This window comes from Bradyrhizobium sp. LVM 105, assembly GCF_003957705.1.
Classification (GTDB): domain Bacteria; phylum Pseudomonadota; class Alphaproteobacteria; order Rhizobiales; family Xanthobacteraceae; genus Bradyrhizobium; species Bradyrhizobium frederickii.
Genome location: NZ_QZMV01000001.1, coordinates 283,289 through 507,708, shown reverse-complemented (window position 1 = coordinate 507,708; position 224,420 = coordinate 283,289). Strand labels below are relative to the sequence as shown.

At 65.7% G+C, this 224,420-nt stretch carries 211 protein-coding genes, 2 other RNA genes, 1 pseudogene and 1 riboswitch (1 of these 215 cut by a window edge); of the genes and pseudogenes, 99 read left to right on the top strand and 115 right to left on the bottom strand.

The annotated features are described in order from the left end of the window. The 3 genes from D6B98_RS02450 to miaA form a co-directional block, all read right to left on the bottom strand. A protein-coding gene (locus D6B98_RS02450; RefSeq protein ID WP_126255344.1) for a threonine dehydratase crosses the window boundary here: on the bottom strand, positions 1-765 show its 5' portion. Its footprint begins 207 nt before the window's first position; the window shows 765 of its 972 coding nt (coding positions 1-765); the start codon lies at positions 763-765; its stop codon lies beyond the left edge, outside the window. A 4-nt stretch (positions 766-769) separates the two neighbouring features. Next, a complete protein-coding gene (locus tag D6B98_RS02445; RefSeq protein ID WP_126255343.1) occupies positions 770-2,545 on the bottom strand; it encodes an acetolactate synthase 3 large subunit in 1,776 nt (591 codons plus the stop codon). Between the two features lie 329 nt (positions 2,546-2,874). Then, complete coding sequence (gene miaA / locus D6B98_RS02440) at positions 2,875-3,831, bottom strand: tRNA (adenosine(37)-N6)-dimethylallyltransferase MiaA (protein ID WP_126255342.1); 957 nt, start codon at positions 3,829-3,831, stop codon at positions 2,875-2,877. 11 nt (positions 3,832-3,842) lie between these two features. On the opposite strand from miaA, the gene serB reads away from it, so the two are divergent. Next, complete coding sequence (gene serB / locus D6B98_RS02435) at positions 3,843-4,748, top strand: phosphoserine phosphatase SerB (RefSeq protein WP_126255341.1); 906 nt, start codon at positions 3,843-3,845, stop codon at positions 4,746-4,748. 114 nt (positions 4,749-4,862) lie between these two features. On the opposite strand, the gene D6B98_RS02430 is transcribed toward serB, so the two are convergent. The 12 genes from D6B98_RS02430 to D6B98_RS02375 all read right to left on the bottom strand — a co-directional run bounded on the left by D6B98_RS02430 (position 4,863) and on the right by D6B98_RS02375 (position 15,550). After that, positions 4,863-6,359 (bottom strand): Do family serine endopeptidase, encoded by a 1,497-nt coding sequence (locus tag D6B98_RS02430; protein ID WP_126255340.1) that lies wholly within the window; start codon positions 6,357-6,359, stop codon positions 4,863-4,865. 141 nt (positions 6,360-6,500) lie between these two features. After that, the gene (locus tag D6B98_RS02425) at positions 6,501-6,707 is read right to left on the bottom strand and encodes a DUF2065 domain-containing protein (protein WP_028137993.1); all 207 of its coding nucleotides are present in this window, start codon (positions 6,705-6,707) and stop codon (positions 6,501-6,503) included. Between the two features lie 72 nt (positions 6,708-6,779). Continuing rightward, the gene (hflC, locus tag D6B98_RS02420; RefSeq protein WP_126255339.1) at positions 6,780-7,676 is read right to left on the bottom strand and encodes a protease modulator HflC; all 897 of its coding nucleotides are present in this window, start codon (positions 7,674-7,676) and stop codon (positions 6,780-6,782) included. Continuing rightward, the gene (gene hflK / locus D6B98_RS02415; protein WP_126255338.1) at positions 7,673-8,809 is read right to left on the bottom strand and encodes an FtsH protease activity modulator HflK; all 1,137 of its coding nucleotides are present in this window, start codon (positions 8,807-8,809) and stop codon (positions 7,673-7,675) included. Before hflK ends, hflC begins: the two co-directional genes overlap by 4 nt. A gap of 153 nt (positions 8,810-8,962) precedes the next feature. Further along, positions 8,963-9,475: a dihydrofolate reductase gene (locus D6B98_RS02410; RefSeq protein WP_126255337.1), complete on the bottom strand. Its 513-nt coding sequence runs from the start codon at positions 9,473-9,475 to the stop codon at positions 8,963-8,965. Beyond that, positions 9,475-9,960, bottom strand: coding sequence for a GNAT family N-acetyltransferase (locus tag D6B98_RS02405; protein WP_126255336.1), 486 nt, complete (start codon positions 9,958-9,960; stop codon positions 9,475-9,477). Before D6B98_RS02405 ends, D6B98_RS02410 begins: the two co-directional genes overlap by 1 nt. A gap of 5 nt (positions 9,961-9,965) precedes the next feature. Beyond that, positions 9,966-10,760, bottom strand: a complete 795-nt coding sequence (locus tag D6B98_RS02400; protein WP_126255335.1) for a thymidylate synthase — start codon at positions 10,758-10,760, stop codon at positions 9,966-9,968. A 171-nt stretch (positions 10,761-10,931) separates the two neighbouring features. Next, complete coding sequence (locus D6B98_RS02395; protein WP_126255334.1) at positions 10,932-11,915, bottom strand: tripartite tricarboxylate transporter substrate binding protein BugD; 984 nt, start codon at positions 11,913-11,915, stop codon at positions 10,932-10,934. Between the two features lie 111 nt (positions 11,916-12,026). Beyond that, positions 12,027-13,541, bottom strand: coding sequence for a tripartite tricarboxylate transporter permease (locus tag D6B98_RS02390; RefSeq protein ID WP_164718334.1), 1,515 nt, complete (start codon positions 13,539-13,541; stop codon positions 12,027-12,029). A 7-nt stretch (positions 13,542-13,548) separates the two neighbouring features. After that, positions 13,549-14,310 (bottom strand): tripartite tricarboxylate transporter TctB family protein, encoded by a 762-nt coding sequence (locus D6B98_RS02385; RefSeq protein WP_126255332.1) that lies wholly within the window; start codon positions 14,308-14,310, stop codon positions 13,549-13,551. A 95-nt stretch (positions 14,311-14,405) separates the two neighbouring features. Next, complete coding sequence (locus D6B98_RS02380; protein ID WP_126255331.1) at positions 14,406-14,936, bottom strand: chromate transporter; 531 nt, start codon at positions 14,934-14,936, stop codon at positions 14,406-14,408. Further along, entirely contained in the window at positions 14,933-15,550 is a 618-nt protein-coding gene (locus D6B98_RS02375; protein WP_126255330.1) for a chromate transporter, read from the bottom strand. The genes D6B98_RS02380 and D6B98_RS02375 overlap by 4 nt, the downstream gene beginning before the upstream one ends. A gap of 96 nt (positions 15,551-15,646) precedes the next feature. Here D6B98_RS02375 and ssrA point away from each other — a divergent pair. From ssrA to D6B98_RS02325, 10 genes are all read left to right on the top strand, one after another. Next, positions 15,647-16,012: a transfer-messenger RNA gene (gene ssrA / locus D6B98_RS02370) on the top strand. Positions 16,013-16,126: 114 nt separating this feature from the next. Beyond that, entirely contained in the window at positions 16,127-16,645 is a 519-nt protein-coding gene (locus D6B98_RS02365; RefSeq protein ID WP_126255329.1) for an SspB family protein, read from the top strand. Positions 16,646-16,734: 89 nt separating this feature from the next. Continuing rightward, entirely contained in the window at positions 16,735-18,168 is a 1,434-nt protein-coding gene (fumC, locus tag D6B98_RS02360) for a class II fumarate hydratase (protein ID WP_126255864.1), read from the top strand. Positions 18,169-18,448: 280 nt separating this feature from the next. Beyond that, positions 18,449-18,637 carry a DUF4169 family protein gene (locus D6B98_RS02355; RefSeq protein WP_126255328.1) on the top strand — a complete coding sequence of 63 codons (189 nt, stop codon included), beginning with the start codon at positions 18,449-18,451 and terminating at the stop codon, positions 18,635-18,637. Beyond that, positions 18,634-18,885: a ribbon-helix-helix domain-containing protein gene (locus tag D6B98_RS02350; RefSeq protein WP_025038043.1), complete on the top strand. Its 252-nt coding sequence runs from the start codon at positions 18,634-18,636 to the stop codon at positions 18,883-18,885. Before D6B98_RS02355 ends, D6B98_RS02350 begins: the two co-directional genes overlap by 4 nt. 120 nt (positions 18,886-19,005) lie before the next feature. Beyond that, the gene (locus tag D6B98_RS02345; RefSeq protein WP_126255327.1) at positions 19,006-19,281 is read left to right on the top strand and encodes a FeoA family protein; all 276 of its coding nucleotides are present in this window, start codon (positions 19,006-19,008) and stop codon (positions 19,279-19,281) included. Positions 19,282-19,341: 60 nt separating this feature from the next. After that, positions 19,342-21,213, top strand: coding sequence for a ferrous iron transporter B (gene feoB, locus D6B98_RS02340; RefSeq protein ID WP_126255326.1), 1,872 nt, complete (start codon positions 19,342-19,344; stop codon positions 21,211-21,213). Between the two features lie 209 nt (positions 21,214-21,422). Then, positions 21,423-21,920: a GNAT family N-acetyltransferase gene (locus D6B98_RS02335; protein WP_126255863.1), complete on the top strand. Its 498-nt coding sequence runs from the start codon at positions 21,423-21,425 to the stop codon at positions 21,918-21,920. A gap of 221 nt (positions 21,921-22,141) precedes the next feature. After that, on the top strand, positions 22,142-23,656 hold the full coding sequence (locus D6B98_RS02330; protein WP_126255325.1) for an ATPase domain-containing protein: 1,515 nt from the start codon (positions 22,142-22,144) through the stop codon (positions 23,654-23,656). Then, positions 23,653-25,359 (top strand): ATP-binding protein, encoded by a 1,707-nt coding sequence (locus D6B98_RS02325; protein ID WP_126255324.1) that lies wholly within the window; start codon positions 23,653-23,655, stop codon positions 25,357-25,359. Before D6B98_RS02330 ends, D6B98_RS02325 begins: the two co-directional genes overlap by 4 nt. A gap of 42 nt (positions 25,360-25,401) precedes the next feature. Here the strand turns inward: D6B98_RS02325 and D6B98_RS02320 are convergent, their stop codons facing one another. The 4 genes from D6B98_RS02320 to D6B98_RS02305 form a co-directional block, all read right to left on the bottom strand. Further along, entirely contained in the window at positions 25,402-25,644 is a 243-nt protein-coding gene (locus D6B98_RS02320) for a hypothetical protein (RefSeq protein WP_126255323.1), read from the bottom strand. Positions 25,645-25,674: 30 nt separating this feature from the next. Further along, a complete protein-coding gene (locus tag D6B98_RS02315; RefSeq protein WP_164718333.1) occupies positions 25,675-26,793 on the bottom strand; it encodes a DUF2336 domain-containing protein in 1,119 nt (372 codons plus the stop codon). Between the two features lie 422 nt (positions 26,794-27,215). Then, complete coding sequence (locus D6B98_RS02310; protein WP_126255322.1) at positions 27,216-30,830, bottom strand: AsmA family protein; 3,615 nt, start codon at positions 30,828-30,830, stop codon at positions 27,216-27,218. 279 nt (positions 30,831-31,109) lie between these two features. Next, positions 31,110-32,342: a cytochrome P450 gene (locus tag D6B98_RS02305; protein WP_164718401.1), complete on the bottom strand. Its 1,233-nt coding sequence runs from the start codon at positions 32,340-32,342 to the stop codon at positions 31,110-31,112. 133 nt (positions 32,343-32,475) lie between these two features. Between D6B98_RS02305 and D6B98_RS02300 the strand changes: the two genes are divergently transcribed. After that, complete coding sequence (locus D6B98_RS02300; protein WP_126255321.1) at positions 32,476-33,102, top strand: TetR/AcrR family transcriptional regulator; 627 nt, start codon at positions 32,476-32,478, stop codon at positions 33,100-33,102. Positions 33,103-33,179: 77 nt separating this feature from the next. On the opposite strand, the gene D6B98_RS02295 is transcribed toward D6B98_RS02300, so the two are convergent. Next, on the bottom strand, positions 33,180-33,524 hold the full coding sequence (locus tag D6B98_RS02295) for a hypothetical protein (protein ID WP_126255320.1): 345 nt from the start codon (positions 33,522-33,524) through the stop codon (positions 33,180-33,182). Positions 33,525-33,814: 290 nt separating this feature from the next. On the opposite strand from D6B98_RS02295, the gene D6B98_RS02290 reads away from it, so the two are divergent. The 3 genes from D6B98_RS02290 to D6B98_RS02280 all read left to right on the top strand — a co-directional run bounded on the left by D6B98_RS02290 (position 33,815) and on the right by D6B98_RS02280 (position 34,769). Beyond that, a complete protein-coding gene (locus tag D6B98_RS02290; protein ID WP_126255319.1) occupies positions 33,815-34,081 on the top strand; it encodes a hypothetical protein in 267 nt (88 codons plus the stop codon). Beyond that, positions 34,074-34,370, top strand: coding sequence for a hypothetical protein (locus D6B98_RS02285; protein WP_126255318.1), 297 nt, complete (start codon positions 34,074-34,076; stop codon positions 34,368-34,370). Before D6B98_RS02290 ends, D6B98_RS02285 begins: the two co-directional genes overlap by 8 nt. 120 nt (positions 34,371-34,490) lie before the next feature. Continuing rightward, entirely contained in the window at positions 34,491-34,769 is a 279-nt protein-coding gene (locus D6B98_RS02280; RefSeq protein ID WP_126255317.1) for a DUF1488 family protein, read from the top strand. 12 nt (positions 34,770-34,781) lie between these two features. Here the strand turns inward: D6B98_RS02280 and rpsU are convergent, their stop codons facing one another. Beyond that, positions 34,782-35,057 (bottom strand): 30S ribosomal protein S21, encoded by a 276-nt coding sequence (gene rpsU, locus D6B98_RS02275; RefSeq protein ID WP_027572522.1) that lies wholly within the window; start codon positions 35,055-35,057, stop codon positions 34,782-34,784. Positions 35,058-35,486: 429 nt separating this feature from the next. On the opposite strand from rpsU, the gene D6B98_RS02270 reads away from it, so the two are divergent. The 3 genes from D6B98_RS02270 (at position 35,487) to D6B98_RS02260 (ending at position 36,307) form a co-directional block, all read left to right on the top strand. Continuing rightward, positions 35,487-35,696 (top strand): cold-shock protein, encoded by a 210-nt coding sequence (locus tag D6B98_RS02270; protein WP_126255860.1) that lies wholly within the window; start codon positions 35,487-35,489, stop codon positions 35,694-35,696. 187 nt (positions 35,697-35,883) lie between these two features. Further along, on the top strand, positions 35,884-36,036 hold the full coding sequence (locus tag D6B98_RS41850) for a hypothetical protein (RefSeq protein ID WP_430642478.1): 153 nt from the start codon (positions 35,884-35,886) through the stop codon (positions 36,034-36,036). Positions 36,037-36,085: 49 nt separating this feature from the next. Further along, positions 36,086-36,307 carry a hypothetical protein gene (locus tag D6B98_RS02260; RefSeq protein ID WP_126255315.1) on the top strand — a complete coding sequence of 74 codons (222 nt, stop codon included), beginning with the start codon at positions 36,086-36,088 and terminating at the stop codon, positions 36,305-36,307. A gap of 523 nt (positions 36,308-36,830) precedes the next feature. Here the strand turns inward: D6B98_RS02260 and D6B98_RS02250 are convergent. The 3 genes from D6B98_RS02250 to D6B98_RS02240 form a co-directional block, all read right to left on the bottom strand. Next, positions 36,831-39,416, bottom strand: a complete 2,586-nt coding sequence (locus D6B98_RS02250; RefSeq protein ID WP_126255313.1) for an EAL domain-containing protein — start codon at positions 39,414-39,416, stop codon at positions 36,831-36,833. Positions 39,417-39,573: 157 nt separating this feature from the next. Then, entirely contained in the window at positions 39,574-40,872 is a 1,299-nt protein-coding gene (locus D6B98_RS02245; protein ID WP_126255312.1) for an MFS transporter, read from the bottom strand. A gap of 91 nt (positions 40,873-40,963) precedes the next feature. After that, positions 40,964-43,354 carry a bifunctional diguanylate cyclase/phosphodiesterase gene (locus tag D6B98_RS02240; RefSeq protein ID WP_164718332.1) on the bottom strand — a complete coding sequence of 797 codons (2,391 nt, stop codon included), beginning with the start codon at positions 43,352-43,354 and terminating at the stop codon, positions 40,964-40,966. 328 nt (positions 43,355-43,682) lie between these two features. Here D6B98_RS02240 and D6B98_RS02235 point away from each other — a divergent pair, with 328 nt between their 5' ends. Next, positions 43,683-44,849 carry an ABC transporter substrate-binding protein gene (locus D6B98_RS02235; RefSeq protein WP_126255310.1) on the top strand — a complete coding sequence of 389 codons (1,167 nt, stop codon included), beginning with the start codon at positions 43,683-43,685 and terminating at the stop codon, positions 44,847-44,849. 6 nt (positions 44,850-44,855) lie between these two features. On the opposite strand, the gene D6B98_RS02230 is transcribed toward D6B98_RS02235, so the two are convergent. Next, entirely contained in the window at positions 44,856-45,833 is a 978-nt protein-coding gene (locus D6B98_RS02230; protein WP_126255309.1) for a hydroxyacid dehydrogenase, read from the bottom strand. 187 nt (positions 45,834-46,020) lie between these two features. Between D6B98_RS02230 and D6B98_RS02225 the strand changes: the two genes are divergently transcribed. Beyond that, on the top strand, positions 46,021-47,493 hold the full coding sequence (locus tag D6B98_RS02225) for a caspase family protein (RefSeq protein ID WP_126255859.1): 1,473 nt from the start codon (positions 46,021-46,023) through the stop codon (positions 47,491-47,493). A gap of 51 nt (positions 47,494-47,544) precedes the next feature. On the opposite strand, the gene D6B98_RS02220 is transcribed toward D6B98_RS02225, so the two are convergent. The 3 genes from D6B98_RS02220 to D6B98_RS02210 all read right to left on the bottom strand — a co-directional run bounded on the left by D6B98_RS02220 (position 47,545) and on the right by D6B98_RS02210 (position 50,765). Beyond that, positions 47,545-47,916, bottom strand: coding sequence for a hypothetical protein (locus D6B98_RS02220; RefSeq protein ID WP_126255308.1), 372 nt, complete (start codon positions 47,914-47,916; stop codon positions 47,545-47,547). 34 nt (positions 47,917-47,950) lie between these two features. After that, on the bottom strand, positions 47,951-49,237 hold the full coding sequence (locus tag D6B98_RS02215) for a Spy/CpxP family protein refolding chaperone (protein WP_126255307.1): 1,287 nt from the start codon (positions 49,235-49,237) through the stop codon (positions 47,951-47,953). A 103-nt stretch (positions 49,238-49,340) separates the two neighbouring features. Next, positions 49,341-50,765: an FAD-binding oxidoreductase gene (locus D6B98_RS02210; protein WP_126255306.1), complete on the bottom strand. Its 1,425-nt coding sequence runs from the start codon at positions 50,763-50,765 to the stop codon at positions 49,341-49,343. Positions 50,766-50,848: 83 nt separating this feature from the next. Here D6B98_RS02210 and D6B98_RS02205 point away from each other — a divergent pair, with 83 nt between their 5' ends. Next, on the top strand, positions 50,849-51,355 hold the full coding sequence (locus D6B98_RS02205; RefSeq protein WP_126255305.1) for a thioesterase family protein: 507 nt from the start codon (positions 50,849-50,851) through the stop codon (positions 51,353-51,355). Between the two features lie 138 nt (positions 51,356-51,493). Here D6B98_RS02205 and D6B98_RS02200 read toward each other — a convergent pair whose 3' ends face one another. Next, entirely contained in the window at positions 51,494-51,667 is a 174-nt protein-coding gene (locus tag D6B98_RS02200) for a DUF1328 domain-containing protein (RefSeq protein WP_036006471.1), read from the bottom strand. 235 nt (positions 51,668-51,902) lie between these two features. Between D6B98_RS02200 and D6B98_RS02195 the strand changes: the two genes are divergently transcribed. The 9 genes from D6B98_RS02195 (at position 51,903) to D6B98_RS02155 (ending at position 60,285) form a co-directional block, all read left to right on the top strand. Further along, complete coding sequence (locus D6B98_RS02195; protein WP_126255304.1) at positions 51,903-54,479, top strand: ATP-dependent helicase; 2,577 nt, start codon at positions 51,903-51,905, stop codon at positions 54,477-54,479. Positions 54,480-54,487: 8 nt separating this feature from the next. Beyond that, a complete protein-coding gene (locus D6B98_RS02190; RefSeq protein ID WP_126255303.1) occupies positions 54,488-54,775 on the top strand; it encodes a type II toxin-antitoxin system HicB family antitoxin in 288 nt (95 codons plus the stop codon). Between the two features lie 88 nt (positions 54,776-54,863). Then, on the top strand, positions 54,864-55,280 hold the full coding sequence (locus D6B98_RS02185; protein ID WP_126255302.1) for a hypothetical protein: 417 nt from the start codon (positions 54,864-54,866) through the stop codon (positions 55,278-55,280). Then, positions 55,280-55,942 carry an OmpA family protein gene (locus D6B98_RS02180; protein ID WP_126255301.1) on the top strand — a complete coding sequence of 221 codons (663 nt, stop codon included), beginning with the start codon at positions 55,280-55,282 and terminating at the stop codon, positions 55,940-55,942. The genes D6B98_RS02185 and D6B98_RS02180 overlap by 1 nt, the downstream gene beginning before the upstream one ends. Before the next feature lie 171 nt (positions 55,943-56,113). Then, the gene (locus D6B98_RS02175; protein WP_164718400.1) at positions 56,114-56,632 is read left to right on the top strand and encodes an Mpo1-like protein; all 519 of its coding nucleotides are present in this window, start codon (positions 56,114-56,116) and stop codon (positions 56,630-56,632) included. A 28-nt stretch (positions 56,633-56,660) separates the two neighbouring features. After that, a complete protein-coding gene (locus tag D6B98_RS02170; protein ID WP_126255299.1) occupies positions 56,661-57,692 on the top strand; it encodes an NAD-dependent epimerase/dehydratase family protein in 1,032 nt (343 codons plus the stop codon). Positions 57,693-57,719: 27 nt separating this feature from the next. Continuing rightward, the gene (locus D6B98_RS02165; protein WP_126255298.1) at positions 57,720-58,346 is read left to right on the top strand and encodes a methyltransferase family protein; all 627 of its coding nucleotides are present in this window, start codon (positions 57,720-57,722) and stop codon (positions 58,344-58,346) included. Positions 58,347-58,628: 282 nt separating this feature from the next. After that, complete coding sequence (locus D6B98_RS02160; RefSeq protein WP_126255297.1) at positions 58,629-58,838, top strand: hypothetical protein; 210 nt, start codon at positions 58,629-58,631, stop codon at positions 58,836-58,838. A gap of 142 nt (positions 58,839-58,980) precedes the next feature. Further along, a complete protein-coding gene (locus tag D6B98_RS02155) occupies positions 58,981-60,285 on the top strand; it encodes a PQQ-dependent sugar dehydrogenase (protein ID WP_126255296.1) in 1,305 nt (434 codons plus the stop codon). 185 nt (positions 60,286-60,470) lie between these two features. On the opposite strand, the gene D6B98_RS02150 is transcribed toward D6B98_RS02155, so the two are convergent. Next, positions 60,471-61,295, bottom strand: a complete 825-nt coding sequence (locus tag D6B98_RS02150) for an aspartate dehydrogenase (protein WP_126255295.1) — start codon at positions 61,293-61,295, stop codon at positions 60,471-60,473. A gap of 152 nt (positions 61,296-61,447) precedes the next feature. On the opposite strand from D6B98_RS02150, the gene D6B98_RS02145 reads away from it, so the two are divergent. Next, positions 61,448-62,521 carry a tartrate dehydrogenase gene (locus tag D6B98_RS02145; RefSeq protein ID WP_126255294.1) on the top strand — a complete coding sequence of 358 codons (1,074 nt, stop codon included), beginning with the start codon at positions 61,448-61,450 and terminating at the stop codon, positions 62,519-62,521. Between the two features lie 150 nt (positions 62,522-62,671). Here the strand turns inward: D6B98_RS02145 and D6B98_RS02140 are convergent, their stop codons facing one another. Next, positions 62,672-63,613: a LysM peptidoglycan-binding domain-containing protein gene (locus D6B98_RS02140; protein WP_164718331.1), complete on the bottom strand. Its 942-nt coding sequence runs from the start codon at positions 63,611-63,613 to the stop codon at positions 62,672-62,674. Positions 63,614-63,712: 99 nt separating this feature from the next. Continuing rightward, a complete protein-coding gene (locus D6B98_RS02135) occupies positions 63,713-64,432 on the bottom strand; it encodes a hypothetical protein (RefSeq protein WP_126255292.1) in 720 nt (239 codons plus the stop codon). A 286-nt stretch (positions 64,433-64,718) separates the two neighbouring features. Between D6B98_RS02135 and D6B98_RS02130 the strand changes: the two genes are divergently transcribed. From D6B98_RS02130 to D6B98_RS02115, 4 genes are all read left to right on the top strand, one after another. Beyond that, positions 64,719-65,642: an ABC transporter ATP-binding protein gene (locus tag D6B98_RS02130; RefSeq protein ID WP_126255291.1), complete on the top strand. Its 924-nt coding sequence runs from the start codon at positions 64,719-64,721 to the stop codon at positions 65,640-65,642. Next, a complete protein-coding gene (locus tag D6B98_RS02125) occupies positions 65,639-66,400 on the top strand; it encodes an ABC transporter permease (RefSeq protein ID WP_126255290.1) in 762 nt (253 codons plus the stop codon). The genes D6B98_RS02130 and D6B98_RS02125 overlap by 4 nt, the downstream gene beginning before the upstream one ends. Positions 66,401-66,784: 384 nt before the next feature. Further along, positions 66,785-67,582, top strand: a complete 798-nt coding sequence (locus D6B98_RS02120) for a L,D-transpeptidase (RefSeq protein ID WP_126255289.1) — start codon at positions 66,785-66,787, stop codon at positions 67,580-67,582. Positions 67,583-67,621: 39 nt separating this feature from the next. After that, entirely contained in the window at positions 67,622-68,635 is a 1,014-nt protein-coding gene (locus D6B98_RS02115) for a glycerophosphodiester phosphodiesterase (protein ID WP_126255288.1), read from the top strand. Positions 68,636-68,713: 78 nt separating this feature from the next. Here the strand turns inward: D6B98_RS02115 and D6B98_RS02110 are convergent, their stop codons facing one another. Beyond that, positions 68,714-70,993, bottom strand: coding sequence for a fused MFS/spermidine synthase (locus D6B98_RS02110; RefSeq protein WP_126255287.1), 2,280 nt, complete (start codon positions 70,991-70,993; stop codon positions 68,714-68,716). A 217-nt stretch (positions 70,994-71,210) separates the two neighbouring features. Between D6B98_RS02110 and D6B98_RS02105 the strand changes: the two genes are divergently transcribed. Next, positions 71,211-72,821: a phytoene desaturase family protein gene (locus D6B98_RS02105; RefSeq protein WP_126255286.1), complete on the top strand. Its 1,611-nt coding sequence runs from the start codon at positions 71,211-71,213 to the stop codon at positions 72,819-72,821. A 284-nt stretch (positions 72,822-73,105) separates the two neighbouring features. On the opposite strand, the gene D6B98_RS02100 is transcribed toward D6B98_RS02105, so the two are convergent. Continuing rightward, a complete protein-coding gene (locus D6B98_RS02100) occupies positions 73,106-73,261 on the bottom strand; it encodes a Flp family type IVb pilin (RefSeq protein ID WP_126255858.1) in 156 nt (51 codons plus the stop codon). Between the two features lie 163 nt (positions 73,262-73,424). On the opposite strand from D6B98_RS02100, the gene D6B98_RS02095 reads away from it, so the two are divergent. Further along, entirely contained in the window at positions 73,425-74,312 is an 888-nt protein-coding gene (locus D6B98_RS02095) for a 50S ribosomal protein L11 methyltransferase (protein WP_126255285.1), read from the top strand. Between the two features lie 61 nt (positions 74,313-74,373). On the opposite strand, the gene D6B98_RS02090 is transcribed toward D6B98_RS02095, so the two are convergent. Beyond that, a complete protein-coding gene (locus tag D6B98_RS02090) occupies positions 74,374-74,553 on the bottom strand; it encodes a hypothetical protein (RefSeq protein ID WP_126255284.1) in 180 nt (59 codons plus the stop codon). Positions 74,554-74,739: 186 nt separating this feature from the next. Here D6B98_RS02090 and D6B98_RS02085 point away from each other — a divergent pair, with 186 nt between their 5' ends. Both D6B98_RS02085 and D6B98_RS02080 read left to right on the top strand, forming a co-directional pair. Continuing rightward, complete coding sequence (locus D6B98_RS02085; RefSeq protein ID WP_126255283.1) at positions 74,740-76,569, top strand: aminopeptidase P family protein; 1,830 nt, start codon at positions 74,740-74,742, stop codon at positions 76,567-76,569. Positions 76,570-76,870: 301 nt separating this feature from the next. Next, positions 76,871-78,145: a multidrug effflux MFS transporter gene (locus tag D6B98_RS02080; RefSeq protein WP_126255282.1), complete on the top strand. Its 1,275-nt coding sequence runs from the start codon at positions 76,871-76,873 to the stop codon at positions 78,143-78,145. Positions 78,146-78,330: 185 nt separating this feature from the next. Here D6B98_RS02080 and ligA read toward each other — a convergent pair whose 3' ends face one another. After that, positions 78,331-80,478 carry an NAD-dependent DNA ligase LigA gene (ligA, locus tag D6B98_RS02075; protein WP_164718328.1) on the bottom strand — a complete coding sequence of 716 codons (2,148 nt, stop codon included), beginning with the start codon at positions 80,476-80,478 and terminating at the stop codon, positions 78,331-78,333. Between the two features lie 117 nt (positions 80,479-80,595). Between ligA and D6B98_RS02070 the strand changes: the two genes are divergently transcribed. Next, the gene (locus D6B98_RS02070; RefSeq protein ID WP_126255281.1) at positions 80,596-80,883 is read left to right on the top strand and encodes a GIY-YIG nuclease family protein; all 288 of its coding nucleotides are present in this window, start codon (positions 80,596-80,598) and stop codon (positions 80,881-80,883) included. A 93-nt stretch (positions 80,884-80,976) separates the two neighbouring features. Here D6B98_RS02070 and recN read toward each other — a convergent pair whose 3' ends face one another. The 19 genes from recN to rsmH all read right to left on the bottom strand — a co-directional run bounded on the left by recN (position 80,977) and on the right by rsmH (position 105,869). Then, entirely contained in the window at positions 80,977-82,665 is a 1,689-nt protein-coding gene (recN, locus tag D6B98_RS02065; protein WP_126255280.1) for a DNA repair protein RecN, read from the bottom strand. A gap of 13 nt (positions 82,666-82,678) precedes the next feature. Beyond that, entirely contained in the window at positions 82,679-83,569 is an 891-nt protein-coding gene (locus D6B98_RS02060) for an outer membrane protein assembly factor BamD (RefSeq protein WP_126255279.1), read from the bottom strand. Between the two features lie 244 nt (positions 83,570-83,813). Continuing rightward, on the bottom strand, positions 83,814-84,776 hold the full coding sequence (gene lpxC / locus D6B98_RS02055; RefSeq protein WP_126255278.1) for a UDP-3-O-acyl-N-acetylglucosamine deacetylase: 963 nt from the start codon (positions 84,774-84,776) through the stop codon (positions 83,814-83,816). Positions 84,777-85,137: 361 nt separating this feature from the next. Further along, positions 85,138-86,940 (bottom strand): cell division protein FtsZ, encoded by a 1,803-nt coding sequence (gene ftsZ / locus D6B98_RS02050; protein WP_126255277.1) that lies wholly within the window; start codon positions 86,938-86,940, stop codon positions 85,138-85,140. Positions 86,941-87,027: 87 nt separating this feature from the next. Then, on the bottom strand, positions 87,028-88,350 hold the full coding sequence (gene ftsA, locus D6B98_RS02045) for a cell division protein FtsA (RefSeq protein WP_126255276.1): 1,323 nt from the start codon (positions 88,348-88,350) through the stop codon (positions 87,028-87,030). Then, positions 88,347-89,375 (bottom strand): cell division protein FtsQ/DivIB, encoded by a 1,029-nt coding sequence (locus D6B98_RS02040; RefSeq protein WP_126255275.1) that lies wholly within the window; start codon positions 89,373-89,375, stop codon positions 88,347-88,349. The genes ftsA and D6B98_RS02040 overlap by 4 nt, the downstream gene beginning before the upstream one ends. A gap of 350 nt (positions 89,376-89,725) precedes the next feature. Beyond that, the gene (locus D6B98_RS02035; RefSeq protein ID WP_164718399.1) at positions 89,726-90,712 is read right to left on the bottom strand and encodes a D-alanine--D-alanine ligase family protein; all 987 of its coding nucleotides are present in this window, start codon (positions 90,710-90,712) and stop codon (positions 89,726-89,728) included. A 129-nt stretch (positions 90,713-90,841) separates the two neighbouring features. Further along, on the bottom strand, positions 90,842-91,759 hold the full coding sequence (murB, locus tag D6B98_RS02030; RefSeq protein ID WP_126255273.1) for a UDP-N-acetylmuramate dehydrogenase: 918 nt from the start codon (positions 91,757-91,759) through the stop codon (positions 90,842-90,844). A gap of 136 nt (positions 91,760-91,895) precedes the next feature. Then, complete coding sequence (murC, locus tag D6B98_RS02025) at positions 91,896-93,299, bottom strand: UDP-N-acetylmuramate--L-alanine ligase (RefSeq protein ID WP_126255272.1); 1,404 nt, start codon at positions 93,297-93,299, stop codon at positions 91,896-91,898. A gap of 219 nt (positions 93,300-93,518) precedes the next feature. After that, positions 93,519-94,349 carry a class I SAM-dependent methyltransferase gene (locus D6B98_RS02020; RefSeq protein ID WP_126255271.1) on the bottom strand — a complete coding sequence of 277 codons (831 nt, stop codon included), beginning with the start codon at positions 94,347-94,349 and terminating at the stop codon, positions 93,519-93,521. A gap of 86 nt (positions 94,350-94,435) precedes the next feature. Next, a complete protein-coding gene (gene murG / locus D6B98_RS02015) occupies positions 94,436-95,536 on the bottom strand; it encodes an undecaprenyldiphospho-muramoylpentapeptide beta-N-acetylglucosaminyltransferase (protein ID WP_126255270.1) in 1,101 nt (366 codons plus the stop codon). A 116-nt stretch (positions 95,537-95,652) separates the two neighbouring features. Then, positions 95,653-96,804, bottom strand: coding sequence for a putative lipid II flippase FtsW (gene ftsW / locus D6B98_RS02010; RefSeq protein ID WP_126255269.1), 1,152 nt, complete (start codon positions 96,802-96,804; stop codon positions 95,653-95,655). 236 nt (positions 96,805-97,040) lie between these two features. Then, complete coding sequence (murD, locus tag D6B98_RS02005; RefSeq protein WP_126255268.1) at positions 97,041-98,441, bottom strand: UDP-N-acetylmuramoyl-L-alanine--D-glutamate ligase; 1,401 nt, start codon at positions 98,439-98,441, stop codon at positions 97,041-97,043. Positions 98,442-98,541: 100 nt separating this feature from the next. Continuing rightward, positions 98,542-99,645, bottom strand: a complete 1,104-nt coding sequence (mraY, locus tag D6B98_RS02000) for a phospho-N-acetylmuramoyl-pentapeptide-transferase (RefSeq protein WP_024339539.1) — start codon at positions 99,643-99,645, stop codon at positions 98,542-98,544. Positions 99,646-99,811: 166 nt separating this feature from the next. Next, positions 99,812-101,191 carry a UDP-N-acetylmuramoyl-tripeptide--D-alanyl-D-alanine ligase gene (locus D6B98_RS01995; RefSeq protein WP_126255267.1) on the bottom strand — a complete coding sequence of 460 codons (1,380 nt, stop codon included), beginning with the start codon at positions 101,189-101,191 and terminating at the stop codon, positions 99,812-99,814. Next, the gene (locus D6B98_RS01990) at positions 101,188-102,660 is read right to left on the bottom strand and encodes a UDP-N-acetylmuramoyl-L-alanyl-D-glutamate--2,6-diaminopimelate ligase (RefSeq protein ID WP_126255266.1); all 1,473 of its coding nucleotides are present in this window, start codon (positions 102,658-102,660) and stop codon (positions 101,188-101,190) included. The genes D6B98_RS01995 and D6B98_RS01990 overlap by 4 nt, the downstream gene beginning before the upstream one ends. Before the next feature lie 84 nt (positions 102,661-102,744). Next, positions 102,745-104,487 (bottom strand): peptidoglycan D,D-transpeptidase FtsI family protein, encoded by a 1,743-nt coding sequence (locus D6B98_RS01985; protein WP_126255265.1) that lies wholly within the window; start codon positions 104,485-104,487, stop codon positions 102,745-102,747. Continuing rightward, positions 104,484-104,876: a cell division protein FtsL gene (ftsL, locus tag D6B98_RS01980; RefSeq protein ID WP_126255264.1), complete on the bottom strand. Its 393-nt coding sequence runs from the start codon at positions 104,874-104,876 to the stop codon at positions 104,484-104,486. Before ftsL ends, D6B98_RS01985 begins: the two co-directional genes overlap by 4 nt. A 3-nt stretch (positions 104,877-104,879) precedes the next feature. Continuing rightward, positions 104,880-105,869: a 16S rRNA (cytosine(1402)-N(4))-methyltransferase RsmH gene (rsmH, locus tag D6B98_RS01975; RefSeq protein ID WP_164718327.1), complete on the bottom strand. Its 990-nt coding sequence runs from the start codon at positions 105,867-105,869 to the stop codon at positions 104,880-104,882. A gap of 524 nt (positions 105,870-106,393) precedes the next feature. Here rsmH and D6B98_RS01970 point away from each other — a divergent pair. Then, entirely contained in the window at positions 106,394-107,176 is a 783-nt protein-coding gene (locus D6B98_RS01970; RefSeq protein WP_126255262.1) for an N-acetylmuramoyl-L-alanine amidase, read from the top strand. 155 nt (positions 107,177-107,331) lie between these two features. Here the strand turns inward: D6B98_RS01970 and D6B98_RS01965 are convergent, their stop codons facing one another. Then, positions 107,332-108,564 carry an RNA polymerase sigma factor gene (locus D6B98_RS01965; RefSeq protein ID WP_126255261.1) on the bottom strand — a complete coding sequence of 411 codons (1,233 nt, stop codon included), beginning with the start codon at positions 108,562-108,564 and terminating at the stop codon, positions 107,332-107,334. Between the two features lie 139 nt (positions 108,565-108,703). Then, positions 108,704-109,057 (bottom strand): YciI family protein, encoded by a 354-nt coding sequence (locus D6B98_RS01960; RefSeq protein WP_126255260.1) that lies wholly within the window; start codon positions 109,055-109,057, stop codon positions 108,704-108,706. Positions 109,058-109,206: 149 nt separating this feature from the next. On the opposite strand from D6B98_RS01960, the gene rnpB reads away from it, so the two are divergent. Next, positions 109,207-109,623, top strand: an RNA gene (gene rnpB, locus D6B98_RS01955) — RNase P RNA component class A. 169 nt (positions 109,624-109,792) lie between these two features. Here the strand turns inward: rnpB and D6B98_RS01950 are convergent. Together D6B98_RS01950 and D6B98_RS01945 are read right to left on the bottom strand one after the other, a co-directional pair. After that, positions 109,793-110,506: an alpha/beta fold hydrolase gene (locus D6B98_RS01950; protein ID WP_164718326.1), complete on the bottom strand. Its 714-nt coding sequence runs from the start codon at positions 110,504-110,506 to the stop codon at positions 109,793-109,795. 67 nt (positions 110,507-110,573) lie between these two features. Further along, complete coding sequence (locus tag D6B98_RS01945) at positions 110,574-111,002, bottom strand: DUF983 domain-containing protein (protein ID WP_245481208.1); 429 nt, start codon at positions 111,000-111,002, stop codon at positions 110,574-110,576. Positions 111,003-111,083: 81 nt separating this feature from the next. On the opposite strand from D6B98_RS01945, the gene D6B98_RS01940 reads away from it, so the two are divergent. Then, positions 111,084-112,454 carry an aminotransferase-like domain-containing protein gene (locus D6B98_RS01940; protein ID WP_164718325.1) on the top strand — a complete coding sequence of 457 codons (1,371 nt, stop codon included), beginning with the start codon at positions 111,084-111,086 and terminating at the stop codon, positions 112,452-112,454. A gap of 187 nt (positions 112,455-112,641) precedes the next feature. After that, entirely contained in the window at positions 112,642-113,385 is a 744-nt protein-coding gene (locus tag D6B98_RS01935) for a sulfite exporter TauE/SafE family protein (RefSeq protein ID WP_126255256.1), read from the top strand. Between the two features lie 26 nt (positions 113,386-113,411). Here D6B98_RS01935 and D6B98_RS01930 read toward each other — a convergent pair whose 3' ends face one another. The 4 genes from D6B98_RS01930 to D6B98_RS01910 all read right to left on the bottom strand — a co-directional run bounded on the left by D6B98_RS01930 (position 113,412) and on the right by D6B98_RS01910 (position 120,089). After that, positions 113,412-114,818: an MATE family efflux transporter gene (locus D6B98_RS01930; protein WP_126255255.1), complete on the bottom strand. Its 1,407-nt coding sequence runs from the start codon at positions 114,816-114,818 to the stop codon at positions 113,412-113,414. A gap of 54 nt (positions 114,819-114,872) precedes the next feature. Next, entirely contained in the window at positions 114,873-116,669 is a 1,797-nt protein-coding gene (locus D6B98_RS01925) for an ABC transporter ATP-binding protein (RefSeq protein WP_164718324.1), read from the bottom strand. Between the two features lie 336 nt (positions 116,670-117,005). After that, a complete protein-coding gene (locus tag D6B98_RS01920) occupies positions 117,006-118,592 on the bottom strand; it encodes a DHA2 family efflux MFS transporter permease subunit (protein WP_126255253.1) in 1,587 nt (528 codons plus the stop codon). A gap of 204 nt (positions 118,593-118,796) precedes the next feature. Then, a complete protein-coding gene (locus D6B98_RS01910) occupies positions 118,797-120,089 on the bottom strand; it encodes an HlyD family secretion protein (RefSeq protein ID WP_126255251.1) in 1,293 nt (430 codons plus the stop codon). A 193-nt stretch (positions 120,090-120,282) separates the two neighbouring features. Here D6B98_RS01910 and D6B98_RS01905 point away from each other — a divergent pair, with 193 nt between their 5' ends. Both D6B98_RS01905 and D6B98_RS01900 read left to right on the top strand, forming a co-directional pair. Beyond that, positions 120,283-120,918 (top strand): TetR/AcrR family transcriptional regulator, encoded by a 636-nt coding sequence (locus D6B98_RS01905; protein ID WP_126255250.1) that lies wholly within the window; start codon positions 120,283-120,285, stop codon positions 120,916-120,918. Positions 120,919-120,971: 53 nt separating this feature from the next. Then, on the top strand, positions 120,972-121,310 hold the full coding sequence (locus D6B98_RS01900; RefSeq protein ID WP_126255249.1) for a DUF6665 family protein: 339 nt from the start codon (positions 120,972-120,974) through the stop codon (positions 121,308-121,310). A gap of 90 nt (positions 121,311-121,400) precedes the next feature. On the opposite strand, the gene D6B98_RS01895 is transcribed toward D6B98_RS01900, so the two are convergent. Next, entirely contained in the window at positions 121,401-122,606 is a 1,206-nt protein-coding gene (locus D6B98_RS01895; RefSeq protein WP_126255248.1) for an extensin-like domain-containing protein, read from the bottom strand. 429 nt (positions 122,607-123,035) lie between these two features. Beyond that, positions 123,036-123,866 (bottom strand): DUF2147 domain-containing protein, encoded by an 831-nt coding sequence (locus D6B98_RS01890; protein WP_126255247.1) that lies wholly within the window; start codon positions 123,864-123,866, stop codon positions 123,036-123,038. 195 nt (positions 123,867-124,061) lie between these two features. Between D6B98_RS01890 and D6B98_RS01885 the strand changes: the two genes are divergently transcribed. Next, the gene (locus D6B98_RS01885; RefSeq protein WP_126255246.1) at positions 124,062-124,844 is read left to right on the top strand and encodes a DUF2147 domain-containing protein; all 783 of its coding nucleotides are present in this window, start codon (positions 124,062-124,064) and stop codon (positions 124,842-124,844) included. Between the two features lie 312 nt (positions 124,845-125,156). Further along, positions 125,157-126,572, top strand: coding sequence for a FecR domain-containing protein (locus D6B98_RS01880; protein ID WP_164718398.1), 1,416 nt, complete (start codon positions 125,157-125,159; stop codon positions 126,570-126,572). Between the two features lie 203 nt (positions 126,573-126,775). On the opposite strand, the gene D6B98_RS01875 is transcribed toward D6B98_RS01880, so the two are convergent. Both D6B98_RS01875 and asd read right to left on the bottom strand, forming a co-directional pair. Continuing rightward, positions 126,776-127,327, bottom strand: a complete 552-nt coding sequence (locus D6B98_RS01875; protein ID WP_126255244.1) for an NUDIX hydrolase — start codon at positions 127,325-127,327, stop codon at positions 126,776-126,778. Between the two features lie 67 nt (positions 127,328-127,394). Beyond that, on the bottom strand, positions 127,395-128,258 hold the full coding sequence (gene asd, locus D6B98_RS01870; RefSeq protein WP_126255243.1) for an archaetidylserine decarboxylase: 864 nt from the start codon (positions 128,256-128,258) through the stop codon (positions 127,395-127,397). A gap of 35 nt (positions 128,259-128,293) precedes the next feature. Here asd and D6B98_RS01865 point away from each other — a divergent pair, with 35 nt between their 5' ends. Beyond that, entirely contained in the window at positions 128,294-129,958 is a 1,665-nt protein-coding gene (locus D6B98_RS01865) for an aminotransferase class III-fold pyridoxal phosphate-dependent enzyme (protein WP_126255242.1), read from the top strand. A gap of 143 nt (positions 129,959-130,101) precedes the next feature. Here the strand turns inward: D6B98_RS01865 and D6B98_RS01860 are convergent, their stop codons facing one another. The 3 genes from D6B98_RS01860 to D6B98_RS01850 all read right to left on the bottom strand — a co-directional run bounded on the left by D6B98_RS01860 (position 130,102) and on the right by D6B98_RS01850 (position 132,801). Continuing rightward, positions 130,102-130,761 carry a hypothetical protein gene (locus D6B98_RS01860; RefSeq protein ID WP_126255241.1) on the bottom strand — a complete coding sequence of 220 codons (660 nt, stop codon included), beginning with the start codon at positions 130,759-130,761 and terminating at the stop codon, positions 130,102-130,104. Between the two features lie 264 nt (positions 130,762-131,025). After that, positions 131,026-131,715, bottom strand: a complete 690-nt coding sequence (locus tag D6B98_RS01855; protein WP_126255240.1) for a class I SAM-dependent methyltransferase — start codon at positions 131,713-131,715, stop codon at positions 131,026-131,028. Positions 131,716-131,748: 33 nt separating this feature from the next. Further along, positions 131,749-132,801 (bottom strand): glycosyltransferase family 4 protein, encoded by a 1,053-nt coding sequence (locus D6B98_RS01850; RefSeq protein WP_126255239.1) that lies wholly within the window; start codon positions 132,799-132,801, stop codon positions 131,749-131,751. A 274-nt stretch (positions 132,802-133,075) separates the two neighbouring features. Here D6B98_RS01850 and D6B98_RS01845 point away from each other — a divergent pair, with 274 nt between their 5' ends. From D6B98_RS01845 to D6B98_RS01835, 3 genes are all read left to right on the top strand, one after another. After that, positions 133,076-133,783 (top strand): L,D-transpeptidase, encoded by a 708-nt coding sequence (locus D6B98_RS01845; protein WP_126255238.1) that lies wholly within the window; start codon positions 133,076-133,078, stop codon positions 133,781-133,783. A 112-nt stretch (positions 133,784-133,895) separates the two neighbouring features. Beyond that, complete coding sequence (locus D6B98_RS01840) at positions 133,896-134,312, top strand: c-type cytochrome (RefSeq protein ID WP_245481207.1); 417 nt, start codon at positions 133,896-133,898, stop codon at positions 134,310-134,312. A gap of 193 nt (positions 134,313-134,505) precedes the next feature. Then, positions 134,506-134,766 carry a GIY-YIG nuclease family protein gene (locus D6B98_RS01835; protein ID WP_164718323.1) on the top strand — a complete coding sequence of 87 codons (261 nt, stop codon included), beginning with the start codon at positions 134,506-134,508 and terminating at the stop codon, positions 134,764-134,766. A gap of 101 nt (positions 134,767-134,867) precedes the next feature. On the opposite strand, the gene D6B98_RS01830 is transcribed toward D6B98_RS01835, so the two are convergent. Further along, complete coding sequence (locus tag D6B98_RS01830; protein WP_245481205.1) at positions 134,868-135,191, bottom strand: hypothetical protein; 324 nt, start codon at positions 135,189-135,191, stop codon at positions 134,868-134,870. Beyond that, the gene (locus tag D6B98_RS01825) at positions 135,184-135,975 is read right to left on the bottom strand and encodes a DUF899 domain-containing protein (protein WP_430644558.1); all 792 of its coding nucleotides are present in this window, start codon (positions 135,973-135,975) and stop codon (positions 135,184-135,186) included. Before D6B98_RS01825 ends, D6B98_RS01830 begins: the two co-directional genes overlap by 8 nt. A gap of 141 nt (positions 135,976-136,116) precedes the next feature. On the opposite strand from D6B98_RS01825, the gene D6B98_RS01820 reads away from it, so the two are divergent. The 7 genes from D6B98_RS01820 to D6B98_RS01790 all read left to right on the top strand — a co-directional run bounded on the left by D6B98_RS01820 (position 136,117) and on the right by D6B98_RS01790 (position 144,607). After that, positions 136,117-137,337 carry a winged helix-turn-helix domain-containing protein gene (locus D6B98_RS01820; protein WP_126255235.1) on the top strand — a complete coding sequence of 407 codons (1,221 nt, stop codon included), beginning with the start codon at positions 136,117-136,119 and terminating at the stop codon, positions 137,335-137,337. Between the two features lie 30 nt (positions 137,338-137,367). Then, positions 137,368-138,006, top strand: a complete 639-nt coding sequence (locus D6B98_RS01815; protein ID WP_126255234.1) for a Vgb family protein — start codon at positions 137,368-137,370, stop codon at positions 138,004-138,006. 139 nt (positions 138,007-138,145) lie between these two features. Further along, a complete protein-coding gene (locus D6B98_RS01810) occupies positions 138,146-139,714 on the top strand; it encodes a DUF4403 family protein (protein WP_126255233.1) in 1,569 nt (522 codons plus the stop codon). 357 nt (positions 139,715-140,071) lie between these two features. Further along, positions 140,072-141,181, top strand: a complete 1,110-nt coding sequence (locus tag D6B98_RS01805; RefSeq protein ID WP_126255232.1) for an ABC transporter ATP-binding protein — start codon at positions 140,072-140,074, stop codon at positions 141,179-141,181. Between the two features lie 65 nt (positions 141,182-141,246). Beyond that, entirely contained in the window at positions 141,247-142,305 is a 1,059-nt protein-coding gene (locus D6B98_RS01800) for an ABC transporter substrate-binding protein (RefSeq protein ID WP_126255231.1), read from the top strand. 215 nt (positions 142,306-142,520) lie between these two features. After that, positions 142,521-143,783: an ABC transporter permease gene (locus D6B98_RS01795; RefSeq protein WP_126255230.1), complete on the top strand. Its 1,263-nt coding sequence runs from the start codon at positions 142,521-142,523 to the stop codon at positions 143,781-143,783. After that, positions 143,780-144,607 (top strand): ABC transporter permease, encoded by an 828-nt coding sequence (locus D6B98_RS01790; RefSeq protein WP_164718322.1) that lies wholly within the window; start codon positions 143,780-143,782, stop codon positions 144,605-144,607. The genes D6B98_RS01795 and D6B98_RS01790 overlap by 4 nt, the downstream gene beginning before the upstream one ends. Positions 144,608-144,717: 110 nt before the next feature. Here D6B98_RS01790 and D6B98_RS01785 read toward each other — a convergent pair whose 3' ends face one another. Continuing rightward, positions 144,718-145,245: a PRC-barrel domain-containing protein gene (locus D6B98_RS01785; protein WP_126255229.1), complete on the bottom strand. Its 528-nt coding sequence runs from the start codon at positions 145,243-145,245 to the stop codon at positions 144,718-144,720. A gap of 410 nt (positions 145,246-145,655) precedes the next feature. On the opposite strand from D6B98_RS01785, the gene D6B98_RS01780 reads away from it, so the two are divergent. Further along, a complete protein-coding gene (locus tag D6B98_RS01780; protein WP_126255228.1) occupies positions 145,656-146,471 on the top strand; it encodes a response regulator in 816 nt (271 codons plus the stop codon). A gap of 14 nt (positions 146,472-146,485) precedes the next feature. Next, positions 146,486-147,808 (top strand): ATP-binding protein, encoded by a 1,323-nt coding sequence (locus tag D6B98_RS01775; protein ID WP_126255227.1) that lies wholly within the window; start codon positions 146,486-146,488, stop codon positions 147,806-147,808. Positions 147,809-147,973: 165 nt separating this feature from the next. On the opposite strand, the gene D6B98_RS01770 is transcribed toward D6B98_RS01775, so the two are convergent. Then, entirely contained in the window at positions 147,974-148,174 is a 201-nt protein-coding gene (locus tag D6B98_RS01770) for a hypothetical protein (RefSeq protein WP_126255226.1), read from the bottom strand. Between the two features lie 230 nt (positions 148,175-148,404). Between D6B98_RS01770 and D6B98_RS01765 the strand changes: the two genes are divergently transcribed. From D6B98_RS01765 to D6B98_RS01735, 7 genes are all read left to right on the top strand, one after another. Continuing rightward, a complete protein-coding gene (locus D6B98_RS01765) occupies positions 148,405-148,953 on the top strand; it encodes a lytic transglycosylase domain-containing protein (RefSeq protein ID WP_126255225.1) in 549 nt (182 codons plus the stop codon). 133 nt (positions 148,954-149,086) lie between these two features. After that, a riboswitch (TPP riboswitch) is annotated at positions 149,087-149,215 on the top strand. Next, positions 149,203-150,225: an FAD-dependent oxidoreductase gene (locus tag D6B98_RS01760; RefSeq protein ID WP_126255224.1), complete on the top strand. Its 1,023-nt coding sequence runs from the start codon at positions 149,203-149,205 to the stop codon at positions 150,223-150,225. Its footprint overlaps the riboswitch before it by 13 nt. Before the next feature lie 7 nt (positions 150,226-150,232). After that, on the top strand, positions 150,233-150,430 hold the full coding sequence (gene thiS, locus D6B98_RS01755) for a sulfur carrier protein ThiS (RefSeq protein ID WP_126255223.1): 198 nt from the start codon (positions 150,233-150,235) through the stop codon (positions 150,428-150,430). A gap of 156 nt (positions 150,431-150,586) precedes the next feature. Further along, entirely contained in the window at positions 150,587-151,369 is a 783-nt protein-coding gene (locus tag D6B98_RS01750) for a thiazole synthase (protein ID WP_126255222.1), read from the top strand. Next, positions 151,356-151,964: a thiamine phosphate synthase gene (locus D6B98_RS01745; protein WP_126255221.1), complete on the top strand. Its 609-nt coding sequence runs from the start codon at positions 151,356-151,358 to the stop codon at positions 151,962-151,964. Before D6B98_RS01750 ends, D6B98_RS01745 begins: the two co-directional genes overlap by 14 nt. Positions 151,965-152,228: 264 nt before the next feature. Next, positions 152,229-154,127, top strand: coding sequence for a phosphomethylpyrimidine synthase ThiC (gene thiC, locus D6B98_RS01740; protein ID WP_126255220.1), 1,899 nt, complete (start codon positions 152,229-152,231; stop codon positions 154,125-154,127). Positions 154,128-154,726: 599 nt separating this feature from the next. Further along, positions 154,727-155,248, top strand: coding sequence for a mismatch-specific DNA-glycosylase (locus D6B98_RS01735; RefSeq protein WP_164718321.1), 522 nt, complete (start codon positions 154,727-154,729; stop codon positions 155,246-155,248). A gap of 121 nt (positions 155,249-155,369) precedes the next feature. Here the strand turns inward: D6B98_RS01735 and D6B98_RS01730 are convergent, their stop codons facing one another. Next, positions 155,370-155,714, bottom strand: coding sequence for a hypothetical protein (locus tag D6B98_RS01730; RefSeq protein WP_126255218.1), 345 nt, complete (start codon positions 155,712-155,714; stop codon positions 155,370-155,372). A gap of 288 nt (positions 155,715-156,002) precedes the next feature. Here D6B98_RS01730 and D6B98_RS01725 point away from each other — a divergent pair, with 288 nt between their 5' ends. Then, a complete protein-coding gene (locus D6B98_RS01725) occupies positions 156,003-156,650 on the top strand; it encodes a glutathione S-transferase family protein (protein WP_164718320.1) in 648 nt (215 codons plus the stop codon). Positions 156,651-156,780: 130 nt separating this feature from the next. Here the strand turns inward: D6B98_RS01725 and D6B98_RS01720 are convergent, their stop codons facing one another. After that, positions 156,781-157,215 carry a hypothetical protein gene (locus tag D6B98_RS01720; RefSeq protein WP_126255216.1) on the bottom strand — a complete coding sequence of 145 codons (435 nt, stop codon included), beginning with the start codon at positions 157,213-157,215 and terminating at the stop codon, positions 156,781-156,783. A 457-nt stretch (positions 157,216-157,672) separates the two neighbouring features. On the opposite strand from D6B98_RS01720, the gene D6B98_RS01715 reads away from it, so the two are divergent. From D6B98_RS01715 to D6B98_RS01705, 3 genes are all read left to right on the top strand, one after another. Further along, positions 157,673-158,059: a RidA family protein gene (locus tag D6B98_RS01715; RefSeq protein WP_126255215.1), complete on the top strand. Its 387-nt coding sequence runs from the start codon at positions 157,673-157,675 to the stop codon at positions 158,057-158,059. A gap of 114 nt (positions 158,060-158,173) precedes the next feature. After that, positions 158,174-158,434, top strand: coding sequence for a hypothetical protein (locus D6B98_RS39655; protein WP_164718319.1), 261 nt, complete (start codon positions 158,174-158,176; stop codon positions 158,432-158,434). Positions 158,435-158,675: 241 nt separating this feature from the next. Continuing rightward, entirely contained in the window at positions 158,676-158,927 is a 252-nt protein-coding gene (locus tag D6B98_RS01705) for a hypothetical protein (protein ID WP_126255214.1), read from the top strand. A 121-nt stretch (positions 158,928-159,048) separates the two neighbouring features. On the opposite strand, the gene D6B98_RS01700 is transcribed toward D6B98_RS01705, so the two are convergent. Next, entirely contained in the window at positions 159,049-159,582 is a 534-nt protein-coding gene (locus D6B98_RS01700) for an REP-associated tyrosine transposase (RefSeq protein ID WP_126255213.1), read from the bottom strand. A 61-nt stretch (positions 159,583-159,643) separates the two neighbouring features. Beyond that, complete coding sequence (locus D6B98_RS01695) at positions 159,644-160,129, bottom strand: J domain-containing protein (protein ID WP_126255212.1); 486 nt, start codon at positions 160,127-160,129, stop codon at positions 159,644-159,646. A gap of 111 nt (positions 160,130-160,240) precedes the next feature. Between D6B98_RS01695 and D6B98_RS01690 the strand changes: the two genes are divergently transcribed. Together D6B98_RS01690 and D6B98_RS01685 are read left to right on the top strand one after the other, a co-directional pair. Continuing rightward, positions 160,241-161,008 carry an SDR family NAD(P)-dependent oxidoreductase gene (locus tag D6B98_RS01690; protein WP_126255211.1) on the top strand — a complete coding sequence of 256 codons (768 nt, stop codon included), beginning with the start codon at positions 160,241-160,243 and terminating at the stop codon, positions 161,006-161,008. A 340-nt stretch (positions 161,009-161,348) separates the two neighbouring features. Beyond that, a complete protein-coding gene (locus D6B98_RS01685; RefSeq protein ID WP_126255210.1) occupies positions 161,349-161,597 on the top strand; it encodes a helix-turn-helix domain-containing protein in 249 nt (82 codons plus the stop codon). On the opposite strand, the gene D6B98_RS01680 is transcribed toward D6B98_RS01685, so the two are convergent. Beyond that, entirely contained in the window at positions 161,594-161,836 is a 243-nt protein-coding gene (locus tag D6B98_RS01680) for a hypothetical protein (protein WP_126255209.1), read from the bottom strand. The genes D6B98_RS01685 and D6B98_RS01680 overlap by 4 nt on opposite strands. Positions 161,837-161,994: 158 nt before the next feature. Between D6B98_RS01680 and D6B98_RS01675 the strand changes: the two genes are divergently transcribed. Continuing rightward, positions 161,995-162,507 (top strand): collagen-like domain-containing protein, encoded by a 513-nt coding sequence (locus tag D6B98_RS01675; protein ID WP_126255208.1) that lies wholly within the window; start codon positions 161,995-161,997, stop codon positions 162,505-162,507. 69 nt (positions 162,508-162,576) lie between these two features. Here D6B98_RS01675 and D6B98_RS01670 read toward each other — a convergent pair whose 3' ends face one another. Next, positions 162,577-162,798 carry a hypothetical protein gene (locus tag D6B98_RS01670; protein ID WP_126255207.1) on the bottom strand — a complete coding sequence of 74 codons (222 nt, stop codon included), beginning with the start codon at positions 162,796-162,798 and terminating at the stop codon, positions 162,577-162,579. Positions 162,799-162,982: 184 nt separating this feature from the next. Continuing rightward, on the bottom strand, positions 162,983-163,249 hold the full coding sequence (locus tag D6B98_RS01665) for a DUF2277 domain-containing protein (RefSeq protein ID WP_126255206.1): 267 nt from the start codon (positions 163,247-163,249) through the stop codon (positions 162,983-162,985). Positions 163,250-163,386: 137 nt separating this feature from the next. Here D6B98_RS01665 and D6B98_RS01660 point away from each other — a divergent pair, with 137 nt between their 5' ends. The 4 genes from D6B98_RS01660 to D6B98_RS01645 all read left to right on the top strand — a co-directional run bounded on the left by D6B98_RS01660 (position 163,387) and on the right by D6B98_RS01645 (position 165,966). Then, positions 163,387-164,448 carry an alpha/beta fold hydrolase gene (locus D6B98_RS01660; protein ID WP_126255855.1) on the top strand — a complete coding sequence of 354 codons (1,062 nt, stop codon included), beginning with the start codon at positions 163,387-163,389 and terminating at the stop codon, positions 164,446-164,448. 18 nt (positions 164,449-164,466) lie between these two features. After that, entirely contained in the window at positions 164,467-164,817 is a 351-nt protein-coding gene (locus tag D6B98_RS01655) for an MmcQ/YjbR family DNA-binding protein (protein ID WP_126255205.1), read from the top strand. Positions 164,818-164,934: 117 nt separating this feature from the next. Then, on the top strand, positions 164,935-165,288 hold the full coding sequence (locus D6B98_RS01650) for a hypothetical protein (RefSeq protein ID WP_126255204.1): 354 nt from the start codon (positions 164,935-164,937) through the stop codon (positions 165,286-165,288). 75 nt (positions 165,289-165,363) lie between these two features. Beyond that, positions 165,364-165,966: an MSMEG_1061 family FMN-dependent PPOX-type flavoprotein gene (locus tag D6B98_RS01645; RefSeq protein ID WP_126255203.1), complete on the top strand. Its 603-nt coding sequence runs from the start codon at positions 165,364-165,366 to the stop codon at positions 165,964-165,966. A gap of 130 nt (positions 165,967-166,096) precedes the next feature. Here D6B98_RS01645 and bfr read toward each other — a convergent pair whose 3' ends face one another. After that, positions 166,097-166,585, bottom strand: coding sequence for a bacterioferritin (bfr, locus tag D6B98_RS01635; protein WP_024339472.1), 489 nt, complete (start codon positions 166,583-166,585; stop codon positions 166,097-166,099). Between the two features lie 134 nt (positions 166,586-166,719). Next, a complete protein-coding gene (locus D6B98_RS01630) occupies positions 166,720-166,992 on the bottom strand; it encodes a (2Fe-2S)-binding protein (RefSeq protein WP_126255201.1) in 273 nt (90 codons plus the stop codon). Here D6B98_RS01630 and D6B98_RS39650 point away from each other — a divergent pair. Next, positions 166,991-167,146 (top strand): hypothetical protein, encoded by a 156-nt coding sequence (locus D6B98_RS39650; protein ID WP_164718318.1) that lies wholly within the window; start codon positions 166,991-166,993, stop codon positions 167,144-167,146. The genes D6B98_RS01630 and D6B98_RS39650 overlap by 2 nt on opposite strands. A gap of 7 nt (positions 167,147-167,153) precedes the next feature. Here the strand turns inward: D6B98_RS39650 and D6B98_RS01625 are convergent, their stop codons facing one another. Further along, positions 167,154-167,459: a hypothetical protein gene (locus D6B98_RS01625; RefSeq protein ID WP_126255200.1), complete on the bottom strand. Its 306-nt coding sequence runs from the start codon at positions 167,457-167,459 to the stop codon at positions 167,154-167,156. A 131-nt stretch (positions 167,460-167,590) separates the two neighbouring features. Between D6B98_RS01625 and D6B98_RS01620 the strand changes: the two genes are divergently transcribed. Beyond that, positions 167,591-167,914: a hypothetical protein gene (locus D6B98_RS01620; RefSeq protein ID WP_164718317.1), complete on the top strand. Its 324-nt coding sequence runs from the start codon at positions 167,591-167,593 to the stop codon at positions 167,912-167,914. Between the two features lie 240 nt (positions 167,915-168,154). After that, positions 168,155-168,439, top strand: a complete 285-nt coding sequence (locus D6B98_RS01615; protein WP_028179902.1) for a hypothetical protein — start codon at positions 168,155-168,157, stop codon at positions 168,437-168,439. An 80-nt stretch (positions 168,440-168,519) separates the two neighbouring features. Here the strand turns inward: D6B98_RS01615 and D6B98_RS01610 are convergent, their stop codons facing one another. Together D6B98_RS01610 and ettA are read right to left on the bottom strand one after the other, a co-directional pair. Then, positions 168,520-169,746: a lytic murein transglycosylase gene (locus tag D6B98_RS01610; protein WP_126255198.1), complete on the bottom strand. Its 1,227-nt coding sequence runs from the start codon at positions 169,744-169,746 to the stop codon at positions 168,520-168,522. Between the two features lie 7 nt (positions 169,747-169,753). Beyond that, positions 169,754-171,403 (bottom strand): energy-dependent translational throttle protein EttA, encoded by a 1,650-nt coding sequence (ettA, locus tag D6B98_RS01605; RefSeq protein ID WP_126255197.1) that lies wholly within the window; start codon positions 171,401-171,403, stop codon positions 169,754-169,756. Positions 171,404-171,634: 231 nt separating this feature from the next. Here ettA and D6B98_RS01600 point away from each other — a divergent pair, with 231 nt between their 5' ends. Further along, positions 171,635-171,850 (top strand): hypothetical protein, encoded by a 216-nt coding sequence (locus D6B98_RS01600; RefSeq protein WP_063201904.1) that lies wholly within the window; start codon positions 171,635-171,637, stop codon positions 171,848-171,850. A 132-nt stretch (positions 171,851-171,982) separates the two neighbouring features. Next, on the top strand, positions 171,983-172,945 hold the full coding sequence (locus D6B98_RS01595) for a D-2-hydroxyacid dehydrogenase family protein (RefSeq protein WP_126255196.1): 963 nt from the start codon (positions 171,983-171,985) through the stop codon (positions 172,943-172,945). A gap of 58 nt (positions 172,946-173,003) precedes the next feature. Here the strand turns inward: D6B98_RS01595 and D6B98_RS01590 are convergent, their stop codons facing one another. Further along, on the bottom strand, positions 173,004-174,200 hold the full coding sequence (locus D6B98_RS01590) for a L,D-transpeptidase family protein (RefSeq protein ID WP_164718316.1): 1,197 nt from the start codon (positions 174,198-174,200) through the stop codon (positions 173,004-173,006). A 370-nt stretch (positions 174,201-174,570) separates the two neighbouring features. Here D6B98_RS01590 and D6B98_RS01585 point away from each other — a divergent pair, with 370 nt between their 5' ends. Continuing rightward, positions 174,571-175,359 carry a hypothetical protein gene (locus D6B98_RS01585; RefSeq protein WP_126255194.1) on the top strand — a complete coding sequence of 263 codons (789 nt, stop codon included), beginning with the start codon at positions 174,571-174,573 and terminating at the stop codon, positions 175,357-175,359. A gap of 140 nt (positions 175,360-175,499) precedes the next feature. Here D6B98_RS01585 and sseA read toward each other — a convergent pair whose 3' ends face one another. From sseA to D6B98_RS01570, 3 genes are all read right to left on the bottom strand, one after another. Continuing rightward, complete coding sequence (gene sseA, locus D6B98_RS01580) at positions 175,500-176,354, bottom strand: 3-mercaptopyruvate sulfurtransferase (RefSeq protein WP_126255193.1); 855 nt, start codon at positions 176,352-176,354, stop codon at positions 175,500-175,502. 130 nt (positions 176,355-176,484) lie between these two features. Continuing rightward, positions 176,485-176,898, bottom strand: a complete 414-nt coding sequence (locus D6B98_RS01575) for a rhodanese-like domain-containing protein (protein ID WP_028138151.1) — start codon at positions 176,896-176,898, stop codon at positions 176,485-176,487. A gap of 135 nt (positions 176,899-177,033) precedes the next feature. Then, positions 177,034-178,209: a vWA domain-containing protein gene (locus D6B98_RS01570; protein WP_126255192.1), complete on the bottom strand. Its 1,176-nt coding sequence runs from the start codon at positions 178,207-178,209 to the stop codon at positions 177,034-177,036. Positions 178,210-178,371: 162 nt separating this feature from the next. Between D6B98_RS01570 and D6B98_RS01565 the strand changes: the two genes are divergently transcribed. Further along, complete coding sequence (locus tag D6B98_RS01565) at positions 178,372-178,617, top strand: GlsB/YeaQ/YmgE family stress response membrane protein (protein WP_126255191.1); 246 nt, start codon at positions 178,372-178,374, stop codon at positions 178,615-178,617. Positions 178,618-178,723: 106 nt separating this feature from the next. Then, a complete protein-coding gene (locus D6B98_RS01560) occupies positions 178,724-179,566 on the top strand; it encodes an AAA family ATPase (protein ID WP_028152332.1) in 843 nt (280 codons plus the stop codon). A gap of 962 nt (positions 179,567-180,528) precedes the next feature. Here D6B98_RS01560 and D6B98_RS01545 read toward each other — a convergent pair. The 6 genes and pseudogenes from D6B98_RS01545 to D6B98_RS01520 form a co-directional block, all read right to left on the bottom strand. After that, positions 180,529-180,801 carry a hypothetical protein gene (locus tag D6B98_RS01545; RefSeq protein ID WP_126255189.1) on the bottom strand — a complete coding sequence of 91 codons (273 nt, stop codon included), beginning with the start codon at positions 180,799-180,801 and terminating at the stop codon, positions 180,529-180,531. Between the two features lie 66 nt (positions 180,802-180,867). Then, positions 180,868-181,017, bottom strand: a pseudogene (locus tag D6B98_RS01540) (GMC oxidoreductase); the annotation flags it as partial. A gap of 98 nt (positions 181,018-181,115) precedes the next feature. Next, positions 181,116-182,762 (bottom strand): GMC family oxidoreductase, encoded by a 1,647-nt coding sequence (locus D6B98_RS01535; RefSeq protein WP_126255187.1) that lies wholly within the window; start codon positions 182,760-182,762, stop codon positions 181,116-181,118. A gap of 222 nt (positions 182,763-182,984) precedes the next feature. Further along, the gene (locus D6B98_RS01530) at positions 182,985-183,578 is read right to left on the bottom strand and encodes a GNAT family N-acetyltransferase (RefSeq protein WP_126255186.1); all 594 of its coding nucleotides are present in this window, start codon (positions 183,576-183,578) and stop codon (positions 182,985-182,987) included. Positions 183,579-183,698: 120 nt separating this feature from the next. Continuing rightward, positions 183,699-184,625, bottom strand: coding sequence for an SMP-30/gluconolactonase/LRE family protein (locus tag D6B98_RS01525; protein WP_126255185.1), 927 nt, complete (start codon positions 184,623-184,625; stop codon positions 183,699-183,701). 136 nt (positions 184,626-184,761) lie between these two features. Then, complete coding sequence (locus D6B98_RS01520; RefSeq protein ID WP_126255184.1) at positions 184,762-185,607, bottom strand: AraC family transcriptional regulator; 846 nt, start codon at positions 185,605-185,607, stop codon at positions 184,762-184,764. Positions 185,608-185,785: 178 nt separating this feature from the next. On the opposite strand from D6B98_RS01520, the gene D6B98_RS01515 reads away from it, so the two are divergent. After that, positions 185,786-186,889 carry a mandelate racemase/muconate lactonizing enzyme family protein gene (locus D6B98_RS01515; RefSeq protein WP_126255183.1) on the top strand — a complete coding sequence of 368 codons (1,104 nt, stop codon included), beginning with the start codon at positions 185,786-185,788 and terminating at the stop codon, positions 186,887-186,889. 9 nt (positions 186,890-186,898) lie between these two features. Here the strand turns inward: D6B98_RS01515 and D6B98_RS01510 are convergent, their stop codons facing one another. After that, entirely contained in the window at positions 186,899-187,255 is a 357-nt protein-coding gene (locus D6B98_RS01510; protein ID WP_126255182.1) for a coiled-coil domain-containing protein, read from the bottom strand. Positions 187,256-187,439: 184 nt separating this feature from the next. Here D6B98_RS01510 and D6B98_RS01505 point away from each other — a divergent pair, with 184 nt between their 5' ends. Further along, positions 187,440-187,664 carry a hypothetical protein gene (locus D6B98_RS01505; protein ID WP_028138161.1) on the top strand — a complete coding sequence of 75 codons (225 nt, stop codon included), beginning with the start codon at positions 187,440-187,442 and terminating at the stop codon, positions 187,662-187,664. Positions 187,665-187,942: 278 nt separating this feature from the next. On the opposite strand, the gene D6B98_RS01500 is transcribed toward D6B98_RS01505, so the two are convergent. Then, on the bottom strand, positions 187,943-188,599 hold the full coding sequence (locus tag D6B98_RS01500) for a glutathione S-transferase family protein (protein ID WP_126255181.1): 657 nt from the start codon (positions 188,597-188,599) through the stop codon (positions 187,943-187,945). Positions 188,600-188,749: 150 nt separating this feature from the next. Between D6B98_RS01500 and D6B98_RS01495 the strand changes: the two genes are divergently transcribed. Further along, on the top strand, positions 188,750-189,973 hold the full coding sequence (locus D6B98_RS01495; RefSeq protein ID WP_126255180.1) for a polyhydroxyalkanoate depolymerase: 1,224 nt from the start codon (positions 188,750-188,752) through the stop codon (positions 189,971-189,973). A 3-nt stretch (positions 189,974-189,976) separates the two neighbouring features. Here D6B98_RS01495 and D6B98_RS01490 read toward each other — a convergent pair whose 3' ends face one another. The 8 genes from D6B98_RS01490 to D6B98_RS01450 all read right to left on the bottom strand — a co-directional run bounded on the left by D6B98_RS01490 (position 189,977) and on the right by D6B98_RS01450 (position 202,463). Then, entirely contained in the window at positions 189,977-193,351 is a 3,375-nt protein-coding gene (locus D6B98_RS01490; protein WP_164718315.1) for an AAA family ATPase, read from the bottom strand. A gap of 315 nt (positions 193,352-193,666) precedes the next feature. After that, complete coding sequence (locus tag D6B98_RS01485; protein WP_126255178.1) at positions 193,667-194,182, bottom strand: hypothetical protein; 516 nt, start codon at positions 194,180-194,182, stop codon at positions 193,667-193,669. 342 nt (positions 194,183-194,524) lie between these two features. Then, positions 194,525-196,387, bottom strand: a complete 1,863-nt coding sequence (locus tag D6B98_RS01480) for an ABC transporter ATP-binding protein (RefSeq protein WP_126255177.1) — start codon at positions 196,385-196,387, stop codon at positions 194,525-194,527. 225 nt (positions 196,388-196,612) lie between these two features. Further along, positions 196,613-197,539 carry a 2-hydroxyacid dehydrogenase gene (locus D6B98_RS01470; protein WP_126255176.1) on the bottom strand — a complete coding sequence of 309 codons (927 nt, stop codon included), beginning with the start codon at positions 197,537-197,539 and terminating at the stop codon, positions 196,613-196,615. A 7-nt stretch (positions 197,540-197,546) separates the two neighbouring features. Then, positions 197,547-198,875 (bottom strand): NAD(P)/FAD-dependent oxidoreductase, encoded by a 1,329-nt coding sequence (locus tag D6B98_RS01465; RefSeq protein WP_126255175.1) that lies wholly within the window; start codon positions 198,873-198,875, stop codon positions 197,547-197,549. 39 nt (positions 198,876-198,914) lie between these two features. After that, a complete protein-coding gene (locus D6B98_RS01460; RefSeq protein ID WP_126255174.1) occupies positions 198,915-199,790 on the bottom strand; it encodes an ABC transporter permease in 876 nt (291 codons plus the stop codon). A 3-nt stretch (positions 199,791-199,793) separates the two neighbouring features. Next, positions 199,794-200,744 (bottom strand): ABC transporter permease, encoded by a 951-nt coding sequence (locus tag D6B98_RS01455; RefSeq protein ID WP_126255173.1) that lies wholly within the window; start codon positions 200,742-200,744, stop codon positions 199,794-199,796. 27 nt (positions 200,745-200,771) lie between these two features. After that, positions 200,772-202,463, bottom strand: coding sequence for a peptide ABC transporter substrate-binding protein (locus D6B98_RS01450; protein ID WP_126255172.1), 1,692 nt, complete (start codon positions 202,461-202,463; stop codon positions 200,772-200,774). A 219-nt stretch (positions 202,464-202,682) separates the two neighbouring features. Here D6B98_RS01450 and D6B98_RS01445 point away from each other — a divergent pair, with 219 nt between their 5' ends. Next, positions 202,683-203,312 (top strand): cupin domain-containing protein, encoded by a 630-nt coding sequence (locus D6B98_RS01445; RefSeq protein ID WP_126255171.1) that lies wholly within the window; start codon positions 202,683-202,685, stop codon positions 203,310-203,312. Positions 203,313-203,320: 8 nt separating this feature from the next. On the opposite strand, the gene D6B98_RS01440 is transcribed toward D6B98_RS01445, so the two are convergent. Next, positions 203,321-204,346, bottom strand: a complete 1,026-nt coding sequence (locus D6B98_RS01440) for an AraC family transcriptional regulator (protein WP_126255170.1) — start codon at positions 204,344-204,346, stop codon at positions 203,321-203,323. 188 nt (positions 204,347-204,534) lie between these two features. Here D6B98_RS01440 and D6B98_RS01435 point away from each other — a divergent pair, with 188 nt between their 5' ends. From D6B98_RS01435 to D6B98_RS01425, 3 genes are all read left to right on the top strand, one after another. Further along, on the top strand, positions 204,535-204,984 hold the full coding sequence (locus D6B98_RS01435; protein WP_024339447.1) for a cupin domain-containing protein: 450 nt from the start codon (positions 204,535-204,537) through the stop codon (positions 204,982-204,984). A gap of 94 nt (positions 204,985-205,078) precedes the next feature. Further along, on the top strand, positions 205,079-206,569 hold the full coding sequence (locus tag D6B98_RS01430) for a flavin-containing monooxygenase (RefSeq protein ID WP_126255169.1): 1,491 nt from the start codon (positions 205,079-205,081) through the stop codon (positions 206,567-206,569). 88 nt (positions 206,570-206,657) lie between these two features. After that, on the top strand, positions 206,658-207,725 hold the full coding sequence (locus D6B98_RS01425) for a hypothetical protein (RefSeq protein WP_126255168.1): 1,068 nt from the start codon (positions 206,658-206,660) through the stop codon (positions 207,723-207,725). Positions 207,726-207,951: 226 nt separating this feature from the next. Here D6B98_RS01425 and D6B98_RS01420 read toward each other — a convergent pair whose 3' ends face one another. Then, positions 207,952-208,743 carry a transporter substrate-binding domain-containing protein gene (locus D6B98_RS01420; RefSeq protein ID WP_126255167.1) on the bottom strand — a complete coding sequence of 264 codons (792 nt, stop codon included), beginning with the start codon at positions 208,741-208,743 and terminating at the stop codon, positions 207,952-207,954. A 234-nt stretch (positions 208,744-208,977) separates the two neighbouring features. On the opposite strand from D6B98_RS01420, the gene D6B98_RS01415 reads away from it, so the two are divergent. Then, entirely contained in the window at positions 208,978-210,171 is a 1,194-nt protein-coding gene (locus D6B98_RS01415; protein WP_126255166.1) for an efflux RND transporter periplasmic adaptor subunit, read from the top strand. 10 nt (positions 210,172-210,181) lie between these two features. After that, positions 210,182-213,337, top strand: coding sequence for an efflux RND transporter permease subunit (locus D6B98_RS01410; RefSeq protein WP_126255165.1), 3,156 nt, complete (start codon positions 210,182-210,184; stop codon positions 213,335-213,337). A gap of 120 nt (positions 213,338-213,457) precedes the next feature. Here D6B98_RS01410 and D6B98_RS01405 read toward each other — a convergent pair whose 3' ends face one another. Further along, positions 213,458-215,719 (bottom strand): cation:proton antiporter domain-containing protein, encoded by a 2,262-nt coding sequence (locus D6B98_RS01405; RefSeq protein WP_126255854.1) that lies wholly within the window; start codon positions 215,717-215,719, stop codon positions 213,458-213,460. A 385-nt stretch (positions 215,720-216,104) separates the two neighbouring features. Beyond that, positions 216,105-217,277: an MFS transporter gene (locus D6B98_RS01400; protein ID WP_126255164.1), complete on the bottom strand. Its 1,173-nt coding sequence runs from the start codon at positions 217,275-217,277 to the stop codon at positions 216,105-216,107. A gap of 52 nt (positions 217,278-217,329) precedes the next feature. Between D6B98_RS01400 and D6B98_RS01395 the strand changes: the two genes are divergently transcribed. Next, positions 217,330-218,205, top strand: coding sequence for an AraC family transcriptional regulator (locus D6B98_RS01395; protein ID WP_126255163.1), 876 nt, complete (start codon positions 217,330-217,332; stop codon positions 218,203-218,205). A gap of 362 nt (positions 218,206-218,567) precedes the next feature. Further along, a complete protein-coding gene (locus D6B98_RS01390; protein WP_126255162.1) occupies positions 218,568-219,920 on the top strand; it encodes a malonyl-CoA decarboxylase in 1,353 nt (450 codons plus the stop codon). A 130-nt stretch (positions 219,921-220,050) separates the two neighbouring features. Here D6B98_RS01390 and tarD read toward each other — a convergent pair whose 3' ends face one another. The 5 genes from tarD to D6B98_RS01365 form a co-directional block, all read right to left on the bottom strand. Then, positions 220,051-221,220 carry a D(-)-tartrate dehydratase gene (gene tarD / locus D6B98_RS01385; RefSeq protein ID WP_126255161.1) on the bottom strand — a complete coding sequence of 390 codons (1,170 nt, stop codon included), beginning with the start codon at positions 221,218-221,220 and terminating at the stop codon, positions 220,051-220,053. A gap of 129 nt (positions 221,221-221,349) precedes the next feature. Next, positions 221,350-221,592, bottom strand: a complete 243-nt coding sequence (locus tag D6B98_RS01380; RefSeq protein WP_008559805.1) for a DUF3297 family protein — start codon at positions 221,590-221,592, stop codon at positions 221,350-221,352. Between the two features lie 11 nt (positions 221,593-221,603). Beyond that, a complete protein-coding gene (locus tag D6B98_RS01375; protein WP_126255160.1) occupies positions 221,604-222,080 on the bottom strand; it encodes a glutathione peroxidase in 477 nt (158 codons plus the stop codon). A 2-nt stretch (positions 222,081-222,082) separates the two neighbouring features. Next, a complete protein-coding gene (locus tag D6B98_RS01370) occupies positions 222,083-223,483 on the bottom strand; it encodes an amidase family protein (RefSeq protein ID WP_126255159.1) in 1,401 nt (466 codons plus the stop codon). A 204-nt stretch (positions 223,484-223,687) separates the two neighbouring features. Further along, positions 223,688-223,945 (bottom strand): DUF6894 family protein, encoded by a 258-nt coding sequence (locus D6B98_RS01365; protein ID WP_126255158.1) that lies wholly within the window; start codon positions 223,943-223,945, stop codon positions 223,688-223,690. 264 nt (positions 223,946-224,209) lie between these two features. Between D6B98_RS01365 and pqqA the strand changes: the two genes are divergently transcribed. Continuing rightward, entirely contained in the window at positions 224,210-224,290 is an 81-nt protein-coding gene (gene pqqA, locus D6B98_RS01360) for a pyrroloquinoline quinone precursor peptide PqqA (RefSeq protein ID WP_007595659.1), read from the top strand. Positions 224,291-224,420 lie beyond the last annotated feature (130 nt).

Sequence of the window (224,420 nt, the reverse complement as noted above, 5' to 3'; positions counted from 1 at the left end):
GGTGACCTCTACGATGCGCGAAGCACCCTTGCGGATCAGCGCGAATGCATCCTCGTCGGGGATGCGCGTCGCCATGCCGTCGGCTCGCGTGTTGCTGGTTTCGGTCGTCACGATTTTTCCGGCCGCGAACGACAGCGCATAGGACGGCGCTTCCGTCGACTGCACGCCGACGATCTCGGTCTTCAGGCCGAGCAGGTCACGCGCCATGATGCAGCCGCAGATGCCGGAGCCCTGCCCGATCGGTACATAGAGAATATCGAGGTCGGGCACTGCGCGGAACAGTTCGAGAGCGTAGGTGGCAACGCCAAGAACGAGATCCGGGTGGAACGAGGGCACCATGTGGAGCCCGGCGAACTGCGCGCGGCGCTCGGCTTCCTCGCGTGCCGCCTGAAAGTCCTCGCCGTGTTCGACGAGTTCGGCACCAAAGGCCTTCATCGCGCGGTTCTTCTCGACCGAATTGCCGCGCGGCACATAGATCACCGCGGGCACGCCGTGGCGGCTCGCGGCAAAGGCGAGGCTCTGACCGTGATTGCCGCGCGTTGCCGAGATGATGCCCGGTGTCTTCGGCCGCTCGCGCTTCAGCCGTTCGAGATAGACGAGGCCGCCGCGCACCTTGAAGGCGCCGATCGGCGTGTGGTTCTCGTGCTTGACCACGACCTCGGTGCCGAGCCGACCTGCGAGCAACGGCCAGGCATGCGCCGGCGTTGCCGGCACCGCCTGCCCCACGATCGCATGTGCGCGCTCGAGCTCTCTCAGGTCGAACATGGCCTCACACCAGCGCCTTGCCGCCGGCGAACGCCTTCGCGGTCGCCTCGTCATTGGCCTGTTCCGGCAACAGCATCTCGTTATGCGCCTTGCCGGACGGAATCATCGGGAAGCAGTTTTCGAGCGCCGCGACGCGGCAGTCGAACAGCACGGGGCGCTTGACCGAGATCATCTCATGGACGGCGCCGTCGAGATCGCCGGGCTTGTGCACCTGGAGGCCGACGGCGCCATAGGCTTCCGCGAGCTTGACGAAATCCGGCAGCGCCTCCGAATAGGAATGCGACAGGCGGTTGCCGTGCAGCAGCTGCTGCCACTGCCGCACCATGCCCATGTACTGGTTGTTCAGGATGAAGATCTTGATCGGCAGCTCGTACTGCACCGCCGTCGACATCTCCTGCATCGTCATCTGCACCGAGGCATCGCCTGCGATGTCGATGACGAGACTGTCGGGATGGGCCACCTGCACGCCGACCGCGGCCGGCAGGCCGTAGCCCATGGTGCCGAGACCGCCCGACGTCATCCAGCGATGCGGCTCCTCGAAGCCGTAGAACTGCGCCGCCCACATCTGGTGCTGGCCGACCTCGGTGGTGATGTAGGTGTCCCTGCCGCGCGTGGCCTCGAACAGGCTCTGGATCGCATGCTGCGGCAGGATGACGTCGCTGCTCTTCTTGTAATAGAGCGAGTTGCGGGCGCGCCATTGCGCGATCTGCTGCCACCAGGACTTGATGTCCGGCTTCTTCGCCTCCGCCTTGAACACCTGGAGGATGTCGCCGAGGACATTGCCGCAATCGCCGATGATCGGCACGTCGACGCGGATGTTCTTGTTGATCGAGGACGGGTCGATGTCGATGTGGATCTTCTTCGAGCCAGGGGAGAACGCATCGACGCGGCCGGTGATGCGATCGTCGAAGCGCGCGCCGACGCACAGCATGACGTCGCAATCATGCATGGTCATGTTGGCCTCGTAGGTGCCGTGCATGCCGAGCATGCCGAGCCAGTTCTTGCCCGAGGCGGGGTACGCCCCCAAACCCATCAGCGTGGAGGTGATCGGGAAGCCGGTGACCTCGACCAGCTCGCGCAACAGCCTGGTGGCCTCGGGGCCGGAATTGATGACGCCGCCGCCGCTGTAGATCACCGGGCGCTTGGCATTGGCCAGCAGCGCCACCGCTTTGCGGATCTGCGCCGCATCGCCCTTCACGCGCGGTGCATAGGAGCGGTGCACGTCGGATTTGCGCGGCGGATGATAGGTGCCGGTCGCGAACTGCACGTCCTTGGGAACGTCGACCAGCACCGGGCCGGGACGGCCGGAGGTCGCGACGTAGAAGGCTTCGTGCAGCACCTTGGCAAGATCATTGACGTCCCGCACCAGCCAATTGTGCTTGGTGCAGGGGCGCGTGATGCCGACAGTGTCGCATTCCTGGAACGCGTCGTTGCCGATCAGATGCGTCGGCACCTGGCCCGAAATGCAGACCAGCGGGATCGAGTCCATCAGCGCGTCGGTCAGCGGCGTCACCATGTTGGTGGCGCCGGGGCCGGAGGTCACCAGCGCGACGCCCGGCTTGCCGGTCGAGCGCGCATAGCCCTCGGCGGCGTGGCCCGCGCCCTGCTCGTGACGGACCAGGATGTGCTGGACCTCGCTCTGCTGGAAGATCTCGTCATAGATCGGAAGCACGGCGCCGCCGGGATAGCCGAAAATGTCGGTCACGCCGTGATCGATGAGCGCGCGAACGATCATCGCGGCGCCGGTCATCTGGTTCGGATCGTGGCTCTTGTCGCTCATTTGGCTTGCTCCGGATGCGCTGTTGTCAGCGGCTTCGTTCGTGTCGGGTTCAGGAAATAAAAAAGGCCCCGAAGAGGGCCCATGCACACCGCCTGTCTTGTGGATGGCAGCTAGCCATCCCCGGCGGTGTGCCTGGGTACGACGGCGATAAGGAGTTTGGTAATAATGTTACGCATGGCGGGCGCTCGGCTTCCCAAAGGTTGCGCGAACATAGCGGCCAAAGCCTAGATGTCAAGGCAATGCGGCCGTCCGCGTGCGATTTTGGCAGTGTAGCGGTGTTCCCCAGGTTCGGCGAGAGGTAAATTGGGGAACCCGGACGGAAAAGCGCGTCAGCCGCGGTCGCGGACCGCCTCCACAATCGCAGCGAGCCATCGCCTCGCCTGCTCCGGCTTGACCCATTCGAACTCCGGCAATTGATGCCGGAACCAGGTGAATTGCCGCTTGGCATAGTGGCGGGTGTCGGCGCGGCCGATGGTGGCGGCCTGCTTCAGGCTGAGCTCACCGCGCAAGTGCCGGATCAGGGCCGGCACGCCATGCGCTTTCATCGCCGGCAGCAGCGGATCGAGCTGCCTTGCGGCGAGCCGCTCGACCTCCTTCAACGCGCCGGCGGCCAGCATGGCGTCGAAACGGGCGTCGATCCGTGCGTAGAGCGCGTCGCGCTCGGGCGCGAGAAACACCGCGCGAAAACTGGCCTTCGGCAGCAGCGGAGGCTGGCCCTCCCGGTGCCAGTCGAGCAGCGAACGGCCGGTCGCCTCGACGACTTCGAGCGCACGCGCGATCCGGGTGCGATCGCGCAGGTTCAATCGCTCGGCGGCGTGCGGATCGCGAAGCGCCAATTCCGCATGCAGCGCCTCCGCACCGTTCCGTTCCAGCCGCGCGCGCACGTCCTCCCGCACCTCGGCAGGAATTGGCGGCACCACGGAGAGCCCGGCCGTCAGCGCCTTGAAATAGAGCCCGGTGCCGCCGATGAAGATCGGCAGGCGCCCTTCCGCACGCGCCTCCTCGAGCGCCTTTGCCGCGTCGGCCACCCAGGCCCCGGCCGAGAAATTCACGGCCGCATCGACATGCCCGTAGAGACGGTGCGGAGCGCGCGCTTCCTCGTCCTGTGTCGGCCGTGCCGTGATGATGCGCAGGTCGCGGTAGACCTGCATGGAATCGGCATTGACGACGATGCCGCCGGTGGCGAGCGCGAGCTCCAGCGCCAGCGCCGACTTGCCGCTGGCGGTCGGGCCTGCGATAAGCACGGCCTCGCCAACAGGCCTTCTGCCGACTTGCTCCTCGCTCACGAAAACCTCAAATGTCCCTCGTCGCCACGCTGATCTGCAACCCCGACAATCCCGCGCTCGATACGACCATCGTCGACGGCGCCCGCGCCGTGCTGCCGCAGGCGGCGCCCGCGCACTGGCTGTTCGACGGGGTCGCGGTCGATATCCCGTTCGGCGCCGACAGTAACCTCGAACCCGACCGTCACGCCATCGAGCAGCGGCTCCGCGAGCTTCGCGGCGACCTGCCCATCGACATCGTCGTGCAGCCAGTCGGCGCCCGGCGCAAGAAGCTTTTTCTCGCCGACATGGATTCCACCATGATCGGCCAGGAATGCATCGACGAGCTCGCCGATTTCGTCGGGGTGAAGGCGCATGTGGCCGCCATTACCGAACGCGCCATGCGCGGCGAGATCGAGTTCGAGCCGGCGCTGCGCGAGCGCGTCGCGCTGCTGAAGGACCTGCCCGCCAGCGCGGTCGACGAGGTGCTGGCCAAGCGGATCACGCTGACCCCGGGCGGCCGCGAGCTGGTCGCGACCATGCGGGCCCACGGCGCCTATACCTGCCTCGTCTCCGGCGGCTTCACGCTGTTCACGACCGCGGTCGCCGCCAAGATCGGCTTTCAGGAGAACCGCGCCAACGAGCTCGTCGTGCGCGACGGCAAGTTCACCGGCGAGGTGAAGGAGCCGATTCTGGGGCGCGCGGCCAAGCTCGCGACGCTGGTCGACCTGATGGAGTCGTTCGATCTCGACGACATCGACTCGGTCGTGGTCGGCGACGGCGCCAACGACCTCGCGATGATCCAGGCGGCGGGGCTCGGCGTCGCCTATCACGCCAAGCCGGCCGTCGCGGCTGCCGCAGCTGCGCGGATCGATCACGGCGATCTCACCGCGCTGCTCTATGCGCAGGGATACCGGCGGGACGAGTTCGTGGAGGGATAGATCTTCTCTCGTCATTCCGGGGCGATGCGGAGCATCGAACCCGGAATCTCGAGATTCCGGGTCTGGTGCTTACGCACCATCCCGGAATGACCGTGAGTGTGGGCGAAGCCTCAGTTACTGCACGCTCAGCGCCACAAAGCGCAGCTCGCCCTCGGCATTCGAGACCAGCAGCAGCACCGACTTCTTGCCGTCCTTCTTGAGCTGATCGACCCGCTTCTGGATGTCGGCACCGCTCGACACCGCTTCCTGCGCGACCTCGACGATGACGTCTCCGGCCGAGAGGCGCTTCTCCGCGGCGTCGGAATTGGCGTCGACATTGGTGACGACCACGCCCTTGACGCTGTCCTTGATCTTGTAGCGCGTGCGCAGATCCTTGTTCAGCGCGGCGAGATCGAGGCCGAGCGCCTTCTGCGTTACTGGCTTGTCGGGCGCCGGCTCGTCGGTCTTCACCGCGGCCTGCACCTTCTCGGGATCCTGGAGGCGGCCGAGCGTGACTTTCTTGGTCTGCTCCTGGCCCTTGCGGATGATGACGACGTCGACCTCCTTGCCGACCGCCGTGTCGGCGACGACGCGAGAGAGATCCTTCGGATCCTTGACGTCCTTGCCGTCGAACTTGACGACGACGTCGCCGGGCTCGATGCCCGCGGGCTTGGCCGGGCCCTTGTCGTCGATGCCGGCGACCAGCGCGCCGCGCGCGGGCTTGATGTTGAGGCTCTCGGCGATCTCGTCGGTGACGCTCTGGATGCGCACGCCGAGCCAGCCGCGGCGCAGCTCGCCGAACTGGCGGAGCTGGTCGACGACGCCCACGACCGTCTTCGACGGCACGGCGAAGCCGATGCCGATCGAGCCGCCGGAGGGCGAGATGATCAGCGTGTTGACGCCGATGACGTCGCCGTCGAGGTTGAACAGCGGACCGCCGGAATTGCCGCGGTTGATGGAGGCGTCGGTCTGGATGTAGCTGTCGTAGGGCCCTGAGGAGATGTCGCGATTCTTGGCCGAAACGATGCCGGCGGTGACCGTGCCTCCCAGGCTGAAGGGATTGCCGATCGCGACCACCCAGTCGCCGAGGCGAAGCTTGTCGCTGTCGCCGAACTTCACCGCGACGAGGGGCTTCGGCGGCTTGATCTTGAGCACGGCGAGATCGGTCTTCTTGTCGACGCCGACCAGCTCGGCCTTGATCTTGGTGCCGTCGTTGAGGATGACGTGGATCTCGTCGGCATCCGCAATGACGTGATTGTTGGTGACGACGACGCCCGCGGTGTCGATGATGAAGCCGGATCCGAGCGAGTTGGTCTTCTTCGGGGCGCTGCCGCTGTCGCCGCCCTTGCTGCCGCCGCCAGGTCCCCTGCGGTTCTTGAAGAAATCGTCGAAGAACTCCTCGAAGGGCGAGCCGGGCGGCAATTGCGGCATGGTGTTGCCGCCGCCGCCCTTGGCCTCCACGGTCTGCGAGGTCGAGATGTTGACGACGGCGTCGATCACCTTCTCGGCGACGTCGGCGATGCCATCCGGTCCGCGCGCCTCGGCCGGTGTGCCGAACGCGCTGAAAGCACTGACGACGAGCGCGGCCAGCCCTAAACGCAAGCGGGTCGGGGCAATGGTGGCAGCGGGCATTGGTATCTCCAGAGAAAAGGATTCGGTCCAGACTGCGCTCGAACGGGGGGACGGCGCAAGCACGGAGCTTAACGGGCCTCAAGAGCCCGATAATACGGCGAAAACCGGTCCTTCGGCTTCACTTTGGCGTTGGTGCGAGGTCTAGACCGGACGCCGCATAACCCAGATCAGGACCAGGCCGACCACGGCCGAGCCGATCCCGACCGCCCGCAGGATGTTATCCGGCGTGGCGATGGCGCTCTTCATGGCCTTGCGCATCCAGTTCGGACTCGCCGCAAACATCAGGCCCTCCAGCACGAACAGGATGCCCAAGCCGATGAGGAAGTCGGCGAACGCAATGGACCTCATCGGATTGGAACCTCCCGTTATGCTGTTCTTGTCCGGACGAAGGGCGGCCAGACCTGCCGCCCTCAGTCTCGCTTACGGCTTCGCCGGCGTATCGGTTGCCATCTTGCCGGACGGGTTGCTGAAGTACCGGAAGAAATCGGAGTCCGGCCGCAGCAGGAAGCGGGTATCGCTCGACTTCAGGCCGTTCTCATAGGCGGTCATCGACCGGTAGAAGGCGAAGAAGTCGGCATCCTTGCCGTAGGCTTCCGCAAACAGGCGGTTGCGCTCGGCATCGCCCACACCGCGGGTCTGCTCGGCCTGCGAGTTGGCTTCCGCGACGATCACTGTCGCCTCACGGTCGGCCTTGGAGCGGATCTCCTGCGCCTTCTGGCCGCCCTGCGCGCGGAACTCGGCCGCTTCGCGCTCGCGCTCGGTCTTCATGCGCTGATAGACCGCCTGGCTGTTCTGCTCCGGCAGGTCGGCGCGGCGGATCCGGACGTCGACGACCTCGATGCCGTAACCGTCGGCCTCGCGATCGAGCTGGTCGCGGATGCGCAGCATCAGCTTCTCGCGGTCGTCGCGCACCACGTTGATGAAGGTGACTTCGCCGAGCACGCGGCGCAGTGACGCGTTCAGGAGCGTGGTGAGCTGGATGTTGGCAGCCTGGATCGAGCCGACGCTCTGATAGAAGCGCAGCGCATCCTTGATGCGGTAGCGCGCGAAGGCGTCGACCACGAGCCGCTTCTGGTCGGACGCGATCGCTTCCTGCGACGGGTTCTCCAGGTCGAGAATCCGCTTGTCGATGTTGATCACCGAATTCCACGGCGCCTTGAAGTGCAGGCCGGGCGCGGTGACGACGTCGACGGGGCGGCCGAACAGGAGCACGATGGTCTGCTCGGTCTGCTGCACCGTGAACAGCGACATGTAGCCGAGGACCGCGACGAGCAGGAGCGCGAGCAGGGTGACGAAACCTGTGACCGGAGACCTCATCGGCTGCCTCCGCTCGAGGGCTGCCCGGTGGTAGGCGGCCGCTTGGTGGTCAATTCGCCCAGCGGCAGATAGGGCACGATGCCCTGGCCCGAGGAGCCGCCGTCATAGACGAGCTTGTCCGCGCCGCCGAGCACGCGCTCCATCGTCTCCAGATAGATCCGTTCACGCGTCACGTCGGGCGCCTTCTTGTATTCGTCGTAAACCTTCAGGAAGCGCGAGCTCTGGCCCTTGGCCTCGGCGACCGCCTGCTCCTTGTAGCCTTCGGCGGCCTGCTGAATCTGCGCCGCCCGTCCACGGGCCTGCGGCACGACCTGGTTGGCGTAGGTCTGCGCCTCGTTCTGCAGCTGCTCGAGATTGGCGCGCGCCGCCTGGACGTCGCGGAAGGCGTCGATCACCTGCGCGGGCGGATCGACCTTCTGCATCTGCACCTGGCTGATCTGGATGCCGGCGCCGTAGCTGTCCAGCGTCCTCTGGATCAGCTCCTGCACGCCCTGCTCGGTGACGTTGCGCGCACCGGTCAGGATCGGCTGGATCTGCGACCGGCCGATCACCTCGCGCATCGCGCTCTCGGCCACCGCCTTCACGGTGCCCTCGGGGTTCTGGATGTTGAAGAGGAAGTCACCGACGCCATCGGGCTTGATGCGCCACAGCACGGTGAAATCGACGTCGACGATGTTCTCGTCGCCGGTCAGCATCAGGCTCTCTTCCGGCACGTCACGGATGGAGCGGCCGCGCCGCGCCGGATCGTCGATCAGCGTCATGCCGATCGAGATGGTGTTGACGCGCAGCGCCTTGGGCAGCAGCACGGTCTCGATCGGATAGGGCAGATGATAGTTCAGGCCCGGCTGCACGGTGCGGACATGCTTGCCGAAGCGCAGCACGACGCCGAGCTCTTCGGACTGTACGCGGAAGAAGCCCGACAGCAGCCAGAACGCGATGATGAGCAGGACGATCAGCGTGATGCCGATGCCGGAGAAATAGCCGCCCGGCATGATCTGCTGGAGGCGGTCCTGGCCGCGCCGCAGAAGGTCTTCCAGATCCGGCGGCCTCGGCCCGACCGGTTGCGGGCCTGAGCCCCATGGTCCCTTTGGACCCGAGCCCCACGGGCCACCGCCCTGATTCTTCCACGGCATTCGACGCTCTCCTCGGCAGGGTGGAAACGCCCCCGCCCGCTTTGTCCGGTCCGGCTTTATAGGGGACAGGCAGGTCCCTTACAACGCGGCCCTGACCGTCCTTCGAGCTATGCTCGGGCACGAAAAAGTCAATGTAAACATTGACGAAAGCGGTTAATGGCCGCGCCGCCGACGATATGTCACATAGGAGAAGTCGGCGCTGTCGTCGGGACCGGCAGGATGGCGGACCCGGTCAACCTCGTCCCATTCGCCCTTGTCGATGTCGAAATACGTATCCCCTTCGGGCCGGGCATGGACTTCGGTGATTTCGAGGCGATCGGCGCGCTCGAGCCATTGCCGGAAGATCTCGGCGCCGCCGATCACCGCGATGGCAGTGGCCGAACGCCGCAGGGCATCCCCGCGCGCAACCGCGTCCGCATCCGCGGCCGACGTCGTGACGATGGCCCCGTTGGCACGATAGGCCGGATCGCGCGTAACCACGATGTTGGTGCGGCCCGGCAGGGGACGGCGGGGCAGCGATTCGAAGGTCTTGCGACCCATGATCACGGGCTTGCCGATGGTCAGCGCCTTGAAGCGCGCCATGTCGGATTTCAATCGCCACGGCATCGCATTGCCCGCACCGATGACGCCGTTCTCCGCGATCGCGACGACGAACACGATCTCCATCAGGCAGAGCTCCCGGCAAGCCGCGTCAGCGCCGGCCCGGTGACGCGGCATAGCGTCCAGTCGTCCATCATGACGGCGCCGAGCGATTTGTAGAACGCGATTGACGGCGCGTTCCAGTCGAGCACCGCCCATTGCAGGCGCGCCCAGCCGTTGTCGACGCATTCCTTCGCGAGATAGACCAGCAGCGCCTTGCCGAGCCCTCTGCCCCGATGCGACGGCCGCACGTAGAGATCTTCGAGATAGATGCCGTGGCGACCGCTGAAGGTCGAGAAATTCGTGAACCAGACCGCGAAACCGACGGCCTCGTCGTTCCATTCGGCGATCGCGCAATAGAGTTGCGGCCTTTCACCGAACAGCGCGTCGTTGATGTCAGCCTCGGTCGCCTCCACCTCGTGGGAGAGCTTCTCGTACTCGGCGAGCTCGCGGATGAAGGAGAGAACGAGCCCCGCTTCTCCGGGCTGCGCACGGCGGATGGTCAACGACATCTGCGTCAGACCGCGACTTCCGCCTTGATGTGCGGATGCGGATCGTAGCCGACAAGCTCGAAATCCTCGTAGCGGAAGGAGAAGATGTCCTTCACATCAGGGTTGATCCGCATCACCGGCAGCGCACGCGGTGCGCGGCTGAGCTGGAGCTTTGCCTGCTCCAGATGGTTGGAATAGAGATGGGCGTCGCCGAACGAATGCACGAAGTCGCCGGGCTTCAGGCCAGTGACCTGCGCCACCATCATGGTGAGCAGCGAATAGGAGGCGATGTTGAAGGGCACGCCGAGGAAGACGTCGGCCGAACGCTGGTAGAGCTGGCACGACAGCTTGCCATTGGCGACATAGAACTGGAACAGGCAATGGCACGGTGGCAGTGCCATCTTGTCGACTTCGGCCGGATTCCACGCCGAGACGATCAGGCGGCGGGAGTCCGGATTGCGCTTGATCATGTCGACCACGTTCGCGATCTGATCGATGCTGCGGCCGTCGGGCGCGGGCCAGGAGCGCCATTGATGGCCGTACACCGGGCCGAGATCGCCATTGGCATCCGCCCACTCGTCCCAGATCGTGACGCCGTTGTCGCGCAGATATTTGACGTTGGTGTCGCCCTTCAGGAACCACAATAGCTCATGCACGATCGCCTTCAGCGGCAGCCGCTTGGTCGTCAGCATCGGGAAGCCGGCCGACAGATTGAAGCGCATCTGATGGCCGAACACCGAGAACGTGCCGGTGCCGGTGCGGTCGGTTTTCTCCGCGCCGTCCGAAAGAATCCGCTCGAGCAGGTCCTGGTACTGGTGCATGTGCGACTATGCCTTTGGGAAGGCGGCGAACTTAGCGGCCGCCCCCGCGCTGCAACAGCGGCGATTCGCTGTCCGCACCGATTATACCCGGAAAAGTGAGCGTTCCCGGCACAAACGACAAGGGGGCGGAACCCGGCGTCCCGCCCCCTTCGTATCGGCCTGATGGATTGCCTAAGTTGCCGGCTTCAACACCGGGGTCCACTTCGCGATCTCGTTCTTGACGAGGGTCGCCAGCGCCTCCGGCGTCCGCTCCGCAGCGGCGGGAATGACGCTACCGAGCTCGAGCAGGCGCTTCTTCACGTTCTCGTCGTCGAGTGCCTTGCTGGCCGCAGCGTTCAGGCTGGCCACGATCGCCGCCGAAGTTCCCTTGGGCGCGAACATCGCATTCCAGGCCTGGGCCTGGAATTTCGGCAGGCCGGCTTCCGCCGTGGTCGGCACGTTCGGCAGCGACGGATTGCGCTGCGGTGTTGCGATCGCATAGGCCTTGATGGTGCCGGCGTTGATCTGCGGCACGGCGTTGACGATCTGGTCGCACATGTAGTCGACCTGCCCCCCCACCAGCGCGTTCATCGCAGGTCCGGTGCCGTTGAAGGGCACGCTGACCGGCTTGACGTCGAGGATCGAGTGCAGGAGCTCGCACGAGACGTGCGAGACCGAGCCGACGCCGGCATGCGCCGCGTTCACCTTCTCGGCGTTGGCCTTCACGTAGGTCACGAACTCGTTCAGGTCCTTGGGCGGAAAGTCCTTGCGCGCCAGGATCAGGATTGGCGTGCCTGCGAGCAGCGCGATCGGCTCGAAATCCTTCTCGGGATGATAGGCGAGCTTCGGATAGAGCGGCACCGAGGCGGCGTGCGTGCCCATGTGCCCGGTGATCAGCGTATAGCCGTCATTGGCCGCGCGCGCGGCGCGCGTGGTCGCGGTGGTGCCGCCGGCGCCGACCACGTTCTCGATGATGACGCTCTGTCCGAGCGTCTGCGCCATGTGGCCGGTGACGATGCGCGCGATGACGTCGGTCGGACCGCCGGCCGCAAACGGCACGATCATGGTGATGCTGCGCGTCGGGTAGGTCTGGGCCTTTGCCGGTGCGACAAAGGCGCATAGCGAGGCAAGCGCTGCGGCACATGCGCCCGAAGCGATCGTGCGAATGGAAGTCATATCGTTCTCCCGGGACAAGATGCCGGCCACAAGGGCCGGCATTTTCATTTCACGAAGCCGTCACACAAGTCGATTCGACTTCCGAATGCGGCGTGCCGACGCAGGCGGTGGTCAGTTCTCGGACTCGGTGAACACCTCGTCGCGCTTCGATCGCAACGAAGGCAGCACGGTAAGGACGAGGAGGCCCGCCGCGACCGCCAGCAGCACTGCCGACAACGGACGCGTCAGGAACACGCTCCAGTCGCCGCGCGAGATCAGCAGCGCACGGCGCAGGTTCTCCTCCATCAACGGTCCCAGCACCATGCCGAGCAGCAGAGGTGCCGGCTCGAAATCGTGCTTGATCAGCCAGTAGCCGACGAGACCGAACACGCCGGCGAGGATGACGTCGACCGGCGCGTTGTTCACCGAATAGATGCCGATCGCGCAGAAGATCACGATCGAGGGGAACATCAGCCGGTAGGGCACGCGCAGCAGCCGCACCCAGATTCCGACCAGCGGCAGGTTGATGATGATCAGCATCAGATTGCCGATCCACATCGAGGCGATCATGCCCCAGACGAGGTCCGGCTGCTTCTGCATCACCTGCGGGCCCGGCACGATGCCGTGGATGGTCATCGCGCCCACCATCAGCGCCATCACCGCGTTCGGCGGGATGCCGAGCGTGAGCAGCGGAATGAAGGAGGTCTGCGCGGCGGCGTTGTTGGCGCTCTCCGGCCCCGCCACGCCCTCGATCGCGCCGCGGCCAAACCGCGACGGGTCCCTGGCGAGCTTCTTTTCGAGCGTATAGGCGCCGAATGATGCAATCGTCGCACCGCCGCCGGGCAGGATGCCGAGGATCGAGCCGAGCACGGTGCCGCGCAGAATCGCGGGCGTCGAGTCCATCAGATCCTTCTTCGTCGGCATCAGGCCGGTGATCTTCTGCTGCACGAGGTCGCGGCTCATCTCGGCGCCGGCATCGAGATTGCGGATGATCTCCGCAAAGCCGAATACGCCCATCGCCACCGTCGCAAAGCCGAGGCCGTCGGCGAGTTCCGGAATGTTGAAGGCCATGCGGGAGGCGCCGGTTTCGATGTCCGAGCCGACCATCGACAGCAACAGGCCGAACACGATCATCGCGATCGCCTTCAGCACCGAGCCCTTGGCCAGCACGACCGCAAAGATCAGGCCGAGCACCATCAGCGAGAAATACTCGGCCGGACCGAACGCCAGCGCCAGCTTGGTCAGGGGCGCGCCGAGCACGGCGATGAGCACGGTCGCGACGCAGCCGGCGAAGAACGAGCCGATCGCGGCGATCGCCAGCGCCGGGCCCGCGCGGCCCTGCCTCGCCATCTGGTGGCCGTCGATGGCGGTGACAACGGACGTCGCCTCCCCGGGTATGTTGACCAGGATCGACGTGGTCGAGCCGCCATACTGGGCGCCGTAATAGATGCCGGCGAGCATGATCAAGGCGCCGACCGGCGGCAGTCCGAAGGTGATCGGCAGCAGCATCGCGACGGTCGCGATGGTGCCGATGCCCGGGAGCACGCCGACCAGCGTGCCGACGAGGGCGCCGATCAGGCACATCAGCAGGTTGATCGGGGTGAGCGCGACGGCGAAGCCGTGAGCGAGGTTGGCAAAAATATCCATCACGCCCTCACTGGATCAGGAAACGCGGGTACATCGGCATGGGCAGCCCGAGCACATAGGGGAACAGGATGGTGCAACCGAGCGTCAGGCAGGCACCGACGATTACCGCTTCACGCCAGCGCGTCTCCTGCGAGCCCGCCGCCGCGATCATGAAGCTGATGAAGGCCGTGACCACGACGCCGAGCGGCCGGATCGACAGGGCGAAGAAGAGGATCGCGGCGACCACGAACAGCGGTCCTCGCCAGGAATAATGGGCCATCGACGGCCCATTGGTCAGAAGACCGGTCAGGGCGATGGCCGCGGACAAGGCAACCAGCAGTCCGCCGAACATGCGCGGCGCTGTGCCGGCGCCGAAGGAGAAGCCCCGCATGCCCTGCAGATCGCTTCCCGCCCACAGCGCGAACAGGGCAACCGCCATCAGGACGACGCCACCGACATAATCCTGCGCCGACCGTACCGTCATGAACAGCGTGAGGATCGCCACCACCAGCAGCGGATAGGAATAGATCAGCGCGAGCAGCACCTCGGACGAGATCTTCTTGGTGCCGCCGCCGAACGATCCGAAGATCGCACTGGGCGCGCCTGCGAGCAGCGCGGTCACGTGACCGGTGACCACCGTCCCCGGGCCGCGGCCGGCGCCCCAGCCGAAGATCGTCCCGATCGACCAGATCAATTCGAAGATCTGCGGCGCAATCGCCAGCAGACAAAAGCCGAGCGCCAACCGGGTATTTCGGCTGGCCGTCGCTGAGTGGCCCATCGTGTCGGCCATGCATGTCTCCTCCGCGACCCGTAAGTCACGAGCACTGTTGTTCTAAATCGGCTGGAACTGGATCCCCCGCCCGGATCATTGCCTAGCGATTTTCATTACACAATGCCAGCAAAACCCAACAGCCCGCCGGCAAGCAACAGCCACAGGGGATTGATGCGCGAGATCGATGCGATCAGCGCAACCATTCCGGTCAGAAGCAGTGCAGCAATCGTGCGATCGGTCGACTGGGCCAGGATCAGGGCGCTCGCTGCCATCAATCCGATCGAGAGCGGAACCAGTGCAGCTTGAATCAAGCTGGGCCAGCGCGATTGGCTGGGCCGATCCAGGAGCCGGCTGACATAATAGGCAAGCAGCGCCGTCGGCAGGCACATCGCCAGCGTCGCCGCCAGCGCGCCGGGGATGCCGGCAACGGCATAGCCGATCAACGTCACGATAAGCACGTTCGGACCTGGCGAGAGCTGCGCGATCGCATAGGCATCGGTGAACTGCTTGTCGGTCATCCAGTGATTCACCTCGACCGCGATGCGGTGCATCTCGGGCACCGCCGCCGCGGCGCCGCCGACCGCGAACAGCGACATCAGTCCAAAGGTGGCGATCAGCGCCCAGATCGGGCTTTCGGCGTTCATGCTGCTACTTTCCGTCGCAGGATATAAGTGGCGCCGATGCTCACGGGGATCGCGACCAGCAGCACCGCCTGAAGCGGCAGGCGAAGCAGGCCGACGGCGAGGAACACACCGAGCATCAGGATCAGCGCGAGCGGCTCCGTCCGCTTCAGCAGCGGCGTCATCATGCGGAAGACCACCGCGATCAGGAGACCGACGGCCGCGCATGAGATGCCGGCCAGGCTGCGGCGCAACACGTCGAGGTCGCCAAAACGGGCGTAGACGATCGCGACAACCATCATGATCAGCGTCGGGGGCAGCAACAGCCCGGCAAAGGCGGCAACCCCGCCGGCAATGCCGCGCAGCCTCGACCCGAACACCATCGACAGATTGACGATGTTGGGCCCGGGCAGGAAATGGCAGAGCGCGAAGGTCTCGTTGAACTCGTCCGCCGTCATCCAGCGGTGCTGCTCGACGATGGCCCGCCGGGCAAACACCAAAACCCCGCCGAAACCGGCCAGCGACATCCTGGCGAAGGCCAGAAACAGTTCCAGCAGGCCGGGCGGAGCAACGCTCGCCGCGGGATGATCCGGCAGTCGATCTGATTGTTGGCCGGCCGGTGCTGAATCCTCGGACATCTCAGAAGCTTAGACCGCCGGTGCCGACGCGGCCAAGATCAGGCCCGCCTCGGTGTGGAACCTTTCCAAAGAGAAGCTTGGGAGAGGCGTGCAAAACCCCTGTTTTTCGAAACCCTTGCGCCCTATATTGGGGGTGCCGGTTCGCCGGCTATGGAAATAAACGGTCGTCGCAATAAACCATTCGGACCCGGGGGCGGTACCCGGCGCCTCCACCAAAGCCCACCAACCGACTATCCGGAAGCGGGCTTTGGCGGGGGCGAAATAGGATCGACGAGGGCGTAAAGGGCGTACTTTTTCCCGGTATTGTTCCGCCGTTATCGGGCTACTGCAATAGTTGCCAACGACAACTTTGCTCCGGTTGCTCAGGCTGCGTAACGCAGTTTGAAAGACCATCTTAAAGTCCTAACGGGTTAAGCTCCGTTAGGCGGGGTTCGGAGGCACCTGGCAACAGAAGCCTCCACTTGCCTTTCTTTCTTCTCCGGCGGGGGACTCCTGCTGGCCCGTCAGGCGCGATATTGTTGCGGCCTGGCGAGTCGAGTCGGTAGGGTCCGGCTTCGGGGATGCAACAGGACCACCATGGCGACCGATCATATCCGATACGATGTGCTGGCCCGCGACGCGCTGCGCGGCGTGCTGCGGAAGGTGCTGACCGATGCCGCGGCCCATGGCCTGCCCGGCGAGCACCATTTCTTCATCACCTTCGTGTCGAAGGCCGAGGGCGTGAAGCTGTCGCCACGGCTGCTCGCGCAATATCCGGAAGAGATGACGATCATCCTGCAGCACCAGTTCTGGGATCTGACCGTGCTCGAGGACCGCTTCGAGGTCGGCCTGTCCTTCGGCGGCATTCCGGAGCGGCTGGTGGTGCCGTTCAGCGCCATCAAGAGCTTCCTGGATCCGTCCGTGAAGTTCGGCCTCCAGTTCGACACCTCCGATGTCGCCGAGGTCGCGCCGGACACTTTGCCGGCAGCCCCCGCCCCATCAGCCGTATCGGTGCCCGCGGCCGCCACTGAAAAGGCCGAGACCGCGGAAGAACCGCCCCCGCCGAGCCAGGGCGGCGCCGAGGTGGTGCGGCTCGATCGTTTCCGCAAGAAATGATCTAGGTTGGCTTTGAAGCCGTCGCGGGCGGCCAAACTGTCTATATAGAAGAGCACATGAAGAGGCCGCGCGGCGTTTCGCGCGGCGGAATGGATGTGCTCATGGCCAAAGCTTCCCGCTCGAAGACCGCTCCTCCCGCGACCCGCACCGAGACCGACAGTTTCGGTCCCATCGAGGTCCCGGCCGATCGCTATTGGGGCGCGCAGACCGAACGTTCGCGCCAGAATTTTCGCATCGGAACGGATCGGATGCCGATCGCGCTCGTGCACGCGCTCGGCATCGTCAAGCTCGGCGCCGCGCAGTCCAATCTCGAGCTCGGCCTGCTCGACCAGCGCCGCGCCGGTGCCATCATCCGCGCCGCGCGCGAGGTAATCGAGGGCAAGCTGGACGATCATTTTCCGCTCGTCGTGTGGCAGACCGGCTCCGGCACGCAGACCAACATGAACCTCAACGAGGTCATCGCCAACCGCGCCAACGAGCTGCTCGGCGGCGAGCTCGGCGCCAAGAAGCCGGTGCATCCCAACGACCACGTCAACATGAGCCAGTCGTCGAACGATTCGTTCCCGACCGCGATGCATATCGCGGCCGCAAGCCGCATCAATGCCGATCTCATCCCCGCGCTCACCGAGCTGCTGCGCGCGCTGCGCAAGAAGGAGAAGGCGTTTGCGAAAATCGTCAAGATCGGCCGCACCCACACCCAGGACGCGACGCCCCTGACGCTCGGCCAGGAGTTTTCCGGCTATGCCGCGCAGGTCGAAAGCGGCATCGCCCGGCTCAAGTCCGCGGTGAAGGAGCTTTATCCGCTGGCGCAGGGCGGCACCGCCGTCGGCACCGGTCTCAATTCGAAGCCGCGCTTTGCAAAACTGTTCGCAAGGCACGTCGCCGGGATCACGAAACTCCCCTTCACCAGCGCCGCCAACAAGTTCGAGGCGCTGGCCTCGAACGATGCCTATGTGCTGGCACATGGCGCCATCAATTCGGTGGCGACCGGCCTGTTCAAGATCGCCAACGACATCCGCCTGCTCGGATCCGGCCCGCGCTCAGGGCTGGGCGAGCTGATCCTGCCGGAGAACGAGCCGGGCTCGTCGATCATGCCGGGCAAGGTCAACCCGACGCAGTGCGAGGCGATGACCATGGTGTGCTGCCAGGTGTTCGGCAATCACACCGCGATCACGGTGGCCGGCAGCCAGGGCCATTTCGAGCTCAACGTCTACAAGCCGGTGCTGGCCTACAACATGCTGCACTCGATCCGCCTGCTGGCGGATGCGGCGCGATCCTTCACCGAGCATTGCGTCAGCGGCATCCGTGCCGACGAGAAGCGCATCAACGAGCTGATGCAGCGCTCGCTGATGCTGGTGACGGCGCTGGCCCCGAAGATCGGCTACGACAACGCCGCCAAGGTGGCCAAGACGGCCCATGCCAACGGCACCACGTTGAAGGAGGAGGCGCTGCGGCTCGGCTTCGCCTCGGCCGACGAGTTCGATCGCCTGGTGCGCCCCGAGAAGATGACCAGCCCGGGATAAATTCCGAATTCCGATAGCCATCCGTAATGATACGGACCCCCCGGCGCCCAGAAATGTGCGGCTTTGGGGGCGGGATTTGATTACCGTCAATGTTCTGGCGGGACGGCGTGCTACGCAACCCTTCCGCCCCTCGATGGGGGCCAGATTCATCGTTTGATGGCCCAAGGGGCTGATTGACGAGGACGAGCTAATGGCGATCAAGTCTTGTAGGGCGCAACGCGGCACCCTGTTTCTGAATGTTTCATCCCGCCTGACGAGGATCGGATGATGGAGACACGGCATGGGGAACGTCATCAACCTGAATCGTTTCAGGAAGCGCGCCGAGCGGGAAGCCTCGGCGAAGCAGGCGGACGCCAACCGGTCGAAGTTCGGCCGCACGAAGGCGGAACGGTCGGTGGAGGAGACGCGCGCGGACAAGGCGAAGGCGCACCTGGACCGGCATCAGATCGATCGCGAGGAGCAGCCATGAAGTCGCCCGTCGTGAAACGGTCGATCGTCGTCGCCGGGCACAAGACCAGCGTCAGCCTGGAAGAGGCGTTCTGGAACGGCATGAAGGAGATCTCCGGCCTGCGCAACATGACGTTGTCCGAGCTGGTCGGCGAGATCGACAACAACCGCCAGCAGGGCAATCTGTCGTCGGCGATCCGCCTGTTCGTCCTGGACTACTTCAAGAGCCGGGCGATGGCCGCCCAGCCGGACAAGGTCCCGGCCCAATAGCCAGCCCTCGGGGGCGCCTCGAGGGCGCCCCGCGATCCGCGCTTTTTAAAATCACTCTAAGGTGCGGTTTCAGCGAGCACTCGCGCTTGACCTCAATGCCTTGCGTTGAAAATACAGGGCATGACCGACACCAATGACACGCGCCCGCACATGCCGCTGGGTCTGGCCCAGCGCGGCTATACCGGCGTTATCCAGCACCTGTCCGCTCGCGAGGCGGGCTCCGCGCTCTCGGACATAGAGCTCGAGAGCCGCCTGATCGAGCTCGGCTTCGTCGAGGGCGCCCGGGTCGAGATCCTGCACGAGGGGCTGGTCGGGCGCGATCCGATTGCGGTGCGGGTCGACAGCATTACGATCGCGGTCCGCCGCCGCGAAGCCATGGCGGTCATCGTCGCCTAGACCGCGACCGGACGCCTCATCCCGAGTTTTTTGCCAAGCCGTTTGCCAGGCCTTGATCACATGGAATTGCCCCTGCTGCATCTCGCCCTGGTCGGCACGCCAAACAGCGGCAAGACTTCGCTGTTCAACGCCCTGACCGGCAGCCGGCAGAAGGTCGCGAACTATCCCGGCGTCACCGTCGAGCGCAAGGAAGGCTTCTTCGTCACCCCCTTGGGCCGCCAGGTCTCGGTGGTCGACCTGCCCGGCACCTACTCGCTGCGCGGCCGCAGCCCGGACGAGGAAATCACCCGCGACTTCGTGCTCGGCAAGGCCTCCGGCGAGACCGTGCCCGATCTCGTGCTGTGCGTGGCCGATTCGACCAATCTGCGGCTGACCATCCGCCTGCTGCTCGAGCTCAAGCGCACCGGACGGCCGATGGTCCTCGTGCTCAACATGTTCGACATCGCGGCCCGCCGCGGCATCACCGTCGACGTCGAGCGGCTCGCCAAGGAGCTCGGCCTGCCCGTGGTCACCTCGATCGCGGTGCGCAAGGGCGGCACGGCCGACCTCTTGAAGCTGACCGACGAGATCTCGCCAAAGCTCGCCGCCGAGGCGGAGGCGAACAGCTGGCGCGCGCTCAGCGTCGCCGAATTGCGCGCGACCCAGCGCGAGGCCGACCGCATCATCGCCGACTGCGTCAGCCTGCCTGCCAGGCCCGACACCTGGACCGCGCGGATCGACGCGGTCGTGCTGCATCCCGTCGGCGGTCTCGTCGTGCTGACGCTGATCCTGTTCGTGATGTTCCAGGCGGTGTTCGCCTGGGCGCAACCGGCAATGGACCTGCTCAAGTCCGGCTTCGACGCGCTCGGCGAGCTGGTGCAGGCCACCCTGCCCGACGGCCTGTTGCAGAGCTTCCTGCAGAACGGCGTGATCTCCGGCGTCGGCAGTGTCATCGTGTTCCTGCCGCAGATCATCCTCATCTTCCTGTTCATCCTGCTGCTGGAAGATTTCGGCTACATGGCGCGCGCCGCGTTCCTGATGGACCGCATCATGGGCGGAGCCGGCCTGCACGGCCGCGCCTTCATTCCGCTGTTGTCGAGCTTTGCCTGCGCCATCCCCGGCATCATGGCGACGCGCGTCATCGACAACAAGCGCGACCGGCTGACCACGATCCTGATCGCGCCGCTGATGACGTGCTCGGCGCGCATTCCGGTCTACACGCTGATCATCTCCGCCTTCATTCCGGCGAAGGACGTCTGGGGCTTCATCAATCTGCAGGGCCTCGTGATGTTCGGCCTCTACGCCGCCGGCATCGCTAGCGCGCTCGTCGTCTCGTTCCTGATCAAGTTCTTCATGCTGCGCGACTTTGCGCCGGCGCCATTCATGCTGGAGCTGCCGGACTACAAGATGCCGCGGCTGAAATCGATCGCGATCGGTATCTACACCCGCGCCAAGATGTTCCTGGTGCGCGCCGGCACCACCATCTTCTCGATGATGGTGCTGATCTGGTTCCTGGCCTCGTTCCCGCAGCCGCCTGCGGGCGCTACCGAGCCCGCGATCGAGTTCAGCCTGGCTGCGATGATCGGCAAGGCGCTCGAGCCGCTGCTCGCGCCCGTCGGCTTCAACTGGCAGATCGCGGTCGCGCTGATCCCGGGCATGGCGGCGCGCGAAGTCGCGGTCGCAGCCCTCGGCACCGTCTACGCGATCGAAGGCGGCAAGGAAGCGGCCGAGCAGATCGGCCAGGTGCTGGCGACGAAATGGTCGCTCGCCACCGCACTGTCGATGCTGGCCTGGTACATCTTCGCCCCGCAATGCGCATCCACGCTGGCCGTGATCCGGCGCGAGACCGGCAGCTGGGCCTGGATGGCCGTGACCTTCACCTACATGCTGGTGCTGGCCTATGCCGCGAGCCTCGTGACGTACAACGCCGCCGTCGCGCTGGGGGCGGGTTAGCGCCCTCTCGAACTCAAGAACGCGAAAACAACCCCATGCACAGTAGACGGGGTCTGTGAAATCAATGGCTTGAGTTGGGTGCGAAAATCATCCGACCGAAGCTCTGCCGCGATTGCTCCGTCGGGCGAAACAGGGGCATGATGTCAGCATCGGCCCGCCACGACAGCGGCATGAACGACGACACGCCACCGAAGCGGCGATCTGTCTCCATGAACCATTTCAGCACGGAGCGACTGACCGCCGAGAGGCTGAACGAAAGCCACCTCGCCGACCTCGTCGCGCTGCATCTCGATCCTGATGTCGCCCGCTATATCGGCGGCGTCCGTTCGGCGGAGACGACGAAGGCTTACCTCGATGTCAACATGGCGCATTGGGACCAGCATGGCTTCGGCCTCTGGGCGCTGCACACGAGAGACGGCGCATTCGCCGGGCGGGCCGGCCTCCGGCACATCATGGTGGACGACATCGACGAGATCGAGATTGCCTACGCGTTCACGCGCAGCCTCTGGGGCCGGGGATTTGCGGCCGAAGCCGCGACCGCGATGACACGCATTGGCCTGTCCGAGCTCGCCCTGCCATCTCTCATCGGCATCGTGAACATCGCAAACGGCGCATCGCGCCGCGTGCTGGAGAAATCGAATTACCTGCTCGAGCGGAGCACGAACCGTCACGGCAAGGACGTGGTGATTTACCGCATCCGCCGCTGAACGTTGCAATGACGGGATGGGAGCGCGCGAGGGTCACTGTGTTCAATCTTGAACAGACAGAGCTGTCGCGGTCGGCACCTGCTCACAGCTGGCAGGCGAGCCCCGGCGGCCGGGAACCGGGTCGCTGCTGAAGAGTTCCTCGTACGGACCTCCCGGGGTCCCGGTCCCGGCCTCTCGACGCCTGGGCCTCGCGCTCTTCCGACATATGCTGAGGGGGTTCAATGACTGATCCATCAGGGGCTGCTTCGGCCGGTGCCCTCAAGGATTTGCCGAGAATTTCAACAGGCAGCGACGGTCTGGACGACATCCTGGGCGGCGGCTTGGACCCCAACCGGATGTATCTCTACGAGGGACGTCCGGGCACCGGCAAGACCACGATCGCGCTGCAATTCCTTCTCCGGGGCGCGCGCGAGGGTGAACGCGTGCTCTACATCTCGCTCTCCGAAACCAGGCGCGAGCTGAACCTGGTTGCCCATCGGCACGGCTGGTCGCTTGATGGCGTCGACATCTTCGAGCTGGTCCCGCCTGAGACGACGCTCGATCCCGACCGCGAGCTCACGGTCTTCCATCCTGCCGAGATGGAGCTCAGCGAAACGACAGGCCTGATCTTCAAGGAGGTCGAGCGGATCAATCCCAGCCGCGTCGTGCTCGACAGCCTGTCCGAGCTGCGCCTGCTGGCTCAGAATCCGCTGCGCTACCGTCGCCAGGTGCTGGCCTTGAAGCACTTCTTCACCAACCGCAATTGCACCGTCGTGCTGCTCGACGATCTGTCCTCCTCCCAGGACGACCTGCAGCTGCATTCGATCGCACACGGCGTCGTCATGCTCGAGCAACTCGCGATCGACTACGGCGCGGAACGGCGCCGGCTTCGCGTGATCAAGATGCGCGGCATTCGATTCCGCGGCGGATACCACGATTTCACGATCTCGCAAGGCGGCTTGCGGATCTTCCCCCGGCTCGTCGCGGCCGAGCATCACAAGGCGTTTCCCGGCGATTTCGTGTCCAGCGGCAACGCCGAGCTCGATCAGCTGCTGGGAGGCGGGCTCGAGCGCGGCACCAACGCGCTTCTCCTCGGATCCGCCGGTGTCGGCAAGTCGTCGGTTGCGCTGACATACGCCATCGCGGCGGCCGAGCGCGGCGAGCACGCCGTCTTCTTCGCCTTCGATGAAGGCCGCGGCACGGTGGAAGCACGGGCCCGGACGCTCGGTCTGCCCCTGGAGAAACATCTCAATACCGGGGCAATCCGGTTTCAACAGGTCGATCCGGCCGAATTGTCGCCCGGTGAGTTTGCAGCGACGCTGCGTCGGAGCGTCGAGGTCGACAATGCCCGCCTTGTCGTCATCGACAGCCTGAACGGTTACCTGAACGCGATGCCGGACGAGCGCTTTCTCATCCTGCAGATGCACGAACTCCTCAGCTATCTGGCACAGCAGGGCGTGCTTACGATCCTGATCCTCGCTCAGCACGGTCTGGTCGGCCCGATGGATACGCCGCTCGACATCAGCTATTTGAGCGATGCGGTGGTGATGCTGCGCTATTTCGAGTTCGGCGGCACGGTGCGGCGCGCGCTCTCCGTCGTCAAGAAGCGCAGCGGCAATCACGAGCACAGCATCCGCGAGTTCCGGCTCGGCAGCACGGGGATCAGGCTCGGTCCGCCTCTCCAGGAGTTCAGCGGCATTTTTTCCGGCAATCCCCATTACACCGGCACGGCGTTGCCCGAAGGACCGGCCGAATGAGCGCCGAACGGGACAACCGTGTTCTGATATTCGCCCCGATCGGCCGCGACGGACCGGCATCGGCGGAGCTCTTTCGCGGCGCGAGCCTGGAGGCGATCAGTTGCCGAAGCCTGCCCGAACTGGTCACCGAGATGACGGCTGGCGTCGGAGCGGTTTTTCTGGCCGAGGAGGGATTGTTCGGCAAAGACACGGCGCCGCTCGCGCAATGGATCGCGAGCCAGCCGCCATGGTCCGACCTCCCCTTCGTCGTCCTCACCAGCCATCGGGAGCAGCCGGCCGTCGTCGCATGGAGACGCAGCATCGTCGAGCTCCTGCGCAACGTTTCGCTGCTGGAGCGGCCGGTTCAGCCGATCACGCTGACCAGCGCGATTCAATCGGCGATCCGCGCCCGGCGGCGTCAATATGAGATCCGGGCTCTGCTCGAGGCCCGCGAGCAGACCGCGCAGGAGCTCGAGAAACTGGTCGTTGAGCGGACACGCGAATTGAAAGAAGCCAACGAGCAGCTTCGCCTCGAAATGAACGAACGCACGCGCGTCGAGGAAACGCTTCGCCAGGCTCAGAAGATCGAAGCGATCGGCCAGCTTACCGGCGGCGTCGCGCACGACTTCAACAATCTGCTGATGGTGATTTCCGGCGGCCTCGACATGCTCGACCGCCAGACAGATCCAAGCCGGCGCCGGCGGCTGATGGACGGCATGATCCAGGCCGCGCAGCGCGGCGCCAGCCTGACGAGGCAGCTCCTCGCATTCTCGCGCCGGCAGAAGCTTCGGCCGGAGCCCGTCGACGTCGCTGCACAGATCGGCGGCATGCGGGAGCTGCTCGATCGCAGCCTGAGGGGCGACGTCCACGTCGAATTCGATTTCCCGGACTCGCTATGGCCGGTCGAGGTCGATCCCGGGGAGCTCGAGCTGGTCATCCTTAACCTCGCCGTCAACGCCCGCGACGCCATGCCCAACGGCGGGACGATCGTCGTGCGCGGGGAGAATCTGGCCAGTCTGAACGACGATCAGATTTCGGGCGACTATGTCCGTCTGTCCGTCGTCGACACCGGTGTCGGCATGGCTCCGGAGATCCTGTCCCGCGTATTCGAGCCGTTCTTCACGACCAAGGACGTCGGCAAGGGTTCGGGGCTCGGGCTCGCGCAGGTCCATGGATTCGCCACGCAGTCACGGGGCACGGTCCGAATCCAATCGGAGGTCGGCCGCGGCACCAGCATCGAACTGTACCTGCCGCGATCGTTCGACGTTCCTTCGAAAGAGCGGCATCTCATCGACCTCACCCGCATACGGCCGAAGAAAAACAATCATGGCCGCATCCTCCTGGTCGAAGACGACGACGAGGTCGCCGCTCTGGTCGGCGAGATGCTCGGCCAGCTCGGTTACGAAGTCACGCGCGCCGCGAGCGCCGCGGCGGCGCTCGGCGCCTTGGCCGATGGTCGCTCCGTCGACCTGATCTTTTCGGACATCATGATGCCGGGCGGCATGAACGGGGTCGAGCTCGCACGGGAAATCAAGAAGCGGCGAAGTGATATACCGGTGCTGCTGACCAGCGGATACGCCGAAGCCTCGGTCCATGAAGCGCAGAGGGCAGGTATCCAGATCCTGGCGAAACCTTACCACATCGACGAGCTGGCCGCGGCGCTGAGCACGGCGAAGTCGAATCTTAGGCGCAATACAGAGTCCCAGCGCTCCGGTTCCTGGTGACGCTAGCCCTGATCGGGCTGTGTTCCGCCGGGCTGCGGAAGTTTACCGGAAATATCCCAGCACGAGATCGACGTCGGCGCTGCGGGCCGCCGCGCCGGTCAGCTCGGCGTCGATGACGCGGCGACAGGCTTCGATCGCGGCATGGTCGCCGAGATCATTGGCGGCTTCGAGCACGAGCCAGGCCGCGTCCACCGAGGCCTTGTCCGGTGCTCCGCCGCCGAGATCGGCGGTGGCAGCGCTGTTGAGGTTCTTCTTGCGAACGGCGGTGCCGAATTGAGGCAACATTGCAGATACTCCCTGTCCTTAATGTACCTGTCAGTGAACTTGGAGCTCGGGCTGACGGCCCGCATCGGCACCCGTGCCGGTCTTGCGCGACTGGTAGAACTTCAAGATGCTGCGCGAGGTCTCGATCTTGAGCCGGCCGTATTCGCGCTCGTTGTCCTGGAGCTCGCGCGCCGTGATCAGATGATCCTTGGCGCCGAGGAAGAGCAGTGACATCGTCGTATCCCAGGAGAAGTCGAGCGCCTTGCACAAGACCAGGATCATCTCGCGATTGCGGTCCATCAGCGCGCGCTCGATCACGTCGACCGGCAGCGACGAGAGCAGCGACAGGCCGATCTGTACCTCGTCGAAGCGGTGCTGGCGGGCATAGTTCGAAATCGAATCCTGGTTGAGATTGCCTTGACGGTATTGCGTCGTCACCACGCGCTTGGCGACGAAATAGCTGCGCGAGGACGGACCGAATTTGGACTGGAGATCGCCGGTGAGCTCGGTCACCGAGCTCTGGATCTGCGCCATCATCTCGGGCCGCTCGCTCTCGAGGCGGCGGCGCACGTCTTCCGAAGCCTTCGAGATGAGCTGTTGGAAGATGTGACGCGGCACGTCCTTGCGCAGGCCAAGCTGTTCGGCGAGAATCGAATCGCCCTCGGCGCGGCGGACCATGTGCAACAGGCCCGACCCGGAGAAGCGCGCGCCCTCGTTCTTCGCGACCGACGTCACGACCTCCTGGTTGCCGCGCTTGACCAGCACGTCGGTCACGGCCTCGCCGATCGACTTGCGCTGGGAGATCGCGAGCAGATGCGACTGGCCCTTGGTCATGGCGCTCTCGACCAGCATCCTGTCGTCGATGCGATTGGAGTCGCGCAGCACGGGACCGGCGACCGCGATCTCGTCGTCGAGGGCGAGCTTCTCGATGACGTTCAAGGGCGCGTGATCGCACGCCGACATCAGCTCCGAAAGCTGCGTTCGCGCGGCGACCTCGATCTCCTCGGCGAGCCGGCCGATTACCTCGCCGAACGTGCTGATCTCGTCGTCGCTGTAGCGGCCGGTGATCAGAATGTCGGTCGCATGCCACAACGCCTTCGCCCGGCTTTCGTCGGTGCCGCGCGCGATCGCGTCGTCCAGGTCCTGCAGAAGCGATTTCGCCCCGTCCATCTCGATTACCCCAGTTCTTGGTCGTCTCTTGCGAACCGTTGCGCCGCAATTGACGCGACGCCGAATTCCTCTGGAAACCGACGCTAGAGATGAAACGCGAGAATTCGGTAAAATCGGCAAATCAGTTTTGCCGGGCAAAATTCATTCAAATGCGAGGGAATGGGTTAAGGGGCGGAGAAGGAAGACGGATCGCGCCCTCTCCCGCTTGCCGGCAAGGCAATCGCATACGATGTGCAGGATGCAGCGGCATCGGCAGTAGGCTCCCTCCCCCGCTTGCGGGGGAGGGCTGGGGAGAGGGTGTCTCATCAACGGGACTTTCCCCTAGAGGAGAGAGCCCTCACCCGCGCCGTCGGCGCGACCTCTCCCGCAAGCGGGAGAGGTGAGCAAGCCCGCGGCTCGGTCCGAGCAAACCAAGAGCGCCCTCACGGGTTCTGCGGCGTCAGCACCAGCGGCGGCTTTGGCCTCGGCTTGGCCGGCGGCGGCCCCGGGGCGGGCTTGACGTCGATGGCCGGCGGCAGCGGCGCGAGCTGCTGGCTGGCGAGCGGCGGGCTTGGCGCAGCGGGAGCCGCCTGCGGGGCCTTCGGCGTCGGCGCGGCCTTTAGCTTTGCGGGCGGGCGGCGCGGATCCTGGCCGGGCAGCGGCACATTGGCGGGCGCCTGCTCGGGCGCCGGATCCGGAGACACCAGCGTCGGCAGCGCCGCGGTCGCCGGCGGCGGCTCGCCGCGCTCGATCGCGTCCAACCGGCGCGTCTCGCGGTCGATCGTGCGCACCGCGAGCCAGGAGGACAGCGGCGCAAGATCGATCGTGCGGTTGAGCTTGTCGGGGGGGCCGGCGGCGAACAGCTGAATCTCCGGCGGGGCGCCGGAGAGGCCGTTCATGATCGGCGTCAGGCTGGCGCGGATGTCGGCCTGGTCGGCGGGAATGTCGTAGCCGCCGGACACGATGGCGCGGGCGTTCTTCGCTTCCAGCGGCGTCGCGCCGACGCGCAAGCGTCCGTCGCGGATCGTGAACGGAATCTGCGCCGACGCCACCGCGATCGGTGCGGCGGCAAGTGCGGGCTCGACCAGCTGCCGCAAGCGGTTGTCGTCGGCGACCTGGCCGCCGTCGCTAGCGCGGATCGCGATCTCGAAGGCGCGCGGATTGAGGCCGCCGATTTCCGCGGCCTCCAGCGTCACCGTGCCGTTGCCGGCGAGCGCGCCGGTGAGCGCTGCGACGCTGCGGCCCTGGCTGGTCAGCGCCATCTGCACCGAGGCGCGCCCCTTCGGCAGCGCGAGGTTGCGGTAGCGCAGCGCCGCCGCATCGACATTGGCGAGCTCGATGCGCGCATTCAGAGCGAGGCCATTGGCACCGTTGCGCGCGTCGAAGCTTGCCGACATCTCGCCGCCACCGAGCGCGCCCTTGAGCCCATCGAGCGCGAGCGACTGGCCGTCGCTGCGGATCGTGCCGCCGAACGGACGCAGCTCGATGCCGCCGGGCAACATCCCGCGCAACGCCTGGAAGGCGATCCGGCCGCGCCAGCCGGTGATGAGCCCTGCACTGAGGGGGTCGCTCGTCTCACGCCCGGCTGCGCCAATCGCCATCGCGAGCGCCGGCGCAAGATCGAGCGTATCGAGACCGACCTCACCGTCGACGCTCTTGTCGGAATCCAGCATCACGACCAGATGGCCGCGCAGATGCGCGCCGGCCGCATTGCCGTCGAGATCGTCGAAGGTCAGCCGGTTGCCCGTCATCGTGATGCGGGAGGACAGGCTGACATTCTGCGCCGATTTGTCGGTCCGGCTGGTCCCGAGCAGCGGCGCCAGATTGACGTTGCGCACGCGCAAATTCACGCTGCCCTTCGGCTCCGACAATTCGACGCTGCCCTGCGCGTCGGCATCCAGCCCGCCGCCGCTGAGCTTTGCGTTCAGTTGCAGCGGCCGCCGCCAGGCGCCGGTCAGCTTGCCCTCGAACTGCGAAGCGCCCTCGCCTGCGGCCACCACGCGGTCGAGCCCGAGCAGCGCCAGCAGCGCGCCGGCCTGCGGCATCGACACCTTCGAGTCCAGCGTGAAGTCGCTGCTGCGCAGACGCTCGAGGTCGATGCCGCCGATCGCGGAAGCCGGCGTCTGCGCGGCCAGCGTCGCGGTCGCCTTGAGCTGCGGCGCGTCAAGCTCGAGCACGGCGCGGGCGTTGCTGCGATCGGCATGCTCGGCGTTCTTGTCGAGGCTGAGATCGAGCTTGAGGCGGGTCGCGCCTGATGCGGCCGGGATGGCATCGAAGCGCGCGCGCAGCGCGGGCGCAAACGGCTCGATCAGCGCGGTGAGCTCGCGCAGCGAATTGGCCGAGGATTGCAGCGCGAGCTTGCCGGTGACTTTGGCGCGGTCGAAGCTGCCGCTCGCCACGGTGGTCACGCCGCTCGCCTGGCCGAAGCGCAGCTGCTCCAGCGACAGCGAGGTGGGGCCGTAAGCAAGCCTGGCAGCGAACGGACGCAGCTCCTGGCCGGCGGAGATCGCGCGGCCGATATCGAGCGAGAGCTTCGCTTCCTCCGGCCACTCGCCCTGCGGTCCCGCGAGCGCGCGCACGAAGCTTGCGGCGGAGTCGAGGTCGAGCCGGTCGGCCCTGAGGTCGGCGTCGAGCCGCGAGCCCTTGCTCGCGCCTGTTTGCACGAAGGCGATGCGGCCTTCCACGGTGCCGCCTTCGATGTCGGCCTTCAGCCGGTCGATGGCGAGGTGGTTGGCGGCGATCGTGACCTCGCCGGCAAGGCGCAGCGGCCGCGTGCTGCGGCGGTTGATTTCGCTGCGGCCCTGGAGCCAGGCCACCAGCGTGTCGGGATCGGAGGACTCGACGCTGAGACGGCCGCTGAAACTGTCGGCGCCGGGCGTCGCGCCGTTGAGCGAGAGCTGCGTCATGCCGGGCGCGCGCAGCTCGAGCCGCTGGAACGTCCAGGACCGTCCGTCGGTCTGGAGCTCGGCCGTGATGTTCTGCAGCGGACGGCCGCCGAGCATGATCTGGTCGGTGTTGAACTCGATCTGGGCCGGGATCGGCGCCTGCGGAATGGCGGCAAGCCCCGCGCGCAGCGCCGGCAGGATGCGGAGCGGCTCGGCATCGTCCCTGGCGGCGAGCCTGTCGGCATCGACCTGCCGCGCCGACAGCACCGCGCGCAGCAGCGGCGAGGCACCGAATTTGAGGTCGCCGACGCCGCCGAGCTTCAGCGCGCTGTCTTCAGGACCGAAGCTCGCGTCGATCTGCTCGAACTTCGCGCCGGCCGGATCGGCCTTGAGCTTGGTCGTGAGCTTCCAAGGGGTCGGCCCGGCCTCGCCGGCCTTCTTGGCCGCCGGCACGGCCAGCGTCAGCGCGCCCTCGAATTTCGGCAGGCGGTTGTCGAAGGCGAGCACGCCTTCGAGATCGGCGAGGATGGCGCGCTCGCCGGGATCGATGTTGAGGTGGAGGCGGGTGGCGTTGCCGTCGGCGCTCGGACCGGACGAGACGCGGAACGGATAGCGCACCCCATTGGCGGTGAAGCGGCCGTCGCCGCGCACCGATCCGGCGAGCGAGCGGACGTCGCCGGAGAAGGCGATGTCGTTCAGCTCCAGCGTCGAGCGGCTTGCGGCATCGTGCAGGGCAATGCGGCCGGTGAGATTGAGCCGTTCGATGGCGAGCGAGGCCAGATTGAAGGTGCCGCTCGCGGTGGAGGGCAGATCGACCCGCCCACGCGCATCGAGGCCGAGATCGACCGCCATGCCGCCCACCGAAAGCTCGGTGGCGCGCCATTCGCCGCGCATCAGCGAGCCCAGGCTGAACTCGACGTCTAGCTTGTCGGCGCGCAGGCGGCCGAGATCGTTGTTGCCGCCGAAGGTGACCTGGCGCAGCCGCAGCGTCGGCGTCGGCAACAGCCGCGCGTCGAGCTCGCCCGCGACCCGCACCGGCACGCCGATGATCTTGCCGGCCTCCGCCTCGAACTGGGGCCTGAACTGGTTCCAGTCGACGTAGTAAGGCCCGATCAGCGCGGCCAGCAGCGCAATGATGAAGGCAATCGCCAATCCGAGCAGCGTCGTCTGCACGGGTCTCCCCTCGGCCAAACCGGCACCCGGACCAAACCCTGGCCTTCGTGGACTTCAGGCGTGCCGGAACAGCCCCTTATATAGGGGGAAGTGTGGCGAAGTCACAGCGACTGTTGCGCGCGGAGGTTAACGCCGGTGTGCGACCCTCATGGTGAGGAGGCGCACCAAGCGCCGTCTCGAACCATGCAGGCCCCGCTCTCGCCCGCGGCCATCCTTCGAGACGCCCGCTTCGCGGGCCCTCAGGATGAGGGTAGCGCCTGCAGAACCAGCGCCGAAGCCTCACCAGCTCGCCGGCAGCCGCTTCAGGCCGCGCAGCACGAAGGTCGGCCGCCATTCCGGGTTTTCGACGTCGTCGATGCGCAGGTCCGGCAGCCGCCGCAGCAGGGTGGCGATGGCGATCTCGGCCTCGATGCGCGCCAATTGGGCCCCGAGGCAGAAATGGATGCCGCCGCCGAACGACAGCGGCTTCACGTTCTGGCGGGTGACATCGAGCCGGTCGGGCCGATCAGGATAGACCGCCGGGTCGCGGTTGGCCGAGCCGAGCAGGCACAGCACGGTCTCGCCCTTGGGGATCCGCTTGCCGCCGAGGTCCTCGATCTCCTCCAGCGCGACGCGCCCGGTCATCTGCACCGAGGAATCGTAGCGCAGGAATTCCTCGATCGCGCCCTCCATCAGCTCGGGGCGCGCCTTGAGCAGCGCAAGCTGGTCCGGGTTGCGATGGAGCGCGAGCAGGCCGTTGCCGATCAGGTTGACCGTTGTCTCGTGGCCGGCGCCAAACAGCAGGATGATGTTGGCGGTCAGCTCCTCGTTGCTGAGCTTGTTGCCGTCCTCCTCGGCCTGCACCAGCTGGGTGATGAGGTCGTCGGCGGGATTCTTGCGGCGCAGCTCGAACAGCTGCTGGAAATACATCTGCGCCATCAGGTTGCCCTCGTTGCCCTTCTTTATCTCCTCCGGCGTGAGGGGCACGGGGTCGAGCAGCCGCCCGCCGTCGCGCGAGCTGTTGTAGAACACCTCGCGATGCTCCTCGGGGATGCCGAGCATGTCGCAGATGATGGTGACGGGCAGGCGGAAGGCGAAATCCTCGATCAGGTCCATGTGGCCGCGGTCGATCACGGCATCGATCGCCTGGTCGACGATCTCCTGGATGCGCGGCCGCATGTCCTCGACCCGGCGCGCGGTGAAGGCCTTGACGACGAGGCCGCGCAGGCGGGTGTGATCCGGCGGATCGGCCTGCAGCATCCAGTGGCTCATGCTGCGGAACACCGGCTCGTCCATGATCCTGTCGCTGTAGCGGCGCTTCGAGCGTTCGACGAAATCCTTGCCGAAGCGCTTGTCACGCATCACGAGGCTGACGTCGGCATGGCGGCTGGCGACGAACTGGCCGAACGGCGTCACATGGATCGGATCAATCGTGCGCAGCCGGTCGTAATGCGGATAGGGATCGCGGATGAAGTCCGGCGAGAGCGGATTGAACAGCGGCGCGCCGCCGGCGCCTTGCACGTGCTCGTTCATGGTGACCTCAAATCGGTTGCCGCATGACACGAATACGCCGACGCTGCCCTGCTCGCGCGGCGTAACCATCCCCTTGAAATTATCAACTCGATACATTGTTGTATCGAGTTTCATTCTGCCCTACCCTGCTCCGATGTCAAGGGTGAGAACCAGGCCGACCAGGGACGATACGCGCGACAAATTGTTCGAGGCGGCCGCGCGCGTGTTCGAAGCGGACGGCATCGGCGGCGCCAGCATCGAGGCGATCGCGGCGGCGGCAGGCTTCACCCGCGGCGCGTTCTACTCGAACTTCAAGAGCAAGGACGAGCTGATCATCGCCATGCTCGAGGACCATGTGGAGCAGTCGATCCGGCGCAACATGGACATCCTCGCCCAGCACGACAATCTCGACGATTTCATCGCCGCGCTGAAGGCGATGGACCGCACGCGGCAGGATCCGCTCGGCCGCTCGCCGCTGCTGCATATGGAGATGATCCTGTTCGTCGCGCGCGCCGAGAAGCGCCGGCCCGAGCTCGCCAAACGCCTGCGCGCGCGCCGCAAGCTGGTCGCCGACATCATCGAAGCCACGTCGAAGAGCAACGGCAAGAACAGCAATCTGAATCCGCCCTGGATGGCCTCCGTCGTGCTGGCGCTGGAAGACGGCTTCCGCCTGCACCGGCTGATCGATCCCGAAACCACGCCGGCCGACAGCTTTTTGCGCGCGATCACCGATCTCAGGCGCAGGACGGGACTGGCCTCGCGCCAAGATGCAACTTCGTAAAGGCAAGCGAGCTTCAACTCGAATGCGGCTGCGACATATGGTCGGTGCGCCGTCGAAGCTGGTGAGCTGTAGCTCGCCTACTTCTTCTTTGCAGGTCCGAAATCCGGCTGCCAGGCGGCTTCCTTGCGGCTCGGGGCCGCGGCGATGATCTTGGACTTCTCCTTCTTCGGTTTCTTGGCTTCGCGGTTGCCGCGTTGTTGGCCCTTTGCCATGTCGCTCTCCTTTGCCGGTTCAAGTTGGTCGAATTCATCGGGTTGCAGGACCCGTCCGCGCGGGGTGCAGACCCTGACGTCCATGTAGCCTTCGCGCAGCAATTTTCGCGCGAGACGCAGCGCGACCGCCGCGGTGCCGCGGCCCAGATTGGAACTGCCGTATTCGTTGGTCCCACTGACCAGGTACGGCACGCGTATCGCCCTACTCATTGAGGATGGCGGCTCCGCATACGAGAAGATACAGGGGAACGATCATTCCGAGATGCGAACACGCGACATCGAACGCTCCTGCGAAGCCTTCGGCGGGAGCACACGTGACCCTCAGTCACCGGTCGAAGCCGTCGAGACGTGCGGTGATGACCGCGATCCTACGCCCGTGCCGAAGCGATTGCGAGCGTTTAAATGCCTCGCGACGATAGTGCTGGCTATTGCCGCGCCAAGAGCGCATGCTCGCCACGGCCGGCACCGGTTGGGGCTCCACTTGCGAAAGGCAGGCCTGCATGACCATCCGCTCGCGGCGAGAGACCGTCACGTTCAGGCATCCGTTCCGCATGCGCGGCATCGACCGCGTGTTGCCGGCCGGCGCCTACGAGGTCGTCACCGACGAGGAGACGATCGAGGGCCTGACCTTCGCCGCCTATCGCCGCGTTGCCACGATGATCACCGTGCCGGCCGAAGGCGCCGGCGGCATGATGGAGATGCTGTCGATCGGCTCGGTCGATCTCGCGAACGCGCAAGCCGCAGACGCGAGCATCGCCAATGACTGATCATCCCGTTGATCTCGACAAGCACCGCGGCATGGCCGCACAGAAGGCCACCGACCTGCGCCGCGCGCTGGCCGAGGTCGAGGCCAACACCAGAGAGCTGCGCGAGCGCGAGGCCGATCTCGAGCACCGCATGATGACGGTGCCCGCCGCGTCCTGGCCGGAGGCCGCGGTGAAGGCGCGTCATTTGCTCAACCTCTATGCCGCGAGCCTGCCCGCCGAGGACACGCGTCACCGCGCGCTGGTGGCGGCGCTGCTCGACGATTTCGCCCGGCTGTCGGGGGAGAACTGAAGCGAACGACCGCCGCTTGAATTCTCACCACGTGCCGCGCGCGACGGAACGCAGGCGGCCGGTCGCCGCGCTGATTTGAAGGGTGCGATCGCGCCTGGCAATCACGCAACGGAGCAAGCCATGACATTGACCAGCGGCCGCTTTATCAGCCACGAATACGACCGGATGATCGTCCGGTTCTCGATGCATGACGGCACCAGGGAAATTCCTTGCGCCGTCTCGACCTCCGCGATGGACGATCTCGAGCGCGGCCCGCAAGTCAAGCCCGAGCAGCGGGAGGCTCAGTTCACCCGCCTGCGGGACCGCATCGAAGCACGCGCGGCGAGCAAATATCGCGCGACGGAGTTCGAAGGCACGCCGCCGGGCATCGTGCTCCGCGGCATCGATTTCAGGCCGTAGGGAAAGCTCTCTCTACTCCGCCCGAGCCTTGATCTCCGGCAAAGGCGGCTTGCGTTCGAAGGGCTTCTTTTTTGGCGGCGCGGGCAGCAATCCCTCTCTGATCGCTTGTTTCCGGGCCAGCTTGCGGGCGCGACGAATAGCTTCGGATTTCTCGCGCGTCTTTCGCTCGGACGGCTTTTCATACGAGCGCCGCTGCTTCATTTCGCGAAAGACGCCCTCGCGCTGCATCTTCTTCTTGAGAACGCGGAGTGCCTGCTCGACGTTGTTGTCTCTGACGAGTACGTGCAATTGATCCTCCCGACCGGGGGCTGCGAATGGCGACACGTCCTGCAGGCAGCCAATTGCGCAGGAGCTTCATTGCGAATTGTGAGGATAGCAGCCGCGACCTTGGTCGCGGCTTCAGACACAGGTCTGCTTGTCACGGCGATACAGACACCGTGACCATTGTCGCGCAGCGCTGTCAATCGCTAACGTCCTGCTCGCAGATCGACAGACCCACGCAAAGCGCCTCGATCGGAACAGAGGAATTGCCTCGTTCGAAAACAAAATGGCCTAGCTCCTTGCAAAATCCTGGAAATCATATATATTGATGTTGTTCGATTAGCCGCTGTGCCTTGTTGAATGCGCCCGCGGGCTCCTTTTCCAAAGACATCGACGAAGTTGAAGATGACCGCGTGATTGTCGCGCGGAATGCGCTTGCGCGCTTTGGAGAAGAAGATGACGACAGGTACGGTCAAGTGGTTCAATGGCCAAAAGGGCTTCGGTTTCATTCAGCCGAACGACGGCGGCAACGATGTGTTCGTTCACATCAGCGCCGTTGAACGGGCTGGTCTTGCAGGTCTCGGAGAGGGCCAACAGGTCAATTTCGAGGCCAAGACCGACAAGGTGCGAGGCAAGGTCAGCGCTGAGAATCTCTCGCTGGCTTGATATCGTGGCGCCGTTTCACGGATGTACTGAAACGGCCGCCCTACCCGCTCAATCCCAGGATTGAGCGGGTTTAGTCGTTTGCGGAGCCGGGTGGACGATGAGCACCAAGAAGCCGGCAGAGCCGTCACCCGCGAGCGTCGCGCGGTCCGATCGCCGCCGCTTGGCCGCTGAAGACGGAGCGCGGGCAATGGTCGACGCCGAACGGCAGGCCATCGAAGTTCGCAAGAACATGGCGCGGCTGCGAGCTGCGCGCGAGGCCAAGGAGGCGGCTGACGAAGCTGTTCGGCTGGCTTTGCCGGCGCCGGCGCTCAAGAAGCGTTCGAAGAAGCCGACACGATAATCGTCTTCACGCCGCCGCCGCATTGAGAGGGCCGATCACATGCCGGAGAGTGCAGATCGTGCCTAGAGTGAAGCCAGACCACGGAACCATCACCTTCTTTCTCGCGTCCGGCGCAAATCGGCAGATATGCCAGCTTGCCACGACATTCAACACGCAGAAGCAGGCCTTCAGTTATCTGCAGAAGCATCGAACGGAGTTCGAGCGCATTGCGCGGGCGCGGCTTGCTTCCGGCGAGCTCGAAGACGGGATCGTCGTACTTTCCATGCTTTAGCCAGCGCGTTACGACCGTATGGCGCTTCTCGAAGGAGAAGTGCGACGTCTAAGGCGTCTTCTCGGGCCGGCTTCGTCGTTCAGCCTCCCTCGCCAACCGCTCGGCCTTCAGTCGTTCCCGATTTGCCTGGAAAGCCTCTTCCGCCTTCTCGTAATCGGTCGCCGGCTTCGCCGCGGCCTGTTTGAAGTGGCTGTTCGCCTCGTTCGCTGCACGCGATGGGGGATGCCGTTTCATCTGTCGTCCTCATGTCTCCGGCAGCTCGAAGTCCTCCGGTGTCGGGGCCTCCTGGTGCTCGCCCTTATTCCTGGATCGGCTTGCTGCGTTTGGCTAGATCAATTCGCACGCGCCACGCGGTCGATCTTATTCCCAGCCATCTCGCGGGCGCGCAGCTTCTGTCGATCCTGGGCCTTTCGTCCTGAAGCGCCATCCATGCCGGTGATGGCTCCGGCAGGTATCACTCAACCAAACCGCCGATCTGCCGATGCGTTCCTAATTGCCGAGAATATCGCGGGAAAGCAATCAATTATGCTGAGCGCCTGACCGCGCCGGCACCGGCCTGCGCGACATCGAGCCTCCCCAGCATCGACTTCGCCTGCTCGGCGCAGTGCTCGATCAGCCAGCGCTCGAAGGCGACGGGCGGAAGCGCGGGCGCGTAAAGGAAGCCTTGCACGACGTCGCAGCCGAGTTCGGCCAGCGTCTTGCGCTGGCCCTCGGTCTCGACGCCCTCGGCGACGACGGTCATGCCGAGGCCCTGGCCGACGCGCACCACGGCCGTGGCGATCGCGAGCGCGCCCGCGTCGCGCTCGATGTCGCGCATGAAGCTGCGGTCGATCTTGAGTTCGCGGATCGGCAGGTGCGCAAGGCGGCTGAGGCTGGAATATCCGGTGCCGAAATCGTCCACCGAGAGCCCGACGCCGAGCTCCCGGATCGCGTTCATCGTCTCCAGCGCTGCGACGCTGTCCTGCATGAACGCTCCCTCGGTGATCTCCAGCATCAGGGCGTCCGCCGGCAGGTCGTGGTCGGCGAGGATGTCCTTGAGCCGCGCGGCGAGCGTGACGTTGCGGAAATTGATCGGCGACAGGTTCACCGACACGCAGGGAATGTTGAGGCCGGCACGGCGCCAGCTCGCCATCTGCCGGCAGGCCTCGCGCACCGACCACAGGCCGATCTGCTCGATCAGGCCGCACTCCTCGGCGAGCGGAATGAACTTTGCCGGCGAGACGTCGCCGAGCACGGCATCGTGCCAGCGCGACAGCGCCTCGACGCCGTGGATCGCGCCGTCGCAGCTACGGATCTGCGGCTGGTAGCTAAGGCTCAGCGCGCCTTCCGCGATGGCGCGGCGGAGCGCCGCGATCAGCGCCAGGCGCTGCTCGGTGAGTCCGTTCATCTCGGCACTGAAGATGCGATAGGTCGAGCGCCCGGCCTGCTTGGCCATGTACATGGCGGCGTCGGCCTGCTGCATCAGCGTGTCGATGTCGGTGGCATGGTCGGGATAGAGGCTGATGCCGATGCTGGCCGACATCGGCATCAGCTTCGATCCGAGCCTCAAGGGGGCAGCCAGCGCCTCCGTGACGTCGGCCGCGAGGCGCGCGGCGCTCTCGGCATTGCGCTGCGGCAGCAAGATGACGAATTCGTCGCCGCCGAGCCGTCCCAGCATGTCCTCGGGGCCGATCTGCTCGTGCAGACGCTGGGCGAGCTGGACCAGGAGCTCGTCGCCGGCGGCGTGACCGAGCGTGTCGTTGACGTCCTTGAAATGATCGACATCGAGGAAGGCCAGCGCGATATGACTGCCGGTCGGGCAGGCATCGATCGCCGTGGTGATCAGGTGCCGCAACTGCGCGCGGTTCGGCAGGCCGGTGAGGATGTCGTGATAGGCGAGCCGCGCGATCTCGGCGCGGGCCTCCTTGCGTTCGATCGCGAAGGCGCCGAGATTGACGCAGGCCTCGACGATGCGCCGGTGCCAGTTGCTCGGCGCGCGGGGCTCGCGGTAATAAAAGGCGAAGGTCGCGATGACGCGGCCGTCCTTGGCCTTGACCGGGGTCGACCAGCAGGCGCGCAGGCCGATCGCGAGCGGCATCGCCTTGTAGGGCTGCCAGCGGACATCGGTCTCGAGGTCGGTCGCCAGCACCGGCTCGCCGTAGAAGGCGGCAGTGCCGCAGGAGCCGACATTCGGGCCGATCGCAATGCCGTCCAATGCGCGGGAATAGTCCTCGGGCAGGCTCGGACCTCCGAGCGGGTGGATCAGGCCGGCCGCATCGACGTGGAGCAGCGAGCAGACGACGTCGGGCGCGATCTCCTCGACGCGGCGGCAGAGCCTGTCGGCGATGTCGGTAATCGGGACCTCGTCCGCGAGCGAGGCCATGATGAGCTGCTGCAGCGAGCGCAATTGCCTGGTCTCGGTGATGTCCTCGAGCAGCGCGAAGATGTGCTTGACCCGCCCCTTGTTGTCCCGAAAGGCGTCGATCCGGGCGCAGACCCAGATCTCCTCGCCGTCCTTGTCGTAGGTGAGCACTTCGGCTTCGCCGCGGCGACCGCCGCGCATCAGACGCTTGACCAGCTTCGCGATCGCCTTGCGGTCGGTGTGGCAGCCGGCGATGAGCTCGCCTGCGCGGCGGCCCTCGGCCTCACCGCTGGTGTAGCCGAACAGCGTCGTGAAGGCCGAGTTGACGTAGACGATGTTCAGCTCGGTGTCGGCGATGATCACCGCCCGGTTGGTCTGATCGGAGACGGCGTGGAGAAGCCCGATCCTGACGCGGCGCTCGGCATCCGCGGTGATGTCGCGCGCGAACACGACGCGATGGGTCGCGCCGTCATGCGCAACGGACGAGAGCGATATGGCCGCACGGATCCGGCTGCCGTCCTGCCGTACGAGGCTGATCTCGTCGCGGAATTCCGCGGCCGGATCGGCCAGAAGGCAATTGAGGGTGAGAATTTCGGCATCGCGGCCGAGCACGTCGGCGCGCGCGAGCTTCCAGATCCGCTCCGCACTGGCGTTGAAATGCGTGATGCGGTGCGCGCCATCGACAATGACGACGCCATCGTCGGCGCGTTCCAGTGCAGCCAACAGCACGTCCGGAGTTTCGGTCGCGGGATTATCGGGGGCAGACATCGGGGACCCGGGGGCATCGGGAAGAAACGGCAATCTGCCCGAAGCTACGCTCCGATGGTGTCCAAGACGTTTTTGTAGTCCCCCTCGAATCTGCCAAGCCGCGACATGCTTAACATTGGGCAAAAGAGGCGCAGGTAATTCAGTGTGTCCCCGCAAATCACTCCGCGGTTCTGCTCTGCGGATTGTGCAGCCGGCCGGCCACCGCCCTCACCTTGCCCGGCGATGCCCGCCAGATCGCGAGCGCCGACAATCCGCTCACGATCGTCGCGATGCCGAAGGCGAGCGTGTAGTCGCCGGTGCGGTCATGGAGCAAGCCGGTCAGCCACGGTCCGGCCGCACCGCCCGCGAGCGCGGCGAGCATGATGGTGCCGAAGATGCTGCCCTGGTGCCTGCCCTGGAAAATCTCGAACACCACCGCACCCATGATCGAGGTGAGGCCGTAGCCGAGCGCGCCTTGCGCGAACACCATGAGATAGACGAGCCAGAGCGAGGGTTGATACTTCAAGCCGATCAGCGCGGCGAAGCAGATCACGAAGCCCGCGCAGCTGATTGCCCAGACCCACTCCCGTCCGATGCGGTCGGAGACATGGCCCAGCACGATCTGGCCGGGAATGCCGAGCAGGCTGACGATGCCGAGCGCCCACACCGCGACGGAAGGGCTGAAGCCGATGTCGAGCAGGAACTTGGTCTGATGCACCTGCACCGAGTACCAGATGTAGAGGCCGGAGAAATAGCCGAGCGCGATCCACCAGAAGCGCGCGGTCGCGACGGCGCGCTTCAGCGTCCAGTCGGTATTGACCCAGACCGGATCGACGATGTTGGAGACCGGTTGGGCACCGCCCGCAGCCGGGGCGGCATCGCCGTCCGGTTCGAGGCCGATGTCCTGCGGGCGCTTGTGCAGCAGCAGGTTCACCGGCGCCAGCACGATCAGGACGAGCAGGCCCATCGCGGTGCAGGCGGTGCGCCAGCCGGTCGCTTCGATCATGTGCTGCACCCATGGCAGCAGCGTCACCGAGCCGATGCCGACGCCGGCGAAAGCGATGCCGATGGCGAAGCCGCGCTTGCGGATGAACCAGTTCGGCAGGAACAGCGACTGGCCGGAATAGCCGAGACACACCGAGCCGGCACCGACCATGACGCCGATGGTGACATAGAGATGCCAGGGCGCGCTGGTGAGCGGCGCAAGCAGCAAGCCGCCGCCCATCAGCACCACCCCGAGCTCCATCACCGCGCGCGGGCCGGCACGGTCCATCAGGCGGCCGATCAACGGGCTGACCACGCCTGACACCACAAAGCCGAACGAGAACGCGCCGGCGGTCACGCCACGCTCCCAGCCGAACTCGGAGATGATCGGCGGAAAGAACAGCGAAAAGGCGGTACGCGCGTTGACGCCGATGGCCATGGTGACGAAGGTCACGGCGACCACGACCCAGCCGTAGAAGAACGGAAGCCGCATGATGTGCTTGTTTCATCCCTGGACGATCCTTCCGACCATCCGGGGATGTCTGGGTCAAGCGCTTTTCGTGCATGCCCGTCGAGCCGCGCGCTCAGGCGGCGTCGCGCCGTGACCGTTTGACGGGGGCGTCGAACAGAATCCGCTCGATCGGGTGCGGGCGGCCGAACAGATAGCCTTGGGCGAAATTGACGCCGAGCGCCTTCAGCCGCTCGTACTCCTCGCGGGTCTCGACACCTTCGGCCGTCACCGACATGTCGAGCCCGCGCGCCAGCGTCACGATCGCGGAGATGATGGCGGAGTTGCGCGGCTGGTGCGTGAGATTGCGGATGAACGACTTGTCGATCTTGATCTTGTCGAACGGGAACGCGGTCAGATAGCTGAGCGAGGAATAGCCGGTGCCGAAATCGTCGAGCGCGAGCTCGATGCCGAGATGCTTGAGCCGCTCCATGAAAGCGTGGTTCTCGCTGCCGCGCTCCAGCAGGACGGATTCGGTGATCTCGATCTCGAGCCGGTGGGGCGGCAGGCCGGAATCCGCGAGCGCCGCGCCGATCATCTCGAACAGCTCGGCTTCCTTGAACTGGATCGGCGACAGGTTGACGGCGACCGCGAGATCGGAGGGCCAGCCGGCCGCATCGGCGCAGGCGCGCCGCAGCACGAATTCGCCGAGCGGCACGATCAGCCCGGTCTCCTCCGCAAGCAGGATGAACTGGTCCGGCGGGATCAGGCCGCGCGTCGGATGCCGCCAGCGCACCAACGCCTCGAAGCCGCGCCGCGCCCCGCTGAGGGCGTCGACGAACGGCTGGTAGTGCACCTCCAGCTGGCACTGCGCGATGGCATCGCGCAGATCCCCCTCCAGCGTGTTGCGGGCCTCCAGTTCGGCCGACATCGCCTCGTCGTAGATGGTGAAGCAGTTGCGGCCCGCCGATTTCGAGCGATAGAGCGCAAGGTCCGCCTTCTTCAGCAATTGCTCCTGATCGCTGCCGTGATCCGGCGCGATGGCGATGCCGATGCTGGTGCCGATCTCGACGCGGTGGCCGGGCAGGAGGAACGGTTCGGTCAACAGCTTGGCGATCCGCGCCGCCAACTCGGTCGAGCAGGCGCGCTGATCCGCGCCGGCTTCCTGGATGACGGCGAACTCGTCGCCGCCGAGCCGCGCCAGCACGTCGGTGGCGCGCACCGCGGATTTCAGCCGCTGTGCCACCTGGCGCAGCAGCGCATCGCCGGCCCCGTGGCCGAGGGAATCGTTGACGTTCTTGAAGCGGTCGAGGTCGAGCATCAGGATCGAGAACGGCAGCCCCCGCACGCCCAGCTGGTTGTTCATCTCGTCGAGCCGGCTGAGGAAGAAGGCGCGGTTCGGCAGTCCGGTCAGGACGTCGGTTTGGGCGAGCTCGAGCACCCGCCGGTTGGCCAGTGACAGCCGCCGCGAATTGCGGCTCGCCAGCATGAGATAGGTCGACAGCGACAGCGTGAGCAGCATGCCGACGATCAGCACCGTGCCGGCGCGATCGTAAGTCGACTCCAGCGGACCGCCGGCGGTGGGAACGGCCCGCACCTGCCAATCGGTATCGCCGATCTTGAGGCTGCCCGACCAGTGCAGCGCCCGGGCGACGTCCCGCATCGACTGCGGCGCCCTGGCCGCCGACGAATAGTCCGGCAGCATCTGCTCCAGGCTGACGATCTGCCCCGTGAAGGGCGGATAGACGTTGATGCTGACCGCGGGGCTTGCTCCGGTGGTGACGCGAATGACTTGAATCAGCAGCGGCAGGTCGAAGATTCCGATCACGAAGCCGGCGAGATTGCGACGCCGGTCCGCGACCGTCTCGCGCGATGTCCCCTTGGCGTAGACGGGAACGGCAACGAGGACGTCGGGCAGCCGGCCTCCCTCCCTCGGTTCAAACAGGCGCGTGCGGATGGCTGCGACGTTGTCGTGGTCGCGCGCGCGTTCCAGAACCGCGCGGCGCTCCGGAACGGTGGCGTAGTCCATGCCGTAGACCGACGAGGTCTTGGGCTGGGTCGAATAGAACACCGGAAAATATTCATCGCTCTGCGGCGCCGTCGCAAAGCTCTCGCCCTGAAGCGACTTGATGCGATAGCCGGAGACGCCGTCCGTGCTCGCCGCGGCCTCGTAGTCGGAGCGCTCCTTGCGGCTGACGCGCGGCAGCCAGGCAACGCGCAGCATGCCGGGATGGCGTTCGAACAGGCGGGTACTGAAGGTCTCGAACTCGCTGCGGGTGACTTCGTCGTTGGTCGATTCGAACAGCGTGCGCAGCGCGAGGAGCCTCGATATGTATTCGCCCATGCCGTTCTGCATGACGATGGCTTCAGTCTCGGCCGCGTTCTCGAACTCGATCCTGTTGACGCGATCTTCCCACCGCGCCACGGCGGCCGCGCCCACGACCGAGAACAGAAGACCGACGCCGACCGCGACGAGCGCGGGGCGATACAGCCCGAGCAGCGGCGCGGCGCGCCACCATCCGGTCATACGCCTCCGATCCTGATCGTGCTGATCGCGATCGCCCATCTCTAAAGCCGCCGTCCCCTGGCCCGCAACAAACCGAACCTCTGGTTGAGGCATCGGCTCGGCTATCGGAACAAGACCGCGGTTAAGAACTGGACAATTTCGGAACCGGATCGTTCCGCAGTGCACGGATTAGTTAATGAAGTGCGCGAACGATCCGGCATAGTGGAAACAAGTTGCCGATTTTGCCCGGAGTACTACGGATCGTCGATACAGTGCCGCTTAGCGAGCTATTCAGGCTCGCAGGGATATGTTGCGGGAGGTTTCCCAACTATCCGGCAAGACCTTTCCGATGTATCGATTTCGATCGACGAGATCCGTCATCCTGACCTGCGTGCTCCTGGCGGCGACCGCGCTCGCGGCCGGGGCCGAGGAGGCCGGCGTCAGCGAGGATGCGATCCTGTTCGGCCAGGCCGCCGCGCTGGAAGGTCCCTCCTCCGCGCTCGGACAGCGCATGCGGCAAGGCATCGTCGCAGCATTTACCGAGATCAACGCCAGGGGCGGCGTGCATGGCCGCAAGCTCCAGCTCATCAGCCGCGACGACGGCTACGATCCCGATCGTTCGGCGGCCCAGACGCTGCAGCTGATCGAGGACGACAAGGTGTTTGCGCTGATCGGCGCGGTGGGCACGCCGACCGCGATGGCGACCATTCCGATCACCAGCGCCAGGAACGTTCCCTTCATCGGCCCGTTCAGCGGTGCCGAATTCCTGCGCGACCTCGAGCTCACGAACGTCGTCAACATCCGCGCGAGCTACAGTGCGGAGGCCGAAGCGTGGATCAAGCACCTCACCGAGGATCGCCACTTCACCCGCATCGGCATTTTCTACCAGGACGATTCCTTCGGCCGCGACGGTCTGAGGGGTGTGAAACGCGCGCTCGCCAGGCGAGGCCTCGAGCTCGCCGCCGAAGGCACCTTCGAGCGCAACACCCGCGCGGTCAAGGCCGCCTGGCGAACGATCAAGCGGGCCGAACCCGAGGCCATCGTGATGGTCGGGACCTATGGTCCCTGCGCGGAGTTCATCAAGCTCGCGCATCGCAGCGGCTTCTATCCGACCTTCGTCAACATCTCCTTCGTCGGCGCCGTCGCACTCGCCAGCGAGCTCGGCCCGGAGGGCGAAGGCGTCATCGTCTCGCAGGTCGTGCCGTTTCCATGGGACCGCTCGCTCAAGCTCGTCGCCGACTATCAGGCGGCGCAGAGGGCGGTCGATCCGACGCAGACACCGGACTTCGTATCGCTGGAAGGCTACCTCTCCGGCCGCCTTGCGGCCGCAGCGCTGGAAAAGGCCGGACCGGAACCGACCCGCGCAAGCCTGCTGCGCGCCATCAACGATGTCGGCCGCTTCGACATCAGCGGCAGCACCGTCAACGTCGGCATCCGCATGATCGAGGCGCCGCCGAAAGTGTTCCTGACGGTGATCCAGAAGGACGGAACGTTCAAGCCGGTGGACCGGCTGTAGGGCCCTTCATGGCCGCCGCGTCCAGCGCTCGGCGTTGACTGCGCCCGGCGGGACCTCGCCCTTCACGATCGCTTCGACCTGCCGCACGGTTTCCAGCGACTGATATTCGATCGCCTGCGGCGTCAGCCCGCCGACATGCGGGGTGGCGATCACGTTCGGCAGCCCGGCCAGCTCGGGTGTCGGCATCTGGTCCGGCGCGCGGCCGACATCGATCGCCGCACCGGCGATGCGGTTCTCACGCAATGCGCGCGCCAGCGCCGGTTCGTCGACGAGATTGCCGCGCGAGAGATTGATGAAGACGGCATGCCTCTGCATGCGTGCCAGCGCCGCCTCGCCGATCAGATTCTCGGTCTGCTCGTTGGCGATCGCAAGGCAGACGACATAGTCCGACGCCGCGAGCAGCTCGTCGAGGCCGACCTGCCGGATCGCGGCATCGCTGACATCGGCGAAGGGATCGGAGACCAGCACCTCCATGCGCAGCACCTTTGCGATCCCGGCGAGATAGCGCCCGATGCTGCCATAACCGATGATGCCGATCGTGCTGCCGGCGAGCTGGCGGCCCATCCGCGCCTCCGGCTCGCGGCCGGCCTGGTAGTCCGCCGTCGTCCGCGACACGCCGCGGGAGAGATCGACCATGAAGCCGAGGGCAAGCTCGGCGACGGCCTGCACGAAGCCGGGACCGGCGCGGGTGACGAGCACGCCGGCCTTCGAGGCCGCTTCCACATTGACGTTGCGGATATCGACGGCGCAGCGGACGAAGGCGCGCAGACGCGGCAGCTCGGCGAAGATTTCGCCGCGGCCTTCGGTCATGCGATCGGCGACGATGATGTCGGCGTCTTTCGCCGCACGCATGAGGCCGGCGGCGTCAAGGGGTTCGTCGCTCTCGTGCAGGATGACCTCGGCGGCCGCCCGCAGGCCGTTCAAGCTGCGGTCGCCGTAATAGTTGCGCCGCATCTGCGGCGTGTGAGCGAGCAGAACCTTCACGACTGGGACTCCTTCAGCAACCGATGCCCCGCGGCAGCGCCGTCGAAACCTGGCACAACGCCAGCTGCGGCAGGCATGCTGTCACAATTTGCCGCAGCGCGCAGCGTGATCCAGCGCACAGACTGACACATGGCGGCCCCCTAGAAAAAGTGACATCATCGCGCGTATTGCCGTTGGAGGTGACATGATGCGCCGTCCAGTCTTTTCAAATCTCATAGTTGCATCCGGTTTTCTCGCCCTCGCCCAGTTGATGACGCCGACGGACGCCGCGGCCGAAGCGCGGCTTGCGCTGGTGATCGGCCAGTCCGCCTATCGCACCGTGCCCGAGCTGCCCAACGCCGCCAACGACGCCAAGGGCATGACGGAGCTGCTCGGCAATGCCGGCTTCACCGTCACCACGGCGGCCAATCTGGCGCAGAACGAGATGCGCGCGGCGATCTCGGATTTCGCCGGCAAGGTCGGCGCCAGCGGCGCCGACACCGTCGCGCTAGTATTTTATGCCGGCCACGGTCTGCAAATCGACGGCGAGAACTATCTCGTTCCGGTCGACCTCGATCCCAAGCGCGAGGCCGACATTCCGCTCCAGGGCGTGCGGCTCAACGACCTGCTCAACACGCTCGGCGCGCTGCCGACGCGCGCGCGCATCTTCATGCTCGATGCCTGCCGCAATAATCCGTTCCCGGCACTGAGCGGCGCCGGCCACGGCCTTGCGATCGTCGACACCAAGGCCGGCGCGCCCGGCTCCTTCATCTCCTATTCGACCTCGCCCGGCGCCGAAGCCGAGGACGGCAACGGCATCGACAGCCCCTACACCACGGCCGCGCTGACCATCGCCAAGCAGCCCAACCTGCCGATCGAGGAAGTGTTCAAGCGCATCCGCGTCGCCGTCGCGCAATCGACGGACGGACGGCAGATCCCGTGGGAAAGCTCCTCGCTGACCACCGACTTCAGGTTCTTCGGCGAGAGCAGCGGCAGCACGCCCGCTGTTCCCGGCGCATCCGCAATGGCGCTCGCCAGCGGCACGCGCAGCGTCGAGGACTGGCGTAAGACCTTGCAGGGCAAGCCGGCCATGGCCGCCTATGAGCTCGTGATCACTGAGGACACCGTGGAGGCGTATCAGGCCTATATCGAGCTGTACGCACAGGACACCCGCACGCCGCGCCTGCGCACGGTGCTGGAACGGCGCCGCCAGATGCTGGCCTGGGAGCGCGCCACCGCGATCAACACCCGCGCCTCGTTCGAGGCCTATCTCGCCAACTGGGACAACAGCGACCTCGCCGCGACCGCGCGCCGGCTGCTGCTGCGCGTGCAGAACCGCAATTATGGCGTGCCTGTCGCCGCCGCGGCGACCCCGGTCGCGGTCGCGATGGCTCCGACCTGTCCGTGCTCGACCCCGACGGCACCGGCGACGCCGGCCAATCCGAGCGTCGCGCCCGTGATCAAGAAGCGCGTCGACGACACGCCGCCAAAGCGCAAGGTTGTCGAGACGCCGCCGAAGCGCCGGCCTCCGCCTGAGGAAGTGGTCTACGAGCGCGCCCCGCCCCCCGGCCCACCGCCCGCTGCCATCATGCAGGGCGTCGGCATCGGGATCGGCATCGGCATGGGAATGGGCAGCCGCGGCGGCGGCGACCATTATCGCGGCGACTACCGCAGGTACTGAGACGATCCCGGCATGGACGTCGCACCGGCTCGCGCCTCGCGCGAGCCGGTTCTATTGTGCCAGCGCCGGATAATCGCGCTGGACGGCCTCGCGGACCCAGCCGGCCTGAATCGCGCGAAACAGGATCTGCGCGGTCTTGGCGTCGTCGGCCTTCATGCAGAGGTCGACGATGCGGCGGACCGCATCGTCGCGCATCAGATCGTCTGCGATCTTCATCGCAATTTCCATCGCGACGCGGGCGGCACGTTCGTAGCGCTCACGCTCGCGCTCGGCAGTCCGTGCGGAGCCGCCGACGGCTTCCGCGCCCGCTCTCGCGGTCTCGCAGATGTGACGAATGCGCTCCGCCGCCTCGATATCGCCGATCGGCCCCTGGATCGGCTCATCCCAGATGTCGGCCGACTGCCGCCTTGCGAACCACTTCATTGCCCCACCATTGGTCTTCGTAGGCTTGCGCCGTTCAGGACGTGCGGCGCGGCCCGATCGCCTCGAACTGCGCCTTCTGCTCGTCGTTGAGCGTGGCGTAGAAATCATCGAGCGCCGCGCGCACCGACTTGATCCCGACCAGCATCGCATCGAGCCGCTTGCGGATCGTGACCATGCGGGCCGGCGGTGTCATCACCTCATTGGGCTCGCAGGCCGCCTTGAGCGATGCGCTGACCTTGGCGCTGGTATCCTGCAGCACCTGGAGCGCCGCGCGCTGGGTGTCGCTGGGGCGAAGTCTTTCCTCGATCGTGGCGCCGGGCCAATCGAATGCGGCGGGCACACTGCAGGTCTGCACCGACGATCCGCCCGCATTGTTCGCACGACGCTGATCCTCGGCCAGCGCATTGAAGCGCGCCTTCTGTTCGTCGTTGAGCGAACCATAGAACTGGTCGAGCGCGGGCTGGACCAGATCGACCGCCTTCTGCATCGCCTCGATGCGCTGCTGCATCGCCGCGAGCCGGCCGGGGGCCGTGGCCGCGGCCTGCGTCGGGCAGGATGTGCGGATCAGCGCTGCCGCGTCGACGGAGGCGTTGCCGAGCGCATCGAGAGCGGCGCCCTGCGCATCGGTCGGCTGCACCGCGGATGCAATCTGATTGATCGGCAGCCCGGCGATGGCACGGCGGTCACTGCCGCAGAGCTGATCGAGCGGCGCGCTGCGGGCCCGCCGTCGTCCCTGCGGCTGCTGCGGCAGATAGGCCGATAGGCGATCATAGCCGTAGGGGCCGAATATTCCGGCATAGATGTCCGGATAGCCGTAACCCCAGAAGCCGAGCCCGTCGCCCCAGATCGTGTAGTCGTAGAGGTCATTATAGGCGAACGGCCAGAACAACGGCCCGACCCAGCCATAGCCGCCCCCCGGATGTTGCCACCAGCCGCTGCTTGCGCCGCTCCAGCCGGCCAATGCGGCCGCCGCGGCGAGCTGCGCACGCGCCGCCGGATTGCTGATCAGCCGGCCATTGCGGAATACGCCGGCGTTCAGAGCGTTGCGGAACTGCGCCGGCCGGATCGCGGCATTGCGGATCTGACCGAAATTGGGGCCGCCGCGTCGGGCACCGCTGGTAAACCGCACGCCACGATGATGGCCGCCGCCATGCGCGTGACCGTGGCCACGGAAATGGCCGCCGCCGTGATGGCCGCCACCGTGATGGCCGCCGCCGTGCCCGCCTCCATGGCCCCCGCCATGTCCGCCCTTCGCCAGCGCCGCGCCCGCCAGCATGCAGGCAAGTGCCATCGCGGCAATTCCAACGACCGGTCGCACCATCGCACCCTCCCGCGCAAAGCCCTACCATCCAGGCATCGGAAATTGGCGGGAATTGGAACCAGCAGGATTGCCGAAAGTTCCCGGTCCCCGGACCGGGCCCGCGCTACGCCTCCGGCACGATCTTGCCGGGGTTGAAGATGTTGAGCGGATCGAGCGCCTTCTTCAGCGCCCGCATCGCATCGAGCGCCTCGGGGCCGAGCTCGGCCTTGAGATATTTCTGCTTGCCCTGGCCGATGCCGTGCTCGCCGGTGCAGGTGCCGTCCATCGCCTGCGCGCGCTCGACCAGGCGATGCATGAATTCTTCGCCGCGCGCCATCTCGTCCGCGTCGTTGACGTCGCACACCAGCGAGCAATGGAAATTGCCGTCGCCGACATGGCCGACGATCGGCGACAGCAGGTTGAGCCGCTTGAGATCTTCCTCAGTTTCGCTGACGCAATCGGCAAGCCGCGAGATCGGCACGCAGACGTCGGTGGCGACCACGCCGATGCTGTCGCCGGGCCGCAGCGCCTTCACGGACCAATAGGCATCGTGCCGCGCCTGCCACAGCTTGGTGCGATCCTCGGGCTTGGTGGTCCAGGAGAAATCGCCGCCGCCGCAATCCCGGGCGATCTCGCCGAACGCCTTGGACTGCTCGGCAACCTCGATCTCGCTGCCGTGGAATTCCATCAGCAGCAGCGGCGTCTCCGGCAGCGTCAGCTTGGAATAGGCGTTGCAGGCCTGCACCTGCGCGGCGTTGAGCAGCTCGATGCGCGCCACGGGAATGCCGGTCTGGATCGCCAGAATGACGGCCTGACAGGCCCCGTGCACAGTCTCGAACGACACCGCGCCCGCCGCGATCGTCTCGGGGATGCCGCGCAGGCGGATGGTCAATTCCGAGATGATGCCGAGCGTGCCTTCGGCGCCGACGAACAGATGCGTCAGGTCGTAGCCCGCGGACGATTTCTTGGCGCGCGTGCCCGTGGTGATGATCTCGCCGTCGCCGCGCACCACCTTCAGCGCCAGCACGCTGTCGCGCATGGTGCCGTAGCGCACCGCGTTGGTGCCGGAGGCGCGGGTCGAGGCCATGCCGCCGAGCGATGCATCGGCACCCGGATCGATCGGGAAGAACAGGCCCTGGTCGCGCAGATGCTCGTTCAGCGCCTTGCGGGTCACGCCGGGCTGGATCACGCAGTCGAGGTCCTCGGCATGCACCGCGAGCACCTTGTTCATGTCGCGCAAATCGATCGAGATACCGCCGGCGGGCGCGTTGACCTGGCCCTCGAGCGAGGTGCCGGTGCCGAAGGCAATGACGGGGACACGGTTCTTGGCGCAGATCCGCACCACGTCCTGGATGTCGGCGGTCTCCTGCGCCATCACCACGCCGTCAGGCGGCTGGTTGGGAAGCCAGGTGGTGGTATGGCCGTGCTGCTCGCGCACGGCCTGCGAGGTGATGAGGCGGTTGCCGAAGCGTGCGGCGAGCTGCTCCAGCGCGCTCGCGAGGGCTTTCGGCTCCGGCCGCGGCGGATTATTGGTGATGGTCGTACCCACGGAATTCCTCCCGACAGAAGAACCGTGGCAAAGGACATAAAACCGGTCAAGTCAAGCGACCGGACGCATAGCTGGAAGGAAACATGCCGGAGACTGCCGCCCCGACGCCCAAAGCCGAGCCGTTCCGCGCCTCGATCATGCAGATCGAGCCGCAATGGATCGACTATAACGGCCATCTCAACATGGCCTATTACAACGTGATGTTCGACCGCGCGATCGACCAGCTCTGGAGCGAGCTCGGGATCGGGCCGACCTACATGAAGGAGCGAGGCGGCTCGACCTTCACGGCCGAATGCCATGTGCGATATTTGCGCGAGATCCACCTCGGCGATCCCGTGCAGATCTTCGTCTGGCTGCTGGGGGCGGACGACAAGCGGCTGCACACGTTCGAGGAGATGCGGCACGCGAGCGAAGGCTGGCTGTCGGCCACGTCCGAGAACATGTCGCTGCACATGGACATGAATGCGCGGCGCGTCGCGCCGTTTCCGCCCGATATAAGCGAGCGCATCGCTGCGGTCACCAAGGCCCACAGCGCGGTGCCGCGGCCCGAGGGCATCGGCCGCAACGTGGCGATGCCCGCGAAGCGGTAGTGTCAAAGCGCTGCCGCAGCGTTATGGCCGCGGTCTGAGCGCGCGCCTCGTCCTTCGAGACTGCTGCCGCACGTTCTGCCCTCATCCTGAGGGCCCGCCGAAGGCGGGCGTCTCGAAGGATGCGCCGCGGGGAAAGCGCTATATCCTGTTGCGGCCGCGGGCCAGGCCGACGACGGCCGAGACCAGGAACAGAACGACCGCGATGAAGAAGATGATCTTGGCGATCTCGATCGAAGCGCCGGCGACGCCGCCGAAGCCCAGGATGCCGGCGATCAGTGCGATAACCAGAAACGTCACAACCCAGCCTAGCATGGTCAAACCCTCGTCTTGATGTTGTCTGCGTCCGGCGCGGCTCGCCGCACCACCTGCCCAGACAATCTCAAGGCGGGAACGATGGTTCCGACCCCGGCAGGGAGGAAATTCGCAACGCGCGCGGGAACAAATTGGCCCGCCACGCACGTGGAAAACCTCTTTTCGGCGCCCCATATAGGCACCATCCCTGTTAGAAGGCTCCCTTCCGCCACCCCGCGGTGCCATCGTGGGGCCAATGATTCGCATGACCGAGCCGAGCAAGATCACCAGCGTACCCGATCACCAGCCCGCAGCCGGCGGCATCGCCGCGCGTGCGCGCGCCTCGGTGGGCCCGAAATATCTGTCCGGGCTCAATCCGGAGCAGCGCGAGGCTGTGGAGACGCTGGACGGCCCGGTCCTGGTGCTGGCCGGCGCCGGCACCGGCAAGACCCGCGTGCTGACGACGCGCATCGCCCATATCCTGAGCCAGGGCCGCGCCCGTCCCGCCGAGATCCTGTCGGTGACCTTCACCAACAAGGCCGCGCGCGAGATGAAGCACCGGCTCGGCCAGATGCTCGGCCACGCCGTCGAGGGCATGCCGTGGCTCGGCACCTTCCACTCCATCGGCGGGCGCATCCTGCGTTTCCATGCCGAGCTGGCGCAGCTCAAGTCGAACTTCACCGTGCTCGACGTGGACGACCAGGTCCGGCTGCTGAAGCAACTGCTCCAAGCCGAGAACATCGACGACAAGCGCTGGCCGGCGCGCATGCTCGCCGGACTGATCGACGGCTGGAAGAACCGCGGGCTGATGCCCTCGCAGGTGCCCTCGGGCGAAGCCGCCACGTTCGCCAACGGCAAGGGCGGCAAGCTCTATGCGAGCTACCAGGAGCGGCTGAAGATTCTGAACGCGGCCGATTTCGGCGACCTCCTGCTGGAGAACATCCGCATCTTCCGCGAGCACCCGGATATCCTCCGGCAGTACCAGCAGCGCTTCAAGTACATCCTGGTCGACGAGTACCAGGACACCAACGTCGCGCAATATCTGTGGCTGCGGCTGCTGTCGCAGGCGCCGGCAAAGCCCGCCCCCACTGTCATTCCGGGGCGGCTCGAAGAGCCGACCCCGGAATCTGGAAATGAGTCCTCAGCTCGAGATTCCGGGTCTGCGCCTGCGGCGCATCCCGGAATGACGGCATCTGCGGCAGGCGCCACCAAGAACATCTGCTGCGTCGGCGACGACGACCAGTCGATCTATGGCTGGCGCGGCGCCGAGGTCGACAACATCCTGCGCTTCGACCACGATTTCCCCGGCGCCAAGGTCATTCGCCTGGAGCGCAATTATCGCTCGACCGGCCACATCCTCGCCGCCGCCTCGCATCTGATCGCGCACAACGAAGGCCGGCTCGGCAAGACGCTGCGCACCGAGGACCAGGACGGCGAGAAGGTCACGGTCACGGGCTCGTGGGATTCCGAGGAGGAAGCGCGCGGCATCGGCGAGGAGATCGAGCAGCTGCAGCGCCGCGGCGAGAAGCTCAACGAGATTGCGATCCTGGTGCGCGCCTCCTACCAGATGCGCGAGTTCGAAGACCGCTTCGTCACGCTCGGCCTGCCCTACCGCGTCATCGGCGGCCCACGCTTCTACGAGCGCGCGGAAATCCGCGATGCGCTGGCCTATTTGCGCGTCATCAACTCGCCGGCCGACGACCTCGCCTTCGAGCGTATCGTCAACGTGCCCAAGCGGGGCCTCGGCGATGCCACGGTGCAGATGTTGCACGACCACGCCCGCAAGCGTCGCATTCCCCTGTTCGAAGCGGCCCGCGCCGTGGTCGAGACCGACGAGCTGAAGCCGAAGGCACGCGGCTCGCTTCGCGACGTCGTCGCCCAGTTCGACCGCTGGCGCGCCCAGCGCGAGGTCACCGCACACACCGATCTCGCCCAGATCGTGCTCGACGAGAGCGGCTATACCGAGATGTGGCAGAAGGACCGTTCGGCGGACGCCGCGGGCCGGCTGGAGAACCTGAAAGAGCTGGTGCGCTCGATGGAGGAGTTCGAGAACCTGCAAGGGTTCCTCGAACACATCTCGCTGGTGATGGATCGCGAGGGCGGCGCCGAGGAGGATGCGGTGTCGCTGATGACGCTGCATTCGGCCAAAGGGCTCGAGTTCGACAATGTGTTCCTGCCCGGCTGGGAGGAAGGCCTGTTTCCGAGCCAGCGCACGCTAGACGAACAGGGCCGCGCCGGGCTGGAAGAAGAGCGCCGGCTCGGCCATGTCGGCCTGACCCGCGCCCGCCGCCGCGCCATGATCTATTTCGCCACCAACCGGCGCATCCACGGCACCTGGTCGACCACGATCCCCTCGCGCTTCCTCGACGAATTGCCGGCGGCCAATGTCGAGATCACGGAGTCGAAGGGCGGCTCGGCCTGGGGCGGCACCGGCGGCTACGGCGCCTCGCGCTTCGACGACATGGAGGCGTTCGGCTCCAGCTACACCACCCCGGGCTGGCAGCGCGCCCAGGCCAACCGCAACCGCGGCGGTGGCCGCTCTGGCGGCGGTTACGGTGGCTTCGAGGACGAGACCGCGACGTTCTCATCTTCCTCATCGGCCGGCCCCGATTTCGGCAGCTTCTCCTCGCGCCGTCGTGGTCCCCTGACGATCGAGGGTGAGCTGGTCGCCAAATCGACCGGCACCACCTCCGAATTCTCGCTGTCCGACCGCGTCTTCCACCAGAAGTTCGGCTACGGCCGCGTCACCAAGATCGACGGCAACAAACTCACCATCGCCTTCGACAAGGCCGGCGAGAAGAAGGTCGTGGACAGTTTCGTGCAGCGGGCGTGAGGCCCGACTTGGCTCAGTACGTTGCCATCATCGAGGATACCGATCCGGACGAAGCCGTGGGCCTGTGGTTTCCGGACCTCCCCGGCTGCTTTTCGGGAGGTGACGATATCGAAGAGGCCCTGGAGAATGCGCCCGAGGCCCTCGCGCTCTACGCTCAGGACCTCGCCGCGGACGGCCGCCAGCTTCCCCCGCCGCGGACATTGGACGAGCTCAAGGCAGACGCCGATGTGGCCGGCGACCTCAGAAACCACACGGTGGCCCTGATCGAATGGCCGCCCCTCGACGCCGCCGAGTGAGGATTGTTCGCCGCACTCGCCAGGCCTTCGACGGTTCTGTCCCGAACAGGTCTTGACCATCGCGAACTTCCCCGTATCAGATAAAGCCATGGTCCGGGGCTCCATCACACTGATCTTGCTGGCATTGGGGATGCCGTCGCTCAGCGCGGCGGAGACCATGAGCTTTGGCGATTCGATCGGAAAGCTGGCGGCGAGCTGCGGTGCGGAAATCGTCGCCAATTGCCGTGGCGTCAATCCGGATTCGAACCGGCTGAAGGAGTGCCTGTCGCGCAACCGCGACGTGCTGTCGCCGCAATGCGCGAGTGACTATCTCGGCGTGTTCGACGCCATCCAGAAGCGCGTCGCCGCGCGCGTCACGGTGGCGAATGCCTGCCAGCGCGAGATCGTCAAGGTCTGCGGCGGCTCGACCAAGGAGACCAGCAAGTCGGTCCCCTGCCTGGTCTCGACCCCCAAGGGCATCAGCAACAACTGCCTGAAAGCCGTCGACGACGCGGGGTACCGCTGATGCGGGCGCGCAGGCTCTTCATTGCCGGAACGATTGTTGCGCTGGGGCTCACTTCGCTCGCGGGCAGTGCCGGCGCGCAAACGGCAGCGCCGACCCGCGACGACATCGTCGGCAAGCTGAACCATTTCGAAGAAGCCGCCGAGGTCGATCTGCCCGCGCTGAAGCAGCAGGTGATGGAGCGCGCCAAGACCAGGATCAAGAACGATCCGGGACCTGTGAACCGGCCGCTGATCGCGCCTGACCTCGCCAAGCTGCCGGCCTTCAATGCGCAGATCCAGTTCGATGCCGACACGCCGATCATCCAGCCGGCCTCCTACCAGACCGTCGGCCGGATCGCCGATGCGCTGGTTCATGCCTCGCTGCTGCCCTACACGTTCCTGATCGTCGGCCACGTCGAATCCAATTCGAAGACGCGCGAGGCCAATGCGATCCTGAGCCAGCGCCGCGCCGACGCGATCCGCGACGTGCTGGTGAACACGTTCAAGATCTCGACCAAGCGGCTGCATCCGATCGGCCTCGGCGAGGAGCAGTTGCTCGACCGGGCCAGGCCGACGTCGGCCGTCAACGGCCAGTTGCAGATCCTGACCTATGCCAAGCTGCCGGAGGAGCCGCGTCCGGCGGCGCCGGCGCCTGCGGCGAAAAAGCCCGCCAAGAAGCGCTGAGCGGAGACCGCTTCGCGCGTTCCGGAACCTTTTGAAATCCCGATCGTTTTGGTGCCTGTCCAGTACGCACCAATACGGCTTTGCGCGACAAGAGTGCCGGTTTGTGCACCGCCCGGTCCAGTGCTATAGCGACTGTTCGCCCTTCCCGATCCCGTGCTGCATGAGACCAAAATGGGTGGCTTTTTTCAGCGCCAACTTGCCGTTTACGTCGAGTACCATCGCGATCCCCGGAACACGGCGATGCATGTGGTCGGTATTCTCCTGTTGTTCACCGGCGCGGTGCTGCCGCTGACGCTGGTCAGGCTTCCGCTGTTCGGTTTCGATGTCAGCCTGGCGGTGATCCTGGCCTTGCCGGTTCTGATCTATTGGCTGCTGCTCGATGTGGCGCTCGGGATCGGCATTCTGGCGGTCTCCATCGTGCTGTTTTCGGTTGCGACGAGCATTGCGGCGCAGGTCAGCACCGCGACGATGTGGGCGATCTTCGCCGCGCTGGTGGTGCTCGGCCTCGCCGCGCAGACCATCGGCCACAAGGTTTTTGAGGGCCGCGAAGCCTCGCTGTTCACTTTTCCTTCGCATCTTTTGCTTGGACCGATGTTCGTGATGGCAAAATTGTTCATTGCATTGGGCTTCCGTCGCGACCTTGCCGCGATTCTGGCGCCTCTTCCGACCAATTCCCTTTCAACCCGATAGCTCTAGAAGCGAAACAGCAACCTTCTGCATGGCTCTCGTCCTGGTTACCGGTGGCAGTGGCTTCATCGGACATCATCTCGTCGAAGCGCTCCGCGCCCGTGGGCAGCGGGTGCGTGTTCTCGACGTCCGTGCGCCGGCCGCGGCGAACCCCGACGTCGAACACGTCCACGGCTCGGTGCTGGACGGCGCCGCAGTCGATGCTGCGCTCGCCGGGGTCGATCAGATCTATCACCTCGCCGGCCTGCCCGGCATGTGGGTCGCCAACAAGCAGGACTTTCACGAGGTCAATTGCCGCGGCACCGAGATCGTGCTTGCGGCCGCAATGAAGCGCGGTGTGTCGCGCTTCCTGCACTGCTCGACCGAATCGATCCTGTTCCCCTATTCCGACCTCAAAGGCGTTCCCGCCGAAGAGGCGCTGCAGCCGGCCGATGCGATGCCCGGCGCCTATACGCGCTCGAAGTCGCTCGCCGAGCATTGCGTCGCGAAGGCTGCGGCCAGCGGCTTTCCGCTCGTGATCGGCACGCCGACCATGCCGATCGGCGCCGCCGACCACAATCTGACGCCGCCGACCGCGATGCTCTGGTACTTCCTCCAGAAGAAGGTGCAGCCGCATCTCAACTTCCTGGTCAACCTGGTCGACGTCCGCGACGTCGCCATGGGCCTGGTGCTGACCATGGAACGCGGCCGCCACGGCCAGCGCTACATTCTCGGCGGCGACTGCGTTCCGCTCGGCAACATCCTGCGGATGATGTCGGCGATGAGCGGCCGCCGGCAGTACCCGGTGGTGGTGCCCGGCAAGCTTGCCGAGCTCTCCGGCATCGTGCTCGAATATCTGGCCGACAACTTCACGCGCAGGCCGCCCAACGGCACCGCCGAGGGCGTGCGCATCGCGCTCGCCGCGAGCGATCTTTCAATCGGCAAGGCGCGCACCGAGCTCGGCTATTCGCCGCGTCCGATCGAGCCGGTGCTGCGCGAAACCATCACCCACCTGCTCGCCCGCAACGGCCAGCAGCCCACCGGCGCCATCGAGCATCGCGCGCTGTCCTCGCGCGCGGGCTGAAGCCGCCGCCCAACGCAAAGAACCTTCATGTCCTTCGATTTCAGCAAGCTTCTCTCTGTCGCCTGGGGTGGCTGGACCACGACCTGGCCGACGCAACTGCTCGCCCTGATCTGGCTGGCCTGGCTGGCCAGCTGGATCGGCGCCTCGTTCTGGCAGGGTCGCACGCAGAAGCAGGTCATGACGCTGGAATCCGGCCGCTATCGCATCCCGATCCTGGTCGGCGGCATCCTGTTCACGCCGTGGACCGCGGAAGTGCTGAACGAGAAGCCGCTCTGGGTATTCAGCAACACCGCTGTCTACATCACGGCGCTGATCGTGCTTGCCGGCATCTCCTTCACCTGGTGGGGACGGCTGCATCTCGGAAAGTTCTGGTCCAACACCATCACCCACAAGGAAGACCACCGCGTCGTCGACACCGGCCCGTACGGCATCGTGCGCCATCCGATCTACACCGGGCTGATCGCCGGCATGCTGGCCACCGGCATCGCGGTCGGCACCGTGACCGCGATCCTCGGCGCGATCCTGATCTCGCTCGGCATGTGGCAGAAGGGCCGGATGGAAGAGGTGTTCCTCTCCAAGGAGCTCGGCGAGGACGCCTACGGCGCCTATTGCCGCCGGGTGCCGATGATCATCCCCTTCCTCTCGCCGCGGTAAGCGGGCCCTCGCCCAACCAGCAGCGCTGCTACTAGCTCCGTCATCCTGAGGTGCGAGGTTTGCGATGCGTATGCATCGCGAGCCGAGCCTCGAAGGATGCACGGCCGAGATGTAGCCGGGCCGTCCGTCCTTCGAGGCTCCCCATGTGGCGCGTTGCGCCCCATGGCTCGCACCTCAGGATGACGGGATAAATGGGCGCGCTTGGAACATTGCGCCAAGGAACCGCCCCTCCCCCCGCCCGTTAGCCCCTCGACACCTGCAATATTTGCAGAGCATCGAGCCATGTCGGATGCCTACGATTATTTTCGCGAGCACGCGATCGCCGCCCTGCGCAAGGCGCGGGCGCTGCCGCCTGGGCGGACGAAGCAGAAGCAGCGCACGGTCGCGCGGGTCTATCATCTGCTGTCCAGGGAGGCAGCGCTGGCGCCGAACATCCATCACCTCGACGATTTTCGCACGGCACGGCAGCTCGAGCGGCAGATCGGCCGTTGATCTCCGGGCACCACCCGTCGGCGCTCGTCCCATGCAAATTCGATCGGCTGCCATTCCGCGGGAATAGGCCCTGGCGGCAGCCCGCACCGGTTGACGTCTGCCCCGTCAGCCAGTTGGATGCGCGCGCAAACAGGGGCTCCTCATGACCTTCTCCAGCATCTTCGCGCAGTTCGTCGCGATCCTCGGCGGCATGGCGCTGCAATGGCGCAAGATGACGGGCACCGAGCCCGCGCCGGCCTGGGGAGAGACCCCCGCCATTCCCGAAGCGAAGCCACAGGGCGCGATCCCGACCTTGAAGATGCCGACCGCGCGCGGCTGGAGCGAGGGCCGGAAGCCGACCGTCGCGCCGGGTCTCAAGGTCAATGCGTTCGCGACCGGCCTCGACCATCCGCGCTGGATCGAGGTGCTGCCGAACGGCGACGTGCTGATCGCGGAGGCGACGCAGATCGCGGGCGCCCCGCGCAACGTGTTTCACTATGCGATGCAGGCGACGATGCGCCGCGCCGCCGCGCTTGGCGTGTCCGCCAACCGCATCACGCTCTTGCGCGACAAGGACAGCGACGGCGTCGCCGAACACCGCGGCGCCTTCATGGAGAACCTCAACCAGCCCTTCGGCATGGCGCTGGTCGGCGACACCTTCTATGTCGGCAACACCGACGGCGTGATGGCGTTTCCCTATGTCGCGGGCGCCGACCGCATCACCGCGCCGGGCAAGAGGCTCACGACGTTCAAGCCGGGCGGACATTGGACGCGCAGCCTGCTCGCCAGCCCCGACGGCAAGAAGCTCTATGCCGGCGTCGGCTCGCTGAGCAACATCGCCGAGATGGGCATGGAGGTCGAGGAAGGCCGTGCCGCGGTGTACGAGCTCGACCTCGTGGCCGGCACGCATCGCATTTTCGGCGCGGGCCTGCGCAATCCGGTCGGCCTTGCCTGGGAGCCGAATACGAATGTGCTCTGGACCGTCGTCAACGAGCGCGACGGGCTCGGCGACGAGACGCCGCCGGACTATCTCACCTCGGTGCGCGACGGCGGCTTCTACGGCTGGCCCTATTGCTACTGGGGCAAGACGGTGGACGACCGCGTACCGCAGGATCCGGCCATGGTCGCCAAGGCGCTGCAACCGGACTATGCGCTCGGCGGCCACACCGCCTCGCTCGGCCTGTGCTGGATGCCCGCAGGCACCCTGCCCGGCTTCGGCGACGGCATGGTGATCGGCCAGCACGGCTCGTGGAATCGCAGCAAGCTGTCCGGCTACAAGCTGGTGTTCGTCCCGTTCGAGAACGGCAAGCCGTCCGGTCCCGGTCGCGACATCCTGTCGGGCTTCCTGTCACCCGACGAGAAGGAATCCTACGGCCGCCCGGTCGGCGTTGCGATCGGCCCCGACAAGAAGTCGCTGCTGATGGCCGACGACGTCGGCAACGTGATCTGGCGCGTGGCGGGGGTGTAGGTCGAAATAGGCGAGATCGGCGCCGCGGACTGGCTGCACCTCTCCCGCCTGCGGGAGAGGGCGCGGAGCGAAGCGACGCGGGTGAGGGTTCTTTCCTCTGGGGGAGTGTCCCGTTGCGAAGAGACCCCTCTCCCCAACCCTCTCCCGCAAGCGGGAGAGGGGGCGCAGCGTCGCCTTGATCCCCTTCACGTGCCCACGCATAGCGTGGCGCGCTGCTTGCGCAGCAGCGCGATCACCGACAGCGCGGTGATCAACCCGGTCTTGGGATTCTCGGACGGGATGTTCTCGATGCCCATCGAGAACCGCGCCGAATCCGCTTCGACCTCGATGCGGTGAACGTTGCGCGTCACGGTCGGGTCGGCCCAAACCTGGATCCGGGTCCGATCGGGCCCGATGCCCGCCAGCGACAGCGCAACGGCGACGTTGACGTTCGCCGGAAAGCCTTTCGCCGCTTCGCGCGCGCTGCCTTCGAACAGCTTGAGCGGCTCACGCAGATTGTCGATGTCGATGTTGTTCTGCACGATGAACGGTGCGCCCTTCAGCCCGTCGATCGGCTTGCGCGTCACCATCTGCACCGAATGGATGGTGCCGACCGCGGCGGCGTTGACGGCATCGAGCCCGATCAGCGCGCCGGTCGGCACGATGATGCGGCCGCCATTGGCGCGGGCGAGATCGACGAGATCGAAATTGTCGAGCAGGCCGCCGACGCTGACCACGACCGCGGCCTTACCGCGCTTCACCGCCGGCTCGACGATGGAACGCAGATGATTGCTCGGCGCGCATTCGACCACGATGTCCGCGGCCTCGCCGAGCTGCTCGATCGGCAGCACTTGCGGCGGGCGTCGCAGGCCGCTGATGAAAGCCCGATGCTTGGCGGGATCGCGCACGGCGACAGCCGACAGGGTTAGCCCCTCGATGCCCTGATCGAGCGCGGTCGCGACCTTGGTGCCGATCGAGCCCAGGCCCGCGACGGCAACCCGCAATGCGTTGGAGGTTTTCTGTCCGGACATAGCATCCTGCTTTCTCGTTGGTTGATGTCATAGCGCAACATTTTCTGTATAAGCCAGCCCGAATTGGTTTGCCTTGCCAACCCGCCGAGCCTCGCCGCGGCCTGGACTGATCCCCTGCCGCAAACCGCTGATGTTTCCCGATGGAGGTCCTTATGCGCACTCATTCGATCGCAGCCATTCCTGCCGACGGCATCGGCCCCGAGGTGATCTCAGCCGGAATCCGCGTGCTGGAGGCTCTCGCAAAGCGCAGCGGCGATCTCGCCTTCAACGTCAAGACGTTCGACTGGGGTTCGGACTATTACAAGAAGCACGGCATCATGATGCCGGCCGACGGCCTCGCTGAGCTGAAGAAGTTCGACGCGATCTATTTCGGCGCGGTTGGCGCACCCGACGTGCCCGATCACATCACGTTGTGGGGCCTGCGCCTGCCGATCTGCCAGGGCTTTGACCAATACGCCAATGTGCGGCCGACAAAGATCCTGCCCGGCGTCGCCTCACCGCTGCGCAATGTCGGCGTCGGCGATCTCGACTGGGTGATCGTGCGCGAGAATTCGGAAGGCGAATATGCCGGCATGGGCGGCCGCGCGCACAAGGGCCTGCCGGAAGAGGTCGGCACCGAAGTTGCCGTGTTCACCCGCGTCGGCGTCACCCGCATCATGCGCTATGCGTTCGAGCTCGCGCAGTCGCGCCCGCGCAAATTCCTGACCGTCGTGACCAAGTCGAACGCCCAGCGCCATGGCATGGTGATGTGGGACGAGATCGCCGCCGAGGTCGCAAGCGAATTCCCTGACGTCACCTGGGACAAGATGCTGGTCGACGCCATGACGGTGCGCATGACGCTGCATCCGAGGAGCCTCGACACCATCGTCGCGACCAATCTGCACGCCGACATCCTCTCCGATCTCGCCGGTGCGCTGGCGGGAAGCCTCGGCGTCGCGCCGACCGGCAACATCGATCCGCAGCGCCGCTTCCCCTCGATGTTCGAGCCGATCCACGGTTCGGCCTTCGACATCACCGGCAAGGGCATCGCCAACCCGGTCGCGACGTTCTGGACCGGCGCGCAGATGCTCGAGCATCTCGGCGAGAAGGACGCCGCCATGCGGCTGATGGCGGCGGTCGAGCGCGTCTGCGCGGCCGGCGTGCTGACGCCCGACGTCGGCGGCACGGCGACGACGAAGGAGGTCACGGACGCCGTGATCGACGCGATCCACGGAACGAATGTTTGAGAACGCCCTGCGTCATGGCCGGGCTTGTCCCGGCCATCCACGATCTTTCGTGCGGCACCGAGAACGTGGATGCCCGGGACAGGCCCGGGCATGACGAATTAGGAGAGATCGCCCGCCCCATAAGCACCGCTTTTGCAGCGGCAAAGCGCCCTACTTCCGCTTCGCCGGAGCCGCCGGCGGCGCTGCCATCGCGGCTGCGGGCTCGGGCGGCGTCAGGTGGCGCGGGACGATGATGGTTTGCCCGGGCGTGAGCTGTGCGTTCTCCGCAAGCGAATTGCTCTGCGCGAGCGTCCACAGCGGCACGCGGTTGGCGGCGGCGATGCTCTCCATGGTGTCGCCGCGGCGCACCGGGACTCGCACACCGGAATCCCACAATTCGACCAACGTATCCGCAGGCACGAGATAGCGCAGCGGCACGGCATCGGCCTGGGTCTGCGGCGGAATGCGCGGCAGCCGCGTCACCATCTCGACGATCTGGCGATGGATGTCATCGGACTTCTCGATATTGATGTGCGAGACGCGCGCGTTTTCCTTCAGGTCGTAGCTCGCGTAATGGCCGCGAAAGCCGGGGACCGCGACGACGTCGCCGCCACCGAGGACGCTGTCGGACAGGAAGATGTTGATGAAGCGCTCGACATTGAGCGGCACGTCGCCGGTCGCGTGCGCGGGATCGATGGCAATGACGAGGCTGATCGGGATGTTCTCCTTGGCCGCCATCTCGGAGATGACGATCGAGCACAGCCCGCCCATGGAGTGGCCGATCAGCACGATCGGCGCCGCCTGGTCCTTGTAGCTCGCGATGACGCGGCTGCCGATGAACCGGCACAGGGTGAATTCATAGACGTCGGCGGAGAAGCCGGCCTGGGTCAGCTTCTCGCTGAGCCGATCCATGCCGGTCGAGAAGATCGGCCCCATGGCGCCGCGGAACAGGTAGACTTTCGGGGGCGGCAACGGCTCGAACGGCGGGGGCGGCGGCGTGGCAGGTACCGCCGCTGTGGTCTTGGACTTGGCGGGTGAGGCAGCAGCTACGCCAGGGCCCAAGGCGAGCAGTGCAACGGCTGCCAGCGCGACTAGTCGCCTCAGATCAATCATCAGTCCAGCAGTCCCACCGCGGGAGGCAGAGGCCTCCCCCGTGGCTTCATGACCGCGGATTTGGCGGATTTTGCGGCGCCGAAACCGAGCCGATTTGCCTCAGTTCCTCGCCGGAGCGGTCGCGGCCGCCGCGCGCGCCTGCCCCGGAGCGCCGCGTTCGGCGACCGGCAAGGCCGGAGCGCGCGAGCGCATGATCGCGGCGTCGATCTCGGCGATGACGCGGCGCTGGATCGCCTCATTCTTGTCGATCGAGATGTGGCCGACGCCGGAGCCGCGCACGTCGACATTGTCGAGCTTGCCGCGAAAACCCGCCGCGGCCCGCACCGGCTCACCGGGACCATCGCCGATATAGATGTTGATGTAACGCTCCGCGCCGGTCGAGAGCTTGGTCTTGAACACGGAGTCGAGGCCGATCGCGAGCTTCACGGGCACGCCGAGCTGGTTGAGCTTGGCGATCATGTCGGGCAGCGCCGTCGCGCCGGAGGAATGGCCGACCAGGACGATGGTCTTGAGCCGACCGGCCCTGTAGGCGGCCGCGGCCTCGTCGGCGAGCGAGGACCAGGACACGAAGTTGGCGACGGTCACCGGGATGCCCTGCGCCTGGAGCCGGGCGCCGATCGTGTCGAGCCCGAGCGAGAAGATGTTGAGCACGCCACGGAGCAGGTAGACATGCGTGGTCGCGGCCGCGGCCTGGCTCGGCGCGGCCCTGACAGGGGTCGGGTTGATGGCAACAGCTGACAGCAGGAGCAGGCCCATCGCCCATACACGGAGGGCGGATAACTGGCTGGCGCCGGCGGTGTGACGGCCGTTCGGTGTCATCGATGTTTTCCCTGGGGACATACGCTTCGCGATTGGCCGGAATCGTAGCCATGGCCTGCTCGCACACGCAACAAAGAGCCGCGTGAGCGACAATCTTAGCCGCAAGCAGTGACCATCGCGCAACACTTGCCTGAAACCTGCCACCGAAGGGCCTGTTTTGAGACCATTTTTCTCCGGGGAATTGCGGGCAAGCAACTGCGTTCCTATTTCAGGGCTCCGCTGACCTCCCTCCGGGACCGGTCCGGCCTCCCCTCCCCAACCTTTGCCCCTCAGCCTCGCGGCCATCATGTCCTCCATCATCTCCGTCGCCAATCTGTCGAAGACCTATGGGTCCGGCTTCAGGGCGCTCAAGAACGTCAATCTCGATATCAAGCGCGGCGAGATTTTTGCGCTGCTCGGGCCCAACGGCGCCGGCAAGACCACGCTGATCTCCATCATCTGCGGCATCGCCAACCCGAGCGAGGGCCGCGTGCTCGTCGGCGGCGAGGACATCCAGACCTCCTACCGCAAGGCGCGCTCGCTGATCGGCCTCGTGCCGCAGGAATTGCACACCGACGCCTTCGAGAGCGTGTGGGCGACCGTCAGCTTCTCCCGCGGCCTGTTCGGCAAGCCGAAGAATCCTGCGCACATCGAGAAGGTGCTGAAGGACCTCTCGCTGTGGGACAAGAAGGACAACAAGATCATCACGCTGTCCGGCGGCATGAAGCGCCGCGTGATGATCGCGAAGGCGCTGTCGCACGAACCGCAGATCCTGTTCCTGGACGAGCCCACCGCGGGCGTCGACGTCGAGCTGCGCAAGGGCATGTGGGAGGTGGTGCGCACCCTGCAACAGTCCGGCGTCACCATCATCCTCACCACGCATTACATCGAGGAAGCCGAGGAGATGGCCGACCGCATCGGCGTCATCAACAAGGGCGAGATCGTGCTGGTCGAGGACAAGACGACCTTGATGCAGAAGCTCGGCAAGAAGCGGCTGACCCTGCATCTGCAGGGCAGGATCGCCGCGCTGCCGGAAAGCCTTCATCACTACGAGCTCGAGCTCTGCGATAACGGCGCAACGTTAGTCTACGACTACGACACCCAGGGCGAGCGCACCGGCATCACCAGCCTGCTCGGCGATCTCCGCACCGCCGGCATCCGCTTCAACGATCTCGACACGACGCAATCGTCGCTCGAGGACATCTTCGTCGACCTCGTGAGGACGTCATGAACCACCGCGCCATCCGCGCCATCTATCTGTTCGAAATGGCGCGCACCTGGCGCACGCTGCTGCAAAGCATCGTCTCGCCGGTGGTCTCGACCTCGCTTTATTTCGTGGTGTTCGGCGCCGCCATCGGCTCGCGCATCAGCGAGGTCGAGGGCGTCAGCTACGGCACCTTCATCGTGCCGGGCCTGATCATGCTCTCGGTGCTGACGCAGAGCATCGCCAACGCCTCGTTCGGCATCTACTTCCCGAAATTCACCGGCACGATCTACGAGATCCTGTCGGCGCCGATCTCCTATTTCGAGATCGTGCTCGGCTATGTCGGCGCCGCCGCGACCAAGTCGATCATTCTTGGCCTGATCATCCTGGCGACCGCCGGCCTGTTCGTGCCGCTGCACATCCAGCATCCGGTCTGGATGCTGACCTTCCTGGTGCTGACGGCGGTGACGTTCAGCCTGTTCGGCTTCATCATCGGCATCTGGGCCGACGGCTTCGAGAAGCTGCAGATGATTCCGATGCTGGTGGTGACGCCGCTGACCTTCCTCGGCGGCAGCTTCTATTCCATCGACATGCTGCCTCCGACCTGGCGTACGGTCGCGCTGCTCAATCCGGTCGTCTATCTGATCTCCGGTTTCCGCTGGAGCTTTTACGAGATCGCCGACGTCAGCGTATCCGTCAGCATCGGCATGACGCTGGCGTTCCTGGTGATCTGCCTGGTGGTGATCTGGTGGATCTTCCGCACGGGGTATCGGCTGAAGAATTGATCCAGGTGTCATTCCGGGGCGTGCGCAGCACGAGCCCGGAATCCATTGTGCGGCGGGTTGGTGGATGAATGGATTCCGGGCTCGCCCTTCGGGCGCCCCGGAACGACTAGGGCGGCTGGCGCCGGGGTGACATCGTCAACGCGCCGCGCGGCCCGGATGGTTGCGCCTTTGTAACGAATTGTCGGCGTCGAACGCGCGTCCGGCTCGCGAAAATGTCAGCGCCGCCGCGCGCGGCGCGGCACAAAGCGGCCTTGCTTAAGCCCCGCATCGCGTTAACGATGGGCAGGCAGGCCGCTGGAACCCACGCCGGATTGCAGGCATATTGCACGCCGGGGACGGAGAGCCGCGGCGGCTAGCGAGAAGAGGCCGGAGGCCAGAATTCAAATGCGTTTCCAGATGCGTTCATTTTTCATTGCTTTGACGTCCATGATGGTTTTGAGCGCGGGCACCGCGCAGGCCAAGGTCGAGATCACCGTCGACAAGGACAATCAGCAGATGACCGTCGCGGTCGACGGCGTGGCTCGCTATCGCTGGCCGGTATCAACAGGCATCCCCTCGCGCGAGACGCCGAACGGCGCGTTCCGCGCCTTCCGCATGGAAGAGGATCACTATTCCAAGGAATTCGACGACGCGCCGATGCCGCACGCGATCTTCTTCACCAAGGTCGGCCACGCCATCCACGGCACCGACTCGGTCGGCCGGCTCGGCTCGCCGGCGTCGCATGGCTGCGTGCGGCTGTCGCGTCAGAACGCATCGACACTCTATGCGCTGGTGCAGCAGCAGGGCGTGCTCAACACCACAGTGACGCTGTCCGGATCGGCGCAGGTGGCGCTGGCGCGCAATCCGCGCGGCCGCACCAACGCCGCGGTGGCCCGCGCTCCGCTGCAGCCCGCCGAAGATCAGTACGCCACATCGGGCGATCCCGTGAACCTGGTGCCGCCGGCGCAGCCCGCCCGCCGCTACATGCCGCAGGACGACAATTACATCTATCCCGCCGACGGCAGCGACTCCGTCGCGCGCTATCCGGCTCCGCGTTCGGCCACCCGCCCGCTCTATGACGCGCAGGTCTATCAGCAGCAGCCGCGCCCCTATTACGACCAGGGCTACGGCCAGCAGGGTTATTATTATCAGCCACAGCCCCGGCAGCTCTATCAGCCGCGCGGCTATTACTATCAGAACTGACGCGATCGCACATCGATCGACCTCACCGGCCGAGGCACCATGCCGTCACGTGCCGCAACGATCCTGACCGTGCTCGCGTTTCTCGCTGCAGGACAAGCCATTGTAGGACGAGCCATTGTAGAACCAGCCTTGGCCTTCGATCTCGAGGCGCATCGCGGCGGGCGGGCGCTGCTGCCGGAAAACACCCTGCCCGCCTTCGCCAACGCGCTGTCGATGGGCGTGGACACGCTGGAGCTCGACGTCGGCGTCACCGCGGACGGCGAAATCATCGTGTCGCATGAGCGCGGGCTCAATCCTGATCTCACACGCCGCCCCGACGGCGCTTACATCACTCCGCCGGGCACGCCTTTCGTCAAGCTGCGGCTGGACCAGGTCAGGACTTATGACGTCGGCCAGATCCGGCCGGAAAGTGCTTACGCGAAACAATTCCCCGACCAGCGCGCGGTACCGGGGACGCGCATTCCGACCTTGAGCGAGCTGTTCGCGCTGGCACGAAAATCCGGCAACGCGCGTGTGCGCTTCAACATCGAGACCAAGATCGACCCGAACCATCCGGACGAAACGCTCGATCCGCAGGCCTTTGTCGCGAAGCTGCTGGGGCTGATCGGGACCGAGGCGTTTTCCGACAGGGTCATGATCCAGTCGTTCGACTGGAGGACCTTGCAACTGGTCCAGCAGCAGGCGCCCAAGATACCGACGGTGTATCTGACGCTCCAGCGCGGCTCGGCTCCGACGGTGGCGCTGGACAAGGCGACGAACTGGACGGCCGGCTTCAATCCGGCCGATCACGGCGGATCGCTGCCGCGCACGATCAAGGCGGCGGGCGGCACGATCTGGTCGCCCCATTTCGGCGATGTCACCGCTGCGCTCGTCGCGGAGGCCCACGGGCTCGGATTGCGCGTGGTGGTCTGGACGGTCAACAAGCGCGAAGACATGACGCGGATGATCGAGCTCGGCGTTGACGGGATCATTTCCGACAGACCCGACTTGCTGCGGCAGATCGCCGGCGAGAAGGGAATCGGGTTGCCGGCGGGGACGCCGGTCGAGCCGTAAGACGGTCTCGTGTCCCGGACGCGGCGGGGCATGCAACGCTGCACTGCGCCGGGGCACGGAGACGGTTGTCGCGGCGCCCTACTCCCCGTCCCGCCAGCGCCGATACAGCGCACCCAGGATGTTGGAATAGTCGTCGGTCCAGACCCTTACCCTGTCGTCGGCTTCGGTCTGCTCCCACGACTTCGAGGCGGCGAGCCGGCCGATGTCGGCTTCCTCCCGCGCCGAGATGACGACGTCGGTCGAGAAGATGTAGTCGCCATCTCGCCCGGAATCCTCGTTGAAGACCCAGCTCTGGAGATCGTTGGCGTCAGCGATGCCGACCACGACGGTCTCGAGGTCGAGATGCCGGTTGGAGACGTGCATCACCACGGCGCCGTGTGGCGCGAGCTTGTCCTTGTAGATCTTCATCGCCTCTTCGGTGGCGAGATGGATCGGGATCGCATCGGACGAATAGGCATCGACGATGACGAGGTCATAGGCGCCGTCGGGCTCCTTGGCGAAGGTGAGGCGCGCATCGCCGATCACGGGCTTCATGTCCGGCATGCAGCTTGATATGTAGCGGAAATTTCTGGGATCGCGCGCGGCATCGACCATCGACTGGTCGATCTCGAAGAATTTCCAGTCCTCGCCAGGCGCGGCGGCGCAGGCGAGCGTGCCCGAGCCGACGCCGATCGCGGCGACCTTGAGCGGAGCGCCCTTGCGTTCGCGGATGGCGCTGACGGCCTGACCGATCCCGCCGTCCTTGTGATAATAGGTGATCGGCTCGGGACGGCCGGCGACGGGCGTGCCGTCGTTGTTGCGGAAGCGCTCGGCGCCGTGAATCGTGGTGCCGTGCATCAGCACATGGAAGTAGCCGCCGGGCGTCACCACGATCTTGTGCACGCCGAAGAAACTGCGCACCGTCGTGACGCGGCCCTCGTCCGCGGGATAGACGCGGATCAACGCCAGCGCGAGCACGACGGTGGCAAAGATCTTCCAGCGGCCGGCATTGAGCATCAGTGCCAGCAGCGCGGCAAGCACGCCGACGCTGCCGGCGACCCAGACGCGGTGATCCTCGAACCAGGTCGAGAGATTGCCGGTGGCGTATGACGGTGCGACCAGCGCCACCGCGAGCGCGGCGAGCGCCAGCCAATACCATTTGACGACACCGGCAAGCCGTTCGTTCGCAATCGGCCGGCACAGCGCGGCAAGCGCGACCAGGATCGGATATTCGGCGATCCACGAGAAGGTGAAGGGGGCGAGGAGACCGGCAAAGAGGCCGCCGACCATGCCGCCGAACGACAGCGCGACATAGAATCCGGTGAGATATTTGGCGGCCGGACGGGTCCGCGCCAGCTCGCCATGGCAGGCCATGGCGATGACGAAGAAGCACAATTGATGGCCGCCGAGCGTCAGCAACAGATTCTGTTCGCCGCCGAAGGCGAGCAGGACGACAACGCCGGCGATCGCGACCGGCTGCAGCATCAGCATCCATTTGTGCGGCAGCAGCGGCCGCGACTGGAACACCACGACCCAGGTGAGCAGATACAGCGACAGCGGCAGCACCCACAGCAGCGGCGCCGCCGCAACGTCGGTCGAGATATGCGCGGTGACGGCGATGAGCAGGCCCGAGGGCACCGCGGCGAGGAAGATCCAGCGCAGCCGCGTCAAGAACGCCGGCGCCGGCGCATTCGCGTCCTCCGTTTTCGCGTCGACCACTGCCAGTTTCGGCGAGCGCAGCAGCAACACACCGCAGGCGGCGATCAGGAGAATCAAGAGGGCATAGCCGCCGGTCCAGAGCCGGTTCTGCGTGTGCAGCGTGAACACCGGCTCCAGCAGGAACGGATAGGACAGCAGCGCGAGGAAGCTGCCGATGTTGGAGGAGGCATAGAGGAAATAGGGATCATGTCCGGCGGGATGGCCGGTGCGGACAAACCAGGCCTGCAACAGCGGATTGTTGGCCGCGAGCGCAAAGAACGGCAGGCCGATCGAGACCACGAACAGGCCGAGCAGCCAGAACGCATAGCCGGAAGCCGGCGGCTCGCCATAGCCGAAGGCGATGCCGAGCGGCAGCGTGGCGAAGGCCGCGATCAGCAGCACCAGATGCACGGCCACGGGCACGAGGCGGCTCCTCGCCTGCATCAAGAGATGCGCATAGGCATAGCCCGCCAGCAGCAGCGACTGGAAGAACACCATCGCCACCGACCACACCGCCGGCGAGCCGCCGAGCCGCGGCAGCACCATCTTCGTGAACAGCGGCTGCACCGAGAACAGCAGCAGCGCGCTGACGAAGATCGCGGCGGTGTAGACCGTCAGCACCAGCCGGTTGCGCGAGGCGGACGGCTGCTCCGTGGCGGCGGGTTGCACGATCGAATCCATGGAAGCTCCGGCTCAAAAAACCGGCGGGCGCCGGACGCGCGCAATGGAGCACAAGGCGCCTGAACGGGCAATAAAGGGGGCTGTGATGTTGCAGCGTGAATTGCTTGATATTAGACGTCGTTCCGGGGCGATGCGGAGCATCGAACCCGGAACCTCGAGATTCCAGGTTCTCGCTTCGCGAGCCCCGGAATGACGATAGACTGGGCCTTGCATCTTCATGACCGAAACCGACGTCGTCATCATCGGCGCTGGCCACAACGGCCTCACTTGCGCGGCCTATCTCGCGATGGCCGGCCTGCGCGTGCGCGTGGTCGAGCGCCGCAAGGTGGTGGGCGGTGCCGCGGTCACGGAGGAGTTTCACCCGGGATTCCGCAATTCGGTCGCGGCCTACACGGTGAGCCTGCTCAATCCGCAGGTGATCCGCGACCTCAAGCTCGCCGAGCAGGGCCTGCGCATCGTGGAACGGCGCGCCCAGAATTTCCTGCCCGCGCCCGATGCCAGCTATCTCCTCACCGGGGAGGGCCGGACGAAGGCATCAGTCGCACGACTGAGCGCGCATGACGCAGCCGCGCTCGACGGGTTTTCACGCGAGCTGGAAGACATCGCCGACGTGCTCAGGCAATTCGTGCTGCGCGCGCCGCCGAACCTCGTCGAGGGTTTTGGCACGGCGGCGTTGCGCGAAGGCGTCAACGCCTGGAAGACCGCCAGCATCCTGCGCGGTCTCACGCTGGAACAGAGCCGCAGCCTGCTCGATCTCTTCACCCGCTCGGCCGGCGAGATGCTGGATGAGCGCTTCGAGCATGATCTGGTCAAGGCGCTGTTCGGCTTCGACGCCATCGTCGGCAATTATGCCAGCCCCTATGCCGCCGGCTCGGCCTACGTGATGCTGCATCACGCCTTCGGCGAGGTGAACGGCAAGAAGGGCGTCTGGGGCCATGCCATCGGCGGCATGGGCGCGATTACGCAGGCGATGGCGCGCGCGGCGCGCGACCGCGGCGTCGCGATCGACACGGATGCCGGCGTGCGCGAGGTGATCGTGGAGCGCGACCGCGCCGTCGGAATCGTGCTTGAGAACGGCGAGGCGATCCGCGCGAAATATGTCGCGGCCAATGTCAATCCAAAGCTGCTCTACACGCAGCTGATCGCGGCCGAGGCGCTTCCTGCGGACTTCCTCGCCCGCATCCGGCACTGGAAGAACGGCTCCGGCACCTTTCGCATGAACGTGGCGCTGGATCGCCTGCCCTCGTTCACGGCGCTGCCGGGCGAAGGCGACCATCTCTCTTCCGGCATCATCCTGGCGCCGAGCCTTCCCTACATGGACCGCGCCTATCTCGATGCGCGCTCGCGGGGCTGGAGCCGACAGCCCGTGGTCGAGATGCTGATCCCCTCCACGCTCGACGACACGCTGGCGCCCGCGGGAAAGCACGTCGCGAGCCTGTTCTGCCAGCACGTCGCGCCGGAGCTTCCGGATGGAAAGTCGTGGGACGACCATCGCGAGGAGGTCGCCGATCTCATGATCGCGACGGTGGACGAATACGCGCCGGGTTTTGCGGCGAGCGTGCTGGGCCGCCAGATCCTGTCTCCGCTCGACCTCGAGCGGCAGTTCGGCCTCGTCGGCGGCGACATCTTCCACGGCGCGCTGACCTTGAACCAGCTGTTCTCGGCACGACCGATGCTGGGCCATGCCGATTATCGCGGGCCGTTAAGAGGCCTCTATCATTGCGGCTCAGGCGCCCATCCCGGCGGCGGCGTCACCGGTGCGCCCGGCCATAACGCCGCGCAGGCGATCCTGAGGGATCACCGCTCGCTGTTCGGAAGCCGTGGATAGATCTGTGGATCCCTTGTGGACAGGCTGTTGAACGGTCTGTGGACAGGCCGCGGATGCTTGGGGACCGGAGCATCGCGACGGCCGGGGGAAACGCAGTGGAAAATCGTGAGGACAATTGCGGGAAAAACCGGTGGATAGGGTGCCGGGTGAGCAGCGGACAAGCTGTGAATATCGAAAGCGCCGGCAGGAAACGACCTCGCCCGCCAGGGGGAATTCCCCTCGCGGGCGGTGATCAGGTCAGCCTAGAAGAAAAAGCAGCCCCCGCTGGGAAATGGAGGCGGAAATTACTTCAGGTTGGTGCTAATCGACGTGAACTTGTCGTTCATGGTGCTGCCCAGGCTGTTCACCACGGTGATGATCGCCAGGGCGATGCCCGCGGCAATCAGACCGTATTCGATCGCCGTGGCACCGGATTCATCCGACCAGAATTTCTGAATCATGCTCTTCAAGACTCGCCTCCGTTTCAATTCCAAGCTGTGTTGGCTTAATTCAACACCCGAGAATGTACGGGGCGCGGCCTTCGGCCGGGTTAACCCGGGGACTGCAACTTGCGCGGAAAATTGGCGGCAAAAATCCCAAAAATTCAACTCAACGGAACCCTGAATGCAGCCTGCTCCAACTCATCGCGCCAGCTTTTCGATCGGCAGCGAGGCCGACGCCCGGCGCGTCGTCGACGTGCTCACCGAGGTGTTCTTCGAGGGCGATGCGGCGGTCGCCGCCTTCGAGCGGCCGGACGGACAATGGGACGTCACGCTCCATTTTGCCGAGGCGCCCGATCACGCATGGTTGCGCGAACTCATTGCAACATCAGCAGGAAATGAGATCGCCGCGACGCTCACCTTCGACATTGTCGAGGCCAAGGACTGGGTCAGGGCCAGCCTGGAGGATCTCGTCCCGGTCCCGGCCGGCCGCTTCGTCGTGCACGGCAGTCATGACCGCGACCGCGTGGCGCCGAACAAGCTCGCGATCGAGATCGAGGCGGCGCTCGCGTTCGGCACCGGCCATCACGGCACGACGCATGGCTGTTTACTACTGCTTGACCATGTTCTGAAGAGTTCCCGCCCGAGGAACCTGCTCGACCTCGGCACTGGGACCGGCGTGCTGGCCATCGCTGCGGCAAAGGCGCTGCATCGCGCCGTGCTCGCCTCCGACATCGATCCGCCCTCGGTGCGGGTGGCTTCCGAGAACGCCTGGCTGAACGAAGTTGGCAACCATGTGCGGGTGATCCGCGCGACCGGCTTCGCCGCGCCGGATTTTGGACGAGCCGGCCCGTTCGACCTGGTGCTGGCCAACATCCTTGCCAATCCGCTGAGGCAATTGGCGGGGCCGATGGCACGGCATCTCGCGCTAGGCGGACACGTCATCCTCTCCGGCCTGCTGACGCATCAGGCCCCCGCCGTGATCGCCGCCTATCGCGCCCGCGGCCTCGTGCCGTTGAGGCATCTGCGGATCGAGGGGTGGAGCAGTCTGTTGCTGCGGAAGGTGGGATAGCCAGCACAGGCGCCGTAGGCGGGCCAAGCGACTTGTCCGCCCTACGGCATCAGCAATGCCGCTACTCCGCCGGCTTCTCGTCGCGGTGCGCCGTACGCTCGACCTGCGACGCACGCTTGGCGCGGCGCTCGGCGATGCGGTTGATCATCTGGCTGATGACGCTGCGCGGCTTCTTCGGTGCCGCCTCCGTCGGGGCTCGGCGCGCCGGCGGCGAAATCTTCTCAAACGTGAATGCTGGCATCGTGTGTCCCCTCGCCGTTGAGATGAACCACCTGCTCGAATTTCGCTGTCATCCGGACGAAGCGCAGCTGCCGCATCCTTTACTCCACTCAATTCAAGTGGAACCATTCAAGCACAGTCCATGCCAGATGCGACGTAAATGCGTCCAGATTGCGGACTCGTCCCCATGATCCTAAAGTGATCCACTATGTTCGAAGCACACTTCCAGACATTCGAGGAGCCGGAGGCCGGCGTCGCGTTGACGGCACGGCTGGCCGCATTTCGCGAAGAACTCGCCCGTCGCAAGCTCGCCGGCTTCGTCGTTCCGCGCGCCGATCAGCAGCAGAACGAATATGTGCCGCCGTCGGAAGAACGGCTGGCCTGGCTGACCGGTTTCACGGGCTCGGCGGGATTCGCGGTGGTTCTGACGCAGGAGGCCGCATTGTTCGTCGACGGCCGCTACACGCTTCAGGCCGCCAAGCAGGTCGATGCAAAGGCCTGGGTGGTGGAATCGCTGATCGACCCGCCGCCGGAGAGCTGGGTGTCGGCGCATCTGAAAGCCGGTGACCGCCTCGGATTTGATCCGTGGCTGCACACTTTTGCGGCAGCTGAGCGCCTGTCTGCCGCCTGCGCCAAGGCCGGCGCCGAGCTGGTTGCCGTCGACAGCAATCCGATCGACGCGATCTGGCAGGACCGCCCGCAGCCGCCGCTCGCCCCCGTCGCCGTGCACGGGCTCCAGCATGCCGGCATCTCGGAAGCCGAGAAGCTGACGCAGATCAGAAGCGAGATCGGCAAGCTCGGCGTCGACGCGCTGGTGCTGTCCGACAGCCACGCGGTCGCCTGGACCTTCAACATCCGCGGCGCCGATGTCGCCCATACCCCGCTGCCGCTGTCCTATGCGCTGGTGCCGAAAGACGGACGTCCCACCATCTTCATCGATAACCGCAAGCTCTCCAACCTGACGCGCGACCATCTCGAGCAGTCCGCCGACGTGCGCGAGCCCGACGCGATGGCCCCGACGCTGATGGCGCTCGCCAAAAGCGGTGCGGCGATCGCGCTCGACAGCGCCACCGCGGCCGACGCGCTCAGCCGGCTGATTGCGGGCGCCGGCGGCAAGCCGGTGCGCGGCAGCGATCCGATTGCGCTGCTCAAAGCGGTCAAGAACGCGACCGAGATCAAGGGGACGCAGACGGCGCATCGGCGCGACGCCCTGGCACTGGCGCGCTTCCTGGCGTGGGTCGACCGGGAAGCGCCAAGCGGCAAGCTCACCGAGATCGACGCGGTCGAGGCGCTGGAGACGTTTCGCCGCGACACCGGCGCACTGAAAGACGTCTCGTTTCCGACCATCTCCGGCACCGGCCCGAACGGTGCCATCGTGCACTACCGCGTCACGCGCAAGAGCAACCGGCGCATCGCGCCCGGCGACCTCCTGCTGATCGATTCCGGCGCGCAGTACGAAGACGGCACCACCGACGTCACCCGCACCATGGCCGTGGGCGAGCCCACGAACGAGATGCGCGACCGCTTCACCCGCGTGCTGCGCGGCCATATCGCGATCGCACGCGCGGTCTTCCCGGACGGCACCACCGGCGCGCAGCTCGACACGCTGGCACGGCAATATCTCTGGGCCGCCGGCGTCGATTTCGAGCACGGCACCGGCCACGGCGTCGGCAGCTATCTCTCGGTGCACGAAGGGCCGGCGCGCATTTCGAAGCTCGGCACCACGCCGCTGAAGCGCGGCATGATCCTCTCCAACGAGCCCGGCTACTACAAGACCGACGGTTTCGGCATCCGCATCGAGAACCTCGAGCTGGTCGTCGCCGCCGATATCAAGGGTGCCGAGAAGCCGATGAACGCGTTCGAGACGCTGACCTTGGCGCCGATCGACCGCCGGCTGATCCACGCCGCGATGCTGAGCAAGGATGAGCTCGACTGGCTCAACGCCTACCATGCGCGCGTCCGCTCCGAGGTCGGGCCGGCGCTCGACGAGGCGACCCGGGCCTGGCTCGATCAGGCCACGGCGGAGCTGAAGGCGTAGCCGCATAGCACTGCGCGATTTGCGCAACGCTGCATCCCCAACACAGCTGTCATTCCCTGCGAAAGCGGGGAATCCAGTACGCCGCGCCCGCTCGGGTCAACCGCGACCGTCTCGGCGTACTGGATCGCCCGGTCAAGCCGGGCGATGACACCGAATTTGTGGCGTGAGGATCGTGCCCAATGGGTCGCCTCACGCCGTTATTATAACCATCCCGGAATCCGTATAGCCGCATTCCGAAATGCCGATATCCGCCTTGCGTAACGACGTTACAGTCGGTTCGAATTCAACGAGACGAACACGCATGCACGGCATCATCAGCAAGCCTCCGGAAGGGACGCGCAACCTCGCGACATCGCGCGGGGTGCTGCTGCTGCTGGTCGTGATGACCGGGATCGCGCCGATCTCGCTGTACATCCTGGTTCCGGCGCTGCCGGTGCTGGCGACGAATTTCGGCAGCGACATCTCCATCGCGCAGATGACGGTGTCGCTCTACATGGTCGGCATCGCGTTGTCGCAGCTGATCATGGGACCGCTGTCCGACCGGTTCGGGCGGCGCCCCGTGCTGCTCGGAGGGTTGGCGCTGATGGTGGCGGCCAGCGTCGCCTGCATCTTCGCCGAAACCCTGCCGCAGCTGATTGCAGCCCGCTTCTTTCAAGCCCTGGGCGGCGCTTCCGGCATGGTGATCAGCCGCGCCATCATCCGCGACATCTATGAGCGCGACCGCGTCGCCTCGATGATCAGCCTGGTGGTCGCGGCGCTGATGATCGGACAGATGGTTTCACCGCTCACCGGCGGCCTGATCGAGACGGCGTTCGGCTGGCGCGCGATCTTCTACGCCATCACCATCGCTGCCATCATTGTCGCCGTCGGCATCGCATTGACGCTGCCCGAAACGCGTCGCAGCCGCGCCGGCGGCGGCGGCTTCCGTGGCGACGTCGGCATCCTGATCAAGAGCCGCGCCTTTGTCGGCTATGTGATGTGCCAGGTGCTGGCCTCTCAGATCATCTTCACCTTCGCGGGCGGCGGACCTTATATCGTGGTGACGCAGATGGGCCGGTCCAGCGCCGAATACGGCGCCTGGTTCGCGACAACGGGGTTTGCATTTCTCGTCGGCAACCTGCTCTGCGTGCGCTTTGCGCCCAGGCATTCGCTGGAGAAGCTGATCTGGTTCGGGCTCGCACTCCAGCTCTGCGGCAGTCTGCTGAACCTGCTGTGGAGCTTTACGGGGTGGAACGAGGCCCCAAGCTGGCTGTTCGGCACGCAGATGATCGTCATGGTCGGCAACGCCTTCGTGATGGCGAATTCCGCCGCCGGGGCGATCAGCATCCGTCCTGAAGCGGCCGGCACTGCCTCAGGCGCGATGGGCTTCCTGCAACAGGGCATCGGCGCGCTGATGTCGCAATTCGGCGCCTATCTCGGCGGCCACTCCGCAACGACGCTGCCGCTGACCTCGGCGGTGCTCGCGATCTCGGTGCTCTGCGCCTGCGTGATGGTCTTCGTCGTCCCCCGCCGCGAAGTGACAGTGAGCGAGGCGCTGATCGAGCAGGCGGAGGAGGACGAGAGCGGGATGATGTGAGGGAGGCAGCGCGCGCGTTGCCCGTCCCCTCTCCCCTTGTGGGAGAGGGTGGCTCGCCGCGATAGCGGCGAGACGGGTGAGGGGTTTCTCTCCGCGCAGATCGCTCTCAATCGAGTTTGTGGATGCAACCCCTCATCCGGCGCTTCGCGCCACCTTCTCCCACAAGGGGAGAAGGAAAAAGAACCTCACTCCCCGATCAGCTTCAGCCATTCGTCCTCGGTCAGCACCTTGACGCCGTGCTTGTTGGCCTCGGCGAGCTTCGAGCCCGCACCGGGACCGGCGACGACGAGGTCGGTCTTCTTCGACACCGAGCCCGACACCTTTGCCCCTAAACGCTCTGCCGTGGCCTTGGCCTCGTCGCGCGTCATCTTCTCCAGCGATCCGGTGAACACCACCGTCTTGCCGGCGACGGCCGAATTGCTCTTCGGCTTCTCGGCGTCGACGATCTCGACCTCCCTGGTCAGCCGCTCGACGATGCCGCGATTGTGGCTCTCGCCGAAATAATCGGCGATGCTCTTGATCACGGTGTCCCCGATCTGGTCGAGCGCATCCATCTCGGCCATCGCCTCCTCGTCACCCTTGGCGACCTTGAGGCAGGCATCGTGGAAGGCATCCCAGGAGCCGTAGCCGCGCGCCAGCGCCAGCGCCGTGGTCTCGCCGACATGGCGCATGCCGAGCGCATAGACGAAGCGCTCCAGCGCGATTCTGCGCCGGCTCTCGATGGCGCCGAACAGATTGCGCACCGAGGTCGCGCCATAGCCCTCGACCTCTTCGAGCTTGAGCCTGGAGTTGCGCTTCTCCAGCGTGAAGATGTCGGCGGGCTCCTTGACCCATCCCTCGTCGAAGAAATACTGGAGCTGCTTCTCCCCGAGACCGTCGATGTCGAAAGCACGGCGCGAGACGAACAGCTTGAGGTGCTCGATCTTCTGATAGGGACAGGCGAACTCGCCGGTGCAGCGGGCGCGCGAGCCCTCCTCGCCCGCCGCCGTCTCCTCGCGCACGACGTCGGTGTGCAGCGGGCACGGGCACTTCTTCGGGAAGTGGAATTCCTTGGCGCCCTTCGGCCGCTTGTCGAGCACGACATCGACCACCTGCGGGATGACGTCGCCGGCGCGCTGGATCACGACGGTGTCGCCGATCCTGACGTCGCGCCCCTCGCGCAGCACCTCGCCCTTGTTGCCGATGCCCTTGATGTAGTCCTCGTTGTGCAGCGTGACGTTCTGCACGATCACGCCGCCGACGCCGACCGGCTCGAGCTTGCCGACCGGCGTGAACGAGCCGGTGCGTCCAACCTGGATCTCGATGTCGCGCAGCACCGTCATGGCCCGCTCGGCCGGGAATTTGTGCGCGATGCCCCAGCGCGGCGTGCGCGAGACGAAGCCGAGACGCTCCTGCCAGTCGATGCGGTCGACCTTGTAGACGACGCCGTCGATGTCGTAGTCGAGACGCGCGCGCTGCTCCTCGATCGCATGATGGAAGGCGAGCAGTTCCTCGACGGAATGACAGAGCCTGGTCAGCGGATTGGTCTTGAAGCCGCAGCGCTCGAACCAGGCGATCATGCCGCTCTGCGTATCCTCCGGCATCGCGCTCATCTGCCCCCAGGCATAGGCGAAGAAGCCGAGGGGGCGGGAAGCGGTAATGGTGGGATCCTTTTGCCGGAGCGAGCCGGCGGCCGAGTTGCGCGGGTTGGCAAAGATGGTGTCGCCTGCCGCCTTCTGCCGCTCGTTGAGCGCGAGGAAGGCCTTCTTGGTCATGTAGACCTCGCCGCGGACCTCGCAGATCTCGGGGACGTTGCGGCCCTTCAGCTTCTGCGGCACGTCTTCGAGCGTGCGGATGTTGGCGGTGACATCCTCGCCCACCGCGCCGTCGCCGCGCGTCGCCGCAGTGACAAGCTCGCCGCCTTCATAGCGCAACGACATCGAGAGGCCGTCGATCTTCGGCTCGGCGGAGAAATCGACCTTGTCGTCATCGAGCTTCAGGAAGCGCACGATGCGGCCGACGAAGTCGCGCACGTCCTCTTCGGCAAAAGCGTTGTCGAGCGACAGCATGGGAACGGAATGCCGCACCTTCTTGAAGCGCCCCGATGGCGCGGCGCCCACCTTCTGCGAGGGCGAGTCCGCGCTGACGAGCTCCGGGAAACGCTTCTCGATGGCGTTGAGGCGCTGGCGCAGCGCGTCATATTCGGCGTCGGTGACGGTCGGCGCGTCCTCCTGATAATAGCGCTCATTGTGCCCCTCGATCTCGAGCGACAACCGCATGTGCTCGACCTTGGCCTGGGCCTTGGTGAGATCGGCGACGTCGCGAAGCGGTTTCGATTTTGCTGCTCTGGCCATTATACTTAAGATTGCATCTCGTCGTTCCGGGATGGTCCGAAGGACCAGACCCGGAACCTCGAGATTCCGGGTTCGCACTTCGTGCGCCCCGGAATGACGAAGTCGTGGGAGGGGCTCATGGCGTATTACGTCTATATTCTAGCAAGCCGACGAGATGGGGCAATCTACGTTGGCATTACCAAAGATCTTGTGCGTCGCGTCCACGAGCATCGAATCAAGGCCGTCCAGGGCTTTACGGCCAAATACAACATCACGCAGCTTGTTTGGTTCGAGGTCTACGACGATCCGATCTCGGCGATCTCACGCGAGAAAGAGCTCAAGAAGTGGAAGCGGGCCTGGAAAATCCAGCTGATCGAGAAGGACAATCCAAACTGGGATGATCTGTATGAGTCGATCTGCAATTGAGAGAGTCATTCCCCGATGGTCCGAAGGACCAGATCCGGAATCTCGAGATTCCGGGTTCGATGCTTCGCATCGCCCCGGAATGACGGCGAAAACTTAAGCCGTGGCCGCCTTCAGCAACCTCTCCGCAGCCGCCCTCGCCTCTGCCGTGATCTCGGCGCCGGCCAGCATGCGGGCGATTTCCTCGCGGCGGTGGTCGGCGGCGAGCGCATTGACGCGGGTGGCGACGCGCTTGCCCTTGTCGAGGGCGTCCTTGGAGATCAGCAGATGCTGGTCGGCGCGGGCCGCGACCTGCGGGGCGTGGGTCACGGCCATCACCTGGACCTTCCCGGCAAGACGCGCGAGGCGCCCGCCGATGGCGTCGGCGACCGCACCGCCCACGCCGGTGTCGATCTCGTCGAACACCAGCGTCGGCGCCGAACCGCGGTCGGACAGCACGACCTTGAGCGCGAGCAGGAAGCGCGACAGCTCGCCGCCGGAGGCGACCTTCATCAGCGGCCCCGGCTTGGTGCCCGGATTGGTCTGAACCCAGAACTCGACGCGGTCGAAGCCTTGCGGCCCCGGTGCGGCCTCGTCGGTCTCGACCTGGGTCATGAACTTGGCGCGTTCGAGCTTGAGCGGCGCGAGCTCGGCGTTGACGGCCTTGTTGAGCTTCTCGGCCGATTTCTGCCGCGCCAGCGACAGTTTCGTGGCGGCGGCGGCATAGCGGCTATCTGCCTCGATCGCGGCCTGCTCCAGCTTCTTCAATTGCGAGGCACCGGCGTCGATCAGCACGACGTCGGCGGCATATTTGGCGGCGAGCGCGGCGAGCCCGTCGACCGGCGTCGAATATTTGCGGGAGGCGGCGCGCAATGCGAACAGCCGTTCCTCGATGCGTTCGAGCTCGGCCGGATCGAAATCGGTTGCGGCCAGCGCGGCCTGGAGATGCTGGTCGGCCTCCTCCAGCGCGTTGATCGCGGCGTCGATCGCCTTCACGGCAGGCTCGACCAGGGCCGGCGAATTGACGCCGCGGCGCTCCAGCCGGCGCACCGCGGCCGAGAGGGCCGCGACCGGCGAATGGTTGCCGCCGACCGCCTCCTGCGCCTCGCGCAGATCGGAGGCGATCTTCTCGCCCTGCATCATGGTGCTCCGGCGATGGGCAAGTGAGGTCTCCTCGCCGTCCCTGGGCGCGAGCTGCTTCAGCTCGGTGGAGGCATGACGCAGATAATCGGCCTCGCGCGCGGCGCGCTCCATGCCGGCGCGATGCTCCTCCAGCGCGGTGTTGGCGGTCCGGCGTGCGTCCCAGAGCGCCTCGACCGCGGCGACGTCCTTCTCCAGGCCGGCGAAGGCGTCGAGCAGGCGACGATGGGTGGCGGCATCGACCAGCGCGCGCTCGTCGTGCTGGCCGTGAATCTCGACCAGGGCGGCGCCGACCGCCTTCAGCGTCTGCACGCTGATCGACTGGTCGTTGATGAAGGCGCGGGTGCGGCCATCGGCGAGCTGCACGCGGCGCAAGATCATCTCGCAAGATTCTTCAACGCTCGTGTCGTCCAGTCCGTTCTCGGCGAGGATCTTCGCCGCGGGGTGATTCTTGGGGACATCGAACACGGCGGTGACCTGCCCCTGCTCCGCGCCGTGACGCACGAGGCCGGCATCGCCGCGGCCGCCGAGCGCCAGCGCAAAGGCATCGAGCAGGATGGATTTGCCCGCGCCGGTCTCGCCGGTCAAAACCGCGAGGCCCGCCGCGAATTCGATATCGAGCCGTTCGATCAGGACGATGTCGCGGATCGATAGACGCGCCAGCATGGAACCAAATTTCCTAGCCGAGGCCCATCTTCTTGAAGGTCTTGCTGATCCAGGACCCCTGATTCTCGCTCGGCTCGAGACCGCCGGATTTTACAAGATTATAGGCGTCCTTGTACCAGCGGCTGTCAGGAAAATTGTGGCCGAGCACGGCCGCCGCGGTCTGCGCTTCCCCGACGATGCCGATCGCCATATAGGCTTCGGTCAGCCGGTAGAGTGCCTCCTCGACATGACGGGTGGTCTGATACTGGGTGACGACGGCCTTGTAGCGGTTGATCGCCGCCGTGTAGTCGCGCTTCTGCGCATAGTAGCGGCCGACGTTCATCTCCTTGCCGGCGAGCTGATCGCGCGCACCTTCGATCTTGGCCTTGGCAGACGTTGCGTATTCCGAGTTCGGATATTTGCGCACCACCTCTTCCAGCGCGGCGATCGCCTTCTCGGTACGGGTCTGGTCGCGGCTGATGTCCGGGATCTGGTCGTAGTGAGAAGCCGCGATCAGATATTGCGCATAGGCCGCATCCGGACTGCCGGGATGCAGTGTGACGTAGCGGGTGGCCGCGCCGATGCAGCCGTCATAGTCGCCGCCCTGGTAGGACGCATAGGCGGACATCAGCAGCGATTTACGGGCCCAGTCGGAATAAGGATGCTGGCGGTCGACCTCTTCGAACTTCTTGTTCGCCGCCTTCATGTCCTTCTTCTCGTTCATGAGGTACAGGCCCTCATTGTAGATCTTGTCGGCGGGCTCCTCGACGAAGGTGTCGTCCTTGGCGGTGAACTTGTCCCAGAGCGCGCCGGTGCCGCAGCCGGCCAGCGGCAGCGCGAGCAGCATGAAGGTGACGGCCTGAAGCAGCCCGCGAGCTCGCAAGGAGATCGAGAAATATCCGCGCGTCATACGCTGTGCCGACATGAGTTTAAGCCCTGACGCCCTGTGATGCGGTGCCCGCCGGCCCATGACCCCGTCACGGGCGCGATATGGTGCCGTGGTGCCTGCCATGCGACCACGCCGATGGATCCGAAAAGCGATCTCTAACCAACCGGATAGGGAGGCATTTCGCCCGGATTAAGGCGAACTTGCCGCAATCCTAGCCGATCATGGTTACCAGGAGTTTCCCGGGGGGCGCCGCGGCCAAAGGCCCGCGGCAACAGCCTGTTCAGGACACGTCCGGCCCGTAGGCCGCCGCGACCCGGCCGCCGACGATACCGCGGCCGACTTCGCCCACGGGACGCGTGGTACGGCGGACCGCCTCGCCCTCGACCACCCGCCAGGCGGTCCGGTCAGCCAGCAACGCGGTCAGGACGGCGTGGTTGAGCTTGTGGCCGCCCCGCACCGAGCGGTAGGCGCCCAGCAGCGGCAGGCCGGCCAGCGAGAGATCGCCGATCACGTCCAGCACCTTGTGGCGGGCGCATTCGTCGGCGTAACGCAGGCCCTCGGTGTTGAGCAGCCTCTCGTCGTCGAACACGACGGTGTTGTCGAAGGAGGCGCCGAGGGCATAGCCCGCGCTCCAGAGCCGCGCGACATCGGACATCAGACCGAAGGTCCGGGCCCGGCCGACTTCGCGGCGGAAACGTTCCGGGCTGAGGTCGAAAGTGTAGCTCTGCTGGCCGATGACGGGATTGGTGAAGTCAATCTCGACCTCGACGCAGAACCCATTGGCATGGGGCCTGATTTCGCCGAAGGAATCGCCGATCTTGACCGAGATCGGCTTCAAAACCTGAATGAAGCGGCGCTGTGCCGGCTGGGTCACGATGCCGGCCTGGTCGATCGCCGCAATGAAGGCCGCGGCGCTGCCGTCCATGATCGGCACTTCCGGACCGTCGATCTCGATGGTGGCGTTGTCGACCCCCATACCCCGCAGTGCAGCAAGCACGTGCTCGGCAGTGGAGACCAGCGGACCGCTGCGGTCGCCAAGGACGGTGGCGAAGTCGGTCGCGATCACCTGATCGGCCGTCGCCTGAACTTCGCGATCACTTCCCTCGAGGCCTGTCCGGATAAAAACAAAACCCGCGTCGACAGGCGCGGGCCCAAGCGTGAGAGTGACGGGAAGACCGGAATGAACGCCCACGCCTGCCACGGAGGCTTGCGCACCAAGCGTTGTTTGCCGGCTAAATTTCATCAGGAACCCGCCCCACTACGACCCACTGCGACTTATACGAGACCACTTGTCCGGCCAGTGCCGGCGCTCGCGAATCCGTATCCCCAAGTCACGCCAAACCATAATCACTGCCTCAAACAGCGCCAACTCACGCTTTTTTACCGATTGTTACCCCAAACCCGCCGTATTCGCGCCAAGGCTTAACCAAATTGCGCCGAGCTTTTGGGCCGCTGCCGGCAATTCTACCGAACATCCGAATGCGTGATTAATGATTTAAAATCAGTTGCTTGGCTGCGCAATCCGGACATGCACGGGACAAAAGGAAAGGTCCCGGCAAGCTTGTTGCCGGGACCTTTTTTGGTCTGCCCTATTGTAACAATCCTCAGGTCGCCTGCCGTCGCAGGAAGGCCGGGATATCAAGATGGTCGTCGCCCTGTGGCGCCGGCGCAACAGGCGCGGGACGGCCATGCATGTCCAGGCCCTGCGGAGCGGGCCGACGGGCATACTCGGATACCGGTTCACTCGATGCGATCTGCTGCGCCACGGACTTCTGCGGACGGCGCTCGGGCAGCGGCGGCATCGCGGGGCCGGCGGTGCGGGCCGCGACCGGCGGCTCGCTTTCCTCGTCGCGACGGCCGAGGCCGACATTGGCGAGGCGCTGCAGCAACGACAGGCGGCTCTTCTGCGGCGCCTCCTCCTCGACCTCACCGCGAGCCTGGCGAATCTCGGCCTGGGCCGGCATCGGCAACTCGTCGATGCGCGGCATCCGCGGCGCACGGACCGGGCGCTCGGCCTGCGGCGGGATGAAGGTCTCGGGCGTCATCGGCTCCTGCATCGCGACCGGGGCCTGCTCGGGCTCCGGAAACAGGGTCGGCTTCTGCGCGATCGGGCGCACGGTGACGTCGCCGTAGGTCTGCATCGGCGCCGGGGACTGCGGAACGTCGGCAACGGCAGCCGCGATGGCGGCGAGCGCGGCGCGCTCGACGTTCGGACGGGGCGCCATCGGCGCGGCACCGGCCTGAGCCTGGCTTGAGGCCGGGATCTGCGCTTCCAGCTTCTGGGCGCGCTCGGCCATGCGCTGATTGTCGGCGCGGAGCCGCGCGGTCAGGTCGGCGAGACGGCTCTCGGCGGCCGCGGCCGGAGCTGCGGGCGCCTGCTGCGCCTGCGGGGCCGGGTTTGCGACGGGGGCGGAGGTGGCCTGGCTGTTGCGGGCGATCGCGGCCTGCTCGATGCCGGTGGCGACGACCGAGACGCGGATCAGGCCATCGAGCGCTTCGTCGAAGGTCGCGCCGACGATGATGTTGGCGTCCTGGTCGACTTCCTCGCGGATGCGGGTGGCGGCTTCGTCGACCTCGAACAGGGTGAGATCCTTGCCGCCGGTGATGGAGATCAGGAGGCCCTTGGCGCCCTTCATCGAGCTATCGTCGATCAGCGGGTTGGCGATCGCGGCTTCCGCGGCGGTCAGCGCGCGCTTGTCGCCGGAGGCTTCGCCGGTGCCCATCATCGCCTTGCCCATCTCGCGCATGACGGCGCGGACGTCGGCGAAGTCGAGGTTGATGAGGCCTTCCTTGACCATCAGATCGGTGATGCAGGCGACGCCCGAATAGAGCACCTGGTCGGCCATCGCGAAGGCGTCGGCGAAGGTGGTCTTCTCGTTGGCGACCCGGAACAGGTTCTGGTTCGGGATGATCAGGAGCGTATCCACGACCTTGTGCAGCTCGGCGATGCCGGCTTCAGCGGTGCGCATGCGGCGGCCGCCCTCGAAGTGGAACGGCTTGGTGACGACGCCGACGGTGAGGATGCCCATGTCGCGCGCGGTCTTGGCGATCACGGGAGCAGCGCCGGTGCCGGTGCCGCCGCCCATGCCGGCGGTGACGAACACCATGTTGGCGCCCGAGAGATGGTCGCGCAGCTCGTCGATCACCTCTTCCGCCGCGGCGGCGCCGACGTTCGGCTGCGAACCGGCGCCCAACCCTTGCGTGACCGCGGTGCCCATCTGCACGATGCGCTGCGCCTTCGACATCGTGAGGGCCTGCGCGTCGGTGTTGGCGACCACGAAGTCCACGCCCTGAAGGCCGGCCGTGATCATGTTGTTGACGGCGTTGCCACCGGCGCCGCCGACGCCGAACACGGTGATCCGGGGCTTCAGTTCGTGAATATCAGGAACATTGATGCTGATGGTCATGGTTGCCTCTCGATCACGCGCGCGTGGGTTCGCCCCGGCCGGCGGCCGCGGGAGTTGGTGAAAGTCGGGAATTGCGGAAATGAATCATCAGAAGCCCTCGCGTAGCCATCGTCCGACCTTTCCGAAATAACCGCCGGTCCCTGTCTTGACCTGGTGCCGCGTATGCCGCGGTTCGACATGTTCGAGGTGAACATATTGCGGGTAGACGAGGAGTCCGGCCGGCACCGCAAACGCGGCGTTCTTCGCCTCGTTGGGCAGCCGGCCGAAGCCGAGCGGACGTCCGACCCGCACGGGCCGGCCGAGAATCTGGGTGCCGAGCTCGACGAGGCCGGTGAGCTGCGAGGCTCCGCCCGAGAGCACGACGCGGCCGTTGGGCTCTGAGGCGAAGGGCGAATCCTTCAGCTTGTCCCGAACCATTTCGAAGACTTCCTCGGCACGGTGCTTGACGATGTTGGCGATGGTGGCGCGAGAGACGATCTGCGGCAGATCCTGCTCGTCACCGGCTGTCGGCACAGACATCAGCTCACGCGAGTCCGATCCGCCGGTGATGACGGTCCCATATAACGTCTTGATTCGCTCGGCATCGGCAATGGTCGCTGAGAGTCCGCGCGCGAGATCCATCGTGATGTGTTGCCCGCCGACCGCAAAACCCGCCGCATGCACGAAACGGCCGCCTGAATAAACGGCAATCGTGGTGGTGCCGGCGCCCATCTCGACGACGGCAGCGCCGAGATCGGCCTCGTCGTCGGTCAGCACCGACAGGCCGGCGACATAAGGGCTCGCTGCCATGGCTTCGACATTGATGTGGCAGCGTTCGACCGCCAGCATCAGGTTCCGCGCCACGGTGGCGTCGCAGGTGACGACGTTCATGTCGACGCCGAATTGATGGGCAACCATGCCGCGGGGGTCGCGGATGCCCTTGACGCCATCGAGCGTGTAGCCGACCGGCAGCGCATGCAACACGGTGCGGCCCTCGCCGGTGGCATGACGCATGCCGGTGGAGGTGACGCGGCTGACATCGGCCTGGGTCACGGCACCACCCCGGATGTCGGCGGCGGCTTCGACCAGCTGGCCGGAAAGCCGGCCGCCGGAGACCGAGAGCAGCACGGACTCGACCCGCACCTTGGCCATCTTCTCCGCGAGCGCGACGGCCTGGCGCACCGCCTGCTCGCATTCACCGAGATCGATCACCGCGCCGGACTTCATGCCGCGCGACTGGATCTGGCTGTATCCGATCAATTCCACCGCATGGGTGCGGCCGCGCAGCGCCTCGCTCGGCGGCGACGGCTTCAGCCGCGCGATCATGCAGGCGATCTTGCTGGTGCCGATGTCGAGGCAGGCGACGAGGCCACCGCGCTTGTGCGGCATCTGGCGCGTCTTCGGCGTCTGGGTGCGATCGAGACCGGTCATGCGGAATCCCCGGCCTTCTTTTTCTTCTTGTCCTTGAACAGATCCTCGCGCGCCTTGGCGGCGTCCTCGGACAGCTGCACCACCAGCCGATCGGGCAGGCGCATGTCGACGGCGACGATGTCGCGGGAGAACAGCCTGTCCTCCTTGTCGAGCCTGGACAGCATCGCGAGCGCGTTGCCGACGTCCTGCTCGGGCAGACGGATGTCGAGGCCGTCCTTGAGCCTCAGATTCCAGCGCCGCTCGCCGACGTAAATCGCGGCTTTCGTCACCGCATTGACCTGCGGATAGCGCGCCAGCAGCGCCAGGAAATCGCGGGCCTGAGTCTCGGCGCCCTTGCCGACCACGAGCGGCAGCGACAGGAAGCGGCGAGAGACGTAAGGTTCGAGCACGGCGCCGTCATCGGCGATGACCGAGAGCCGGCCGGCCTCCTGCCACAGCGCGAACGCCTTGCGCTCGGTGAGCTCGATCATGAGTTGGCCCGGATAGAGCTTCAGCACGGTTGCATCCGCGATCCAGGGATTGGCCTTGAGCTTGTCGCGCACCGCGTCGGCGTCGAGGAACAGCAGGGACGACCGGCCGCTGACGCCGCCGATCGCCAGGATCTCGTCCTGGGTGAGCTGCTTGCGGCCGTTGATCACGACGGAGGTGATGCGGAAGCCGGCGGAATTGGCCAGCGCGTTGCGGGCATCGCTGACCGCGGTGATGAAATCCTGGAGATGGCCGCCCTTGACGATGCCGAAGCCGCAGCTGCCGATCAGCAGCAGCACGGTCATGCTGATCCCGACCCGGCGCGGCAGATAGCGCTCGACCAGCGCGACCACACGCGGCGGCGGCTCGCGCTCGACGACGGCCTTGGCTCTGGCCTTGGTCTTGATCTTGTCCTTGGCGGCGGCGCGCGCCTCAGCGCGCTTGTCCTGCAGCCACTCGCGCAGAAGCACGACCGCTCCGACAGCGGCCGCCCTCAGGTCAGCTTGGGGCCTCAGCGATCTCAGAAGGGACCGGGTGAGGCTTCCTGCTCCATCCATTGCACGAGCTCGTCAACAGTTTGCCCGCGACATCGCGCGGATCCTGGCGAACATGACGTCCTGGACGTGCCGGGCCGGGTGCTGGTCTTCAGCAGAAGAAAACCTCTCCCCTTCAAAGCGTTCGCTGGAGGTGACATCACCCGCGACAGCTCACGCGCCGGCAGCCAAAGCGCCATATGCGCCGCCAGCGTTAACCTTCGGACGTCCTGGTAAACAAAAGGTAAAATTCGTTAACGACGTGCGCATTTTGCCCCGTTATGTGAGGCTGTTATGCCGCGATATCCGGCATTTTACCGGTTTTGGGCGCCAAACCGGCCCGTTTCGCCGATCCGGCCGTTAACCAGTCCTAATTATTTCCGCACGCCCCGCTCCGCGAGCTCCACCAGGTCGCGCAGGAAGTCGACGAATGCGATGCCCTCGGCTTTCAGCGCCTTGGGGTAGAGCGAGGACTTGGTCAGCCCGGGCAGCGTGTTGGTCTCGAGATAGACCAGGCCCTTGTCCGAGACGATGAAGTCCGACCGGGAATAGCCGGTGCAGGACATCGCGCGGTGCGCCAGCATCGCCTGCGCCTTCAGCGCAGCGGTGATCTCGGGCGCGAAACGGCCGGGGCAGATCTCCTGGGTCGACTTCAGGAGATATTTTGCGGCGTAATCGAAATTGCCCTCGCCCGGAATGATCTCGATCGGCGGCAGCGCCATGATGGAGCCATCGGTGCGCTCCAGCACACCGCAGGTCGCCTCGACGCCGGCGATGTAGGGCTCGATGACATAATCTTCGTGCTTGGCCGCGTTCCGGACGGCGACGAGATCCTGCTTGGCGTTGACGAAGATCAGGCCGTAGCTCGAGCCGTCGCGCGCCGGCTTTGCGATCAGCCTGCCGTATTCGGCAAAGGCCTCGTCGATATTGTCGAGCGCAATGTTTGCCGGCGGCGTCACGCCGCCGAGCGCGGCAAACCGCTTGGCCGCGAACTTGTCGAAGGCAAGATGCGAGGAGGCCGAGCCCGAGCCGGTGAAGGGCACGCCGCGCGCCTCGCACATCACCTGCAATTCGCCGTTCTCGGCACGCCCGCCATGCAGACCGAGCACCAGCACGCGCCCCTCGGCCTTGGCCTGGTCGAGCGCCTGCTCCAGCGCAATGCCCGATGTACCCGGCTTGAACTCGTCCTCGAAGGGGCGAGCATGTTCGAGCAGTTGCTTGGACTGCACGACATGCACCTGGTCCTCGACGTCCCACCACCAGAGATCAGCCTCGGGCAGCGCCAGATGCAGCGCCTGGGCCGAGGCAACCGAGACCAGACGTTCCCGGTTGGAGCCGCCGAAGAGGATGGTGATGCGCATGGTCATAGCCCGAAATCTCTCTATTTCGTCATTCCGGGGCGCGACGAAGTCGCGAGCCCGGAATCCATTTCTCCACCGGCTCTGCGGCCCAATGGATTCCGGTTTTCGCGAGCCCCGGAACGACGGTGATCATGAAACCCCGATCCGCTTGATTTCCCAATGTAGCTCAATTCCGGAATTTGCCTTCACCCGTTCGCGCACCGTCTCGCCCAGCGTCTCGATGTCGTGCGCGGTGGCATCGCCGGTATTGATCAGGAAATTGCAGTGCATCTCCGAGACCTGCGCGCCGCCGACACGCAGGCCCCGGCAGCCGGCGGCGTCGACCAGCTTCCAGGCGGAATGGCCCGGCGGATTCTTGAAGGTCGAGCCGCCGGTCTTCTCGCGGATCGGCTGCGCGGTTTCGCGATGGCTTTGCACCTCCGCCATGCGCGCGCGGATCGCCTCCGTGTCCCTGATCTCACCGCGAAAGCGCGCGGAGGTGAAGATGATGGAAGGATCGACGCCGCTGTTGCGGTAGACAAATTTCATGTCGGCATTGGAGAACACGTGCTTGGTGCCGTCGCGCCCCACACCTCTCGCTTCGATCAGCACGTCCTTGGTCTCGCCGCCATTGGCGCCCGCGTTCATGCGCAAGGCGCCGCCGATCGTGCCGGGAATGCCGAAGTAGAATTCGAGCCCGCCGATATTGGCGGAGGCCGCCACCTCCGCCACCCGCTTGTCGAGTGCGGCCGCGCCCGCGGTGACGACATCGCCGCTCGCGCTCACCTCACCAAAGCCGCGCGGCGCCAGGCGGATCACGATTCCCGCGATGCCGCCGTCGCGCACGATGAGGTTGGAGCCGACGCCGACGACATAGACCGGGATGTCGGGAGAAAGATGCGCGAGGAAGTAAGCGAGATCGTCCTCGTCCGCCGGCGTGAACAGCGCTTGCGCCGGGCCGCCGACGCGAAACCAGGTGAGCTCGGCGAGCGACTGGTTGGCGAGCAGCCGGCCGCGCAAGTCTGGCATCGCGGCTTTGAGTTCGGGCGTGATGTCGGGGAAGGTCATGCCGCAAGCCCCAAGCGAAGTCGGAGTTTGTGGCTACCCCTCTCCCCAACCTCGAGAGCGAGCTTCGCTCGCCTCGAGGGTAGGGAGGGGGGTAGCCACACGGGCGGTGCTCGACGATGACGCGACATTCGCTCGATCACCCCAACGCCTTCAATTCGCCCGGTAGCGCATACGCCCATTGCGTGATGTTGCCGGCCCCGAGGCACACGACGAGATCGCCGGACTTTGCCAGTCCCTTGACGATGGCCGCGAGGTCCGAAGCCGCCGGCAGCGGGATCACCTCGCGATGCCCATGCGCGCGCAGACCTTCGACGAAATGGTCGCGGTCGATGCCCTCGATCGGCGCTTCGCCGGCGGCATAGACGTCGGCCACGATCACCGCGTCGGCGTCGTTGAAGCAGGTGCAGAATTCCTCGAACAGCGATTGCAGACGGGTGTAACGATGCGGCTGCACCACGGCGATCACCTTGCCGGTGTAGGAATCGCGCGCCGCTTTCAGCACGGCTGCGATCTCCACGGGGTGATGGCCGTAATCGTCGATGACAGTGACGCCGTTCCACTCGCCGGTCTTGGTGAAGCGGCGCTTGACGCCGCCGAAGCCGGCCATCGCCGTGCGGATCGCCTCGTCCGACACACCGAGCGCATGCGCGACCGCAATCGCCGCCGTCGCGTTGGAGGCGTTGTGCCGGCCCGGCATCGGCAGCGCGAGATCGGCGATCTCGTGCATGGTGCCGGCCTTGCGGTCGCGGATCACGACCTTGAACTTCGAGCCGCCGCCGCCCGCGGTGAGATCGACCAGCCGCGCATCGGCCTGCGGATTCTCGCCGTAGGTGATGATGCGGCGATCCTCGATCTTGCCGACGAGACTCTGCACCACGGGATGATCGATGCACATCACGGCAAAGCCGTAGAACGGCAGGTTCTCGACGAAATGGCGGAAGGCGTCCTGCACGGCCTCGAAGGTCTTGAAGTGGTCGAGATGCTCGGGGTCGACATTGGTGACGATCGCGACATCGGTCGGCAGCTTCAGGAACGTGCCGTCGCTCTCGTCGGCCTCCACCACCATCCAGTCGCCGGCGCCTAGACGCGCGTTGGAGCCGTAGGCGTTGATGATGCCGCCGTTGATGACGGTGGGATCGAGCCCGCCGGCGTCGAGCAGCGTTGCAACCATCGTCGTCGTGGTGGTCTTGCCGTGGGTGCCGGCGATGGCGACGCAGCTCTTCAGCCGCATCAGCTCGGCCAGCATCTCGGCGCGGCGCACCACGGGAATGCGACGTTCGCGCGCCGCCATCAGTTCCGGATTGTCGCGCTTGATCGCGGTGGAGACCACGACCACCTCGGCGCCGTCGACATTCTCGGCCTTGTGGCCGACCGAGACCTTCGCACCCTTCTTGCGCAGACGGTCGAGATTATAATTGTCGGAAGCGTCCGAGCCCTGCACGGCATAGCCGAGATTGACCAGCACCTCGGCGATCCCGCTCATGCCGATCCCGCCGATCCCGACGAAGTGGATGGGTCCGATCTCGCGCGGCAATCTCATGGCTGTATCTCTGTCTATTCCGGCTGCGGCCGCAACATCGCCCCTGTCGTGGCCGGCCAGCGGCGAATCTCCTCCACTTCATGCAAGACCGGGCGGATCGGGACAAGCCCGGTGCGGCCTCCAAACGAGGTAATTTCCCGCTTGGATGCCCCATTTTGGCCGGTTTCGCGGACCGCGAGGCCCGCGCTCGGAGCACGGGGACCCAAGTCGCCGCTTCGGTCAGAGGGAGCCGGTTCGCGCGGCCGCCTCATCCTGGAGATCGAGCACGCGAAGATAGTTGCGCAGGCGATTGGCCTCGAGCGCGCCAATGAGCTTGTTCTGATGATACGGCAACAGTAGATCGGCGAGCGGCGCGCTCCACGACGCGTCCAGATCGAAGATCACGCCGAGCCCGAATACGGCCGGGACCTCTGCAAAGCCGAGCTCGCGGCCGCCCCTGAGCGCCTCGGCCAGAAAGTCGTCGATCGCCGTCATCACGCCGTTGCGCGCACCGCCGGAGACCTCGGCAAACGCGAACTGGCCCATGCCGCGAAAGCCGCGCCCTTTGACGAGGGCTGCCTGACCGGGAACCGCGCCGGCGTCGAAGCTGTAGGCATGGCGATATTCGGGCGGAATTCGCTCGGGCGCATAGTAGAAATCGCGCCGCCCACACGGCCAGCCGATGTCGTGCACAAAGACCAGAAGCGGCTTGCCGGCGCGACGGCTGATCGCATCGATGTGGCCGAGCTCGTTGTAGACCGTGTACCAGTTGTGATCGCCATCGACGACCCAGGCATCGGCTTCGTCGACATCGGCGAACGCCTCCAGGCTCGTTTTTGCAAGATGGCGAACGTCCGGACTGATCTTCAGCCACTCCATGAATTCGTGCTTCGGCGCGGGATCTATGGCGGTGAGGCGGCCGCCGCGCCCACGACAATGCGCGGCAAGAAAAGGCGACATGCCACCATATTCCGAGCCGATCTCGACGATCTCGCGCGCATCCGCGAGCATGAGCGCCTCGAGGACCAGATCGGAAAACTCCGCGAGGGAGTGAATCAGCAGGCCTGCCACCAACAAATCCTCCGCCGGGCACGAACGTGCCGCGCGTGCGACCATCGAGCCGAGCGACCCATGTGCAAGCTTGAACGGCGCGGAAGCTAAATTCCGGCGGTCTTCATCACGAGGTCCGCAAGCCTCTCGGCCGCATCGAGTCGCCCTGCCCCCTTCGCGGCCGCAGCCATGACGGTAAGGCGCGCGGGCTCGGCGGCCAGACCGGAGATTTCCGACGCCAACCGGTCGGACGTGAACTCGGTCTGCGGGATGCGGATCGCGCCATCGACCTTGACCAGCACGCCGGCATTGGCGAACTGGTCCTGGTCGATCGAGCCCGGCAACGGCACCAGGATCGAGGGCCGGCCGATCGCCGCGAGCTCGGCCACCGTGCCGGCGCCGGAGCGCGATACCACAAGGTGGTTGGAGGCGAGCCGCGCCGGCAAATCGGTGAAGAACGGTGCGAGCTCGGCCTTGATCTTGAGCTTGTCGTAGACGGCGCGCACGCGGCTCATGTCCTCTTCGCGCACCTGCTGGGTGAGGACGAGGCGGCTCCATAGCGCAGGCTCGAGCCGCTCGATCGCACCGGGCACGATGTCGGCCATGATGCGCGCGCCCTGGCTGCCGCCGACGACGAGCAGGCGCAGCGGGCCGTTCACCTCGGGCGCGGCATATTTCACCGCCGCGGCCGCGAGGATCGCCGGCCGCATCGGCGTGCCGACGGTCGTGGTCTTGCCCGCCAGCGCGGGATCGCGGTCGAGCACGCCGGGCAAGGAGGTTGCGATGGCGCGGACGCGGCTCGACAGGAACCGGTTGGCGCGGCCGAGCACCGCGTTGGCGTCGTGGATGATCCCGGGCACGCCGGCGAATTTCGCCGCGACCAGCGGCGGCAGCGTCGGATAGCCGCCGAAGCCGACGACCGCGACGGGCTTCAAGCGCTTGATCAGGGCGTAGGCCGACAGCGTGCCGGCCGCGAGCGTCAGGCCGGCATAGGCGAGCTGCAGCGGATTGCGGCCGCGCGCGGTCTCGCTTGCCACGACGTCGATCATGTCCTTGCTGAACAGCCCGCTGTAGCGCAGCGCGCGCTCGTCGGTGACGAGGCGGACGCGATAGCCGCGCCGGATCAATTCGACACCGAGCGCCTCGGCCGGAAACAGATGGCCGCCGGTGCCGCCCGCGGCGAGAAGAATCAGGGGGGAGTTGTCCATGGTGAGGGGGGTTTTACAGCCTATCCTCCGTCATTGCGAGCGTAGCGAAGTAATCCAGAATCCCTCCGCGGAGACAGCCTGGATTGCTTCGTCGCTTCGCTCCTCGCAATGACGAGCTAGGCGTAGCTGCGCATCGCCTCGGCGTGGCCGCTGGCTTCGACCTCGGTGCGCGGGCGCAGCCGCGTCAGCGCCAGCATCATGCCGACGCCATAGGCGAGCGACACGATCGAGGAGCCGCCATAGGAGATGAACGGCAGCGTCATGCCTTTGGCGGGGATGAGCTGGAGGTTGACCGACATGTTGATCGCCGCCTGCACGCCGAACAGAATCGCAAGACCCGAGGCGGCGAAGCGCGAGAACATGTCCTCATTGGCATAGGCGCGCGACAGCGTGCGGATCACGACGAAGGCGAACAGCGCCAGCATGGCCAGGCACAGGATGATGCCGAACTCCTCGGCGGCGACCGCGAACACGAAGTCGGTGTGGCTGTCCGGCAGGCTGCGCTTGGCGATGCCCTCGCCCGGTCCGAGCCCGAACCAGCCGCCGTTGTAGAAGGCCTCCATGGCGGTATCGACCTGGAAGGTGTCGCCGGAGGCCGGGTTCATGAAGCGCCTGATGCGCCCCGCCACGTGCGGGACGAACAGATAGGCGCTGAACAGGCCGGCGGCGCCGAGACCTGCGAGGCCGAACACCCAGATCATGCGCATGCCCGCGATGAAGAACAGCGAGCCCCACACCATCAGGACCAGCATGGTCTGGCCGAAGTCGGGCTCCATCACCAGCAGCGCGACCAGCATCAGGAGCAGCACCAGCGCCATCGTGGTCGCCGGCATCTCTGGCCGCCTGGTCGATTCCGCGAACAGCCAGGCGGCGATCACGACGAAGGACGGCTTTGCGATTTCGGACGCCTGGATGTTGACGCCGAGCAGCGTGATCCAGCGCCGCGACCCCTTCACCTCCGGGCCGATGGCGAGCGTCAGCACGATCAGGACGATGCTGGCCGCGAAGATGATCAGGGCCGAGCGGCGGATCGCGCGCGGCGACAGGAAGGACACCCCGAGCAGCACGATGCAGGACGGCAGCAGGAACAGCACGTGGCGGCTGAAGAAGTGGAAGGGCTCGAGCCCGATGCGGGTCGCAACCGGGGGGCTCGCCGCCAGCGACAGGATCACCCCGGTCAGCATCAGCGCCACGATGGCGCCCATCAGCGGCTTGTCGACGGTCCACCACCACTCGGAAAAGGGGGTGCGTTCTTCACGGGAGAGCATGGGCGACCGCTTTCGGACAGAGGTCCGTCCATTGGTCGCCGAGGTTGGTTACCGGGGGGTTAAGAAATCGTGGATGTTTGGAGATGATCTCCCCTGCCGCCGCGAGACACAGTGTCATGCCCCGGCTCGGCCGGGGCATCCAGTACGCCGCGGCCCCTCGGTTCAATCACAACCGACTCTGGAATACTGGGTCGCCCGGTCAAGCCGGGCGACGACAGTGGAAATCCCGGTGTGCCCTACACCACCGGCTTCACGCCCGGCAGCGCCTGCACCAGTTCGCGGAACTTGGTGCCGCGGATCTCGAAGTTGCGGTACTGGTCGAAGGAGGCGCAGGCGGGCGAGAGCAGCACGACGGCATCGTTGAGGCCAGAGGCTTCCGCATCGCGCGCGGCGTGCTCGACGGCGACGTCGAGGGTGTGGCTGATCTCGTGCGGCACCTGCGCGCCGAGCGTGCCGGAAAATTCCGGCGCGGCCTCGCCGATCAGATAGGCTTTCCGGATGCGCGGGAAGAAGCCAGTCAAACTGGTGATGCCGCCGGCCTTGGGCTTGCCGCCCGCGATCCAGAAGATGTCGGCAAAGGAGGACAGCGCGTGCGCGGTGGCGTCGGCGTTGGTGCCCTTGGAATCGTTGACGAACAACACGTTGCCGCGGCGGCCAACCTGCTCCATGCGGTGCGCAAGGCCGGGAAAGCTGCGCAGGCCGTTCTGCAGCACCTCCGAGCTGATGCCCATCGCGAGCGCGGCGGCGGCGGCGCAGGCCGCGTTCTGCGCGTTGTGCTGGCCGCGCAGCGAACCGATGCCGCCGAGCGCGGCGACCTCGCTGCGGGCGCCGCCCGCGGTGCGCACGATATTGCCGTGCTCGACATGGATGCCTGACGCCAGCGGGTTCTTGACGGAGATGCGCACCACGTTCTTGCCGGCACGGTCGAGCCGGTCGGCGATGTCGCGGCAATAGCCGTCGTCGACACCCACGATCGCGGTGCCGCCGTCCTGCACGCCGGCAACGAGGCGCTCCTTCACAGCGGCATAATGTTCGATGGTGCCGTGACGATCGATATGGTCCTCGCTGACATTGAGCAGGATGCCGACGGAGGGATCGAGCGAAGGCGTGAGGTCGATCTGGTAGGACGACATCTCGATGACGTGGACGCGGCCCATGCGCGGCGGCTCCAGCGACAGGATGGCGGTGCCGATATTGCCGCCCATCTGGGTGTCGTAGCCGGCGAACTTCGTGAGATGCGCGATCAGCGCCGTCGTGGTCGACTTGCCGTTGGTGCCGGTGATGGCGACGAACGGCGCGTCCGGCGCATGGCGCCGCCGCTCGCGGCAGAACAGCTCGATGTCCCCGATCACCTCGCAGCCCGCCTCGCGCGCCTTCAACACGCTCCAATGCGGCACCGGATGAGTCAGCGGCACACCGGGCGCCAGCACGAGGGCTGCGAAATCCGCCCAGGACACGCTGCGCAGATCGGCGGTGATGAAACCAGCCTGCGCGGCCTTGGCGACGTTCTCGGCATTGTCGTCCGCGGCGATCACCTCGGCGCCGCCGGCCTTCAGCGCGTGGCAGGAGGCGAGCCCCGAGCCGCCGAGGCCGAACACCGCGACGGTCTTGCCGGCAAAGGAGGTGACCGGGATCATGATTTCTTCTCCGTCATTCCGGGGCTCGCGAAGCGAGAACCCGGAATCTCGAGATTCCGGATCGCCGCTCCGCGTCGTCCGGAATGACGATCTTGGACCATCACCGCAGCTTCAGCGTCGACAGGCCGGCCAGCGCCAGCATCACCGAGATGATCCAGAAGCGGATCACGATCTGCGGCTCGGTCCAGCCGAGCTGCTCGAAATGGTGATGGATCGGCGCCATCCGGAAGATGCGCTTGCCCGTCAGCTTGAACGACACCACCTGCACGATGACGGAGACCGCCTCCAGCACGAACAGGCCGCCGATCACCGCGAGCACGATCTCGTGCTTCACCGCGACCGCGATCGCGCCCAGCATGCCGCCGAGCGCGAGCGAGCCGGTGTCGCCCATGAAGATCGAGGCCGGCGGCGCGTTGAACCAGAGGAAGCCGAGGCCGGCACCCAGCAGCGCGCCGCAGAGCACCGCGAGTTCGCCGGTACCGGCGACATATTTGATCTGGAGATAGTCGGCGAACACGGCATTGCCGGCGAGATAGGCGATCATCGCGAAGCTCGCGGTCGCGATCATCACCGGAACGATGGCGAGGCCGTCGAGGCCGTCGGTGAGATTCACCGCATTGCCGGCACCGACGATGACGAAGGCGCCGAACACCACGAAGAACCAGCCGAAATGCAGCACGGTGTCCTTGAGGAACGGGATCGTCAGCGCGGTCGAGGCGGGATCGCGGTTCAGCCGCACCAGCGCGTAGCAGGCCACCAGCGCGATCACCGCCTCGATCAAGAGGCGAAGCTTGCTGCCGAACCCGGTCGTGGTCTGCTTGGTCACCTTGAGGTAATCGTCATAGAAGCCGACGAAGCCGAAGCCGAGCGTCACCGCCAGCACGATCCAGACATAGGGGTTGAGCGGATTGGCCCACAGCACGGTGCCGACGGTGAGGCCGGACAGGATCATCAGCCCGCCCATCGTGGGCGTGCCCTTCTTGGCGAGATGCGATTGCGGACCGTCGGTCCGGATCGGCTGGCCTTTGCCCTGGCGGATGCGCAGATGGTCGATGATCCAGGGCCCGAACAGGAACACGAACAGCGCGCCGGTGACGACGGCGCCGCCGGTGCGGAAGGTGATGTAGCGGAAGACGTTCAGGAAGGTGCGAACGGCACCGAAGCCCGGAAATGTGTTGGAGAGCTCGATCAGCCAGTAAAACATTCAATCGGTCCTATGGCGCCAATGCGCGCGGTTTTGGCCTGGATCTTGGCTTCAACGTGCCTCACGCGCATTCGCTGGTCTTCATCATGGGTCGCGCGCCCCCAGGGGAAACCGGATGGCTTCGCGCCGCAAGGGTGGGATTCGGGAACGGCGCCTTCCAAGCAGTTTACGCCTTCGCCTGCAAGGCGGCCACCAGGCCCGGCACAAACTTGTTGACCCAGAACATCTTCTTGCTGCCCTTGACAACCACCACATCGCCTGCCTGCAGCAGATTTGCGACCTCGTCCGGCTTCAGCGTGGCCGGATCGTCGTGCCAGCCGAGGCCCTTGCCTGACGGCAGCACATCGTAGAGGTGGCGCATCAGGGGGCCGACGCAGTAGACGCCGTCGATCCCGTTGAGGTGCTTGGCAAGGGCGGTGTGGTAGTCTGGCGCGTCATCGCCGAGCTCCAGCATGTCGCCGAGCACCGCAATGCGGCGGCCGCCGGTCACATGGCGGGCCTGCAGGCTTTGCAACGCGGCAGCAACGCTGGCCGGATTGCCGTTGAAGCTGTCGTCGATCACGGTGATGCCGCCGACCGCCTGCTCGACGCCGCGGCCGGTCATGATGCCGACGCGGTCGAGCTTGATCGCGAGCGTCGCCGGATCGAGATGGGCCGCGCGGATCGCGGCGAGCGCGGCCAGCGCATTCTGCACGCGATGCGGCGCGCCCGGCGTCAGGCTGAAGGCGATCTCCTTCTTGCCGATCATCGCCACGACCTGCCAGCTCTCGCCATGCGGCGCGTGTGCGACCTCGTGCACCTCGGCATGCTCGCCGAAGCGCACGACCTTGCCTTTCCATTCCGAGGCCTTGAGCCCGGCAGGCAGCACCAGCACGCCGTCCTCGGGCAGGCCGAGCGCGATCGAGACTTTCTCGTGCCTGATGGCTTCGAGCGAGCCGAGCTTTTCCAGATGCACGGGCTGGACGTTGACGACCAGCGCCACCGTCGGCCGCGTCAATTCGCTGAGCCGCGCGATCTCGCCTTTCTGGTTCATGCCCATCTCGACGACCCAGAGGCTGGCATTGGGCCGCGCGTTGCACAGCGTCAGCGGCACACCCCAGAAATTGTTGAAGCTCGAGGGGCTGGCATAGGCGTTCGGATAGGCCGCCAGAAACTCCTTGGTGCTGGTCTTGCCCGCGCTGCCGGTCAGCCCGATCACCGGCCCGTGGAAACGCGCGCGCGCGGCGCGTGCGAGGGCCCAGAGGCCGTCGATCAGCGTGTCCTTGACGACGATCTGCGGAATGCGGATGCCGGCGATCTCGTGCGGCACGATCATCGCGACCGCGCCGGAGGCTTCCGCCTTGTCCGCGAATTCCCAACCGTCGCGCGCACTGGCGAAGGCCGAGACGAAGCCGCCGCTCGGCGTGCCGCTCAGCGCCACAAACAGGCTGCCTGGTTTCGCCAGGCGGCTATCCTGCGTGACGAAATCGATCGGGGTGTCCGGGAACGATCCGTCCGCGCCCAGCGCGCGCGCCACTTCGGCAACCGTCCATATCGGCGCGCTCATGCAACCCTCGACGCTAATGCGGCGGCGACCGCCTCGTGATCACTGAAGGGCAAGACCTCTCCGCCCACGATCTGCCCGGTCTCGTGGCCCTTGCCGGCGATGAGCAGCGCATCGCCCTCCTGCAATTCCTCGATCGCGGCGCGGATGGCCTCGGCGCGGTCGCCGATCTCGCGGGCGCCCTTGGCGGTCGCAAGGATCGCGGCGCGGATTGCTTCCGGCTTCTCGCTGCGCGGATTGTCGTCGGTGACGATGATGCCGTCGGCGTTCTCGGCCGCGATCTCGCCCATGATCGGACGCTTACCGGCATCGCGGTCGCCGCCGGCGCCGAACACGACCACCAGCCGGCGCTTGGCATAGGGCCGCAGCGCCTGCAGCGCCTTCGCCAGCGCATCGGGCTTGTGCGCATAGTCGACGAAGATCGGCGCGCCGTTGCGCTCGCCGACGCGCTCCAATCGTCCTTTGGCGCCTTCGAGATGCTCCAGGCTTGCGAACACCTCGGCTGCATCGCTGCCCGTGCCGATCGCAAGACCGGCCGATACCAGGGCGTTCTCGATCTGGAATTCGCCGACCAGCGGCAGCCGGATGGCATGGCGCTTGCCGCGATGTTCGAGCGTCAGCCGTTGCGAGAAGCCCTCGACCACGGCCTCGCTGAGACGGATACCCTCGCCAGCCCCGTCGCCGTTGCGGCCGACCGCCATCACGCGCAGGCTGCGCGCCTTCGCAGCATCGATCGCTTCCGCCGAGCAATCATGATCGGCCGAGATCACCGCCGCGCCGCCCGGGGACACGAGCTCGCGGAACAGGCGGAGCTTCGCGGCGAGATAATGCGCGACGGTCGGATGGTAATCCATGTGGTCGCGCGACAGATTGGTGAAGCCGGCCGCGGAGACGCGCACGCCATCAAGGCGATACTGATCGAGCCCATGCGACGATGCCTCGAAGGCAAGATGCGTGACGCCCTCACGCGCGATCTCGTCGATCTGCCGGTGCAGCGCGATCGGATCCGGCGTCGTCAGCGAGCCATAGATGGTGCGCTTGGGCGAGACGAGGCCGATGGTGCCGATGCTGGCGGAAGCATGCCCGAGCCGCTCCCAGATCTGGCGCGTGAAGGCTGCGACCGAGGTCTTGCCGCTGGTGCCGGTCACGGCCGCGATGGTCGCCGGCTGGGCGGGGAAGAAGTTTGCAGCGGCCAGCGCCAGCGCGCGGCGCGGATTGGCCACGGGGACGAACGGCACTCTGCTCGCAACCGGCTCATGATCACCGACCACGGCCACGGCGCCTGCGGCAATCGCAGCATCGATGAAGCGCGCGCCGTCGGTCTTGCTGCCCGCCAGCGCGAAGAAGACATCACCCGGCTTGACCGCGCGACTGTCGAGCGCAAGGCCGGTCACGTCGAGCGCGGCGGCAGCGGGCTCGATCGCGGCATCATTGCCCAGAATATCCTGACCCAGGAGGTCGCGCAGCTTCATGGTCTTCCAGTCGACATGCCCTGCCGGAAAGCCGAATCCAGGGGAAAATCCCGACTCAGCCGCGGCGATGGCTCACCCCGTTGATTACTGGGTTGTCCTGGATGCTGCAAGAATAAGGCGCTCCGCAGGCGGCAGGTCGAACCGGGGCTCGACGCCCAGGAGCGGCGCGATCCGCTCGATCACCTTGCCGCCGGTCGGCACCGCGTTCCAGCCCGAAGTGATGAAACCCTTCGTCTCGGGAATCGCCTGCGGCTCGTCCAGCATGATCAGGATCTGATATTTCGGATCGTCGCAGGGCATGATCGCGGTGAAGGAGTTCAGCACGCGCTTCTTGGCATAGCGGCCGTTGATGACCTTTTCGGACGTGCCTGTCTTGCCGCCGACGTAATAGCCCTTGATGTCGGCGGTCTTGGCGGTGCCGATCTCGGCATTGAGCCGCATCAGGAACCGCATCTTGTCGCTGGTCTCCGTCTTGATGACGCGCTTGGCGATCGCCGCGGCTTCGGATTCGCTGCGCTTCAAGAAGGTCGGTGGAATCAAATAGCCGCCGTTCACCAGCGCGTTGATGCCCATCACCGCCTGGAGCGGCGCCACCGACATGCCCTGGCCGAACGCGATGGTGACCGTATTGAGCTCACCCCAGCGCCGCGGCACCAGCGGCGCCGCGCTTTCCGGCAGCTCGGTGCGCAGCCGTGTCAGCTGCCCCATCTTGGCGAGGAACGCCTTGTGCGCCTCCACGCCCTGGCTCAACGCGATCCGCGCGGCGCCGATGTTGGACGAGAAGGTGAACACTTCCTTGGTGTTGATGAAACGTCCGAGCGGGTGGCTGTCGTGGATGGTGAACTTGCCGTAGTGCAGGTTTCCGCGCGCGTCCCACGACGAGTTCAGATTGACCTTCCCGGAATCGAGCGCCATCGCCAGCGTGAACGCCTTGAAGGTCGAGCCCATCTCGTAGACGCCGGTGGTCAGGCGGTTGATGCGGTCGGGATCGTGCGCTTCCTTCGGATTGTTGGGGTCGAAGTCCGGTAAGGACACCATCGCCACGAGCTCGCCGGTCTTGACGTTCGAAACGATGCCGGAGGCCGCCTTGGCGTGGAACTTGTCCTTGGCCTTCAGCAGCTCGTCGCGCAGCGCGTGCTCGACCCGCAGGTCGATCGAAAGCTCGATCGGCTTCTGCAGCCGGTCGGTGGCAAATCCGGCACGGTGGAGATCGGCGAGGCCCTGATTGTCGAGCCACTTCTCCATGCCGGCGATGCCCTGGTTGTCGATGTTGACGAGGCCGATGAGATGGGCGACCTCGTTGCCGGTCGGATAGACGCGCTTGTTCTCGCGCAGGAAGCCGATGCCGGGGATGCCGAGCTTGTGAATCGCCTGCTGCTGCTGCGCCGTGACCTCGCGCTTGAGCCAGACGAAGCCCTTGCGCGTCCTCAGGCGTTCGCGCACCTCGGCCTCGTCGAGGTCAGGCACGGTCGCGGTGAGAAGCTCGATCGCCTCGTCCTTGTCGATGATGCGGCGCGGCTCGCCGAACAGGCTCGCCGTCTTGACGTCGGTCGCGAGGATCGCGCCGTTGCGGTCGACGATGTCGGGCCGCGCGGTCGCAACCACCTCCTGCGAGGCCGCGCGACGCGCACTGTGGGCATCGGCGCCGATCGCGAACATCACGAGCCGGCCGCCGATCAGGGCGTAGACCGCGGCGAAGGCGAGCATGGCGAGACCGACGCGTGCGCGCGCCTTTACGGCGCGATCGACGTTGCGTCCGTAGAGCAGGCTGCGGATCAGACGCTGCCGCCAGGGTTCTGCAGGTTTGGCCGGAGTCGCAGCGCTCATTGCTTGTCCTCGGGCTGAGGCACGGAGCCCGTCACAGTGTCAGGATCGCTGGCGGCTTCGATCGTGTTGAGCATGGCTCCGATCGGATCGGGCTCGCCCGGCCTGAACATCCGCGGCGGACGCTCCGGCAGGTTCTTCAGCGAATCGTATTGCGTGCCGTTGACCGGCTTGAGCTGCAGATACCGGTCGGACAGGCCTTGCAGCCGCTGCGGCGCATCGAGCTTGGCCCACTCGGACCGCAGCGCCGCGATCGCGTCGCGCTGCTCGCGGATCTCCGCATGCAGCCGCAGCACCTTCTCGGTGCGCGCGGTGGAGTCCATCTTGATCCGGTAGACATAGGCCGCCGCGAAGATCAGCGCGCCGATGACGAGGAGGTGGATGATGCGCATGCGCTACCCGCCCCTCATCACGTCGGAGAGTCTCGGCCAGGACGATTGCTCGCCATCCTGATGCGCCGGCGCCGAGCTGCGTTCGGCCGCGCGCAATTTTGCGGAACGCGCCCGCGGATTTTGCGCGACTTCGTCGTCGCCGGCGACGATGGGCCGCCGCGTCAGCAGCTGGAAGCTCGGCGGAACTTGGGCCACCTCCGGCAGATGCCGCGAGCCGCCGCCGGTCTTCGAGCGCTCGGAGAGGAAATTCTTGACGATGCGGTCTTCCAGCGAATGGAACGAGACCACGACGAGGCGGCCACCCGGCGTGAGCACGCGCTCGGCGGCGGCGAGCGCGGTCTGCAACTCCTCGAGCTCCTCGTTGACGAAGATGCGCAAGGCCTGAAACGTCCGCGTTGCCGGATGAATGTCGCCGGGCTTCGAACGCACCACCCTGGCGACGAGTTCGGCGAGCGCGCGCGTGGTCGTGAACGGCGTCTGCTGCCGATCGGCCACGATGGCACGGGCGATGCGGCGCGAATGCCGCTCCTCGCCGAGCTGATAGATGATGTCGGCGAGATCGCCTTCGGAGGCTCGGGCGATCACGTCGGCCGCGGTCGGCCCCGATTGCCCCATCCGCATGTCGAGCGGACCGTCGAGGCGGAACGAGAAGCCGCGGCCGGCCTGGTCGAGCTGCATCGAGGACACGCCGACATCCATCACGACGCCGTTCACGGTGTCGATGCCCTGTGCGGCGCAGACGTCGGCGAGATTGGAGAAGCGGTCCTCGACCAGGGTCAGCCGGCCGGCGGAGCGTTCGACCAGTTCCGCACCGCCCGCGATCGCCGTGCGGTCGCGATCAATGGCGATGAGCCGGGTTCCCGGCACCTCCAGGATCGCACGGCTATAGCCGCCGGCACCAAACGTGGCGTCGACATAAATGCCGCCATCGCGCGGAGCGAGATGGGCGATGGCCTCGCGGCCAAGAACGGGAATGTGCGGGGCCGAGCTCATGCGCCACGCCTGCCGAAGGCGCTGCCTGACGTCCAAGCGAGATCGGGGACGAACAAGCCCATAACGCCTCGAATCATTCCGCGTCGCGGCGGTTCCACGACAAAGCCCCAGTCCGGCATGGTTACCGAGCCCGGTCGTCCCGGGCCGCAGACCGAGTGTTCCCAGCGGAATTTGTCGGGCAGCCATGGGATTTCGAGCCAAAATACGCTTTGGCCGCCTCCGGACGCGGGTCGGCTCTTCATCTCTCAGTAACGGCCCTTAGCGTTAAGAAAGCGTTGATCGGCTCGTTACAAGTCGCAAAGGTGAAGCGGCGGTGATGCTTCTTCCACACACATGCGCAAAATACATCCGTTAACCGCGCCGCGCGATTGCGCGCGGTGGAGGGTAAAGGAATAGTAAAGAGAAGGGCTTGGCCCATTCGCGTCCGACCTGAGTTGTCCATGCCGCCATCCGGTTCGTCCACACCGCCTGGAACTGATTCGAAGCGCCAGCGCGTTCTCCCGGTTCCCAAGGCCGCGGCGAACATGCGGACGTTCGAGCCGGACTCCTCGATCGTCTCCGACATCATCCCTTCGCCGAACTACGGCGAGCGCAGCAAGGGACGGCAGCCCGACATGATCGTGCTGCACTACACCGGCATGCCCGATGTCGAGGGCGCGCTGGCGCGGTTGTGCACCGCCGGCTCCGAGGTCTCGGCGCACTATGTCGTGCTGGAGGACGGGCGCATCGTGCAATGCGTGCCCGAGACCAAGCGCGCCTGGCACGCCGGCGTATCGTCCTGGGCCGGCGAAGACGACGTCAACTCCTGCTCGATCGGCATCGAGATCGTCAATCGCGGCCACGACTGGGGCTATCCGGAGTTTCCGCTGCGCCAGATCGCCGCCGTGATCGCGCTGTGCCGCGGCATCATGCTCCGCCGCAAGGTGCCGTCCCACCGGGTGCTCGGCCATTCCGACGTCGCGCCCGCGCGCAAGAAGGACCCCGGCGAGAAGTTCCCGTGGCACTCGCTCGCCAATTCCGGCGTCGGTCACTGGGTCACGCCCGCCCCTGTCGTGCGCGGCGAGACCCTGATGCTCGGCACCATCAGCGACGAGGTGCTGAGCCTGCAGCAGGCGCTCGCCAGATACGGCTACGGCGTGCCGCTGACCGGCAAATACGACGCCGCGACCATGGAAGTCGTCACGGCCTTCCAGCGCCATTTCCGCCCGGCGCGGCTCGATGGCGTCGCGGACCACTCGACGCTGTCGACATTGCAGGCGCTGCTGGCGAGCCTGCCGACGGAAGGGACGACCGTCGCGTCGAAGTGACGGGGTAGACCACGCAGTTCACTCTCGTGTCCCGGACGCGCGAAGCGCGAGCCGGGACCCAGCCAGCGAGACGAGAGTCCGCTGCGGCGAGATGGGCCCCGGCTCTGCAGCGCACCGCCAAGAGGGCGCTGCGCTGCGTCCCGGGCACGAGAGCCCTAACCCATCTCCCTCATCCTTCGCGCATACAGCCGCCGCAACGGCTCGAGCTGCGTCGCCTCCGTCGCCGCGCGGTAGGCCTCGCGCGCTTCCTCGTTGCGGCCAAGCCGCCGCAACAGATCGGCGCGCACCGCGGGCAACAGCTCATAGCCGCGCAGCCCGCCTCGGGCACTGATCGCATCGACGAGATCGAGCGCGCGGGCCGGCCCATCGACCATCGACAGCGCGGCCGCGTGGTTGAGCTCGATCACCGCAGAAGGGCCGATGCGCAGCAATACCTCGTACAGCCCGGCGATCTGCGGCCAGTCGGTCTGCGCAAAGCTGGGCGCACGCGCATGCAGCGCGGCGATCGCGGCCTGCACGGCATAAGGCTGCGGCCGGCCGGGGACCCGCAGCGCGTCGTCGACCAGACGCAGGCCTTCCTCGATCTGCGCATGATCCCACAGCGTGCGGTCCTGATCTTCGAGCAGCACGATGTCGCCAGCCGCCGTCTCGCGCCCGGCGCGGCGCGCATCGTGCAGCAGCATCAGGGCGAGCAGGCCCTTGATGCCGGCGCGATCCGGCATCAGCCGATCGAGCAGGCGGCCGAGCCGGATCGCCTCGGCCGCAAGATCAGGCCGCATCAGATCCGCGCCCTCGGTCGCCACATAGCCCTCGGTGAAGACGAGATAGATCACGGCAAGCACGCCATCGAGCCGCAGCGCCAGCGCGTCGCGTTCGGGCACCTCATAGGGGATGCCGGCGAGCCTGATCTTCTGCTTGGCGCGGACGAGGCGCTGCGCCATCGCCTCCTCGCCGACGAGGAAGGCGCGCGCGACCTGGGCGGTGGAGAGCCCGCACACGGTACGCAGTGTCAATGCGACCTGGACCTCCGGCGCGAAGGCGGGATGGCAGCAGGTGAAGATCAGCCGCAGCATGTCGTCGTCGAGCAACAGCGGCGGCTCGTCGGCGGCTTGCGCGTTCAGCTCCAGCTCATGCATCAGCGCCCGATGCTTGCCGCGGAACACCGCCTGGCGGCGGATGCGATCGATCACCTTGTGCTTGGCGACATTGACCAGCCAGGCGCGCGGATTGTCGGGGACCTCGCACGCCGCCCAGCGTTCCAGAGCGACGGCAAACGCATCCTGAAGCGCGTCCTCGGCGAGATCGAAATCGCCGACGAGACGGATCAGCGTGGCCAGCGCCCGCCCCGCCTCGTCGCGGAAGATTCTTTCGATCTCGTAAGGGGTCATCGAATGATGCTTTGCACGTCATCCCGGGGCGGGAGGCAGTCGCGAACTCTGGTGCGCAATTGCGCACCTGAGAATCTCGAAATCGCGGCACGAGATTTCGGATGCTCGCTACGCGAGCCCGGGAATGACGGCTTCGCCGTCACTTGTCGTAGACCCAGATCGGCCGCACCTCGATCGAACCGACGCGCGCGCTCGGAATTCGCGCGGCGATCTCGATCGCAGCGTTGAGATCCTTGGCCTCGATCAGATAGTAGCCGCCGAGCTGCTCGCGCGTTTCCGCGAACGGACCGTCGGTCGTCAGCGTCTTGCCGTCGCGCACGCGCACCGTGGTCGCGGTCGTGGTCGGGCGGAGCCGATCGCCGGCCTTGAAATTGCCGCTCCGGATGATGGATTGCGTAAAGGCCTCATACTCCGCCGACATCTTCTGGCTGGTTCCCGTGTCAATCTTCGCGTACTCGGCCTCGTTCTGGTAGATCATCAGCAGATATTGCATCGCTTCACTCCTGTTGTTCGGCTGTGTCGCCGACATCCAGTCGAACGGGGCACGCTCCAGACGACATCTTCAGGATAAATTATTTGCAGGCCGCGTGCGCGGCGATATCGGCTTGACGGGACCGTCACAAATGCCCCATGCGTTACCGGTCAGTCGGCCGGACGGCCGCTCCGGCAGGTGCCGAAAGGTCGCCGGGGAGGAAAGTCCGGGCTCCCTTGACATGCGGTGCCGGATAACGTCCGGCGGGGGTGACCCCAGGGAAAGTGCCACAGAGAACGAACCGCTTCCTCCTCGGAGGAAGTAAGGGTGAAAAGGTGCGGTAAGAGCGCACCGCGGCTGCGGCAACGGAGCCGGCATGGCAAACCCCACCGGGAGCAAAACCGAATAGGGACGGCGTAGCGGGCTGTTCGCGAAAGCGATAACGCCGCGGGGCGATGTCAGGCCCGCCGTCCGGGTAGGTTGCTCGAGGCCGTGTGCAAACACGGTCCCAGAGGAATGGCCGTCACGTATCGTCCGCGCAAGCGGGCGGTGCCCTACAGAACCCGGCTTACAGGCCGGCTGATATCTTGCAACGAGGGGTTCGGCGTGAATGCGCCGGGCCCCTCACCATTTTGGCCACGGTCGTCATTCCGGGGCTCGCGCAGCGCGAGCCCGGAATCCATCGGCCGGCAGAGTTGGTGGAAGAATGGATTCCGGGCTCGCGCCTTCGTCGCGCCCCGGAATGACAAGCGAGAATTAGGCGACGATCTCGTCCAACACCGCCATCAGCGCCTCCGGCGCGGTGACATTCGGGGCATGACTGGCGTCGAGCTCGAAATAATGCCATCCCTTCTCGTTCTTCGTGCGCGTCGCGAATTGCCCGAACACATCGCCCGGCGGGATGCGGGTGCAATAGATGTAGCTGCGCGGGATCGTCGGCTCGCCATGTTCGAGCCTCAGCTTCGACTCGAAGCACTTGATGGGCATCGGCACCCGGCGCGCGTTCAGCCAGTCGAGATCGGCCTGCGGCGTATCCGGCGGCGGCGGGTTCGGCGGAATGCGATAGCCGTCGCCAGAAGTTGCCGCCCTTCGCATCGGCTCCCGCCCACCCTCGTTGAGGTCGAACAGCGACTGGCCGTCGCGTGGCACGAAAGCATCGAGATAGATCAGTTGCCTCACGCGCTCGCGGGCGCGGTCGGCGACACCGGTCGCGACCATGCCGCCATAGCTGTGGCCGAGCAGCACGATGTCGCCGAGATCCTCGTATTTGATGACGTTGAGGATGTCCTGAATGTGCGTGTCGAGATCGATCGCCGGGCTGGCGAGATGCGCGCGTTCGCCGAGGCCCGTATAAGTCGGAGTGACCAGGCGGTGACCCGCCTCAGCCATCAGCGGATGCATCTTCTTCCAGGCCCATCCGCCGGACCATGCGCCATGACAGAGCAGGAAGGTCTTCGCGCGTGCGGCCATCGGCGTTTCCATCGTTGTTGTTTCGACGATGGAGTGTAGCGACCGGCCGCGTGATGTAAACGCCGCCTCAGGCGGCGCGGGTGTCGGCCTTCACCAGCACTGGCGCGAGCTCGCCCGCCTCCCGCCGCAGCTTGCCCGCCTCGAATCCGTGCATGCCGAGCTGCCATTGCAGCCCGACGATGGCACCCTTGGTCGGCTGCAACAATGCGAGCGAGGCGAACAGCGTCACCGGAAGCCACAGCGCCAGTTGCAACCAGACCGGCGGCGCATAGGCGGTCTCGACCGCGAGGATCGCCGGCACCACGAGATGGCCGACCACGACCATCACGAGGTAGGCGGGAAAGTCGTCGGCACGCTGGTGGAACAGCTCCTCGCCGCAATGATCGCAAGTGCCAGCCACTTTCAGGAAGCGGCCGAACATGTGCCCTTCCCCGCAATTCGGGCATTTGCCGCTGAAGCCGCGCCACATCGCCTTCGCCAGAGAGACCGTCGCCATGACCGCCACATCCTTCCTTTTCGATGATCCATACAATATTATGCTGTATCCATACATTCAAAGGATATGGGCCTAAATTGCATGGATTGGATCCCGACAATCTCTGAACTGAGCGGCCCGCGCTACCAGCGCATCGTCGACGCCATGGAGGCGGACATCGCCGCCGGCCGGCTGGTGCGCGGCCAGCAATTGCCGACCCAGCGCGCGTTGGCCAAGGCGCTCGACGTCGATCTCACCACCGTGACGCGCGCCTACACCGAGGCGCGGCGCCGCGGCATCATGGAGGCGCGGGTCGGACAGGGTTCGTTCGTGTCGGAGACCAGCGCGCGCCGCGCGGTCGACCTGCCGCATCCCGTCGCGATCGATCTGTCGATGAACGTGCCGCCACATCCGCTGGAGGCGCAGCTCGACGAACGCATCATCGCCGGACTGGAATCCATCCGGGCGCAATCGGGCCTGACGGCGTATCTCAACTATCAGCCGCCCGGCGGCAGCGCCCACGAGCGCGAGGTCGCGGCGCGCTGGATGCGCGCGCGGGTGCCGCACGCGCATGCCGACAGGCTCGTGGTCTTTCCCGGCGCGCAGACGATCCTGTTCAACCTGCTCGCGCACCTTGCGAGGCCCGGCGACATCGTGCTGACGGAAGCGCTGACATTCCCCGGCATCAAGGCCGCAGCCGCGCAGCTCGGCATCAAGCTCGTCGGGATCGCCATGGATGACGGCGGCATCCTGCCCGATGCGCTGGCAAGGGCCTGCCGCGCGCACAAGCCTAGGGCTGTCTATCTCATTCCGACGCTGCACAATCCGACCACCGCGACGCTTTCTCCCGAGCGGCGCGGTGCCATCGCAGAGATCATCCGCGACGCCGACACGATCCTGATCGAGGACGACGCCTACGGCCTGCTCGACCGCTCGGCATCCCCGATCGCCAATCTCATTCCCGAGCGGACTTATCTTGCGACCACGCTGTCGAAATGCATCGCACCGGCGTTACGCGTTGCCTATCTGGTGACGCCCGACGGCGGCGCGCAGCGACAGATGCGGACGTCTCTGCAGGCGACGGTGCAGATGCCGGCCCCGCTGATGGTCGCACTGGTGACGCATTGGATCGAGACCGGCGTTGCCGATCGCATCATCACCGCCATTCGCAACGAAGCAGTCGGCCGTCAGCAGCTCGCGCAACGCACGTTGAAGGGCTTCCAATTCCTGGCGAGGCCGGCAGCGCATCATCTGTGGCTGCGACTGCCCGAGCGCCGGCCCGATGTGGCCGCAGATCTCCTGCGGAACGGACTTGCGATCGTCGCCGCCGATGCCTTCACGGTCGGCGGGACACCGCCGCACGCGGCCCGGGTCTCGCTGGGGGCGGCCCGGAACAGATCTGAATTGACGGCAGCGCTGCGCATCCTGGTCGGCGCGCTGCAGAAGCCCGCCGACACCAGGCAGATCGTCTAGATCATCGACTATGACGGCGATCGCCGGAGCGCACGATCGTCGCCGCGACGTAGGGCTGTCCTTCGCGAAAGCCCGACGCGCCGCAGATCACGCTTGCATGCGGGATGGATTGACTTGCACGGCAGCAGGCGTGCTATGCGGGCGACGGCGATCAACTTTCGGGATCGCCGCGGCGAAGGACAATCTGTTGGAAACGCTCAGCTACGTCCTGCTGCTCCTCGGCGCATTGGCCGGCGGCTTCGTCTCGGGGCTGGCAGGCTTCGGCACGGCGCTGATGGCACTCGGCATCTGGCTCTACGTGCTGCCGCCCTCGCTCGCGGTGCCCCTTGTGCTGATCTGCTCTGTGATCGCGCAGACCTCGACGCTGCCATCGATGTGGAAGAGCTTCGACCTGTCGCTGGTCTGGCCGTTCCTGATCGGAGGGCTGCTCGGCGTGCCGCTGGGGACCATGATGGTCGCCTCGGCCGATCCCAAAGTGTTCAAGCTCAGCGTCGGCGTTTTAATTCTGGTCTTTTCGAGCGCGATGTATCTGAACAAGAGGCCGCTCGCGATCACATTCGGCGGCCGCTTCGCCGACGGCGCGATCGGCTTTGCCGGCGGTATCCTTGGCGGCCTCGCCGGATTATCGGGTCCGCTGCCGATCCTGTGGGCCAACATCCGCGGCTGGAACAAGCACGAGCGGCGCGGCATCTTCCAGCTCTTCAATTTCACGGTGCTCGCCACCGCGCTGATGCTGCAGACCGCATCGGGTCTCGTCGAGCTCAAGGTGGTCTGGCTCGCGCTGGTCGCGTTTCCAGGCACCTTGATCGGCGCCTGGGCCGGCGCACGCGTCTATCACGCCCTCAACGACAAGCATTTTGGCGATGTCGTGCTCGGCCTGCTGTTCCTGTCGGGCCTGACCCTGGTCTGGAACAGTCTCGGCGCGCTCTAGCTCCTCCCAGCGAAGAACAGCTGTCGTCACACCGGCTCGCGGGCGAGAGGCGCAACGGGTTCGGGGCTCCCCTGCTCTGGGGCCTTCTCCTTCGCCGCCAACGCCAGGCGCTTGTTGAACTCGCGGTGCAGCAGCCAGAGGCTCAAGCCGGCCTGCAACGTGGTCGTCGCGACCGACAGGTACCAGACGTGCTCCATGCGAAAGCCCGGCAGCGTCGAGAGCCAGATCGCCGGCAGGGAGTAGGTGAACACGCGCGTCGCCGAGGTCAAAAGCACCGGCTTGGTGTTGCCGAGGGCCTGGAACATGCTCGAGCAGGTGAAGATCAGCCCCTGCGCGACCATGTTGAGCGAGATGACCCGCAGGAACAGATAGGCGACCTCCATGGTCTCGCGGTCGTTAGAGAATCCGCCGAGCAGCAACTCCGGCTTCACCTGCGCGAGGATCATGAAGCCGGCCATCACGAGCGTGACGATCAAGGCCGCCTTGACGAAGGTTTCCCGCACGCGCGCGGCGTTGGCTGCGCCGAAATTCTGGCCGGCGATCGGCCCGGCCGCCAGCCCGACTGCGAGCGCAGGCATGTTGATCAGGCCGAGCACGCGCTGCCCGATGCCGAATCCCGCCTGCGCCGCCGCGCCGAAATCGCGCAGCACGTAGTAGACCACCGCCATGAAGATAAACATCATCGCGAACTCGCCGCCGGCGGGCAGGCCGACATCGAGAATGCGCATGAGATGACGCGGCTGTGGACGCCACTGCGCCGGATTGAAGGCGACATAGCGCTCGACCTTGCGGAAATAGACAAGCAGCATCAGCGCGCCGACGGCGACCGCGATCGAACTCGCCAGCCCTGCGCCGGCAACGCCGAGCGCATAGCCGGTGCCCCATCCCGAGATCAGCACCGGCGCCAGCGCGATATTGATGGCCACCGCAAGCGTCTGCACCAGCATGACAGGACGAACGATACCGGTGGCACGCAGCGCCGATCCCATCACCTGGGTCGCGAACTGCAGCGCGAGCGCCGGCATGAACCACAGCAGGTAAATGGTCCCGGCCTCGATCGTGGCCTGGTCCGCGGCGATCGCACGCATATAGGCGCGCGACAGCGCGGCACCTGCGACCAGGGTCAACAATCCGAACAGCACCGACAGCACCATCGCCTGGTTGAAGATCAGGTTTGCATCCGCCCGGTCCTTGCGTCCCACGGCATGCGCGATCAGCGCCACCGCGCCGACGCCGAGCACCTGCATCAGCCCGTTGATGAGGAAGCCGGCATTGCCGGCCGCGGCAACGCCCGCGACCGCGGCGTCGCCGAGGCCCGACACGAAGTAGAGGTCGACCAGCTGGCAGATCATGATCGTGACCATGCCGACCATGATCGGAGGGGCCATGGCCAGGATGTGTCTCACGATGGAGCCGTTCGTCAGGTCTTTCATGTCGTTCACCTATGGCGGCGCGAGGTCGGGACCTTCGCCCCGCCGCCGCGTGCCTCACTCCGCTGCGATCTGTCCGAGCTCCACGACCTGGCGCTCGAACAGGCCGCGATAGACGCCGTCTTGCTTGGCTGCGAGCATCGCATGCGTGCCTTGCTCGACGATCTCGCCGCGGTCGAACACCAGGATGCGGTCGAGGCTCCTCACCGTCGACAGCCGGTGCGCAATCACGATCGAGGTGCGGCCCTTCATCAGACGCTCCATCGCCTGCTGGATCAGCGCCTCCGATTCCGAATCGAGGCTCGACGTCGCCTCGTCCAGGATCAGCACCGGCGCGTCCGCCAGGAACGCACGCGCCAGCGCCACGCGCTGCCGCTCGCCGCCCGACAGTTTCACCCCGCGCTCGCCGACCAGCGTGCCGTAGCCCTTCGGCAGGCGCAGGATGAAGTCGTGCGCGTTCGCCAGCCGCGCCGCCTGCTCGATTGCCTCCAGGCTGGCACCGGGCCGGCCATACGCGATGTTCTCCGCAAGCGAACGGTGAAACAGGATCGGCTCCTGCTGCACGATCGCGATCTGGCTGCGCAGCGATTGCTGCGTGGCGCGCGCGATGTCCTGCCCGTCGATCAGCACGCGGCCACCGCTGACGTCGTAGAGCCGCTGCACCAGCTTGACGAAGGTGGTCTTGCCGGAGCCGGAGCGGCCGACCAGGCCGACGCGCTCGCCGGCGCGGATCCTGACCGACAAGCCGTCGTACAGCGGCGCACGGTGGCCGCCATAGTGGAACGTGACGTCGTCGAACGCGATCTCGCCGCCCTCGATCGCGATCGGCCGCGCATCGGACGCATCCGCAATCCCGATCGGCTCGTCATGGATCGCCACCAACTCATCCATGTCGTTGACCGAGCGCTGGAGGTTGTTGATGTGCATGCCGACGTCGCGCAGATAGGCATGGATGACGTAATAGCTCGTCAGCACATAGGTGACGTCGCCGGGCGAGGCATGCCCGGACATCCACAGCAGCACCGAGCCGCCGATCACGGACCCGCGCAAGCATAACAGCAGCGAGAGCTGCGCCATGGACGTGTAGTTGTAGCGAAACCAGGTCCGCCGCACGCGCACCCGCCAGCGGTTGATGACGCGGGCGAGCCGCGCCTCTTCGCGCATTTCGGCGCCGAAGGATTTCACCACCGCATTGCAGGTCAGCGCGTCCGCCAGCGTGCCGCCGACCTTGGTGTCCCAGGCATTGGAGACGCGTGCGGCCGGCGCGATGTAGCGGGTCGAGAACACCACCGTGGTGATGACGTAGAGAATTGCCCCGATCGCGATCACGAGGCCAAGCGAGGCCCAATGCACCCCGAGCAGGATCATCGAGCCGACCAGCACCAGAAGCGAGGGCGCCAGCGCCATCAGGATGGTGTCGTTGAGCAGGTCGAGCGCCCACATGCCACGGGTGATCTTGCGCACCGTGGAGCCTGCAAAGGAGTTCGCGTGCCAGTCGGTCGAGAAGCGCTGCACGCGCGTGAACGCGTCCTGCGCGACGTCGGACATGATCTTGAGCGTGAACGGCACGATCGCCTGCAGGCCGACGAGCCGCAGCACCATCGAGGCCGCGCCCAGCGCCACGATGGCGCCGAATGCCGCCAGCGCCGCGTGGCGCGCCTCGAGATCCGATGGGCCGCGCGTCAACGCATCGACCAGGTGTCCCGAGAACACCGGCATGAACAGATCGGCGACCGTCGCACCCAGCAGGCCGCCGGCCACGATCAGGCCGCGCCCCGGTTGCTTCAGCCAGTGCCGGAACACGAAGGGCAGCACCACCCGAATGGCGGCGGGTTTCTTGGACAGAGCGGTCATGACATCATCCGGCCGCACGCGCGGGCCGGCTCCATCGATGGACGCAGGCCGGCCACGAGGGCCGAAACGGCGTCACTCAAAACTGACTTTGACTTGGGAAGCGGAGCGATCGGGACGCCTGGTCGAAACCTTGGCCCAATCGAAGCTGGCGGAAGAGGCCTCTAGCAGGCCGCGTACATACCGAACCAGATCATCATCGAGCGCGGGCGTACGATCTGCGAATGCGACGAAATCATGCAAATCCCTCCCGGTTCGATTGAATGAGGTGCGCTTTATAGATGTGTCGCTCGCGCTTTGCAACGGGCCGGGCGCGAGATCACGGATGAGTGTTGCAAATTAGTGCGCATCGCCCCCGGCACCGAACGGCGACGGCGGCCTCTTCAGCAGCATCACCAGCAAGCTGAGAGCGAGATAGAACAGCGTCAGGATGAAGAAGGCATCGCCGAAGCTCATCACCACGGCCTGGCGATGAACCAGCTGGGAAAGCTGCTTCATGGCCATCAGCGTGGAATCGCCAAGTCCCTGAAACTTCTGCATGAACATGCTCAGGGTTTCGGTGGCGGTCGCGTTGCCCCAGGTCACGCGCTCCTGCAGGCGGGCGATGTGCAGGTCGGTGCGGTCGTTGAGCACGGTGTTGATGACGGCGAGGCCGAGCGCGCCGCCGAGATTGCGCATCAGGTTGAACAGCCCGCTCGCGTTCTTCACCTTGTCAGGTGGCAGCGTGCCGAGTGCGACGTTGTTGGTCGGGACCATCGCGAACATCATGCCGACGCCACGCAGGATCTGCGGCACCAGCAGTTCATAGAAATCGTAGTCCCGCGTCATCCAGGTCATCTGGTAGGAGCCGAGCGCGAACACGACGAGGCCGAACGCGATCATGTAGCGCATGTCGACTTTCGCCATGAGCCGGCCGACCAGCGGCGCGACCAGGAACATGGTGATGCCGGAGACGAACATGGTGTCGCCGATCATCAGCGCGCTGTAGCCGCGCACCTCGGCGAGATAGCGCGGATAGATGTAGGTCAGGCCATAGAGCCCAATGCCGATGCAGAACTGCAGCGTGCAGCCGACAGCGAAATTGCGGTCGGTGAAGGTGCGCAGATTGACGATCGGCTCGGCCGCGGTGAAGACGCGCCAGAAGAAGGCGATCGCCGAGAGCCCGCAGATCCAGGCGCAGATCGCCACCGAAGTGTCCTGCATCCATTCATATTGCGGGCCTTCCTCCAGCACGTATTCCAGCGTGCCGAGAAAGCCGGCCATGAACAGGAGGCCCCACCAGTCGAAGCGGTCGAGCAGCTCGAAATGCGGCTCGTCGAAATCGACCAGCGCCAGCACGCCGACGGTGATGCCGATGCCGGGCACGACGTTGATGAAGAACAGCCAGTTCCACGACATCAGGTCGGTGATGTAGCCGCCGACCGTCGGTCCGATCGTGGGTGCGAGGGTCGCGACCAGCCCGATGATGGGGCCGACGATGTGGAATTTCGATCGCGGGAAGACGGTATAGGCCGAGGCGAACACCGTCGGGATCATGCCGGCGCCCAAGAAACCTTGCAGCGCGCGCCAAAGGATCATCTCCTCGATGGTGGTGGCAAAGCCGCAGAGCAGGCTCGAGGCGGTGAAGCCGGCCGCCGAGATCGCGAACAACAGCCGCGTGCCGAAGGCGCGCGACAGGAATCCCGACAACGGAATCGCGATCACCTCGGCGATCAGATAGGCGGTTTGAACCCACGAGACTTCGCTGGAGCTTGCCGACAGGCCGGCCTGGATCTCGCTGAGGGACGCCGAGACGATCTGGATGTCCAGGATCGACATGAACATCCCGAACACCATGATGATGAAGGCGAACAGCCGCTTGGGCGCGATGCGCTCCGATGCCGGGTCCGCCATCATGGCAGGTGAAGCGGTGGTGGAGTCTGCCATCGTGTCAGCTCGGGCTGGAGCACGCTGCGGGGTCGGTGCACCTCTCCCGCTTGCGGGAGAGGTCGGCGCGTAGCGCCGGGTGAGGGTTCTCTCCGCTTAGGGACTGTCCCATTGCGGAAGCACCCTCTCCCCAGCCCTCTCCCGCAAGCGGGAGAGGGAGCGCACCTGCATTTGCGGCTGCAGAGCGATTCATGTCACCGCATCCTACTGCGGATGGACCGCGGGATCGTCGAGATCGACCTCGCTGTCGGCGTCGGCCGCGCCCTTGTTGGTGTCGACGGTGGCATAGACCGACATGCCGGCACGGAGCAGGTTCTGCTTCGCTACCGACTTCGGCACGCGGATGCGGACCGGCACGCGCTGCACGATCTTGGTGAAGTTGCCGGTGGCGTTGTCGGGCGGCAGCAGCGTGAACACCGAGCCCGCGCCCGCCGCGATGCTGTCGACCACGCCGGAGAACTTGCGCATGCCGTAGGCGTCGACCTTGATCGTCACCGGCTGGCCGGGACGGATGCGCTTGAGCTGCGTTTCCTTGAAATTGGCGTCGATATAGACGTCGTCCAGCGGCACGATGTTGCCGAGGCGCTGACCGACCGCGACGAAGTCGCCGGTGTTGACCAGGCGATTGGAGAACGTGCCGTTGACCGGTGCACGCACCGCCGTGAAGCTGAGATCGCGCTCCGCCTTGACGAGCGTGGTCTTGAGCTCGGTGAGCTGGGCCTGCGCTTCGGCCTGCTGCGCCTTGGCGACATCGACATTGCTGACGGCAACGTCGTAGGCCGCCTGCGCGGCCTTGACCGCGGCGGCGCCCTGGTCGCGTCCGGCTTCCGAGCTCTCGAACACTGCACGCGAGGCAAACCCCTTGGTGCTCAGCGCCTGCTGGCGCTCGTAATCGAGATCGGCGCGCTTGAGGCCCGCTTCGGCCGAGACGAGCTGGGCCTTGGCCTGCGCGACCTGGCTGTCGAGCGCGGCGACCTGGCGGCCGATGCGATCGATGGTGGCCTGCTGGGTCGCGATCTTCGTTGCTGCCGCATCGACCGCGATCTTGTAGTCGCCGTTGTCGATGCGCAGGACGACGTCGCCGGCGCGTACCGGCGTGTTGTCGCCGGCGAGGATCGCGGCGACGTGTCCGGAAACGCGCGCGCCCAGCATGGTGTTGTTGGCGCGGACGTAGGCGTCATCGGTGGAGACGTAGAAGCGGCCGACCAGCGTGTAATAGCCGGCATAGCTCGCGGCGGCGAGCGCGAGCGCCAGACCGACGCCCATCAGGACGAATTTGCGCTTGCCGGATTTGGGAGAACCGGCGACGGGTGCGGCCGGCTTGTCGGCCACGGGCTTCTCCGGCGCCTCGGCAGGGCGGCGCTTGGCCTCCTCGGCCTTTTGATCGCGCAGTTGCTCGGCAAGCGGAGCAGAGTTCTCGATCGCAGCGTTACCGGCGGCGTGCTCCGCCGCTTCCTGGCGAAGGACTCGCGCAGCCTGGTCTCTCGATGCCGCCATCAAGGCCTCCCAAAAAGGCGATCGAGGACGGCCGGCCCGAAGCCCCATTTCCTGTCGCTGATCTCAAATATCATTGACCGAACGGTTCGGTCAATCTATATAATAGTTCCGAGTGGGACCCTACTGGTCCGAATCCTTATTTGCATCTCACCGTTCAGCACCTTGTCCAGAAAACTTCCGAGACCCTAAACCAATGGTTGTAGCCGACCGCGACCATCTGCACGTCATCCAGGAGGAGGACGGCTCCAAACGTCGTCAGATCCTGGACGGTGCCCGCAAGGTGTTCATGAAACTCGGCTTCGACGGCGCCAGCATGGGCGAGATCGCGCGCGCGGCGCAGGTCTCCAAGGGCACGCTCTACGTTTACTTCGCCGACAAAACCGCGCTGTTCGAGGCCATCCTCGAGCAGGAGGCGCTACAGCACGGCCAGGTCGTGTTCAATTTCGATCCCGCGCGCGATGCCGAGACCACGTTGAAGGAATTCGGCCTCGCCTATCTTCATCTGGTCTGTCGGCCCGGTGGCGGATCGGCGATCCGTACCGTGATGGCGATCGCCGAGCGCATGCCCGATGTCGGTCGCCGCTACTATGCGCGCGTGCTGGACAAGAGCATCAACCTCCTTTCCGGTTATCTCAACGCCCGCGTCGCCTCGGGCGATCTCAGGATCGACGATTGCGATCTTGCCGCCTCCCAGTTCATGGAGCTTTGCAAGGCCTCGCTCTTCCTGCCCTTCGTGTTCCAGGCCGCCCCCGCACCGTCGGAACAGCGCATGAGCGAAGTGGTCGGCAGCGCGACGCGGATGTTCCTGGCGGCCTATAAGGCGACGTGACGGCAGCGGGCCGCGCGTTGCGCGGGCCGGTACGGCAGCATTATATTGCGGTCATGCCTCGTGATCTTCGCCCGCCGGTCGATATCCTCCATTATGAGATCGTCCAGGAACAGGCCTCGGCGCTCGGACGGATGGGCCGCACGCTCGAGCAGGCGCTGGCGCGTTTGCGCGAATTTGACGCCGCCCACGCCGCCACGGGAACTGCAGCCTCGATGCAGCCGGCCAGACGCAAGCTGGTGCTGGAGGCCGGCGAGGCGCTCTGGATGTTCGTGGTGCAGCGCGAGGCGTCCGGCTTGCGCGACAGTCGCCATATCATGCGCACCTACAACGTCCCGGGCGAGGTGCAGCGCTGCATGGGGTTGGCCCCTGCACCGTCGAAAACAGGCTCGTAGGATCGTAGCCTGCAGGGAGCGAAGCGGAATGCGGGGACGATTGTCCCGGACTGCGCTTCGCTCCATTTCGGCCACGGGTGAAACGCGCCGCTATTCGTCGATGTACTCGTCTTCCTCGCGCTTGCGCGCCATGCTCTTGCGCGCACCGAGCGAGCCGGTGACGGATTGATCGCGCGCATTGGCATAGGGACTGCGCGACTGCGCACGCGCGGCGACCTCCTCGCCGGACACGGCGGCGGGCTGGCAGATCAGGCGGCGACTGGCACGGCGCATCAGATCGACGTGGATGTGATCGTAGTGAAAGACGTTCGAGCCAGGCGCGAGAACGGTGGTGAAATGCGCGCAGGCGCCCGATTGCACGTCGCGCAGGAAACCCTGCTCCTCCGGCATGCCGCGCCAGCCGTCCTTGATGGTGACGCGGCGTCCGTCGGCGAGCACGAAGGCGGAGATGTCGAGCGCGTTGCCGAAGGCGTGTTCGGAGATGTGAGCACGCGAATTGCCGTTCATGCCGCGGCAGGAATAGGCGGAGATCTGCTTGATCTCGGCGACCCGCACGCCGAACCAGCGCATCGCCGAAGGCTGCACGGTGTCGGCAAGCCAGCGATCGAGCTCGGACACGATAGGGCAGGCCAGCGTCGCGGTCGGCTTGATCGCGACGGGTCCGACGGCCGTGACGGAATTGCCCTGCGCGGGGCCGAGGCGCGGCAGCGGTTGCGGCGCAGGCGCCTGCGAGTAAGGCGCCGGCCGGGCCGGATAGCTCGGCGCATTCATGTAGCGCGCCGCGCCCGCGGCATCGGTGCCATCGGGCGGCAGGTCGATCTCGTCCTCCTGCGCCGCCACGCCCGGCGCGTTCAGCGACATCGGCCCGGACGAAGCACCGTAGCCGGCGGGTTGGCGCACCGCGCTTTCGGGATAGTTCGGCCGTTGCGGAATGGACGACGCCGGGTAATTCTGACTCTGCGGATAATTCGACCGCGGCTGCGCCACCGGCCAACGCGGCTGGCCGCCGATGCTGCCGGGCGGGCGCAGCTGCTCGTCGGCAAAGCCGTAGCTGCCCGAGGCTTCGCCGATGGCCGCGACCTTCAGCGGAAACTCGGCGCCGCACATGCCGGGCCCGGAAATCGGGTCGATGCGGACGAGATCCGGCCCCTCTTTCACCGCGCCCGATTTCAGGCATGCGGCTTCCGCCTCGGCCCGCCACGGTTCACGTTCGGCCTGGAAGAAGCCGCGTCCGCAACCCGCTAGCGAAACAAGGACGATGGAGCCGACGAGATACAAACGAACTCCGCGCGTCATGCACGCACGTTCGATGAATTTACTTAAAGACTCTTCAACACGTTGATTTCAGTGTTCTTTAACCATGCGGGTTCGCCCGGGCCGAACCTCGGGCAGAACCGAGCGACAGCAGGGCTGACTTTATCTGGACGAGACTCTCTGTTAACCATGATGCACGCGCGCAGACTGGCGCGCGTGGAGGGAGCGACCTCATGACGTTCGCCGGGAAACTGAGCGTAGTCACCGCCTACCTCGCCATGGCCTTCGTCGGCGCCATCGTGCTCGGCATGATCTAGCAGCTCATCAAGCGCATCGAAGGCGGCTCCCCTCTCCGCTTGTGGGAGAAGATGGCGCGTAGCGCCGGATGAGGGATTCTATCCTCGCGCGCCGGCGTTCGCTGAGACAGACCCTCACCCTGCAAGAAGATGAAAGAGACAATTCGGCGCGACGCTACGACCGTGCACTCCACTGCCGCGAGGTCGTGATCAGTTGCTCGCGCGGCGCCTCGACCCGCGTCCAGTCGTTGCCGGAGCACCAGAAACGCCAAAGCGCACAGGCCTCGACGTGCAGCCTGCCGGATCTCTTCAGGGTCATGGTCGCGTAATAGGTGTTGCCGCTGGAGCGGCTGTAGATGCTGCCGGTCCAGACCTCGTGCGATTTCGGCTTCATGTTGACGAGCACGCTCTCGCCCCGGTTAGACGCCTCGGTCAACGCGTAACCGCAAAGTGCGGGCCCGCAGCGCTCGATGCGGACCGTGCCTTTGGCGCCTCGGCTCTCCCATTCGCCGAGCGGCGTATGGGCCTGCTCGTCGTCGTTGCGCTGTGCGACCGCCGCGGTCTGCTTGATCTCGGGGCCCGGGACAGGCGGGTGCTCCATGCGCGGCAGATCGGAATCCGGCGCCTCAGCTCTTGGTGACTCTGGTCTCGGTGCCTGCGGCGGCACGACGGGCTGCGATGTCGTGGCGGCCAGCGTCGGTGCTGGAGCAGCCGGCGGCGGCGCGACCACGGTCGCCGGCGGCGGGCAAACCGAGATGGCCGGAGCGACCGGCGACGTCCGGGCAATCGGCGCCGGCGGCGGGACCGGCCTCGTCGCGGCGTCTTCCACCGGCCGCAAGCCGCGATGGGACGAGATCGACACGCAGGATGTGGATCGGCACGTCCTGGGCGCCTCGACATGGAAGCGATGGCCGCCAATCGAGATGGAATAGGAACCGGCCTCGGCCGCCGGCGCGATCGCCATCAGCGCGATCAATGTGCCAAGCGAAGTCGCAAGCCGCTGCATCGCCCTCTCCCTCAATGTCGCGACGACCTTACGCAGAGGAATTGCGGCTGAATGTGCGCTGCCTCACCCAAAGGGCGCGCCGCCGTTGTGACCCCCGTCACAGAACACCGGGCCGGTCCGGCATAGGGTCGAACCACGCTTCATCCACCGGCGACTTCAGTCCAAATCGGGACCGCGCCATTTTCGGAGGTTGTCATGAACAAGCTCACCGTCGCCGCCACCGCGCTCTTCCTGGCCTCGACCGCCGCCCACGCCGGCGGCAATACGATCTCGTTCCAGATCGAGGGCCAACACATCCGAATCGAGACGCCGCGCAACTGCGCCTCGCTCAACTGCGTGACCATCGTCGCACCGGGCCTGTCGGACAAGCCGATCAAGCTGAACAACATCAACATCAAGGGCCTCGGCGGCTCCAAGGATGATGACGTCGACACCACGCCGGCTCCGGCCACGACCGCGCAGCCCGCGCCGGCTCCGGTGCAGCAGCAGCCCTTGCCGCAGGCGCCGGTTCAGGCGACCGCACCGGCCGCGCCAATTGTTACCCCCGCCGCGCCCGCGTCGACCGTTGCCGCCGCGCCGTCCGTCGATACGACGACGCAGCCCGCGCCCGCAGCGCCTGCTCCCGTTGCTGCGCCTGCTCCGGTGGCGGCAACTCCCGCTCCGGCTCCGGTGGCCGCCGCGCCTGTGGCCGCACCGACCTCGCCGATCGGCGTGTGGGCGACCGAAGAGGGTAAGGGCAATGTCCGCGTCGAGCAGTGCGGCGCCAATCTGTGCGGCTATGCCGAGAAGACCAACGAGCGCATCCTGATCAACATGAAGCCCGAGGGCTCGAAGTGGAGCGGCCGCATCCGCGATCCCAATTCCGGCCGCAACTACGACTCGACCATCGCGATGAAGGGCCCGAATGCGATGCGCGTGCAGGGCTGCGCCTTCGGCGGCATGTTCTGCGGCGGCCAGACCTGGAAGCGCGTCAGCTGACGCGCGATTGACATCCACATACTCATTCTGATCCCGGCCGGTGCAAACATCGACCCGGGATCTTCGCGCTGCAGCTCTCTCTTCCCTCACCCTGAGGAGCCTGCGCAGCAGGCGTCTCGAAGGACGAGGCCCGGATAGCCGGGCCTGCATGGTTCGAGACGCGCGCAAGGGCGCGCTCCTCACCATGAGGGGATAGATCGCCGTTGAATGTTCGTCCCTCCCACACGACACGTTCATCCGCCATTCAGGTCCCCCCGGCTGAAATCGGCCGATCTCGCCTCGCGTTCTCACCGGGACTTCCTCGTGACATCAATGCTGGCTTGGCGCCGCTTCGTGTTCGCGCTTGCGCTGCTGGCATTGCCGCTGGCAGGCGGCGGCGTGGCGCATGCAGCCGATGCAATCGAGCTTGCTCAGGTGCAGCCGCAGGGCCAACCGGCGCCAGCACCTGCCCCAACGCCCTCGACCTCACCGACGCCGGCTACGGACGCACAAACCACCGCCGTCGAACCGATCGGCAACGTCGCGACCGTCACGGGGATCGCGACCGTGATCCGCGACAAGAACTCCTATCCTTTGCGCGTGCGCGACGACATTTATCTCAACGACGTCGTGCAGACCTCGTCGAACTCCTCGCTCGGCATCACCTTCAGCGACGCGACCACGTTCAATCTCTCCGCCAGCTCCAAGATCACGGTCGACAATTACGTCTACGAGGACGGCGGCAGGCAGAACTCCGGAATCTTCGACATAGGCAAGGGCACGGTCGCCTTCGTTGCGGCGGCAGTGGCGAAGACAGGCAACATGAAGATCACGACGCCCACGGCGACGCTCGGCATCCGCGGCACCACCGGCGTCGTCGAGGTGCCCGAAGGCGCGGCCGCGAGCGGCGGGCGCAACGTCAACATCAAGCTCTATCCCGACGCCGACGGCCGCGTCGGTCACATCGACGTCGACGACCGCACCAGCGGCACGCGCCTAGGCGCGCTGACGCAAGGCGCCAGCGGCTTCGCGATCCGTCCTGGCGCGGGCGGCATGCGCTTTGCCGCGGTGCCGATCACGATTCCCGCACGGCAGATCGCGCGCGACCGCGGCTTCGTCAGCCAGGTCCATCTGGCGCAGACCACGGGACGCCAGATCGTCACCGAGCAGCGCGACTTCCGCCGCGCCAATCCAGGCGCGCTCAGCCGCATCCCGCGGCCGGCGCAACCGCCGCAGCAACAGCAATTGCGGCCGACCGCGCCCGGACAGCAGCCGCAGCGCCCGAACGGCCAGAACAACCGTCCGGGTCAGCAGCAGCCGGGCGCGCCGGGCCGGCAAGGCGCCCAGCCGCCGCAGCGGCAAGGCGGCGCGGTGCAGCCGGGCAACCCACGCGCGGGCCACGGGCCGCAGCGAGGCCAGCAGCAACAGGATCAGCCGCAACCCGGTCAGCAGCAAGGTGCCGGACGTCCAAGTGCACCGCGCACGGGACAGGGCACGGCTCCCAACGGCAGGCAGCAAACCCAGCCGCCGCGCGGTGGACGAATTCAGCCCGGAGGAATCGCCCCACCGCAGTCGCCGAACACACAGCCGCAACTGCCGCGCACCGGCATGCAACCGGGCCAGCCGTCCGCGGCTCAACCGCCAAGCTTGCAGCGCCCCGGCGGATTCCAGCAGCGCCTCCCGGCCGCACAGCGCCCGGCAGTTCCGCGCAAGCCGGCGCCAGCCCCGAAGGAGAAGGATCGGCGGTGACAGTGCCGCTCCTCGCCTGAGGAGCTTGCGTCTCGCAGGACGAGGCCACAGTCGGGCCGCATGGTTCGAGACGCGCGCGATGCGCTCCTCACCATGAGGGTCAACGTCGAGCACGCCGCTCTCTCCTCCGTGGAGGGAGCTCAGGCTCTTACAGCCTATCAACTCGCGGATGTCTCCGAACCGCAAGCAGCGCGCTCCAGACTTCACGCCTCGCCGCGCAGCCAGGCCTTCACCTTTTGCAACAGGCCGTGCCGCAACTCCTCGACGGAGACGGCTTCGGCGGGTGTCAACGTCTGCAAGGCCGCATCGATGTCATCGGCCGATTGCGCCGGCGATGGCGCCAGCCCTGCTGCGGCAAGCGCGATGGGGCCGGTCTGGGTCAGGAACGCGCGTTCATATTCGCGCGACAGCCGCCCGATCGCATCGTCCAGCGAGAGCCAGTCAACCGCCTTGATGTCGTTCGTCAGCTTGCGGACCGGCCCGCCCTCGGCCTCCATGCGCCAGAAATGCACGACCTTCACGCGTCCGCCGGACTGGTAGGCGAGCGTGCCGAGGAATTCATGCACGGCGACGTCGTGGCCGGTCTCCTCCAGCACCTCGCGATGCGCGGCCTCTTTCGGCGTCTCGCCGTCGTCGAGCTTGCCCTTGGGCAAAACCCATTCATTGCGCTTGCGCTGACGCACGACCGCGATCAGCGGCGTCGAACCACGCCGCAGCACGATACCACCCGCCGCCATCACCGGCGCCCGCGCCATCACCAAATCCGTCGTCGTCGAATCGTCCCCACCGACGATATAGGCGGCGGGGACGGCGGATTGAAGGCTACTTTCTTCTGAGCAGCGCCTGGCCGGCACGGATGCGCGTGCCCTCGGCGATACCGTCGCAAAAGTTGAAATCGCCGGGCGCCAGGATGATGATGGTCGAGCCGTGCTCGAACCAGCCGAGCTCCTCGCCCTTGGCCGCCTTGACGTCGCAGGGAAAATTGACCGGGCCGCGCGTCTGCGCGTTCAGCACCCTATCGAGGAAATGCAACCGGATGCTCGCGACCAGGATCGCGGCGACCGGCACCAGCGTCACCGCCTCGCCGGTCGAAAGATGCGTGCGGATCACCGCGCGCTCGTTCTTGCAGAACAGCCGCTCGACCCGCTTCAGGGCGATCGGGTTGACGTTCCAGACGTCGCCGTGGATCAGCGTGACGCCCTCGATCTGCGCGTCATAGGGCGCATGGAAGCGGTGATACATGCTCGAGGTCAGCCGCAGCGTGACGAAGCTGCCGTTGCGGTGCTGGTCGACCAGCGCGGAATCGCCGACGAGGTCGAGCAGCGAATAGGGCGCGCCCTTGACCTGAAACAGCTCGGTGTCGGCGATCCTGCCATGAGCGCCGACGATGCCGTCCGACGGGCTGGCGACGATGGAAGGATCCGGATCGAACGGCCGCAGGCCCGGCTTCAGCTCCCGCGTAAAGCAATCATGCAGACTCCTGAAATGGGTCTTCTTCGCCTCCGACAGATCGAGGTCGGAGAACAGCTTCCACAGCGCGATCGAGACGTCCCGCACGAAGGGATTCTCGATCTTGGAGAACCAGCCCATGAAGCGGGTCAGCGCCGCGCGGGGGATGCGGTTGGTCAACAGGAAGTTGATGTCTTCCTGCTGGGTGAAAGAGGCGATGAGGGCTTTGACTGTCATGAATCTGTCAGCTCACAGTATTAGCGCTTGTTGTCATGGAAACGACACTCCCGATTCTCTCGATGTCCGTGGCCGCCGCAGCGTCCGCTGCCGCCGTCTTCCCTAAGATCAAGGCGCGGATCGAGTTGTCCCGCGCCAAGCACCGCTCGCTCGCCGGACACTCCAAGATGTCGCGGCGGGTGGCAAAGCTGCTCCCGTTCTACGAGTTCGGAGAGAACGACTACTTCGCGTGCGACGGCGCGCCGGCGGACATCGCCGCGCAGCGCAAGGACGGCTTCTTCCGTCTCGCCGCCCTCTACGCCGAGCGCTACCCGAAGGGCCGCGCGATGACGAAGGAGGCCGCGGACAAGATCTCCGACCTGAACTTCACCGAGAGCTACCGCGTGCCGTTCCAGTTCTCGCGCCTGGTCCGCGAGCATCTGGGCACCTCGACCTTCGTGGCATCCTCCAGCGGCGTCACCGTCACCGATGTCGACGGCAACACGTCGCACGATCTCACGGGGTCCTACGGCGTCAACATCTTCGGCAACGACTTCTACAAGGAGTGCATCGAGGGTGCCGAGAAGCGCGCGCATGCGCTCGGCCCGGTGCTCGGCCCCTACCATCCCGTCATCCTCGACAACGTGCAGCGGCTCTGCCGGATCTCCGGCCTCGACGAGGTCTCGTTCCACATGTCCGGCACCGAAGCCGTCATGCAGGCGGTGCGGCTGGCGCGCTACCATACCAAGCGCACGCATCTGGTTCGTTTCGCCGGCGCCTATCACGGCTGGTGGGGCGACGTGCAGCCCGGCGTCGGCAACCCGATTCCCGCGCACGAGACCTACACGCTTGCCGAGATGTCGGAGAAGACGCTGCACGTCCTGCGCACGCGCAAGGACATCGCCTGCGTGCTGGTCAATCCGCTGCAAGGCCTGCACCCCAACGCCAACGCGCCCGGCGATTCCGCGCTGGTCGATTCCTCCCGCGGCGGCAATTTCGACCGCGCCGCTTACACCGAATGGCTGAAGAAGCTGCGTGAGGTCTGCGACCAGCGCGGCATCGTGCTGATCTTCGACGAGGTCTTCGTCGGCTTCCGTCTCGCCGCCGGCGGCGCCCAGGAATATTTCGGCGTCAAGGCCGACATGGTGACCTACGGCAAGAGTCTCGCCGGCGGCCTGCCGGTCGGCGTGGTCTGCGGCAAGCGCGAGCTGATGCGCCGCTTCCGCGACGACCGTCCCGCCGATATCTGCTTCGCCCGCGGCACGTTCAATTCGCATCCCTATGTCATGACGGCAATGGACGAGTTTTTGAGCCGGCTCGCCAGCCCGAACTTCCGCGCCATCTATGACGGGCTGGAAGAAACCTGGAACGGCCGCGTGCAGAAGCTCAACCGGATGATGGAGGACGCCGACCTGCCGGTGCGGTTCGCCAACTTCTCCTCGATCTGGACGGTGAAATACACGACGCCCTCCCGCTACAATTGGATGCTGCAATATTATCTGCGTGCCGAAGGTCTGGCGCTGAGCTGGGTCGGCACCGGCCGGCTGATCTTCAGCCTGAACTACACCGACGCCGACTTCGCCGAAGTCGCCGAACGCGTCGTCCGCGCGGCCGCGAAGATGAAGGCCGACGGCTTCTGGTGGCACGACGGCGTGCTCACCAACAAGCAGATCAAGCGGCAGATTCTGAAAGAGATGCTGGCCAAGCGTCTTGGGCGCTGAGGCCACATACTCCGAAGCCGTCATGGCCGGGCTTGTCCCGGCCATCCACGCGTCTCCGCACGATGACTTCAAGACGTAGATGCCCGGGACAAGCCCGGGCATGACGTAGACCATAAACATTCGCGACCTGGGCAGGGGCCGTATCAGGCGTGCTGCTCTTCGAGCGTGGGCTCGCCGACCAGGCCCAGCGTGTGCTCGGGGTTGAGGTGCAGGCCGGGATCCATCAGCTCGCCGCGCATCAGCGCCAGCGGAGCCTTGTGATACAGCATCAGATCGTGGAACGGATCGGTCAGGATCTTGGTCATCCAGACGAGGCCGGTCTCGACGTCGCGAATGAAGAACAGGTGCACGGTGCGGAACAGCAGGCCGCCGCCGCCGACCACGAGCCAGATCTTGGCGACCTGCCGCATGAAGTCGGTCGCGCCTTGCCACGGCGTGAACAGGCCGAACAGGGTCGGATCGAGGAACAGCACCAGCGGCGAGGCCGCCCAGATCGCCATCAGCACCACCTTGCGCTGCAGGTTGTAGCCGACCTTGATCTCTTCCTTGTACTCGTGTGTCGCCTGGTTGACGTGATCGTAGGTGTGCGGCTCGAAGAAGAAATGACCGGCCTGGCGTGAGGTCATCGAGACCAGCCAGCCGACCAGAGCGGAGACGACGGGATCGACGAACAGCCAGACATAGGCGAACAGGAAGCTCAGCGCGCTGACGAAGTGCAGGCTCTGATTGATGCGGCTGTGGTGATAGTAGCGATGGTCGTCCCAGCGCTGGATCCGCAGCTGCTCGAGATAATTCTTGATCATGCTCTTCCCCAAAATGCTTCGGCTACGGGGTTAAAGGGATTCGATGTACGCCGTGTGACAACATCATCTTGTCATGTGATGGCACGCAGCGGCGCGATGACGCACGGGTTACTCTCTCCCCTCATCCTGAGGAGCGCGCTCTTGCGCGCGTCTCGAAGGATGAAGGCCGAGCTGTAGCAGCGGGGCCTTCATGGTTCTCCGAGCGATGCGAAGCATCGTCCGGAGACGGCGCTTGCGCGCCTCCTCACCATGAGGAGCAATAACTCAAGCCGCCTTGGCGACGTCGACCTTGCGGAAGCGCACCAGCGAAAAATGACCGAGCGGCGGAATCAGGCGGCGTTCGGCTAGCTCCATGCCGTGGGCGCCGGCCAGCCATTTCGTATAACGCGACCAGGCGAACTCGGCAGTGCGGAAGCCGAGCGGACGCACCACCGGCTGCAGCTTCTGCTCGATGAAGCGGCGCATGCCGGCATCCGCGCTGACGCGGGTGAGGATGATGAGCTCGCCGCCCGGGCGCAGCACGCGGGCGAATTCGTCGAGCGCCTTTTCGGGGTTCGGCACCGCGGTGACGACATATTGCGCCATCACCACGTCGAACGAATTGTCGGGGAATTCGAGCTTCTCGGCGTCCATCACCGCGAGGCCCTCGACATTCTTTAGCTTGCCCTCGGCGACGCGCTGGCGCGCCTTGTCGAGCATCGCTTCCGAAATGTCGGTGCCAAAGACGCGCAAATGCGGCGCGTAGAGCGGCAGCGAGATGCCGGTGCCGACGCCGACCTCGAGCACGCGGCCGCCGATCTTGTTAGTGGCCGCGATCGCGGCCTGCCGGCCCTTGGCGAACACGCCGCCGAACACGAGGTCGTAGACCGGGGCCCAGCGGTCATAGGCCTGCTCGACCGTGCCGCGGGTGAGGTCGAGCTGCTGGGTGCCGTCAAGGTTCATGATCTTAGCCATCGATGAGGTTCTCGCTGTGGTTCTAACGAAAGTTCAACCGCGCACCGGCCGCCGCGCCATGCGAGGCGAGGCGCGCAAGGCGCGGCTGGGCTGAAGTGAGGTCAGGTTGCCGACGAACTGGCGCGCGCTGTTCTCCCAGGAGCGCTCCAGCGCGAAGTTGCGGCAGGTCTCGCGCGACATGGTGAGCGCGCGCAGGCACGCGCTGCGCAGATCGTGGTCGATCGCGCCGATCGGATGATCGGCGATGACGTCCTTCGGACCCGTGACCGGAAACGCCGCAACCGGCGTGCCGCAGGCGAGCGCCTCCAGCTGCACCACGCCGAACGTATCGGTCAGGCTCGGAAACACGAACACGTCGGCGGCGGCGAGATGCGCAGTGAGATCGGCCCCCTTCTTCTCGCCGAGGAAGACCGCATCGGGATATTTCCTTTCGAGCACCGCCTTCTGCGGGCCGTCGCCGACGACCACCTTGGTGCCGGGCAGGTCGAGCGAGAGGAACGCGTCGAGATTCTTCTCCACCGCGACGCGGCCCATGGTCATGAAGATCGGACGGGGCAGATCGAGCCTGGCCGGCGCACCGGGATGAAACAGCTCGGTGTCGACGCCGCGGGTCCAGAAGCCGAGCCGCTTGAAGCCGCGCTCGGACAGCTCCTGCCGCAGCGACGGCGTCGCCACCATGGTCATCGCGGCGGCATCGTGGAAATAGCGCAGCACGGCATAGCCGACGCTTGCGGGGATGCCGGTCCGCACCGCGACGTATTCGGGAAAGCGCGTCGTGTAGGAGGTGGTGAAGGCGAGCCGGTTGCGGCGGCAATAGGCCCGCGCGGCCCAGCCGATCGGGCCTTCGGTCGCGATGTGCAGGGCATCCGGCGCCGCGGTCTCGATCCGCCGCGCGATTTCCTTGCTGCCTGGCAACGCAAAGCGCAGGCCCGGATAGGTCGGCAGCGGCCAGGACGGAAAGCCGTCCGGGGTCAGGAAGTCGATCTCGACATCGAGGGCCTTGGCCGCACTCGCCAGCGAGGTCAGCGTCCGGACCACGCCGTTGACCTGCGGATGCCAGGCGTCCGTCGCAATTAATACCCGCATGGGAAAATCCCGAGAGTTTGATGATTCTCGGTTTCCGACCATCAACGAAGGATATTTCAGGCGTGTGACGTCATAGAAGTGTCGGCCCGTCGTTTTGTTCGTTAACGGACGCCTGCGGCCACGAAACTGTCATGAAACAATTCTTGCCGCGGTGAAACCGTTTTCGGTTTTCCGCGCAAATGTCCCGAAACGTTTTGCCGTTAGTGATCTTCGCAACGGAGCACCGCAACGGTGCCGCGGTGGTCGAGACCACCGAGCAAACAGGGGCGATCACATGTTCAATCCGGACACGTTCAAGACGTTTTCGCGCGCCGTTGCTATTGGCGCAGTCGCGGTCTCCGCAATCGCGTTCGCAGGTGCAGCCAAGGCGGCGCCAGTGCAGATCTTCCCCTTCTTCCAGCCGCTGCCGCCGATGGCCGCGCCGCAGCCGTTCCAGCCCTATCATGCGCCGAGCTATCAGACCGAGCCGTCCGAGGAGCAGGACGCCGTCGAGATGCCGGCCCGCTTCCGCCGCCAGACCGTCGCTTACGCGACGCGCGAAGCGCCGGGCACCATCATCATCGATACGCCGAACACCTATCTCTATTACGTGCTCGGCAACGGCCAGGCGCTGCGCTACGGCATCGGCGTCGGCCGCGACGGCTTCACCTGGTCCGGCATCCAGTCGGTGACCCGCAAGGCCGAGTGGCCGGCCTGGACACCGCCGCCGGAGATGATCGCCCGCCAGCCCTATCTGCCCCGCCACATGGCCGGCGGCCCCGGTAATCCGCTCGGTGCGCGCGCCATGTATCTCGGCGGCACCATCTACCGCATTCACGGCACCAACGCCCCCGAGACGATCGGCAAGCGCGTCTCGTCCGGCTGCATCCGCATGACCAATGACGACGTCACCGACCTTTATTCCCGGGTCAACGTCGGCACCAAGGTCGTGGTGCTGCCGATGACGGAGCGCCGCGCGGAACTCGGGACCGCGACGCGCTGAACCGACAGGACATCGTGACGCAAACGGCCCCGGAACCCGCCGGGGCCGCTTTCGTTTGCCCTCGACATGTCGACGCGCGCCAGCTGCGGCGCGGTCCCCGATGGAGGCGCAAATGCAATCACGCCTGCAATCCTCGCCGTATCAGTGGCTGCACGCGATCGCCGGCGCCGCCACACTGGCGCTGCTCGCGTCCGCGCCCGCCTCGCTCGCGCAGCAGCCTGCGGGCGATGAAGCAGACAAGCAGGCCTTCAACAATTCCTGCCGCACCTGCCACTCCATGAAAGAAGGCGACAACCGCCTCGGCCCCAACCTCAACAAGATCCTCGGGCGCAAGGCCGGCTCGCTGCCGGACTACAACTACTCCTCGTCGATGAAGGAAGCCGGCTTCGTCTGGGACCAGGACAAGCTGACGCGCTTCATGGTCAAGCCGGACGAGGTAGTGTCGGGCCACAAGATGCAGCCCTATGGCGGCGTCTCCGCTGAGGAAGCGGCAAAGGTGGTTGCGTATCTCCAGGCGGCTTCGCAGTGACGGGCCGTTTCGTCCGGCCCCGATGATCGCGGCGCATCCTTCGAGACGCCCGCCTGCGGCGGGCTCCTCAGGATGAGGGCGGAGTGCGCGACTGCCAATCCATCCGAAGCTCTTGCGCCAAGGCGGGACTGCCAATTAGCCTCGTCCTGAGGAGCGCGCCCTTGCGCGCGTCTCGAAGGACGAGGCGTTCACGATGACCGAAGGCGCGTGGCTCTACATTCTCGGATGCGCCGACGGCAGCTACTACATCGGCACCACGCGCACCGAGCTCGAGATCCGAATCGCGCAGCACAACGCCGGCACGTTCGGCGGCTATACGAATTCTCGCAGACCTGTGACGCTGATATTCTCGCAATGGTTCGATCGCGTCACCGACGCGATCGAATGCGAACGCAAGCTCAAGAAATGGAGCCGCGCCAAGAAGGAAGCCTTCATGCGCGGCGATTTTGCCTAGCTTCATGAATTGGCAAAGCGCGCATCACATCATCCTTCGAGACGCCCGCCTGCGGCGGGCTCCTCAGGATGAGGACGGAACGGCCACGGTGCTGCTTAGCCTCATCCTGAGGAGCGCGCCCTTGCGCGCGTCTCGAAGGACGAGGCGTTCACACCGGCGGCAGTTCGCCGCCCCGCCATCAGCCGCAGCCACGCCGCCGAATGAAACGCGCTCATCAAGAGATACATCGGCACCATGCCGCCGAGCAGCGATCCCTGCCCGGCGGCGCACAACATGTCGGCCGGCCCACCCCCGGCCATGGCCGTCAGCACGGCCATGATCGCGAAGGTCGGTGTCGCCGCAAGGGACAGCCACCTGGCAAGGTGGCGCGCCGCCACAACGCCATTGCGGCCGGCGCCGGCCATTGCGCCGACGGGACTAGTCACGTCCTTCCGCCGCCTCCTGGCGAAAGGCCTTCTCGCCGGCGTCGGAGATCTCGACCCACTTCTTGTCAGGCGCGGCGCCTTCCGTGTAGCTGTCGTGCCAATTCCACCATTTGTAGGTCGGCGTCTGCGGATAGCCCTTCGGCGAGTCCTCCCAGACCTCCTGACGGCCGAGCGGCGTGATGTCGAGGTAATTCCAGGTGCCGCCCATCTGCTCGTCGCCACGGCTCTTGACGAAATAGGTGCGGAAGATCCGCGTCCCGTCGCGGTAGAACACGTTCGTGCCGTGCCATTCGTCGACGCCGAAATCGGCGTCGAAACTGTCGGTGATGGTGACCCACGGCATGATCCAGCCCATCCGTTGCTTCAGCCTGATGATATCGGCCTGCGGCGCGCGCGAGGCGAACACCAGCGTGGTGTCGCGGGCATTCAGATGCGCGACGTGGGCGACCTGGTCGGCCACCATGGAGCAGCCGCGGCAGGCGTGATCGGGCCAGCCGAACACGCCGGGCTCGAAGAACGCGCGGTAGACGATCAGCTGCCGCCGGCCCTGGAACAGGTCGACGAGACTGAGCTTGCCGCCGGGCCCCTCGAACGCATAGGTTTTGGAGACTTCCATCCACGGCATGCGCCGGCGCTCGGCGGCCAGGGCGTCACGGGCACGGGTATGCGCCTTCTCCTTCACGAGCAGTTGCTGACGGGCGGCCTCCCAGTCCTGCGGCGACACCACCGGCGGCGTCTGCATGACGGGCTGTCCGTTATTCGGTTCGTTCTGGGCTAATGTCATCATGACTCTCCAAATTCTTCGCTTGGGCGATCAGCCTGCGTGTCGCGGAACCGCCCGCCCCTCACCGCACATTGGCCGTCGACAACGATTTCTGGCACCGCGCGGTTGCGCGGTGGGAGTAACAAGTGTGGCGGGATTTGAATGGAGTCGCTGATCACGGCCGCCGCGCGCGCGTTGGAGGCGGGCGATCCGCTCGGTGCCCTGAACCGCGTTGCGCTGCGCAACGACGCGCCGTCGCTGGCGCTGCGCGGCATCGCGATGGCGCAGCTCGGCGACCTCGCCAAGGCCAAGTCGCTGCTGCGCAGCGCCGCGCGCGCGTTCGGTCCGCGCGAGGCGGTGGCGCGGGCAAGATGCGTGGTGGCCGAAGCCGAGATCGCGCTGGTCTCGCGTGATCTGAACTGGCCGGACAGGACACTCGCCGCGGCGCGCGCGACTCTCGAAAAGCACGGCGATCTCGCCAACGCGGCGCATGCCGGCCACATCGCCGCGCGGCGTCTTCTCCTGCTCGGACATATCGAGGAGGCCGAGCGCACGCTCGCCGGTCTCGGCCCCTTGCCGCTGCCGCCGGCCTCACAAGTCGTTCGCGAGCTCGTGCTGGCCGGCATCGCCATCCGGCGGCTCCGATCGGAGGATGCGCGCGCAGCGCTCGCGCGGGCAGCCCGCGCAGCACGGCAGGCCGCCATCCCCGCACTCGCTGCCGAAGTCGAAGGCGCGAGCCGCGTGCTCGACACGCCGGCGGCGCGCCTGATCACGCGCGGCGAGGAGCGGCCATTGCTGCTTGCGGAGGTCGAGCAGCTGGCGGCATCCGAGGCGCTCGTCGTGGACACGTTCCATCATTCGGTGCGCAGGCGCGGCACCGTCGTGCCGCTCGGCACCCGGCCGGTGCTGTTTGCCCTCGTCCGCATCCTGGCCCAGGCGTGGCCTGCGGACGTCTCGCGACAGACGCTGATCGCGAGCGCGTTTCGCGCCAGGCATCTCGATGAATCGCATCGCGCGCGGTTGCGCGTCGAGATCGGCCGGCTCCGCACCAAGCTCAAACCGCTCGCCGACGTGAACGCAACGAAAGAGGGATTTGCGCTGGCGCCGCGCAGGACGCGCGACATCCTCGTGTTGGCGCGGCCGGTCGATGAAAAGCACGCCACCGTTCTCGCTCTCCTCTCCGACGGCGAGCCCTGGTCGAGCTCGGCGCTCGCGCTGGCGCTGGGAACGAGCCCACGCACGGTGCAGCGGGCCCTCGACGAGCTGGCGCGCGCGAACAAGGTGCAATGCTTCGGGCACGGGCGGGCGCGGCGCTGGATGACGCCGCCGGTCCCGGGTTTCCCGACAGGCTTGTTACTCCCCACGCCGCTCCTGAAGACGTAACGTTAGGACCACATCACAGGGAGCTTGCAGATGAAGCGTTCAGCCGCCGAGATCATCAGAGAGTACGGGCCGTTTGAGGGCGTGGAGGCCGTGCATGGCGTCACCTATGACGGCAGCCATGTCTGGTTCGCCTCCGGCGACAGATTGAACGCGGTCGATCCGGCCAGCGGCAAGGTCGCGCGCTCCATCGATGTCGCCGCCCATGCGGGAACGGCATTCGACGGGAGATACCTGTTCCAGATCGCCGAGGATCGCATCCAGAAGATCGATGCGGCCTCTGGCGAGGTGCTCGGCACCATCCCGGCCCCCGGCGGCGGCGGCGACTCGGGCCTCGCCTGGGCCGAGGGCTCGCTGTGGGTCGGGGAATATCGCGAGCGCAAGATCCATCAGATCGACCCGGAAACCGGGAAGGTTCTCCGCACCATCGAGAGCAAGCGCTTCGTGACCGGGGTGACCTGGGTCGACGGCGAGCTCTGGCACGGCACCTGGGAAGGCGAGGACAGCGATTTGCGGCGGATCGACCCCGAAACGGGAAAAGTGATCGAGCAACTCGACATGCCCGACGGCACGATCGTGTCAGGCTTGGAGTCCGATGGCGGCGACCGCTTCTTCTGCGGTGGTGGCACTAGCGGCAAGGTGAGAGCGGTCCGGCGCCCGCGGCAAAGCTAGTCCTGCGTCCTGCGTGACCGCGCGGCGACGGTGCCTTCTCAGCCGTTAACCCGTTCGCCGCAATTCCACCCCACCGGTGCGCTCTAGCGCCCTGCTCGCTCGCCCTGTAGAATCCCGACCGGGGCGGCTTGGGGGATTGATGCGACTTTCGTTGAATCTGAAGACCATCCTGGTCGGCGTCGCCGTGCTCGCGGCGTCCTTCTTCATCAGCTTGAAGGCGATGGACTTGCTGTCGCCGCGCGCGACGAATTCCGCCCCGCCGGTCGCGCAATTGCCTCCGTTGCCGCCCGCCGCCAAGAGCTCGATCGTGATCGCGCCGGTCGCCATCGCGCTCTCGGCGATCCGCGAGCAGGCCGAGAAGGCCGCGCCGCGCAATTTCTCAGGGAAGGCCGACAACCCGATCTCGCAGATCCTGGAGAACGCCGACATCGGCTGGTCCGCCGTGCGCGGGCCGATGGCCGCGGCCGGCGACAAGGACGTGCTGACGATCTCGACGCCGCTCTCCGGCAAGCTGAACGTGACGGGCTCGCTGTCGGCGAAGGCCACGGGTGCGCTCGGCGACGCGCTCGGCAGCGTGCTCGGCGGTGACGCCGCGAAACGGATCGGCGCAGTCAACATCAAGAATTTGAACGCCAGCGCGGAGATCAAGGGCAACGTGGTCGTCACCTCGCGCCCGAAGCTCGCGGCCAATTGGCATCTCGAGCCCAATCTCGGCGCCCAGGTCAATCTCGGCGACACCAACCTCAATGTCTCCGGCGCCAAGGTCAACGTGCCGGCTCAGGTGAAGCCGCTGATCGACAAGAATGTCGGCGAGCAGATCAACATCGTCTCCGAGCGCATCCGCAACGATCCCTCCCTGCGCGAGAATGCGAAGCTGCAATGGGCCAAGGCGTGCCGCTCGATCCCGCTGCAGGGCTCGGGCGCCTCGGCCGCGCTGCCGCCGCTCTGGCTGGAGATGAAACCGATCCGCGCCATCGCCGCGCAGCCGCGCGTCGACGCGCAGGCCGTGACGCTGCTGTTGGGCCTGGAAGCGGAGACGCGCGTCACCTCGACGCCGACCAAGCCGAACTGTCCGTTTCCCGACAAGATCTCGATCGTGCCGCCCACCGGCACCGGCGTGAACATCGGCGTGCCGATCGACGTGCCCTTCACCGAGATCAACAAGCTGATCGCCGCGCAGATGGTCGGCCGCACCTATCCCGAGGACGGCTCGGGCCCGGTCGACGTCACCGTGAAGAGCGCCAACGTGATCCCGTCGGGGGACCGGCTGCTGATCTCGCTGCTGGTGCGCGCCAAGGAGAAGAAGAGCTGGCTCGGCCTCGGCGCCGAGGCGACCGTGCACATCTGGGGGCGCCCGGTACTCGACCAGGCGCAACAGACGCTGCGGCTCACCGACATCCAGCTCGCGGTGGAATCCGAGGCGGCATTTGGCCTCTTGGGCGCCGCGGCGCGCGCCGTGGTGCCACAGATGCAGCAGGCGCTGCTGCAGAAGGCGACACTCGATCTGAAGCCGATCGCCGCCAACGCCCGCGAGAAGATCGCCGCCGCAATCGCCGATTACCAGAAGAGTGAGGACGGCCTCAAGGTCGACGCCAAGATCGACAGCCTGACGCTGGCCGACATCGCCTTCGATTCCAAGACCTTGCGCGTGGTCGCGGAAGCCGGCGGCTCGCTGAATGTGTATGTGAGCAAGCTGTCGGGGATGTAGCGCGCTTTCACTCGCTCGCACGGCTATCGCATTTTGAGAGCTTTTCCCTGCAGCCATCCTTCGAGACGCCCGCTTTAGGCGGGCTCCTCAGGATGAGGACGGAGCGAGGGGCAGCAGTTTCAAAAGGGCACTCACGCCGATTAGCCTCATCCTGAGGAGGCGCGTAAGCGCCGTCTCGAAGGACGAGGCGCGCGCGCAGGCTGCTGCCCCGGGCCATATGCGATAGCCTACACTCGCCGGAAGCGCACGCCTCATCGTCGGTCGGCCCGCTGGCATTCTCATCGGAGGATGCTAAGCTGCCCCCAGCCACCTCGAACGAGGTGCTGACAAGCATTGTAGCGGCAAGCCGAGGACAACATGGAAGCCGGCATGGTGACGCCCCCGCCGGCATTGGTGCGCTTTTCCGGCATTCAGAAGACCTATGATGGCGAGCACCTCGTGGTGAAGAACCTCGATCTCGACATCAGGAAGGGCGAGTTCATCACCCTGCTCGGCCCGTCGGGCTCGGGCAAGACGACCACGCTGATGATGCTGGCCGGCTTCGAGGTGCCGACCCATGGCGAGATCTATCTCGCGGACCGGCCGATCAAGACCATGCCGCCGCACAAGCGCGACATCGGCATGGTGTTCCAGAACTATGCCTTGTTTCCGCACCTGACGATCGCCGAGAATATCGCCTTCCCGCTATCGGTTCGCAAAACGAGCAAGGCGGACGTGCAGGAGCGCGTGGCTGCGGCGTTGCGCATGATCAAGATGGAAAACCTGGCGCACCGGCGGCCCGGACAGCTGTCCGGCGGACAGCAGCAGCGCGTGGCGCTGGCGCGCGCGCTGGTCTTCAACCCGCAGCTCGTGCTGATGGACGAGCCGCTCGGCGCCCTCGACAAGCGCCTGCGCGAGCAGATGCAGCTGGAGATCAAGCAGCTGCACGAGACGATGGGCATCACGATCGTCTACGTCACCCACGATCAGAGCGAAGCGCTCACCATGTCCGACCGCATCGCCGTGTTCAACGACGGCATCGTGCAGCAGATCGACAAGCCCGACGCGCTGTACGAGCACCCGGTCAACAGCTTCGTCGCCCATTTCATCGGCGAGAACAACGTGCTGGCCGGCACCGTCGAGACGGTCGACAAGGACTATTGCCGCGTCGCGCTGACCGGTGGCGGCGCCGTCACCGCCCGGGCGGTCAACGTCTCGGGCGCGGGCGCATCCACCGCGCTCTCGGTACGGCCGGAGCGGATCGCCATTGTCGCGGACGACAGCTCCAGCGACGGACCAAACCGCCTGCCGGCGAGGGTGCAGAACACCATCTATCTTGGCGACCACGCGCTGGCCGTGCTCGACGTCGCCGGCAACGGCGAGTTTATGGTCAAGCTTCAGCCGGGCGCACATGGCAGCCTGAGACATGGCAAAAGCGTGTTCATCACCTTCCGCCCAGAGGATTGCCTCGCCCTCGATCCGGTCTGATCCAACGCACGCGGACTTGAAATACGCAACCTCAACGCAACTCGCACGAAGAAGGAACCAAGACCATGATGAAGCGCAAGATTGGCAGGATTGCTCTGGGTTTCGCCGCGGCGCTCGGTGCCAGCGCTGCGCTGGCGACGGTTGCACAGGCGCGTGACCTCACCGTCGTGTCGTGGGGCGGCGCCTATCAGGAGGCCCAGAAGAAGGTCTACTTCGAGCCGTTCAAGAAGGCGGCCGGAATTGCCATGAACGACGAGTCCTGGGACGGCGGCGTCGGCGTGCTGCGCGCCAAGGTGCAAGGCGGCGCCGCCACCTGGGACGTCGTCCAGGTCGAGAGCGACGAGCTCGCGGTCGGCTGCGAGGAAGGGCTGTTCGAGAAGCTGGACTATACCAAGATCGGCGGCGAGGCCGCCTATATCCCGCCCTCGGTCAATCCGTGCGGCGTCGGCGCCATCCTCTACGACTTCGTGCTCGGCTACGACAAGGACAAGCTGAAGGAAGCCCCGAAGGGCTGGGCCGACTTCTTCGACACCAAGAAGATTCCAGGCAAGCGCGCCCTGCGTCAGGGCCCGAAGACCACGCTGGAAATCGCGCTGATGGCCGACGGCGTCGCACCGAAAGACGTCTACAAGGTGCTGGCGACCGACGAGGGCGTCGAGCGCGCCTTCAAGAAGCTCGACTCCATCAAGGGCGACATCGTCTGGTGGAAGGCCGGCGCCCAGCCGCCGCAACTGCTCGCCTCCGGCGAGGTGGCGATGACCTCGGTCTACAATGGCCGCATCGACACCGCGAACAAGAACGAGAAGAAGAACTTCGGCATGGTGTGGGACGGCGCACTATTCACCCTCGACAGCTGGGTCATCCTGAAGGGCAGCCCGAACAAGGACGCCGCCTACAAGTTCCTGGACTTCGTCGGCAAGGCGGAGAACCAGGCGAAACTGTCGGAGAACATCGCCTACGGCACCTCGAACAAGGACGCGGCCGCCAAGCTCGCCCCCGCCGTTCTGAAGGACCTGCCGACTGCGCCTGACAACATCAAGAACGCGGTCGAGATCAACGTCGCCTTCTGGCTCGAGAACATCGACCGCCTGACCGAGCGCTTCAACAAATGGGCCGCGAAATAGCGCCTTGCCGAATGGGTAAGGGATGCGTGGCGGACAGCTCGCCCGTGGCGCATCCTTCGAGACGCCCGCCTGCGGCGGGCCCTCAGGATGAGGTCTAAGTTTGTGGCAACGATTCTACAGGCACCGATCTCGAGGAGCCTCATCCTGAGGAGACCGCGAAGCGGTCGTCTCGAAGGACGAGGCGCTTGCTCAGGCCACTCCAACAGGCCCTCCCCATGACAACAGCGTCCTTGACCGGCGCCAATACCCAGACCGAGGTGCCGCTCAAGCGCCGATTGAGGCGTGCGGAGCGGACACGCCAGGTCAGGGCATTGGCGCTGGTCGCGCCGCTTCTCGCCTTCCTGCTCTTCACCTTCGCCGGGCCCATCGCCGGCATGTTGTGGCGCGCGGTCGATGACAGGGAGGTGCGTCAGGTTCTGCCTCAAACCATAGCCGCTCTCGCCGATTGGGACGGCAAGGACCTGCCGGACGAAAAAGCCTATTCAGCACTGGCAAGCGACCTGCTGGCGGCGCGCGCCGCCGGCACCATCGCCATCGCGGCGAAGCGGTTGAACTACGCGCTGAACGGTTTTCGCACGATCCTGACCAGCACCGCCCGCAATCTGAAGGCCGCGCCCGAACCCGGCACCGCCAAGGAGACGCTGGGCAAGATCAATCCGGCCTGGCGCGAACGCGCCACCTGGACGACGATCAGGGACGCCAGCGGCCCCATCACGGGCTTCTACCTTCTGGCGGCGCTCGACCTCGTGCAGAACGTGGACGGCGCGATCGTCGCGGCCCCGCCGGACCAGGCCATCTACCGCAGCCTGTTCGTCCGCACCTTCGTCATCAGTCTCAGCGTCACCGTCCTCTGCCTGATCCTCGGCTTCCCGGTCGCTTACCTCCTGGCGACGCTGCCGCAGGGTAAATCGAACCTCCTGATGATCTTCGTCCTGCTGCCGTTCTGGACGTCGCTTCTGGTCCGCACCTGCGCCTGGATCGTGCTGCTGCAGAGCAAAGGCCTCGTCAACGACAGCCTGCACTGGCTTGGCATCATCGACGAGCCGTTGCGCCTGATCTACAACCGCTTCGGCGTCTGCGTGGCCATGACCCACGTCCTGCTGCCCTTCATGATCCTGCCGCTGTACAGCAGCATGAAGGCGATTTCGCCGGCTTACTTGCGCGCCGCCGCCTCGCTCGGCGCGCCGCCGGTCACCGCCTTCCTGCGCATCTACCTGCCTCAGACCCTGCCGGGGATCGGCGCGGGAAGCCTGCTCGTCTTCATCCTGGCACTCGGCTATTACATCACACCGGCCCTCGTCGGCGGCGCCGCCGACCAGATGATCAGCTATTTCATCGCGCTCTACACCACCGACACGGCCAATTGGGGCCTCGCATCGGCACTCGGTGCCGTGCTGCTGCTGGCTACAATTCTGCTGGCGCTCGTCTACGGCAAGCTGGTGCAGGGCCAGCAGGTCACGGGAGGGATGAAGAATTGAGCGACAATTCCGCCCTGCGCACGCCCAGCCAACGCATCGCGTGGACCGCGACCATCGTCGTCTCCACGCTGGTGTTCGTCTTCCTGATCGCGCCGATCCTCGCGATCATGCCGTTGTCGTTCAGCTCGGGCTCCTACCTCACCTATCCGCTGCCCGGGCTGTCCTTGCGCTGGTACGAGGACTTCATCACCTCGCCGCGCTGGATGAACGCGCTGAAGAACAGCGTGATCATCGGCGTCGCCTCGACCGCACTATCGATGGTGCTTGGCACGCTGGCCGCGCTGGGGCTGGCGCAGTGGAAGAGCCGGTTCAAGCCGCTCGTGCTGGCTTTCGTGCTGTCGCCGGTCGTCGTGCCCGGCGTCATCACCGCGGTCGGCCTGTATTTCTTCTTCGCGCCGATCGGACTGACCGGCAGCTATCTCGGCTTGATCCTGGCCCACACCGCGCTGGCGACGCCCTTCGTGGTGATCACGGTCGGCGCGACGCTGCAAAGCTTCGACACCAACCTGGCGCGCGCCGCCGCCTCGCTCGGCGCCTCGCCGCTCGAAGCGTTCCGCCGCGTGATCCTGCCGCTGATCCTGCCCGGCCTCGCCTCGGGGGCGCTGTTTGCCTTCGCGACCAGCTTCGACGAGGTCGTGATCGTGCTGTTCATGGCGGGGCCCGAGCAACGCACCCTGCCGCGCGAGATGTTCAGCGGCATCCGCGAGAACATCAGCCCGACCATCACGGCCGCGGCATTGATCCTGACCAGTGTGTCGGTCATCCTTCTCGCCACCATGGAAGCCCTGCGCCGCCGCAACGAGCGGCTCAAGGCCGGCGGCTGAGCGGGAGGCGTTATCGTTCCCTCTCGCCGCAAGCCGGGCGCCGCAAAAAACGACACGACAGCGCGCCCGGTGAAAACCGGGCGCGCTTCGTTCAGATGGCTAGAAGCCCATTACTCCGAATACTTGAACTGCGGCATGTTCTTCAGCTCGTCCTTGCTGGCGTTGAACACGGCGTGGTCCGGATACCATTTCGACGCGGACGACGTCGTGGTCGCAGCGGGCTTGTCGGTGCCGGTGGCGGCGCCGGTGGTCGTCGTCGTCGCGGGCCTGGCGCCCGGGTTCGTGCCGGTGCCGGTATAGGCCACGGCCTCGTTGACGAACTTCAGCTTCTCGTAGGGCACGGCGACCAGATGCTCGCCGAGGCCGAGGAAGCCGCCGACGCCGATCACGGCGATCTTGATGTCGCCGTTCTTGTCCATCAGCAGGTCGTTGATGGTGCCGATGTTCTCGTTGGCTTCGTTATAGACCTTCAGGCCGTCCATCTTGGACGTACGCCACTGGCCGGAGGCCGTGGTCGTAGCCGTGGACGTCGTGGCGGAAGGCGCCGCCTTGTCGGTAGTGGCGGTCGGTGCTTGCGCGAACGCAACGGTCGTAAGCAGTGCGGTGCCGGCAAGACCGGCGACGATCGACTTCATCATGTTGTCCTCTCCTTCAACGAAACTCGTGCGGAGAAAACAGCGCTGACCACGTGCAGTTCCGTGCACGCCGCAATTTCGTCGCGTTGAGCGCGCGCACGCGCGGCTGTTCCTGCGTCACTCAGGAACATATTGCGACGCACGGTTCCCCGCCGACGATCGTGCGCCCTGGGTGAAGCACGATCGTGGCGAGGAGCCGCGCCGACCCGCGTCGCTCGGGGGTCAGCTCTTGTCGTCGATCAGAGGATCTTGCAGGGTTTCGCCGCTGACCACGTCACGGTACGGTTAACGGCCTTAACGAGAGCTTGCCGCTGTGCGACGTCGCGATTGCGGCCTGTTGCGGCAAGCCGGACAGAAACAATCCGAAACAAAAATCCTCGCCATTTGGCCCGAATCTTGGACAAACAAGGCGCATGGCCATTCCCAATCCCAACATCCTCGTCGTCGAGGACGACCGCGAAACCCGCACGTTGATTGCGAAGTACCTGCGCAACAACGCCTGCAACGTCACCGCCGTGAGCGATGGCCGCGAGATGTCGCGCGCCATGGCCGATCACCGCGTCGACCTCATCATTCTCGACGTCATGCTGCCCGGCGAGGACGGCCTCAGCCTGTGCCGCAAGGTGCGCGCCGAGGGGCAGACGCCGATCATCATGCTGACCGCGCGCGGCGAGGACGTCGACCGCATCGTCGGCCTCGAGATGGGCGCGGACGATTATCTGCCGAAGCCCTTCAACCCGCGCGAGCTGCTCGCCCGCATCAACGCGGTGCTGCGCCGCCAGGCCGCGGCGCAAGCGGCAAGCTCGATCGAAGGCGCCTCCACGCTCACCTTCGAGGGCTGGCACATCGATCTGCGGTTGCGCGAATTGCGCAATCCGGAAGGTGCGCGCGTCGCGGTGACCAGCGCCGAATTCGATCTCTTGCGCACGTTCTGCGAGCGGCCGGGCCGCGTGCTGTCGCGCGACAGCCTGCTCGACCTCACGCAGGGGCGCAACACCGGCTCGTTCGAGCGCTCCATCGACGTGCTGGTCAGCCGCATCCGCCGCAAGATCGAGCCCAACCCGGCCGATCCCACCCTCATCAAGACGGTGCGCTCCGGCGGCTATCTGTTCACGCCGCGAACGCAGGTCGCAAACCTTCAAGCGGCAAACCTTCAAGCGGGAGGCCTTCAGGCGGCAAGCCCTCAAGCCGCGAGCACTGAAGCGGTCGCAGCGCCCCTGAACACTTGACGGGGACGCCGACGATGAAGCCGTTCGGGTTCTTTCACCTCAAGGGGATCGGCGGCCAGATCGCCGCGCTGGTGCTGGCTTCGACCGTCGCGCTCCATCTCGTCGTCACCACCGCCTTCCTGATCAGCCGGCCGGACCGCTCCGACGCGCCGCCGGACGGCGCGCATCAGCTGACCGATGCCGCGCTGCTGCTCGGCGCGGCCGAGGCCGGCGAGCGGCCGCGCCTCCTCGCCGATCTCGCGCGCGCCTTCCCCAAGCTCGGCATCGAAATGCTCGCCCCTGGCACCGCAAGTGTCGAGGAGAGCGACAATCAGCCCCTGCGCGGGATGCGCCGTCATCTCGGGCGCGGCTACAAGGCGGTCCAGCTGGCCTCGCGCGGCTCTCAATCCCGCATCGGCGTCGAATTGCCCGACGGCACCATGATCGCCGGGCATGTCGACGGCGGGCCGCGGCCATGGTTCTGGGGCGCGCCCTGGCTGATGGCGCTGATGACCGCCTTCATCTGCGTTACCGTGCTCGGCCTGTGGGCGGCGCGCGCGCTGGCCGCTCCGCTGTCGTCCTTCGCCAAGGCCGCCGAGAATTTCAGCCTGGACGGCGGGGCCGAACCGCTGCCCGAGCGCGGTCCGGAAGAGATCCGCTCGGTGGCGCGCGCCTTCAACCGCATGCACGAGCGGATCGCGCGCCTGATGTCGGATCGCACCAGGATGCTGGCCGCGATCAGCCACGATCTGCGCACGCCGATCACGCGGCTGCGCCTGCGTGCCGAGTTCATCGAGGACGAGGGCCACCGCAAGCGCATGCTGATCGACCTCGACCAGATGCGCGCGATGCTGGAATCGGTGCTGTCGCTGTTGCGCGACGACCGCAAGGTCGAGGCCGCGACGCTGGTCGACATCGCGAGCACGCTCCAGCTCATCGCCGATCAGTTCGGCGACATGGGCCATGCCGTGCGTTACGAGGGGCCCGCATCGGCGACCGCCGCCGCGCGGCCCGACGATCTGCATCGCGGCATCACCAACCTCGTCGAGAACGCGGTGCGCTTCGGCGCCGAGGTGACGATCCGCCTCGACGTCTCGGACAGCAGGTTGGTCATCGACGTCGAGGACGACGGTCCCGGCATTTCGGATGCGCGCAAGCAGGAGGTGCTGGAGCCGTTCGTCCGGGGCGATGATGCGCGCACCATGGACGAATCCACCGGCTTCGGGCTCGGCCTGTCGATCGCGCGTGCCATCGCGCTCGCCCATGGCGGCGAGCTGTCGCTGCACGACCGCGTCCCGCACGGCCTGATCGTGCGGATGCAATTGCCGCTCTGGCAGCAGCCCAGGCTCGCCGCCTAAAGCATGATCCGGAAAAGTGCGCAGCGGTTTTCCGAAAAGATCATGCTTAAACGACAACCCAAAGCGCGATGACAATTCATCCTAATCGCATCGCGCTTTAGGCGCCTGCTTCGCCTTGCCCCAGCGGGGAGAGGTGAAGAAGACCGTGCTACATGGCGGAATGTCCTACGCCGCGAGCGGCGGGTGCTCGACGGCCGCCGTGTCGTAGACCGCCACCGCCTCGAAGCGATAGTTGCAGGCGTGGCAGGTCCAGAGATAGGAGACGCGGCCCTCGCCCGGCTCGATCCAGTCGGGCCGCGGGATCGGCGTGCCGCACTGGGCACAGGGATTTTGCCTGGGGGTGTCGCTGAGGATTGCTTTCGTCATGGCACCTCTCCCGTTTTGCAGCGTCTTCTTATTCGCTTTCGCGCGCCCGCGCGAATAGACAGGCTTGCTGCCGCGAGCGGGCATCCGCCTGAGGGAACCCTTAACCCGCCATTGCGTCGTCACAGTGGCCCTGCGCCGCAAAATCGCCATTGGCGGCGTTTGGTCACATCATCGCCGCGTTCGGAGGGCCTAACGGCGGCGGGTCACACCAAGGGCCTCAGGAATATCTGATGAAAATTTTACGCATTGCCGCGCTGCTCGCGGCCGGACTGACATTGCCGCAGGCCGCGTTCGCCGGTGAGGCCGAATATGCCGAGATGGTCGCGGCCCACGCCCGCGCCAACGGCGTGCCGGAAGCGCTGGTGCACCGCGTGATCATGCGCGAGAGCCGCTATCAGCCTCACCTCGTCGGCCGCGGCGGCACCATCGGCCTGATGCAGATCAAGCTCGCGACCGCCCGCGGGGTCGGCTACACCGGCGACGCCGCCGGCCTGCGCGATCCCAACACCAACCTCACCTATGCCGTGAAATACCTCGCCGGCGCCTATCGCGCCGCCAATGGCGACCACGCCCGCGCCGTGCGCTATTTCGCCGGCGGCTATTACTACGCCGCCAAGCGCCAGCGGCAGGAAGCCGTGCAGGTCGCAAATATCGGCGAGACCAATATGGGCCAGCCGTGGCTCGAGCCGAACGGCAATCCGCAGCCGATGTTCGGCAACGTCCCGCACAAGAAGCTGGCCCAGCGCGTCCGCAACGCGCGGGCGCAGGCGTCGAAGTAATCACCGTCATTCCGGGGCGACGCGTCAGCGTCGAACCCGGAACCTCGAGATTCCGGGTTCGGCTCTTCGAGCCGCCCCGGAATGACATCCTTGCAACACGCGTTGACCGCCCCGCCCCGCTGTCCTACATTACCACCGTTCCGAGGGGTGCTCCGAGGAGGAGCTGAGATACCGCTAAATGGGCAATCCTGCCCAGGACCGCGGTGACCCTTTGAACCTGATCCGGGTCATGCCGGCGAAGGGACAGGGATGTTGCAAAAGACCAAGCGACCGGATTCACCGGTATCCATCATCGGCGCAGGCATTGCGGGAGCTTGGCAGGCCCTGCTGTTCGCACAGGCTGGTCATGCCGTGACCCTGCACGAGCGCGGTGACGAGGCGATGACGGACGCCACCAGCCATTGGGCCGGCGGCATGCTCGCGCCCTATTGCGAGGCGGAAATCGCCGAGCCCATCATCAGCCGCCTGGGGCTGCGCTCCCTCGACATCTGGCGGCGCGAGTTGCCCGACACGCCGTTCAACGGCTCGCTCGTCGTCGCCCATCCGCGCGAGCGCAACGACTTCGAGCGCTTTGCCCGCATGACCGAGGACCACCGCCGGCTCGACGCCGCCGGCCTCGCCGAGCTCGAGCCGTCGCTGGAAGGCCGCTTCCGCGACGCGCTGTTCTTCCCGGCCGAGGGCCATGTCGAGCCGCGCCGCGTGCTGCCGCAGCTGCACGAGCGCATCCGCGCCGCCGGCGGCACCATCAAGTTCGAAAGCGACGTGACCGCGAATGATCTCGCCAAGGACCCTGACGGCATCGTGATCGACTGCCGCGGCCTCGGTGCCCGCGACGAGCAGAGCGAGCTTCGCGGCGTCAAGGGCGAGATGATCCTGATCGAGACGGCCGAGGTGCAGCTTGCGCGCCCGGTGCGGCTGATGCATCCGCGCTGGCCGCTCTACGTGATCCCGCGCGAGAACAATCTGTTCATGCTGGGCGCGACCTCGATCGAGGCTGAGGACACCGGCGTCAGCGTCCGCTCCGCGCTGGAGCTCTTGGGCGCAGCCTACACCGTGCACCCGGCGTTCGGCGAAGCCCGCATCGTCGAGTTCGGCTCGGGGCTTCGTCCCGCTTATCCCGACAACCTGCCGCGCATTGGCATTCGCGGCAGGACGATCTCCGTCAACGGCCTCTACCGCCACGGCTTCCTGATCGCGCCTGCGCTCGCCGAGCTGACGCTCGCCTATGTCGAGCGCGGCCAGATCGACAACGAGGTGATGCAATGCGGGTGATCGTATTATGCGCTTGATCGTCAACGGCGAGCAGCGCGAGGTGAACGCGGCCAGCGTCGATGCGCTGCTCTCCGAGCTCGACTACGAGGGCACCCATTTCGCGATCGCGCTCAACTACGACGTCGTGCCGAAGAGCCGCTGGGCCGAGACGAGCTTGAAAGCCGGCGACGAGATCGAGATCATCACGCCGCGGCAGGGAGGCTGAGGTGATGGTGCACTCATCACAAACTCCGCTGTCATCGCCCGGCTTGACCGGGCGATCCAGTACGCCGCGACTTCACGTTTCTAGCCGCACGGCCGCGGCGTACTGGATCCCCGCGTTCGCGGGGATGACAGCTGCATTTGCGGAGACACCTTCAACATGGTGACCTTCTACGGCAAGACCTTCGCCTCGCGCCTTTTGATCGGCAGCGCGCTCTATCCCTCGCCGGCGATCATGCAGGACGCGATCCGCGCCTCCGGCGCCAACATCGTCACGGTGTCGCTGCGGCGCGAATCCGCGGGCGGCAAGACCGGGGATGCGTTCTGGAAGCTGATCCGCGAGCTCGACGTGACAGTGCTGCCGAACACCGCGGGATGCCGCACCGTGCGCGAGGCGGTGACCACCGCCAAGCTCGCGCGCGAGCTGTTCGGCACCAATTGGATCAAGCTCGAAGTCATCGCCGACAACGACACGCTGCAGCCCGACGTGGTCGGCCTGGTCGAAGCCGCCAACATCCTGATCAAGGACGGTTTTGAAGTGTTCCCCTATTGCACCGAGGATCTCTCGGTCGCCAACCGCCTGGTCGATGCCGGCTGCAGGGTGGTGATGCCGTGGGCAGCTCCGATCGGCAGCGCGAAGGGCATCACCAATCGCGATGCGCTGAAGCTGATGCGCGACCGGCTGCCCGACATCACGCTGGTGGTCGACGCCGGCCTGGGCGCGCCCAGCCACGCGGCGCAGGCGCTGGAGCTCGGCTTTGATGCCGTTCTGCTCAACACCGCCATCGCCAAGGCCGCCGATCCTGTCGCCATGGCCAACGCCTTCCGCCTCGGCTGTGATGCCGGCCGCACCGCTTATGAAGCCGGGCTGATGAACGCCCGCGACTTCGCCTCCCCCTCCACCCCCGTCGTTGGGACCCCGTTCTGGCATGCCGTATCCTGATCGATTTTATCCCGTCGTCGACAGCCTGGCGTGGGTCGAGCGCCTGACCAGGCTCGGCGTCGGCACCATCCAGCTGCGCGCCAAGGAGCTTGACGACGGCCAGGCCTTGCAGATGGTCACCGACGCGCTGGCGATCACCGAAGGCACGCAAGCCAAGCTGGTCGTGAACGATTACTGGCGCGCCGCGATCGTCGCCGGCGCAAAATATCTGCATCTCGGCCAGGAGGATCTCGCCGAGGCCGACCTCAAGTCGATCCGCGAAGCCGGCCTGTCACTTGGCATCTCCACGCATGACGATGCCGAGCTTGAAACCGCGCTCAAGGCCAAGCCCGATTACGTCGCGCTCGGCCCGATCTTCTTCACCACCTTGAAATCGATGCGCTTCGAGCCGCAGGGCATTCCGAAGATCACCGAATGGAAGCAGCGCATCGGCGATATCCCGCTGGTCGCCATCGGCGGCATCAAGTTCGAGCACGCCGCGGAGATCTTTGCCGCCGGCGCGGATTCGATCGCGGTGGTCAGCGACGTCACGCAGAACCCCGACCCGGACGCCCGCGTGCGGCAATGGCTCGGCCTGGCTGCGGAGGCGGCGTGATGCATGTCCCACTCTTTCCAAATACTCCGCCGTCATCGCCCGGCTTGACCGGGCGATCCAGTACGCCGCGGCTTCTCGGCAATACGGGACGGCCTCTGGAATACTGGATCCCCGCCTTCGCGGGGATGACGGAGAACCTTCCACCAGGCGTCATTCCGGGGCACGCGAAGCGTGAACCCGGAATCTCGCTCAACAACCTCGAGGTTCCGGATCGGACCGCCATGCGGTCCGTCCGGAACGACGCCCAGTAAACCGGAGGATCCAATGAACATCCGCTCCAATCCCGAAAAAACCGTCCCCGCCGTCACCACCGGCCCCCTTCCCTCCTCGCGCAAGATCTTCGCGAGCCCCGACGCCGCGCCCGATCTGCGCGTGCCGCTGCGCGAGATCATGCTGTCCGAAGGCGCCGGCGAGCCGAACCTGCCGGTCTACGACACCTCGGGCCCTTACACCGACCCGAGCGTGACCATCGACGTCAACGCCGGCCTTGCGCGCAACCGCAAGCAATGGGTGCTGGAGCGCGGCGGCGTCGAGGAATATGAGGGACGCCAGGTCAAGCCGGAGGACAACGGCAGCGTCTCCACCGACAAGGCCGCGCGCGCCTTCTCGGCCTATCACAAGCCGCTGCGCGGCCTCGACGGCCACAAGATCACCCAGCTCGAATTCGCCCGCGCCGGCATCGTCACCAAGGAGATGATCTACGTCGCCGCGCGCGAGAATCTCGGCCGCAAGCAGCAGCTCGAGCGCGCGGAAGCGGCGCTTGCCGACGGCGAAAGCTTCGGCGCGTCCGTGCCCGCCTTCATCACCCCGGAGTTCGTGCGCGACGAGATCGCGCGCGGCCGCGCCATCATTCCCTGCAACATCAACCATTCCGAGCTCGAGCCGATGATCATCGGCCGCAACTTCCTGACCAAGATCAACGCCAATATCGGCAATTCGGCGGTGACCTCGTCGGTCGAGGAAGAGGTCGAGAAGATGGTGTGGGCGATCCGCTGGGGCGCCGACACCGTGATGGACCTGTCGACGGGCCGCAACATCCACACCACGCGTGAGTGGATCCTGCGCAACTCGCCGGTGCCGATCGGCACCGTGCCGATCTACCAGGCGCTGGAGAAGTGCAACGGCGATCCGGTCAAGCTGACCTGGGAGCTCTACAAGGACACCTTGATCGAGCAGTGCGAGCAGGGCGTCGACTATTTCACCATCCACGCCGGCGTGCGCCTGCAATACATCCACCTCACCGCCAGCCGCGTCACCGGCATCGTCAGCCGCGGCGGCTCGATCATGGCGAAGTGGTGTCTGGCGCATCACAAGGAGAGTTTTCTGTACACCCATTTCGACGAGATCTGCGACCTCATGCGCAAGTATGACGTCTCGTTCTCGCTGGGTGATGGATTGCGTCCGGGCTCCATCGCCGACGCGAACGACCGCGCGCAATTTGCCGAGCTCGAAACACTCGGCGAGCTGACAAAAATCGCGTGGGACAAGGGCTGCCAGGTCATGATCGAAGGCCCCGGCCACGTGCCGATGCACAAGATCAAGATCAACATGGACAAGCAGCTCAAGGAGTGCGGCGAGGCGCCGTTCTACACGCTTGGACCGCTGACCACCGACATCGCGCCGGGCTATGACCACATCACCTCGGGCATCGGCGCTGCCATGATCGGCTGGTTCGGCTGCGCCATGCTCTGCTACGTCACGCCGAAGGAGCATCTCGGCCTGCCCGACCGCAACGACGTGAAAACGGGCGTCATCACCTACAAGATCGCCGCCCACGCCGCCGACCTCGCCAAGGGCCACCCCGCCGCGCAACTGCGCGACGACGCCCTCTCCCGCGCGCGGTTCGAATTCCGCTGGACCGACCAGTTCAACCTCGGCCTCGATCCGGATACCGCGAAGAGCTTCCACGACGAGACCCTGCCGAAGGAAGCCCACAAGGTCGCCCATTTCTGCTCGATGTGCGGCCCAAAATTCTGCTCGATGAAGATCACGCAGGACGTGCGCGACTACGCGGCGACGCTGAACGATCCGAACAGCGTGGGCATGTCGATGGCCGGCACCGCCGAGGACGGCATGGCCAAGATGAGCGCGAAGTTCAAGGAGATGGGAAGCAGCGTCTATCTGGATGCTGAGAAGGTGAAGGAGAGTAATCGGGTGTTGTGAGGGGGCGCAATGCTTCGCAAAGAGATGAAGCACGGATTCTCAGAAAAGGAATGGGAATTGGCCAAGCAAGAGGCTCGCTCGATCATGATCGAGCGAGCAAAGCTGCGGGGAATGATCGCTTACTCGGACCTTGTGAGGCAGATTCAAAGCATCAATCTCGAACCGCACGACCCCCGTCTTTTCCATCTCTTGGGTGAGATATCATCCGAAGAGGATGCAGAGGGTCGAGGAATGCTAACCGTTGTTGTCGTCCACAAGCTCGGCGACATGCAACCCGGACCAGGTTTTTTTCGAACTAGCAAAATTACTCGGGAGAGATACTAAGAACGTCGAGAAGTGCTGGGTGGCAGAACTCCATCGGGTCCATGCGGCATGGTCGCTGCCGAAGAAATGACACCCCAAGCCGGACGAAAACTTGCAAGCGATCAAAGAGCGACTTGCACCGTTCGGTGTGAGAAACGGCGACATTGAGATCACATACGTAGATGCGTGCACACCCCCAATCTGGGAATCGAGTAGCGTAGCCCGGATGAGCGCAGCGACATCCGGGGTTCTTTCTCGTCCCGCATATCGCTTCGCTCATGCGGGCTACGCTGCGAATGACTGACGTGCCAGCTCACCGCCTCCCCGACCAACTCCGCCCCAACCTCCGCCTCGTCTTCGTCGGCACCGCCGCCTCGACGCGCTCGGCGGAGCTCGGGCACTACTACGCCCATCCCGGCAACCGCTTCTGGCGCGCGATCCATGAGGCCGGGATCACGCCGCGGCGCTATCAGCCAAGCGAGTTCGCTAGCCTGATCGAACTCGGGATCGGCTTCACCGATCTCTGCAAGACCGGCGCGGGGATGGATCACCAGATCGCGGCGGAGACGATCGACGTGCCGGGCTTCAAGGCGAAGATGGAAGCATATCGGCCGCGGACGATTGCGTTCACGAGCAAGAAGGCGGCGAGCTTGTTTTACGGCCGGCCGTCAGCTGCGATTACGCTGGGGCGGCAGGAGCGCGATGAAAGCCTGCCGGAGATCTTCGTGCTGCCATCGCCGTCAGGCGCGGCCTCGGGGAGCTGGACGATCGAGCCGTGGCGCGAGCTGGCGGCGTGGATGCTGCGTAGGGTGGATTAGCCGCAGGCTTAATCCACCGCCTCCGGCACCGCGGACGCCGATTGGTGCGTTACGCCTTTCGCTGATCCGTGGCGCGCGACTGTGCTCGTGAACGGCCAACTCACCCTACGTTGTCGTGCGATCAAGGTACCTTGATCTGCTTCTTCAATGTGGCGCCGATCACCTCAATGCCGACGGTGCCGCGCAGATGGGAAATGTCCAAGCTGACGTGATAAGGGGCTTGAGCCGGCAGTCCTATGCCGCTTTGACATCCAATGACCTCGATTCCCCAAAATTCGGGTTTCCGGATATAGATCAGCGGCACCAACTCGACCTTCATTGTCAGCCATGGCTTCACACCGCTGACGACCAGGAAGAACGTATTGGACACGATGCCGGGGACCACTTCGGCGTTGTCAAAAGATATGAGCCTGCAAGTGCTTGATCGAGGTAGCGCTTCCAGCTCCTTGAGATCACTCTCTTTCATGAAAAGCTCCTGCTGAAATTGATGACCGTGAATGTCATCGGTACACAGGCTAGTACAATCTTTGATTGTATACAAGAAGCAGCGCTCTCGCCCGTAGATGGGTCAGCGAGCGTAACCCACTGGCTATCTCCGCCGACATGCGGCGAGGTTTATTCACGCTTCAAGCCTTTATGCGCAGAAAGAGCTGGCTGTGAACGGCTCGCCCGGCCAACCGAAGAAATGAGATGTCGGGATGGATGACGGTCGTTCGTCCTACGAATGCAACGCGCGATCATCCGGAGTCTCCCAATGCCTACCATCACCGCCTTCGAAAACTCCCCCGACCGCGGCCGCGGGCAGGCCCGCGACATGCGCGTGCGCTGGGCGTTCGAGGAGGTCGGCCAGCCCTACAACGTTCGCCTCCTCTCCTTCGCCGCGCTGAAGCAGCCGGCGCATCTGGCGCTGCATCCGTTCGGGCAGATCCCGACCTATGAGGATGGTGATCTCACGCTGTTCGAGTCCGGCGCGATCGTGCTGCACATCGCCGAACGCCACGACGGCCTGCTGCCAACGGACGCCAATGCGCGCGTCCGCGCGATCGCGTGGATGTTCGCCGCGCTGAGCACAGTGGAGCCGCCGATCGTCGAGCTCACCATGGCGATGCTGTTCGAGCGCGACAAGAGCTGGTACGCGGAGCGCCTGCCCATGCTGCAGGATCGTGTCCGTGTCAGGCTCGGCGAATTGTCCGCTTATCTCGGCAATGCCGACTGGCTCGACGGCGCCTTCAGCGCCGGCGATCTCATGATGGTGACGGTGCTGCGGCGGCTGAACAATTCGGGCTTGCTGGACGAGTATCCCAAGATCGCCGCCTATGTCGCGCGCGGCGAGGCGCGACCGGCGTTCCGGCGGGCGTTCGATGCGCAACTGGCAATGTTCGTCGCGGCGTCGCGTTCGTAGCCCGGATGAGCGCATGCGATATCCGGGGCCGAGCGTTGACCCGCATGTCGCTGTCGCTCATGCGGGCTACGATCTGGCGAGATGGTGGGCACGGCGCTTTGCGCCTTTGCCCACCCTACGCGACCGGCGCCTACCGCATCGTGATCGCAAGGCCGCTGAGATCGGCGTTCGCCATCAACCCGACCTGCGTGCCCGACAGCTCCAGCACCGCGCCCTTCTGGTTGGTCAGCACGATGGCGCGGGCGCCGGCGCCGAGGGCAAGGCCGGCACCGGCGGCGCCGTAGACCCCGGCGACGTCGGAGGGGCGGTTGATGTTGCTGACGCGGCCGCGCAGCACGGTCTTGGAGCCGCCGAACACGAGGCCGTAGTCGAGCCCGCCGGTCGAGAGCCCATAATTGCGGCCGCGGAAGTTGAGGACGCCGCTCCCGCCGGAGCCGCCGATGATCCAGCCCGCCTTGTAGATCGTCAGCGTCACGAAACCGCTGTCGGCCTGCGCCGCGGTCGAAAGTCCGGCCAGGGCGGCGATGGCGACCAGCGCGGCGCGAAAGGTGGATGCGAGCTTCATGGATGTCTCCGGGGGCTGCCTTTTAGGGGGAATCGAATCAGACGAAGGGAATGTACAGGAGGGATCGGGGCGGCAACATGATGGAAAGGCGCACGCTCGGCCCTCATTCTCCGTCATTGCGAGGAGCCCTTGCGACGAAGCAAACCAGAGTGCCTCGGCGGAGAGATTCTGGATTGCTTCGCTGCGCTCGCAATGACGGGGAGGCAGATGCGGTCCCCTCGCCACACGCGGGCCAGACGCAGGAAGCCGCGCTGCCGCTGACGATGACAGGCATGAGGCCACCATGTTCCTGTTTCGCCCGAGCAAGCAGCCAAGCATTTCGCCGATTCCGCACCCGGAATATCCAATGATTTCCATCTCATCCCTACTGTGCATGGGGTTGTTTTCGCATTTTTTGTTTTGAGAGGCCCCCGCCTGCCGCTACGCTTCCGGCGTCAACGACGTCCGAGGTGATCCCATGCCGATCCAGCATTTCGCGCCCCCGCCGCACGTCAAGGCGCCGCCGCTGTCCTTTGCGACGCGGGTCGGCGATCTCCTGTTCATCTCGGGCATTCCCGGCTTCGATGCCCATGGCGCGCTGCCGGACGGTTTCGAGGCGCAGTTCGCCAATGTCGTCGTCAACATCAAGCGCGTGCTGGACGAGGCCGGCGCCACCTTCCGCGACCTCGCCAAGGTCAACGTGCTCTTGACCCGTGGCTCCGACGTCGCCGCCATGAACGCGCTCTATGCCGGCGCCTTCGGCCCGCCGCCTTACCCGGCGCGCACCACCTGCGTGGTGCAGGCCCTGCCCGATCCGAAGATGCTGATCGAGATCGAGGCAGTGGCCTCGCTGGCGAAGGGCTAGTCCGAACGGCGGACGGCCGGCTGACATATCCGTGATCGACCGCCGCCCGGCTTGCCAGCCGCACTGTTTTGCCGCACCAGTTTTGCTCTCACCTTCCCCGTCAGGAGATATTTCATGCGCCGCGTTCTCGCCCTCTGTGCCGTTGCCGGCATCGCCACCTCCGTGTTCGCCGTGCCCGCGTCCGCCAAGGTGGGCTATTACGTGATCCGCTGGGACAACACCGGCATCTGCCAGGTCTGGAACGAGGACCTGCAAGTCAAGCCGCTCCAGTGGGGCGTGTCGACCTACAAGGTCGTCAGCAAGCCGCTCCCGACCTTCCAGCAGGCGTCCGACCTCCAGATCAAGTTGCGCGGCGAGCGCCGCTGCACGCTCTAGCCGCGCCGCGACAGACGCGGATCTCAAGGGCGGATCGCGCGGGCGGTCCGCCTTTTCTTTTTGCGGGACCCGCGCATTTTCCGTCCGATACCGGCCCTCTCCCGCGCGCGTTCGTTGAACCTGATCGGCAGGCGGAACTACTCACATCTTGTCCGGGGCGCATTCACCAAGAGCGTCCGGCACCCGCCCTCCCCGTCATTGCCAGGAGGCGCATCACATCATTCATTTTGAGGAGCTGATCATGCGTCGTATTTCCCTGCTGTGCGCTGCCGCCGGCCTCGCCGTCACCGCCTTGGTCGCGGCGAGCCCCGCCGAGGCCAGCTATCACCTGATCCGCTGGCAGGACACCGGCTTCTGCCAGATCTGGGACGAGAGCATCCCGACCACGCCGTGGCCGGCCGGCTATCATCGCGCCAGTGCAAGCGTACCGACCTTCATCGACGCGCTCGCGGTGAAGGACGCCGCGCTCAAGAGCGGCAGCTGCACCTGGTAAGAATTCGATCGGCGGACGAAGAGCCGGGCAAGGACGCGGGCATGCGTCCTTGCCCGGTATTTTGCTGTAGCCCGGATGAGCGAAGCGACATCCGGGACTCGGCCTATCCACCCGCTCTGCGCTAAGCGCGTTCACCGAACGCACCCCCACTCTCGCCGACCTCTCCGGCCCAATCCTCCGCCAGCATCCCGCTCCTGACATAGCGGTGAAAGGACGAATGTGGCCAATCACGAACGCGCCGAACGTAGCCATGTTTGACCGGATTGAAGTGCGCGTAATCGATATGACGAGCGAAGTCGGCCTCGTCACGAATCGTGTGTTCCCAGTAGCGTCGTTGCCACAGTGCCAGTTCTCCATTGGAATGGCGGGCAATCTCGACGCCCTCGCGAAGCAGAGCACTGCTGAAATGTCCCTTGATCCTCCGCCAACGTCCCGCAAAATCAGCATCGTCAGACGGGAGTGTCATAACGACGTGCAGATGATCCGGAAGGATCACGATCGCATCAATCTCGAACGGGCGTTGCCTCCGAGTGGCTCGAAAGGCGTTGCGCAAGGCATCGACGTTTTCGATAAGGAGATTCGATCGACGGTCGAAAAGGGTGACGGTGAAAAAGTAGGTGCCGCCGGGAAGAAAATTTCTACGGTACAGAACCATGGGCAAGACCTGTCCCGGATGTCGCTTCGCTCATCCGGGCTACAGGATAGCACATGAGGCCTCACGCGTCCTTGTGCGCGCCGGGATGGATCAGGAGATCGCGCGCGGCGGCGAGGTCGATGAAGGCTTGCGCGCTGCCGCCCTGGTCGGGATGCATGCCCTTGGCCGCGCGGCGATAGGCCTGGTTGATGTCCTCGCAGGTGAGCTGCACCGCGAGCGGCAGGCCGAGCACCTTGCGCGCGCGGTCCTCCCTGGACATCTGCTTCGGCATGGCGTTGCGGCGGCCGAAGCGCGGCGCGGTCAGATCATGGACGACCTCGAGCACCACGCCGAGACGGCGCTGCGCCGCCAGCGTCACGCCGTGATCGTCATTGTCCACCGCCTGGCGCAGCACCGGAAGCGCCTGCTCCGCCGCCTGACGCAGCGTGGCGTCGACGCTCGTCCGCGCGATCTCGGCCACAAGCCGGCCCGCCTCGGCGAAGTCGGCGGATGGCGCCGACCGCAGCCGTTCAAGGGCGAGTTTCCAGGAGTCGAGCCGTTCCATCATGCGCGCAACGTTTAGCAATCAAGATCAGTATGCCAAGGCTGCCGTTTCCGACCCCTTAATTTCGAGTTAGCGTTTCGTGAAACTTGAAAACGAAATCGGGAGGAAAATGTCATGGCATTGCTTGCAAACCACATCGCCGTCGTCACGGGCGCCGGTTCCGGCATCGGTCGCGCCATCGCCGCCGGCTATGCGCGCGAGGGCGCGCAGGTGGTGCTGCTCGACGTCAACGCCGAGACCGTCGCGGAGGCCGCGCAGGAGATCCGAAAATCGGGCGGCAAGGCCGAGAGCTTTGCACTCGACGTCACCAGGCGCGAGGATTGCTTCGCGCTGGCCAAGCAGGTCGAGGGCAAGGTCGGGCAGGTCTCGATCCTCGTCAACAATGCCGGCATCACCCGCCGCAACGCCTTCACCGCCGAGACCGAGACGGTGGCGAAGGACTGGAACGACATCATCGCGCTCAACCTCAACGGCGTCTTCAACATGACGCAGGCCTTCCTCGCCCCCTTGCGGGCCAGCAAGGGCCGCATCGTCAATATCGGCTCGATCCAGTCCTTCGTGCATCTGCGCACGCCGAGCTCGGCGGCCTACACCACCTCGAAGCACGGCGTGCTCGGCTTCACCAAGGCGCTCGCGGTCGAGCTCGGCAAGGAAGGCGTGCGCGTCAACGCGATCGGGCCAGGATTCATCGAGACCAACATCAACGCCAATGTGCGCGCCACCAACCCGGCGCTGGTGCAGGCCTTCGTTGACCACACCCCGCTGGCGCGCACCGGCAAGCCCGAGGATATCGTCGGACCCGCGCTCTTCCTCGCCTCGGACCTGTCGGCCTTTGTCACCGGAACGATCGTGATGGTGGACGGCGGCTATCGGACGGTGTGACGGAGAACGCTTTCACCACATACACGGTGTCATCACCCGCGAAGGCGGGTGATCCAGTATTCCAGAGACGCCAAACATCCCACGAGGGGCCGCGGCGTACTGGATCGTCCGCTTCCGCGGACGATGACACCGTACTTGTTGCGCGAGATAGGCCCGCATCGCGATGCATCCTGCGCCAATCGCGGCGGCTTCGCGGCATTCCTGAGGTCATCTGGTGCGGCGCCCCCGCAATTAACCTTTCATTAACCAAACCCGATCACCGTAGATCTACGGCTTGGGGGTCTTTTGTTCTCGATCCGCTTCCAACGATGGAAGCGGGCGTTGATCGGGGAGTATGTCGATGACCACTGTTCACGTCGCTGCGTCCGGGCCGGGCGCCCAATTTCTTGCCCCCAACCAGATCGTTCCAATGCTGATCGGCGCCACTGTCGGCGAGGTCGAGCGCGAGCTCGTGCTGCAGACGCTGGCACGCTGCGACGGCAACCGCACCCGCGCCTCGCGCGTGCTCGGCCTGTCGGTGCGCACGCTGCGCAACAAGATCAAGCTCTACGCCGCCTCCGGCATCGACGTGCCCGCCTATCAGGATTAGCGCGCGAGCACGCGCCGCTGGATCAGTCTGCCGGCGATCACCGCGAGCGCGATCACCGCGACCGAGCCGGCGATCAATTCGATCGCACGGAGGAAGAAGGCGGTCATGACGGCCCATGACGGTTGCGGCTCGTCGGCGAATGCGACCGGCACAATGTCGGGCACGAGCAGGCGAGCGAGGCCGATTGCTGCCACCAGGACGGCGGCGAACAGGCAAAACACTTTCCACGCTGCGCGCATCGGTCGCTCCTCGCAATGGGTGTGGCCGCGTGCGATCGATGGCACGAGGCGTCGCGCCGCAGATTGATGTTGGTCAAGCTTGGCACGACGCGCGGGCGGAATTGCTGCTGTCGTCAAACGACGCTAAGTAACTTGCTTCCGGTCAAGGGAGCAGCGGCGTGGCAGACGATCAGGGACGACGGCAGGGACCTCAAGGGCCGCGCGGACGACCGGGCGAGCCGGGACGGCCGGGACCGCAGGGTCACCCGGGCCGGCGCGGCCCCGATGGCGCGCGTGGCAAGCCGGGTCCACAGGGCAAGCCGGGACCGATCGGAAAGGCTGGACCGCAGGGCAAGCCCGGTCCGCAAGGCAAACAGGGCGAAGCCGGGCCGCGCGGGGCGGTCGGCGCGCAAGGTCCCGTCGGACCGCAGGGGCCCGCGGGGTCCCAAGGCCCGCGCGGCGAGCCGGGACCAGCCGGTCAATTGCCTTCGATCGAGCAGGTGCTGCCATGGCTCGAACAGCTGTTCGACGCCTGGGACGAGCGCCGCCGCCAACGCGAGCGCGAAGCCGCCGAGCGCGAAGCGCTGGAGGCCGCCGTGCACGAGCCCGATGAGGCCATCGTCGACGACGAGAGCGACGATGGCGATGGCGACGGGCACAAGAAAAAGAAGAAAAAGAAACACAAGAACTAGCCGAGCGCTCATGCCCCGGACGCCGCGCTGCGGAGCGGCACTTCGCACCGCGTCCGGGACACGAGCCAATCAGGACGCGCCGGACGCGTCGTCCTTGCCCGGCAGCAAGCCCATGCGCTCGAACTGCCAGCGCATGGCGCGATACCAGAGATAGCCGACCGCCGCGCCGCACAGGGCGAGGATGATCACGTTGGCGCTCGAGAACGAGCCGCCCCACCACATCATCCACGCTGTCCATAGCAGCGTGAAAACGATGGCACCTGCTTTCAGAGGAAGAAGGGGGCGGCTCATGATCGTGCTCCGGGCTGTCAAAACCCCGGCCGACATCATTGCAACGTCAGGCGCTCCATACCGTGAGCCAGATCACGGAACGCGCGGCCGGCGCCCCTCAAGCGCGATGAGATTTGGATGAATCGTCATCGCGCTTTAGGTTGTTGTTTCCGGAAGACCGCTGCGCACTTTCCCGGATCATGCCCTAACCGAAGCGCAGCCGCGAGCGCTCCCTGGCCCTCTCCGCCTCGACCTCGCGGTCGCGCGCCGGCGCATGGGTGTGCAGCGAGCTCAGCAGTTTCCGCGCGGCCTCCGAGACCTCCGCCACCGCACGATCGAACGCCGCCTCGTTGGCCTGCGACGGCTTGTTGAAGCCGGACAATTTTCGCACGAATTGCAGCGCGCTGGCGTGGATCTCGTCCTCCGTCGCCGGCGGCTCGAAGTTGAACAGCGTCTTGATGTTGCGGCACATGCAGGCCTCTCTCCGGATGTTTCCATGAAGACGATCGGCGGAGCCGAAATCCTACATCCTTCCCGGCATTTCTGCTAAGTTCCGTCGCAACGCGGCCGCTGATGACGAGCCGCAACGGGGAGAGAGACATGAGAGACATGAAGGTGCTTTGCGCGGCGCTATCGATCGTCCTGTTGTCCTTTTCGATATCGGCGACGGCCGCCGACCATCCCGCCCCCAGGCAGGGCGACTGGATCGCCAAGGATTTCAAGTTCCACACCGGCGAGGTCATGCCTGAGCTGAAGCTGCATTACACCACCGTCGGCGAGCCCTCAGGCCAGCCGGTGCTGGTGCTGCATGGCACGGGCGGCTCGGGCACCGGCATGCTGGGACCTTCCTTTGGCGGTGAGCTGTTCGGCCCTGGGCAACCGCTCGACGCCGCCAAGTATTACATCATCCTTCCCGACAGCATCGGCCATGGCAAATCGTCGAAGCCGTCCGACGGCATGAAGACGAGCTTTCCGAAATACAATTACGACGACATGGTCGAGGCGCAGTACCGCCTGGTGACGGAGGGCCTCGGCGTCAAGCATTTGCGGCTCGTCATCGGCAATTCGATGGGCGGCATGCACACCTGGCTGTGGGGCAAAAAATATCCGAAGGCGATGGACGCGCTGATTCCGATGGCCTCGCAGCCGACCGAGATGGCCTCGCGCAACTGGATGATGCGGCGGATCATGCTCGACACCATCCGCAACGATCCCGACTACAATGGCGGCAACTACACCAGCCAGCCGCGCATGATGAAGTACGCCGTCACTGCCTACGGCATCGCCAGCATCGGCGGCACGCTGGCCTATCAAGCGCAGGCGCCGACTGCGGCCAAGGCGGACAAGATGGTCGACGACCGGCTGGCGACGCCGATCACGGCGGATGCCAACGACTTCGTCTACCAGTGGGAGTCCTCACGCGACTACAATGCCAGCGAGAAGCTGGAGGCGATCGAAGCGTCGCTGCTCTTGATCAATTCCGCCGACGACGAGCGCAATCCGCCCGAGACCGGCATCACCGACGCGGCCATGAAGCGGGTCAAGAACGGCAAGCTGTACCTGATCCCCGCCAGCACCGAGACGCGCGGCCACGGCACCACGGGCAATGCCAAATTCTACGCCGAGCAGGTCAGGCAATTGCTGCAGACCGCGCCGCAGCGGACGATGTAATACGAACAGCAAGACGGAATGTCGAAATCTCGCTTTCGCAAGGCTGCACTCGCATTTCCCGGCGTCATCGAGGGCGCACATCACGGCCATGCCGACTTCCGCATCGGCAAGCGCGTGTTCGCGACGCTGGGTTATCCCGATGACACATGGGGCATGGTGAAGCTCACGCCGGACCAGCAGACCATGCTCGTCGACGCCGAACCGGAGCTGTTTCGTCCGGTCCCCGGCGCCTGGGGCAAGAGCGGCAGCACGAATGTAAAACTGGCAAAGATCGATCCGGTGACATTGCGGAGCGCGCTCGAGATGGCCTGGCGCAACGTTGCACCGAAATCTCTGCTCGCGTCGATCGAGACGCGATCGCGAAGCTGATACCGCATCGCATCATGTGCGGCGCCCAGGGGCCGCATATTATTTGAGCATGCAATGCGCTGACGGCTCGGGCTTAATCGCGTCAACGATACGAATCGGAACGCGACGGAGGATCGCATGCGCAGGCTCGCATTGTGCGTTTGGCTGGCCGCGATGACGGCGCTGACGAGCGCTGCGTTCGCGTTCGACAACGGGCAATACGACCACGTCCCGCCCGACATCCGTGCCTGGTTCAAGAGCGTGATCGCGCCGAACGGTGTGCCCTGCTGCGACATCTCCGACGGCCATCGCACCGACTACGATGTCCGTGGCGGCGCCTATTGGGTGCCGATCGAAGGGCAATGGATGGAGGTGCCCGGACGCGCGGTGATCCGCGATCAGGGCAATCCCGTCGGTCAGGCCGTTGTGTGGTACGTCCACCACCGCGGCGCCATCATCATCAGCTGCTTCGTGCCGGCGGATGCCGTGTAACGGTCTTGATCGATTCCATTGGCTGGCGGCGGCCCGATCGGATAGGTTGCCGCCAATCCGTGCGGAGGTACGCCGTTGACCGATCTTTGCGCCGAAGACCTCGCCGCCATCTATGCCAAGCCGAGCCCGCGCGTGATCGCGAAAGCGCGTCCGGCGATCGACGCGCATGCGAAGAAGTTCATCGAGATGTCGCCGTTCTGCGTGCTCGCGACATCCGGAGCGGACGGCAGCGTCGATGCCTCGCCGCGCGGCGGCGGCGTCGGCTTCGTCCACGTCGCAGGTCCGAGCCAGCTGTTGATGCCCGACCGCTCCGGCAACAACCGGATCGACAGTTTCCGCAACGTCGTCGAAGGCTCGGGCTTCGTGCAGCTGCTGTTCTTCGTCCCCGGCATCGACGAGACGCTGCGCGTCGGCGGACGCGGCACGCTGTCGGCCGATCCGGATCTGCTCGCCTCGATGATCGAGTTCGGCAAGCCGCCGCGCGCGGTGCTGAACGTTGCCGTCAGCGAGGTCTATTTCCACTGCGGCAAGGCGCTGATGCGCTCGAAGCTATGGTCGTCGGACAAGGTGGAGCGCTCGGTGATGCCGAGCATCGTCACGGTCATTCACGACCAGACCGGCCTCGGCGAACCGGCGAGCCAGGAGACCGTGGAAGAACTCTACAAGACGCAGTTGTAGTTGGGCGTGGTTCCGCAAACGAACCGTCATGCCCGGGCTTGTCCCGGGCATCCACGTCTGCATCGCGCGGCAACACGTGGATGGCCGGGTCAAGCCCGGCCATGACGAATGGATGGGCCGGAGCCAGGGCCTAATGCCCCTCGCCCTCGAGCCCGCCGACGTGCTTCTGGGTATAGAGTTCGAGGCCGATGCGGCCGATCAGGTCGAGCTGGGTTTCGAGGAAGTCGATGTGGTGCTCCTCGTCGCTCATCAGCTTCTCGAACAGGTCGCGCGTGACGTAGTCCTTGGCGCCATGGCAGTAGGTCGCCGCTTCCTGGTAGAGCGCCCGGGCGCTCATCTCGGCGGCGAGGTCGCACTCGATGATCTCCTTGACGTTCTGGCCGATGCGCAGGGGATCGAGCACCTGCATGTTCGGGAACCCGTCGAGGAACAGAATGCGCGCGGTGAGCTTGTCGGCATGCTCCATCTCCTCGATGGACTCCTTGCGCCAGACCTTGGCCATGTCGAGGAGGCCCCAATTGTCGAGAAAGCGGTAGTGCAGCCAGTACTGGTTGATCGCAGTCAGTTCGTGACGCAGCGCCTTGTTGAGATAGTCAATAACTTTTGCGTCGCCCTGCATGATTCACTCCAGCTCTTGCATTCCAAATCGGCCCCAAACCGAATTTAGAATGTTTCTAAGTCAGTTTGCGGATAAGGGCAACTGGCTACCGAGACGCAGCCGGGGAAAAGCTCTGCCGATCCGGCGGAAAGATGTCAGCAGGCAGCGAGGGCGAACTGTGCGGGCTCGGCCGTCTCGTCATTGGCGGCCATCGTGTGGCTGTGCGGGCAGCCCGTACAGCAGGACTGGGCGCAGGGGCCAAGGGCTTCGTCGATGATGGTCTTGATCGTCCGCGCACAGCGGCCGCATTCGGCGCTACAGCCGAGGCACCCATAGACCTGCTTGGCATGGCGCACGGCGTCGTCGGACTCGGCGACAGCGGCGCGGATGTCGTCATCGCTCAGCACGTTACAGGAACAAACGATCATGGAAGCGATAGGCCCTTCGGTGATGCGTCATCATCGATATTTAACGGGCCGGCTGGATGCAAAAGGAAAAAGCGGTATTTCAAGCTATTCCAAACTGGCCCACGAACAGCCTAGAACGGCTTCAAAACCCGGCGTTGCGCTGAATCAAGATTAGAGCGGATCTAGTCGCCGCCGCCCCCACCACCGTCGCCGCCACCTCCACAATCCCCGCCTCCGCCGCCGCTATCGCTGCTGGAACAAGTGCCGCTATCGGTCGAACTCCCCGAACTGTCGCCGGAAAACCAGCTTCCCAGCGCGAACCCGTCATTCGTCCCGCTGTAGGAGGTGTCGCTGCTGCTCCCGCCGTCGCCACCAGCCCCGGCGCGCGAGCGTCGGCGGCGGTTCTGGAGGTGGGTCAACCAGCCATAACCGATCGCAGAAACGATCCCGGCAACGATCAATGCATTTGCCATCGCGTTGCCCATCATCGCCTCCCTGGCAGAGCCCCGGTTCCTATGAATTGGTAGCGCCCGGCAAAGGGGCCGTTCATTGATCATTCGGACGAAGTATGGAACTCTGCCCAGAGCGGTTCCAGCGTGTTTGTACGAAAGGTCAATCCATGAAGAAATTCCTCGTGGCGGTCGCGGCCGTCGCCACCCTGGCCGTCGCGGCCGGAACTCCGGCCCAGGCCCAGCGCGGTGTCGCCGCAGGCGTAGCTGCGGGGATCATCGGTGGCGCCATCGTCGGCGGCGCGCTGGCCTCTCCGTATTACTACGGACCCGGCCCGGGCTATTACGAACCCGGCTATTACCCGCCGCGCTATTATGCGCCGGCTCCCGGCTATGTCGCCGACGGCTATTATGGCGGCGGCTGCGTCTGGCAGAAGCAGCGTTTCTGGGACGGCTATGGCTGGCGCGTTCGCCGCGTCAGGGTCTGTGGCTGAGCCGCCTCGAACCGGCTCACTGCGACGGCTTTCAGCTGCACCGGTTCACTACGGATACGCCGTTCATCTCGGGGCCTGAAAAACACCGCTTTTTCTCGTCACAGCTCCGTGCGCGTTTACCGTGGATTGACCATTTGCGCGCTTCCTAGCCCGACGGCCAATTCCATCAGAGTGTGCGTGAACCTTTGAAACCCGGGCGCCTCTAACCAGAGGAACCCATCTCCCAGGAGAGCCCTGAGCATGAAGAAGACTCTAGTTGCCGCCCTCACGGTTGCGACGGTCGCCGGATCGCTGGTGACCGCCACCCCGCCCGCCAAGGCCGGTGACAACATTGGCGCCGGCATCGCGGCCGGCCTGATCGGCGGCGCGATCGTCGGCGGCGCCATCGCGTCGAGCCGCCCGGCCTATGGTGGTCCCGTTTACGTGGCCGAGCCCGGCCCGCCGCCCCCGCCCTGCTACTGGCAGCGCCAGCGCTATTGGGACGGCTATGGCTGGGTCGTTCGCCCGGTTCGCGTCTGCTACTGATCTGATCGCACGGCGCTCGCAAGCGCCGCGATCGAAGCCCGGCCGACACCATCGGCCGGGTTTTTTCTTTTGGTCCTGCGCTATCGCCCTGCCTGGATCGAGCGCAGCACCTCTTCGCTCGGCCAGCAATCAACCTTGAGGCCGGCCGACTTCTGATAGGCGCCCAGCGCCGCGCGCGTCTGCATTCCGGCCTTGCCGTCGATCTTGTCCTTGTAGAGCCCGATCCGCGTCAGCCCGCGCTGCATCGTCTCGACATCCTTGGTGCGCAATTGCTTGGAGGCCGACCAGGGCGTTGCGAACGGCTGCGGGTTCGTCATGCGATCGCTGAGATGGCCGACGAACAGCACATAGAGGTCGGAGAAATTGTATTCCTTGATGACGAAGTAGTTCTTCGTGGTCAGGAATGACGGGCCGTAGATGCCCTCGGGCTGCAGCAGCGAGGCCGGCTGTGCCTGCTCCGCCGCGCTCAGGCGCTGGCCACGCACCGGCACGAAGCCTTCGCGCAGCCACTGGCCGATCGGCTTCGTCACCTCGGGCACACCAGCGGTGCAATCGACCTTCGCGGGCGCCTGCACTTCGTAGGCCCAGCGCACGCCGCTCTGCCAGCCCTTGTTGACGAGCTGCTGGGCGGCCGAGGCCAGCGCATCCGGCACCGAGTGCCAGATGTCTTTGCGGCCGTCGCCGTCGAAGTCGACGCCGTGCTTGTAATATTCGGACGGCAGGAATTGCGTGAGCCCGGTGGCGCCCGCCCAGGACGAGCGCATGTCCTTGCGCGTCACCACGCCCTCGCCGAGGATCTTCAGCGCAAGGATGAACTCGGTGCGGTATTGATCCTTGCGCCGCCCGACATAGGCCTGCGTCGCCAGCACGCGCACGAGATCGTAAGGCAGCGTGTAGCGGCCATAATCGGTCTCGCGGCCCCAGATCGCGAGCATGACGGTGGCGGGCACCCCGGAGCTTTTCTCGATCTCGGTCAGCGCGGGCCGATATTTTTGCAGCAGCCGCTGCCCCTCGCCGGCGAGCCGCGCGATCGACGCTTCCCTGACGTAGTCGGCCGGCACCTGCACGAACTCGGCCTGCGACGGCGCGCCGGTCGCAGGCCGGCCCGGCAGAAGCAGGTCGGGCAGCTTGTAATCAGGCTCGAGCCCGCGCGTCTCTCGCTCGAACGTCGCGCGCGAGACGCCTTCGGCCTGCGCCTCCGGCCAGAGCGAGGCGATGAACTGGGTGAAGGCGGCATCAGTGGCGCGGGCGGACGACCAGCCGCAGGTGACCGCGATCACCGCAGCGATGAGCGCCCGCCGCATCATGCCGCCATCACCGTGTCAGCTTCTTGTACTTCACGCGGTGCGGGATGATGCTGTCCTGGCCGAGCCGGCGCATCTTGTCCTTCTCGTAGTCCTGGAAGTTGCCTTCGAACCATTCGACATGGCTCTCGCCTTCGAAGGCCAGGATGTGGGTCGCGATGCGGTCGAGGAACCAGCGATCGTGGCTGATGATGACGGCGCAGCCGGCAAAATCCTCCAGCGCCTCCTCGAGCGCGCGCAGCGTGTCGACGTCGAGGTCGTTGGTCGGCTCGTCGAGCAGCAGCACGTTGGCGCCGGACTTCAGCATCTTGGCCAGATGCACGCGGTTGCGTTCACCGCCGGAGAGCGCACCGACCTTCTTCTGCTGGTCCGCACCCTTGAAGTTGAACGACGAGCAGTAGCCGCGCGAATTCACTTCCTTCTTGCCGAGCAGGATCAGCTCGTTGCCGCCGGAGATTTCCTCCCACACGGTCTTCTTGCCGTCGAGCGCATCGCGCGACTGATCGACATAGCCGAGATGCACGGTCTCGCCGACCGTGATCGTGCCTGCGTCCGGCTTCTCCTGGCCCGTGATCATCTTGAACAACGTGGTCTTGCCGGCACCGTTGGGGCCGATGACGCCGACGATGCCGCCGGGCGGCAGCTTGAAGGTGAGATTGTCGATCAGGAGGCGATCGCCGAAGCCTTTGCTGAGCCCCTCGAAATCGACCACGTTGGCACCGAGCCGCTCGGCAACGGGAATGATGATCTGCGCAGTCTGGGTCTGCTTCTCGCTCGCCTGCTTGAGCAGCTCCTCATAGCGCTGGTAGCGCGCCTTGGACTTGGCCTGGCGCGCTTTCGGCGAGGACGCGACCCATTCCTGCTCGCGGGCGAGCGTCTTCTGGTGCGCGGCGTCCTCGCGTCCCTCCTGCTCCAGACGCTTCTGCTTCTGCACCAGCCAGGACGAGTAATTGCCCTCATAGGGGATGCCGCGGCCGCGGTCGAGCTCGAGGATCCAGCCCGTCACGTTGTCGAGGAAGTAGCGGTCGTGGGTCACGATCAGGATCGCGCCGGGATAGTTGCGCAAGTGCCCTTCCAGCCACGACACCGACTCGGCGTCGAGATGGTTGGTGGGCTCGTCCAGCAAGAGCAGTTCGGGCTGGTCGAGCAGCAGCCGGCACAGCGCGACGCGGCGGCGCTCACCGCCCGAGAGCTTGGTGACGTCGGCGTCGTCGGGCGGGCAGCGCAGCGCGTCCATGGCCTGGTCGACCTTGCTGTCGAGATCCCAGAGGCCCTGGGCCTCGATCTCGTCCTGCAGCTTGGTCATCTCGTCGGCGGTCTCGTCGGAATAGTTGACCGCGAGCTCGTTGTAGCGGTCGAGGATCGCCTTCTGCTTGGCGACGCCCCGCATGACGTTCTCGCGCACCGAGAGCGCAGGGTCGAGCTGCGGCTCCTGCTCGAGATAGCCGACGCGCGCGCCCTCGGCGACCCAGGCCTCGCCGGTGTATTCCTTGTCGAGCCCGGCCATGATCTTGAGCAGGGTCGACTTGCCCGAGCCGTTGACGCCGAGCACGCCGATCTTGGCGTCCGGGTAGAACGACAGATGGATGTTATCGAGCACCTTCCGGGTCGGGTAGCTCTTGGTCAGGCCCTGCATGAAATAGATGAACTGGCGCGCCATCGGTCCCGAAAACCTTCGATTTGAGGAAATTTGCTTCGCCAGCGATGTAGCGATCCCGTCCCGAAAGGGCAACGTTTTCCGTCCGTTCACCACGGATGAATACGGTCCGGACACCATCTCGCCCTGATCCGGACAATTGAAACTATCTTTTAATGAATTAGGCAAAAGCTCGGTTTCGCGCGGAAACAGCGCCACCCGCCAGAATGAACGGGAGCACAGCGAGGCCGCATCATGGCTCTGATCGAGACCCATTCTCTTCCTGTTCCGGCAGAAGCCGGCCACGTCTCCGACTTCGCCTCGGAGATCAAGGGATTCTGGAAGCGCTTCTTCGCCACCGCCTTCAATCCCTACCGGCCCGAACTGCACTACATGCGCGGCCCCGGCCCCGCCTGGCGCGCCAAGCACGGCATGGATGCGCCGTTCCGGCTGAAGCCCCGCGATCTCTAAAGCGCCCGCTCTGCTGTCGGATTTTTGAAGACGCAGGCGGCTTGCGCGCTGGTGCGATTGCGCGCAACCATGGCCCGGTTCCGACGACGGCGCTGGCCCGGCGTCCTCACCTCTCGCCATGGATGAACGCTGATGAGCCGGCTGCGCTGTGCAATTCTCGACGACTATTTCAACCTCGCGCTCGACGTTGCCGACTGGCAGAAACTGTCCGACCGTGTCGACGTCACCGTGTTCAGCCATCCCTTCGCTTCCGAACGGGCCGCGGCCAGCGCGCTGGCCGACTTCGAGATCATCTGCGCGATGCGCGAGCGCACGGCGTTTCCCGGGCCCCTGTTCGAGAGCTTGCCGAAGCTGAAGCTGCTCTTGACGTCAGGCATGCGCAACGCCGCGATCGACCTGGAGACCGCCAGGGCGCGCGGCATCGTCATCGGCGGCACGCAATATTCCCGCGATCCCACCGCGCCGCTGACCATGGGCCTGATCCTGGAACTGACCCGCGGCATCGGCCGCGAGAATGCACGCATGCATGCCGGCGAGCCCTGGCAGACCTTTGCCGGCGTCGAGATCGAGGGCATGACGCTCGGAATCGTCGGGCTCGGCAAGCTCGGCAGCAAGATGGCCGGGATCGCCAAGGCGTTCGGCATGAACGTGATCGCCTGGAGCCCGAACCTGACGCCGGAGAAATGCGCGGGCGCCGGCGTCGGCTACGCCACCAAGGTGGAGCTGTTCGCCAAGGCCGATATCGTCACCATCCATGTCGTGCTGAGCGAGCGCTCGCGCGGCCTCGTCAGCCGCGAGGACCTCGCCCGGATGAAGCCGACGGCGTTCCTCGTCAACACCGCCCGCGGGCCGATCGTGGACGAGCAGGCGCTGCTCGAAGCGTTGCAGCAGCGCAGGATCGCAGGCGCCGGCCTGGACGTGTTCTCGGTCGAGCCGCTGCCGGTCGAGCATCCCTTCCGCAAGCTCGACAACCTCGTGCTGACGCCGCATCTCGGCTACGCCACCAAGGACGGTCTGGGCATACATTACAGCCAGATGGTCGAGGCGATCGATGCCTTCACTGAGGGCGGCGAGTTGCCGCGCAGGCTGGCCTGAAACGACAATGGGCGTGCCAAGGCACGCCCATTGCAGTTCGCACTCTATCTCGCAGCGCTCAGCGCACCGTCACCGGCGCGGGCAGCGGCGGGACCACCGTCGGCTGCGTGCCCGGGACAGGCCCGGCCTGGGCGGCCATCGGAGCCGGACCGGCAGCGCCCTGCGTCGGTGCAGCGGACGCGGTCGCCGTTCCCGGCGGCGGGCCGCCCGGCATCACGACCACGCGGGTGCCGACCTTGACGCGATCGAACAGGTCGGAAACGTCCTCGTTCAGCATGCCGATACAGCCCGACGAGACGAACTTGCCGATGGTCGAGGGCTGGTTGGTGCCGTGGATGCGGTAGACGGTCGAGCCGAGATACATCGCGCGCGCGCCCAACGGATTGCCGGGGCCGCCCGCCATGAAGCGCGGCAGATAGGGCTGGCGTTCGATCATCTCGGTCGGCGGATGCCAATCCGGCCACTCGGCCTTGCGGGTGATCTTCTGCACGCCGGTCCAGGTGAAGCCGTCGCGGCCGACGCGCACCCCGTAGCGGATCGCGCGGCCATTGCCGAGCACATAGTAGAGATAGGTGTTCGGCGTATCGACCACGAGCGTGCCGGCCGGCTCCTTGGTCTGGAACGAGACCTCCTGGCGGCGCAGGTTCGGCGGCAGCTGCACCGGCGCAGCATCGGGCTGCTCCTCGGGCGGCAGCGCGGCCAACGTGATCGGCCTTCCGTCGGCGCCGACGGGCGACTGCCCGGCCTGGACCGTTCCGGTGGCGGCGGGACCGCCGACAGCCTCCGGCGGACGCAGGCCATCATTGACAGGAGCCTGCTGGCCCGGGCGATCGGCGTAGATCACCTGCGGCGGACCGGCGGGGCGGCCGTAGCGGGGATCATCGGGCGACATCACGGGGCCCTGCGGCGGCGCAGCCGAATAGACCGGCGCGCCAGCGGGGCGGCCATAGCGCGGATCGTCCGGCGACATCACCGGGCCCTGGGGCGGGGCTGCCGAATAGACCGGGGGCGCGCCGAGCGGGCGGCCATAGCGCGGATCGTCGGCCGGGCCGGGCGGCGGCAACGATGCATGCGGCATCGCGTCGTCGTCATCGTCGAGCGCGTCGAAATTGGGCGTGCGGTCGCCGGGCCGATACTCGGCCGGGGCGCCGTAGCCCGGCACCTGCTGGACCGGATAGCTCTGAGCCTGCGCGAGCGAGGTTCCCGCCGCAGCGACTGTTGCGGCAGCGCATATCGTCAGAAAATGTTTGATCATCATCGCTCTTGTATAGTCCCCAAGCCCGACCGGCCCGTTAACGGCCAGATGACGGAAGATAGCGGCACATTCAAGACATATCAGGCTTATTTGAGCCGGATTTGCCGTTTTGTGATCCGCAAGACTACCGTTGCCCCGTTGCATCACGGGGCGAAAATCGCATCGCGCCCCGGCTTGCCTGACAGATCGGCTCCGAATTTAGCGGAACGGCTCGAAATCGTTGCGGTATGTTCGAATCAGCCTGATTCGCCGCCGATTTGAGCTCCTGCTCCCCGCGCGGCGAACACGGCAAACAGTACCGTCACCGCGTTCAGATGGCTCATGGGCCCTGGCACCCCACGCCGCCGGGGCGGAAATTCGCAACCCTTCGATGCTTCCCGGCTTTCGCTTCCTGTTTGCCGCGATCCTGCTGTCAACCTCCATCCTGGTGTTCGGCCTGGGCGCCGCCGCGCTGCTACGCGCGAGCCACGAGCAGTATGTCAGCAACCCGTCCTGGCGGAACGGCCCGCAGGAGCAGATGTTCGCGCAAGCTTCCGAGCCTGCCCAGCCGGTGCTCGCGGTGCTCCGCGCCGAGCCGGAGGTCACGGCCGAACCCGAGCCGTCGATCCGCGACCAGGTGCCGACCATTGGACTGCCCGCCACCGATCCGGAGCAGGTCGCCGCGCTGACCGAGGCTGACGTCCTGACGCAGGCCGCTGCGCCTCCGGCGGAAGCGGCGGCTGTCGAGCCGGCCAAGTCCGAGACCACGGCGGACGCCACTGCGCCAGCCCCGGCCGACACGCTCACCCCAGCCGACGCGACGGCCTCGATTCCCGACGCCAAGCCGGACGTTACGCCTGCCGCTGTCGCGACCGCCAGCGAGCCGGCACCGGTCGATCCCAGTGCCGCCCTCGCCTCCTCGGCGCCCGACGTCGCTTCGAGCAAGCTGGCCGCGCTGAACGATCCGGCGACGACGGCCGTGAAGGACGCGCCGGCGAAGGCCAAGGTCGATAGCAAGCCCGAGAGCAAGGCCGACGACAAGGCGACCAAGCGCAAGGCGAAGGCGAAGAAGCCGCACCGCGTGGTGCGGCGCCCGCCGCCTCAGCAATTGCAGCAGCAGCTCGATCCGTTCGGTCAGCAGCAGCCGGCGTTCGCGACGACGACCGCGCGCACGCGCTGAGGCGCCTTCCTTGCGGCCCTGCAATCGTTTCGAACATCGTCATGCCCGGGCTTGTCCCGGCCATCCACGTTCTTTGTGCCGCGCCTCAAGACGTGGATGGCCGGGTCAAGCCCGGCCATGACGATGTGGAAATAGCGAGGCTACGCCGGACCGGTCGCGATGGCCGGGCCGCCCTCCTGGCCCCATTCCGACCAGGAGCCGTCATAGAGCGCGGTGTCGGTGATCCCCAGGCGGTAGAGCGCAAGCGTCAGCACGCCGGCGGAGACGCCGGAGCCGCAGCTCGTCACGATCGGCGCATCGAGCTTGACGCCGGCGCCCGTGAAGGCGGCGCGCAGCTCCTCGAGCGGCTTCATCGTGCCGGTCGCGGCGTCGAACAGCAGATTATACGGCACGTTGCGGGCGCCCGGGATGTGGCCGGAGCGGATGCCCGGGCGCGGCTCGGGCGCGCGGCCCTCGAAACGGTCGGCGGCGCGCGCGTCGATCACCTGCTCGGCACGGCTTTCGACATTGGCGATGAGCTGCTGCATGCTGCGCACGCGCTTCGGGTCGAAGCTCGCCTTGAACGTCGCCGGCTTCGGCTTCACCTCGCCGCTCTCCACAGGGCGCCCCTCGGCGCGCCATTTCTTCAGGCCGCCATTGAGGATGCGCACGTTGTCGTGGCCGAACGCGAGGAACATCCACCACGCGCGCGGCGCGGCGACCCAGCCGCCGGCATCGTAGAGCACGACGGTGTCGCTATTGCCGATGCCGAGATTGCCGACGTCGCGGCCGAACTGCTCGGCGCTCGGATACATGTGCGGCAGCGGGTTGGAATGGTCCGACACCGCATCGACGTCGAAGAACACAGCGCCCGGCAGGTGCGCGGCGAGATAATCGTCCTTCGGCAGCGGCAGCACGCCGGGCAGCTTGAAGCTGGCGTCGAGGATCTTGACGTTGGCCTCGCCGATATGGGCGGCGAGCCATTCGGTGGAGACGAGGGGGTCGGTGGCGGTCATTCGCTATTTCCTTGTCATTCCGGGGCGTGCGCAGCACGAACCCGGAATCCATCGTGCGGCAGTGTCGGTCGATGAATGGATTCCGGGCTCGCCCTTCGGGCGCCCCGGAATGACGGTGAGAGAGAGGCCCTCACCCCTTCTTCTTCGGCTCCCACTTCTCGACCGGGCCGCCGGCATCGCGCCAGGCGGCGTAGCCGCCGGCGATGTGGGCGACCGGCTTGAGGCCCATGTCCTGCGCGGTCTTGGCGGCGAGCGCGGAGCGCAGGCCGCCGGCGCAGTGGAAGACGAACTTCTTGTCCTCCTGGAAGATCGGCTTGGCGTAGGGGCTCTGCGGATCGATCCAGAATTCGAGCATGCCGCGGGTGCAGGCGAAGGCGCCGGGAATGCGGCCGTCGCGCTCGATCTCGCGGGGGTCGCGGATGTCGACGATGACGACGTCGCCGTTCTTCGATATCTCGATGGCGTCCTTGGCGGTGAGCGTCTCGATCTCGGCATTGGCCTCGTCGATCAGCGCCTTGATGCCGCGGGTGATGTTTTGGGGCATGTGGTTCTCCCTTCTCGTTGTCATTCCGGGGCGATGCGCAGCATCGAGCCCGGAATCCATTCATCTACACGGACTGTGGCCCGATGGATTCCGGGCTCGCGACTTCGTCGCGCCCCGGAATGACGACGGGAGACATCAGTGCGTCAATTCCTTCATCGCAGCTTCCAGCCCCTCGATCGTGATCGGATACATCCGGCCCGCGAAGATGCGCTTAATGATGGTAGTGGATTCCGAATAGTCCCAGTGCTTCTGCTGCACAGGGTTCAGCCACACCGCATGCGGATAGGTGCGGATGATTCGGTCGAGCCAGACCGAGCCGGGCTCCTCGTTGACGTGCTCGACCGAGCCGCCGGGCACCATGATCTCGTAAGGCGACATCGAGGCGTCGCCGACGAACACGATCTTGTAGTCGTGCGGGTATTTGTGCAGCACGTCCCAGGTCGGCGTGCGGTCGGTGAAGCGGCGCTTGTTCTGCTTCCACACGCCTTCATAGAGGCAATTGTGGAAGTAGAAATATTCCATGTGCTTGAACTCGCTCTTCGCCGCCGAGAACAGCTCCTCGACCTGCTCGATATGCATGTCCATGGAGCCGCCGATGTCGAAGAACACCAGGAGCTTCACCGCATTGCGCCGCTCGGGGCGCATGTGGACGTCGAGATAGCCGTGATTGGCGGTCTCGCGGATCGTGGTGTCGAGATCGAGCTCGTCCGGCGCGCCGGTGCGCGCGAATTTGCGCAGCCGGCGCAGCGCCACCTTGATGTTGCGGATGCCGAGCTCGACATTGCCGTCGAGGTCTTTGAACTCGCGCTTGTCCCACACCTTCACGGCGCGGTTGTTGCGGTTCTTCTCCTGGCCGATGCGCACGCCCTCGGGATTGTAGCCGTGCGCGCCGAACGGCGAGGTGCCTGCCGTGCCGATCCACTTCGAGCCGCCCTGGTGCCGCCCCTTCTGCTCCTCGAGCCGCTTCTTCAAGGTCTCCATGAGCTTGTCCCAGCCCATGGCCTCGATCTGCTTCTTCTCTTCTTCCGTCAGGTATTTCTCGGCGAGCTTCTTCAGCCATTCCTCGGGGATCTCAGCCTTCTCCATGGCGTCCAGGAGGTTCTCAAGCCCCTTGAACACCGTGCCGAAGACGCGGTCGAACTTGTCGAGATTGCGCTCGTCCTTCACCAGCGAGGCGCGCGACAGGTAATAGAAGTTCTCGACCGTGTAGTCCGCAAGGTCGGCGTCGAGCGCCTCCATCAGCGTGAGGTATTCGCGCAGCGTCACAGGGACCTGCGCGTCGCGCAGAGAGGTGAAGAATTGCAGGAACATGGCTGACAGATTGCCCGTCGGGGGGCGAACGTCAAGGGGCGCTCCAGCTCTCCCCGCTGGGGAGAGGTGAGCCGCGCCGATGGATCGGGCGATTCAGCGTGGACCCAGATGCTTTTTGCTCTAGAATTGGCACCCTCACGGGGTTGTTTGGGGACGTATGCAATGGGAATTCTCGCAGCGCTCATCATAGGGGCGATCGCAGGCTGGCTCGCGGGCAAGATTGTCCACGGGGCGGGATTTGGGCTGGTCGGCAACATCGTCGTCGGCATCATCGGCGCGCTGGTTGCGAGCTGGGTGCTGCCCCAGCTCCACATCCAGCTCGCCTCCGGCACGGTCGGCGCCATCGTGGACGCCACCATCGGCGCGGTGATTGTGCTCGTCATCCTTTCGCTGATAAAACGGGTCTGAAAGCCTGACCGAACCAGGAACGGCCGCCGCGAGCGGCCGTTCGCTTGTCGTGACCAAGGCAACGAAATTGGCATTGCCTCACGACGACGACCAACAAGGACGCGCGATGAAATTTACCGGCACCAAGGACTATGTTGCGACCGACGATCTCAAGGTCGCCGTCAATGCCTCGATCGTGCTGGAACGCCCGCTGCTCATCAAGGGCGAGCCCGGCACCGGCAAGACGGTGCTGGCGGAGGAAGTGGCGAAGGCGCTGAACGCGCCGCTTTTGACCTGGCACATCAAGTCCACCACCAAGGCGCAGCAGGGCCTCTACGAATACGACGCGGTGTCGCGCCTGCGCGACAGCCAGCTCGGCGATGCGCGCGTGTCCGACATCAGGAACTACATCAAGCGCGGCAAGCTGTGGGAGGCTTTCACCGCCGAGCAGCGCCCGGTGCTCCTGATCGACGAGATCGACAAGGCCGACATCGAATTCCCCAACGACCTCTTGCTCGAGCTCGACCGCATGGAATTCCATGTCTACGAGACCGGCGAGACGATCAAGGCCAAGCAGCGCCCGATCATGATGATCACCTCCAACAACGAGAAGGAACTGCCGGACGCCTTCCTGCGCCGCTGCTTCTTCCACTACATCAAGTTCCCCGACGCCGACACGATGGGCCGCATCGTCGACGTCCACTTCCCCGGCATCAAGAAGCGCCTCGTCGAGGAAGCGCTGCGCATCTTCTTCGAGGTACGCGAGGTGCCCGGCCTGAAGAAGAAGCCGTCGACCTCGGAGCTGCTGGACTGGCTCAAGCTGCTGCTCAACGAGGACATGAGCGTCGAGCAGCTGCGCGAGCGCGACCCGCGCAAGCTGATCCCGCCGCTGCACGGCGCGCTGCTCAAGAACGAGCAGGACGTGCATCTGTTCGAGCGGCTGGCGTTCTTGAGCCGACGGGAAGTGTAGGCTTCTCGTGTCCCGGACGGTGCAACGCTGCTGCGCAGAGCAGAGGCGGCACGGCACAATGCGGCGACATGGGCCCCGGCTCTGCAGCGCACCGTCGAAGTGACGCTGCGCTGCGTCCGGGGCACGAGAGCGGAGTTTGGCGCACGTCCGCTTCCACGTCGTCATTGCGAGGAGCCCTTGCGACGAAGCAATCCAGAATCCCTCCGCGGAAAGACTCTGGATTGCTTCGCTCCGCTCGCAATGACGGAGTATGAGGCGACAACTTCGCTCTTCTCATTCGCAGCTTGAATCGCAGACACACCTTCGCAGCCTCGCGGCGCATTTCGCCCGAGCTTTGCTTCATTCCATCGCCCCAAAAGAAAGAGGGCGCAGGGAAGGCCGGGTGCTGACAACGCACCCGCGGTCCGCTGCGCGAAAATGCACGCGCAGAAAAACCGCACAGCAGCATACAGGTGGTGCCAATCACTCGGCCTTCCCTGCGCGATGGTCGGACGGCTTATGCCGTGCTCTCCCGGGAGCCGAACCTTCCTTCTGGCCTCCCTCGCCCCGCGAATTGGATGATGCCGTCTGCCCGGTCGGGCTCGCGCACACCTCCGCGGAAGCTTGACCGTAGCAACGACGGCCAGGACCACACGGTTTTGCCGTACGCACGGCCCGCCCTTTCGCCGCAGTTTTCCCAGCCCTGTCGACAAAGCCGGAAACTTACAAGCGAGACGAAGCCTAGCAGCGCCGTTCGTCACACGCGGGGTTCAGGCTCACAGGGACTACCCGCCCTGCCCGTCCCATCTCGTGCCGACGCTGCCGCGTCCACCGCAACCCGGCCCGCGTTTCGAACGACTCGCGAACCGCCCCTCTTCGTCGGGCCGGGCCGTCTCGATCTATGCCGCAATTCCGAATTTCGGTAAAGTGGAATATTTTTGAGCGGAGGGGTTGACAGGGTGCGGGGTGTTTTGCCCGACGGGCTACGGGGTCTGCAACGTCGAGGCCCACTCAAGAGCCGGAAGCACCGTGCCGACGAGCAGGCCATATGAAAAGGCCTTTTGAATTGGTGTGCCCCGAGGAAACCATCCTATTCCTCCCATGAAGTACATGACCGCCCAGAGGCCGGCAAACAGGGTCCAATCCCGCCAACCCACGCGCAACAGCAGACCGACCGGAATAGCGGTGCAGAGAAAGACGACCCCGCAGATGGCGATCTGGCCAACAGATTGCCGCTTATCGTTGATTTGGGGCATTGCCGCGTCTCCATGAGCAGAGCTCGTAGGGCAGCTTGGCGTCAGCGTAACCCATCCTACGAGATGTCACGCCATCGCCGCGTCCGGGATCCGCGCGGCTTCCATCGGCTGCTTGCCGCGGATCAGATCCGAGGCGCGGTCGGCGATCATCATGGTCGAGGCGTTCAAATTCGCCGAGATCATGCGCGGCATCACCGAGGCATCGATCACGCGCAGCGGCTTGTAGGATGGGTAGAGCGCAGCGAAACCCATCACCGTTCAGCACTCGCCGAAGCACGATGGGTTTCGCTGCGCTCTACCCATCCTACGAGATGTCACGCCACCGCCGTGTCCGGAATCCTTGCGGCTTCCATCGGCTGCTTGCCGCGGATCAGGTCGGAGGCGCGGTCGGCGATCATCATCGTTGATGCATTCAGATTCGCCGAGATCATGCGCGGCATGACCGAGGCGTCGATGACGCGCAGGCCTTCGAGGCCGTGGACGCGGAGGTGGTCGTCGACCACCGCCCAGGTGGAATCCGCCGGGCCCATGCGGCAGGTGCAGCCGGGGTGGAAGGTGGTGGTGCCGCGCTCGGTGGCGGCGTGCAGGAACTCGTCGTCGGTGTTGACGTTGGGGCCGGGGAAATCCTCGTAGGCGTAATAGGGCGACAGCGGCGCGGACTTCAGAAGCCTGCGCGCGAGCTTCATGCCGCCGACGATGACGCGGCGGTCGAGCTCGGCATCGAGGTAGTTGGTCTGGATGATCGGCGGCGCGAACGGATCGTTCGAGCGGATGCGGACATAGCCGCGGCTCTCCGGGCGCTGCTGCCAGGACGCCACCGTCATGCCGGGCTCGTCCTCGAGCTGGCCCTGCACGCCTTCCTTGTAGGACGCCGGCGTGAAGGTGAGCTGGAGATCGGAACTCTCCGCGCTCTCGCCGGAGTGCCAGAAGCAATAGACCATGGTCGGCGACAGCGAGAGCAGGCCGCGGCGCGCGGTCGCCCATTTCAGCGCCTCGATCCACAGCGAGAGGCCGCGGCGGAGCTCGTTGATGGTCTTGATGTCCTTGACGCGCGCCACCGTGCGCGGGGCGTAATGGTCCTGCAGGCCCTCGCCGACCGGCAGCGCGTGACGCACGGCGATGCCGTGCTGCTGCAGCAGATCGGGCGAGCCGATGCCGGAGAGCTGCAGGAGCTGCGGCGAATTATAGGTGCCGCCGGACAGGATCACCTCCTTGTTGGCGCGCACCTCCACCGGCGTGCCGCCGCGGCCGCCCTTGCTGTAGCGCACGCCGACGGCGCGCTTGCCCTCGAAGATGATCTCGGTCGCATGCGCATGGGTGCGCACATGCACGTTCGGCCGCTTCATCGCCGGCTTCAGGAACGCGGTCGAGCCGGAGACGCGCAGGCCCCTCTCGATGGTGCGCTGGCAATAGGAGACGCCTTCCTGGGTCTTGCCGTTGTAATCGGGGTTGCGGGGAATGCCGAGCGAGACCGCGCCTTCCATGAAGGCTTCGCAGAGCGGATCGCGCCAGTCCATGGTGGTGACGGTGAGGCTGCCCTCGCGGCCGCGATAGGTGTCCTCGCCCTCGCCGACGCGCTTCTCCAGCCGGCGGAAGTAGGGCAGCACGTCGGCATAGCCCCAGCCGCGATTGCCCATCTGCGCCCAGGTGTCGAAATCCATGCGCTGGCCGCGATTGTAGATGTGGCCGTTGATCGAGGACGAGCCGCCGAGCGTCTTGCCGCGCGGCGCATAGATGCTGCGGCCGCCGGTCCAGGGCCCCGGCTCCTGCTGGTAGGCCCAGTTGATGCTCTTCATGTGGAAAGTCTTGATGAACCCCGCCGGCAGATGGATGTAGGGATGCCAGTCGGAAGGCCCGGCCTCGAGCACGCAGACGCTGACGTTCGGGTCTTCGCTGAGCCGGCTGGTGAGCACGCAACCGGCGGAGCCCGCGCCGATGATCACATAATCAAATCTATCCATGGTGGCGTCCTTAGCGCGCGATGATTGCCGAATGGATGGTGCCGGCCACGAGCTCGCTCCAACCTCGCCCGCTTGCGGGGGAGGTCGGCGCGTAGCGCCGGATGGGGACTCTCTCCACGCGGGGAGTCCCACCGCGGAGGCACCCCCTCCCCAACCCTCCCCGGTAAACGGGAGAGGGAGCGCAGTGCGACCGCGGATGCACCGAACCAATCACGCTCATGACTAGCGCGGCTTGTCGTTGAGTTGAAATTCCAGATGCGCCTGCACCGTCGGCCATTCGGCGGCGGTGATGCTGTAGACCACGGTATCGCGCAGCGTCCCGTTCGGCGCGATCTGGTGACTGCGCAAAATGCCGTCCTGCTTGGCGCCGAGACGCTCGATGGCGCGGCGGCTCTGATGGTTGAAGAAATGCGTACGGAACTCGACCGCGATGCAGCTCAGCGCCTCGAAGGCGTGCCGGAGCAAGAGCAGCTTGCACTGCGTGTTGAGCGGGCCGCGCTGTGCGCTCTTGCCATACCAGGTCGAGCCGATCTCGACGCGGCGGTTGGCGGCATCGATGTTCATGTACGTTGTCATGCCGACGATGTTGCCGGCGGCATCGAACACGGTGAAGGGCAGCATCGAGCCCGCGGACTGGAGCCCCAGGCGGCGGTCGATCTCCTTGCCCATGTTCTCCGGCAGCGGGATCGCGGTGTACCAGAGCTTCGAAAGCTCGCCGTCCTTGACGGCCTCGACCAGCCCCGCGCGATGATCATGCGACAGCGGCTCGAGACGAGCGTGCTGTCCGCGCAGGGTGACGGGATCGGGCCAGGGCATTTGTATAGGTCCTCATGGTTGTCATTCCGGGGCGGTCCGCAGGACCGAACCCGGAATCTCGAGATCCCGGGTTCGGCTCTTCGAGCCGCCCCGGGATGACGATGGCGTACTACGCCATCGTCACTTATTCAAAAAATTCAACGGCAATCCGCCGCGCGGCCAGTCCATGGCGATCAGCTCGCCCTTGCCTGACAGCGTGATGTAGGCGGTCTTCAGCTCGCGGCCGCCGAAGGCGATGTTGGTGGTGACGCGGTCGCCGGTCGGGACCTGCTCCACCAGCGTGCCGTCGGGCGCGATCACCGAAATGCAGCCGGAAACGAGCGTGGCGACGCAGACATTGCCGCCAGCCTCCACCGCGAGCGAGTCGAACATCTGGTAGCCGCCGAGGCCACAGATCGGCTTGCCCCGCTCGCCGCGATAGATCGGATCGCGCGGCTTGAGCGTGCCGGGCGCGGAGAGCTCGTAGGCCCAGAGCCGGCCGGTCGGCGTCTCCGCAATGTAGACGGTATTCTCATCCGGCGACAGACCGATGCCGTTCGCCGGCAGGATGCCGTGCACGATCTCGACCAGCTCGGTCATGCCGGGCTTGAGATAATACATGCCGCCGACGTCCATCTCGCGCGCGCGGCGCTTGCCGAGATCGGAGAACCACAGGCCGCCCTGCTTGTCGAACACCAGATCATTCGGCCCGCGCAGATCGTGCGCGCCGCATCTGGTCACCACGGTCTCGACCTTGCCGGATTGCAGATCGACCCGCTGGATCGAGCCGCCGAGATAATCGTCCGGCTGCGGGCCCGGCATGATCATGTTGCGGGTCGGGATCCAGGAGAAGCCGCCATTGTTGCAGATGTAGATCTTGCCGTCGGGGCCGAGCGCGGCGCCGTTCGGGCCGCCGGGAATCTTCGCGACGATCTCCTTGCGGCCGTCGGGATGGACGCGGGTCAGGCGCTGGCCGCGGATTTCCACCAGCACCACCGAGCCGTCCGGCATCGCGACCGGCCCTTCGGGAAATTCGAGGTCGGTGGCGAGAACACGGACGTCAGGCATTGTGAGACCCTCCCGGCTTGTTATGACTTGCACGGGATGTCCGGCACGGCTCCACACGCAAGCTTTGCCTGCGGTTATGGCAAAGTCGCCGCGGCTTGCCAAGCAAGCGGGACGGTATGCCAGCGTTGCGGAAGATCTACTCCCTCACCGGCAGCCAGATCTCGAAGCCGCCATTGCCGGTTATGGGATCGAAGGCCTCGCCGTAGCGCTCGAAGTTCGGCGCGTCCGCCGCCTCAAGACCCGATGCCGGCAGCCACTGATTCCAGATCGTGTTGACGGTGCGTCGGATGGAGGCGACGTGATCGGTATGGGTGAACACCGCATAGCGCTGCTCGGGAATGCGGATGCGACCGAAGCGTCGCGGCAGGTCGGAGAAATCGGCGACCTCGACGCCGGCGATGTAGTCGAAATTGCCGGCATCGTCGCCATTGCAGCAGACGCCGTATGCGACTTGGTCTTTCCCTTGGCCGACACGTGCGGCAATGTCGGCGACCTCCTGATGGAAGCGCCGCCACAGGCCCGGGATCATGGCGCCGTTGTCGCAGGAGATGCGCTCGGCTGGACCGGCGACGAGGAAGGCTTTTGCGGTTTCGAAACGCGGCGGGGCGAGATGGTCGAGCATGGTGGAATCCATGAGGATCGGCTCCTGAAGCTTGAGGTGGCTGGCGCACGTTGCCGCCCTCACCGCTTCGGGTGTGGCACCGAACTGGTCGCGGAACGCGCGGGTGAATGCTTCGTGCGAGCCGTAATCCGCCTCCAGCGCCAGCGACAGGATGTCGGGCGCGCCGTTCGCGAGGCTGCGCGCGGCCTCCGTCAGCCGGCGGGCGCGCACGTAACGGATCACCGGAAGACCCGTGGCTGCGGCAAACGCCCGCACGATGTGGAACCGCGACACGCCCGAGACCGCGGCGATGTCATCCAGCGTCATCGGCTCGGCCAGATGACTCTCGATATACCAGAGCGCGCGCTGCGCTGGATTCATGGCGGCTCAACCCTCGTTCGAAGCGCGGCCATGATGCGCATGCCGTCGGCCGCTCCGCTTGATCGGCATTGCTGTCCCGGCATGAGGATAGACCGGGAATGGCCACTGGCAACGCCCGGCGGTTCACGGTTACATTTCCCAGGGAACCGCTCACCAGAAAGCACGGAGGAACCGCGTCATGGAAATCACCGATGTGCGGGCGCACCATATCCGCATCCCCTATGACGCCGGTGTCGCCAGCTTCCGCCAGGGCGCCTCCGCAATCACCGCCCTCGACATGGTGCTGGTCGAGGTCTTGACCGATGCGGGACTGACCGGCTGGGGCGACGCTTTCGCCTATGTCTGCCCGCGCACCACGCGCAGCGCGGTCGAGGAGATGATCGCACCGCAGGCCCGCGGGCTGAAGGTGCCGGATGCCGCCGGTATCCCCGCCGTCATGGAGCAGATCCAGCGCAACCTGCATCTGTTCGGCCGCTACGGCATCACCATGTTCGCGATCTCGGGGCTCGACATCGCGCTCTGGGACCTTGCCGCCAAGATCGAGGGCGTGCCGGTGCATCGCCTGCTCGGCGAGACCAGGCGCACGGCCATTCCGGCTTACGCGAGCCTGCTGCGGATCGGTACGCCCGACAACATCGCCGCCGAATGCCGGAAGGCGCTCGCACTCGGCTATGGTGCGATCAAGCTGCACGAGACCACGGCGCCTGCGGCGTTCGCCGCACGCGAGGCGATCGGACCAAGCATTCCGCTGATGGTCGACATGAACTGCCCGCTCACGGCCGCGCAGGCGATCGCGTTTGCGCAGACGTGCCGCGACGCGCGGCCGATGTTTCTGGAGGAGCCGGTCTGGCCGCCGGAGGACTTTGCCGCGCTGGCCGAGGTCCGCAGCAAAGGCGGGCTCGACATCGCCGCCGGCGAGAATGCCTGCACGGACTATCAATTCCGCCAGATGATGGAGGCGGGCGCGGTCAGCCACGCCCAGCCCTCGGTGACCAAGGTCGGCGGCATCACGGAATTTGTGAAGGTCGCGGCACTGGCCGATCGGCGCGGCGTCAAGATCGTGCCGCACTCCCCCTATTTCGGGCCGGGCCTGCTCGCGACGCTGCATCTGCTGGCGACACGCGACGACGGGCTGGTCGAGATGTTTCACCTCAAGCGCGAGGCCTGCCTCTGGGGCGGCCGTGCGGATGCCGATGCTACCGGCCACGTCGCGGTGCCCTCGGGACCCGGGCTCGGCTACGAGCCCGACCCCGGCGTGATGGAGCGCTATCGCGTGACGTGATGGCCAAGCTTATTTCGCGGCGTCCTTGGCCGGCGGCACGTCCTGCTTCTTCTTCAGATCCTCGGCCGTCTTCGCCTGGGCGGCCTGGAGATCGAGAAGCGTCTTCTGCAGGCCGGCGAGGTTCGCCTTCAGCGCGTCGATCTGACGGTTGGCGGCGTCCAGCTTCTGCTGATGATCGAGATTGAGCTTGGTGATCGTCTTCTGCAGGAAGTCGACATTGCTCTGCAGGCAGGAGGTGCGCCGCTCCATGGTCTTCTCGACCGTGCAGATCTCGATGCCGGGCACGTCCTGCGCGTGCACCGGCGCATGCGCTAGCGTTGCGAGCAGCAATATCGCGAAACAAATGCCGGCACCTCGAAGCAGCATGAAAAGTTCCTCGTCCGATCGATCACGGCAATGTGCGCTTTTTGCGCATAGCCGGCAAAGGCTACCACACTCGTACCGCATTCTCGCGTTGAGCTTGCGCCGTTCCCTCGGACGGGGAACGATGATCCGCATGCGGAAGAAGTGGGCGCTCTTTCCGCGGCTTTGTTTAGGGGAGATTTTCGGAATGGCAACGCGCGATAGACGACTGGCGGAATTCGACGGCGCCGGAGAACCGCCGCCGGGCCTGGCGCTCGAAGTGCTGTGCGAGGACCATAGCGGAACGTATCAATTGCCGTTCGCCTGTCGCTATGTCGAGGGACGCTGGCAGAACCACGAGGCCGGCATTGCGGTCGAGGCCACCGTCATCGGCTGGCGCCTGCCGCGCGTGAAGCAGCGCGGGGCCGCCTGAAACCCATATCTGTTCCAAAATGCAACGGCGCCGCGCTCCGCTTTAACGAACGGAACGCGGCCCGAACGAATCGCGTCCGAATCAGCCGGTTGGCCGTGTACGCACCTGTTCACGGCTAGATGTCGATGCAGCTGTGCAGGTGCGTACAATATCTGTGCGGCGGGCGAACGGCCTCGGCCGCGCGGGAGCGCCAAAGGTTAATCCTGACAAGGGTATAGCCGGCTCAGGCCGACCCGCCCGGCACCGCCCCCGAAACAGGCAGGGCCGCGCTCGCCTGCCTAATATTCGACCTCGAGCTCCTCGATCTCGGCCGGCTCCTCCCGTGCCGCAGCGATCCATTCCTGCATCTCGGGCATCGCCATGATGGTGTCGGCATAGCCCTTCAGCGGCGGCTCCAGCTTGACGTCGTAGGTGACGAAGCGCGTCACCACGGGCGCGTACATCGCATCCGCCATGGTGCGCTGCGCGCCGAACAGGAAGGGGCCGCCCGACCGCTCCAGGCAGTCGCGCCAGATCGACGAGACGCGGTCGATATCGGCCTGCGCGCGCGACCAGATCTTGAAGCCGGGAAAACGTCCCTTCAGATTCACCGGCAGCGAGGCGCGCAGCGTGGTGAAGCCGGAATGGATTTCGCCGCAGATCGAGCGGCAATGGGCGCGCTGGATGCGGTCATCGGGCAACAGGCCGGCCGACGGCATCACCTCGTTGAGATATTCGGCGATCGCCAGCGTATCCCAGACCACGGCGCCCTCGTGCCGCAGGCACGGCACCAGGATCGACGAGGACAGCAACAGGATTTCCGCGCGCGCCGACGGATCGTCCGGCGCGGTGACGATCTCCTCGAAATCGAGCCCGGAGAATTTCGCCAGCAACCAGCCGCGCAGCGACCAGGACGAATAATTCTTGCTGCTGATGGTCAGTGTCGCCTTTGCCATATGGCCCCTTCCCTGGTCCCGCCTCTCCGCCGGCTCGCGGACGTGCCTGCCTGAGGTGAACAGCAAGCGACGTGCCAATTTTGCGGGCGGTCCGGCCACCGGTTTGGCGTCGTTATTGCATGGCACCGCGGGACGGGTGGGCGTTCAGTTATGATGTCGATGAATTATCAGGCCTTTCAGAACCACATGGACCTGACGGCGCCGTGGCGCGCGGGGGCCTCGTCCGCGCTCAGGTTTCTCAACCTGGTGCCGCAGGGCATGTCGGATCAGCTCGTTGGCCGGCTCTCGGCCGCGCTGGAGCTGATCTCGCGCTCGACCCTGACGTATCACCGGCCGGCCTACGGCATCGAGCGCGTGATGGTGGGAAATCGCGAAGTGGCCGTCGCCGAGGAGATCGCCTACGCGACGCCGTTCGGCTCGCTGCTGCACTTCAAGAAGGACGGCGTCGGCGAGCAGCCGCGCATGCTGCTGGTGGCGCCGATGTCCGGCCATTTCGCCACGCTCTTGCGCGGCACCGTGCAGACGCTGCTGCAGGACCACGACGTCTACATCACCGACTGGCACAATCCGCGCGACATTCCGCGCAGCGAAGGCCGCTTCGGGCTCGACGACTACACCGAGCATCTGATCGACTTCCTAGGCCAGCTCGGGCCGCGCCCGCACATGGTCGCGATCTGCCAGCCCTCGGTCTCGGCGCTCGCGGCCGCCGCGATCATGTGCGAGGACAACCATCCCTCGCGCCCGGCGACGCTGACGCTGATGGCCGGCCCGATCGACACGCGGATCCAGCCGACCCGGGTCAACGACTTCGCCAAGAGCAAGCCGATCGAATGGTTCGAGCGCAACCTGATCAACTACGTGCCGATGCAATGCCGCGGCGCCCTGCGCAAAGTCTATCCCGGCTTCGTGCAGCTCACCGCGTTCGTCTCGATGAATCTCGAGCGCCACATCAAGCAGCATCTCGACCTCGCCAACCACATCGCCAAGGGCGAGAAGGACAAGGCCGCGACCATCAAGACCTTCTACGACGAATATTTCGCCGTGATGGACCTGCCGGCCGAGTTCTACATCGAGACCGTGCGCGACGTGTTCCAGGAGCACCTGTTGCCGCAGGGCAGGCTGATGCATCGCGGCCGTCCCGTGAACACCAGGGCGGTCAGCCGCATGGGGCTGATGACGGTCGAGGGCGAGAAGGACGACATCTGCTCGATCGGCCAGACGCTGGCCGCGCAAGACCTCTGCACCGGCGTGCGCGCCTATCGGCGCGTCCACCACATGCAGGCCGGCGTCGGCCATTACGGCGTGTTCTCGGGCCGGCGCTGGAACAACGAGATCTATCCGCTCTTGCGGGATTTCGTGCACGTCAATTCGTGAGCGTCATCCCCTGCCCCAAGACGCCCGGCCAGGGGAAGCGTCACGTGCCTCATCCGCCTGCGTGAGCAGCTCCCTGGCTTCGACGAACTCCGGAAGATTTCGCTCCGCCTCGAATTCAGCGAGCACGGGATCGAGCACCCGGGATATCGCATCTGCTCGGCCATTTGACTTGTGCAGCCGTGCAAGTTCGAGCGCGCTGCGCAGCTCGAAAGTCCTGGCCTGCTGGTGTCGCGCGATTTCCAGCGCTCGCGCGAGGGCGTCTTCGGCACTGGGTTCGTCCGAAGGATCATGGCGCGACAGGAGTTTACCGCGGACACGATGCAGCTCGGCATCAAGCCAATGCTGGCCGGACTGGCCTGTCCCGGCGATCAATTCGTCCAGGATGTCCAGCCCGGTCTCGATTTCGCCCAGCTCCGCATTCGCGACAGCGACATGCATCCCCCAAAACGGTTCGCAGAGATAGCAATCGTTCTCGCGCAGCGAGGTCCAGCCGTGACGCATGTCCGCCAGTCCGGCCATTCGGTCGCCGGCACGCCACTTGGCCAGGCCATTCAGGTAGGTGCCCGCGGCCACATATAGCGGCATCGTGTGGTCGCGCGCGAGACCGAGCGCCAGGATCGTCTCTGTTTGCTGCAACATGCCCCCGCATACCCCGTCGAACACTGCGCGATGAACCAGCGCGTTGGCCTGGGACAGCGCTCGTTTTTCTGCCGGAGCACCCACCGCTTCCGCGGCGAGCTCGCGCGCACGAGCGGTGCTGCCCAACGGCCAGAGCACCAGGGCAAGAAATCTCATGATCACGAACGGCAGATCCAGCGCCGAAGCCCTGAAGGTCGCGGGATCCGGCTCGGCACCATAGATCGCCAGCGCCCGCTCGAGATGCGTTCTCGCATTCAAGTAATCGCCGGCGAACCAGCAGGTGACGCCGCCTGCCCAATGGGCAACGACGGCGGCCACCGGCGAGTCCGGTCGTCGGTCAGCGGCGCTCCTGATGGCGTCCGCCAGCTCCCGCATCGGAGCGAGTTCGCCATGCGTCAGGCAGGCATTGAAGAGTCCCGAATGCACCGGCGCCAGCTCGACGGGATCATCGATGTCGGCTGCGAACTGGCGCGCACGCGTCCATGCCGCGACCGTCTCGGGAGCACTATGACCGAGGCTGCCCCTGAGTGCACGACCATATGCGATTTGAAGATGCAGCCTGCTCATCATCCGGCGCGGCTCGTCAGGCAACTGATCGGCGATCGCAATGGCCTTGCCGAGATGCGCGATCGCCTCGGAATAGGCCGAGCGTTTCAGTGCCTGCTGGCCCGCCTTGCGCCACCATTCGAGGGCGGCCTCGCTCAGCCCCGCCTCAGTGAAGTGATGCGCCAGGACTTCCGGCTCGGTCTCGGCAACGGCTGGAAAGTTCTCGCGCAGGATCTCGCCAATTCGCGTGTGAAGCACCTGCCGTTTGCTCTTGAGCAGGCTCTCGTAGGCCGCTTCCTGAACGAGGGCGTGCTTGAAACTATAATTTGCCTCGGGCGGAGTCCCACGGCGCAAGAGCAATTCGGCCTCTTCAAGCTGTGCCAGCGCAGCGCTCAGGGTCAGATCATCGCGTCCTGCCACGGTCTTCAGCAGCGCGTACGAAAAGTCGCGGCCGATGGCCGCGCCTATCTGTGCCACCTCCTTGACCGGAGCGAGCCGGTCGAGCCGCGCCATCAGCGAATCCTGCAGCGTCGCGGGGATGGCAAGCGGCGGCAGCGGACTGTTCAGCCGGTAGCGTCCGGCATCCTCGACGAGCAAGCCGGACTCCAGCACCATCTTGGTCAATTCCTCGACGAACAGCGGGACGCCATCGGTCTTGTCGATGATCTGCTTCATCATCTCGCGTGGCAGCTGGCGGCCGACGACCACCTGCTCTACCAGCGCGCGCGTGTCCTGCCGGTCGAGCCGGTCGAGCCGCAACAGACTGACGTTGGCAAGGCCCGACCAGGAGGGCTCGAACTCCGGCCGGGATGTCATGAGCACAAGTATCGGCAGGGCCCTGATCCGATCGACCGCGAGATCGAACAGTTCGAGCGTCGTGGCATCGGCCCAATGCATATCCTCGCAGATGAGCAGCAGAGGCTGGCCTCGCGCCAATCCCTCAAGCTGATCGAGAAGGGCGGCAAACGTCTGTCTCCGCTGCTGCGCCGGGCTCAATCCGAGGGGCGGGTAATGGTCGCCAATGGGAATCGAAAGCAGAGCCGCGATCAGCGGGGTTGCTCGGGCGACCTGCTGGGTTCCCAGCGCCAGCATGGCCTCGAGCTTGCCGAGCTTCTGTTCCGGCGTGTCGTGCAAGCGAATTCCGGCGGCGCGCTCGAGCTGCGCGACAAAGGGATGAAGTGCGCTGTTGGTGTGATAAGGCGAACACTGATACCGCACCCGACGGTGTGTCCCCAGCGAGGGGCTTTCGGACAATGTTGCCACGATGCGCGACTTGCCGATGCCCGCTTCGCCGGAAATCAATACGATCTGGCCCAAGCCCTGCCATGCCTCCCGCTGGCGCGAGAGAATGAATTCGATCTCGTCCTTGCGGCCGACAAAGCCGATCGAGCGCGCGGCGCGGACCGCCTCGAAGCGGCTCTCCGACGCGCTCGCTCCTTCCACCGCCCAGACCGCGATGGGCTCGCTTATCCCCTTGACCTCGCGCCGGCCGAGATTGCGGAAGGTGAAGAGATCGCCCAGTAGCCGGCGCGTCGATGAAGCAACGACGACCGCCCCCGGCTCCGCCAGACTCTGCAGCCGCGCAGCGAGGTTTGGCGCATCGCCGATGGTCGCGTGTTCCTCTGACGCGTCTCCGCTGATGAGGTCGCCGACCACCACGAGCCCGGTGGCAATTGCGATCCGAAGTTCAACCCGTTCGCCCGCGCCTGTCTTGAGCTGGCAGATCGCAGCGATGATATCGAGGCCCGCTCGCACTGCGCGCTCCGCATCATCTTCGTGGGCGCGCGGATAACCGAAGTAGACGAGGATTCCGTCACCGACGAACCTGGCTATCCTGCCGTCATAAGCGGCGATGACGCGCGCGCATGCGACGCGGTAGGCCCGGATCACTTCCCACAGATCCTCGGGATCGAGACGCGCTGAGAGTGCAGTGGATCCGACCAGATCGCAAAACATAACGGTGAGGTGGCGCCGCTCGGCGTCGTGAGGAGGAGACGGCGACGCGATCAACGCGGCTGGATCGAGCTCGGCAATGGCGCGCAGCATCTTGCGGCGATGACCGAGCAGGACCCCGAGCTTGTCGAAGTCCTCGTCCATCAGTTCGGGGAGGATGCCCACGTCGATGCCATTCTGGGCAAAACGCTCCGCGTATTGCCCAAGCCCCAGCTTCTCGAGCCACTCCGCAATCTGCATGGCTCCCACCGATCTTATGACTGGCAGTTAGCAGAATTCTGGACCACGGCCGCGCGGGAGAATATCCCAACGCCGCAATGATGGCACGTCTTGTTTGTTGCGCGAAAATCTAGGTTACTCAGTACCGGTACGGTTTCGATCGGGATGCTGCTCAATACAAACGGCTGCGCTACCAAACATCGCTGGCGCGCAGCGTTGGACAGCAGAGGTTGCGATGAGTCGTCATTGCTCATTCCAGACCTGAAGCCAAACCAACACTGCGGCTTGTGCTGACGTACGATGTCAAGCGGACGCTTTTCCGTGAGCGCACGTCCTTCATTGCTCGTTGATGGGCGCTTCGTCGTTGCGAGCCATCGTGCCCGCCGCAACCTGAAGCGAAGAACCAACCACCCAACAGCCGGCTACAAAGGCGATCAGGCCGTTGGGCAGATTTTGATCAAGGACAAGGATGCTGACGGACAGAGTCGCAGCGATCGCTGCGCCGAACGTTCCGGCTGCACTCATGATCTCCGCCGGCTCGGAACCGTTCCATTCTTCCGAGATGCTCGATCTCGACTTCCGTGCGACATTGCCGGCCAAGTCGATGCCGACATAATAACTGAGAGCTCCGTAGAGCATTGTTATCAGCACGATCCAGCCGCTTTCAAACAGTCCGCCTTTCTGACGCAACAGGGTCGCACCCACATAGAGGCCGCAAGAGGCTCCAACGGCTGCCAGTCCAATTCTTTCAAGGAGATGGGCCGACTTGATCAGACGGGAACGAGGGATCCGAAGACTGCCGACGTGCCTTGTGAGGGAAAATGCGTTGGAAAATGCGCTGCTTATCTTCATTGGGGGCTCCTTCTGAGTAAGTGGCAGCCTACCGGCCGACCCGAATGGAGGCTGCCAGGACGCGTTTCTCGATGCCCTTGATTCCAATTCCTGAAAAATCTGTGCTGAGTGATGGGGCTGGCTTGCTCGTGAGCGAGACGAGGAGCCAACCCAAAGCTGCGAGCACGCGGCTGCGCAGGCATTGCATATCACCCGTGTTCGTCAATCAGGTCCGGGTGGGGCAATTTCTTGCGGAAGTGATAGTTCAGAAAGAGAGTGATGGAGTATGAAGCGGTTCACATGCCGCTGTTCCCTGTCGCTCCATCCGCTCACGATTTCCGGAGGACATGTGGAGCTCGCGCCTCAGCCCGACCATTCCTCGCCCCAGACCTGGACGACGTGGCCGGGCGAGACTTCGCGATATTGCCGCACCGGCGGCTGGTAATCGGGCGCACGCACGGGACTTCTGATCTCGTCGTTCGACACGTCGCGCCGCGTGCCGCGACGCGACGGATCGGGCACCGGCACGGCGGCCATCAGCTTCTTGGTATAGGGATGCTGGGGATTGCCGAACACGGATGCGCGCGGGCCGATCTCGACGATCTCGCCGAGATACATCACCGCGACGCGGTGGCTCATGCGCTCGACGACCGCGATGTCGTGGGAAATAAAGAGATAGGCAAGGCCCATGCTGGCCTGCAGGTCGAGCATCAGATTGACGACCTGCGCCTTGACCGAGACGTCGAGCGCGGAGACCGCCTCATCCGCGACAATCAGCTTCGGCCCAAGCGCGAGCGCACGCGCGATGCAGATGCGCTGGCGCTGGCCGCCTGAGAATTCGTGCGGAAAACGCGCCGCCATGTCGGCGGCAAGACCCACGCGCAGGAGGAGGTCGGCGACCTTGTCGCGCGCCTGCGAGGCCGAAGCGAGGCCGTTGGCGAGCAGTGGCGCAGCAATCGCCGTTCCCACCGACATGCGCGGATTGAGGCTCGCGAACGGATCCTGAAAGACGATCTGCATGTGCTTTCGAACGTCGCGCAAGGCGCGGCCATTCATGGCGAGGACGTCCTGGCCATCGATCAGCACGGTGCCGCTGTCCGGCTCCGTCAGCTTGAGGATCGAGCGTCCCGTGGTCGACTTGCCGCAACCGGATTCGCCGACCAGCGCCAGCGTCTCCCCGGCCCGCAAGGTGAAGGAGACGTTCTCGACCGCATGGACGCGACCCGAGACCTTGCCGAACAATCCGGAACGGATCGGAAAGCGCGTGGTGAGGCCAGCGACTTCGAGCAGCGGCCGCTCGGCCGTCGAGACGGTGTCGGGCGTCTCCGCCGGCTCGTCCGAGCTGCCCGTCACCTTGTCGACGATCGGAAACCGCATCGGCCGCGCGCGGCCGTCCATCGAGCCGAGCCGCGGCACCGCGGCGAGCAGCGCGCGGGTGTAGGGATGCGAGGGCGTTTCGAAGATGCGCGCGGTCGTATCCGTCTCCACCGCCTGGCCGCCATACATCACCACGGTGCGGTCCGCGATCTCGGCGACCACGCCCATGTCGTGGGTGATGAAGAGGATCGACATCCCCTCTTCCTGCTGGAGCTCTTTCAAGAGCTCGAGGATCTGGGCCTGGATCGTGACGTCGAGCGCGGTGGTCGGCTCGTCCGCGATCAGGAGCTTCGGCCTGCAGGCCAGCGCCATCGCGATCATCACGCGCTGGCGCATGCCGCCGGAGAAGCGATGCGGATGCTCGTGGAAGCGCGATTGCGCCGCCGGAATGCGGACACGATCGAGCAGGCGGATGGTCTCGGCCTCCGCCGCCGCGCGCGACAGGCCGCGATGCTGGATCAGCGCTTCCGCAATCTGGAAGCCGATGGTGAGCACCGGATTGAGGCTCGTCATCGGCTCTTGGAAGATCATGGCGACATCGTTGCCGCGGATATCCTTCATGCGCGCTTCCGGCAGCGTCAGCAGATCGCGGCCGGCCAGCGTGACACGTCCCTCGATGCGGCCGATCTCCTTTGGAATGAGCCGCATGATCGACAGCGCGGTCACGCTCTTGCCCGAACCGGACTCGCCGACGATCGCCACGGTCTCGCGCGGCGCCACGTCGAAGGAGACGTTGCGGACGACGGGAATCCATCGTCGCTCGAGCATGAAGGAGGTGGTGAGGCCGGAGACCGAGAGCACGGGGGCTTCGGCAATGACCTGCTCGTGTACGCTCGCGCTGGTGTTCATGCGAAGACCCCAGCACGTGCGCCAGCGAAGGTACGCCCCCTCCCCCGCTTGCGGGGGAGGGTTGGGGAGAGGGTGTCTCCACAATCGAGAACCCCCCAGAGGAGAGAACCCTCACCCGGCGCTTCGCGCCGACCTCTCCCGCATCCGCCTTCGCCAAGGCTTCGGCGGACAAGAGCGGTAGAGGTAAACTGCGCTCGTGGCTGCACCGACGTTCCCATCATCACCTCAATATCCACGCGTGCGGTCAACGAGCCCCGGCAGTTCCTCGCCGCGGCGGTGACGCTCGATGACGTCGAGCACGAAATCGACGGCGGTGTCGGGCGTCGTCATGCTGGCATTGTGCGGCGTCAGCAGAATGCGCGGGTGGCTCCAGAACGGATGGCCTGGCGGAAGCGGCTCGGGATCGGTGACGTCGAGCACCGCAGCTGACAAGGCGCCGCTGTCGAGCGCCGCAAGGAAATCAGCCTCGACGAGATGCGGACCGCGGCCGACATTGACGAGCCCCGCCCCGCGCGGCAAGCGCGCGAACAGATCCGCGTTCAGGATGCCGCGCGTCTCGTCGGTGAGAGGCAACAGGCAGATGAGAATGTCGGCTTGCGCAAGAAATTCGGGCAGCGCTTCTGCGCCCGCGTAGCAGGTCACACCTTCGATCTCGCGCGGCGAGCGATTCCAGCCCGATAGCGGGAAGCCGAATGCCTTGAGGCGATCGAGCACGGCCTGCCCGAGCTGGCCGAGCCCCATCACGCCGACGCGCCGGCGCCTGGCCGGCGTGATCCGGATCTCGCGCCAGACCCGCTCCTTCTGCTGGCTGATGAAATGCAGGAGGTCGCGATGCAGGGCCAGCACGGCCATGGTGACATATTCGACCATGGTCTCGGCGATGCCGGGCTCCAGCATGCGGACCAGCGGAATGTGCGCCGGCACTTTCGTTGTATCGAACTGATCGACGCCCGCGCCGACCGAGAAGACGAGCTCCAGGTTCGGAAAGGTCGCCGCGATATCGTCCGGCGGCACCCAGGCCACGAGATAGCGCACCGCGGCGGGATCGCCGATGTCGGGCCAGAGCCGGAACGGCAGACGCGGCGCGCGCTCCGCGAACAAACGCGCCCATTCGGCGCCGCGCACCATGTTGGCCTTGTAGAGAACCGTCATGCGGCGCTCAGAACGGGCTGACCGGCGCCAGCCGCCGGCCGTCGATCATGCGCTTGTGGCTGTAGGCGGCGGGATCGACCAGCGGCGTCGCGCCGGTGACGATGTCGGCGGCGAGCTTGCCGGCGGCGGGGCCGATGCCAAAGCCGTGGCCGGAAAAGCCGGTGGCGAGGAAGAAGCCGGGCAACGCATCGACCGGCGAGATCACAGGAATCGTGTCAGGCGTGCAGTCGATGGTGCCGCCCCAGGCCTCCGCGATCTCGATGTCCTTCAATTCCGGATTCGACTTGATCAGCGCGGCCAGCGCTGAATTGACCAGCGACATGTCGGGTGCGGGATCGCGCACGCGCTCGGTCTCGAACGGCGACGGCTTGTCGAAGCTCCAGCTGGTGCCACGCACGATCTGCTCGAAGAAGGACTTGCCGAACGAGAGCTTCAGCCCGTTCTTGCGATGCAGATAAGTCGGCCAGAACGTGCGGGCGTAGCGGAACAGGTCGGGCGACAGCTCGACCGTGCCGCGGTTGCGCAGCGCCAGCGTGAAACCGCCGTCGAGGCGGCGACGAATGCAATAGAAATCCGTGCCGAGCGCGCCGGAGGTGATCTCCGGTCCTGGCGTGGTCCGGCATGCGGTGGCGTTGACGAGACCGATCGGCAGCTCGATGCCGTGACGCCGGCAGAACAGCGACGACCACGCCCCACCGGAGAGCAGCACCGATTGGGTGCGGATGGTGCCCTTCTCGGTGACGACGGCGCTGACGCGCCCGCCGGTCGTCTCCAGCCCGCGCGCCGCGCAGCCCTGATGGATGGTGACGCCATGCTTGCGCGCGGCAGTGGCCAGCGCGGGCACCGCCATCGACGGCTCGGCGCGGCCGTCGCTCGGCGTGTGCAGGCCGCCGACCCATGTGTCGGTATTATCAGGCATGCGCTCGGCGACCTCGGCCGGCGTCAGGACGGTGGAGTGGACCTGCATCTCGCGCGCGACCGCGGCCCAGCGCTCCCAGCTTGCGAGCTCGTCCTTGCTCTTGGTCAGGAACAGCACGCCGGTGCGACGGAAACCGGCATCGACGCCGGCATCGTTCTGCATGTCCTCCCAGAGCCGGAGCGCCTCGCGCGCCAGCGGAATCTCCTCGCGCGCGCGACCCTGCTGCCGACACCAGCCCCAATTGCGGCTCGACTGCTCGCCGCCGACATGGCCCTTCTCGACCAATGCGACCGAATGGCCCTTCTTCGCCAGATGATAGGCCGCAGACACGCCGATCACGCCGCCGCCGATGACGACGACGTCCACCTGCGCCGGCAGGCGTTCGTCGCTATTGATGCGGTTGAGCGGCGGGGACATGGGGCACTCCTGGCGTCGGTTCGATCGAGGTCTGGTTCGTCACGGGATGTTCATGCGCGGGTCGAGCGCATCGCGCAGGCCATCGCCGAGGAAGTTGAAGCTGGTCACGGCCAGCGTGATGGCGAGGCCCGGCGCGATCGCGAGCCACGGCGCGCTGGTGAGATAGATCTGGGCGTTGTTGAGCATGTTGCCCAGGCTCGCGGCCGGCGGCTGGACGCCGTAGCCGAGATAGCTGAGATAGGATTCCAGCAGGATCGCCTTGGCCACGTTCAAAGTCGCCGCCACCACGATCGGCGCGATCGCGTTTGGCACCAGCTCGCGGAACATGATGCGCAGGTTCGACGAGCCGAAGGCGAGTGCGGCGACCGCAAACTCACGTTCCCGCAGCGAGCGGACCTGGGCCTCGACGACGCGGGCCACCCACATCCAGGCGGTCGCCGCGATCAGCACGGTGGTGGTGACTAGACCGGGCTCGGTGAGCGCGGCCAGCGCGAGCAGCAGAAAGATGGTCGGGAAGCACAGCACCGCATCGACGAGCCGCATCAGGACAGCGCCGACCAGGCCGCCATAGAAGCCGGCAAAGGCACCGACGACGATGCCGACGACCATGGCGATCACCATCGCGACGATGCCGATCGTGAGCGAGACGCGTGCGCCCATCATCAGCCGCGCCAGCACGTCGCGGCCGAGCTCGTCGGTGCCGAGGACATGAGCCCCGGAGAGCGGCGGCGCGAACCGCTTCATGATGTCGATATAGGTGTCGTCGAACGGCAGCAGATAGGGGCCGAAGACCGAGCCGAGCACGAGCACGAGAATGATGACGGCACCGGCGAGCGCCAGACGATGCCGGCGGAAGCGCCGCCAGGCGGCCTGGCCGGGCGCGAGCTGAACGGTGGAGATGGTCGCAGCCGTCATCGCCTAGCCCACCCTGATGCGCGGATCGACGACGGCATAGAGGATGTCGGCCAGCAGCGAGCCGATCAGCACCATCGTCGCGGAGAACATCAGGATGCCCATCACCACGGGATAATCGCGGTAGCCGATGGAATCGAGGAACAGCCGCCCCATGCCGGGCCAGGTGAACACGGTCTCGGCCACCAGCGCGCCACCGAGCAGCGTCGGAAACTGCAGGCCCGCCACCGTGATCATCGGCAGCAGCGCGTTGCGAAGCGCGTGCACGGTGAGAATGCGCCATTCCGGCATGCCCTTGGCGCGGGCGGTGCGGATGTAATCCTGGTTGATCACTTCGAGCATGGAGGAGCGCATGAAGCGGCCCCACATCGCGGTCTCGACCAGCGCCAGCACCATCGCCGGCGCGATCAGATGATGCAGCAGATCGAGCAGCGAGCCATCGCCGATGGTGTGCCGGTTGCCGGCCGGCAGCCAGCCGAGCTTCACCGAGAACACGTAGATGGTGACGAGGCCGAACCAGAAGGTGGGGATCGACAGCGCGATCATGGCGCCGACGGTGGCGAGCGTGTCGAACAGCGAATAGCGGCGCAGCGCGCCGAGGATGCCGATCCAGCAGCCGAGCAGCACCGCGATGATGGTCGCCGTCGCCATCAGCTCCAGCGTGGCGCCGAGATGCGAGGAGACCACCGACAGCACCGCCTCGCCGTCGCGATAGGACTTGCCCCAATCGCCCCGCAGCATGCGGCCGAACCAGTCGAGATATTGAACCGGCAGCGGGCGATCGAGCCCGAGCTGCCTGGTGACGCGATCGAGATCCTCCTGCGTCATCTGCGCGGAGGCCGCGAATTGCGACAGCGGACCGCCGGGCGCCAGATGCAGGATGGCAAAGCCGATCGCCGAGACGATCACCAGCAGCATGATCGCCTGCGCCAGGCGGTTGACGACGTAACGGGCCATCTCAGGCTGCCCTGCGCACCTGATCCGTCAGGCCCAGTACCATTCGCGGATGTTCCAGCAATTGATGGAGGTGTTGATGTTGGGGCGGAAGCCTTGCAGCCCCTCCTTCACGCCTTCGGCGATGAAGCCCTGGAACATGGGCAGGATCGCAAAGTCGTTGCGGATCAGCTTCTGTAACTCGCCATAGGTGGTCTTGCGCTGTGCGATCTCGAACTGCCTGGCGCCTTCCGCCAGCAGACGATCCGCCTCCGGGCTCTTGTACTGATAGGTGTTGTAGCCGCGGCCGCCCTGGGCCGGGATGGCGCCGGAGCCGAAGCGCGGCGTCACGTCGGGGTCGCTGCCGAGCATGAAGTTCACGGCGACCAGCACCGAATTGAATTTCGACTGCTGCCAGAAATCGCCCCAGATCACGGCCGCCGGCATGTTGTTGACGCGCATCGCAGCGCCGATCGCGCGCCAGTCCTGGATCAGCAGCTGCTGGGTCTGCTCGCGCACCGCGTTGCCCGACGTCGTCGAATTGGTGAATTCGAGCTTGACGCCGCCCTTCTCGCGCACGCCATTGGCGCCGCGCACCCATCCGCTCGCATCGAGCAGCGCGTTGGCCTTGGCGGGATCGTATTTGTGCTGCGGCAGGCCCTGCTGGAACGACCAGGCCTGTTGCGGCACGAAACTCTCGGTCTGCGTCGGCAGGCCGTAATAGAGCGCATCGATGATCGCCTGCTTGTTGATGGCGAGGTAGAGCGCCTCGCGCACCGCGCGGTCGGCAAAGGGACCGAACTCCAGATTGGGCGCGATATGCTCCACCGAGGACGTCGAGGAGACGACGATCTTGCGGCCCTTTAGCGTCTTCGCCTCCTGCACGAAGTTGGGCAGGATGCCTTGCAGGCCGGTGTAGTCGACCTGGCCGGTGCGAAACTGGGTGTAGAGGACGGTGAGATCCGGAATGTACTTGAAGACCACGCGTTCGACGTAAGGCCCCTTGCCGTGATAGCCGGTGTGGGCGTTGAGCAGGATGTGGTCGCCGGGCACGCGTTCGCCCCAGCGGAACGGGCCGGTGCCAACGGGTGCATTGTGGAACGGCGAGGCGTTCGGATCGGACACCTTCTCCAGGATGTGCTTGGGCACGATGAAGGTCAGCGATCCCAGGATCGACATGTAGGGCGAATAAGGCGCTTCCATGCGCCAATGGATCTCGTCCGCCGCGACGACCTTGATGTCCTTGACGAGGCTGTGGCCGACGCGGCTCCGCGCGCGGAAATTGGAATCGTTGATCAGCTCGAGCGAGAACTTGACGTCGTCGGCCGTGAACGGCGTGCCGTCATGCCACTTCACGTCGCTGCGCAGCTTGATCTTCCAGGTCAGGCCGTCGGCCGACAGGCCGCCATTCTCGATGGTCGGGATTTCGCGGGCGAGATCGGGAACGAATTTGCCGGCGGGGTCGATGTACCAGAGAAGCGAGAACACCTGCCACCAGACGCCCTGATCGACCTCGATGCCGGGCATCAAGGGATGAAAGACGGTCGGCTCCTGCGACAGCGCCGCGATCACCTGCCCGCGCGGCTTGTCCGGCGGATTGGTCGGGCGCTCGGTTTGCGCGAAGGCGCTACCTGAAATCGTCCATCCCGCTGCGGCGCCCGCGCCGAGCTGGAAGAGCTGACGGCGGTTCGGACGATCGAAATGCAGTGCCTCAACGCCGAGCTTGTCGGTGTCACCTGCCATGACCCACTCTCCGTTTCCGCACGCGGCACCGTCTCCCGCGCCCCGAGACCCCGGCAAAGGGACAGGAGTGGGCTTTAGTGCTTCTAAATTTTTCAGTCAAAATTTCATCACGACTAATTACACCTGTCAATCGCATTGCTAGTATGCGCGACCTTTTCACTCCGGCTGATGCCTCGGACCGATACGGCCGGGGCTCATGATGATGCATGGGAGAGCGACATGGATGGTCGCGGCAACGCCAACAATGCGAAGGACGCCCCGGGAAACGAGGCGGACGATGCGGTCGACCAGCGCCTCGGCGAAACCGTGCGGCTGCTGCGTCAGCGCGCCGGCTTCTCGATCCAGGACGTCGCCAACAAGACGGGCCTGTCCACCGGCATGATCAGCCAGCTCGAACGCGCGCGCGCGATGCCGTCGATCCGGACGCTGCGCCTGCTCAGCATCGCGCTCGAGGTGCCCATCTCCTATTTCTTCGAGACCAGCGATCCCGCCGAGGTGCCGCGCTACATCGTGCGCAAGAACAGTCGCCGGCTGCTGCGGCTCACCGCCAGCGGCGTCGTCAAGGAAGCGCTCACTCCCGAAGGCAAGGGCCAGCTCGAGCTCTACGAGCTCACGCTCAATCCCGGTGCCTCCTCCGGCACCGACTTCCTGCAGCACACCGGCGAGAAGGCCGGCTACATCCTGTCCGGCAGCCTGCGGCTATGGCTCGACAACCAGGCCCACGTGCTGGAGGCCGGCGACAGTTTCCGCTTTCCGAGCACCGTGCCGCACATGTTCGACAATCCGACCCAGCAGGCGGCGCGCGTGATCTGGGTGACGACGCTGCGCGAAGATCGCGCGACGGTCTAGCCGATGATTCAGCTCAGCCGCCGCCGCAACGTGGCCGAGGGCGTCTCGCCGAATTTGTCGCGGTAGGCCCCGGCCATGCGGCCGAGATGGGTGAAGCCGAGATCGAACGCGATGTCGGTGACGGAGGCATCGGGCGATCCTTGCGCGAGCCGGGCGTGCAGAGCGGCAAGGCGCATGTCGAGCAGCATCTGCGAAATCGACTGGCCGAAATGACGGCGGAAGCCGAGCTGGAGCGCGCGGATGCCGATGCCGGAGGCGCAGGCGAGCTGCGCGAGATCGAGCGGCTCAGCGGCATTGTCCGCAAGATGGTCGCGCGCCGCGCGCAGCGCGCGCGGCAGCCGCTCGGCCCGGCCGGAGAATGTCGTGATCGCATCCGACAGGCCGTGCCGCTGGCCATTGAGCAGATGATCGAGCAGCAGCTCGCGCCAATCGGCTATGGCGAGCGCCGACAGCCTGCCGGGCGGACCAAGACGCTCGGCGATCGTCATCAGCTCGGCAAGGCGGGTTCGCAGGACCCGCCCGGCCGGCGTCTCCAGGTCGATCACCGGATCGAACTCGACCGTGCCCGATGCCCTGCCCGACAGCGCCGCGGCGCGCTGCTCGACGATGCGACGGTCGAGCAGCAGGATCGCCTGCCCGCAGTCGCGCCACATCATCCGGGTCGGGATCGTCGGCGATAGCAGCGACGCCGTCCGCTCCGGCGCGGCCTCGAGCTCGGTGATTCCGGCGCGGATATGGGCTGTGCCCGTGAGCGGAATCTGCACCAGGAAGAAGCGCTCGAGGCAACCGGGATCGATGAAGACCGATCCGCCGTAGGCGACGTAATTGATCGAAAAGCCGTCGAAGGCGGCGCAATTGTGCCGGGCCGAGAAGCCGGCCGCGCGCGCCTGTGCCGGCTTGAGGTCGTGCGGGCAGAAGATGCGTCCGATCTGTTCGGCCGCTTCGTCGACGTCATCGGTGGTGACGCGGGCGAAATCCGCAAGCCGTTCGGCTGCGGACGCCCTTGCGCCCATTTCCAGCACGGCTGCGGACATCGTCGACCACGCTTCGCGTCACGGAATTGCTTTAAGCCTATAATAATTCTGCGGACGCGAAAAGGCCGGCCTTGCCAAAATCGTCATGCTGCACGGCAACAGGCGCTCCCCGGATTCGTTTAGCGGATAGACAACCTCCCCGTGTCGACGGAAGCTCCATCCCCGCCGGAATCCAATGGGAGCGCGCCATGACTGCACTCGAAAAAGGCATTACCGCTAACGGCACAGGCTACGGCGGCAAGAGCTGGAACATTCTGGGCCAGGTCTATTTCCCCAAGGCCGTCACCGATTCCACCTTCGCGTTCGAGACCAACAGCGATCCGGGCCAGTTCGTGCCGGTGCACATCCATCCGACCCAGGACGAGTTCATCCTGGTGCAGGAGGGCACGCTCGACCTCAAGCTCGACGGACAATGGGTCAAGGCCCATGCCGGCGACCTGGTGCGGATGCCGCGCGGCATCCCGCATGGCTATTTCAACAAATCCGACAAGCCGTGCCGGGCGCTGTTCTGGGTCTCGCCGATGCAGAAGCTGGAGGCGCTGTTCAACCAGCTGCACAATCTGACCGACCCTGCCGAAGTCGTGCGCATCTCGGCGCTGCACGAGGTCGATTTCCTGCCGCCCGAGGCCAACGACTAGGTTCCTCGTCCACTGCATCTGCTTGCTGGCCCGCCGGCCGCGCCTTGCGGCCAAACGTGGCCGCTTGCGCCCGAAACAGATTGCGAGCAAACCCATGGTCACTCCCAAGCATGTCTGCGTGATCGGCGCCGGCGTCTCCGGCCTTGCCGCCGCCAAGGCGTTCTCCAACCGCGGCCACCGCGTCGCCATCGTCGAGCGCAGCTCAGATCTCGGCGGCGTCTGGGAGCCGGCGCGCTCCTATCCCGAGGTGCAGACGCAGAGCCCGAAGGAGCTCTACCGCTACACCGACCGCGCCATGCCGGCGGATTATCCGGAATGGCCGACCGGGCCGCAGGTCCATGACTATCTCGCCGACTACGCCAGGAGCTTTGGCCTCGACCGCATGCTGCGCCTCGACACCGAGGTTGCCGGCATGGCGCGGCGCGCCGACGGCAAGCCCGGCTGGACGCTCGCGCTGAAGAGCAAGGACGGCGCCAGCACGCATGAGGACTTCGATTTCGTCGCCGTCTGCACCGGCCAATTCAACGAGCCGCGCGAGCTGCATTGCCCGGGCGAGGATGCCTTCCTGGCACAGGGCGGCCAGATCCTGCACTCCTCGAAATATTGCGATCCCTCGCTGGCGAAGGACCGCCGCGTCGTCGTGCTCGGCGGCTCGAAATCGGCGACCGACATCGCGGTCAACGCGGTGAAGTCGGGCGCGCGCGAGGTCACCATCGTGATGCGCGAGCCGGTCTGGCGCATTCCCTATTTCATCGGCGGGCTCGTGAACTTCAAGCGCATCCTCTACATCCGCGCGCAGGAGGAGATGTTTCCTGGCTGGGGCATGAGCGCGATGGGGCGGCTCGCGCATCGCATCGCCGCGCCGCTGGTCTGGGCAAACTGGCGCGGGCTGGAAAGCCTGTTGAAGGCGCAGCTCAAGCTCGGCCGCTGCAACATGGTGCCGAAGGAGCGGATCGAGGACGGCGTCAACTGCTCGGTGCCGATCGCAACGCCTGGCTTCTATCCGATGGTCGCCGACGGCCGCATCAAGGCGGTGTTCGGTACGTTCGACCATTACGATGGCGACAACATCGTGATGAGCGGCGGCGAGCGGGTGGGCGCCGACGTCGCGGTGCTCGCGATCGGCTACAAGCTCGGCGTGCCGTTCCTGCCCGAGGCCTACAGGCAGAAGCTGGTCGATGCCGACGGGCAGTACCGGCTCTACCGCCTGATCGCCAACCCCGATCTGCCCGAGCTCGGCTTCGTCGGCTTCAACTCCTCGTTCTGCACCGTGCTCTGCGCCGACCTCGCTGCCAACTGGCTGGTGCGCTACGCCGACGGCCAGCTCGCCAAGCAGCCGACGGCGCAGCAGATGCGCGACAACATCGAGATGATGCTGCACTTCAAGCGCGTCGAGCGGCCGGCCGCGGGCGTCTATGGCGGCCTGTGCGTCGCGCCCTATCACTACCGCCATTTCGACGAGCTGATGGCCGACATCGGCGCGAAGAACCAGAAGCGCGGCGGGCTTGCCGGCCGCTTCCAGCCGCCGGATGCGGACGCCTATGCGAAATTCCTGGCGACGGCGCCGGACTATCGGGCTGCATAAGAATTCCGACTGAGCGGGATTTGCGTCTCGCCAGCTCACGCCTCTGTTGCTTACGATCTCCTGGCCAGCGAATCGACAGGAACCGGCCATGGGATTCAGACGTCTCGCAATCTTTGCGGCTGTTGCCCTCTTCGTCGCGGGGCCTGCCCTCGCGCAGAAGGGTACGCTCACGGCCCAGCAATCGGAGGCGGTCGCCGCCTATGACCGGGCGCTCGCCGGGTTCAAATCGATCCTGGCCGAGCGCCGGCGCCAGATCGACGCGAAGGAGCCGCTGCCGAACCTGCCGGGACAGGCGCTTTATCTGGCGCGCGTCGCGGTGATCAGCACCTACAAGGATCTCACCGACGCCATGCCGTCGCGGATCGGCCGGCCCAACAAGTTCGAGATTCCCCCGGCTTATTTCGATGCCGATATCGAACCTCTGATCGACGAATATTCAAGACTGTTCGACGTCATGGAGGCACCGCCCGCCAACGCGCAGAACTCGGCGACGCCGTTCAAGGACGTCGTCGATCTCGCCACGGTGATCGCGCGCGCCAAGGGGCTCGCGCCCGAGCACGCCGACGTTGCAGGACGCATCAGCCTCGGGCTGTTCTTTGCCGAGACCAACGGCAAGCAGAACGTTCGCAACGGACGCTCGAATACCTATATGGGCAGCTTCCAGACCGGCCCCTCCGAGGACCGCAACGGTCACAGGAAATGGCAGGCGATCAAAAGCGAGATCGCTGCGATCGATCCGGGCTTGAGCGCGCGCGACGACAAGGAGGAGGCGCGGGCGCGCGGCACCGACCACCGCTTCAACCACTGGACCAACGTGCGCGACGGCCTGATGAACGCACACGCGGACGTGTTCCGCGAGATCCCCGCCATCGTGAAGACGCTGCCCGACCCGATCGATCAGATGAAGCTGTTCGAGCTGATCCAGATCGTGCCGACCCCGACGCGGGCCGCGCTCAAATCCGGCGATCTCCTGAACTACAGGGTCTCCAGCCCCACGGTCATGAAGCACCTGCGCAACAACAGCATCTTTGCCTTCGGACAGGCCGACCGGGCGCGCAGCTCCGCCAGCTTCCGCGAGATTCTCGCCGCGATGTGGCTGTTCAACCGCAAGTTCGAGAAAGCGATGGCGAAGTATGCGGAGATCAGGGGGCGGTAGCCGGCGGTCGAGACTGCGATCAGACATCGCAAGCCGCCAGTGAGCGGGACTAGGCATCGCGGCGACAGCGAAGCAAGCGCCTCGTCCTTCGAGACGACCGCTTTGCGGTCTCCTCAGGATGAGGCTAAACGGCAGTAGTACTCGTTGAAATTGGCGCCGCGCACTCGGTCCTCATCCTGAGGGCCCGCCAACGGCGGGCGTCTCGAAGGATGTGCCGCGGAGCACACTACTCCGTCCGGATCGGCGCGTCCTTCAGGCCGTTGTTGTCGTAAGCTTTGCGCAAAGTGCCGTTCGTCACCGCCTCGGTCATGAATTTGGTGACGAAGGTCAGCGCCTGGCTGTGGCCGAGCGGCACGGCGACGGCCGTCACCGTCTTCTTGAACGTCTCGTCCAGCACGCGCGTGCCCGGAATCTTCTGCGCCATCTTGTTGAGCTGGTCGCGCGACAATGCGAAGGCGTCGATCTCGCCGCTTCTGAGCAGGCCGAAGATCTCGTCATAGGTCTGATAGCCCGTGACCTTGGCACGCTTCATATGCGCGATCGCGCCGCGCATGGTCGTGGTGGCGTTGACGGCGGCGACCTTGATGCCGGGCTGGTCCAGCGTCGCAAAATTGGTGACGGCGGAGCCGGCCTTGACGATGTAGGTGGCGTCCGCGACCTCGTAGATCGGGCCGAACAGCATCTTGGTCTCGCGCTCGGGATCCCTGGGCAGCCAGGTGACGTCCCATGTCCCATTCGACGCGGCGTCGGTGATCTGTCCGGAATTCTGGTGCACGACATATTCGACGGGGACGCCGAGCTGGGCGGCCATCGCCTTGCCGAGATCGACCGGGACGCCGGCATAGCCGGCTTCGGTCTTGGTCGACCAGAACGCGCCACCCGCGGGGCTGATGGCGATCGCGACCCGCAGCTTGCCGGTCGGTGCGATCTCGTCCGTCAAGCCGTCTGCTAGCGCGGGCATGGCGAGCATCGCGGCAAGAACGAGGCCGGCGCGAGCCGACCGAAATGGCGTTGGCATGTCATGGTCTTCCCACCTTTTCTTCTTCCCGACCGCTGCGTTTGTCGCGCGCGGCCTTCGAAACAATTCTGGTCGATCACGCCCTCGGTGAAAAGCGGCTTGTCGTGATAAACCTGTCAAAGGCCACATCGCTCGTTGCACTGCAAGGCCGGTGACTGCCATGGCTATGGTGTTCCACGGCCAGTCTTTTATTGCTAGCCTGCCGCACCGACAGACAGAATCGGGGGTTACCGAATGACCGCAACGAATCCCGCCACTGCCGCGCGACGCAATGGGGCGTGGAGGCATATCGGGCGGGTCCTTTCCGCTGCGGCGTTCGTGGCCTTGCTCGCCGGCTGCGAGGACAAGAACACGTTCGTGGCACCACCGCCGCCCAAGGTGGACGTGGCAACGCCCGTGCAGCGTCCGGTGACGCGCTACATCGAGGCCACCGGCAACACCGCGCCGATCAAGAGCGTCGATCTGGTGGCGCGGGTGCAGGGCTTTCTGCAATCGATCGACTATCAGGACGGCACCTTCGTCAAGCAGGGCACCCAGCTGTTCACGATCGAACCGGAGACCTACAAGCTCAAGCTCGAACAGGCGCAGGCGGCCGAGATCGGCGCGCAGGCCTCGGTCCGGCAGGCGGAAGCCGACTACAAGCGGCAGGCCGAGCTGGTGCAGCGCCAGGCCGTCTCGCAGGCCACGCTCGACACCTCCACGTCCAACCGCGACAATGCCCAGGCCAATCTGCAGCAGGCCCAGGCCAATACGAAACTCGCCGAGGTCAATTACGGTTACACCAAGGTGACGGCGCCGTTCGACGGCATCGTCAGCGCCCACATGGTCTCGGTCGGCGAACTCGTCGGCGTTTCCTCGCCGACCCAGCTCGCCACCATCGTGGCGATGGACCCGATCTACGTGAACTTCACCGTCAACGAGCAGGACGTGTTGCGCATCCGCGCCGAAGCCACCCGCCGCGGACTGACCCCCGCCGACATGAAGCAATTCCCGATTCAGGTGGGACTGCAGACCGAGACCGGCTATCCGCACGAGGGCAAGCTCGACTACGTCTCGCCGACGCTCAATCAATCCACCGGAACGCTGGCGGTGCGCGGCCTCATCGCCAACGACAAGCGGGTGCTGGTGCCGGGCTATTTCGTCCGCGTCCGCGTACCCTTCAGCCAGGAAAAGGACTCGCTGCTCGTTCCCGACGCCGCGCTCGGCAGCGACCAGGGCGGCCGCTATCTGCTGGTGGTCAACGGCGACAATGTCGTCGAGCAGCGCAAGGTGCAGATCGGGCCGCTCGACAACGGGCTGCGCGTGATCGAAAGCGGCCTGAAGCCGGACGACCGCATCGTCATCGCGGGGCTGCTGCGGGTGATCCCGGGTCAGAAGATCGATCCGCAGGTGACGAAGATCGAGCAGCCGCAAGCCTCGAGCAAGTAAGGGGCCAGCCATGATCTCAAAGTTTTTCATCGAGCGGCCGGTCCTCTCGAACGTCATCGCGCTGTTGATGATCCTGATCGGCGGCGTCGCGCTGTTCAACCTCGCCGTCGCGCAATATCCCGACGTCGTGCCGCCGACCGTGCAGGTCACCACGCGCTATCCCGGCGCCAGCGCCAAGACCGTGATCGACACCGTGGCGCTGCCGATCGAGCAGCAGGTCAACGGTGTCGAGGACATGCTCTACATGCAGTCCTACAGCGGCTCGGACGGCACCTATACGCTGACGGTGACCTTCAAGATCGGCACCGACCTCAACTTCGCGCAGGTGCTGGTGCAGAACCGCGTCTCCAGCGCGCTGTCGCAATTGCCCCAGGCGGTGCAGAACCAGGGCGTCACCGTGCAGAAGCGGTCGACCTCGATCCTCTTGTTCGTGACGCTGACCTCGCCGGATTCGCGTTACGACAGCCTCTACTTGAGCAACTACGCCACCATCAACATCCGCGACGAGCTCTCGCGCCTGCCCGGCGTCGGCAACGTCACCGTGTTCGGCGCCGGCCAGTATTCGATGCGGGTCTGGCTCGATCCGAACAAGCTGCAGGTCCGCGGGCTGGTGCCGCAGGACGTCATCCAGGCGATCCAGCAACAGAGCCAGCAGGTCGCCGCTGGCCAGGTCGGCGCGCCGCCGACGCCGCCGGGACAGGCGTTCCAGTACACGCTCAACGTCAACGGACGGCTCGATGACACCAGTCAGTTCGAGAACATCATCGTCAAGTCCGGCAGCAGCGGCGACGTCACGCGGGTGCGCGACGTCGGCTGGGTCGAGCTCGGCGCGCAGACCTACAGCCAGATCTTCTCGCTGAACAAGCAGCCGGCCGTCGGCATCGGCGTGTTCCAGTCGCCCGGCGCCAACGCGCTCCAGGTCGAGCAGGCCGTCGAGAAGAAGATGGCCGAGCTCGCCAAGCGGTTTCCGGAAGGCATCAGATACGACACGCCTTTCGACACCACCAAGTTCGTCGAGGCCTCGGTGCACGAGGTCTACATGACCCTGATCGAGGCCGGCCTGCTGGTGCTGGTCGTGATCCTGGTGTTCCTGCAGGACTGGCGCGCGATGCTGGTGCCGGCCACCACCGTGCCGGTCACCATCATCGGCGCCTTCGCCGCGATGGCGGCGCTCGGCTTCACCATCAACATGTCGACGCTGTTCGCGATCGTGCTGGCGATCGGCATCGTGGTCGACGACGCCATCGTCGTGGTCGAAGGCGCCGCGCACAACATCGAGCAGGGCATGAACGGCCACGATGCCGCGATCAAGGCGATGGACCAGCTGTTCGCGCCGATCGTCGGCATCACCCTGGTGCTGATCTCGGTGTTCCTGCCGGCCTCGTTCCTCGCGGGGCTGACGGGACGCATCTATTCGCAATTCGCGCTGGTGATCGCGGCGACCGCGCTTCTGTCCGCCATCAACGCGGCGACGTTGAAGCCGACGCAATGCGCGCTGTGGCTGCGGCCGGCGGTGCCGCCGGAGCAGCGCAATTTCTTCTATCGCGGCTTCAACGCGGTCTACGACCGTGTCGAGCGCGGCTACACGCGGCTGATCACCTTCCTCGTGAGACATGCCACCGTCTCGGTCGCGTTCGCGCTGCTGATCATCGGGGCCAGCGCCTACGGCCTGTCGCGGGTGCCGACCGGCTTCCTTCCGATCGAGGACCAGGGCTATCTGATCGCCGCCGTGCAGCTGCCCGACGGCGCCGCCTTGGAGCGGACCCAGAAGGTGCTCGACAGGGCCAGCGAGATCATCAAGGACACGCCCGGCGTGGCGCAGGTCATCACCATCGCCGGCATTTCCGCGCTCGACAACAGCGCGAGCCTCGCCAATGCCGGCGTCGCCTACATCATCCTGAAGGACTGGGACGCCCGCAAAGGGCCCGGCGAGGATCTGCGCTCGCTGGTCTACGGCCTCAACGACAAGCTCGCGACCATCATGGAGGCACGCACCATCGTGTTGCCGCCGCCGCCGATCCAGGGCATCGGCAACGCCGCGGGATTCTCGATGCAGGTCGAGCTGCGCGACGGCAACAGCGATTTCGCCAAGCTGCAGGCCATCACCGGCGCGGTGGTCTCGAACGGCCAGAGCCAGAGCGCGCTGCAGCGCGTGCAGTCCTCGTTCCGCTCCTCGGTGCCGCAATTCAACGTCGAGATCGACCGGGTCAAGACCCAGACGCTGCACGTCACCACCGATCAGGTGTTCGCGGCGCTGTCGACCTATCTCGGCTCGTCCTATGTCAACCAGTTCAACAAGTTCGGCCGCGTGTTCCAGGTCTATACGCAAGCCGACCCTGCCTTCCGCGTCACCGAGCGCGACATCGCCAACATGATGGTGCGCAATTCCAACGGCGACATGATCCCGATCGGCACCGTCGCCAAGATCACGCCGGCCACGGGGCCGTCGCTGATCAGCCTCTACAACCTCTATCCCTCCTCGACCGTGATCGGCCTGCCGGCACAGGGCTACTCCTCCGGCCAGTCGCTGAAGCTGATGGAGGAGATCGCGGACAAGACGCTGCCGCCCGGCACCGGCTACGAATGGACCGCGATGTCGTATCAGGAGAAGGCGGTCAGCAACCAGATCTACTGGGTGTTCGGCCTTGCCATGCTGCTGGTGTATCTAGTGCTCGCCGGCCAGTATGAGAGCTGGTACGCGCCGATTTCGGTGATCCTCGCCGTGCCGCTGTCGCTGCTGGGGCCGATGCTGATCCTTTCCGGACTCAAGATCGACAACAACCTCTATTGCCAGATCGGCCTGATCCTGCTGATCGCGTTGTCGGCCAAGAACGCGATCCTGATCGTCGAGGTCGGGCTCGAGCTGCACGGCCGCGACGGCAAGCCGGTGCTGGAAGCCGCGATCGAAGCGGCGCGCGCCCGCTTCCGCCCGATCCTGATGACCTCGTTCGCCTTCATCCTCGGCGTGGTGCCCCTGGTGCTCGCCACCGGCGCCGGCGCCAGCGCGCGCAAGTCGATCGGCATCACCGTGTTCTCGGGCATGCTGGCCTCGACCTGCCTCGCGGTGCTGTTCGTGCCGGCCTTCTTCGTGGTGGTGCAGCGTTTCGAGAACTGGCGGGCGAGCAAGAAGACGCCGAAGGCCCAGCCGGTGGCGGAGGTGAAGTAAGCGACCGCTATCGACCATGATAGTCATTGCGAGCGCAGCGAAGCAATCCAGGATCTTTCCGCGGAAAGAGTCTGGATTGCTTCGTCGCTTCGCTCCTCGCAATGACGGCGGAGAGAGATTTCAAGCCTTCTCCGCCGGAGCCTGCCTTGCCTCGCCGCTCGACACCAGCAGCACGGAGACCTTCGACTGCCGCAGCACGGCGTCGGCGACGCCGCCGAAGGAGAGATGATCGGCCTGGATGCGGTCGACGCCCATGACGACGAGATCGACATCGGTGGTGTCGATCTCGCGCAGGATCGCGGCTTCCGGCGCCCGGTTCACCCGCAGCGTGGTGGTGATGTCGACGTCGTAGCGGGCGGCGAGATCGCTGGCGTCCTTCAGGATGCTCGCCTCCTGGCCGAGGCCGCGGGAAGCGCCGCGCTGCGCGCCCTTGTCGCGCGTGGTCGCGACATAAATCACCCGGAGCGAGCCTGATCCTGCTTGCGCCAGCGCGACCGCGACCTCGGCGCCGCGCTTGGAGATGCCGCTGCCGGAGACCGGAACGAGGATGTTGAGCCCGTCGGGGTTCGGCTGCTTCAGGTGCTTGCCCTTTGCCGCGGCGATCGCGAGCGGTCCCTCAAACGTCGCGGCGATGTCCTCGATCTTGCGGTCGAAGCGATCCTTGGTCGCGGCAACCTTGTCGATGCCGACGACGAGGAGATCAAAACCCTTGCGCGCCTCCTCGGTGATGGTCTCGCCGAGCTCGGCACGCCTTGCGCGGGTGACCACGTCGATGCTGCCGGCTTCGCTCTCGCTGCTGACGGAAACGGCCGCCTTCTTCACCACGGCTTCGTGGCTCTTCTCCTCCTCGCGGCCCTTCTCCTGCTCCTTCGCGTTTCGGCCGATATGCAGCACGGTGATCGGCAGGCCGCGCATGCCGGCGATCAGGCCCGCGAGGTGGGCGGCAAAGGTGGCATTGACGCTTTCGTCCACCGCCAGCAGGGGCCGCTCGAGATTGGCGAGGAAGCCGCGCTTCTCGAATGCCTCCCGCTCCAGCCGCTCCTTCTCCTCCTGGTTGATCGGCAGCCTCGCCAGCGCTGCGCGCAGCATCGGGGGCATCGCCATCGTGGTCACGATCGCCATGGTCACGATCATCGTGAACAGGTTCTGGCTGAGCACGCCGATCGACAGGCCGATGGTGGCGATGATCACCTCGGTCGAGCCGCGCGCGTTCATGCCGCTCGCGAGCGCGAGCGATTCCCGATTGTTCAGGCCGCCCAATGTGCCGCCGACGAAGGCGCCGCCGAACTTGCCGACGCTGGCAATCACGACCAGGAGGCCGGTGAACATCAGGAGATTGGGATCGCGCAGCACCGAGAGATCGGCGGCAAGGCCGGCGAGGCCGAAGAACACCGGCATGAAGAAGCTGGAGATCAGGCCGCGCAGGCGCTCGTCGATCTGCCGCGTCAGGATCGGGGACTCCCCGACCAGGATGCCGGCGACGAAGGCGCCCAGCACGGTGTGGACGCCGATGGCATGCGTGATCATCGCCATCACGCACATCAGCAGCAGGATCACCGTGATGACCGCCGCGGCGCTGACGAGATTGTCGTTGGCCCAGCGGATCAGCTGAAACACCAGGCGGCGGCCGATCGTGAAGCTGACCGCGAGAAATAGCAGCGTCCCCAGCACCGCCTTCGCCACCGAGGCAATGTCCAGCGTGCCGTGCGAAGCCAGGCTGAAGATGACGGCGATGAGGATCCAGCCGATGGTGTCGTCGATGACGGCGGTCGCGACGATGATCTGCCCGACATTGCGGCGCATGAAGTTCATCTCGCGCACGACCACCGCGACGATCTTGACCGAGGAGATCGACAGCGCCGTGCCCATGAACAGCGAAGCCACCAGGCGCTGTTCCGGGTTGGGCAGCAGCGCATCGGGCAGGAACTCGCCGAGTGCGAAGCCGCAGGCAAAAGGCACGACGATGCCGGCGATCGAGATCGCGATCGCGGCCCTGCCGACCTTGCGGACCAGCTTGAGATCGGTCTCCATGCCGGTGAGCAGCAGCAGGAGCAGGATGCCCAATTGCGCGATGCCGTCGATCATCGCCTTCTGCTCGGGCGACTTGGGGAAGATCGCGTGCTGCGCCTCCGGCCAGACCCAGCCGAACAGCGATGGCCCGAGAATGATGCCGGCGAGCAATTCGCCGATCACCGAGGGCTGACCGACGCGCATCATGATCTCGCCGAGGCCGCGGCCGACCGCGATCAACAGCACGATCTGCGCCACCAGCAGCAATTCGGACGGGCCGGCCGATTTGCCAGTTTCAGCGCCGGCCGCGATGGTGGTGAGGACGAGCGCCGCGGGGACGAGGCCGGCCGATCGGAGCAGGCGCGACAGCATGCAGATGATTACCCCCTTCACCCCCGGCGTCGGGGCCATGGGAATAGAACCCGCAGGAGGTGGAGCCGGTTCCAGACGTGTGAGGGAGCCGGCGACAACAAAACGCGAAAACAACCCCATGCACAGTAGGGATGGGGTTGAGAACGCTCGGGAAAATTTCGGCCTTGCCGAAGCGGTTTGCGCCGTCGGGCAAAACAGGGGCAGAGTGGCATGCTGGATGGCGTGCGTGATGGGCCGCTCCGTTCCCCGTCATTCCGGGGCGTCGCGCAGCGACGAGCCCGGAATCCATTTCTCCGCAGTCGCTGCCGCCCGATGGATTCCGGGTTCGCGCTGACGCGCGCCCCGGAATGACGATGTGGAGACAGTTGCCCGCCTCACAAAGACCTCACACCGCCTGCGGCGTCCTGATCTCGCGCGGCAGGATGATGGCGGCTGCGATCGCGAGCAGGCAGAGCGCGGCGAAGGCGTGCAGCATGGTGACGAAGCCGCCCTGCTCGTAGAGCCAGGCGACCAGGCCGACCGAGGCCCCCGCCGCGGTGAAGCCGATGAAGTAACGCACGGCATAGGCGCGCGAGCGCCATTCCTCGCTGGTGTATTTGCCGACCATGGCGTCGTTGACCGTGACCTGCCCGAACGCCCCCATGACGATGCCGATCGAGACCAGGATCAGCGGCAGATTCTCCAGGCTCGCGGCAAGATACAGGAGCGGCGCCAGCATGAAGGACAGCGGCAATGCCACCGTCTTCAGCGAATAGCGGTCGAGCAGCCGGCCGATCGTGTATTGCGTCATCGCGCCGAACACGTAGACGCAGGCGGCGATGACCCCGAGCAGCGCCGGGCTCTTGGTCAAATCCGCCAGCCGCTCCGCGAACAGTTTTGGCAGCGCCACGGTGACGGCATTGAACGTGGTGGAGATTGCGATCACGACGATCAGCAGCGACAGCACCACGCGCCACATGTCCTGCTTGGCCACCCGCGCCTGCGCCGCCGCCTGCCTGGCGCCCTTGCGGTCCTCGTGCACGACCATCATCGCAAAGGCGATGCCGATCAGGATCGTGACCGCGCCGGGAATGATGAAGGCGAAACGCCAGCCGAGATATTGGCCGATCACGCCGGTGACGAGCGCGGAGGAAGCCACGCCGAGATTGCCCCAGACCCCGTTGATGCCCATCTCGCGGCCGAGCCGGTCGGCGTAAGACACGATCACGGCGGTGCCGACGGGATGATAGATCGAGGCAAAGATGCCGATCGCAAGCAGCGCGGCGCCGAGCTGCGCCGGGGTCTGCACGAAGCCGACCGCGACCATGGATGCCCCGATGCCGACGAAGAAGATCAGCATCATGTGGCGGCGGCTCCAGCGGTCGCCGAGCCAGCCGGTCAGCAGCGAGCCGGCCCCGAAGGCAACGAAGCCCGGCGTCGCGTAAGGCAGGAGTTCCGAATAGGCCATGCCCAGCGCCGGGCCCATGATGATGACGGCGGCTGCGAAGATCAGCATCGAATAATGGTCGATGAAATGGCCTGCGTTGACGAAACTGATGACCCGACTGGGGCTGTTCATTCCCGAATCCTCTCCTGCTCCGAAATGAGTTATATGTCCTCCCCATGACGGGATGCTGCCAATGACTGTCTTTGAAACGCCAATCTTGGAAACGCCAATCCTGCGGGAGGTCCGCAGCAACCATCGCTCGCCCGCGGGCGTGCACCTGGTTGCGCGCGACTATCCCAGGGGCCTGCGGATCGAACCGCACCTGCACCGCGAGGCGCAGCTGATCTATGCGGCCAAGGGCACCATGCAGGTGACGACGCCGGGGGGACGCTGGCTGGTGCCGCCGGACCGCGCGGTCTGGGTGCCGGCCGGGCTTCAACATGCCATCGACCTGCTCGCCGACATCGAGATGCGCACGCTGTATTTCGACCTGTCGTGGCTCAAGCGCGAGCAGCGCTATGACGGCCTGACCAGGGAATTCGTGGTGCGGGTGTCGCCGCTGCTGAACCAGGCGATCCTGGCGCTGTTCGACCCGCGCAACACCGAGGAGCGCACCGAGCTCCTGGTGCGCCTGGTGATGCTGGAATTGCACCAGGCCGAGGATTCCACCACCTTCGTGCCGCTGCCGCGCGAAGTGCGCTGCCGCCGCGCCGCGATGATCGTGCTCGACGACCCCACGGGGCTACACGACATCGACACGCTGGCGCGGGAGGTCGGAACCTCGGCGCGGACGCTGTCGCGGCTGTTCTCGACGGAAACGCAGCTCAGCTTCAAGAGCTGGTGCCAGCGCGCGCGGATCGCCGCGGCGATCCAGCGGCTGTCGACCGACGCCAGCGTGTCGGTGAAGCAGCTCGCGACCCAGCTCGGCTATGCCAGCGTGCCGGCGTTCTCGGCCGCGTTCCGCCAGGTGACGGGACGGACGCCGACGGAGTTTGCCACACTCTCCGTGTCATCGCACGCGAAGTTGGGCGATCCAGTATTCCAGGGACGGCGCGGCTAGAATCGAGAACCTGCGGCGTACTGGATGCCCCGGACAAGCCGGGGCATGACACCTTTGGTGTGGTGGAAATCGTAGGATAGGCAAATCAAAGCGACTTGTCCGCCATAGCTCGAAGAGCGACGGCGGAAGCGTGCCCACGTCTTTCCCTGTCATCGACAGAAGGTGGGCACGGCGATTTGCGCCTTTGCCCACCCTAAGGCGGCGCAGCCCTCGGTGACATTGTCCGCATTGAACGGCATGCCGGCATTCTCCAAACGCACGGCCCGACTAAAGTTGCCGCATTCCTCCGCTTGATTGTGATCGGCTTCCACCCAAATCCCGTGTAAGCTTCCGCAACGCACAAACCTGATACGAAAGCCCCTATGGCCAACGCCTTCTTCTCCGACCTGCTCGCCACCATCTCCGAGCGCGGCCGCACGCTGCTTCGTCGCGGCGAATCCGCCGACACCGGACGGGATGCCGACGGACTGCTCGAGCTGTGCGATGCGCTGCTGTCGGGCCGGGGCGAAGCATCGGGTATCGCCATCGCGCGCGAGGTGCTCGACATTTACCGGGAGCTCGATGCGGCGGGACGCCGCGCCTTCTTCGAAGGCTTGGTGCGCGATTTCGGCCCGGACCGGGAGCGCCTGTCCAAGGCGATCGAGACATGGCGCGCCGCGCCGAGCGACGAAGACGCGAGCTCGTTGCATTTCGCCTCGGAGCCGCGGCGGCAGGAGCTGATCCGCAGGCTCAACCGCGCGCCCGGCGGCACCGGCGACCTCGTCGCCATGCGCGCCGATCTGCTCGACATGATGAACGGGCACACCGATCTCGCCGCGCTCGACCGCGACGTCTCGCATCTTCTTTCTTCGTGGTTCAACAGGGGGTTTCTCGTGCTGCGCAGGATCGACTGGTCGACACCGGCCAACATCCTCGAAAAGATCATCCGCTACGAAGCCGTGCACGAGATCTCCGACTGGGACGATCTGCGCCGCCGCATCGATCCGGTCGACCGCCGCTGCTACGCCTTCTTCCACCCCGCGATGGTGGACGAGCCCCTGATCTTCGTCGAGGTGGCGCTGACCGAGACGATCCCGGGCGCGATCGCGCCGCTGCTTGCGGTCGACCGCCGGCATCTGCCGATCGAGCGTGCGCGCACCGCCGTGTTCTATTCGATCTCCAACACCCAGCGCGGCCTTGGCGGCATCTCCTTCGGCAGCTTCCTGATCAAGCAGGTGGTGGAGGAGCTGCGGCGCGAGACGCCGAAGCTCGACACCTTCGTGACGCTGTCGCCGGTGCCCGGCTTCATGGCCTGGGTGAAGCAGGACAAGGATCTGCCGCTGTCGGACGAGGACCGCGAGGTGCTGAAGCGCCTGGACGATCCCAAATGGTTCGAGAACCCCGAGACGACGACGCTGCTCCGCGGCGTGATCGAGCCCCTCGCCGCGCATTACTTCCTCAAGGCGCGCACGCCGAAGGGCAAGCTGATCGATTCCGTCGCCCGCTTCCATCTCGGCAACGGCGCAAGGCTCGAGCGCATCAACTGGTTAGGCGACCTCTCACCGAAGGGATTGCGCGAATCCGCCGGCGTGATGGTCAACTACCTCTACCGCCTCGACGACATCGAGAAGAACCACGAGGCCTACGCCAATGACGGCGAGGTGGTGGCCTCGAGCGCGGTGAAGAAGCTGCTGAAGGGCGAAGGACGAAGGCTCTTGGATATGCGGTTGTCGTAGGGGCGGTCGACTCGCACCACATTCGTCATTGCGAGGAGCGTAGCGACGAAGCAATCCAGACCGCTTCGACGGAGAGATCCTGGATTGCTTCGCTGCGCTCGCAATGACGGAGTGTGCGGCACCAGCCGCCCTACTCCGCCAGCGCCTTCATCTCCTTGTAGAGATCCGACTTGCCTTCGAAGCCGATGCCCGGCAAATCCGGCATGGTGATGTGGCCGTTCTCGACGCGGACGCCGTCGGGGAAGCCGCCATAGGGCTGGAACAGGTCGGGATAGCTCTCGTTGCCGCCAAGGCCTAAGCCCGCTGCGATGTTGAGCGACATCTGGTGGCCGCCGTGAGGGATGCAGCGGCTGGGCGACCAGCCGTGGGTCTTCAGCACTTCCAGCGTGCGCTGGTATTCGCACAGGCCGTAGGACAGCGCGCAGTCGAATTGCAGCCAGTCGCGATCCGGGCGCATGCCGCCGTAGCGGATCAGATTGCGGGCGTCCTGGTGGCTGAAGAGATTCTCGCCCGTCGCCATCGGGCCGGGATAGAATTCGGCCAGCGCGGCCTGCAGCGCGTAGTCGAGGGGATCGCCGACCTCCTCGTACCAGAACAGCGGATAGTCGCGCAGCATCTTGGCGTAGGCGATGCCGGTCTCCAGGTTGAAGCGGCCGTTGGCGTCGACGGCGAGCTGCGCGTCCTTGCCGATCTCTTCCAGCACGGCCTCGATGCGCTTGCGGTCCTCGCCGATATCGGCACCACCGATCTTCATCTTCACGACATTGTAGCCGCGATCGAGATAGCCGCGCATCTCGCCGCGCAGCATCGACAAGCCCTTGCCCGGATAGTAATAGCCGCCGGCGGCGTAGACGAAGACGCGCGGATTGGCTTTGACGCCGTGCCGTTCGGCGAGCAGACGGAACAGCGGCTTGCCGGCGATCTTCGCCACCGCGTCCCACACCGCCATGTCGATGGTGCCGACCGCGACCGAGCGCTCGCCATGGCCGCCGGGCTTCTCGTTCGTCATCATCGCGGCCCAGACCCTGTCGGGGTCGAGATGGCCGCCGGCTTCATCGAGCAACGACTTCGGATCGGCCTCCAGGATGCGCGGGGCAAAACGCTCGCGGATCAGGCCGCCCTGGCCGTAACGGCCGTTGGAATTGAAGCCGTAGCCGACGACGCGCTTGCCATCGCGCACCACATCGGTGACGACGGCGACGAGGCTCGTCGTCATCTTGGTGAAGTCGATATAGGCGTTGCGGATCGGGGACGAGATCGGCTTGGTGATCTCGCGGACGTCGACGATGCGGACGGACATGGGGTGGCCTTTCACTTTCGTCATTGCGAGGAGCGAAGCGACGAAGCAATCCAGACTGCCTCAACGGTGAGATTCTGGATTGCTTCGCTTCGCTCGCAATGACGTGGGGAGAGCGCGCGCGCTCAGAAGCTATTTCTTGTCCCTGAAATACGGCTCGACCGGCCCGTGCACCTTGATGGTCAGCGGGTTGCCGTGGCGGTCCTTGGCGTTGCCGGCGGTAACGCGGACCCAGCCTTCGCTGATGCAGTACTCCTCGACATTGGTCTTCTCGATGCCCTTGAAGCGGATGCCGACGTCGCGCGACAGGATGTCCGCGTTGTAATAGGGGCTGTTCGGATCGACCGACAGGCGGTCCGGAAATTCGTCGCTCATGATTGTCTCGCTCACAACAGTGTTTCGATTTGAGTCCGCAATCCTTCCGGCCGGGCGGTCGGCGCGTAGCGTGCGACCACGCGGCCCTCACGGTCCACCAGGAATTTGGTGAAATTCCATTTGATGGAGGCCCCTAGCAGGCCCGATTGCTGGCGTTTCAGGTACTCATACAGGGGGTGCGCATTTGCGCCGTTGACGTCGATCTTGGCGAACAACGGAAAGGTGACGTCGTAATTGCTCGAGCAGAACGCCTGGATCTCGCTCGCCTGCCCCGGCTCCTGCGCCCCGAACTGGTTGCAGGGAAAGCCGAGCACGGAGAAGCCGCGCGGCGAGAGATCGCGGTGCAGATCCTCCAGGCCGCGATATTGCGGCGTGAAGCCGCATTTGCTCGCGGTGTTGACGATCAGCAGCACCTGTCCCTCGAAACGTCTCAGCGGCACCTCCTCGCCGGCAAGCGAGTTGGCCTTGAAGTCGTAAATAGCAGACATCGCTAGCCCACGGGGTCGATCGGCGACGGCGGCACGCCGCCGGCTTCGATCGCCTCGCCCGCGAGCAGGCAAAGGTCTTCGCGGTAGCGGCCGGAGACGACATGCACGCCGACCGGCGCCTTGCCGACGAGGCCGGTGGAGACCACGAGGCCCGGCAATCCCATGAAGGGAATTGCGATCTGCGGCAGCTGCGCTTCCCAGACCCGCTTGAAGGATTCGTCGTCCTTGCAGTCGAGGTGATCCGGGAACGGCAGCTCGCCCGAGACCGGCGTCAGCAGCACGGCATATTTTTCGAAGAACAGCATCCACTCACGGGTCAGCGTGGCGCGTCGGGTCAGCGCCTTGGCGTAATTGGCCTGGTCCATCGGCGTCACCCTGGCGCGGTTGCCGCGCAGACACGCCAGCGCGCCGGGATCGCCCTCGCGCTCGGCCATCTCGAGCTGCGCCTCATAGCCATCGCCGAGCCAGAGCTTGATCTGCCACTCCACCGCCTCGCGCATCGGCGGCGTGTCCTCGATCACATCGACGGTCCAACCGGCGCGCTCCAGCCGCTTGCCGGCATCGCTCACCGCCGCCTTCACCTCCGGAGTGGTGGCAAGGCCGCCGGGATTGAGGCAAAGCGCGGCGCGCTTGTCCCGCGCGGGGCCTTGGAGCGGCACCGGTACGAACCAGGGATCGCGGATGTCGCGGGCCGCCATCGCTTCGAGCGAAATCCTGAGGTCGTTGACGGTGCGCGCCAGCGGACCCGACACCGCCATGATCTGCGGCCCGATCGGGCGCTCCGGCAGCGCGGGATTGAAGGCGGGGATGCGGCCGAGGGTCGGACGCAGGCCATGCACGCCGCAGGCATAGGCAGGATAGCGGATCGAGCCGGCAATATCGGTGCCGTGGGCGATGTGGCCGATGCCGGCCGCGACCGCCGAACCGGCGCCGCCCGAGGAGCCGCCCGGGGTCAGCGATGCATCGCGCGGATTCTTGGTGTCGCCGTGGATGAGATTGGTGGTGAACCAGCGATAGGAGAAGGCCGGGCAATTGGTGCGGCCGAGCAAAATGGCGCCGGCCCTGCGGAAATTGGCGACGACAGGATTGTCCTCGCGCGCGATCACGTCGCGCTGCAGTTTCAAGCCGTTGGTGGTGGCAAAGCCTTCCTGGTCGACATTGGCCTTGATGGTGACGGGCACGCCGGCGAGCACACCGGGATCCTCGCCTCGCGCGATGGCGGCATCGACGACGTCGGCCTGCTTGAGCACGTCGTCCGGCCGGTGGTCGATCACCGCATTGAGCTGGGGATTGACGGCATCGAGCCGGGCGAGACCGGCCTTGGCCGCCTCCCTGGCGGAGACTTTCCTGGATTTGACGAGGGTGGCGAGGTCGGCGGCCGACAGGCGCCAGAGATCTTGCATGGCTTGCTCCGTGTATCCGGCGTCTTTTAGCGCCGGGAACGCGGCAAAGCCATGCGGATTTCGCAGGGGTGGAGGGGGGCGCGGGACGACGCCACATTCTCCGTCATTGCGAGGAGCCCTTGTGACGAAGCAATCCAGAACCCCTCCGTGGAGGCAGTCTGGGTTGCTTCGCTACGCTCGCAATGACGGGGAGAGAGCGGGGTTTCAATGCCTTGTCGCGGACGGATCGGGCAGGTCCAGCAGCGCCTCGGTGAAGGGAAACTCCAGCACGACCTCGCCTTCGTCGTCGGTCACCTCGATCACCGCCTCGAGCAGGGCCCGCTGGGCGCCTTCCGACTTCACCACCTCCAGGATCATCTGGCGGGCGACCTCCCAGGCGCCATCGGGGTTGCGCAGGTCCTCTCCGTCAGGATCCACGATCAGTTCGTCGCCGATACGGGTGTTGAAGAAATATCTGGGCATGCCTGATCCAATGGGGTCGCCAGCAGACGATTGGAAGCCGTTCTAAACTCACAACTCGTTTATCCCGACAGGGATCACGACCTATCGGCGGTTCTTGCCGATGTCCATTGCGGATTTTTGCGGCCGCAATGCGCTCTCTTTGCAGTGCAACAATTCCGCAGGCCTACTACCTAGGTCCGGGAAAATTTCACTAGCGAACTTCTCCGCCCGCATTAACTTAGCGGGTGGGCGGATACGTCCGAATTCGAGAAATGGAGAGCCAAAATGGCATGGAAAGCCCCGAAGATCGTCGAAGTGCCCTGTGGCATGGAGATCAACATGTATGTGAGCGCCACCCGCAAGTAAGCCGGTCGGCGATCTCGCGTTCTGCGGCGGTGGATCTTTCGGTCACGAGGCGTTTCCGAAGGAAAGAATCTGTGTCGGCATTTGCGTCGGCCTGAGATCCACCGCGCGTGTTCCTTCCAGGAGACGGATC

Bases quoted from the DNA above. Each gene is read 5' to 3' on its own strand.
- D6B98_RS02445 (WP_126255343.1), bottom strand. From the start codon at position 2,545: ATGAGCGACAAGAGCCACGATCCGAACCAGATGACCGGCGCCGCGATG.
- serB (WP_126255341.1), top strand. From the start codon at position 3,843: ATGTCCCTCGTCGCCACGCTGATCTGCAACCCCGACAATCCCGCGCTC.
- D6B98_RS02430 (WP_126255340.1), bottom strand. From the start codon at position 6,359: ATGCCCGCTGCCACCATTGCCCCGACCCGCTTGCGTTTAGGGCTGGCC.
- D6B98_RS02425 (WP_028137993.1), bottom strand. From the start codon at position 6,707: ATGAGGTCCATTGCGTTCGCCGACTTCCTCATCGGCTTGGGCATCCTG.
- hflC (WP_126255339.1), bottom strand. From the start codon at position 7,676: ATGAGGTCTCCGGTCACAGGTTTCGTCACCCTGCTCGCGCTCCTGCTC.
- hflK (WP_126255338.1), bottom strand. From the start codon at position 8,809: ATGCCGTGGAAGAATCAGGGCGGTGGCCCGTGGGGCTCGGGTCCAAAG.
- D6B98_RS02410 (WP_126255337.1), bottom strand. From the start codon at position 9,475: ATGGAGATCGTGTTCGTCGTCGCGATCGCGGAGAACGGCGTCATCGGT.
- D6B98_RS02405 (WP_126255336.1), bottom strand. From the start codon at position 9,960: ATGTCGTTGACCATCCGCCGTGCGCAGCCCGGAGAAGCGGGGCTCGTT.
- D6B98_RS02400 (WP_126255335.1), bottom strand. From the start codon at position 10,760: ATGCACCAGTACCAGGACCTGCTCGAGCGGATTCTTTCGGACGGCGCG.
- D6B98_RS02395 (WP_126255334.1), bottom strand. From the start codon at position 11,915: ATGACTTCCATTCGCACGATCGCTTCGGGCGCATGTGCCGCAGCGCTT.
- D6B98_RS02390 (WP_164718334.1), bottom strand. From the start codon at position 13,541: ATGGATATTTTTGCCAACCTCGCTCACGGCTTCGCCGTCGCGCTCACC.
- D6B98_RS02385 (WP_126255332.1), bottom strand. From the start codon at position 14,310: ATGGCCGACACGATGGGCCACTCAGCGACGGCCAGCCGAAATACCCGG.
- D6B98_RS02380 (WP_126255331.1), bottom strand. From the start codon at position 14,936: ATGAACGCCGAAAGCCCGATCTGGGCGCTGATCGCCACCTTTGGACTG.
- D6B98_RS02375 (WP_126255330.1), bottom strand. From the start codon at position 15,550: ATGTCCGAGGATTCAGCACCGGCCGGCCAACAATCAGATCGACTGCCG.
- D6B98_RS02365 (WP_126255329.1), top strand. From the start codon at position 16,127: ATGGCGACCGATCATATCCGATACGATGTGCTGGCCCGCGACGCGCTG.
- fumC (WP_126255864.1), top strand. From the start codon at position 16,735: ATGGATGTGCTCATGGCCAAAGCTTCCCGCTCGAAGACCGCTCCTCCC.
- D6B98_RS02355 (WP_126255328.1), top strand. From the start codon at position 18,449: ATGGGGAACGTCATCAACCTGAATCGTTTCAGGAAGCGCGCCGAGCGG.
- D6B98_RS02350 (WP_025038043.1), top strand. From the start codon at position 18,634: ATGAAGTCGCCCGTCGTGAAACGGTCGATCGTCGTCGCCGGGCACAAG.
- D6B98_RS02345 (WP_126255327.1), top strand. From the start codon at position 19,006: ATGACCGACACCAATGACACGCGCCCGCACATGCCGCTGGGTCTGGCC.
- feoB (WP_126255326.1), top strand. From the start codon at position 19,342: ATGGAATTGCCCCTGCTGCATCTCGCCCTGGTCGGCACGCCAAACAGC.
- D6B98_RS02335 (WP_126255863.1), top strand. From the start codon at position 21,423: ATGAACCATTTCAGCACGGAGCGACTGACCGCCGAGAGGCTGAACGAA.
- D6B98_RS02330 (WP_126255325.1), top strand. From the start codon at position 22,142: ATGACTGATCCATCAGGGGCTGCTTCGGCCGGTGCCCTCAAGGATTTG.
- D6B98_RS02325 (WP_126255324.1), top strand. From the start codon at position 23,653: ATGAGCGCCGAACGGGACAACCGTGTTCTGATATTCGCCCCGATCGGC.
- D6B98_RS02320 (WP_126255323.1), bottom strand. From the start codon at position 25,644: ATGTTGCCTCAATTCGGCACCGCCGTTCGCAAGAAGAACCTCAACAGC.
- D6B98_RS02315 (WP_164718333.1), bottom strand. From the start codon at position 26,793: ATGGACGGGGCGAAATCGCTTCTGCAGGACCTGGACGACGCGATCGCG.
- D6B98_RS02305 (WP_164718401.1), bottom strand. From the start codon at position 32,342: ATGAACGAGCACGTGCAAGGCGCCGGCGGCGCGCCGCTGTTCAATCCG.
- D6B98_RS02300 (WP_126255321.1), top strand. From the start codon at position 32,476: ATGTCAAGGGTGAGAACCAGGCCGACCAGGGACGATACGCGCGACAAA.
- D6B98_RS02295 (WP_126255320.1), bottom strand. From the start codon at position 33,524: ATGAGTAGGGCGATACGCGTGCCGTACCTGGTCAGTGGGACCAACGAA.
- D6B98_RS02290 (WP_126255319.1), top strand. From the start codon at position 33,815: ATGACCATCCGCTCGCGGCGAGAGACCGTCACGTTCAGGCATCCGTTC.
- D6B98_RS02285 (WP_126255318.1), top strand. From the start codon at position 34,074: ATGACTGATCATCCCGTTGATCTCGACAAGCACCGCGGCATGGCCGCA.
- D6B98_RS02280 (WP_126255317.1), top strand. From the start codon at position 34,491: ATGACATTGACCAGCGGCCGCTTTATCAGCCACGAATACGACCGGATG.
- D6B98_RS02270 (WP_126255860.1), top strand. From the start codon at position 35,487: ATGACGACAGGTACGGTCAAGTGGTTCAATGGCCAAAAGGGCTTCGGT.
- D6B98_RS41850 (WP_430642478.1), top strand. From the start codon at position 35,884: ATGGTCGACGCCGAACGGCAGGCCATCGAAGTTCGCAAGAACATGGCG.
- D6B98_RS02250 (WP_126255313.1), bottom strand. From the start codon at position 39,416: ATGTCTGCCCCCGATAATCCCGCGACCGAAACTCCGGACGTGCTGTTG.
- D6B98_RS02245 (WP_126255312.1), bottom strand. From the start codon at position 40,872: ATGCGGCTTCCGTTCTTCTACGGCTGGGTCGTGGTCGCCGTGACCTTC.
- D6B98_RS02240 (WP_164718332.1), bottom strand. From the start codon at position 43,354: ATGACCGGATGGTGGCGCGCCGCGCCGCTGCTCGGGCTGTATCGCCCC.
- D6B98_RS02235 (WP_126255310.1), top strand. From the start codon at position 43,683: ATGTATCGATTTCGATCGACGAGATCCGTCATCCTGACCTGCGTGCTC.
- D6B98_RS02225 (WP_126255859.1), top strand. From the start codon at position 46,021: ATGCGCCGTCCAGTCTTTTCAAATCTCATAGTTGCATCCGGTTTTCTC.
- D6B98_RS02220 (WP_126255308.1), bottom strand. From the start codon at position 47,916: ATGAAGTGGTTCGCAAGGCGGCAGTCGGCCGACATCTGGGATGAGCCG.
- D6B98_RS02215 (WP_126255307.1), bottom strand. From the start codon at position 49,237: ATGGTGCGACCGGTCGTTGGAATTGCCGCGATGGCACTTGCCTGCATG.
- D6B98_RS02205 (WP_126255305.1), top strand. From the start codon at position 50,849: ATGCCGGAGACTGCCGCCCCGACGCCCAAAGCCGAGCCGTTCCGCGCC.
- D6B98_RS02200 (WP_036006471.1), bottom strand. From the start codon at position 51,667: ATGCTAGGCTGGGTTGTGACGTTTCTGGTTATCGCACTGATCGCCGGC.
- D6B98_RS02195 (WP_126255304.1), top strand. From the start codon at position 51,903: ATGATTCGCATGACCGAGCCGAGCAAGATCACCAGCGTACCCGATCAC.
- D6B98_RS02185 (WP_126255302.1), top strand. From the start codon at position 54,864: ATGGTCCGGGGCTCCATCACACTGATCTTGCTGGCATTGGGGATGCCG.
- D6B98_RS02180 (WP_126255301.1), top strand. From the start codon at position 55,280: ATGCGGGCGCGCAGGCTCTTCATTGCCGGAACGATTGTTGCGCTGGGG.
- D6B98_RS02175 (WP_164718400.1), top strand. From the start codon at position 56,114: ATGGGTGGCTTTTTTCAGCGCCAACTTGCCGTTTACGTCGAGTACCAT.
- D6B98_RS02170 (WP_126255299.1), top strand. From the start codon at position 56,661: ATGGCTCTCGTCCTGGTTACCGGTGGCAGTGGCTTCATCGGACATCAT.
- D6B98_RS02165 (WP_126255298.1), top strand. From the start codon at position 57,720: ATGTCCTTCGATTTCAGCAAGCTTCTCTCTGTCGCCTGGGGTGGCTGG.
- D6B98_RS02160 (WP_126255297.1), top strand. From the start codon at position 58,629: ATGTCGGATGCCTACGATTATTTTCGCGAGCACGCGATCGCCGCCCTG.
- D6B98_RS02155 (WP_126255296.1), top strand. From the start codon at position 58,981: ATGACCTTCTCCAGCATCTTCGCGCAGTTCGTCGCGATCCTCGGCGGC.
- D6B98_RS02150 (WP_126255295.1), bottom strand. From the start codon at position 61,295: ATGTCCGGACAGAAAACCTCCAACGCATTGCGGGTTGCCGTCGCGGGC.
- D6B98_RS02145 (WP_126255294.1), top strand. From the start codon at position 61,448: ATGCGCACTCATTCGATCGCAGCCATTCCTGCCGACGGCATCGGCCCC.
- D6B98_RS02140 (WP_164718331.1), bottom strand. From the start codon at position 63,613: ATGATTGATCTGAGGCGACTAGTCGCGCTGGCAGCCGTTGCACTGCTC.
- D6B98_RS02135 (WP_126255292.1), bottom strand. From the start codon at position 64,432: ATGACACCGAACGGCCGTCACACCGCCGGCGCCAGCCAGTTATCCGCC.
- D6B98_RS02130 (WP_126255291.1), top strand. From the start codon at position 64,719: ATGTCCTCCATCATCTCCGTCGCCAATCTGTCGAAGACCTATGGGTCC.
- D6B98_RS02125 (WP_126255290.1), top strand. From the start codon at position 65,639: ATGAACCACCGCGCCATCCGCGCCATCTATCTGTTCGAAATGGCGCGC.
- D6B98_RS02120 (WP_126255289.1), top strand. From the start codon at position 66,785: ATGCGTTTCCAGATGCGTTCATTTTTCATTGCTTTGACGTCCATGATG.
- D6B98_RS02115 (WP_126255288.1), top strand. From the start codon at position 67,622: ATGCCGTCACGTGCCGCAACGATCCTGACCGTGCTCGCGTTTCTCGCT.
- D6B98_RS02110 (WP_126255287.1), bottom strand. From the start codon at position 70,993: ATGGATTCGATCGTGCAACCCGCCGCCACGGAGCAGCCGTCCGCCTCG.
- D6B98_RS02105 (WP_126255286.1), top strand. From the start codon at position 71,211: ATGACCGAAACCGACGTCGTCATCATCGGCGCTGGCCACAACGGCCTC.
- D6B98_RS02100 (WP_126255858.1), bottom strand. From the start codon at position 73,261: ATGATTCAGAAATTCTGGTCGGATGAATCCGGTGCCACGGCGATCGAA.
- D6B98_RS02095 (WP_126255285.1), top strand. From the start codon at position 73,425: ATGCAGCCTGCTCCAACTCATCGCGCCAGCTTTTCGATCGGCAGCGAG.
- D6B98_RS02090 (WP_126255284.1), bottom strand. From the start codon at position 74,553: ATGCCAGCATTCACGTTTGAGAAGATTTCGCCGCCGGCGCGCCGAGCC.
- D6B98_RS02085 (WP_126255283.1), top strand. From the start codon at position 74,740: ATGTTCGAAGCACACTTCCAGACATTCGAGGAGCCGGAGGCCGGCGTC.
- D6B98_RS02080 (WP_126255282.1), top strand. From the start codon at position 76,871: ATGCACGGCATCATCAGCAAGCCTCCGGAAGGGACGCGCAACCTCGCG.
- ligA (WP_164718328.1), bottom strand. From the start codon at position 80,478: ATGGCCAGAGCAGCAAAATCGAAACCGCTTCGCGACGTCGCCGATCTC.
- D6B98_RS02070 (WP_126255281.1), top strand. From the start codon at position 80,596: ATGGCGTATTACGTCTATATTCTAGCAAGCCGACGAGATGGGGCAATC.
- recN (WP_126255280.1), bottom strand. From the start codon at position 82,665: ATGCTGGCGCGTCTATCGATCCGCGACATCGTCCTGATCGAACGGCTC.
- D6B98_RS02060 (WP_126255279.1), bottom strand. From the start codon at position 83,569: ATGTCGGCACAGCGTATGACGCGCGGATATTTCTCGATCTCCTTGCGA.
- lpxC (WP_126255278.1), bottom strand. From the start codon at position 84,776: ATGAAATTTAGCCGGCAAACAACGCTTGGTGCGCAAGCCTCCGTGGCA.
- ftsZ (WP_126255277.1), bottom strand. From the start codon at position 86,940: ATGACCATCAGCATCAATGTTCCTGATATTCACGAACTGAAGCCCCGG.
- ftsA (WP_126255276.1), bottom strand. From the start codon at position 88,350: ATGACCGGTCTCGATCGCACCCAGACGCCGAAGACGCGCCAGATGCCG.
- D6B98_RS02040 (WP_126255275.1), bottom strand. From the start codon at position 89,375: ATGGATGGAGCAGGAAGCCTCACCCGGTCCCTTCTGAGATCGCTGAGG.
- D6B98_RS02035 (WP_164718399.1), bottom strand. From the start codon at position 90,712: ATGCGCATCACCATCCTCTTCGGCGGCTCCAACCGGGAACGTCTGGTC.
- murB (WP_126255273.1), bottom strand. From the start codon at position 91,759: ATGACCTTCCCCGACATCACGCCCGAACTCAAAGCCGCGATGCCAGAC.
- murC (WP_126255272.1), bottom strand. From the start codon at position 93,299: ATGAGATTGCCGCGCGAGATCGGACCCATCCACTTCGTCGGGATCGGC.
- murG (WP_126255270.1), bottom strand. From the start codon at position 95,536: ATGGACAACTCCCCCCTGATTCTTCTCGCCGCGGGCGGCACCGGCGGC.
- ftsW (WP_126255269.1), bottom strand. From the start codon at position 96,804: ATGCTCTCCCGTGAAGAACGCACCCCCTTTTCCGAGTGGTGGTGGACC.
- murD (WP_126255268.1), bottom strand. From the start codon at position 98,441: ATGATCCCGGTCACCTCCTTTGCCGGCAAGACCGTCGCGGTGTTCGGC.
- mraY (WP_024339539.1), bottom strand. From the start codon at position 99,645: ATGTTTTACTGGCTGATCGAGCTCTCCAACACATTTCCGGGCTTCGGT.
- D6B98_RS01995 (WP_126255267.1), bottom strand. From the start codon at position 101,191: ATGAGCGCGCCGATATGGACGGTTGCCGAAGTGGCGCGCGCGCTGGGC.
- D6B98_RS01990 (WP_126255266.1), bottom strand. From the start codon at position 102,660: ATGAAGCTGCGCGACCTCCTGGGTCAGGATATTCTGGGCAATGATGCC.
- D6B98_RS01985 (WP_126255265.1), bottom strand. From the start codon at position 104,487: ATGAGCGCTGCGACTCCGGCCAAACCTGCAGAACCCTGGCGGCAGCGT.
- ftsL (WP_126255264.1), bottom strand. From the start codon at position 104,876: ATGCGCATCATCCACCTCCTCGTCATCGGCGCGCTGATCTTCGCGGCG.
- rsmH (WP_164718327.1), bottom strand. From the start codon at position 105,869: ATGAGCTCGGCCCCGCACATTCCCGTTCTTGGCCGCGAGGCCATCGCC.
- D6B98_RS01970 (WP_126255262.1), top strand. From the start codon at position 106,394: ATGCGGACGTTCGAGCCGGACTCCTCGATCGTCTCCGACATCATCCCT.
- D6B98_RS01965 (WP_126255261.1), bottom strand. From the start codon at position 108,564: ATGACCCCTTACGAGATCGAAAGAATCTTCCGCGACGAGGCGGGGCGG.
- D6B98_RS01960 (WP_126255260.1), bottom strand. From the start codon at position 109,057: ATGCAATATCTGCTGATGATCTACCAGAACGAGGCCGAGTACGCGAAG.
- D6B98_RS01950 (WP_164718326.1), bottom strand. From the start codon at position 110,506: ATGGCCGCACGCGCGAAGACCTTCCTGCTCTGTCATGGCGCATGGTCC.
- D6B98_RS01945 (WP_245481208.1), bottom strand. From the start codon at position 111,002: ATGGCGACGGTCTCTCTGGCGAAGGCGATGTGGCGCGGCTTCAGCGGC.
- D6B98_RS01940 (WP_164718325.1), top strand. From the start codon at position 111,084: ATGGATTGGATCCCGACAATCTCTGAACTGAGCGGCCCGCGCTACCAG.
- D6B98_RS01930 (WP_126255255.1), bottom strand. From the start codon at position 114,818: ATGAAAGACCTGACGAACGGCTCCATCGTGAGACACATCCTGGCCATG.
- D6B98_RS01925 (WP_164718324.1), bottom strand. From the start codon at position 116,669: ATGACCGCTCTGTCCAAGAAACCCGCCGCCATTCGGGTGGTGCTGCCC.
- D6B98_RS01920 (WP_126255253.1), bottom strand. From the start codon at position 118,592: ATGGCAGACTCCACCACCGCTTCACCTGCCATGATGGCGGACCCGGCA.
- D6B98_RS01910 (WP_126255251.1), bottom strand. From the start codon at position 120,089: ATGGCGGCATCGAGAGACCAGGCTGCGCGAGTCCTTCGCCAGGAAGCG.
- D6B98_RS01905 (WP_126255250.1), top strand. From the start codon at position 120,283: ATGGTTGTAGCCGACCGCGACCATCTGCACGTCATCCAGGAGGAGGAC.
- D6B98_RS01900 (WP_126255249.1), top strand. From the start codon at position 120,972: ATGCCTCGTGATCTTCGCCCGCCGGTCGATATCCTCCATTATGAGATC.
- D6B98_RS01895 (WP_126255248.1), bottom strand. From the start codon at position 122,606: ATGACGCGCGGAGTTCGTTTGTATCTCGTCGGCTCCATCGTCCTTGTT.
- D6B98_RS01890 (WP_126255247.1), bottom strand. From the start codon at position 123,866: ATGCAGCGGCTTGCGACTTCGCTTGGCACATTGATCGCGCTGATGGCG.
- D6B98_RS01885 (WP_126255246.1), top strand. From the start codon at position 124,062: ATGAACAAGCTCACCGTCGCCGCCACCGCGCTCTTCCTGGCCTCGACC.
- D6B98_RS01880 (WP_164718398.1), top strand. From the start codon at position 125,157: ATGCTGGCTTGGCGCCGCTTCGTGTTCGCGCTTGCGCTGCTGGCATTG.
- D6B98_RS01875 (WP_126255244.1), bottom strand. From the start codon at position 127,327: ATGGCGCGGGCGCCGGTGATGGCGGCGGGTGGTATCGTGCTGCGGCGT.
- asd (WP_126255243.1), bottom strand. From the start codon at position 128,258: ATGACAGTCAAAGCCCTCATCGCCTCTTTCACCCAGCAGGAAGACATC.
- D6B98_RS01865 (WP_126255242.1), top strand. From the start codon at position 128,294: ATGGAAACGACACTCCCGATTCTCTCGATGTCCGTGGCCGCCGCAGCG.
- D6B98_RS01860 (WP_126255241.1), bottom strand. From the start codon at position 130,761: ATGATCAAGAATTATCTCGAGCAGCTGCGGATCCAGCGCTGGGACGAC.
- D6B98_RS01855 (WP_126255240.1), bottom strand. From the start codon at position 131,715: ATGGCTAAGATCATGAACCTTGACGGCACCCAGCAGCTCGACCTCACC.
- D6B98_RS01850 (WP_126255239.1), bottom strand. From the start codon at position 132,801: ATGCGGGTATTAATTGCGACGGACGCCTGGCATCCGCAGGTCAACGGC.
- D6B98_RS01845 (WP_126255238.1), top strand. From the start codon at position 133,076: ATGTTCAATCCGGACACGTTCAAGACGTTTTCGCGCGCCGTTGCTATT.
- D6B98_RS01840 (WP_245481207.1), top strand. From the start codon at position 133,896: ATGCAATCACGCCTGCAATCCTCGCCGTATCAGTGGCTGCACGCGATC.
- D6B98_RS01835 (WP_164718323.1), top strand. From the start codon at position 134,506: ATGACCGAAGGCGCGTGGCTCTACATTCTCGGATGCGCCGACGGCAGC.
- D6B98_RS01825 (WP_430644558.1), bottom strand. From the start codon at position 135,975: ATGACATTAGCCCAGAACGAACCGAATAACGGACAGCCCGTCATGCAG.
- D6B98_RS01820 (WP_126255235.1), top strand. From the start codon at position 136,117: ATGGAGTCGCTGATCACGGCCGCCGCGCGCGCGTTGGAGGCGGGCGAT.
- D6B98_RS01815 (WP_126255234.1), top strand. From the start codon at position 137,368: ATGAAGCGTTCAGCCGCCGAGATCATCAGAGAGTACGGGCCGTTTGAG.
- D6B98_RS01810 (WP_126255233.1), top strand. From the start codon at position 138,146: ATGCGACTTTCGTTGAATCTGAAGACCATCCTGGTCGGCGTCGCCGTG.
- D6B98_RS01805 (WP_126255232.1), top strand. From the start codon at position 140,072: ATGGAAGCCGGCATGGTGACGCCCCCGCCGGCATTGGTGCGCTTTTCC.
- D6B98_RS01800 (WP_126255231.1), top strand. From the start codon at position 141,247: ATGATGAAGCGCAAGATTGGCAGGATTGCTCTGGGTTTCGCCGCGGCG.
- D6B98_RS01795 (WP_126255230.1), top strand. From the start codon at position 142,521: ATGACAACAGCGTCCTTGACCGGCGCCAATACCCAGACCGAGGTGCCG.
- D6B98_RS01785 (WP_126255229.1), bottom strand. From the start codon at position 145,245: ATGATGAAGTCGATCGTCGCCGGTCTTGCCGGCACCGCACTGCTTACG.
- D6B98_RS01780 (WP_126255228.1), top strand. From the start codon at position 145,656: ATGGCCATTCCCAATCCCAACATCCTCGTCGTCGAGGACGACCGCGAA.
- D6B98_RS01775 (WP_126255227.1), top strand. From the start codon at position 146,486: ATGAAGCCGTTCGGGTTCTTTCACCTCAAGGGGATCGGCGGCCAGATC.
- D6B98_RS01770 (WP_126255226.1), bottom strand. From the start codon at position 148,174: ATGACGAAAGCAATCCTCAGCGACACCCCCAGGCAAAATCCCTGTGCC.
- D6B98_RS01765 (WP_126255225.1), top strand. From the start codon at position 148,405: ATGAAAATTTTACGCATTGCCGCGCTGCTCGCGGCCGGACTGACATTG.
- D6B98_RS01760 (WP_126255224.1), top strand. From the start codon at position 149,203: ATGTTGCAAAAGACCAAGCGACCGGATTCACCGGTATCCATCATCGGC.
- thiS (WP_126255223.1), top strand. From the start codon at position 150,233: ATGCGCTTGATCGTCAACGGCGAGCAGCGCGAGGTGAACGCGGCCAGC.
- D6B98_RS01750 (WP_126255222.1), top strand. From the start codon at position 150,587: ATGGTGACCTTCTACGGCAAGACCTTCGCCTCGCGCCTTTTGATCGGC.
- D6B98_RS01745 (WP_126255221.1), top strand. From the start codon at position 151,356: ATGCCGTATCCTGATCGATTTTATCCCGTCGTCGACAGCCTGGCGTGG.
- thiC (WP_126255220.1), top strand. From the start codon at position 152,229: ATGAACATCCGCTCCAATCCCGAAAAAACCGTCCCCGCCGTCACCACC.
- D6B98_RS01735 (WP_164718321.1), top strand. From the start codon at position 154,727: ATGACTGACGTGCCAGCTCACCGCCTCCCCGACCAACTCCGCCCCAAC.
- D6B98_RS01730 (WP_126255218.1), bottom strand. From the start codon at position 155,714: ATGAAAGAGAGTGATCTCAAGGAGCTGGAAGCGCTACCTCGATCAAGC.
- D6B98_RS01725 (WP_164718320.1), top strand. From the start codon at position 156,003: ATGCCTACCATCACCGCCTTCGAAAACTCCCCCGACCGCGGCCGCGGG.
- D6B98_RS01720 (WP_126255216.1), bottom strand. From the start codon at position 157,215: ATGAAGCTCGCATCCACCTTTCGCGCCGCGCTGGTCGCCATCGCCGCC.
- D6B98_RS01715 (WP_126255215.1), top strand. From the start codon at position 157,673: ATGCCGATCCAGCATTTCGCGCCCCCGCCGCACGTCAAGGCGCCGCCG.
- D6B98_RS39655 (WP_164718319.1), top strand. From the start codon at position 158,174: ATGCGCCGCGTTCTCGCCCTCTGTGCCGTTGCCGGCATCGCCACCTCC.
- D6B98_RS01705 (WP_126255214.1), top strand. From the start codon at position 158,676: ATGCGTCGTATTTCCCTGCTGTGCGCTGCCGCCGGCCTCGCCGTCACC.
- D6B98_RS01700 (WP_126255213.1), bottom strand. From the start codon at position 159,582: ATGGTTCTGTACCGTAGAAATTTTCTTCCCGGCGGCACCTACTTTTTC.
- D6B98_RS01695 (WP_126255212.1), bottom strand. From the start codon at position 160,129: ATGATGGAACGGCTCGACTCCTGGAAACTCGCCCTTGAACGGCTGCGG.
- D6B98_RS01690 (WP_126255211.1), top strand. From the start codon at position 160,241: ATGGCATTGCTTGCAAACCACATCGCCGTCGTCACGGGCGCCGGTTCC.
- D6B98_RS01685 (WP_126255210.1), top strand. From the start codon at position 161,349: ATGACCACTGTTCACGTCGCTGCGTCCGGGCCGGGCGCCCAATTTCTT.
- D6B98_RS01680 (WP_126255209.1), bottom strand. From the start codon at position 161,836: ATGCGCGCAGCGTGGAAAGTGTTTTGCCTGTTCGCCGCCGTCCTGGTG.
- D6B98_RS01670 (WP_126255207.1), bottom strand. From the start codon at position 162,798: ATGAGCCGCCCCCTTCTTCCTCTGAAAGCAGGTGCCATCGTTTTCACG.
- D6B98_RS01665 (WP_126255206.1), bottom strand. From the start codon at position 163,249: ATGTGCCGCAACATCAAGACGCTGTTCAACTTCGAGCCGCCGGCGACG.
- D6B98_RS01660 (WP_126255855.1), top strand. From the start codon at position 163,387: ATGAAGGTGCTTTGCGCGGCGCTATCGATCGTCCTGTTGTCCTTTTCG.
- D6B98_RS01655 (WP_126255205.1), top strand. From the start codon at position 164,467: ATGTCGAAATCTCGCTTTCGCAAGGCTGCACTCGCATTTCCCGGCGTC.
- D6B98_RS01650 (WP_126255204.1), top strand. From the start codon at position 164,935: ATGCGCAGGCTCGCATTGTGCGTTTGGCTGGCCGCGATGACGGCGCTG.
- bfr (WP_024339472.1), bottom strand. From the start codon at position 166,585: ATGCAGGGCGACGCAAAAGTTATTGACTATCTCAACAAGGCGCTGCGT.
- D6B98_RS39650 (WP_164718318.1), top strand. From the start codon at position 166,991: ATGGAAGCGATAGGCCCTTCGGTGATGCGTCATCATCGATATTTAACG.
- D6B98_RS01630 (WP_126255201.1), bottom strand. From the start codon at position 166,992: ATGATCGTTTGTTCCTGTAACGTGCTGAGCGATGACGACATCCGCGCC.
- D6B98_RS01625 (WP_126255200.1), bottom strand. From the start codon at position 167,459: ATGATGGGCAACGCGATGGCAAATGCATTGATCGTTGCCGGGATCGTT.
- D6B98_RS01620 (WP_164718317.1), top strand. From the start codon at position 167,591: ATGAAGAAATTCCTCGTGGCGGTCGCGGCCGTCGCCACCCTGGCCGTC.
- D6B98_RS01615 (WP_028179902.1), top strand. From the start codon at position 168,155: ATGAAGAAGACTCTAGTTGCCGCCCTCACGGTTGCGACGGTCGCCGGA.
- D6B98_RS01610 (WP_126255198.1), bottom strand. From the start codon at position 169,746: ATGATGCGGCGGGCGCTCATCGCTGCGGTGATCGCGGTCACCTGCGGC.
- ettA (WP_126255197.1), bottom strand. From the start codon at position 171,403: ATGGCGCGCCAGTTCATCTATTTCATGCAGGGCCTGACCAAGAGCTAC.
- D6B98_RS01600 (WP_063201904.1), top strand. From the start codon at position 171,635: ATGGCTCTGATCGAGACCCATTCTCTTCCTGTTCCGGCAGAAGCCGGC.
- D6B98_RS01595 (WP_126255196.1), top strand. From the start codon at position 171,983: ATGAGCCGGCTGCGCTGTGCAATTCTCGACGACTATTTCAACCTCGCG.
- D6B98_RS01590 (WP_164718316.1), bottom strand. From the start codon at position 174,200: ATGATCAAACATTTTCTGACGATATGCGCTGCCGCAACAGTCGCTGCG.
- D6B98_RS01585 (WP_126255194.1), top strand. From the start codon at position 174,571: ATGCTTCCCGGCTTTCGCTTCCTGTTTGCCGCGATCCTGCTGTCAACC.
- sseA (WP_126255193.1), bottom strand. From the start codon at position 176,354: ATGACCGCCACCGACCCCCTCGTCTCCACCGAATGGCTCGCCGCCCAT.
- D6B98_RS01575 (WP_028138151.1), bottom strand. From the start codon at position 176,898: ATGCCCCAAAACATCACCCGCGGCATCAAGGCGCTGATCGACGAGGCC.
- D6B98_RS01570 (WP_126255192.1), bottom strand. From the start codon at position 178,209: ATGTTCCTGCAATTCTTCACCTCTCTGCGCGACGCGCAGGTCCCTGTG.
- D6B98_RS01565 (WP_126255191.1), top strand. From the start codon at position 178,372: ATGGGAATTCTCGCAGCGCTCATCATAGGGGCGATCGCAGGCTGGCTC.
- D6B98_RS01560 (WP_028152332.1), top strand. From the start codon at position 178,724: ATGAAATTTACCGGCACCAAGGACTATGTTGCGACCGACGATCTCAAG.
- D6B98_RS01545 (WP_126255189.1), bottom strand. From the start codon at position 180,801: ATGCCCCAAATCAACGATAAGCGGCAATCTGTTGGCCAGATCGCCATC.
- D6B98_RS01535 (WP_126255187.1), bottom strand. From the start codon at position 182,762: ATGGATAGATTTGATTATGTGATCATCGGCGCGGGCTCCGCCGGTTGC.
- D6B98_RS01530 (WP_126255186.1), bottom strand. From the start codon at position 183,578: ATGCCCTGGCCCGATCCCGTCACCCTGCGCGGACAGCACGCTCGTCTC.
- D6B98_RS01525 (WP_126255185.1), bottom strand. From the start codon at position 184,625: ATGCCTGACGTCCGTGTTCTCGCCACCGACCTCGAATTTCCCGAAGGG.
- D6B98_RS01520 (WP_126255184.1), bottom strand. From the start codon at position 185,607: ATGAATCCAGCGCAGCGCGCGCTCTGGTATATCGAGAGTCATCTGGCC.
- D6B98_RS01515 (WP_126255183.1), top strand. From the start codon at position 185,786: ATGGAAATCACCGATGTGCGGGCGCACCATATCCGCATCCCCTATGAC.
- D6B98_RS01510 (WP_126255182.1), bottom strand. From the start codon at position 187,255: ATGCTGCTTCGAGGTGCCGGCATTTGTTTCGCGATATTGCTGCTCGCA.
- D6B98_RS01505 (WP_028138161.1), top strand. From the start codon at position 187,440: ATGGCAACGCGCGATAGACGACTGGCGGAATTCGACGGCGCCGGAGAA.
- D6B98_RS01500 (WP_126255181.1), bottom strand. From the start codon at position 188,599: ATGGCAAAGGCGACACTGACCATCAGCAGCAAGAATTATTCGTCCTGG.
- D6B98_RS01495 (WP_126255180.1), top strand. From the start codon at position 188,750: ATGATGTCGATGAATTATCAGGCCTTTCAGAACCACATGGACCTGACG.
- D6B98_RS01490 (WP_164718315.1), bottom strand. From the start codon at position 193,351: ATGCAGATTGCGGAGTGGCTCGAGAAGCTGGGGCTTGGGCAATACGCG.
- D6B98_RS01485 (WP_126255178.1), bottom strand. From the start codon at position 194,182: ATGAAGATAAGCAGCGCATTTTCCAACGCATTTTCCCTCACAAGGCAC.
- D6B98_RS01480 (WP_126255177.1), bottom strand. From the start codon at position 196,387: ATGAACACCAGCGCGAGCGTACACGAGCAGGTCATTGCCGAAGCCCCC.
- D6B98_RS01470 (WP_126255176.1), bottom strand. From the start codon at position 197,539: ATGACGGTTCTCTACAAGGCCAACATGGTGCGCGGCGCCGAATGGGCG.
- D6B98_RS01465 (WP_126255175.1), bottom strand. From the start codon at position 198,875: ATGTCCCCGCCGCTCAACCGCATCAATAGCGACGAACGCCTGCCGGCG.
- D6B98_RS01460 (WP_126255174.1), bottom strand. From the start codon at position 199,790: ATGACGGCTGCGACCATCTCCACCGTTCAGCTCGCGCCCGGCCAGGCC.
- D6B98_RS01455 (WP_126255173.1), bottom strand. From the start codon at position 200,744: ATGGCCCGTTACGTCGTCAACCGCCTGGCGCAGGCGATCATGCTGCTG.
- D6B98_RS01450 (WP_126255172.1), bottom strand. From the start codon at position 202,463: ATGGCAGGTGACACCGACAAGCTCGGCGTTGAGGCACTGCATTTCGAT.
- D6B98_RS01445 (WP_126255171.1), top strand. From the start codon at position 202,683: ATGGATGGTCGCGGCAACGCCAACAATGCGAAGGACGCCCCGGGAAAC.
- D6B98_RS01440 (WP_126255170.1), bottom strand. From the start codon at position 204,346: ATGTCCGCAGCCGTGCTGGAAATGGGCGCAAGGGCGTCCGCAGCCGAA.
- D6B98_RS01435 (WP_024339447.1), top strand. From the start codon at position 204,535: ATGACTGCACTCGAAAAAGGCATTACCGCTAACGGCACAGGCTACGGC.
- D6B98_RS01430 (WP_126255169.1), top strand. From the start codon at position 205,079: ATGGTCACTCCCAAGCATGTCTGCGTGATCGGCGCCGGCGTCTCCGGC.
- D6B98_RS01425 (WP_126255168.1), top strand. From the start codon at position 206,658: ATGGGATTCAGACGTCTCGCAATCTTTGCGGCTGTTGCCCTCTTCGTC.
- D6B98_RS01420 (WP_126255167.1), bottom strand. From the start codon at position 208,743: ATGCCAACGCCATTTCGGTCGGCTCGCGCCGGCCTCGTTCTTGCCGCG.
- D6B98_RS01415 (WP_126255166.1), top strand. From the start codon at position 208,978: ATGACCGCAACGAATCCCGCCACTGCCGCGCGACGCAATGGGGCGTGG.
- D6B98_RS01410 (WP_126255165.1), top strand. From the start codon at position 210,182: ATGATCTCAAAGTTTTTCATCGAGCGGCCGGTCCTCTCGAACGTCATC.
- D6B98_RS01405 (WP_126255854.1), bottom strand. From the start codon at position 215,719: ATGCTGTCGCGCCTGCTCCGATCGGCCGGCCTCGTCCCCGCGGCGCTC.
- D6B98_RS01400 (WP_126255164.1), bottom strand. From the start codon at position 217,277: ATGAACAGCCCCAGTCGGGTCATCAGTTTCGTCAACGCAGGCCATTTC.
- D6B98_RS01395 (WP_126255163.1), top strand. From the start codon at position 217,330: ATGCTGCCAATGACTGTCTTTGAAACGCCAATCTTGGAAACGCCAATC.
- D6B98_RS01390 (WP_126255162.1), top strand. From the start codon at position 218,568: ATGGCCAACGCCTTCTTCTCCGACCTGCTCGCCACCATCTCCGAGCGC.
- tarD (WP_126255161.1), bottom strand. From the start codon at position 221,220: ATGTCCGTCCGCATCGTCGACGTCCGCGAGATCACCAAGCCGATCTCG.
- D6B98_RS01380 (WP_008559805.1), bottom strand. From the start codon at position 221,592: ATGAGCGACGAATTTCCGGACCGCCTGTCGGTCGATCCGAACAGCCCC.
- D6B98_RS01375 (WP_126255160.1), bottom strand. From the start codon at position 222,080: ATGTCTGCTATTTACGACTTCAAGGCCAACTCGCTTGCCGGCGAGGAG.
- D6B98_RS01370 (WP_126255159.1), bottom strand. From the start codon at position 223,483: ATGCAAGATCTCTGGCGCCTGTCGGCCGCCGACCTCGCCACCCTCGTC.
- D6B98_RS01365 (WP_126255158.1), bottom strand. From the start codon at position 223,945: ATGCCCAGATATTTCTTCAACACCCGTATCGGCGACGAACTGATCGTG.
- pqqA (WP_007595659.1), top strand. From the start codon at position 224,210: ATGGCATGGAAAGCCCCGAAGATCGTCGAAGTGCCCTGTGGCATGGAG.